This window comes from Bradyrhizobium dasycarpum (assembly GCF_042019905.1).
Taxonomy (GTDB): Bacteria; Pseudomonadota; Alphaproteobacteria; order Rhizobiales; family Xanthobacteraceae; genus Bradyrhizobium; species Bradyrhizobium japonicum_B.
This window is the reverse complement of sequence record NZ_CP169574.1, coordinates 4,174,214-4,404,899: the sequence shown is the minus strand read 5'-3', so window position 1 is coordinate 4,404,899 and position 230,686 is coordinate 4,174,214. Positions and strand designations below refer to the sequence as shown.

190 protein-coding genes, 2 tRNA genes and 16 pseudogenes (2 of these 208 cut by a window edge) are annotated in these 230,686 nt (G+C 63.9%); 102 read left to right on the top strand and 106 right to left on the bottom strand.

All coding sequences use genetic code 11. The features are described from left to right. Positions 1–1,765 carry the 3' portion of a methyl-accepting chemotaxis protein gene (locus tag ACETMP_RS21165; RefSeq protein WP_375157704.1) on the top strand. Its footprint begins 275 nt before the window's first position, so only the last 1,765 of its 2,040 coding nucleotides appear in the window; its start codon lies beyond the left edge, outside the window; its stop codon occupies positions 1,763–1,765. A 359-nt stretch (positions 1,766–2,124) separates the two neighbouring features. Then, positions 2,125–4,158: a methyl-accepting chemotaxis protein gene (locus ACETMP_RS21160; protein ID WP_375157703.1), complete on the top strand. Its 2,034-nt coding sequence runs from the start codon at positions 2,125–2,127 to the stop codon at positions 4,156–4,158. 111 nt (positions 4,159–4,269) lie between these two features. Here the strand turns inward: ACETMP_RS21160 and ACETMP_RS21155 are convergent, their stop codons facing one another. Then, the gene (locus ACETMP_RS21155; protein WP_375157702.1) at positions 4,270–4,656 is read right to left on the bottom strand and encodes a DUF3175 domain-containing protein; all 387 of its coding nucleotides are present in this window, start codon (positions 4,654–4,656) and stop codon (positions 4,270–4,272) included. 178 nt (positions 4,657–4,834) lie between these two features. On the opposite strand from ACETMP_RS21155, the gene ACETMP_RS21150 reads away from it, so the two are divergent. The 3 genes from ACETMP_RS21150 to ACETMP_RS21140 all read left to right on the top strand — a co-directional run bounded on the left by ACETMP_RS21150 (position 4,835) and on the right by ACETMP_RS21140 (position 8,851). Next, complete coding sequence (locus tag ACETMP_RS21150) at positions 4,835–6,319, top strand: MFS transporter (protein ID WP_375161950.1); 1,485 nt, start codon at positions 4,835–4,837, stop codon at positions 6,317–6,319. Between the two features lie 4 nt (positions 6,320–6,323). Further along, positions 6,324–7,142: a trehalose-phosphatase gene (otsB, locus tag ACETMP_RS21145; RefSeq protein WP_375157701.1), complete on the top strand. Its 819-nt coding sequence runs from the start codon at positions 6,324–6,326 to the stop codon at positions 7,140–7,142. Between the two features lie 245 nt (positions 7,143–7,387). Beyond that, positions 7,388–8,851 (top strand): trehalose-6-phosphate synthase, encoded by a 1,464-nt coding sequence (locus ACETMP_RS21140; protein ID WP_375157700.1) that lies wholly within the window; start codon positions 7,388–7,390, stop codon positions 8,849–8,851. Positions 8,852–9,021: 170 nt separating this feature from the next. Here the strand turns inward: ACETMP_RS21140 and ACETMP_RS21135 are convergent, their stop codons facing one another. Next, the gene (locus tag ACETMP_RS21135) at positions 9,022–9,363 is read right to left on the bottom strand and encodes a hypothetical protein (protein ID WP_375157699.1); all 342 of its coding nucleotides are present in this window, start codon (positions 9,361–9,363) and stop codon (positions 9,022–9,024) included. A 194-nt stretch (positions 9,364–9,557) separates the two neighbouring features. Between ACETMP_RS21135 and ACETMP_RS21130 the strand changes: the two genes are divergently transcribed. From ACETMP_RS21130 to ACETMP_RS21120, 3 genes are all read left to right on the top strand, one after another. Continuing rightward, positions 9,558–9,647, top strand: a tRNA-Ser gene (locus ACETMP_RS21130). 899 nt (positions 9,648–10,546) lie between these two features. Continuing rightward, on the top strand, positions 10,547–11,470 hold the full coding sequence (ligD, locus tag ACETMP_RS21125) for a non-homologous end-joining DNA ligase (RefSeq protein WP_375157698.1): 924 nt from the start codon (positions 10,547–10,549) through the stop codon (positions 11,468–11,470). Positions 11,471–11,811: 341 nt separating this feature from the next. After that, positions 11,812–13,449: a CHAT domain-containing protein gene (locus ACETMP_RS21120; RefSeq protein WP_375157697.1), complete on the top strand. Its 1,638-nt coding sequence runs from the start codon at positions 11,812–11,814 to the stop codon at positions 13,447–13,449. Positions 13,450–13,884: 435 nt separating this feature from the next. Here the strand turns inward: ACETMP_RS21120 and ACETMP_RS21115 are convergent, their stop codons facing one another. The 7 genes and pseudogenes from ACETMP_RS21115 to ACETMP_RS21085 form a co-directional block, all read right to left on the bottom strand. After that, a complete protein-coding gene (locus ACETMP_RS21115; protein ID WP_375157696.1) occupies positions 13,885–14,820 on the bottom strand; it encodes a TetR/AcrR family transcriptional regulator C-terminal domain-containing protein in 936 nt (311 codons plus the stop codon). A gap of 131 nt (positions 14,821–14,951) precedes the next feature. Continuing rightward, positions 14,952–15,593 carry a TetR/AcrR family transcriptional regulator C-terminal domain-containing protein gene (locus ACETMP_RS21110; protein WP_375161949.1) on the bottom strand — a complete coding sequence of 214 codons (642 nt, stop codon included), beginning with the start codon at positions 15,591–15,593 and terminating at the stop codon, positions 14,952–14,954. Between the two features lie 42 nt (positions 15,594–15,635). Next, positions 15,636–17,210 (bottom strand): annotated as a pseudogene (locus ACETMP_RS21105) (MFS transporter); the annotation flags it as partial. After that, a complete protein-coding gene (locus ACETMP_RS21100) occupies positions 17,207–18,235 on the bottom strand; it encodes an HlyD family secretion protein (RefSeq protein WP_375157695.1) in 1,029 nt (342 codons plus the stop codon). The pseudogene ACETMP_RS21105 and the gene ACETMP_RS21100, both read right to left, overlap by 4 nt. Positions 18,236–18,465: 230 nt before the next feature. Next, positions 18,466–19,680 (bottom strand): NAD(P)/FAD-dependent oxidoreductase, encoded by a 1,215-nt coding sequence (locus ACETMP_RS21095; RefSeq protein WP_375157694.1) that lies wholly within the window; start codon positions 19,678–19,680, stop codon positions 18,466–18,468. Positions 19,681–19,789: 109 nt separating this feature from the next. Then, positions 19,790–20,092, bottom strand: a complete 303-nt coding sequence (locus ACETMP_RS21090; protein WP_375157693.1) for a hypothetical protein — start codon at positions 20,090–20,092, stop codon at positions 19,790–19,792. 375 nt (positions 20,093–20,467) lie between these two features. Further along, positions 20,468–21,420, bottom strand: a pseudogene (locus ACETMP_RS21085) (helix-turn-helix transcriptional regulator). A gap of 367 nt (positions 21,421–21,787) precedes the next feature. Between ACETMP_RS21085 and ACETMP_RS21080 the strand changes: the two are divergent. Beyond that, positions 21,788–22,762 (top strand): helix-turn-helix domain-containing protein, encoded by a 975-nt coding sequence (locus ACETMP_RS21080; protein WP_375157692.1) that lies wholly within the window; start codon positions 21,788–21,790, stop codon positions 22,760–22,762. On the opposite strand, the gene ACETMP_RS21075 is transcribed toward ACETMP_RS21080, so the two are convergent. From ACETMP_RS21075 to ACETMP_RS21055, 5 genes and pseudogenes are all read right to left on the bottom strand, one after another. Continuing rightward, positions 22,742–23,605, bottom strand: coding sequence for a catalase (locus ACETMP_RS21075; RefSeq protein ID WP_375157691.1), 864 nt, complete (start codon positions 23,603–23,605; stop codon positions 22,742–22,744). The two genes, ACETMP_RS21080 and ACETMP_RS21075, sit on opposite strands and share 21 nt — an antisense overlap. A 735-nt stretch (positions 23,606–24,340) precedes the next feature. Next, complete coding sequence (locus ACETMP_RS21070) at positions 24,341–25,285, bottom strand: MBL fold metallo-hydrolase (protein ID WP_375157690.1); 945 nt, start codon at positions 25,283–25,285, stop codon at positions 24,341–24,343. Between the two features lie 1,046 nt (positions 25,286–26,331). Then, positions 26,332–26,970 carry a helix-turn-helix transcriptional regulator gene (locus ACETMP_RS21065; protein ID WP_375157689.1) on the bottom strand — a complete coding sequence of 213 codons (639 nt, stop codon included), beginning with the start codon at positions 26,968–26,970 and terminating at the stop codon, positions 26,332–26,334. 1,430 nt (positions 26,971–28,400) lie between these two features. Then, a pseudogene (locus ACETMP_RS21060) lies at positions 28,401–28,971 on the bottom strand (GGDEF domain-containing protein). Positions 28,972–29,795: 824 nt separating this feature from the next. Beyond that, entirely contained in the window at positions 29,796–30,317 is a 522-nt protein-coding gene (locus tag ACETMP_RS21055) for a hypothetical protein (protein ID WP_375157688.1), read from the bottom strand. A 51-nt stretch (positions 30,318–30,368) separates the two neighbouring features. Between ACETMP_RS21055 and ACETMP_RS21050 the strand changes: the two genes are divergently transcribed. Then, on the top strand, positions 30,369–30,524 hold the full coding sequence (locus ACETMP_RS21050; RefSeq protein WP_375157687.1) for a hypothetical protein: 156 nt from the start codon (positions 30,369–30,371) through the stop codon (positions 30,522–30,524). Between the two features lie 10 nt (positions 30,525–30,534). After that, positions 30,535–31,428 carry a hypothetical protein gene (locus ACETMP_RS21045; RefSeq protein WP_375157686.1) on the top strand — a complete coding sequence of 298 codons (894 nt, stop codon included), beginning with the start codon at positions 30,535–30,537 and terminating at the stop codon, positions 31,426–31,428. A gap of 615 nt (positions 31,429–32,043) precedes the next feature. Here ACETMP_RS21045 and ACETMP_RS21040 read toward each other — a convergent pair. Together ACETMP_RS21040 and ACETMP_RS21035 are read right to left on the bottom strand one after the other, a co-directional pair. Continuing rightward, positions 32,044–32,906, bottom strand: a pseudogene (locus ACETMP_RS21040) (hypothetical protein). Between the two features lie 47 nt (positions 32,907–32,953). Beyond that, on the bottom strand, positions 32,954–33,958 hold the full coding sequence (locus ACETMP_RS21035) for a DUF4268 domain-containing protein (RefSeq protein WP_375157685.1): 1,005 nt from the start codon (positions 33,956–33,958) through the stop codon (positions 32,954–32,956). Between the two features lie 623 nt (positions 33,959–34,581). Between ACETMP_RS21035 and ACETMP_RS21030 the strand changes: the two genes are divergently transcribed. Genes ACETMP_RS21030 through ACETMP_RS21015 form a run of 4 tightly spaced genes read left to right on the top strand, consistent with a single transcriptional unit; the run spans position 34,582 to position 40,899 of the window. After that, complete coding sequence (locus ACETMP_RS21030) at positions 34,582–36,168, top strand: DEAD/DEAH box helicase family protein (RefSeq protein ID WP_375157684.1); 1,587 nt, start codon at positions 34,582–34,584, stop codon at positions 36,166–36,168. Continuing rightward, a complete protein-coding gene (gene hsdR, locus ACETMP_RS21025; RefSeq protein WP_375157683.1) occupies positions 36,059–37,936 on the top strand; it encodes a type I restriction-modification system endonuclease in 1,878 nt (625 codons plus the stop codon). The genes ACETMP_RS21030 and hsdR overlap by 110 nt, the downstream gene beginning before the upstream one ends. Before the next feature lie 12 nt (positions 37,937–37,948). Beyond that, positions 37,949–39,433 carry an N-6 DNA methylase gene (locus tag ACETMP_RS21020; RefSeq protein WP_375157682.1) on the top strand — a complete coding sequence of 495 codons (1,485 nt, stop codon included), beginning with the start codon at positions 37,949–37,951 and terminating at the stop codon, positions 39,431–39,433. Next, entirely contained in the window at positions 39,430–40,899 is a 1,470-nt protein-coding gene (locus ACETMP_RS21015) for a restriction endonuclease subunit S (RefSeq protein ID WP_375157681.1), read from the top strand. Before ACETMP_RS21020 ends, ACETMP_RS21015 begins: the two co-directional genes overlap by 4 nt. Positions 40,900–41,019: 120 nt before the next feature. On the opposite strand, the gene ACETMP_RS21010 is transcribed toward ACETMP_RS21015, so the two are convergent. From ACETMP_RS21010 to ACETMP_RS20985, 6 genes are all read right to left on the bottom strand, one after another. Continuing rightward, the gene (locus ACETMP_RS21010) at positions 41,020–41,163 is read right to left on the bottom strand and encodes a hypothetical protein (protein WP_375157680.1); all 144 of its coding nucleotides are present in this window, start codon (positions 41,161–41,163) and stop codon (positions 41,020–41,022) included. A gap of 243 nt (positions 41,164–41,406) precedes the next feature. Further along, positions 41,407–42,090 (bottom strand): hypothetical protein, encoded by a 684-nt coding sequence (locus ACETMP_RS21005; protein ID WP_375157679.1) that lies wholly within the window; start codon positions 42,088–42,090, stop codon positions 41,407–41,409. A 158-nt stretch (positions 42,091–42,248) separates the two neighbouring features. After that, positions 42,249–42,830 carry a hypothetical protein gene (locus ACETMP_RS21000; protein ID WP_375157678.1) on the bottom strand — a complete coding sequence of 194 codons (582 nt, stop codon included), beginning with the start codon at positions 42,828–42,830 and terminating at the stop codon, positions 42,249–42,251. 1,190 nt (positions 42,831–44,020) lie between these two features. Next, positions 44,021–44,242: a helix-turn-helix transcriptional regulator gene (locus tag ACETMP_RS20995; protein WP_375157677.1), complete on the bottom strand. Its 222-nt coding sequence runs from the start codon at positions 44,240–44,242 to the stop codon at positions 44,021–44,023. A gap of 617 nt (positions 44,243–44,859) precedes the next feature. Next, entirely contained in the window at positions 44,860–45,333 is a 474-nt protein-coding gene (locus ACETMP_RS20990) for a tyrosine-type recombinase/integrase (protein ID WP_375157676.1), read from the bottom strand. After that, complete coding sequence (locus ACETMP_RS20985; protein ID WP_375157675.1) at positions 45,269–46,015, bottom strand: tyrosine-type recombinase/integrase; 747 nt, start codon at positions 46,013–46,015, stop codon at positions 45,269–45,271. The genes ACETMP_RS20990 and ACETMP_RS20985 overlap by 65 nt, the downstream gene beginning before the upstream one ends. 409 nt (positions 46,016–46,424) lie before the next feature. Here ACETMP_RS20985 and ACETMP_RS20980 point away from each other — a divergent pair, with 409 nt between their 5' ends. The 5 genes from ACETMP_RS20980 (at position 46,425) to recQ (ending at position 53,623) form a co-directional block, all read left to right on the top strand. Beyond that, positions 46,425–47,981 carry an amidase family protein gene (locus tag ACETMP_RS20980; protein WP_375157674.1) on the top strand — a complete coding sequence of 519 codons (1,557 nt, stop codon included), beginning with the start codon at positions 46,425–46,427 and terminating at the stop codon, positions 47,979–47,981. Positions 47,982–48,261: 280 nt separating this feature from the next. Continuing rightward, positions 48,262–49,563 carry an O-acetylhomoserine aminocarboxypropyltransferase/cysteine synthase family protein gene (locus ACETMP_RS20975; RefSeq protein WP_375157673.1) on the top strand — a complete coding sequence of 434 codons (1,302 nt, stop codon included), beginning with the start codon at positions 48,262–48,264 and terminating at the stop codon, positions 49,561–49,563. A 12-nt stretch (positions 49,564–49,575) separates the two neighbouring features. Further along, positions 49,576–50,574 (top strand): homoserine O-succinyltransferase, encoded by a 999-nt coding sequence (locus ACETMP_RS20970; RefSeq protein WP_375157672.1) that lies wholly within the window; start codon positions 49,576–49,578, stop codon positions 50,572–50,574. 106 nt (positions 50,575–50,680) lie between these two features. Next, positions 50,681–51,427, top strand: coding sequence for a polysaccharide deacetylase family protein (locus ACETMP_RS20965; protein ID WP_375157671.1), 747 nt, complete (start codon positions 50,681–50,683; stop codon positions 51,425–51,427). Between the two features lie 330 nt (positions 51,428–51,757). Then, complete coding sequence (gene recQ / locus ACETMP_RS20960) at positions 51,758–53,623, top strand: DNA helicase RecQ (RefSeq protein WP_375157670.1); 1,866 nt, start codon at positions 51,758–51,760, stop codon at positions 53,621–53,623. 139 nt (positions 53,624–53,762) lie between these two features. Here recQ and ACETMP_RS20955 read toward each other — a convergent pair whose 3' ends face one another. Beyond that, positions 53,763–54,779 carry a 1-aminocyclopropane-1-carboxylate deaminase gene (locus ACETMP_RS20955; protein ID WP_375157669.1) on the bottom strand — a complete coding sequence of 339 codons (1,017 nt, stop codon included), beginning with the start codon at positions 54,777–54,779 and terminating at the stop codon, positions 53,763–53,765. A 158-nt stretch (positions 54,780–54,937) separates the two neighbouring features. Here ACETMP_RS20955 and ACETMP_RS20950 point away from each other — a divergent pair, with 158 nt between their 5' ends. After that, positions 54,938–55,402 (top strand): Lrp/AsnC family transcriptional regulator, encoded by a 465-nt coding sequence (locus tag ACETMP_RS20950; RefSeq protein ID WP_028139074.1) that lies wholly within the window; start codon positions 54,938–54,940, stop codon positions 55,400–55,402. A 67-nt stretch (positions 55,403–55,469) separates the two neighbouring features. Beyond that, a pseudogene (locus tag ACETMP_RS20945) lies at positions 55,470–56,631 on the top strand (PLP-dependent cysteine synthase family protein). Between the two features lie 13 nt (positions 56,632–56,644). Here the strand turns inward: ACETMP_RS20945 and ACETMP_RS20940 are convergent. After that, the gene (locus tag ACETMP_RS20940; RefSeq protein WP_375157668.1) at positions 56,645–58,228 is read right to left on the bottom strand and encodes a diguanylate cyclase; all 1,584 of its coding nucleotides are present in this window, start codon (positions 58,226–58,228) and stop codon (positions 56,645–56,647) included. Between the two features lie 230 nt (positions 58,229–58,458). After that, on the bottom strand, positions 58,459–59,331 hold the full coding sequence (locus ACETMP_RS20935; protein ID WP_375161948.1) for a hypothetical protein: 873 nt from the start codon (positions 59,329–59,331) through the stop codon (positions 58,459–58,461). Between the two features lie 204 nt (positions 59,332–59,535). Here ACETMP_RS20935 and ACETMP_RS20930 point away from each other — a divergent pair, with 204 nt between their 5' ends. Beyond that, a complete protein-coding gene (locus ACETMP_RS20930; RefSeq protein ID WP_028139070.1) occupies positions 59,536–59,781 on the top strand; it encodes a hypothetical protein in 246 nt (81 codons plus the stop codon). A gap of 1 nt (position 59,782) precedes the next feature. Here ACETMP_RS20930 and ACETMP_RS20925 read toward each other — a convergent pair whose 3' ends face one another. Then, a complete protein-coding gene (locus ACETMP_RS20925) occupies positions 59,783–60,718 on the bottom strand; it encodes an alpha/beta hydrolase (protein WP_375157667.1) in 936 nt (311 codons plus the stop codon). Positions 60,719–60,852: 134 nt separating this feature from the next. On the opposite strand from ACETMP_RS20925, the gene ACETMP_RS20920 reads away from it, so the two are divergent. After that, entirely contained in the window at positions 60,853–61,740 is an 888-nt protein-coding gene (locus ACETMP_RS20920) for a branched-chain amino acid aminotransferase (protein WP_375157666.1), read from the top strand. Between the two features lie 126 nt (positions 61,741–61,866). On the opposite strand, the gene ACETMP_RS20915 is transcribed toward ACETMP_RS20920, so the two are convergent. Both ACETMP_RS20915 and phaR read right to left on the bottom strand, forming a co-directional pair. After that, the gene (locus ACETMP_RS20915; protein WP_375157665.1) at positions 61,867–62,484 is read right to left on the bottom strand and encodes a class I SAM-dependent methyltransferase; all 618 of its coding nucleotides are present in this window, start codon (positions 62,482–62,484) and stop codon (positions 61,867–61,869) included. 43 nt (positions 62,485–62,527) lie between these two features. Further along, positions 62,528–63,118 (bottom strand): polyhydroxyalkanoate synthesis repressor PhaR, encoded by a 591-nt coding sequence (gene phaR / locus ACETMP_RS20910; RefSeq protein WP_375157664.1) that lies wholly within the window; start codon positions 63,116–63,118, stop codon positions 62,528–62,530. Positions 63,119–63,435: 317 nt separating this feature from the next. Here phaR and ACETMP_RS20905 point away from each other — a divergent pair, with 317 nt between their 5' ends. From ACETMP_RS20905 to ACETMP_RS20895, 3 genes are all read left to right on the top strand, one after another. Further along, positions 63,436–64,614 carry an acetyl-CoA C-acetyltransferase gene (locus ACETMP_RS20905; RefSeq protein ID WP_375157663.1) on the top strand — a complete coding sequence of 393 codons (1,179 nt, stop codon included), beginning with the start codon at positions 63,436–63,438 and terminating at the stop codon, positions 64,612–64,614. Between the two features lie 263 nt (positions 64,615–64,877). Continuing rightward, positions 64,878–65,603, top strand: coding sequence for an acetoacetyl-CoA reductase (phbB, locus tag ACETMP_RS20900; protein ID WP_375157662.1), 726 nt, complete (start codon positions 64,878–64,880; stop codon positions 65,601–65,603). Positions 65,604–65,767: 164 nt separating this feature from the next. Continuing rightward, positions 65,768–66,637 (top strand): DMT family transporter, encoded by an 870-nt coding sequence (locus ACETMP_RS20895; protein WP_375157661.1) that lies wholly within the window; start codon positions 65,768–65,770, stop codon positions 66,635–66,637. Between the two features lie 76 nt (positions 66,638–66,713). Here ACETMP_RS20895 and ACETMP_RS20890 read toward each other — a convergent pair whose 3' ends face one another. Next, positions 66,714–67,136, bottom strand: coding sequence for a cupin domain-containing protein (locus ACETMP_RS20890; protein WP_375157660.1), 423 nt, complete (start codon positions 67,134–67,136; stop codon positions 66,714–66,716). 37 nt (positions 67,137–67,173) lie between these two features. Beyond that, positions 67,174–67,941, bottom strand: a complete 768-nt coding sequence (gene gloB, locus ACETMP_RS20885; RefSeq protein ID WP_375157659.1) for a hydroxyacylglutathione hydrolase — start codon at positions 67,939–67,941, stop codon at positions 67,174–67,176. 108 nt (positions 67,942–68,049) lie between these two features. Between gloB and ACETMP_RS20880 the strand changes: the two genes are divergently transcribed. After that, positions 68,050–68,793, top strand: a complete 744-nt coding sequence (locus ACETMP_RS20880; protein WP_375157658.1) for a class I SAM-dependent methyltransferase — start codon at positions 68,050–68,052, stop codon at positions 68,791–68,793. A gap of 57 nt (positions 68,794–68,850) precedes the next feature. Here the strand turns inward: ACETMP_RS20880 and ACETMP_RS20875 are convergent, their stop codons facing one another. The 5 genes and pseudogenes from ACETMP_RS20875 to ACETMP_RS20855 form a co-directional block, all read right to left on the bottom strand. Beyond that, positions 68,851–69,624, bottom strand: coding sequence for a DUF4167 domain-containing protein (locus ACETMP_RS20875; protein ID WP_375157657.1), 774 nt, complete (start codon positions 69,622–69,624; stop codon positions 68,851–68,853). A gap of 463 nt (positions 69,625–70,087) precedes the next feature. Next, positions 70,088–70,969 carry a peptide chain release factor N(5)-glutamine methyltransferase gene (prmC, locus tag ACETMP_RS20870; protein WP_375157656.1) on the bottom strand — a complete coding sequence of 294 codons (882 nt, stop codon included), beginning with the start codon at positions 70,967–70,969 and terminating at the stop codon, positions 70,088–70,090. 3 nt (positions 70,970–70,972) lie between these two features. Beyond that, positions 70,973–72,058: a peptide chain release factor 1 gene (gene prfA / locus ACETMP_RS20865; protein WP_257178740.1), complete on the bottom strand. Its 1,086-nt coding sequence runs from the start codon at positions 72,056–72,058 to the stop codon at positions 70,973–70,975. A 57-nt stretch (positions 72,059–72,115) separates the two neighbouring features. Beyond that, a complete protein-coding gene (gene ptsP / locus ACETMP_RS20860; protein ID WP_375157655.1) occupies positions 72,116–74,383 on the bottom strand; it encodes a phosphoenolpyruvate--protein phosphotransferase in 2,268 nt (755 codons plus the stop codon). A gap of 268 nt (positions 74,384–74,651) precedes the next feature. Beyond that, positions 74,652–75,909, bottom strand: a pseudogene (locus tag ACETMP_RS20855) (aspartate kinase). Positions 75,910–76,058: 149 nt separating this feature from the next. On the opposite strand from ACETMP_RS20855, the gene ACETMP_RS20850 reads away from it, so the two are divergent. From ACETMP_RS20850 to ACETMP_RS20830, 5 genes are all read left to right on the top strand, one after another. Further along, positions 76,059–76,526, top strand: a complete 468-nt coding sequence (locus ACETMP_RS20850; RefSeq protein WP_375157654.1) for a PH domain-containing protein — start codon at positions 76,059–76,061, stop codon at positions 76,524–76,526. 14 nt (positions 76,527–76,540) lie between these two features. Continuing rightward, a complete protein-coding gene (ubiG, locus tag ACETMP_RS20845) occupies positions 76,541–77,314 on the top strand; it encodes a bifunctional 2-polyprenyl-6-hydroxyphenol methylase/3-demethylubiquinol 3-O-methyltransferase UbiG (protein WP_375157653.1) in 774 nt (257 codons plus the stop codon). Between the two features lie 314 nt (positions 77,315–77,628). Then, complete coding sequence (locus ACETMP_RS20840; protein WP_375157652.1) at positions 77,629–78,858, top strand: IS4 family transposase; 1,230 nt, start codon at positions 77,629–77,631, stop codon at positions 78,856–78,858. A gap of 60 nt (positions 78,859–78,918) precedes the next feature. Then, on the top strand, positions 78,919–79,200 hold the full coding sequence (locus ACETMP_RS20835; protein ID WP_375157651.1) for a GIY-YIG nuclease family protein: 282 nt from the start codon (positions 78,919–78,921) through the stop codon (positions 79,198–79,200). 261 nt (positions 79,201–79,461) lie between these two features. Next, positions 79,462–80,361, top strand: coding sequence for an EamA family transporter (locus ACETMP_RS20830; RefSeq protein WP_375157650.1), 900 nt, complete (start codon positions 79,462–79,464; stop codon positions 80,359–80,361). A gap of 137 nt (positions 80,362–80,498) precedes the next feature. On the opposite strand, the gene ACETMP_RS20825 is transcribed toward ACETMP_RS20830, so the two are convergent. The 4 genes and pseudogenes from ACETMP_RS20825 to ACETMP_RS20810 all read right to left on the bottom strand — a co-directional run bounded on the left by ACETMP_RS20825 (position 80,499) and on the right by ACETMP_RS20810 (position 82,972). Beyond that, the gene (locus tag ACETMP_RS20825) at positions 80,499–80,981 is read right to left on the bottom strand and encodes a DUF1178 family protein (protein WP_028139051.1); all 483 of its coding nucleotides are present in this window, start codon (positions 80,979–80,981) and stop codon (positions 80,499–80,501) included. Further along, positions 80,978–81,855, bottom strand: a pseudogene (locus ACETMP_RS20820) (carbon-nitrogen hydrolase family protein). The gene ACETMP_RS20825 and the pseudogene ACETMP_RS20820 overlap by 4 nt, the downstream one beginning before the upstream one ends. Beyond that, positions 81,852–82,127: a glutaredoxin 3 gene (gene grxC / locus ACETMP_RS20815; protein WP_028139049.1), complete on the bottom strand. Its 276-nt coding sequence runs from the start codon at positions 82,125–82,127 to the stop codon at positions 81,852–81,854. The pseudogene ACETMP_RS20820 and the gene grxC overlap by 4 nt, the downstream one beginning before the upstream one ends. A 35-nt stretch (positions 82,128–82,162) precedes the next feature. Further along, positions 82,163–82,972 carry a ComF family protein gene (locus ACETMP_RS20810; RefSeq protein ID WP_375157649.1) on the bottom strand — a complete coding sequence of 270 codons (810 nt, stop codon included), beginning with the start codon at positions 82,970–82,972 and terminating at the stop codon, positions 82,163–82,165. A 144-nt stretch (positions 82,973–83,116) separates the two neighbouring features. Here ACETMP_RS20810 and ACETMP_RS20805 point away from each other — a divergent pair, with 144 nt between their 5' ends. Then, a complete protein-coding gene (locus ACETMP_RS20805) occupies positions 83,117–83,986 on the top strand; it encodes a methyltransferase domain-containing protein (protein WP_375161947.1) in 870 nt (289 codons plus the stop codon). Between the two features lie 64 nt (positions 83,987–84,050). On the opposite strand, the gene ACETMP_RS20800 is transcribed toward ACETMP_RS20805, so the two are convergent. Continuing rightward, positions 84,051–84,461, bottom strand: coding sequence for a (deoxy)nucleoside triphosphate pyrophosphohydrolase (locus ACETMP_RS20800; protein ID WP_375157648.1), 411 nt, complete (start codon positions 84,459–84,461; stop codon positions 84,051–84,053). A 139-nt stretch (positions 84,462–84,600) separates the two neighbouring features. Between ACETMP_RS20800 and ACETMP_RS20795 the strand changes: the two genes are divergently transcribed. Next, a complete protein-coding gene (locus ACETMP_RS20795) occupies positions 84,601–85,953 on the top strand; it encodes a TadE/TadG family type IV pilus assembly protein (RefSeq protein WP_375157647.1) in 1,353 nt (450 codons plus the stop codon). Between the two features lie 27 nt (positions 85,954–85,980). Here the strand turns inward: ACETMP_RS20795 and argJ are convergent, their stop codons facing one another. Further along, the gene (gene argJ, locus ACETMP_RS20790; RefSeq protein WP_375157646.1) at positions 85,981–87,240 is read right to left on the bottom strand and encodes a bifunctional glutamate N-acetyltransferase/amino-acid acetyltransferase ArgJ; all 1,260 of its coding nucleotides are present in this window, start codon (positions 87,238–87,240) and stop codon (positions 85,981–85,983) included. Between the two features lie 101 nt (positions 87,241–87,341). Continuing rightward, positions 87,342–88,268 carry a peptidylprolyl isomerase gene (locus ACETMP_RS20785; protein ID WP_375157645.1) on the bottom strand — a complete coding sequence of 309 codons (927 nt, stop codon included), beginning with the start codon at positions 88,266–88,268 and terminating at the stop codon, positions 87,342–87,344. A gap of 352 nt (positions 88,269–88,620) precedes the next feature. On the opposite strand from ACETMP_RS20785, the gene secA reads away from it, so the two are divergent. Beyond that, on the top strand, positions 88,621–91,461 hold the full coding sequence (gene secA / locus ACETMP_RS20780; RefSeq protein ID WP_375157644.1) for a preprotein translocase subunit SecA: 2,841 nt from the start codon (positions 88,621–88,623) through the stop codon (positions 91,459–91,461). Positions 91,462–91,887: 426 nt separating this feature from the next. Beyond that, positions 91,888–92,292 carry a DUF6006 family protein gene (locus tag ACETMP_RS20775; RefSeq protein WP_375157643.1) on the top strand — a complete coding sequence of 135 codons (405 nt, stop codon included), beginning with the start codon at positions 91,888–91,890 and terminating at the stop codon, positions 92,290–92,292. A 176-nt stretch (positions 92,293–92,468) separates the two neighbouring features. Here ACETMP_RS20775 and ACETMP_RS20770 read toward each other — a convergent pair whose 3' ends face one another. Further along, positions 92,469–92,912 carry a MarR family winged helix-turn-helix transcriptional regulator gene (locus ACETMP_RS20770; RefSeq protein WP_375157642.1) on the bottom strand — a complete coding sequence of 148 codons (444 nt, stop codon included), beginning with the start codon at positions 92,910–92,912 and terminating at the stop codon, positions 92,469–92,471. Between the two features lie 179 nt (positions 92,913–93,091). Here ACETMP_RS20770 and ACETMP_RS20765 point away from each other — a divergent pair, with 179 nt between their 5' ends. The 7 genes and pseudogenes from ACETMP_RS20765 (at position 93,092) to ACETMP_RS20735 (ending at position 100,588) form a co-directional block, all read left to right on the top strand. Further along, complete coding sequence (locus ACETMP_RS20765) at positions 93,092–94,276, top strand: substrate-binding domain-containing protein (RefSeq protein WP_375157641.1); 1,185 nt, start codon at positions 93,092–93,094, stop codon at positions 94,274–94,276. Between the two features lie 151 nt (positions 94,277–94,427). Further along, positions 94,428–95,942, top strand: coding sequence for an amidase (locus ACETMP_RS20760; protein WP_375157640.1), 1,515 nt, complete (start codon positions 94,428–94,430; stop codon positions 95,940–95,942). A gap of 36 nt (positions 95,943–95,978) precedes the next feature. Then, entirely contained in the window at positions 95,979–96,836 is an 858-nt protein-coding gene (locus tag ACETMP_RS20755) for a branched-chain amino acid ABC transporter permease (protein WP_028139037.1), read from the top strand. Between the two features lie 4 nt (positions 96,837–96,840). Further along, a complete protein-coding gene (locus ACETMP_RS20750; protein WP_375157639.1) occupies positions 96,841–98,058 on the top strand; it encodes a substrate-binding protein in 1,218 nt (405 codons plus the stop codon). Between the two features lie 6 nt (positions 98,059–98,064). Then, positions 98,065–99,179, top strand: a pseudogene (locus ACETMP_RS20745) (branched-chain amino acid ABC transporter permease). Beyond that, positions 99,169–99,900: an ABC transporter ATP-binding protein gene (locus ACETMP_RS20740; RefSeq protein WP_375157638.1), complete on the top strand. Its 732-nt coding sequence runs from the start codon at positions 99,169–99,171 to the stop codon at positions 99,898–99,900. The pseudogene ACETMP_RS20745 and the gene ACETMP_RS20740 overlap by 11 nt, the downstream one beginning before the upstream one ends. After that, positions 99,893–100,588, top strand: a complete 696-nt coding sequence (locus ACETMP_RS20735) for an ABC transporter ATP-binding protein (protein ID WP_257178719.1) — start codon at positions 99,893–99,895, stop codon at positions 100,586–100,588. Before ACETMP_RS20740 ends, ACETMP_RS20735 begins: the two co-directional genes overlap by 8 nt. An 844-nt stretch (positions 100,589–101,432) precedes the next feature. On the opposite strand, the gene ACETMP_RS20730 is transcribed toward ACETMP_RS20735, so the two are convergent. The 7 genes from ACETMP_RS20730 to ACETMP_RS20700 all read right to left on the bottom strand — a co-directional run bounded on the left by ACETMP_RS20730 (position 101,433) and on the right by ACETMP_RS20700 (position 107,640). Then, positions 101,433–101,594: a hypothetical protein gene (locus ACETMP_RS20730; RefSeq protein ID WP_375157637.1), complete on the bottom strand. Its 162-nt coding sequence runs from the start codon at positions 101,592–101,594 to the stop codon at positions 101,433–101,435. A 145-nt stretch (positions 101,595–101,739) separates the two neighbouring features. Then, entirely contained in the window at positions 101,740–103,260 is a 1,521-nt protein-coding gene (locus ACETMP_RS20725) for a L,D-transpeptidase family protein (RefSeq protein WP_375157636.1), read from the bottom strand. Between the two features lie 530 nt (positions 103,261–103,790). After that, positions 103,791–104,753, bottom strand: a complete 963-nt coding sequence (locus tag ACETMP_RS20720) for an acetyl-CoA carboxylase carboxyltransferase subunit alpha (RefSeq protein WP_028139031.1) — start codon at positions 104,751–104,753, stop codon at positions 103,791–103,793. Positions 104,754–105,118: 365 nt separating this feature from the next. Then, positions 105,119–106,087: a site-specific tyrosine recombinase XerD gene (gene xerD / locus ACETMP_RS20715; RefSeq protein ID WP_375157635.1), complete on the bottom strand. Its 969-nt coding sequence runs from the start codon at positions 106,085–106,087 to the stop codon at positions 105,119–105,121. A 139-nt stretch (positions 106,088–106,226) separates the two neighbouring features. Further along, positions 106,227–106,562: a nuclear transport factor 2 family protein gene (locus ACETMP_RS20710; protein WP_375157634.1), complete on the bottom strand. Its 336-nt coding sequence runs from the start codon at positions 106,560–106,562 to the stop codon at positions 106,227–106,229. 44 nt (positions 106,563–106,606) lie between these two features. Then, the gene (locus tag ACETMP_RS20705; RefSeq protein ID WP_375157633.1) at positions 106,607–107,356 is read right to left on the bottom strand and encodes an NAD-dependent epimerase/dehydratase family protein; all 750 of its coding nucleotides are present in this window, start codon (positions 107,354–107,356) and stop codon (positions 106,607–106,609) included. Further along, complete coding sequence (locus ACETMP_RS20700; protein ID WP_375157632.1) at positions 107,332–107,640, bottom strand: NAD-dependent epimerase/dehydratase family protein; 309 nt, start codon at positions 107,638–107,640, stop codon at positions 107,332–107,334. Before ACETMP_RS20700 ends, ACETMP_RS20705 begins: the two co-directional genes overlap by 25 nt. A gap of 102 nt (positions 107,641–107,742) precedes the next feature. On the opposite strand from ACETMP_RS20700, the gene ACETMP_RS20695 reads away from it, so the two are divergent. Beyond that, entirely contained in the window at positions 107,743–108,339 is a 597-nt protein-coding gene (locus ACETMP_RS20695; RefSeq protein ID WP_375157631.1) for a helix-turn-helix domain-containing protein, read from the top strand. A 17-nt stretch (positions 108,340–108,356) separates the two neighbouring features. Here ACETMP_RS20695 and ACETMP_RS20690 read toward each other — a convergent pair whose 3' ends face one another. Beyond that, positions 108,357–108,503 (bottom strand): histidine kinase, encoded by a 147-nt coding sequence (locus ACETMP_RS20690; protein ID WP_375157630.1) that lies wholly within the window; start codon positions 108,501–108,503, stop codon positions 108,357–108,359. A gap of 186 nt (positions 108,504–108,689) precedes the next feature. Between ACETMP_RS20690 and ACETMP_RS20685 the strand changes: the two genes are divergently transcribed. From ACETMP_RS20685 to ACETMP_RS20675, 3 genes are all read left to right on the top strand, one after another. Beyond that, the gene (locus ACETMP_RS20685; protein WP_375157629.1) at positions 108,690–109,313 is read left to right on the top strand and encodes a shikimate kinase; all 624 of its coding nucleotides are present in this window, start codon (positions 108,690–108,692) and stop codon (positions 109,311–109,313) included. Continuing rightward, positions 109,310–110,452: a 3-dehydroquinate synthase gene (gene aroB / locus ACETMP_RS20680; RefSeq protein ID WP_375157628.1), complete on the top strand. Its 1,143-nt coding sequence runs from the start codon at positions 109,310–109,312 to the stop codon at positions 110,450–110,452. The genes ACETMP_RS20685 and aroB overlap by 4 nt, the downstream gene beginning before the upstream one ends. Before the next feature lie 67 nt (positions 110,453–110,519). After that, complete coding sequence (locus tag ACETMP_RS20675) at positions 110,520–111,872, top strand: hemolysin family protein (RefSeq protein WP_028139025.1); 1,353 nt, start codon at positions 110,520–110,522, stop codon at positions 111,870–111,872. A gap of 118 nt (positions 111,873–111,990) precedes the next feature. Here ACETMP_RS20675 and ACETMP_RS20670 read toward each other — a convergent pair whose 3' ends face one another. After that, positions 111,991–112,260, bottom strand: coding sequence for a BolA family transcriptional regulator (locus tag ACETMP_RS20670; RefSeq protein WP_028139024.1), 270 nt, complete (start codon positions 112,258–112,260; stop codon positions 111,991–111,993). 106 nt (positions 112,261–112,366) lie between these two features. On the opposite strand from ACETMP_RS20670, the gene ACETMP_RS20665 reads away from it, so the two are divergent. Further along, complete coding sequence (locus ACETMP_RS20665) at positions 112,367–112,999, top strand: J domain-containing protein (RefSeq protein WP_028139023.1); 633 nt, start codon at positions 112,367–112,369, stop codon at positions 112,997–112,999. Positions 113,000–113,472: 473 nt separating this feature from the next. Here the strand turns inward: ACETMP_RS20665 and ACETMP_RS20660 are convergent, their stop codons facing one another. Then, on the bottom strand, positions 113,473–114,567 hold the full coding sequence (locus ACETMP_RS20660) for a citrate synthase/methylcitrate synthase (protein WP_375157627.1): 1,095 nt from the start codon (positions 114,565–114,567) through the stop codon (positions 113,473–113,475). A gap of 78 nt (positions 114,568–114,645) precedes the next feature. On the opposite strand from ACETMP_RS20660, the gene ACETMP_RS20655 reads away from it, so the two are divergent. After that, positions 114,646–115,866 carry a citrate/2-methylcitrate synthase gene (locus ACETMP_RS20655; protein WP_375157626.1) on the top strand — a complete coding sequence of 407 codons (1,221 nt, stop codon included), beginning with the start codon at positions 114,646–114,648 and terminating at the stop codon, positions 115,864–115,866. A gap of 62 nt (positions 115,867–115,928) precedes the next feature. Here the strand turns inward: ACETMP_RS20655 and ACETMP_RS20650 are convergent, their stop codons facing one another. The 3 genes from ACETMP_RS20650 to ACETMP_RS20640 all read right to left on the bottom strand — a co-directional run bounded on the left by ACETMP_RS20650 (position 115,929) and on the right by ACETMP_RS20640 (position 117,187). After that, on the bottom strand, positions 115,929–116,252 hold the full coding sequence (locus tag ACETMP_RS20650) for a type II toxin-antitoxin system PemK/MazF family toxin (RefSeq protein ID WP_375161946.1): 324 nt from the start codon (positions 116,250–116,252) through the stop codon (positions 115,929–115,931). Next, a complete protein-coding gene (locus ACETMP_RS20645) occupies positions 116,239–116,394 on the bottom strand; it encodes a hypothetical protein (protein WP_375157625.1) in 156 nt (51 codons plus the stop codon). Before ACETMP_RS20645 ends, ACETMP_RS20650 begins: the two co-directional genes overlap by 14 nt. 133 nt (positions 116,395–116,527) lie before the next feature. Further along, a complete protein-coding gene (locus ACETMP_RS20640) occupies positions 116,528–117,187 on the bottom strand; it encodes a DedA family protein (RefSeq protein WP_375157624.1) in 660 nt (219 codons plus the stop codon). A 314-nt stretch (positions 117,188–117,501) separates the two neighbouring features. Here ACETMP_RS20640 and cobS point away from each other — a divergent pair. From cobS to ACETMP_RS20615, 5 genes and pseudogenes are all read left to right on the top strand, one after another. After that, positions 117,502–118,486: pseudogene (gene cobS, locus ACETMP_RS20635) on the top strand (cobaltochelatase subunit CobS). Positions 118,487–118,662: 176 nt separating this feature from the next. Then, on the top strand, positions 118,663–120,567 hold the full coding sequence (cobT, locus tag ACETMP_RS20630; protein WP_375157623.1) for a cobaltochelatase subunit CobT: 1,905 nt from the start codon (positions 118,663–118,665) through the stop codon (positions 120,565–120,567). Next, positions 120,564–121,646 (top strand): esterase-like activity of phytase family protein, encoded by a 1,083-nt coding sequence (locus ACETMP_RS20625; RefSeq protein ID WP_375157622.1) that lies wholly within the window; start codon positions 120,564–120,566, stop codon positions 121,644–121,646. The genes cobT and ACETMP_RS20625 overlap by 4 nt, the downstream gene beginning before the upstream one ends. A gap of 315 nt (positions 121,647–121,961) precedes the next feature. Continuing rightward, positions 121,962–123,074 carry an NADH:flavin oxidoreductase/NADH oxidase gene (locus ACETMP_RS20620; RefSeq protein ID WP_375157621.1) on the top strand — a complete coding sequence of 371 codons (1,113 nt, stop codon included), beginning with the start codon at positions 121,962–121,964 and terminating at the stop codon, positions 123,072–123,074. Between the two features lie 193 nt (positions 123,075–123,267). Further along, positions 123,268–123,678 (top strand): hypothetical protein, encoded by a 411-nt coding sequence (locus ACETMP_RS20615; RefSeq protein WP_375157620.1) that lies wholly within the window; start codon positions 123,268–123,270, stop codon positions 123,676–123,678. A gap of 82 nt (positions 123,679–123,760) precedes the next feature. On the opposite strand, the gene ACETMP_RS20610 is transcribed toward ACETMP_RS20615, so the two are convergent. From ACETMP_RS20610 to rpmB, 4 genes are all read right to left on the bottom strand, one after another. Continuing rightward, a complete protein-coding gene (locus ACETMP_RS20610) occupies positions 123,761–124,012 on the bottom strand; it encodes a PilZ domain-containing protein (RefSeq protein ID WP_028139012.1) in 252 nt (83 codons plus the stop codon). Positions 124,013–124,584: 572 nt separating this feature from the next. Continuing rightward, on the bottom strand, positions 124,585–125,916 hold the full coding sequence (locus tag ACETMP_RS20605; RefSeq protein WP_375157619.1) for a DUF2235 domain-containing protein: 1,332 nt from the start codon (positions 125,914–125,916) through the stop codon (positions 124,585–124,587). Positions 125,917–126,013: 97 nt separating this feature from the next. Next, positions 126,014–129,814, bottom strand: coding sequence for an SIR2 family protein (locus tag ACETMP_RS20600; RefSeq protein WP_375157618.1), 3,801 nt, complete (start codon positions 129,812–129,814; stop codon positions 126,014–126,016). Positions 129,815–130,012: 198 nt separating this feature from the next. Next, positions 130,013–130,324, bottom strand: coding sequence for a 50S ribosomal protein L28 (gene rpmB, locus ACETMP_RS20595; RefSeq protein ID WP_247550343.1), 312 nt, complete (start codon positions 130,322–130,324; stop codon positions 130,013–130,015). A 553-nt stretch (positions 130,325–130,877) separates the two neighbouring features. On the opposite strand from rpmB, the gene ACETMP_RS20590 reads away from it, so the two are divergent. After that, complete coding sequence (locus ACETMP_RS20590; protein ID WP_375161945.1) at positions 130,878–131,687, top strand: DUF3108 domain-containing protein; 810 nt, start codon at positions 130,878–130,880, stop codon at positions 131,685–131,687. 412 nt (positions 131,688–132,099) lie between these two features. Here the strand turns inward: ACETMP_RS20590 and ACETMP_RS20585 are convergent, their stop codons facing one another. Then, the gene (locus ACETMP_RS20585) at positions 132,100–132,354 is read right to left on the bottom strand and encodes a hypothetical protein (RefSeq protein ID WP_375157617.1); all 255 of its coding nucleotides are present in this window, start codon (positions 132,352–132,354) and stop codon (positions 132,100–132,102) included. A 64-nt stretch (positions 132,355–132,418) separates the two neighbouring features. Between ACETMP_RS20585 and ACETMP_RS20580 the strand changes: the two are divergent. The 4 genes and pseudogenes from ACETMP_RS20580 to ACETMP_RS20565 all read left to right on the top strand — a co-directional run bounded on the left by ACETMP_RS20580 (position 132,419) and on the right by ACETMP_RS20565 (position 137,790). Further along, positions 132,419–135,871: pseudogene (locus ACETMP_RS20580) on the top strand (helicase-related protein). 52 nt (positions 135,872–135,923) lie between these two features. Then, positions 135,924–136,145 carry a S4 domain-containing protein gene (locus ACETMP_RS20575; protein WP_375157616.1) on the top strand — a complete coding sequence of 74 codons (222 nt, stop codon included), beginning with the start codon at positions 135,924–135,926 and terminating at the stop codon, positions 136,143–136,145. Between the two features lie 132 nt (positions 136,146–136,277). Beyond that, complete coding sequence (gene fdxA, locus ACETMP_RS20570; protein ID WP_018643465.1) at positions 136,278–136,616, top strand: ferredoxin FdxA; 339 nt, start codon at positions 136,278–136,280, stop codon at positions 136,614–136,616. Between the two features lie 343 nt (positions 136,617–136,959). Then, complete coding sequence (locus ACETMP_RS20565) at positions 136,960–137,790, top strand: CarD family transcriptional regulator (protein ID WP_080672300.1); 831 nt, start codon at positions 136,960–136,962, stop codon at positions 137,788–137,790. 199 nt (positions 137,791–137,989) lie between these two features. On the opposite strand, the gene ACETMP_RS20560 is transcribed toward ACETMP_RS20565, so the two are convergent. From ACETMP_RS20560 to cyoA, 7 genes are read right to left on the bottom strand one after another with little or no spacing between them, the layout of a single operon-like run. Continuing rightward, a complete protein-coding gene (locus ACETMP_RS20560; protein WP_375157615.1) occupies positions 137,990–138,523 on the bottom strand; it encodes a response regulator transcription factor in 534 nt (177 codons plus the stop codon). Then, complete coding sequence (locus tag ACETMP_RS20555) at positions 138,513–139,916, bottom strand: ATP-binding protein (protein WP_375157614.1); 1,404 nt, start codon at positions 139,914–139,916, stop codon at positions 138,513–138,515. The genes ACETMP_RS20560 and ACETMP_RS20555 overlap by 11 nt, the downstream gene beginning before the upstream one ends. Then, positions 139,888–140,751 (bottom strand): SURF1 family protein, encoded by an 864-nt coding sequence (locus tag ACETMP_RS20550; RefSeq protein WP_375157613.1) that lies wholly within the window; start codon positions 140,749–140,751, stop codon positions 139,888–139,890. Before ACETMP_RS20550 ends, ACETMP_RS20555 begins: the two co-directional genes overlap by 29 nt. Beyond that, positions 140,748–141,128, bottom strand: coding sequence for a cytochrome o ubiquinol oxidase subunit IV (gene cyoD, locus ACETMP_RS20545; RefSeq protein WP_375157612.1), 381 nt, complete (start codon positions 141,126–141,128; stop codon positions 140,748–140,750). The genes ACETMP_RS20550 and cyoD overlap by 4 nt, the downstream gene beginning before the upstream one ends. Continuing rightward, positions 141,125–141,754 (bottom strand): cytochrome o ubiquinol oxidase subunit III, encoded by a 630-nt coding sequence (cyoC, locus tag ACETMP_RS20540; RefSeq protein ID WP_375157611.1) that lies wholly within the window; start codon positions 141,752–141,754, stop codon positions 141,125–141,127. Before cyoC ends, cyoD begins: the two co-directional genes overlap by 4 nt. After that, positions 141,755–143,752: a cytochrome o ubiquinol oxidase subunit I gene (gene cyoB / locus ACETMP_RS20535; protein ID WP_375157610.1), complete on the bottom strand. Its 1,998-nt coding sequence runs from the start codon at positions 143,750–143,752 to the stop codon at positions 141,755–141,757. It abuts the gene before it with no gap. Between the two features lie 25 nt (positions 143,753–143,777). Beyond that, positions 143,778–144,938: a ubiquinol oxidase subunit II gene (gene cyoA / locus ACETMP_RS20530; RefSeq protein WP_375157609.1), complete on the bottom strand. Its 1,161-nt coding sequence runs from the start codon at positions 144,936–144,938 to the stop codon at positions 143,778–143,780. A 180-nt stretch (positions 144,939–145,118) separates the two neighbouring features. Between cyoA and ACETMP_RS20525 the strand changes: the two genes are divergently transcribed. Further along, positions 145,119–146,447 carry an MFS transporter gene (locus tag ACETMP_RS20525; RefSeq protein ID WP_375157608.1) on the top strand — a complete coding sequence of 443 codons (1,329 nt, stop codon included), beginning with the start codon at positions 145,119–145,121 and terminating at the stop codon, positions 146,445–146,447. 196 nt (positions 146,448–146,643) lie between these two features. Here ACETMP_RS20525 and ACETMP_RS20520 read toward each other — a convergent pair whose 3' ends face one another. Together ACETMP_RS20520 and ACETMP_RS20515 are read right to left on the bottom strand one after the other, a co-directional pair. Further along, complete coding sequence (locus ACETMP_RS20520) at positions 146,644–148,035, bottom strand: M48 family metalloprotease (protein ID WP_375157607.1); 1,392 nt, start codon at positions 148,033–148,035, stop codon at positions 146,644–146,646. A gap of 134 nt (positions 148,036–148,169) precedes the next feature. Further along, on the bottom strand, positions 148,170–149,021 hold the full coding sequence (locus ACETMP_RS20515) for a thermonuclease family protein (RefSeq protein WP_375157606.1): 852 nt from the start codon (positions 149,019–149,021) through the stop codon (positions 148,170–148,172). Between the two features lie 289 nt (positions 149,022–149,310). Between ACETMP_RS20515 and ACETMP_RS20510 the strand changes: the two genes are divergently transcribed. From ACETMP_RS20510 to ACETMP_RS20500, 3 genes are all read left to right on the top strand, one after another. Continuing rightward, positions 149,311–150,516 (top strand): ABC transporter substrate-binding protein, encoded by a 1,206-nt coding sequence (locus tag ACETMP_RS20510; protein ID WP_375157605.1) that lies wholly within the window; start codon positions 149,311–149,313, stop codon positions 150,514–150,516. Between the two features lie 125 nt (positions 150,517–150,641). After that, positions 150,642–151,430: an enoyl-CoA hydratase gene (locus ACETMP_RS20505; RefSeq protein ID WP_375157604.1), complete on the top strand. Its 789-nt coding sequence runs from the start codon at positions 150,642–150,644 to the stop codon at positions 151,428–151,430. A gap of 2 nt (positions 151,431–151,432) precedes the next feature. After that, positions 151,433–152,179: a hypothetical protein gene (locus ACETMP_RS20500; protein WP_375161944.1), complete on the top strand. Its 747-nt coding sequence runs from the start codon at positions 151,433–151,435 to the stop codon at positions 152,177–152,179. 115 nt (positions 152,180–152,294) lie between these two features. On the opposite strand, the gene ACETMP_RS20495 is transcribed toward ACETMP_RS20500, so the two are convergent. Genes ACETMP_RS20495 through ACETMP_RS20485 form a run of 3 tightly spaced genes read right to left on the bottom strand, consistent with a single transcriptional unit; the run spans position 152,295 to position 155,388 of the window. Further along, the gene (locus ACETMP_RS20495) at positions 152,295–153,107 is read right to left on the bottom strand and encodes an enoyl-CoA hydratase/isomerase family protein (protein WP_375157603.1); all 813 of its coding nucleotides are present in this window, start codon (positions 153,105–153,107) and stop codon (positions 152,295–152,297) included. A 39-nt stretch (positions 153,108–153,146) separates the two neighbouring features. Beyond that, on the bottom strand, positions 153,147–154,307 hold the full coding sequence (locus ACETMP_RS20490) for an acyl-CoA dehydrogenase family protein (RefSeq protein ID WP_028138986.1): 1,161 nt from the start codon (positions 154,305–154,307) through the stop codon (positions 153,147–153,149). Positions 154,308–154,323: 16 nt separating this feature from the next. Beyond that, a complete protein-coding gene (locus ACETMP_RS20485; protein WP_375157602.1) occupies positions 154,324–155,388 on the bottom strand; it encodes an acyl-CoA dehydrogenase family protein in 1,065 nt (354 codons plus the stop codon). Positions 155,389–155,637: 249 nt separating this feature from the next. On the opposite strand from ACETMP_RS20485, the gene ACETMP_RS20480 reads away from it, so the two are divergent. Further along, positions 155,638–156,423, top strand: coding sequence for an SDR family NAD(P)-dependent oxidoreductase (locus tag ACETMP_RS20480; RefSeq protein WP_028138984.1), 786 nt, complete (start codon positions 155,638–155,640; stop codon positions 156,421–156,423). Between the two features lie 96 nt (positions 156,424–156,519). Here ACETMP_RS20480 and ACETMP_RS20475 read toward each other — a convergent pair whose 3' ends face one another. Together ACETMP_RS20475 and ACETMP_RS20470 are read right to left on the bottom strand one after the other, a co-directional pair. Further along, on the bottom strand, positions 156,520–156,792 hold the full coding sequence (locus ACETMP_RS20475) for a GlsB/YeaQ/YmgE family stress response membrane protein (RefSeq protein ID WP_375157601.1): 273 nt from the start codon (positions 156,790–156,792) through the stop codon (positions 156,520–156,522). Positions 156,793–156,834: 42 nt separating this feature from the next. After that, positions 156,835–157,416, bottom strand: coding sequence for a YidB family protein (locus ACETMP_RS20470; RefSeq protein WP_375157600.1), 582 nt, complete (start codon positions 157,414–157,416; stop codon positions 156,835–156,837). 164 nt (positions 157,417–157,580) lie between these two features. Here ACETMP_RS20470 and ACETMP_RS20465 point away from each other — a divergent pair. Both ACETMP_RS20465 and ACETMP_RS20460 read left to right on the top strand, forming a co-directional pair. Continuing rightward, positions 157,581–158,584 (top strand): annotated as a pseudogene (locus tag ACETMP_RS20465) (2-dehydropantoate 2-reductase). A 17-nt stretch (positions 158,585–158,601) separates the two neighbouring features. Further along, positions 158,602–158,817 (top strand): hypothetical protein, encoded by a 216-nt coding sequence (locus ACETMP_RS20460; protein WP_375157599.1) that lies wholly within the window; start codon positions 158,602–158,604, stop codon positions 158,815–158,817. A gap of 113 nt (positions 158,818–158,930) precedes the next feature. Here the strand turns inward: ACETMP_RS20460 and ACETMP_RS20455 are convergent, their stop codons facing one another. Then, positions 158,931–159,551: a hypothetical protein gene (locus ACETMP_RS20455; RefSeq protein WP_375157598.1), complete on the bottom strand. Its 621-nt coding sequence runs from the start codon at positions 159,549–159,551 to the stop codon at positions 158,931–158,933. A gap of 244 nt (positions 159,552–159,795) precedes the next feature. On the opposite strand from ACETMP_RS20455, the pseudogene ACETMP_RS20450 reads away from it, so the two are divergent. The 6 genes and pseudogenes from ACETMP_RS20450 to ACETMP_RS20425 all read left to right on the top strand — a co-directional run bounded on the left by ACETMP_RS20450 (position 159,796) and on the right by ACETMP_RS20425 (position 166,441). Then, positions 159,796–161,312, top strand: a pseudogene (locus ACETMP_RS20450) (AMP-binding protein). 19 nt (positions 161,313–161,331) lie between these two features. Beyond that, a complete protein-coding gene (locus tag ACETMP_RS20445; RefSeq protein ID WP_375157597.1) occupies positions 161,332–161,970 on the top strand; it encodes an RraA family protein in 639 nt (212 codons plus the stop codon). 25 nt (positions 161,971–161,995) lie between these two features. After that, positions 161,996–162,367, top strand: coding sequence for a dimethylsulfonioproprionate lyase family protein (locus ACETMP_RS20440; RefSeq protein ID WP_375157596.1), 372 nt, complete (start codon positions 161,996–161,998; stop codon positions 162,365–162,367). Positions 162,368–162,494: 127 nt separating this feature from the next. Further along, positions 162,495–163,451 carry a tripartite tricarboxylate transporter substrate-binding protein gene (locus ACETMP_RS20435; RefSeq protein WP_375157595.1) on the top strand — a complete coding sequence of 319 codons (957 nt, stop codon included), beginning with the start codon at positions 162,495–162,497 and terminating at the stop codon, positions 163,449–163,451. A gap of 194 nt (positions 163,452–163,645) precedes the next feature. Beyond that, a complete protein-coding gene (locus ACETMP_RS20430) occupies positions 163,646–165,436 on the top strand; it encodes an adenylate/guanylate cyclase domain-containing protein (RefSeq protein ID WP_375157594.1) in 1,791 nt (596 codons plus the stop codon). A gap of 78 nt (positions 165,437–165,514) precedes the next feature. Next, a complete protein-coding gene (locus ACETMP_RS20425; RefSeq protein ID WP_375157593.1) occupies positions 165,515–166,441 on the top strand; it encodes a phosphatase PAP2 family protein in 927 nt (308 codons plus the stop codon). Positions 166,442–166,505: 64 nt separating this feature from the next. Here the strand turns inward: ACETMP_RS20425 and ACETMP_RS20420 are convergent, their stop codons facing one another. Next, a complete protein-coding gene (locus ACETMP_RS20420; protein ID WP_375157592.1) occupies positions 166,506–168,965 on the bottom strand; it encodes a hypothetical protein in 2,460 nt (819 codons plus the stop codon). Between the two features lie 244 nt (positions 168,966–169,209). Continuing rightward, positions 169,210–169,569: a VOC family protein gene (locus ACETMP_RS20415; protein WP_375157591.1), complete on the bottom strand. Its 360-nt coding sequence runs from the start codon at positions 169,567–169,569 to the stop codon at positions 169,210–169,212. A 142-nt stretch (positions 169,570–169,711) separates the two neighbouring features. Between ACETMP_RS20415 and ACETMP_RS20410 the strand changes: the two genes are divergently transcribed. From ACETMP_RS20410 to ACETMP_RS20400, 3 genes are all read left to right on the top strand, one after another. Beyond that, positions 169,712–169,788 (top strand) — tRNA-Arg (locus tag ACETMP_RS20410). Between the two features lie 109 nt (positions 169,789–169,897). After that, complete coding sequence (locus ACETMP_RS20405; protein ID WP_375161943.1) at positions 169,898–171,109, top strand: DUF2252 family protein; 1,212 nt, start codon at positions 169,898–169,900, stop codon at positions 171,107–171,109. Positions 171,110–171,326: 217 nt separating this feature from the next. Continuing rightward, positions 171,327–172,466 carry an amidohydrolase/deacetylase family metallohydrolase gene (locus ACETMP_RS20400; RefSeq protein ID WP_375157590.1) on the top strand — a complete coding sequence of 380 codons (1,140 nt, stop codon included), beginning with the start codon at positions 171,327–171,329 and terminating at the stop codon, positions 172,464–172,466. 37 nt (positions 172,467–172,503) lie between these two features. Here the strand turns inward: ACETMP_RS20400 and ACETMP_RS20395 are convergent, their stop codons facing one another. Then, positions 172,504–173,229, bottom strand: coding sequence for an alpha/beta fold hydrolase (locus ACETMP_RS20395; RefSeq protein ID WP_375157589.1), 726 nt, complete (start codon positions 173,227–173,229; stop codon positions 172,504–172,506). Between the two features lie 141 nt (positions 173,230–173,370). Here ACETMP_RS20395 and ACETMP_RS20390 point away from each other — a divergent pair, with 141 nt between their 5' ends. Continuing rightward, the gene (locus ACETMP_RS20390; RefSeq protein ID WP_375157588.1) at positions 173,371–174,351 is read left to right on the top strand and encodes a helix-turn-helix domain-containing protein; all 981 of its coding nucleotides are present in this window, start codon (positions 173,371–173,373) and stop codon (positions 174,349–174,351) included. 1 nt (position 174,352) lies between these two features. Here the strand turns inward: ACETMP_RS20390 and ACETMP_RS20385 are convergent, their stop codons facing one another. From ACETMP_RS20385 to ACETMP_RS20365, 5 genes are read right to left on the bottom strand one after another with little or no spacing between them, the layout of a single operon-like run. Next, positions 174,353–175,498 carry an acyl-CoA dehydrogenase family protein gene (locus ACETMP_RS20385; RefSeq protein ID WP_375157587.1) on the bottom strand — a complete coding sequence of 382 codons (1,146 nt, stop codon included), beginning with the start codon at positions 175,496–175,498 and terminating at the stop codon, positions 174,353–174,355. A gap of 13 nt (positions 175,499–175,511) precedes the next feature. After that, entirely contained in the window at positions 175,512–176,339 is an 828-nt protein-coding gene (locus ACETMP_RS20380) for an SDR family NAD(P)-dependent oxidoreductase (RefSeq protein WP_375157586.1), read from the bottom strand. A gap of 21 nt (positions 176,340–176,360) precedes the next feature. Further along, positions 176,361–176,771, bottom strand: coding sequence for a MaoC family dehydratase (locus ACETMP_RS20375; protein WP_375157585.1), 411 nt, complete (start codon positions 176,769–176,771; stop codon positions 176,361–176,363). After that, a complete protein-coding gene (locus ACETMP_RS20370) occupies positions 176,768–177,223 on the bottom strand; it encodes a MaoC family dehydratase N-terminal domain-containing protein (protein WP_375157584.1) in 456 nt (151 codons plus the stop codon). The genes ACETMP_RS20375 and ACETMP_RS20370 overlap by 4 nt, the downstream gene beginning before the upstream one ends. A gap of 5 nt (positions 177,224–177,228) precedes the next feature. Further along, positions 177,229–178,410: a lipid-transfer protein gene (locus ACETMP_RS20365; RefSeq protein WP_375157583.1), complete on the bottom strand. Its 1,182-nt coding sequence runs from the start codon at positions 178,408–178,410 to the stop codon at positions 177,229–177,231. 88 nt (positions 178,411–178,498) lie between these two features. On the opposite strand from ACETMP_RS20365, the gene ACETMP_RS20360 reads away from it, so the two are divergent. The 3 genes from ACETMP_RS20360 (at position 178,499) to ACETMP_RS20350 (ending at position 181,562) form a co-directional block, all read left to right on the top strand. Next, positions 178,499–179,242: a TetR/AcrR family transcriptional regulator gene (locus tag ACETMP_RS20360; RefSeq protein ID WP_375157582.1), complete on the top strand. Its 744-nt coding sequence runs from the start codon at positions 178,499–178,501 to the stop codon at positions 179,240–179,242. Beyond that, positions 179,239–180,795: a long-chain-fatty-acid--CoA ligase gene (locus ACETMP_RS20355; protein WP_375157581.1), complete on the top strand. Its 1,557-nt coding sequence runs from the start codon at positions 179,239–179,241 to the stop codon at positions 180,793–180,795. The genes ACETMP_RS20360 and ACETMP_RS20355 overlap by 4 nt, the downstream gene beginning before the upstream one ends. Before the next feature lie 92 nt (positions 180,796–180,887). Continuing rightward, positions 180,888–181,562, top strand: a complete 675-nt coding sequence (locus tag ACETMP_RS20350; RefSeq protein ID WP_375157580.1) for an alpha/beta family hydrolase — start codon at positions 180,888–180,890, stop codon at positions 181,560–181,562. A 3-nt stretch (positions 181,563–181,565) separates the two neighbouring features. On the opposite strand, the gene ACETMP_RS20345 is transcribed toward ACETMP_RS20350, so the two are convergent. After that, complete coding sequence (locus ACETMP_RS20345; RefSeq protein WP_375157579.1) at positions 181,566–182,540, bottom strand: ketopantoate reductase family protein; 975 nt, start codon at positions 182,538–182,540, stop codon at positions 181,566–181,568. A 164-nt stretch (positions 182,541–182,704) separates the two neighbouring features. On the opposite strand from ACETMP_RS20345, the gene ACETMP_RS20340 reads away from it, so the two are divergent. After that, positions 182,705–183,508, top strand: coding sequence for an enoyl-CoA hydratase-related protein (locus ACETMP_RS20340; RefSeq protein WP_375157578.1), 804 nt, complete (start codon positions 182,705–182,707; stop codon positions 183,506–183,508). Positions 183,509–183,511: 3 nt separating this feature from the next. On the opposite strand, the gene ACETMP_RS20335 is transcribed toward ACETMP_RS20340, so the two are convergent. Beyond that, positions 183,512–183,787, bottom strand: coding sequence for a hypothetical protein (locus ACETMP_RS20335; RefSeq protein ID WP_375157577.1), 276 nt, complete (start codon positions 183,785–183,787; stop codon positions 183,512–183,514). Between the two features lie 108 nt (positions 183,788–183,895). Here ACETMP_RS20335 and ACETMP_RS20330 point away from each other — a divergent pair, with 108 nt between their 5' ends. The 4 genes from ACETMP_RS20330 to ACETMP_RS20315 all read left to right on the top strand — a co-directional run bounded on the left by ACETMP_RS20330 (position 183,896) and on the right by ACETMP_RS20315 (position 188,018). Then, on the top strand, positions 183,896–185,260 hold the full coding sequence (locus ACETMP_RS20330; RefSeq protein WP_375157576.1) for an FAD-dependent oxidoreductase: 1,365 nt from the start codon (positions 183,896–183,898) through the stop codon (positions 185,258–185,260). 34 nt (positions 185,261–185,294) lie between these two features. After that, positions 185,295–186,299 (top strand): ABC transporter substrate-binding protein, encoded by a 1,005-nt coding sequence (locus tag ACETMP_RS20325; RefSeq protein ID WP_375157575.1) that lies wholly within the window; start codon positions 185,295–185,297, stop codon positions 186,297–186,299. A gap of 134 nt (positions 186,300–186,433) precedes the next feature. Continuing rightward, positions 186,434–187,207, top strand: coding sequence for an ABC transporter ATP-binding protein (locus ACETMP_RS20320; protein ID WP_375157574.1), 774 nt, complete (start codon positions 186,434–186,436; stop codon positions 187,205–187,207). After that, positions 187,200–188,018, top strand: a complete 819-nt coding sequence (locus tag ACETMP_RS20315) for an ABC transporter permease (RefSeq protein WP_028133968.1) — start codon at positions 187,200–187,202, stop codon at positions 188,016–188,018. Before ACETMP_RS20320 ends, ACETMP_RS20315 begins: the two co-directional genes overlap by 8 nt. A gap of 152 nt (positions 188,019–188,170) precedes the next feature. On the opposite strand, the gene gtdA is transcribed toward ACETMP_RS20315, so the two are convergent. Continuing rightward, positions 188,171–189,211 (bottom strand): gentisate 1,2-dioxygenase, encoded by a 1,041-nt coding sequence (gene gtdA, locus ACETMP_RS20310; RefSeq protein ID WP_375157573.1) that lies wholly within the window; start codon positions 189,209–189,211, stop codon positions 188,171–188,173. 175 nt (positions 189,212–189,386) lie between these two features. Between gtdA and maiA the strand changes: the two genes are divergently transcribed. After that, complete coding sequence (gene maiA, locus ACETMP_RS20305) at positions 189,387–190,019, top strand: maleylacetoacetate isomerase (RefSeq protein WP_375157572.1); 633 nt, start codon at positions 189,387–189,389, stop codon at positions 190,017–190,019. Beyond that, positions 190,009–190,521 carry a MarR family winged helix-turn-helix transcriptional regulator gene (locus ACETMP_RS20300; RefSeq protein ID WP_375157571.1) on the top strand — a complete coding sequence of 171 codons (513 nt, stop codon included), beginning with the start codon at positions 190,009–190,011 and terminating at the stop codon, positions 190,519–190,521. Before maiA ends, ACETMP_RS20300 begins: the two co-directional genes overlap by 11 nt. 147 nt (positions 190,522–190,668) lie before the next feature. Here ACETMP_RS20300 and ACETMP_RS20295 read toward each other — a convergent pair whose 3' ends face one another. From ACETMP_RS20295 to ACETMP_RS20275, 5 genes and pseudogenes are all read right to left on the bottom strand, one after another. Beyond that, the gene (locus ACETMP_RS20295; RefSeq protein ID WP_375157570.1) at positions 190,669–192,282 is read right to left on the bottom strand and encodes a benzoate-CoA ligase family protein; all 1,614 of its coding nucleotides are present in this window, start codon (positions 192,280–192,282) and stop codon (positions 190,669–190,671) included. After that, positions 192,279–193,430, bottom strand: coding sequence for an FAD-dependent monooxygenase (locus ACETMP_RS20290; RefSeq protein ID WP_375157569.1), 1,152 nt, complete (start codon positions 193,428–193,430; stop codon positions 192,279–192,281). Before ACETMP_RS20290 ends, ACETMP_RS20295 begins: the two co-directional genes overlap by 4 nt. A 197-nt stretch (positions 193,431–193,627) precedes the next feature. Further along, a complete protein-coding gene (locus tag ACETMP_RS20285) occupies positions 193,628–194,497 on the bottom strand; it encodes a cysteine rich repeat-containing protein (protein WP_375157568.1) in 870 nt (289 codons plus the stop codon). Between the two features lie 154 nt (positions 194,498–194,651). After that, positions 194,652–195,654: pseudogene (locus tag ACETMP_RS20280) on the bottom strand (NADP-dependent oxidoreductase). 189 nt (positions 195,655–195,843) lie between these two features. Continuing rightward, positions 195,844–196,050 (bottom strand): hypothetical protein, encoded by a 207-nt coding sequence (locus ACETMP_RS20275; protein ID WP_375157567.1) that lies wholly within the window; start codon positions 196,048–196,050, stop codon positions 195,844–195,846. 195 nt (positions 196,051–196,245) lie between these two features. On the opposite strand from ACETMP_RS20275, the gene ACETMP_RS20270 reads away from it, so the two are divergent. Further along, positions 196,246–196,446 (top strand): hypothetical protein, encoded by a 201-nt coding sequence (locus ACETMP_RS20270; RefSeq protein ID WP_375157566.1) that lies wholly within the window; start codon positions 196,246–196,248, stop codon positions 196,444–196,446. A gap of 372 nt (positions 196,447–196,818) precedes the next feature. Here the strand turns inward: ACETMP_RS20270 and ACETMP_RS20265 are convergent, their stop codons facing one another. Next, positions 196,819–197,622, bottom strand: coding sequence for a RimK family alpha-L-glutamate ligase (locus ACETMP_RS20265; protein ID WP_375161942.1), 804 nt, complete (start codon positions 197,620–197,622; stop codon positions 196,819–196,821). Positions 197,623–198,007: 385 nt separating this feature from the next. Here ACETMP_RS20265 and ACETMP_RS20260 point away from each other — a divergent pair, with 385 nt between their 5' ends. From ACETMP_RS20260 to ACETMP_RS20250, 3 genes are all read left to right on the top strand, one after another. After that, a complete protein-coding gene (locus tag ACETMP_RS20260) occupies positions 198,008–198,781 on the top strand; it encodes a ferredoxin--NADP reductase (protein ID WP_375157565.1) in 774 nt (257 codons plus the stop codon). Positions 198,782–199,198: 417 nt separating this feature from the next. Then, positions 199,199–200,896, top strand: coding sequence for an FMN-binding glutamate synthase family protein (locus tag ACETMP_RS20255; RefSeq protein WP_375157564.1), 1,698 nt, complete (start codon positions 199,199–199,201; stop codon positions 200,894–200,896). A gap of 93 nt (positions 200,897–200,989) precedes the next feature. Then, positions 200,990–201,229 carry a PilZ domain-containing protein gene (locus ACETMP_RS20250; protein ID WP_375157563.1) on the top strand — a complete coding sequence of 80 codons (240 nt, stop codon included), beginning with the start codon at positions 200,990–200,992 and terminating at the stop codon, positions 201,227–201,229. A gap of 62 nt (positions 201,230–201,291) precedes the next feature. Here ACETMP_RS20250 and ACETMP_RS20245 read toward each other — a convergent pair whose 3' ends face one another. Beyond that, a complete protein-coding gene (locus tag ACETMP_RS20245) occupies positions 201,292–202,587 on the bottom strand; it encodes a hemolysin family protein (RefSeq protein WP_375157562.1) in 1,296 nt (431 codons plus the stop codon). A 242-nt stretch (positions 202,588–202,829) separates the two neighbouring features. Between ACETMP_RS20245 and ACETMP_RS20240 the strand changes: the two genes are divergently transcribed. Both ACETMP_RS20240 and ACETMP_RS20235 read left to right on the top strand, forming a co-directional pair. Further along, positions 202,830–204,905: a methyl-accepting chemotaxis protein gene (locus ACETMP_RS20240; protein WP_375157561.1), complete on the top strand. Its 2,076-nt coding sequence runs from the start codon at positions 202,830–202,832 to the stop codon at positions 204,903–204,905. 115 nt (positions 204,906–205,020) lie between these two features. Continuing rightward, positions 205,021–205,752 (top strand): sulfite exporter TauE/SafE family protein, encoded by a 732-nt coding sequence (locus tag ACETMP_RS20235; protein ID WP_375157560.1) that lies wholly within the window; start codon positions 205,021–205,023, stop codon positions 205,750–205,752. 11 nt (positions 205,753–205,763) lie between these two features. Here ACETMP_RS20235 and ACETMP_RS20230 read toward each other — a convergent pair whose 3' ends face one another. The 3 genes from ACETMP_RS20230 to ACETMP_RS20220 all read right to left on the bottom strand — a co-directional run bounded on the left by ACETMP_RS20230 (position 205,764) and on the right by ACETMP_RS20220 (position 209,333). Further along, positions 205,764–207,728, bottom strand: coding sequence for a carbohydrate porin (locus ACETMP_RS20230; RefSeq protein ID WP_375161941.1), 1,965 nt, complete (start codon positions 207,726–207,728; stop codon positions 205,764–205,766). Positions 207,729–208,123: 395 nt separating this feature from the next. Next, positions 208,124–208,387, bottom strand: a complete 264-nt coding sequence (locus ACETMP_RS20225) for a hypothetical protein (RefSeq protein ID WP_375157559.1) — start codon at positions 208,385–208,387, stop codon at positions 208,124–208,126. A gap of 139 nt (positions 208,388–208,526) precedes the next feature. After that, positions 208,527–209,333 carry a creatininase family protein gene (locus tag ACETMP_RS20220; RefSeq protein WP_375157558.1) on the bottom strand — a complete coding sequence of 269 codons (807 nt, stop codon included), beginning with the start codon at positions 209,331–209,333 and terminating at the stop codon, positions 208,527–208,529. Positions 209,334–209,485: 152 nt separating this feature from the next. Between ACETMP_RS20220 and ACETMP_RS20215 the strand changes: the two genes are divergently transcribed. The 7 genes from ACETMP_RS20215 to ACETMP_RS20185 all read left to right on the top strand — a co-directional run bounded on the left by ACETMP_RS20215 (position 209,486) and on the right by ACETMP_RS20185 (position 215,210). Beyond that, positions 209,486–210,508 carry an ABC transporter substrate-binding protein gene (locus tag ACETMP_RS20215; RefSeq protein ID WP_257196784.1) on the top strand — a complete coding sequence of 341 codons (1,023 nt, stop codon included), beginning with the start codon at positions 209,486–209,488 and terminating at the stop codon, positions 210,506–210,508. A 95-nt stretch (positions 210,509–210,603) separates the two neighbouring features. After that, positions 210,604–211,419, top strand: coding sequence for an ABC transporter ATP-binding protein (locus ACETMP_RS20210; RefSeq protein ID WP_375157557.1), 816 nt, complete (start codon positions 210,604–210,606; stop codon positions 211,417–211,419). Beyond that, entirely contained in the window at positions 211,416–212,234 is an 819-nt protein-coding gene (locus ACETMP_RS20205; RefSeq protein WP_375157556.1) for an ABC transporter permease, read from the top strand. The genes ACETMP_RS20210 and ACETMP_RS20205 overlap by 4 nt, the downstream gene beginning before the upstream one ends. Further along, the gene (locus ACETMP_RS20200) at positions 212,234–213,223 is read left to right on the top strand and encodes a 2-hydroxyacid dehydrogenase (protein WP_375157555.1); all 990 of its coding nucleotides are present in this window, start codon (positions 212,234–212,236) and stop codon (positions 213,221–213,223) included. The genes ACETMP_RS20205 and ACETMP_RS20200 overlap by 1 nt, the downstream gene beginning before the upstream one ends. Further along, positions 213,223–213,915 carry an AprI/Inh family metalloprotease inhibitor gene (locus tag ACETMP_RS20195; RefSeq protein WP_375157554.1) on the top strand — a complete coding sequence of 231 codons (693 nt, stop codon included), beginning with the start codon at positions 213,223–213,225 and terminating at the stop codon, positions 213,913–213,915. Before ACETMP_RS20200 ends, ACETMP_RS20195 begins: the two co-directional genes overlap by 1 nt. A gap of 99 nt (positions 213,916–214,014) precedes the next feature. Then, positions 214,015–214,389, top strand: a complete 375-nt coding sequence (locus ACETMP_RS20190; protein ID WP_375157553.1) for a hypothetical protein — start codon at positions 214,015–214,017, stop codon at positions 214,387–214,389. Positions 214,390–214,505: 116 nt separating this feature from the next. Further along, the gene (locus ACETMP_RS20185) at positions 214,506–215,210 is read left to right on the top strand and encodes a tetratricopeptide repeat protein (RefSeq protein ID WP_375157552.1); all 705 of its coding nucleotides are present in this window, start codon (positions 214,506–214,508) and stop codon (positions 215,208–215,210) included. 6 nt (positions 215,211–215,216) lie between these two features. Here ACETMP_RS20185 and radC read toward each other — a convergent pair whose 3' ends face one another. The 4 genes from radC to ACETMP_RS20165 all read right to left on the bottom strand — a co-directional run bounded on the left by radC (position 215,217) and on the right by ACETMP_RS20165 (position 219,517). Beyond that, on the bottom strand, positions 215,217–215,930 hold the full coding sequence (gene radC, locus ACETMP_RS20180) for a DNA repair protein RadC (protein ID WP_375157551.1): 714 nt from the start codon (positions 215,928–215,930) through the stop codon (positions 215,217–215,219). Between the two features lie 125 nt (positions 215,931–216,055). Continuing rightward, positions 216,056–217,015, bottom strand: a complete 960-nt coding sequence (locus ACETMP_RS20175; protein ID WP_375157550.1) for an MBL fold metallo-hydrolase — start codon at positions 217,013–217,015, stop codon at positions 216,056–216,058. A gap of 175 nt (positions 217,016–217,190) precedes the next feature. Further along, entirely contained in the window at positions 217,191–218,015 is an 825-nt protein-coding gene (gene map, locus ACETMP_RS20170; RefSeq protein WP_375157549.1) for a type I methionyl aminopeptidase, read from the bottom strand. Between the two features lie 185 nt (positions 218,016–218,200). Next, positions 218,201–219,517 (bottom strand): mechanosensitive ion channel family protein, encoded by a 1,317-nt coding sequence (locus tag ACETMP_RS20165; protein WP_375157548.1) that lies wholly within the window; start codon positions 219,515–219,517, stop codon positions 218,201–218,203. Between the two features lie 205 nt (positions 219,518–219,722). On the opposite strand from ACETMP_RS20165, the pseudogene ACETMP_RS20160 reads away from it, so the two are divergent. Beyond that, positions 219,723–221,516 (top strand): annotated as a pseudogene (locus ACETMP_RS20160) (potassium/proton antiporter). Positions 221,517–221,751: 235 nt separating this feature from the next. Here the strand turns inward: ACETMP_RS20160 and modC are convergent. The 4 genes and pseudogenes from modC to mepA form a co-directional block, all read right to left on the bottom strand. Next, complete coding sequence (gene modC / locus ACETMP_RS20155; RefSeq protein WP_375157547.1) at positions 221,752–222,414, bottom strand: molybdenum ABC transporter ATP-binding protein; 663 nt, start codon at positions 222,412–222,414, stop codon at positions 221,752–221,754. A gap of 2 nt (positions 222,415–222,416) precedes the next feature. Next, the gene (modB, locus tag ACETMP_RS20150; protein ID WP_375157546.1) at positions 222,417–223,112 is read right to left on the bottom strand and encodes a molybdate ABC transporter permease subunit; all 696 of its coding nucleotides are present in this window, start codon (positions 223,110–223,112) and stop codon (positions 222,417–222,419) included. Positions 223,113–223,125: 13 nt separating this feature from the next. Beyond that, positions 223,126–223,877: pseudogene (modA, locus tag ACETMP_RS20145) on the bottom strand (molybdate ABC transporter substrate-binding protein). A gap of 467 nt (positions 223,878–224,344) precedes the next feature. After that, the gene (gene mepA / locus ACETMP_RS20140) at positions 224,345–225,289 is read right to left on the bottom strand and encodes a penicillin-insensitive murein endopeptidase (protein ID WP_375157545.1); all 945 of its coding nucleotides are present in this window, start codon (positions 225,287–225,289) and stop codon (positions 224,345–224,347) included. A gap of 461 nt (positions 225,290–225,750) precedes the next feature. Between mepA and ACETMP_RS20135 the strand changes: the two are divergent. Further along, positions 225,751–227,915, top strand: a pseudogene (locus tag ACETMP_RS20135) (EAL domain-containing protein). Positions 227,916–228,059: 144 nt separating this feature from the next. Here ACETMP_RS20135 and ACETMP_RS20130 read toward each other — a convergent pair. Further along, positions 228,060–230,686: the 3' portion of an SIR2 family protein gene (locus ACETMP_RS20130; RefSeq protein ID WP_375157544.1), read on the bottom strand. 814 nt of this gene lie beyond the right edge of the window; 2,627 of the gene's 3,441 nt are visible here — the last part of the coding sequence; its start codon lies beyond the right edge, outside the window — the gene reads right to left on this strand; its stop codon occupies positions 228,060–228,062.

Here is a 230,686-nt window from a genome sequence, read left to right as displayed (position 1 = left end):
GGCGGCGCTGGACGCCGAGGCCAGCCTGAAGAATGCGATCGATCAGGCAATCAAGAACGCCAAGCAGCCGGCGCGGCTGGAAAGCCTCAACAAGCTCGCGAAGGAATTCTCCAACTTCTCGGCGACCTTCGCCAAGATCCTGCAGGCCAAGCGTGACAGCGCGCTCCTGGTCCAGAATCAGCTTCAGCGCAACGCCAACCTGCTGAAATACAAGCTCGACGACATCGGCAACAACGCCTCCGACTCCGAGGCGCAGGCGATCGAATTCGGCACCAAGCAGGTCAACGCCCAATTCCAGACCGCGAGTGCAGCCGCGAGCAACTTCATCCTCAATTCGGACCAGGCCGTCGGGGCGAGTGCGATGGCGCGGCTGAAATTCGTCGAGAACTCGCTCGGCGCAGTCTATTCCATGGATGACAAGGTCGTCGCCGGCCTGAAGGAGGCCAAGGCGCTTCTCGCCGCCTATCGCGACGCGCTGGAAAAGCTGATTGCGAAAGCCAAGCTGGTCGACGAGCTCGTCACGGAGATGAGCGGCTCGGCCGGTGCGATCCTGCAAGGCGCCAGCGCCATGAAGGCGGACCTCGTCGCCGAACAGCAACGGTTGGACTCGGAGTCGGAAGCGACCATCGGGCGGACCGAGCGGCTGGTTCTGATCCTTGCCGTCGGCGGCACACTGCTCGGCGCGCTTCTCGCCTTCGTGCTCGGTACCGGCATCTCGCGTCCGATGATCGCGATGTGCAAGGCGATGCGGGAGCTCGCCTCGGGCAATTTCGACGTCGTGCTGCCGGGCCTCGGCCGCAAGGATGAGATCGGCGAGATGGCCGGTGCGGTCGAGGAGTTCAAGGTTCAAGCCGTGGCCAAGGCCGAGCGCGACGCTGCCGCCAGCGAGGTCCAGAACCGGGAGCAGGCCGCAAGCCGCCGCGCCGAGCTGATCCGCTTCGCCGACGATTTCGAGAGCGCGGTCGGCGCCATCGTCTCCAACGTCTCGGCCTCCGCCGTGCAGCTGGAATCGGCGGCCTCCACCCTGACCCGCACCGCCGAGACCACCCAGAGCCTGTCGAGCCAGGTCGCCGGCGTCTCCGAGCAGGCCTCCTCCAACATGCAGTCGGTCGCCACCGCGACCGAGGAGCTGTCCGCCTCGGTCGAGGAGATCGGCCGCCAGGTCCGCGATTCCAGCCGCATCGCGGAGGCCGCCGTGGTCCAGGCCAAGGAGACCGACGGGCGCATCGGAAAACTCTCGCATGCGGCCCAGCAGATCGGCGAAGTGGTCAAGCTGATCACGGCGATCGCCGAGCAGACCAACCTTCTGGCGCTCAATGCCACCATCGAGGCGGCGCGCGCCGGCGAGGCCGGACGCGGCTTTGCCGTGGTCGCCAGCGAGGTGAAGTCGCTGGCGAGCCAGACCGCGAAGGCGACCGACGAGATCTCCTCGCACATCGCGGGCATGCAGGGCGCCACCGCCGAATCGGTTGCCGCGATCAAGGAGATCGGGGCGACCATCGGCCAGATCTCGTCGATCTCGACATCGATCGCCAGCGCGGTCGAGCAGCAGGGCGCGGCGACGCAGGAGATCGCGCGCAGCGTCCAGACCGTGGCGCAGGGCACCCAGACCGCGGCCACCGACATCGGCCAGGTCAACCGTGGCGCCGCCGAGACCGGCTCGGCCTCGGAGGAGGTGCTGCACTCGGCCAAGACGCTGTCGTCCGAAAGCACCCGCCTGCGCGCCGAGCTCGATCGCTTCATGGCCAATATCCGCGCGGCGTAAGCTGCGAAAGGAACGCGCAGAAGGCGTAGGGTGGATGAGCGAAGCGTAATCCACCACCTCGCATCGCGCATCGAGCGTCGAGCGGTGGGTTACGGCTTCGCCTAACCCACCCCCTGATCTCACTGCGCGACGTCCGGGACGCTAGCGGGATATCGGCGCGGTCCTCAATTGTCATGGTGCCGGAAATGTCATGGCGCCGGAAAGCACACCTTAACAACTCCCTTACGGGACTAACCGCCAGTTGCGGCGCCACAAGTTTACCACAGCTTATCCTTTGCCAATTACCGTGCGGGCGAGTCGGAGAGCGGGCTGCTCTCAGGCTGCGCCTGGTTTTCCGCGAATGGAATGGGGTGGGGGAAATGTCGGTCAAGTCCAAGTCGAACCAATCGAAGCTGCCAACTCTGCGGTTTCGCGCAAAAATCATCCTCGGCTTCGTGGCGGTGCTGGCCATCCTCGCCGTCAGCATGGCCTTCGCCTATTTCGGCTTCGAGCGGATTGCCGGTGCCGTGGCCTCCTATCGCACCAGCGTCTCGGAAGCCGACCTCGCGCGGACGGTCGATCGCGAACTGATCGCCTATCAAGGATTGGCACGGGCCTACACCCTGACGGGGGCGGCGGACGACGAGACCGCAGCCAAGGCCGCCGAAGAAAATCTGAAGGGCGCCATCGCCAAGTCGGTCGCCGCCACGACCGGCGCCGCGCGCCGCGAGCAGGTCGGCAAGCTCGAGGCCGAGTTCCAGCGCTTCACGAAGGTGTTCGGAGAGATCATCACGCTGACGCGTGACAACAACAAGATCGCTTCCGAAGAGCTCAACAGCGTCGGCAACAAGATCCGGTTCAAGTTCGACGATCTCGCCGATACTGCCGCGCTGGCAGGGCTGGCATCGGTCCAGACCACGGCCAAGGACATCACCTCGCAATATCTGGCGGTCTCCACCTCGGTCAGCGCCTTCGTCGCCAAGCCGGAGCCGAAGACCGCCGATGGCGTGATCGCCCGCGTCAAATTTCTGGAGACCCTGCTGGTCTCGATCTATGCCAACGACCAGAAGATCACCGACCGCGTGACCGAGATCGGCAATCTGCTGAAGCAGTACCGCAGCTCGTTCACGAAGCTGTCGGAGAACGTGAAGATCATCGTCAAGCTGAACGGCGAGATGACCAAGACCGCGGCGACCATCCTCAAGCTCTCGGACGAGCTGCGGTCGGAGCTGACTGCGGATCAGCAGCGCATCGAAGCGAGCGCCAATGCGACGATCGTGGATACCGAGCGGCTGATGATGATGTTGGCGCTCGGCGGCCTCGCCATCGGAGCCGTGCTCGCCCTGATGCTCGGCAACGGCATCTCGCGTCCGATGATCGCGATGTGCAAGGCGATGCGGGAGCTCGCCTCGGGCAATTTCGACGTCGTGCTGCCGGGCCTCGGCCGCAAGGATGAGATCGGCGAGATGGCCGGCGCGGTCGAGGAGTTCAAGGTTCAGGCCGTGGCCAAGGCCGAGCGCGATGCTGCCGCCAGCGAGGTCCAGAACCGGGAGCAGGCCGCAAGCCGCCGCGCCGAGCTGATCCGCTTCGCCGACGATTTCGAGAGCGCGGTCGGCGCCATCGTCTCCAACGTCTCGGCCTCCGCCGTGCAGCTGGAATCGGCGGCCTCCACCCTGACCCGCACCGCCGAGACCACCCAGAGCCTGTCGAGCCAGGTCGCCGGCGTCTCCGAGCAGGCCTCCTCCAACATGCAGTCGGTCGCCACCGCGACCGAGGAGCTGTCCGCCTCGGTCGAGGAGATCGGCCGCCAGGTCCGCGATTCCAGCCGCATCGCCGAGGCCGCCGTGGTCCAGGCCAAGGAGACCGACGGGCGCATCGGAAAACTCTCGCATGCGGCCCAGCAGATCGGCGAAGTGGTCAAGCTGATCACGGCGATCGCCGAGCAGACCAACCTTCTGGCGCTCAATGCCACCATCGAGGCGGCGCGCGCCGGCGAGGCCGGACGCGGCTTTGCCGTGGTCGCCAGCGAGGTGAAGTCGCTGGCGAGCCAGACCGCGAAGGCGACCGACGAGATCTCCTCGCACATCGCGGGCATGCAGGGCGCTACCGCCGAATCGGTTGCCGCGATCAAGGAGATCGGGGCGACCATCGGCCAGATCTCGTCGATCTCGACGTCGATCGCCAGCGCGGTCGAGCAGCAGGGCGCGGCGACGCAGGAGATCGCGCGCAGCGTCCAGACCGTGGCGCAGGGCACCCAGACCGCGGCCACCGATATCGGCCAGGTCAACCGCGGCGCGGCCGAGACCGGCTCGGCCTCGGAGGAGGTGCTGCACTCGGCCAAGACGCTGTCGTCCGAAAGCACCCGCCTGCGCGCCGAGCTCGATCGCTTCATGGCCAATATCCGCGCGGCGTAAGCTGCGAAAGGAACGCGTAGGGTGGATGAGCGAAGCGTAATCCATCACCTCGAATCGCGCATCGAGCGTTGAGTGGTGGGTTACGGCTTCGCCTAACCCACCCTCCTGATCTCACTCCCTCCCGAATGCCCGCTTCAGCTCGACCTTTGCCTTCTCCAGACGCGAGCGCTGTGTCTTCGGCAAGGTCTTGCCGGCGCGGTTGATGTAGAAGGTCAGCATCGACAGCGCCGAACGATAGGCGCCGGTCTTGCGTCGTGAGCTGTGCTCGGCCGATTGCTTCAACGAGATCGCGATCTTCTTCGGGCTGGTCAGCTTGAACACGCCCTGCTTGAGGTCGAGCGCGTCGCTCTCTTTCGTCACACGTTGCGACCAGCGCTTCGGCGCCGCGCGTTTGGTGCTCTTGCGCGCAATCGTGCTGCGCCGCGTGCTCGTCTTCCGGCCGCCGGACTTGCGTGGGCCGCTGTTTCGAGAATGTGTCCTCTTTCTGACATGAGCCATGCGTCAACTCCCTGCGGCTGCTTCGGAAACGAGCGGACCCCGGAGCCGTTCCTGCGGGAACCCGACCTCGCCGCAGGCGTTGTCGCAGGGGCAGGCGGAATGCCGCACCCCGACGATCGGACCAACCCCGTTCACATCCTGACCGGGGCCGCAGCCATTGATCGAGCGCAACAGCCTGATGGAATTGCAGCAAAGCCCAGCGCTGAACTACGCACCGACGGTGTCGGCGGCCGTCACCGACCGCATCGTCGAGACCAGTATTCCGGCGCGGCTCGACGCGCTGCCCTGGAGCGGCTTTCACACCCGCGTCGTGCTCGCGCTCGGCATCACCTGGATCCTTGACGGGCTCGAGGTGACATTGGCCGGCGCGCTGTCCGGCGCACTGAAACAGAGTCCGTCGCTGCAATTCTCCAACCTCGATCTCGGCATCGCCAATTCGGCCTATCTCGCCGGCGCCGTGCTCGGCGCGCTCGGCTTCGGCTGGCTCACCGACCGCATCGGCCGCAAGAAGCTGTTCTTCATCACGCTGGCGCTCTACCTTTCGGCCACGGCCGCGACCGCTCTGTCATGGGACGTGGCGAGCTACGCATTGTTCCGGTTCCTCACCGGTGCCGGCATCGGCGGCGAATATACCGCGATCAACTCGACCATCCAGGAACTGGTGCCGGCGCGCTATCGCGGCTGGACCGATCTCGTCATCAACGGCAGTTTCTGGATCGGCGCCGCGATGGGCGCGGTGGCGGCCATCGTGCTGCTCGATCCCGCCGTGATCGCGCCCGATTTCGGCTGGCGGCTCGCTTATCTGATCGGTGCCGCCGTCGGTCTCGTCGTGCTGCTGATGCGCATGTGGATTCCGGAAAGTCCGCGCTGGCTGATGATCCATGGCCGTCCCGACCAGGCTCATGCGATCGTCGACGAGATCGAACGCTCGGTGATCGGGCACGATCAGGATATCAGCGAGGCGCGCTTCCCCAAGATCCGGCTGAAGATGCGCGATCACACGCCGATCCGCGAGGTCGTGCACACGCTGTTCTCAACGTATCGCCAGCGCGCGGTGGTCGGCCTCGTGCTGATGAGCGCGCAGGCGTTCTTCTACAATGCCATCTTCTTTACCTTCGCGCTGGTGCTGACCGATTTCTACGGCATCAGGGCCGATCACGTCGGCTGGTACCTGCTGCCCTTCGCCGCCGGCAATTTCCTCGGGCCCCTGCTGCTCGGCCGGCTGTTCGATACGCTGGGACGCCGCACCATGATCATGTTCACCTATGGCATGTCGGGCCTGCTGCTGGCGCTGTCGGGCTATCTGTTCTCCATCGGCGCGCTCAGTGCGCAGGGACAGACCGTCGCCTGGATGGTGATCTTCTTCTTTGCCTCGCCGGCCGCTAGCGCGGCCTATCTCACCGTCAGCGAGACCTTTCCGCTCGAAGTTCGCGCGCTGGCGATCGCGGTGTTCTACGCCGTCGGCACCGGCATCGGCGGCGTGATCGGGCCGGCGCTGTTCGGTGCGCTGATCGACACGGGATCACGCACCAGCGTGTTCGCCGGCTATCTGCTGGGGGCAGTCCTGATGCTCGCGGCCGCGATCGTGGCGTGGCGCTATGCCGTCTCGGCGGAGCGCAAATCGCTCGAACAAATCGCGCGGCCGCTCGCCTTTATGGAGTAGACTGATGAAATCGGAACTTGCAGAAATGGCGATGGACCAGCAGCCCACAATATTCGACGATGAGGCGCCCGAAACGGTGCCGGTGCCGCATGCGCTGGTGCCGCATCTCGACGAGACCGCAATTCTGCTCGACATCGACGGGACCCTGCTCGACCTGATGCCGACGCCGCGTGAGGTGTGGGTGCCGCCGGGTCTGTCGGAGACGCTGAACCGGTTGACCGAGCGCACGTCCGGTGCGCTGGCGCTGGTCAGCGGCCGCTCGCTCAACGACATCGACCTGATCTTCGCGCCCGAGGTGTTTCGTGCCGTCGCCGGCCACGGCGCCGAGATGCGGCTGTCGGTGGACAATGAGGCCGATGCCGTGCATGCGCCGCCGCTGGACAAGGAGCTGAAGCGGCGGCTCGCGGCCATCGCCAAGCTCAGCCCGGGCATTCTGCTCGAGGACAAGGGCTATTCGCTCGCTCTGCATTACCGCCTCGCGCCGCATGCGGAGAAGGCGATCTACGAAGCCGTCTCGGTGATCCGCGCCGATCTGCCCAACGCGCCAATCGAGGTGCTCCCCGGCAAGTTCGTGTGCGAGATCAAGCATTCCGGATTCACCAAGGCGACCGGCGTGCGCGAATTGATGAAGCGGGAGCCGTTCAAGGGACGGCGTCCGATCTTCATCGGCGACGACGTCACCGATGAAACCGTCTTCGCGATCATGCCCGACATGAACGGGCTTGCCTTCTCGGTCGGGCGCCGCGCCATGGGCGTGAACGGCCATTTCGACACGCCGAGCGACGTGCGTGCCTTCCTCGCGCACCTGCTCGATCCAAGGTGAAACCAAGGCAGCGCCCTGTCGCAGGTAGAATGAGAAGCGGATCGGCGTCGCTACGCGACGCAATACCTGTTACGCAACCCGATCGCACGAGGTATCGTCGCAACGAAAATTGTCGGGGTTCCGCAAGCGAAACCAGTTCCAACGCGCCCGCCCGATTTTGGTTTCAATTGGTTGAAACGATGATCAGGAACCATATTGATGAACGGCAGTTAAACGGGGTGGAATGAAACAGGAGGGGACGACCTGTGAACTTAGTCGTCGTTTCAAATCGCGTCGCCCGCGGCAAGCCTAACGAGCCCATGACGGGCGGCCTCGCGGCGGCGCTGCTGCCGGTTGTGGAACATTCGGGTGCGATCTGGGTGGGGTCTTCGGGCCGGGTACGGGACGGCCATCAGAAGGAACCGTTCGCCGAGATCGAAGCGCTCGGCGCAGGCGCCATCGCGACCCTGGATCTGCCGGCGGCGCATTACGGCGGCTATTACGAGGGCTTTGCCAATTCGGCGCTGTGGCCGGCGCTGCATTCGCGCAGCGACCTCATTCGCGTTTCGCGCGAAGATTATGTCAGCTATCGCGAGGTCAACGCCTTCATGGCGCGCGCGCTGATGCGCTTCCGAAAAACAAAAACCGCGTTCTGGGTGCAGGACTATCATTTCCTCGCGCTCGGCGCCGAGCTGCGCGACCTCGGCGTCGACGACCCGATCGGCTTCTTCCTGCATACGCCCTGGCCCGTCGCCGCGGTGATGCAAGGCGTTCCCAACCATCGCGAACTGATCACGGCGATGCTGGCCTACGATCTGCTCGGCTTCCAGACCGAGGAGGATCGCCAGAATTTCCTTGGCTATGTCGGCGGCGAGCTCGGCCTTGCCGTCGAGGACGGCGTTGCGGTCTCGCAGCATGGCCGCACGCGCTGTGAAGTGTTTCCGATCGGCATCGACGCTGAGAAGTTCGCGGCTTATGCCGCCAAGTCGGCCTCGCATCCGGACGTGTCGCGGCTGCGGCGCAGCCTCAACGGCGAGCGGCTCGCGATCGGCGTCGACCGCCTCGACTATTCGAAAGGCCTCGTCAACCGCATCAGCGCGTTCGACCGGCTCTGGACCGAGCAGCCGCAATTTGCGCGCAGCATCTCGCTGCTCCAGATCGCCAATCCCTCGCGCGGTGCGATCGAGGCCTACGGCAATCTCCAGAACGAGGTCGCGCGCCTCGTTACCGACGTCAACGGCCGCCACGGCGAGGTCGACTGGACGCCGATCCGCTATTTGAACAAGGGCTTCAGCCAGGCCGTGCTCGCGGGCCTCTACCGGACTGCGCAGGTCGGCGTGGTGACGCCGCTGCATGACGGCATGAACCTCGTCGCCAAGGAATATGTCGCAGCCCAGAACCCGGCCGATCCCGGCGTGCTGGTGCTGTCGAAGTTCGCCGGCGCAGCCAACGAGCTCGACACTGCCTTGCTCGTCAATCCGCACGACATCGACGGTATGGCGCGCGCGATCGCGGTCGCAGCCGCAATGCCGCTCACCGAGCGCAAGATGCGCTGGGACGCGATGATGAAGAAGCTGCGCGGCCACACCATCCAGCAATGGTCGGCGGACTTCGTTGCCGCGCTCGAGAAGTGCAGGACCGAAAAGGCCGCCGTTGCCCCGCTGGCCACGCAACCGCCGCAAGCGCTGCGCTGGCTGAAGTCGGCGATCTCAGGCGTGCGGTTGATTTAAGCTTGCGCGATTTCACCCTCTCTCCTTGTGGGAGAGGGTGGCTCGCCGCGCCAGCGGCGAGCCGGGTGAGGGGTATCTGTCCTCATGCACGATGCTGCGAGGGGAGAGATACCCCTCATCCGGCGCTTCGCGCCACCTTCTCCCACAAGGAGAGAAGGAAAAGCGCACCCTCAATGGCAATACGAGACCCCCTCCAGAATCGCGCACTGCCGCTTGTTCGGCGCGTTGGGATCGTCCATCGGCACCATGCCCTTGCCCTGGCCGACGAACACGCCGGTGCCGACATGCACCGAGCTCTTGTTGCCGATGATCACCGTGGGATGCGGCGCCGAGCTCGAGCGCGTCCCGTCCGGCCAGATGATGGCATTGCCCGACAACATCCCGCGCCGGCCGTCGTCGCAGCTGACGTCGACGCCCTGACGCGTGCAGACCTGGGCCGCGGCGGACGCCGCGAGGGTGGAGCCAAGGGCCGAAATCAGGCCAAGAGCGACAATGGTCTTGCGGATGGTCATGGCTCCCCCGGTCGTGCTCGGCATCCTCACCTGAATCGTCGCGGCAAACCCGTCATGGGTTCAGCCTAAAGGCCGATCAGAGCATCCGCGGCGCCGAATATTATCATGTAAATACAATGGCTTGCGGAAATTTCGTCGGTTTTCCTCGCGATCCCTTGCAAAATCGTCGGCGCCCCTTCAAGAGAGGGCGCTCCGGAGAGATGGCCGAGTGGCTTAAGGCGCACGCTTGGAAAGCGTGTGTGCGGGAAACCGTACCGTGGGTTCGAATCCCACTCTCTCCGCCACGCGATGTTGAAAATATTGGTCAATTCCGGATATGGCGGGGTTGACCCCCGGCTGAACCCCCGGCGCGGACTCGCGCGGTGGCTGTTTTGAAGAATCTCCCAGTTAACTAAGTAGAACAACGTTTGAGCTTGCTCTGCGCATCCATTGACTCTCGGTTCTTGCTTTGTTCTATTGGGCAAAATCCCAGGTTGGACCATGCCCACACTCGAATTCCTGCGCTCGGAGATCGAGCACAGCGCTCGCAGATTGGCCGGCAGCGTAAAGAAATCCTCCAGCTCCAACGTGCTATCTCCACCGCATCCGCCGAGGCGCTCCTGACTAGGATGCAGGCGAAGGTCGAAAGGCTATGCACCGACCGTGACCGCCTGGCAGGCGAGGAGAAGGCTAAGGGACCCACCTACGCGTCCGGTAAACCTCTGAAGGGCACACCAGCGCGCCGCAGGGCCTGATGGACAATCTCCGGCGCTTCCCGGCTCCTTGGGTCATGAAGGAGGACAGGGACGGCTTCCGCGTCTTCGACGCCAGCGGATCTTTCATTTGCGCCGTCCCGCACCGCGAGGACCTGCACCAGCGCAGCTACCAGTACGCCAACGACTTTCTCTCACGGGAGGAGGCGAGGCGAATTGCGAAGGCTATTTCGCGCCTTCCGGAGCTCTTGAAGCGGCCGCAGTATTGAAAGGTGTTCGCCACGAGGAACGCTTTATCACATCGCGTTCCCTGGCCGTTCGGCGGCCGTTCTCATTGACGTTGAAAATACAACCGAGAAAAGCTTTTGCGGTTGTATGTGAGTACGCTATCGGAACGCCGCTTCCTTTCCCAGGTTGGAAAGTCGTGAGTAAGGTAGGTAGACTGCCCGCCGTTGGCCCCCTCGACCGCGGGCTTTTTGTGAGTTGCGTTTATGGCGAAGCGTACCAAGGCACCGGCGAAAAAGCCGCGCGTCTCGTTGCCGGGGTTTATTGCTGCCCAGCTTGCTACCCTAAAGATGAAGGCACCTTCTGGGGCTCAATGGATTCATGAGGTCAAGTACGACGGCTATCGCATCCAGCTCCATATAGATGGCGACGACCGGAAGGTATTCACCCGCAACGGTCTCGACTGGACGCAGAAGTTCTCTGTCATTGCCGGCGCCTTCGACATTGAAGGGCAGGCCATCGTTGATGGTGAGGTGGTGGTCATCCATGAGAGCCGCACCAATTTCTCTGAGCTGCAGGCAGACTTGGGCAGAGGCGACCAAGACCGCTTGTTGTTCTTCGCCTTCGACCTCCTGTGGCTGGATGGTCAGGATCTGCGGAATCTCTCGCAGCTTGCCCGCAAGGAGCTGCTGAAGGACCTGATTGAAAGCAACAAGCTCAAGAAGCCCATCTTCTACAGCGAGCACCATGAAGGTGACGGGCAGGCGCTGTTCGAAGCCGCGAGCAAGCTCAACTATGAGGGCATCGTTTCCAAGCGCGTTGATGCTCCCTACCGTTCAGAGCGCGTCGAAGCCTGGCAGAAAATCAAAGTAGTCCAAAAAGGGAAATTCCCCGTGGTCGGGTTCATCAAGGATCCAACAGGGGTTGCCGCTCTCTACCTCGGCAAGAATGACGGGAAAGACCTGGTCTACATGGGCAAGGTCGGGACTGGCTGGAGCCGAACCACATCACGCAAAATCAGAGACGCCCTCGATACGGTCGTTAGCCCAAAGCAGAAGCTCACCAAGCCAATCAAGAAGCCGATGGCTACCTGGGTCGAGCCGAAGTTTTACGCCGATATCGAATACCGCGACATCACCTCCGAAGGCCTGCTCCGCGCCAGCTCGTTCAAGGGATTGTCTAGGAAATAACTCATTTGATGAGTTTTGGCCGGTGATGTCGCTCTGCTTCGAGTATGATCAGCAAGCACTTGGCGAGGTCCGGCACTATCCGGTGGCAGGACGATCAGAGCCCCCCGACGAGAAGCGGGGAGTTGCAGAAGTAGGCTCACGGACGCCACGCTGAAATAGCAGACTGGACAATGCGTAGGTCAAGCCGCATCCATTGAGCAGTCCAACCATAGTAAGATTGCAACTCTCGCGCGCGCTAGTTAGAAATCTCCATTTATATTATTCGATGGAGATGTGAAGTGCACGGGACATCGGAGTTGAGGAGGGCGGATTTAAGGCTGCGGCTGGACGACATCTACCGCATGACATCTTTCATCTACCATGATGCAAATTTAGGGCGAAGCCGCGAAGCGACCTTGCTCCATTTCGTTGAAGTCTGCGGAATGCTGACCCTCCTAGACCGGAAGAAGAAGCGGGATCGGGTAGACTTTCCAGGAGCACTCTGTAAGGCGCTCGGTTGGTACTTTCCTCTGCTGGCCAAAATGGGCGTGGAAAGTGTCGAGGGTTTGCTTTTTACGAAATATCCGCGGGTCTGCCCTTACTGCCGGAAATCCCCGCACGTCGAGAACCAATGTAAGTTGGTCCGGGGTACGGAAGGAGTTTTGTCGCATGAAGAAGTTCGCAAACTAACTGAGGAGAATTGGGAGACCCGACCGGCCAGTTTGAACGAATGGCAGCAGATGTTCGATGCGATCTATCCACGCTCTCTGAACACCGCGGGTGGGTTCAGCACTATAGCCCTCTTGGAAGAACTGGGTGAGTTGGCCGAGGCAGTTCGTGTTTTCGACCGATATCCTCATTACTTTTATGGAGAGGCCGCTGACGTCTTCTCCTATCTTATGGGGCTGGCTAACGAGTATGCACTCCAATGTTCGGAGCGGGGAGAAGCGTTCGATTACGAATTAGAGTTTCTGTCCCGATACCCGGGTCTTTGCATTGCCTGCGGAGCTCAAGTGTGCGTCTGTCCGACTGTGCCGCCGGCAACGGTCGGTCGTATGGCGAAGGAAATGCCAATTAGCGTTTCCCGGATTTTGGACGCAGATCAATTCGATGCTGCGGGCCGCAAGACTGCTGAAATCGTCCTGGAGAGTGTTGGTCGTGTGCCCACTCTAGCCAAGCACCTGCCTTATGACCGGGGAGACATGAACTCGGCGCTGACTCAGCTTGCGTTTCGATTAGCTCATGCATTGGAGGAGCATCACAAAGAGACCGCCGATAAATTGCTTGCGCTGGCAGTTGAGCTGGGTCGGGAGAAGCAGCTGAGCGGGACAGTCGCGCACCCTATCACGGCCCATGTTCTTGACGTACTTAAGGAAGCTTGGCTAAAGGCAGACCCGGCCGTTCAACGATCGCTCGAAAACGAACAGCCTGCTCTCGGTAAACTCACCCAAATTCTCGACACCAGAATTCTGGTTGTGACGGCCAATCCTCGGGGAGAGAATAATCAAGCTATCCGCCTAGATAAGGAAATCAGCACTATCCGGGAGAGGATTAGGCTTGGTACAGCGCGCGACCGAATTCACGTGGAGACCTTAACTGCAGCAACGGTCGATAGTCTGCGCGTAGAGCTTCTCTCAAACAGTTACGACGTCATTCATTTCGCTGGTCACGCCGACGCGGAAGGATTGGAATTGCTGGGTGAAGGTGGTGTTCACAATCTGGCGTTCGACGCTTTTGGAAAGATGCTCGCGGGACAAGAAGGACTGAAATGCGTCGTGATAAATGCGTGTAGCGCAATGCAAGGTATCAATACGGCTTTTGCGCCTCTCGTGATCGCGATGGTTGATGAAATCGATGATGACGAATCGTTAGTATTCGCCAAGGGATTCTATGATGCGATCGCCGCTGGCCAAAGCTTGTCTAAAGCCTACGAAAGCTCGGTTACAGCCCTCGAATCCGAAGGTTTCGACCCAAATCTTGTGGCGAAGATAGTTCGGTAGAAGGATAGCGAGGTGCAGGTGGTTATCGAGCCATCTATGCTGTGTACTCATTAGCAGCCGGCCGCCGGATGTTCGATCAACCGCCAACAGCGGCGCAAAGCGGGCATCTCTCGAGGTCGCTCAAAGGCCGCAGGTGGAGCGGCTGCCATAAACCAATGTTCCCGAACAAGCTGCGCTGCGCTCCAGGGGTGAGTGACGCGGTGCACTCAGCGCGATCTTCTGGATGTGACGTCCAAGGCATCATGTTGTGACCTAGATGCGTTTCAGGCGGAATACTCTCCCCCAAGACTCTAGATGAGTGAAGGCAAGGCAACATCGGCTAATGGCAGCCCATCAGCGAAGTTGCGCCTGTCTGGCGGAGGTCCACTCATAGCGTAACAACCGACCACATTTGCTCAACCTGAGTTCTTCGTGTGTTGACCCGAAGCCGACGTTTCACTGTCCTGAGTTAGCTTCCTCGATGAAACACAGCCACATCTCCAGGAGGGCGTCCGTTGATGTCGTTCGCGGGATTGGCTTCAGCTTGAGAGGCGCGACGCCGTCGAGAAAGGTGGCCACCGCGGCCCGGGCCCGCAGATCGATCTCGGAAAGAGTTGGTATGTCGCGGAGCTGAAGAATGGCTTCCAGATGGATGTTGCCGTGAAGCATCGCTACAAATTGGCGGGCGCCGGCCTCACAATCCGCAAGGCCGAGTTCTCCATTCTGTCTCGATCTTTCCAGAATTTTGGTCAAGACCGCAATGGCCCGCTTCGGACCATGTTGGACGTAGGCCCGAGTGGCAGCCGGGAAGCGATCCGCTTCAAGAATGGCCGTGTAGCAGACTTCCAGTAACGGCGGAGTCATCATCGTCTCAAGAAGATTGCGTCCAATGATGACAAGCAATTCCGGTAGCGGCAACGAGAGCTGATCGGCACCGACGCACAGTGCGTTCGACGAGTATTGGCTGACAACCTTGGTGAATTGATCTACTAGAAGTTCGTGCACGTCCACATGGCAGGTTGATTGTTCCCGAAGCAGTTGCCGATAAAGGCCGTGCGGCGTCCATACCGAGCTCGAGCGCCCAAGCAGGAACGCCGACAGAACCGCGCAGTTGGACCAACCACGAATTTGGCTCGCTGTGCCTGGTACCGCTTCACGTACCCGGAGGATATCGCCAGTCGCACCCCAGCGCAGAAATCGCACCGCATCGGCTGGGGGCAGGATCGTTACCATCATCCGCGTCCACCACGGCTCCACAAGGAGCCAGCTCCCCGTGCCCGTCGGACGCATCGCGAACACGTGTTTGTGTCTGGGGTGGACGAAGCGATGCCACCACTGCCGTGTAAGGCCGGGCACGAAACAAACGAGCCAATCGGCGGCATCGACGGTCACCAAAGATCCATTCTCGTCGATGTTTCTGACCAGGTCTGGCGGGACGTCGCCCAGGAGAGTCTCACTGGAAGGCCTATCCCTCAGGCGTCTCAGCCAAGACCACCTCGGCCAGCCAATGTCGTTACCCCCACTCATCGGATGATGTTCCTTGAGCTAGAGCAGCCATCAATGAAGCTTTCGATGCTAGCTGCCACGCGGTCAGCTGCTGCTCTCTCCTGCCGTGGTGCAGGGCTCAGCATGAGTGTTTGGTAAAGTGGCTCCCTCAGCATTCCCAGCAACTGCTCCGCGTACAGCTGAGCATCCGTTACCGAGAATATCCCACGTTCGCTCGCTGTTGAGAGAAACTTCCGCAGCTCGATGACGACTGCTAGCTGACCCGCGTCATGCACCCGCCGCTTGAGGGCAGGATTGCTTGCACCTTCGGTCATCAACATTCGAATGAATCCGACGAGGGTGGTCGAGTACTCCTTCCAGGCAACCCGTCCGAACTCGTTGAGGGTCTCGCGTGCGTCCTCTATGGTGCTTGGTCGCGCTCTCGTGACCAACGGTTGCGATATCAAGGTCGCCTTGTGTTCGGCGATCGCGACAATGAGATTGTCGCTACTTCGAAACGCCCGAAGGACCTCTGCCTTCGACAGTCCAGCCCGATCCAGAATTCCATCCAGATCGACGGGCGCGTCGCAGGCGCGAGCGAGAACTTGGCTGACCGAGAGGACTATGTCTTCATGTAGCTCGGATCTCTCTACGGTGTTGATTTCTCGAGGAGGCTTCATCGCGAGACTTGTGCAGAGCGCCCCAGTCTGGGATAGCGGAGCGGCGCGCCTCTTTGCATGCAGGGCGAAAGCGACCTTGATCGAGACCAGCACCGGCGCGGCGACGACGAACAGCAGCGCGATTGCAGCAAACGCGGTATCGAACGCAAGCACGGTGGACTGACCAGTGAGGGTCCGGCCGAGCAGACCCATCGCAGCCCGGCCGGCAGCCACACTGTCCAATCCTTTTGTCGCGAGAATGGCACTCATCGCCCCGAGCCGCTCTCCGACCGCAGGAGTACCGGCAGTTACACTGGCCCCAAGCACGGTCGCGTTGGCGGCGGCATTGTAGTCGATCATAGTCTGTAGCCCGGCAACTCCCAGCAGTCCGCCGAACTGGCGTCCAGCATTGAAGAGGCCAATGCCGGCTGTACGGTTTTGATCACTAAGCTCACTGAAGGCGATCAACGTGATCGATAGGAAGAGAAAGCCGAGTCCAAAGCCCCGCAAGAGCATGGCGGCCATCATGTCCCCGGGACCGCTTTCGCTGGTTGAGCCGGACAGCATCCACATCGCCGCCATGATCATCAGGATGCCAAAGGGCACGGTGCTGATTGGTGGCGCGCCGCAAGCATGCATGAGGAATGCGGCTACGAGTAGCGCGGCGACGAAAAACACTCCGCTTGGAAGCAATAGCTGTCCCGCATCGGTGGCCGTGAACGCCAGGACGGAGACGGCGAATGAGGGGATTAGAAAAGCGCTTCCGAACAGGGCCGCGCCAGCGACGAAACTGACAATGAAGGCAAAGGCGAAATCGCTCGACCGAAACAAGGTGAAGTCGAACAGACCTCGGCGTCTCGCCAGCGCCTGTTGACCAAGCAACGTCAGCAAAGCGGCTGCGCCGATCAGGGTGATCCAAACTATGCGCGGCTCTTCAAACCAGCGCCATCGGCTGCCTTGATTAAGAACATAGGTCAGGCAGAAGAATGTAACCGTCACTAGCGCGGATCCGGTCCAATCGAACGGAAGGCGAGTAGCGAGAAAGCGTTTCGGTGTGTCCCCGCTCAGCAGAAGTCCAACCGCGGCGAGGGTCACCGGAACGACGCTGAAGAAGATCCAGACCCAGGACTGGCTATCGATCAACCATCCGTGGAGCGCTGGCGCTATGGTCGCAGGAGCAACAACGGATCCCATTGCAAAAACCGCCTGCAGGATCGGTTGGCAGGAATGAGGGTAAACGAGAAAGATGACGGACTGGCCGGCGACAAGTAAGATTCCGCCGGAAAGGCCTTGGATAATGCGCAGTGCGATCAGTAGGTGCAATTGATATGTGACGGCGGCAATGCCGCAGGCCGCACCCATAATCAGCGTCGATGCAATGATCAGGGTGCGCGGATTGATGTGAGTCATGAGCCAGGCGGCCGCCATGAAGCCAACCAGTTTCGAAGCGGTATACCCGATGTCGAGCCACGCAAACTCATCCGGCGTTGCGTAAATATCGCCAATGATATCGTTACGTGCGAGAGAAAGCGCGGTGCTTGCAATCGCCTCTGTCAGCGCAGAGAGCACGATTCCCGCGACAAACAGGCTGCCTGCATGCTTGGTGCCGCCTGATCCGGCATAGGAAATCCCGGTCACGTGCCGCTCCCTCGATCGATTTCGACGCGCGCGGAGAGGCCAGGCACGACCCGGCCGGGCAACGGGTTCCTGACCAAGCGGATTTTCACCGGAACCCGTTGCACAACCCGGATGAAGTTGCCTGTTGCATTGTCGGTAGGCAGCAGGGTGAACGCAGATCCGCTGCCGGGCGCAAAGCTATCCACCACGCCATTGATCACCTGGTCTGGGTAGCCATCCACAGTGATCAGAGCATGCTGGCCAGGGCGTATGTGTTCGATCTGGCTTTCCTTGAAGTTCGCTACTACCCAGACGTTGTCCACCGGTACTATATCGAGCAGTGACGTTCCAGGTGCGACAAGCCGGCCGACGCGGACCTGACGGTTGCCGATAACGCCATTAATTGGCGCATGAACCACTGTGTGGTCGAGATCAATCTGGGCGAGATCGCGTGCGGCCTGTGCCTGCGCCACAGCAGCAACGGCAGCTCCGCGCTGACTTGCGAGAACAGCGATGCGCTGTCGCTGGGCTTCTACCGTCGCCGAAGTAGCCGCCACTCCAGCCTCGGCTCTCAATAGAGCCGCATCACTCTCATCGACTTGGGCTTGGCTGACGGCGCTGGTGCGGATCAACTCTCGACGGCGATCCGAAGCTTTGCGAGCAAGGTTCATCTCGGCCACGCTTGCAAGCTTTTGCGCTTCGGCTTGGCGGATCAGCGCGTGCTGCAGCTGCATCTCCGCATCGACATTGGCGAGGCGGGCCTGGGCCGCATCGACATTGGCATCCGCCTGCGCAAGCCGAGCGCGGTAGTCCCGGTCGTCGATGCGGAACAGAACGTCGCCTGCGCGAACGGTCTGATTATCCCGAACCTCCACGGCAGTGACGTAGCCCGCGATCTTGGGTGCAAGCGAAGTCAACTCACCACGAATGTAGGCGTTATCGGTGAACGTCTCGTTTGAACGAGCATATGCCCAGCCGCCGGCCACGAGGGCGACGGCGCCAAGGCACAGCCCAAGCCCTACAATCCTCTTGTTCCTCGGATTCATTCCGTTCGCTCCTCCGATATTTCATTGACGACCTTTCGCCGCTTGCACTTCCAAGCGAACCCGTGCGGTTTCACAGAACCACTACAAGTTCACCCGCTACCCCGAGGCCGATCGGAAAACGGATCGGCTTGGAGAAGGCTTGCGCGCGGTCGCTTTGTATTCACCACATTGAAATGACCCGACAATCGGCGAGCCGCGCTCTTGGGCTTGAGAGCGCGGCCCGTACCGGCTCAAAAGCCGCTCACGTCGGTGACGCGCTCAGGATCGGCGGAAGCTAAAGCCACGATACGTTCCGGCTTTGGCGGATAGATCCATACGGTGTTGATCTCCTGCTTAGTTTTCTTCGCGATATCGCCTGTCATCTTGACCTTGCGTTCCCAGCCGCTCGTGAACAGCGCGCCGGCCTCGCCAAGGTCCAAGCAGGTGACGTAACCCTCCTGGTGATACGGTTTGGGGCGAACGCCAAGGAGTTCGGCCGCGGCATTGTTGCCGGCGAAAGCACCCATGCGTGTGGCGTGCTGGCAAGACATCAGTGCATAGTTACCAGCGTCGTCGCAGGCGGCGCGAGCGGCATCGCCAGTTGCAAAGACTCCGTCGATTCCAGGTACGCGGAGATTGCGATCGACCAGCAACCGGCCGAGGCTGTCGCGTTCAGCAGAAATCTGCGCAGTGAGAGGCGCTGCGCGAATGCCGGCCGCCCAGATAACCGTCTCAGCTTCAATGTGCTCGCCATTCGAGAGCGTAACGCCGGATCCATCGAGCGAGGCAACGCCAGAGCCGAGCCGGGTCTCGATGCCTAGCTTACGAAGTGCCCGCTCGATAACCGGGCGGGAGCCTTCACCCATATCGGGCGCGATTGCAGGATTGCGATCCACGATGATGATGCGCGGCTTGGCATCCTTGCCCAGAATTTCGCGAAGCCGCGCCGGCATTTCGGTTGCGGCCTCAATGCCGGTAAAACCCCCGCCTGCTACCACAACGGTGTCGCGCCCGTTCGTTGCCGGTCGGTCGGCCAGACTGTGCAGATGCTTGTCGAGGGTGACCGCGTCTTCGAGTTGGTCCACCGAAAAGCCGTGCTCAGCAAGCCCCGGAATGTTTGGCCTGAACAGCCGGCTACCAGTTGCCACCACAAGCTGATCATAAGAGATCGACTTTCGCGTCCCTTCGGTGGTCGCGAGCTGCACCATGCGGGATTTGGTGTCGACTGTCTCGGCACTACCTTGCACGTAGACGACATCGATAGCCTTGAGGACGTCCAGCAGCGGCGCTGTCAGAGTTTCAGGCCTTTGTTCATAGAGTCGAGGGCGAATGACTAAGGTCGGCTCTGGTGCGACCAGCGCGATCTCGAGCTCCTCGGGCGATGCGCCCTGGATGTCGCGTAGGCGGGCGGCGGAAAGTGCAGCATACATGCCGGCGAAGCCAGCGCCGATGATGACGAGACGCATGATATGATCTCCTGTGGTTGGTTCTGAATACCGGGTCGTTGCCGCCGCTCATCATTGGCGGGCGAGCTTAGATCGAAAAGCGCGCGAAGATTTGGAGCGTCGACGCTTTCTAGGGTGGAAAGCAGTTCGACGACGAATTCGGTGTCGCACCTGCCGTGATTTTCGGCGAGCCGCGATGGAAAGCGAGCGGCACAGCGGTTCGCCCCGACCAATTCGTCTCGGAGGCGTGTTCGCCGTCATTCATAATGGAAAGAATTCCATGAGATCGTTCGACGGTCTGCACTGGCACTTCGATCTCTTCACCCGCTGCTGAAGTGAAGCGAATAGAAAGTGAAAGTCCGTACAGAACTGCGGAAGTGACTGCACTGCGCCGCCACGTCCTTCCTAATGGGGCTGGAGTCTTCCAGATCATTGTTGTCTCCCGCTGTCGTAAAGTGGGCATAGTGAAAAGCTACCCGCCCCAATCTGCGGGCGCGCCAGAGCGATTGCCGTACCTGTAGAGGAATTGCTGGTGCGTTGCCGGCCCGCCAGTCTCGGCGTTTAGCTACGGCACAGACTTCACGCCTTTTAGGCGCGCGGAGCGGTGCTCCGACCGTCAAGCCGCGATGTGTCGGAGAACGACGAGCCGAATCCTGCAAGAGCCGCGCGCAATTCGCTCTCAGCTTGCCCCGCCTGCTTAGAGCTTCGCGAGGTCCTCCTGAAAGCCGAAAATCGTTGCGAGCAGATTCTCTGCGCGATGCAACGTTGCCACGGACAGTTGCAGAGTTGGTAGCTGGGGAGAGGGGCGTTAGCGCACGCGCCGTCGCCAGTCGCTCGGCGTTTCGCCAGTTTGCTTTCTGAACGCCGCAGCGAAGGCGGTCTGAGAGGAATAGCCCAGGTCGGCTGCGATCGAGACAACTGCCTCGTCGGTGTCGCGCAGCATATTCATAGCCTGCTCGAGCCGGTGCTGGCGCAGCCAACCATGTGGCGAAAGCCCGGTGCTTTCCTTGAAAGCACGGCAGAAATGGAATCGTGACAGACCAGCATCCGAAGCCAGGGCAGCGAGCGAGACGTCCGCGTCGCTATCCGAGCGTAATCGCTCAAGTGCGCCTGCCAAGACTTTCGGAGAAAGCCCCCTATTGCCGGGTGGATCGTCGTTGGTGTGCCTGTATGTGCAGCCAAAATGCGGGTGGTCAGGAGTTCTATCAACTGATGTCTGAACAGCGTATCCAAGGTGTCATTGCTCTCCAGGACATCCGCCGCACTCAACAGCAGTCGGGATGTGATCGGGTCGGGATGCGCCGTTCGCTCCAGAAGATCGATCGGCTTGGCCGTTGCGGCTTCATCAGCGACGCGCTTGAGAACGGTGTGCGGAAGGTAGAGCTGGATGACATCAACAGGTCTTGGAATATCCCATCGTGAGGTTGATCCTTCTGGAATGATAATCAAAACGCCGCGTCGAAATGTTCCTCTCGCGACCGATCGGCCTGTTCGCCGCTCCATGCGCTGCATAGATCCATTGTAGGCCATGATGACATGGTGGCTCATAGGCTCAACGACGTCGTGCAATGGATCGTGTTTCCAATGTGCGATCGCGCTGCCGGAGGGATCCAAAGCCATGCTGACCGGTTTGGTGTGAAGCACGCGCGCCATCTCCACATCCGCAGATCGGCGCTCACCAATCGGCGAGCCGTGCTGTTTCGTTTCAAAAGCGTCTCGGTGATTTTGGCAGGAACCTTCGTGCAACATCTGCTGGCTCATGAAGCTGTCCCCGTGCCGAGAATTGCCGTTAGGAGCTAAGCCGGTGTTCTAGACGGTGCATAAGCCGAACTTCTTGCTCAAACTTCTGATGCTTTGTCTGATTCTGCTGCTAGGGGCGGAAGGGCGCCCACGCGCGACCAAATCGCGCAGGCCCTTAGGCATTCGCTGATTGCTGCTGCTAAAAAAAGCGGAAGTAGAAAGGGTTGTGAATAGTCAAACACACTGACTTTGTTGAGGCTCAGGGTTTGTCACGGAGGTGTGACTAGAGGTACGATAGTGCAGGAACTAGATCGTTCGCCGGCTGGTCCCAAAAAGTGGCCACCCAACGCGCGACTATAGCCAATCCATCTAGAATCTCGATCGTCCCATGACAGTTGCTGACGCCTTCGGCGCAAGGCTTGGAAAATTCCTGCACCTTAAGAATGCGCCACCATCATTGGTCACGCGTTCACTTCGCGGCGTTGAACTTGCCGTCACCGAAACGCGCGATGACAACCCCACACCAGGTCTGTCCGGTTCTCTGATGCCGGAGGATGCCTTTCTGGTCAGTCTGAAGCTTCACGATTATCCGGACTGCGAACTCTGGGAGCAGGGCAAGTGCATCATGAAGCGGGACGTCCGGGCGGGTGCGACCTATCTGTACGACTTGAAGCGCGATCCGCGCTATGTGATTGACAAGCCGTTTCATTCCTTGTTTTTCCATATCCCGCGCTCGGCGCTCGACAGCATCGCAAAACAGTTCGCCGTCCAGCGTGTTGGCGACCTTGCATGTGAGATCGGGGTCGGCCACGACGACCGAATCATCCATCACATTGGCTCCTTGTTCCTGGAGGCATTGCGGCGACCCTGCGAGACTAACCAGCTCTTCATCGATCACATGATGCTCGCGCTCACCGCGCACGTCGCCAAGACCTACGGTGGACTTCGACGCAATACCGAGCTGGCCCGTGGCGGGCTTGCGCCATGGCAGCTCAAGCGCGCTTGCGAAAGGCTGGCGGCCGACCTGGGCGGGACCCTCTCGTTGCAACAGATCGCAGCAGAACTCGATCTCTCGGTTAGCCACTTCTCGCGCGCTTTTCGTATTTCCACCGGCCTGCCGCCGCACCAGTGGCTGCTGCGCCAGCGCGTAAAAGCGGCCACGCAGTTGATGACGGTCCGCGACCTGCCTCTGTCAGAAATAGCGGTGTCGGCGGGATTTGCTGATCAGAGTCACTTTACGCGTGTGTTTACTTCCGTGATCGGCGTCAGCCCGGGAGTATGGCGTCGCGAAACGCAGGGCGCGTCGGAAAGCTATGAGAGAGCCAAAGCAGGGCTCGTTCGTTTAGGGACGCATTTTCTGTGAGAGTGTGTAGGTTGCGCGGCGGGCCGCAAATATCTCGTCGGGCGGGTAACCGATGCCTTCAGCCAGAGTGGCTGGATTGAACCCGGCATCGTCGCAGGCTTCGTTTGCTTCAACCCCTGTAATCACAATCGTTCCGAGCCGCACCGCCTCGCGGTGGTCCTCATCGGGCCACCGGACGGTTACATCCATGACAGGGTCGCCTTGCCGGTCCAGCAGCGCCATTACGCTGAACCTGACTTCCCGAGCCGAGATCCGGGATTCGAGCTCGTCGTTCAGCAGTTCGGCAGGCCTTAACCTGATCTTGCCTTTAGGCCCAATCGCCTGCTCGCCCACCGGATCGATCCTAAACTTGATGAATCTTGTCTCACCCTTGGCATTTGTTGCGGGAAAAGCGTGTACCCCCCAATAGGTTGTGGAGGCAAAGCTTTCGGCCGGTGGATGCGCGGCGATATAACTGGCCTGATTGAGAGTCTCGGGATTTGCGGCGGAGAATAAATTGATCTTCTCCACGTCCGGCTTACCGTCTGGTCGCGCAAAGTGCGCCTGGAGGTAGGCGAACATCTGATCAACGGTCCTCGCGAAATGAACGGGGGCGTTCTGCGTGAAGATTTCCGAGTGCTGGCCAGCGCTGCCGATCCGGAAGCTGAAGCCGCGCAGCATGGTGTTCTTCTTGTCGAAGCCTCTGTCCACCGAGAAACGCGCGAGCACGCGTGATGGCTTGGTAAAGCTGACCGATCTTGTGATTTCCCTGGCCTGATCTGATGGGACATAGGTGCCGCGAACACACCGACCGCTGGCGAAGCTCGCACGTCCCTTTCGCGAAAGATCAGCTGCCTTCTTCATGGCAGCGACGATGGATGCGGGGCTAGCAGCGCCGCTAAAAAGCTTGGGCAGGGCCGGACCTCGATACTTAACTTACGAGATAACTCTGGGTCAGAGCACCATGGGCGTCCTTTCCGAATCCCACATACCATGCAAGATCCTGCGAAAAGCCGGCGCGAATGCTTGCCTTTCATCGACCAGAGTGAAAGCGGTAGCTCGAGACGTTCTGAACCGCATTGTAGTTGCAGTGCTCTCTGCACCTGCCGACAGAACCTCCGAGGGGACTAGTCTCATTTCGTGTGCCGGAGGTCAGCGCGATCGCTGCATGGGGGTTGCGCAGCATGGTGCGGTACTGCGGATATGACACGCTCAGAACTGAAGTGACCCGGTGTTGCTGTTTGGCACGCCACTTTGGTCCCGGGCCACGCATGTAGTGCAATTCGGGCCGATAACTATCGCGTACATCCAACCATAAGTTCCGAAGAAGGCTTGCGATGTCAGCCAAGGTTTCGGTCCCTCTCCGGACAAAATCTGAGGTTGTGAACGAGCGTGCCAAAGCTCGTCCGATTGCCCAGGGATTGAAAATCTTCCAGTTCATCTTTCTTCTCCAGCCGGTTTAGGTGTTCGAACTGCGAGAGGGTGCGAGCGCGACACCGCTGCCAGCGAGTCCCGTGAGCACCTGCAAAGACAATGAGTTGAGCTAGGGCGTGAACTCGCCAACACCATGAGGACGCGCCCTAGTTCGGTCTTTAAGGGTCAGTAGTCCCAAATGATCGGTACCCAACGAAAGACGTCGCCCGTGACCGCTACCCTGCCTACTGAAGGAAACGGCAGGTGAGTGGCAACAAGCAGCTCACCGCTTGCCGCTAGCTCGCGTAGAAGAAGGACCCGAACGCGAGCAGCTTCCTCGGGGTCATGCTCGAAGCCGTTGTGCCACTCGGGTTGATCGAACCCGACCGTGAACACGGCGTCACCGGCGAACGTCAACCGGTCGGCGCCCGAGGCTAGGCGAACCACACTGTGGCCGGGTGTGTGGCCGCCCGTGCGACAGGCGACCACCCCTGGCGCCACCTCCTGCTTCTCATCGAATGGCCGCAGCTGACTGCGGTATTCGCTCAAGAAGCGGTTGGCCGTTGCACGAAGCGCATCTGGAAAGCCGTCCGGCATCGACGTTTGGGAGAAGTCGGGTGTCGCCCAAAACTCGATCTCAGCGGCCGCCACGTGAACCCGCAAGTCTGGACGGAGTCGGTCCTTCACCCCATCGACGAGCAGCCCGCCAATGTGGTCCATGTGCATGTGGGTCAGCACCACATCGGTCACGGAAGCCAGATCAATCCCGGCGGCCTCCAGCCGCTGGGCCGTCCGCCCGGCCCGCGGCAAGTTCGGGTTCACCCCTAGCCCAGCATCGACCAGTATGGTCTGTCCGCCGCTGCGCACCACGACCACGTTCAGCGGCCAATCGATCATTTCCGGCGGCAGGAACATGTTCTCCAGCCAAGCCGCCCTGACCGTGGGGTCGGTATCGTGTGCCAACATCTTCGTTGGCAGCGAAAGCATGCCGTCGCTGACCACCAGCACGTCGATGTCGCCGACCTTCAGCGCGTACCGCGAGGGAACCAGCTCGTCGAGTTCTGGTCCCTCTGCATGCTGCGTGTCGTCCAAATTCATGGTTGTCTGAGGAGTTCGGATCATCTCATTCATGTTGAAAGCTCCTTGTTCAGCTCAGTGTTAGCGCTTCGTCCTAGGGAGTCGCGCCGTTCAGATCGCAGCACTATGCTGCGGCGGCGTTCGGCGACTGGTGACAGACGCTCATCGCTGGGTGTGCCACCCCTGACAGCTATCGGATCTGGCGTGCGATTGCCCCAGAGCTTTTGCTGTCGCTAGAGAGCGATTGCTGGCATCGCATCCCCTTCGTCCAAGGGTGCTGCGGTGTTAGGAGGTGGAGCCGTTGTCCTCGTCTGAAGGCGCCCTGGCGCCAGATGTGGCCGGGGCAAGCCTGCAACTGAAACCAGCGGACAAGACCTTGCCGTCGTCTGGCCTCGCAAACGAGCGGCTTGGACTCAGCTGTCTATTCTGCGCTTGAGCCAGCTCAGCTGGTCCTTGCCTGCGTTATGGGCGTCAGTGACACACGCGAAGACGAGAGCGATTGACCCGCTCCAGGTCAATGCGACGAATTCCAATTGAGCAAAAGGCGGCCAAGCGGCCCGATTCTCGGCGTACCCAAACGGTAAAAAGGCACCGACCTGCGCGGCGACAAAGGGTGACCGGAAAGAAGCCGGTTGCCACGGCCGAAGACCCTGGACCAGGCTGCTGACTGCAAGGATCGCCATTTAGGCGGATGCCCATCCTGCGCCCACCACCTACAGCTGGTTTCTACTTACCGCTGCGGCAAACCGGAGAAGGTTCGCTCCGGGTTCCTCTCCCTCCGCCACGCATAATTGATAGTGTTGACCAATTTTGGCTATGGCGGGTTTGACCCCCGGCTCCACCCCCGGCGTGGAATTGCGCGGTGGTTCTTTTTGAAGCTTTCTCAGCTAACTAACGAGAACATCGATGCGCTCGCTCATCGCTCGGCTTGATCTTTTTGTTCTTGCTTTGTTCTACAAAGCAAAAATCCAGGTTAGACCATACCCTCACTCGAATTTCTCCGCTCGGATCGGGAGGGCTGATCAGGGATGAGCGGATAGTGCATTGGGGCTATCTCGGAATTTCCTGATGATACCGCGCCGCTCGCGATCCCTGAATTGTCAGATGTTCGGGAGCAAATTGGAAATCAGTGCCACAAGCTCGACCTGCCGCTTGATGCCGGTCTTGGCAAAAATCGATTTGACTTGTTTCCGAACGGTCTCCGTCGAGACCTTAATTTTGGCAGCAGCCGCCTGCAAGTCTTCGCCCGACTGCAACATCAACGCCAGCCTCGCCTCCGCGGGCGTCAGTCCGAAACTTTGCTGTAGTGTTTTGCTGGTCGGGCGCAACCTCTCGTCCGGGTCGACCAACACCGCAATCGCGTGATAGGCAGACAGGGGCGTGTCCGCCAGTTGGAAGCTGCGCATGAGATAGACCAGGACCGGGCTGCGTCCGCCCCGCGGAAACGATATCGGGGATACCCCAGCCCGATCACCAGACCACAGCAAACGCTTGATCGATCGGTCAAAACGGCCGGTAGCTTCACGATCCGAACTGGATAGCCTCCGCTTTTCAATCTTGACGTCGTCGTCCAACAGCGTTTCGGCAGCCTCGTTCGCCCTAACTACTTCGCCCGTCCGGTCGAGCAGAAGCGCTGCCTTACCTGCAACGTCAAATGCGGAAAGCGCTGCGGCGCCGCGCGCCACTCCCAGGATGCTGGCAATCTGCGCCGTACTGTCGAGCTGGACTGACAACGGCATCAAGGACTGCAATTCCGCTTGTTCAAAATGTCCCTGTTGATGCGACCTATGAAACGTCAACCCCCAGACTTCGTCTCCGCTACCTGCGCGCACCGCGGCGCAGCTTCTGAAGCAAGTATTTCCGAAGATCACGCTCTCTGCGCTACCCCTAGAGCCAATTCGCCCGGCGGACCCTAAAAGGTTTTTCTATCAGGCACTTTCTCAAGCTGGCATTCCGTAGCGGTGGCAAAGCAATGTCTGACTTTGGCCCATTGCTGCCCAGCGGAATGCTCGTTGGGGCGTCGGCTGTCAGGTGTGGAGCGGAAACTGATTGCAGCGGTCTGGACCGCCGATTTTGACCCGTTGCGGACCTTGCTGTTCATCGAAAATTGAGCATCGGTCGAGCCCACGGTTGACGTTGCGCTCCGCATGCACCCGAAAAATTTCGTACCCAAAGCCGAGAATGGTCGAGGCCGGAGTAGCCGCATGAGCACGCTCCGGAAGAGCGCCGTCTTACCGTACTCGTCGCGACGAGTTCGATATCAACCGCGCGGGCGAAGAAGCGATCAAACGAGCCCCGGACGGAAGATACCTCGTTGACTTGAACGGCGTGTACCGTTGCGCTGCCGGATGAGGATCCGAAGAACCAGCAGACTGGTTTTTGCGTAATCAATCCCGCCAGGCCGCAGCCCGCTTCATTTCTATCTCAACGACCTTCTACATGACCCGAAACGTTTGGCAGCCAGATTGCGCTCGTTGGAATGGAGTTGTGAGCGTGGGCTCGCCGAGCCACCCTCCGTGCGAGATCATTGGCATTCCCGTAGCGAGAGGAGTGAACCGGGCCGGTCTCCTTGTCGGCGTGGATAAGAACTGCGAGGCATGGCAGGCCGGCTGGTCCCGCCTTCGGGACGCTGCTGTCAACTTGGCGCCCGACCAGTATGGCTGGACACGGCAGGAGTTCTCGAAGAGCACCGGGGAAACGATGTTCATCAGGTTCCTGGATGAAGGCGACAGACGAATAAGCCGGTACTATGCAGTTCGCTGCGGTTTCGACGGAGGATGTTCCACGCGGGCGTGTCGGGACGGGCTTACCGCTTGGATAGCGTTCTGTTCCTCGGATAAGCCGCGGGGCGAGGACTACTCCGTGAGGGAGTTCGACGAACAGATCGCAAGCGGGAAGAGCGTTCTTGAGCGTTTGCTCGTGGACAGGCCCCTCGATCTCTCGCACCGATAGCGGTCAAGCGACTGAGGTCTGCTTCTGCCCTATGCGGCAGTTGAAAGATGTCTTCTATTCCGCCGCTGTCGGGAGACAAGCGGCCATCTGGGGCCTGGGTCGAGAATGACGCGATTGAGCCAACGGTGACATTCAAGCCGACCAGAACATCCACCTAGAGCATTATTCTGAGCCGACCCAGTCGGCGGTTCGCCCGCGAAGCAGTCATTGGCGTCGGCTATGCGGCTACATTCGTTGGAGTAAGGCTATCCGCGTTGTCCAAACCAAAAACGCACCCACAATCAGTCCCGACAATTCTTGACGACTGGACCTGATTTTTACCGGCGCTCTTTGCGTGGTAAAGCGCTTTGTCCGCTCGCTCGTTTATCGAAGCAAATGTGTCAGCAGCGTTCTCAAGGCAGGCAAGGCCGACACTTGCAGAAATCTGGACCTGAATCGTGCCGATTGTGTAGGGGGCTTCAGGGCTCTCACCAAATTCTTGCCCAGCTCTCCTGCTTTGTCGAGGTCGATTTCAGGGGCAAACAAGACAGCGAATTCGTCACCGCCGAGCCGAGCGGGGAGATGCTTGGCTCCGAGCGTTTTCCTGATGCGGTCGGCTACCCCTTTAGGAGCTCGTCGCCGGCTCCGTGTCCATATGTGTCGTTGACTGCTTTGAAACCATCCAGATCAATGAATGCGACAACGTAATTGGATTGGGTAGAATAACTCTTTTCTAGAGCATTTTGAGCCCGCTCTTCGAACCCGGCCCTATTTGTCAGGCTGGTCAAGTGGTCCGTTCGTGCCACCATAGAAAGCCGGTACTCAGCCAGCACCTGAGCTTTCATCCGCTCGTGGACAACGTAGATTGTCCTGGCGATGATCATCAAGAAATACGTCAGAATCACGCCGAGAAAGAAGGTCTCGGGGGTCCCAGCAGCTATCGCTGTGGCGATGAGTGGGCCGAACAACAAGGATGAATGAACTATCGTGGCCCTCGGAAACGCACCGGCTCCACGGCTTACAAAACCAATCACAGCCGTAGCAGCTCCAATCGCTGCAATCTCTATAGATACCGCATCTTCTAAATAAGCAGCTCGAATTACTAGAGCGGCCAGAAGTGAGGACAATAGGCACCCAATACCAACGATGATCGCCCAGCAGGTCGTCAAACTGGGCCTTCCGTTGCGGCTGTTGAGGCGTGCCAAAGTCAAAGCGATGAACATTCTACTAACTGAAAGAACCGTCATCAAAGCTGCTAGAGAAACGAGCCAAATGTCGTGCGTTCGCGACCAGAGGACCGCGGCGGCGAAGCCGAAGCCAACTCCATACAGCCCGAACGCAGAGGGTTCTGCCAATATCTGTTCTTGCAGCTTTGCTATTGCGCCCTCGGGCAATCCGCTTTTCCGGGCAACCAATTTGTTGAGCATCGCGTCCTCTAAGAAGTCGTGCCAAAGTGTCGCGCTAACAGATTGAGTTTCGGTGGAGTTCGACGGTTAAGAACTCGTTGCGAACTGTTCGATTTTTGGAGCATTGCGGAATCTAACAGATGGCCGCTCATGGCCCCGGAGCCGTCCGTGAGGGACAGCGCAGAGCGCGTCTGCTCTGCCCCGAAGTCAGACGTCGACTTGTTCTGCTATCGCGCGTCGTCGACCTCGAAGTCGAGATACCGAACGGTGCTCTCAAACTTCGTATGTCCCAGAAGGAGCTGTACGGCTCGAAGCTTCAAGGTCGCCTTGGTCCGGCGTTCCGAAAAGTGCGGGTCCAGTCCGATGTCGGTGAGCCAACGGGATAAGAGGCGGGCATAATGGCAGGTCGTCACATGACCACTCGGCCGCCGGCCAGTGAACAGGTATCCGACCGCCTCTCGCTTGTCTGCTCCTCCGTGGAAGCGCCGTGAGCTACGGTCTCCGTACAGCCGTTGCGCCGAATGATTAGGTTCAAACTCTTGGGACCCCGGGCAGCGATTCGCCAAATCGCTCATGAATTCTTCAATCAGTACAATAATGTAGGACCAATAACTTCGCTCAATCCAAGCCCCGCACTCTTTTTTCTGGAGCGACAGGCTAAGACGAATGAGCATAACCGCCTGAAACAACAGCATTTCTTGAAAAGCGATGAGATTTGCTTGCCAAGATTTGACAGAGGCGGCATCCATTAGGAGTCAAGCGTCCAGCGGGTTCTCGTTTTTTGACAGGAGAACCATGCCGTGACGAATGATCCTCGTTTCGAAGTTCAAGCATTTGGTACTCGCATACAGGGTGAAGGCGTTGCGGGAATCGTCGGAGCAATTGTGGCGATTTCCTTGATCTTCTTATTGTATCCATTGGTTGCCTCTTGGCTTGCCGTGGCCATGTTTTACTGAGTTGTCGCCAATGTCTCGAACCATCGCTGACTTAATCAGAGCATACAAAGCCGACGAAAATTCCGGTCATCACAAGCTAAGTTTCAATGTACGCGTTGACCGTGAGCGCTATTTGTCGCGCATAGAAGAGGAGTTCGGGGAACGGCTCCTATCCTCGATCAACGGGCGAACGATAGGAATTTGGTACCGGAAGTGGACGGATGGGCGAAAATTTGCAGTCGGCAACGCGTTCATCGGCCAACTAAGAGCGATCGTCAGGCATGGCCTCCTTACGGCGGAAGACGATGATTGCTACCGCCTGCTTTTCGCGCTCGATAACGTTAGCACTCGCAGCACCAAGCCGCGCAATAGGTTACTGACGGAAGAGCACGTCACCGCAGTACGGGCGAAGGCGAGAGAAATTGGCTACTTCTCCATAGCCCTAGCTCAAGCTTTCCAATACGAACTCATGTTGCCTCAGCGAGAGGTCATCGGAGAATGGTTGCCGCGCTCAGAAGCTAGAAACGGAATTCCTACCAAGCTCAACGACAAGGTTTGGGTTGGCGGACTCTGTTGGGAGCAGATCGACGCCGATTATATTCTCATACATCGCGGGTCGACATGCGATAAGCCGATTGATCTGAAAAAGGCGCCGATGGTGCACGAAGAACTTGATCGTCTGATCAAGTTTCTTAGTTTCCAAAATCATGGCAAAAAGCCAGACTCTGGGCCGATTGTCGTTTGCGAATCTACTGCGCTCCCTTGGGTTGGATTTCAGTTTAGGCATACATGGCGCAAATTGGCCGACCTCGCCGGTGTTCCTCGCGAATACAAAAACCGCGATAGCCATGGCGGCATAAAGAAGGTTTTGATCGCAGGGCGCCGCTACAACGACCTGGTGCGCAGACGGCCCGGCCAGCGTTAGCTTCGCCGACGAAATCGTGGGATTGACCATCGTAACTTATCTCGTCGTCCGTGGGTGACAGTCGCGCGTCTCTCAAACCGCAGTTTGGTTACAGACTTGCCGGGTCTCACGACCGGCGAGCGCTGGCAGTGCAGCACGGCTTTCGATGAGCCGGGGAGGATTGCGGCCGCCGCCGCAGCGACTGGTATCGTCTCCGACGATTGGGCTCGACGATCGCGGGCGGGCGAGGCATAGCGTCCGTATACGACTTCGCGATGCGCCCGGTGGTCCGAGCCTTGCGATAGCACGCAACAATTGCAGCTCCGATCTCACCTGCTACTGGTGTTCGTCGGCTTCTAAATGCGCTAGCGAAACGCGCGACGGCGGTAGATCGATCGACCCCATCACTCGCCCCCGCGAGCAATGGTATGTCGGTGGCGCTATTGTTGTCGATCACTAGAGGAGCCGAGCTATAGCGGAGCGGCATTTGACCACTCCGCCAGCGGGCCTCAACTCCACGCCATGTTGGCTCAATCCAGATTGCGGGCGTCACGTGGACAAGTCGAAAGCCCAGGGGACCGCCTTGTACAAATGCCAAACGAGCACCGTTAAGCTCGTGAGCTCGCTTCGGATTCATTAGATTCCGGTTGTGGCAACCTGTGCACCCGAAACTTCCGAACTCCCAAAGGGATCGTCGCGTCTCTCAGTTGCGGTAGCTGAGGGCCGCCGGAGAAGGACGATGATGACCCGAGGATACTTCAACATGCGCCATCGATTCGTTGAATTACTTCGTCGACCCAGGCGCGGGCAGCAAGGCAGTCGCCAATTTCTCCGGTCACGAATTCCTGACCTCGAGATGCGACCCGCCAGCTCGCCGTCAACTTGCCATTGTGCCGGATTCGAATGGTAGGACAAAGTCGTTTCGCGGAGCCATGGTGGAATGTGCCAAGAAGAAACTGTCCCAGGTTTCGAAAGTCTCAGTTCGTGTTCTGCGGTGCGAGCCAGGTTTCCATCCCCGAAATAGAGTGTGTTATTGCCGTTCCACTCCCCCACGGTGTGTGGATGAATGTGTTGAAGGCCTTCAAGGCAAGCTAACGGTTCCCGCGGCTTGGGCCCCAAGGCGTGCTTTTCGGTAACCTTCAGGTAGCCAAATATTCGGTGATGCCTGTCGCGGCCATCCTCGTCGGAGAACAGGCCAAAGAACAGGAATATGTCGCCAACGCCAAAATTGTGGTTCTCCAGGTGCGACTGAGCAGCAGCGACTTGACCGAATGCGCAACACCTGTCCTGAAACATTGGGTCGCGGTGGCAAAGATGCGAGGCAGATATTCTACCCCCGTCACACGCTCTACTATGTCACCAAGTCCGACCTCGGCGTAGCTCGTAACGGACCGATGGCGAGTCGGGATCGGCAGGCTTATCGGTCGCCCGTCAATAATGGGAGAAGCGGCGCCCCCGGCACTGCTGTCAAAGCCTTTGCGACTAAAGCTGATCTTCATTGCGCCGCCAATGATTCCGCTCGCATCAAAAGAGCGTCGTTTTACGGTTAGGCAGCCTCGTCCGGCTGATAGCCAGCAGCAGGCTCATCGACTTGAAGCACTTTTACCCGTGATGCGAAGACTCGATGAAGTTCGTTCAATTTTGTCGACAGCCAAGTGTGCTGGGATGGCCAAGCAGTTGCATCGGCTGGGTCGACGTCATCTCTATAGCATGCGATGCGTGAGTCTTGGCCATCGGGCAGCTCTTCCCACGACAGCGCGTAGCCCAAAGCGCGTTCGATGTCTGCGCGCTGTGTTTCGAGAAGATAGTAGAAGCGTTTGGCTCTTTCTCCATGCAGGTAGAGCTCGGCTCGAATTTGGCGTTTGCTCTTTGCAACGGCGGCCGTGAGATAAAAGCCAAATCGTCCGATCGGGTATGACATCCAAGACTGAGGCTGGGGCTTCTTGTTACCTGAAACCGGGCCGTTCTCGGCAGTTAGCGCAGTGTTCAATCCAGCCCAATAGTCACGCTGCATGATTCTTGTGTCTGAGAGGTCCGTCTCGTCTAGGGCTCGTGCAGCTCTTGCGACAGATTGAGACCAATCATTCGGCTTCGATATGATATTGAACTTAGGGGCAGGTGAGGAGCCCCCAATACGCCACAGCTCGACCTCAATGCCAAAGAAGCGAAAGCTCCTATCCGTTATTTTGTTTAGCCAGTCCAATGTCGCTCTGTGTTCTTCAGTGAACCGGGCTGCGATCCAAACGATAGTCACTGCGCCCAACCCAGAGGCGTAAGTGAGTACCTGACCTAAGTGCGTGTGATCGGTTCGCTCTAATTGATTTTCGATAAGGACCCACGTGTTTGTCTGAAGGTCTTTGCACAAGATATCGGCCCGAAAGGGCCCGACTGCCTTCTCCTGCGCTTCGACTTCGAGCTCTAGCCCTAGCGTGTCGCCAAGAAGGGCGATATTTTGCTCCAGAGCTAGCCAGGGTGTGAAGGAGCTGGCTTCATGAGACCAGACGTCTTTGAGATCGATTTGCTCAAGGCGCGATAACGGTTGGCTGATCATTTTGTTTGCCCGGTGCTCTGTGGGGGCATCGTAGGCATCAACGTTTCCAGATATGATTAAGCCAGAGTGGTGAATTTTAACGGGAGCGCCGCAAGGACACCTATACGATTTTCAAGCCGCTGCAGTCGTCCGGGGGGCCTCGGGAAGCTCGCTGCTTGAGCGACAGTCCCAAGCGTCGGGAGATTTGGCCTGCGGTGAGCACCGACCCCGAGGCATACGGCAGGCTAACGCTCGCCCATTCGAAGCCGTATGCCCGCGGGGGCGGCACCTTTTCGGCCCCACCGGCCGACCGCCAATTAGCCGGGATACCGACGGACAAGGCGGTTTGTCGGAACCCTGAACCCGGGCTTGCGCGGCCGGGCGGCCTGGTAGCCCTTTTGCCCCCGCCCCGTGCGGCCACACGGGCGTTTGGGGCCCCCGCAGGTACCCCATACTACCCCTGCACCCAATTCAGGCTATTTTGCCCTGTCCGGGCGCGGCGGGCGGTGCGCGACCCGACCCCCATTTTTGAGGCTCGGGCGGTTCACTTAAGTAGTACGGGCGGGCGGGCGCAACTCTTTTGAACTTGAGAGCAAAGGTTGGTACTCTCTCGATCGATGGGGGTGATAAGCAATTTCGATTTCTTGGCGAATCAAGATGAGCGCCTAGCGAGGCTCGGCGCCTTAGCCGAGCGCTATTTTATTGACGACGCTCCCTCGGCACTCATCAAGCTGCGCCAACTCGCCGAATTCCTGACAAAGGAGGTGGCCGCTCGCCACGGCCTCCTGCCTTCCAGTAACATCACCTTCGACGAGGTGCTGCGCACATTGAGACTGCGCGCCATCCTTCCGCGTGAAATTGCCGACCTTCTGTCCAACCTGAAACGGCTCGGCAACGAAGCCGTTCATGAGGACATCGGCACAGCCGCCAACGCGCTGTTTGCACTGAAGCTCGCCCGCAGCGCCGCGGTCTGGTTCCACCAGAGCTATGGGGGCAAGCCGAACTTTAAGGCCGGGCCGTTCGTTCCACCGCGACCGCCGCTTGATGCCACGGTCGCACTAGCCGCCGAGTTGGAGGCGCTGCGCAAGCAAGTCCGCGCCAGCTCGGACGAGGCGGCAAAAGCGTTGCTCGCCGCCGGTGACGCCGAAGAGGCGCGGCTCAAGGCTTTGTCGGAGGTCGAGGCACACAGGCAGGACAAGGAATTCTGGGAAACCTACGCCGCTGAAACCGAAGCCGGCCTGCGCAAGACTGAGGCCGCATTGAAGGCCGCACAGGCTGCGGCGGAAGCCGCACCACCACAGCAGCTCGATCTGCTAGCGCAGCTCGCCAACCGGCAGGCGCAACAGGTCGAGCTGGACGAGGCTACCACACGCCTCCTGATTGACGAGCAACTCCGCATAGCCGGCTGGACCGTCGACACACCGACGCTCCGATATGCGGCCGGGACGCGCCCGCAATCGGGTCAGAAGATCGCCATTGCCGAATGGCCGACCGAAAGCGGCCCGGTCGACTACGCTCTGTTCATTGACGGCCGCTGCGTTGGCGTCATCGAAGCCAAGCGGGGGATCTCCGATGTCCCGGGTCGACTGGGGCAGGCCAAACGCTATGCCTGCGACATCCGCTTAACTGCCGACGAGACCATTCTAGGTAGCCCATGGCTCCAGGGGCTCGACCGTTTCTCCGTCCCGTTCCTGTTCGTCACCAACGGCCGGCCGTACGTAAAGCAGTTCGAGATCAAGTCCGGCATCTGGTTCTGGGATGCGCGCCCGACGGGAGGCAATCCGCGCGCTCTGCCGGAATGGTTCTCACCGCAGGACCTTACCGAGCGTCTGGAGCAGACCGAGGATTTCGACGCGCTGGCCGAGCGCGAGCTTGGCGTTACGGGCTTACGGCCGTATCAGACCGAAGCCATCACGGCGGTCGAGACCGCGATTGCCGCCGGCCAGAAGAATATCTTGCTGGCGATGGCGACCGGCACCGGGAAGACCCGGCTTGCTATCGCGCTGATGTACGAGCTGCTGCGCCGCAAGCGTTTCCGGCGCATTTTGTTTCTGGTCGATCGCAACGCCCTCGGGCGCCAGACCCTGGACGCCATGAGCACGACCGACACGGCTGGCTTTTTTGAAATTCGATCAAGTTTTTCCGGTCGCCGATCTCGCCAAGAAGTTCCCGGAGGCGACCGATCGGGTGCAGGTTGCGACCGTGCAGGCGATGATCCGCCGTGTGTTTGAGAATCCGGACGCTGTCAGACCAACGCCCGGCACCTACGACCTCATCATCGTCGACGAAGCGCATCGCGGCTATACCCTGGATGCCGAGCTGCGCGAAGACGATCTCGGCTTCCGCAACCTCGATGACTATCTCTCAGCCTATCGCCGGGTGCTCGACTATTTCGATTCGACGAGAATCGCGCTAACCGCGACGCCAGCGCTGCACACACGCGAGATCTTTGGCCCTGCTGTGTTTCATTACGGCTACCGGCAGGCCGTGATCGACGGCTACCTGATCGACCACCGGCCGCCGCGGCGCGTTACCACTGCGCTGAGCCAGACCGGCATCAGCTTCGAAGCCGGCGAAGACGTCAACATCATCGATCCCCGCACCGGCCAGATCGACCTATTCAATCTTGATGATCAGGTCGATTTCGAAGTCGCCGAATTTAACAAGAAGGTGCTGACCACGGCCTTCAACCGCGCCGTCGCAGATGCGATCGCGCGCGAATGCCCGCCCAGCGAACGCGGCAAGACGCTGGTCTTCGCCAGTCGGGACGACCATGCCGACACGCTGGTGAACACGCTGCGCGACGCGCTGACCGAGGAATACGGCCCACAGCCGCACGACATCGTCGAGAAGATCACGGGCTCTGTGGACAAGCCGCTGGACCGGATCAAGGCATTCAAGAACGACCCGCGGCCAAAATATGTCGTCACGGTCGATCTGCTGACGACCGGCGTGGACGTTCCCGCGATCACGAATCTGGTCTTCGTCCGCCGGGTCAACAGCCGCATTCTCTACGACCAAATGATCGGCCGTGCCACACGGCGCTGCGACGAGATTGGCAAGGAATACTTCCGCATCTTCGATGCGGTCGATATCTATGCCAATCTGCAGGAGGTCAGCGACATGCGGCCGGTGGTGGTCAACCCCGCGCTGTCGTTCGCGACCTTGATCGGCGATCTCGAACGCGCCGCCACCGAGGAGGACCGGGTCTTCGTTCGCGACCAGATCGTAGTCAAGCTGCGCCAGCGGCTGAAATACCTCGAAGGTCAGCCGCGCGAGACCCTGGAGACCGTGCTCGGCCCGTTGGCCGCGTTACCGGACCGCCTGCGCGACGCGTCTCCGGCGAGCACACTGGCGCTGTTCAAGCAACACCCGCTGCTCGCGGGCATTCTCGACAATTCCAGCCCAAGCCGCCCGCGCGACGGGACCTACATCTCCGAACATCCAGACGAACTGATCAGCCTCGAGGACGATTTCGGCGGCCGTGCCAGCCCAGCCGACTATATCGAGAGCTTTGAAGCCTTCGTGAAGGCTAACATGAACGCGGCGTCGGCGCTGATCGCCGCGACTCAGAAGCCGCGCGAGCTGACACGCAAGGAACTGAAGGCGCTCGCGGTGCTGCTCGACGCCAACGGCTTCTCCGAGGCGTCTTTGCGCCAGGCCTATGGTCGCGTGCGCAACGCCGATATCGCCGCCCACATCATCGGCTTCGTCCGCCAGGCCGCGCTCGGCGATCCCCTCGTGCCTTACGAAACTAGGGTCGAGAACGGCGTCAAGCGCATCCTCGCCAGCCGGCCCTGGACGGCGACACAGAAGCGCTGGCTGGAGCGGATCGGCCGTGCGCTCAAGGCGCAGCCAGTTGGTGATCCCGATATCCTAGCCGATCCGCTCTTTGCACAGGCAGGTGGGTTCGAGGTCATTGATCAGGCCTTCGATCACGGGCTAGGTGACATATTGAAGGACCTCAATGGCGCGATCTGGGATCACCACGTCGCCTGAGATGGAACAGACATGAATCCAGCGACCGATCTCGTCAACAAGCTCTGGCGCCTGTGCGCAATGCTGCGCAAGGACGGCGTCACCTACCAGCAATACGTCACTGAGTTGACCTATCTGCTGTTCCTGAAGATGGCCTCGGAGCAGAAGGACGAGAGCCGTATCCCGGAGAAGTATCGATGGAACGCACTGAAGTCGGCGCCCGAGACGGAGGTGCTTCAGCGCTATCGCCAGGCGCTGATCGATCTCGGTGACGGCGCCACGATCGCCGACCGTTCGGTGGTCGCGATCTTCCAGAATGCCGCGACCATCATCCGCGAGCCGGTCAATCTGCGCAGGCTGATCGATGCCATCGACGGCCTGCACTGGTTCAGTGCAGAGCGCGATGCCTTCGGCGACACCTATGAAGGCCTTCTTCAGAAGATGGCCGAAGAGACCAAGCGCGGCGCCGGCCAATATTTTACGCCGCGCGTGCTGATCGATGTGATGGTCCGTCTGATGCAGCCGAAGCCCGGCGAGGTGATCCAGGATCCCGCGGCGGGCACTGGCGGCTTTCTGATCGCAGCCGATCATTTCATGCGTGCCAAGACCGACGATTATTTCGAGCTGTCGCCAAAGCAGCAGACCTTCCAGCTCCAGTCGGCGCTGCGCGGCATCGAGAACGTGCAGGATACGTTCCGCCTGCTGCTGATGAACCTGCATCTGCACAAGATCGACCCGGATCATCTAGAGCTTGCCGACACGCTGTCGCCGAGCGGCATGCAGCAGAGGTTCAAAAATGCCGACCTGATCTTGACCAACCCGCCGTTCGGTCCGGCCGGCGGGCCGCCGACCCGTGACGATCTCACCATCACCGATCGCGTGTCGTCCTACCAGCTACCCTTCGTCGAACATTGCATCCGCGCGCTCAAGCTCGGTGGCCGCGCCGCCATCGTCGTGCCCGACAATGTGCTGTTCGACGACGGCAAGGGCAAGCAGCTCCGTCAGCGGCTGATGAACTGGTGCAACCTCCATACCATCCTGCGGCTGCCGACCGGCATCTTCTACGCGCAGGGGGTCAAGACCAACGTGTTGTTTTTCACACGAAGCCAGGAAGAAGCGCCAGCGAAGGACGCTACCAAGGCGGTATGGGTCTACGATATGCGCTCTGGCGCGCCGGCCTATGGTAAGACCAGCCCGCTGAAGCTGTCCGACTTCGACGAGTTCGTGGCCGCCTTCGGCGGCGACCCTCATGGCCGCGCCGCGCGTAAGGACCACGGCGAGCAGGGCCGCTTTCGCCGCTTCACCCGCGCCGAGATCGCTGCGCGTGGCGACAATCTCGACGTCACCTGGCTGAAGGATACAAGCGGCGACCTAGAAGATGGACTCGAAGCGCCAGAGGATATCGCTGCGGCGATCGAGAGGCATCTCTCCGCGGCGCTGGAAGAAGTACGGGGGCTGATCGATGAGCTCGTGGGCGAAGTTGTCGTTGCCGCCGTCACCGAGGAGGCGGCAGAGTGAGTTTGCAGGGATGGACAACGGGCGGGCTCGGGGAAATTTGCGAGCTGCTGACTGACGGAACTCACCATTCTCCAAGGAACGATCCCTCGGGGGATTTTGCGTATATAACTGCGAAAAATATAAAATGGGAGGGGATAAACGTCAGTAATCTTACCTACGTAAGCGCCGCCGACCACGAGCTGATCTATCGACGATGCCCAGTTAGACGAGGCGATGTGCTTCTGATCAAAGATGGCGCAACAACCGGCATCGCGACGATAAACGAGTTAGACTATCCATTCTCTATGCTGTCTAGTGTAGCTCTTCTCCGTCCTTCCGCGGCTATCGACAACAAATATCTCTGCTACTGGATACGATCACCTGAGGGGCAGAACTCTTTGCTCGGGGCAATGAGTGGATCGGCTATCCGGCGTTTGACCCTGACCGCCATCGGACGTTGCACGATCAGATTTCCCCCTGTGGGCGAGCAGCGCCGCATAGTCGCTAAGCTGGATGCGGTCTTTGCGCGCTTGGCGCGCGCGCGGTCGGAGCTGGATCGTGTCCCGACGTTGGCCGATAATCTCCGACAGCAGTGCATCACCAGTGCCTTTGACGGTGCGCTTACTGAAAATTGGCGCGCGTCCAATGAGGGAATTTTGTCCGCAACCGATGACGAACTCAGCCGCGCCTATGCAGCAGAGATGGGCTTCAGGCGAAAGAAGCCTGTAACAGAGATTGACTGGAGGCCAGCCGTCGATCTCCCAAGATCGTGGCGCTGGGTCTCAATCGATCAACTCGTGGCAGAAGTTCAATATGGGTCCTCTGCCAAAACGTCATCTGACGATAGCGGCGTACCAGTGCTGCGGATGGGAAACATTCAACGCGGCAAGATCGATTGGACTGAGCTAAAGTATCTGCCAAAGGACCATGATGAATTTCCCGACCTCCTGCTTCGAGAGGGCGATGTTGTGTTCAATCGCACCAATAGTTTTGAGTTGGTCGGAAAGACAGCGGCCATAGGAAAACTTGACCAACCGGCATCCTTCGCATCTTACCTGATCAAGCTTCGACCAATCGGCATGCCAGCCCAACTGCTCGCGTACTATTTGAACTCGACTTTTGCGCGTCGTTGGATCGATCAAGTGGCGAGCCAGCAGGTTGGCCAAGCCAACGTCAATGGATCTAAGCTTAAAGCCCTGGGGATTCCTCTGCCCCCGGCTGAGGAGCAGGCGGAAATGTTTGCTCGTATCAGCAGCGCCATGGCCCGCGCCGACCGCCTCGAAGCCGAAGCGGCGCGCGCACGCGCGCTGATCGACCGATTGGAAGCGGAGATCCTAACCAAGGCGTTCAAAGGCGAGCTGGTGCCGCAAGACCCGAACGAGGAGCCGGCGAGCGCGCTGCTGGAGCGGATCCATGCGCAGCGTGCCGCCGCAGCGCCAGCCTCAGAGACGAAGCGGGGAAGGCGACTCGGTTCTGTGGCAGGATAGCCTTACTGGTTACTACCCTCAGATGCACCTTTGCCGATGTTGCTGCCTATCAAATTGCGGAGAAGGCGGAGTAGCGAAAGTCGAAGCGCAAGGTTAGTCAATGGCTCCGAAGCCGCCGGGTCAGAGCTTCCCTCGTGCCAGCAACGTCCAAACCGGCGACGTGCCGTCCCAGCGCCGCAGTCGCCCGTAGAACCGCACCCGAATCCCGGCCTCTTTCAGCCGCTCGACCACCAGATGAAGCGCAATCACGTCTCCCTCGGCCAACTCCACACACCCGCGTTTGCGAGACCAAGCCGCGCCTGGGAAGCGAAATAGATTGTGCTTCAGCCACTGACCACCGCGCTCGGATAGCGGCTGTAAGTCCACCTTTGCGCCGTCCCGAGGACGCAGACCGACGTCGGGCCTGCGGAGCAAATGCGCAATCCAACCCACTAAATCAGCTCCCAAGGCGCAACAGCCCTTCAATGCGGGGTGCCAACGTCCCCGGCCCATGTTAAGAGCCCCTGTTTAAGCATTATCCTCCCTAATCATGTTGATTTCACTAGACAAGTCCTTCTTAGCTACGCTTCGTCTCATTGCTCCCCACGTAAGCTCTTGCTGAAAGCAGACGAGAGCGCTGTTGGTGTTGAGCCGAATGCGCGGAGAAAAGTCGTGTGCACGTTGCACGAAATCGAATTGCGCATGTCGCTTTAACTTCGCGATTTGGGCCTTAGCTTGCTCTGGAGTGTCCCTCGAAATCTTTTTGAACGTGCGTCTTTCAAATTGCTGGCGATCGTAATCGACAAATCGCACATGCTTCAGAATGAATTCGCCGGGATTCAGCCGTCTTATGCTGTGATGGTCGACGCCGAGTTTTGCGGGGCCTCTTGATCTCAGGTCGAATTTTGCGTTGTTGGGTCCCTTCGGATCTAGCTTTGAAGGAAAGTCAGCGTAGACCGCGACGTTTCGTGGCGCTTCAAAGGGGCAGTAGATTGCGCCCTCTCCTCCGGTCAGGTTTTCGAACGTTTGTATCGGACCTGCTTTGCGGCGAATTAGCAGGAGGTGTTCCTTGATAAAGATCAGGTTCTGTTCTGCGGGGCCGATTGCGTCGGACGATATGTCGAAGCGGGTGAGATTTCCCCGATAGCGTGTGCACAGGTCTGCTAGCGTTTCGAGAAGCGCGGGCTGGGGGCACTGAAACGCGACGAACATGCCGAGCTCGTTTCTGCGTCGATAAGGTGTGTCCCCGTACAAGCTGCAGATCGAGGACCAGTCGGCACGTGGAAGCGGCATTTTCAAAAAGTACGCGACCGTGTCCAAGTAGTGACGAAACTTGACAGGCTTGGTGCCCGTCTTCTCCAATCGCCAGCTCATTTGCTCGCCGTCGCTTGGATCGTTCGTGCAATAGCGTTGAACAGGCCTTGTGCAGCCGCCTCTTCTGCCTCGTCATGAATGCGGCGTAATCGATTGAACGTACGCCGATGCATTCCTCTAGGTCTTTCAGGGAAGTCGTCAGAAATCTCACCCTCGGCCGCCAGTCGCCTTCTGATCCGGTGTGCCTTCCACGCGCTTCTTTCGCCCGCTGCTTGATACTGGCTGGAATAGCCGAGGCAGTGGCAGTGCCGACATGCGAACCAGGAATTGAGAGCGTAAAGCTTGGTGACTCGGCGACCACAACTGCTTGGACATTCGAACCACGGACGTTCGCCGCCATAACGACATGCGGTCCAAGCAACTTCGATTTGCTGTTCCTGACCACTCCGAGTGTCATAGAAATTGCTGGTCCGGCTGTACAAAGCCACCGAACGACGCCCGATTTTGCAGAAGAGTCGAGCTACCAATTTTCCGTCTTGATGCCACGTCCTTTCAAAGACGCACGGTGACTCGAAATGGCCGTGCCTATTCCAGTCGAGGACGTCGATATTCAGGTAGAGTTCGAGCAAGCATTTCATTCAATCGCCTCCACCGGGCCGGCCCCCAGCCACTTTTGCCTGGGTCGGGCAAAAGGGCGCTCTGCCCCGAGCTGGGGTAGGTGCACCCAGCCTGTACGTTTTGGTCGGCTCGAAGCCTCTGACCGGGCCCCGCCACGGGCCCCTTCGCTAGAGGGGAACCGGCAAAAGGCCTTCCCTCTGCAACTTTAAGCGAGTTCGCGCTGCGGCACTCTACCTAGAGCGTTTGAGGCGAGCCCGAACCTCACCCTCTTCGGCTTTAGGATTTCCCAAGCGATTTCGAACCGCCGTCCGCAGATTCAGGTCCGGGGACGCGGTGGGCATGTTCGCAGGTTCAGCAACTTCGGCAGTCCGGAGCTTTTGCTTCTTGCCATTAGCGACCTTGGAGGACGACCATGGTTCATGCTTGACGAAGCGTGGACTCGTCTTGGCGTCCTCACGCACCTTCTGCCGTCGTAGACCGCCGACCGTGCCCTGGCCCGACTGCGTCCCTGAACCGGCATGGACGGAGACCAAAAACGTCTCGTCTCGATATCCCAGCTTATGTAGTGCTCGAGGCCGCCGCTAATGTCGGCTGATTACTTCGCTTGACAATGACGGTCGTTCCGAGAGTGACGCTGCAATTCCCGTAGCGGTCCACGAACTCGAGAGTGACGACTACGGTCTCCCGTTTCTTGAAATCCTTATTACGGGTCGGCTTCAGTACGTGAGCTGCTCGCGACCTCATCGCAAGCACTCCCGTGAGCGAACCTGAGGTTTCTTTGGCTGTCGTGTTGAGCCGAGCTCCGAAAAGTTCAAAAACGGTCGAAGCGGGTGATCTGACACATCGTGCGGGATGCCGTTCCGGAGTTCATATTCCAGCAAGCGTTTGACGACGGCAGGCGATGGCCATGGCTCAAGCATGCCGAGTCTTGGGCCAGCGCCGGTGTCCTGTTGCGGTTTCAATCGTCTCAGGACGCCTAATGTGCCCTGACCGTCTGCAAATGGGTCACCAGGACGAACTGAGACCAAATAGAAGTCGTCCGGGTAGCCCATGTCGTGTAGCTTTCGGGACGCGGCCAATGTCGGCAGCGCGCTGCGCGGAACGATGATTTTCCTGTTAAACTTGACGCGCCAATACGCCCCAGGACCCTCGAGCTCTTCGATAAAGACGACAAGCGTGTCGACGCAAGGCAACGCGGGATCGGTCCATCTCATCGCACGCGCTCCCGCGTGACGGTTTTAGATTCCGAACTCCTCCGCCTTTGCCACTCGATGAGGTCGTCTTCGAAAATGCCTTTCGCGCGCCCACCATCGGTTAGCGCGAATGGCTTTGGAAATTCTCCGCTCGCAATGAGTTCTTGAATGCGAGTGCGTTTAAGTCCCGTCAGCTCTGGAAGGCTATGGAGGCGAATAATGTTCCGGGCTTGTCTCATTGACCGGCTCCCTAAAAGGCTTACCGGCGGCTTGCCGGCTTTCACCGGTTGCTAATGAGACTGTGAAAAGCTCAGCAAGAAAGGTACAAAATATGGCTCGGAATATTTTGTACCAAATGTGCATTCAATTATTCTCGACGTCGCTTGCGTCAGGCCCTAGTATCGCAGATAGAGGATCTGTTTGCCGGAGAGTGCACGCGTGTTGAAGATCGACAGCTTCCGTTCAGCCGAATTAAAGAAGCGCGGCCCAGGCAGGCCACCGGGGCGATCGGAGTCACCATATCACCGAGCGATTCGGTGTGCTGCGTCTGGAGTGTCGCGAAAAAAACATCTGTGTCGCGAGGACAACGATATACGGCGAGTCTTCGCGGGTTTCGAGTTGCGCTGCATTGAGGAGGAAATTGAGAAATATTCGCCTCTCAAAACGAATCGTCCTGCAGCAATTCGTGCAATACAGCGTCGCCTTAGAACGAAACCCCGGCAGTTTCTTCCAAAACTACGCGAGACACTAGGTTTGGAGCGCCTGCCTAACGATTGTCGTGCTCGGTTCGAACTCGAGCCTTCTCGGTCGCGGAGAAGATCATAGGTCAATTACACAATCTGTAACTTCAGTAGGCTTAGCCAATCGATCTGATTGGATGAACGCTTCCGTTTTCTCCGGCCGACAATCTTGAGCAATATTGGCTCCATTGGTTTAGCAGTTTACGACGCTTTTCGAAGAGGTCGCCACGTCGATACGCGGCTTCCACCTTGTTGCCGACGGTGTGCGCCAGCGCCATTTCCACCACGTGATTGGGAAAGGCGGTGCTCTCTGCAGCCCAATCTCTGAACGTGCTTCGAAAGCCATGAACGGTGATGTCCGAACGATCCATTCGCCGCAGGACGGTAGCCATCGCCATATTGCTTATACCGCCGGCTCTCGGACCAATGAATACGTACGGATTTCCCTCTTCCTTTGGAAGTGACTGCAGTATCTCGATCGCTGGAGTGCTAAGCGGCACACGGTGCTCCCGCCCGGCCTTCATCCTAGACGAGGGTACGATCCACGACTTGGCTATGAAATCGACCTCGTCCCACCGAGCGCCGATCACCTCGCCCGTCCGAGCGGCCGTCAAGATGGTGAACTTCGAGAGCGCGGGCAGCTATGCCATCGCGCTTTCGCAGTGCACCCATGAACTCTGGAAGCTCCGCATATGGGAGAGCAGCGTGGTGGATCGGCTTGGCCAGCCGGGCCCGGGCCGGTAGCACATGCTGAAGATGGCCTTTCCAGCGCGCTGGATTGTCGCCTGTCCGAAGCTTGCGAACGGTCGCCCAATCGAGAACGGCCTCAATTCGGCCGCGCACACGGCTGGCCGTCTCAGTCTTCGTCGGCCAAATCGGCTCTAGAACTCCGAGGACCGCGCCGAGATCGACGTCAGCGACCCTGAGCTTGCCCAACCTTGGAAATGCGTATTCCCGCATAGTCGAGAGAAACTGCGCTCGGTGTTTTGAGTTCTTCCATTTCGCTTGGTGGGCGTCAAAATAGGCTAAGGTAGCTGCCTCGAAGGTCACGGCCTTGCTCGATTCCAACGCTCTCTTCAGGCGTTCGGCTCGGCGGTTTTCGAGCGGGTCTATTCCGTCGAGAAGCTGTTGGCGAGCTTTCCGCGCTCGCTCGCGGGCGGCGTGAAGACCTACAGTGTGAGAGGGGCCCAAGCCCAACGAACGCTCCCGGCCGTCCCGCTCGTAGCGAAAGAGCCATGATTTCGAGCCGGCGGTGGTGATCTGAAGGTACAAACCCTGACCGTCTCCGTATCGTCCCGGTTTTTTAAGATTTTCAACACGCCTAACGCTCAACGCCAACTCAGACCCCCGTCTTGACCCCCGGCTTGGAGGCCGGTTTTTACCGATCCACAGTGGTGCTTGCCGGTAAATATAGAAGGCCAAACGGCCGAAAAATGCTAGGTTTTAACGTTACTGCTGAGCCTCTCCGGGCCCTAACGGGTTAGGCGGAGGCGGTCACTCTCTCCGCCATCGGCTATACGCCACCACGTCCTCTTGCCAGTCCCGTCCGGCTTGCAGCACGAGCGCGAGCCAGCCGCATTCCATGTCGATGTTGATCCCGAGGTGAGCGATGCAGAATCGCACCTGTACAGGGATCGGAGCCGTCCCTAACCTCCGCCGCGCAATTTTTGGGAGATATGGCGTGGCGAAGAAGACGGCGACCAGGAGCAAGACTGCAGGGAAGAAGGCGCAAGCCGCGACGAAGACCGCGGCCCGCAAGGGACGTGCCGCGAAGCCGGCCGGAAAGGCCGCCGCCGGCAAATCGGCCAGGCCGCGGCGCCCGTCTGGGCCGATCTGGCAATGGTCGGCGGTGGCGACTGCCGCTGCAATCCGCTCCGGCGCGATCTCCGCGGTCGAGTCCGTCGAGGCACATCTCGAACGGATGCGCGCGGTCAATCCGAAGCTGAATGCCGTCGTCGTCGATCTCTCGGAGGAGGCGCTGAAGGCTGCGCATGCCGCTGACAAGCAGCGCGCCAAGGGTGCTGCGCTCGGCCTGCTGCACGGGGTGCCCATCACGATCAAGGAAAACGTCGATTACGAGGGACGGCCGAACTTCAACGGCGTGCCCGCCAACAAGGGCCTGATCGCGCCGTCGGATGCGCCCGTGGTCCGCAACCTGAAGAAGGCGGGCGCGATCGTCATCGGGCTCACCAACACGCCGGAATTCTCCTTTCGCGGCTTCACCGACAATCCCTTGCACGGGCTGACGCTCAATCCCTGGGATCCCGACATCACCTGCGGCGGCTCGTCGGGCGGCGCGGGTTCGGCGGTCGCCGCCGGCATCGGCACCATCGCCCATGGCAACGACATCGGCGGCTCTCTGCGCTGGCCTGCGCATTGCAACGGCGTTGCCACCATCAAGCCGACGCAGGGGCGCATCCCCGCGTTCAACGCAAGCGCCACGGCCGAGCGGCCGATGCTGGCGCATCTGATGTCGGCGCAGGGGCCGCTCGCCCGCCATGTCGCCGACGTCCGTCTCGCGCTGGAGGCGATGAGCCAGCGCGATCCGCGCGATCCCTGGTGGGTGCCGGCGCCGCTGATCGGACCCAAGCCGAAGGGGCCGATCAAGGTCGCGCTGGCCAAGATACCGGGAGACATGGACGTCGATCCGTCCGTCGCGGCGGCGCTGCGCCAGGCCGCGGACCATCTCGAGCGTTCCGGCTATCGCGTCAGCGAGGTCGAGGTGCCCGACATCGACGGCGTCTGGCAGACCTGGTGCGACATCATCACCAACGAGACCGTGGTGATGCAGGAAGCCGGCATGCTGAAGGTGACCTCGGAGGACTTTCACAAGGCCTGGGGCGGCATGAAAGCCAAGGCCAATGTGCTCGATCTCAAGGGCTGGATGCAGGCGACCGCCGCGCGCAACGGCCACATCCGCGCCTGGCAATTGTTCTTCGAGGACTATCCGGTCGTGCTGGCGCCGACCACGGTGAAGCCGACGCCGGGCCCGCGCGAGGACACCGTCAGCGCCGAGCGCGTGCGCGAGATCTTCTGGGGCGAGATCCGCTTCATCTCCGCGATCAACGTGCTGGGCCTGCCCGGCGCCGTGGTGCCGGTGGCCCTCCACGACGGCAAGCCGATCGGCGTGCAGCTCATTGCCGGTCGCTATCGCGAGGATCTTGCGCTCGATGCCGCGGCCGCGATCGAGAAGCGCGCCGGCGTGCTTGCTCATCGCTTGTGGGAGCGGATGGCGTAGCGGCAAGGTGCCCCGCACGATCGGCGAAAGGGGGTTGGGCGGCGATCCGCTCTCCCCGCGTAGGAATGGCATGGCGAGTGCTGAAGCAGGCTCGCCATTTCGTTAATCCGCTTTAACCCGAATTCCAGCCAACTCGCCAACAAGCATTAGGGTTACTTCCTCGATCTCTATGCGAATTATTGCCCGCTTTACCACCCGCCTCTAACAGAGGAGCGGCGGACAACGCACATGCCTCATTCTAGGCCAATAAGTGCGGCCCGCCCCACGCGGAGGTGGCACGATGCGCAACGAGACGATCGCTATTCACGCCGGTTACGAGCCCGAAGCGACCACGCATGCGGTCGCCGTGCCGATCTACCAGACCGCGGCCTATGCCTTCGACAGCGCCGATCACGGCGCCGCCCTCTTTAATCTCGAGACCGAGGGCTTTCGCTACAGCCGCATCGCCAATCCGACCAGCGCGGTGCTGGAGAAGCGCATCGCCCAGCTCGAAGGCGGCGTCGGCGCGCTCGCGGTCGCAACCGGCCAGGCGGCGCTGCATTTCGCCTTCGTCAACGTCGCCGATCACGGCGGCAACATCGTTTCCGTGCCGCAGCTTTACGGCACGACGCATACGCTGCTCTCGCACATTCTGCCGAGGCAGGGCATCACCGGCCGCTTCGCCGAGAGCGACAAGCCGGAGGCGATCGAGAAGCTGATCGACGAGAACACCCGTGCGGTGTTCGCCGAGACCATCGGCAATCCCGCCGGCAACGTCTGCGACATCGAGGCGCTGGCCAAGGTCGCGCATGCGCATGGCGTGCCGCTGATCGTCGACAACACCGTCGCAACGCCGATCCTGCTCAAGCCGTTCGACTACGGCGCCGACATTGCCGTGCACTCGCTGACCAAGTTCCTGGGCGGTCACGGCACCACGCTCGGCGGCGCCATCGTCGATTCCGGCAACTTCCCCTGGGCCAAGTATGCCGAACGTTTCCCGGCCTACAACAAGCCCGATGCCTCCTATCACGGCCTGATCTATGCCGAGCGTTTCGGCCGCACCGCTTACATCGAGCGGGCGCGCAGCGTCTATCAGCGCACCATGGGCTCGGTGCTGTCGCCGTTCAACGCCTTCCTGCTGCTTCAGGGCATCGAGACCGTGGCGCTGCGCATGGAGCGCCATGTCGAGAACGCCCGCAAGGTCGCCGAATTCCTCCGCAAGGATTCGCGCGTCGCCTGGGTCAACTACAGCGGCTTTCCCGACAGCCCCTATTATCCGCTGGTGCAGAAATATCTCGACGGCAACGCCTCCTCGCTGTTCACCTTCGGCATCAAGGGCGGCATGGAGGCCGGCAAGACCTTCTACGATGCGCTGAAGCTGATCACGCGCCTCGTCAATATCGGCGATGCCAAGTCGCTGGCCTGCCATCCGGCCTCGACCACGCACCGCCAGATGTCGGCGGAGCAGCAGCGCCTTGCCGGCGTGCTGCCGGAGACCATCCGGCTCTCGATCGGCATCGAGCACGTCTCGGACATCATCGAGGACATCGACCAGGCGCTGGACAAGGCCTGCCGGTCGGCACGCCTCGAGGCCGCGGAGTAGGCGGCCGCGCCCATGACGATCCTGATCGACAGGGATCAAGTCATCTCGGGTCCGGCATTGGTGCCGACCGAGTGCGATCTCGCGCGAGATAACGGCGCCGAGCTCACCATCGGGCTCGTCAACAACATGCCGGATCCGGCGCTGAAGGCGACCGAGCGGCAGTTCATGAAGCTGCTGCAGGCCGCCGCCGGCCCGCACCGCATCCGCTTCCACTGCTTCTCGCTTCCCAGCGTGAAGCGTTCGCCGGAAGCGAGGTGGCACGTCGAGAGCGAGTATTCCGACCTCTCGGACCTCAAGCGCCAGAAATTCGACGGCTTGATCGTGACCGGCGCGGAGCCCGTCGCGGCCGAGCTCGACCAGGAGCCGTACTGGCGCGACCTCACCGAGCTGATCGACTGGGCCAAGGCCAACACGCGCTCGACGATCTGGTCGTGCCTTGCCGCGCACGCGGCGGTGCTGCACCTGGACGGCATCGCGCGGCGGCCGCTGCCGGCCAAATGCCACGGCATCTTCGATTGCGAATTGGTGAGGCGCGATCCGTTGACGCGCACCGCGCCGGCGCCGCTGAAGGTTTCGCATTCGCGGCTGAACGAGATCGTGGAGAGCGACCTGGTGCAGTCCGGCTATCAGGTGCTGACACGCTCGGCTCAGGCCGGCGTCGACGTTTTTGTTCGCCAATATGCCAGCCGCTTCGTGTTCTTCCAGGGCCATCCGGAATACGACGCGCTGTCGCTCCAGCGCGAATATCTGCGCGACATCGGCCGCTATCTGGCGCGGGAGCGCGAGACTTATCCGCGGCTGCCCGTGAGCTATTTTGACGCAGCGACGGAGGAGAAACTCGTCCGCTTCCAGAAGAAAGCAGCGCACCAGCGCCATCCGGCGCTCACCAACGAGCTGCCAGGGCTGAATTTGCGCGCTGATATCGGTGCCGGCAGCGCGGCGGCAGTGCTTTTCCGCAATTGGTTGCGGTATCTCAGCGTGGAAGCCGGTGGGCCGGTCCCCGCGGGCTAGCCAATGAATATTGGGTCCGCGTTAGGATTACCCGAGCGTTAGGCTTGCCTCGGCCGGCGCGCGAATGTTTCAGTGCGGAAATAAACACATCACGGGAAACGCAGTCGTGTGGTCGGCACTTCAGGGACGCGTGAGCAATCGGCTGGCCCGGCATTTCCGTGCCGCGCCGCACCGGCTGCCTGCGTCCCATACGCCGATCGTGAGCTTCACCTTCGACGATGCGCCCGACAGCGCCGCAGGCGAGGGCGCCGCGCTCCTCGAGAAGCACGGCGGGCGGGGCACGTTTTATCTCGCCGGCAGCCTGATCGGTCAGCCGTCGGACCATTGGCATGGCTTGTCGGACGACGCGATCGTCCGGCTTCATCGCGCCGGTCACGAGATTGCCTGCCATACCTTCTCGCACAAGAGCTCGGCCGATCTCGACGAGGCCGCCATGGCGCGCGAGATCGAGCGGAACCGCGCGTATTTTCGCGCGATCGATTCCTCGATCAGGCTGGAGAACTTCGCCTATCCCTATGGGCTTGCCTCGGTCTGGCGCAAGCCGCAGCTCGCCAAGGCCTTCCGTTCGGCCCGTGGCATCCTTCCCGGCGTCAACAGCGGCGTCATCGACCTGCAATTCCTGCGCGCCTCGCCTTTGGTCGATTGCGAGACAGATCGGGCAGGCATCGATCGCTATTTCGACGAAGCGGTCGCGAGCGGCGGATGGCTGATCTTCTATGGTCACGACGTTGCGAGCGCGCCGAGCCCCTATGGCTGCACGCCGGACCTGATGCGTCACGCGCTGGAGGCCGCCGGAAGGCGCAACATGCCGATCGTGACGGTCGCAGAGGCGTTGCGGCGAATCGGGACGTAGCTCTTCATCTCTCCTCGCTCGCGTCAGGGTGATTGCACATCGGATCGATTTCCCCTGTGGCCATCCTTCGAGACGCCGTGGCGGGCCCTCCGGATGAGGATCGAGTGCGCGGCTGTCATCTTCAACGAGCACCGATGCTGCTCAGCCTCATCCTGAGGAGACCGCTGAAAGCGGTCGTCTCGAAGGACGAGGCGTGCCCTCGAGTCGCGAAATGCCATATGCGCTTCCCCCGTCCGCGGGTGGGGAGAGGGAGAAGATGGACTTGCCACGCCCCCCGCCGTCATGCGACTGGCCTTGTGACAATCTCACGGTCCAGGTTCCAGCTCCCTCATGTCCGTTCCCTCCACCGTCCCGCTGCCTGCGCCGGCCAACGGCCGCGACGCGCTGTCGGTGCTGCATTCGGTGTTCGGCCTGCCGGGTTTTCGCGGTGCGCAAGGCGAGATCGTCCGGCATGTCACGCAAGGCGGCAATTGCCTGGTGCTGATGCCGACCGGCGGCGGCAAGTCGCTGTGCTATCAACTTCCCTCGCTGCTGCGCGAAGGATGCGGCATCGTGGTCTCGCCGCTGATCGCGTTGATGCGCGATCAGGTCGCCGGGCTGATCGAGGCCGGCGTCAACGCTGCCGCGCTGAACTCGTCGCTGACGCCGCAGGAAGCCTCCGATATCGAGCGCCGCCTGCTCGCGGGCGATCTGGATCTGCTCTATGTCGCGCCGGAACGCCTGGTCACGCCGCGCTGCCTGTCGCTGCTGGCGCAAACGAAGGTGGCGCTGTTCGCGATCGACGAGGCGCATTGCGTCTCGCAATGGGGCCATGACTTCCGCCCCGAATATGTCGGCCTCTCCATCATCGCCGAGCGCTTTCCCGACGTGCCGCGCATCGCGCTGACCGCGACCGCCGACGAGCTGACGCGTAAGGAGATCATCGCGCGGCTTCAGCTCGCGGATGCGCCGCAATTCGTCTCGAGCTTCGACCGGCCCAACATCCGCTACGAGATCGTCGACAAGCGCAACGCGGTGTCGCAGCTGAAGGAGTTCATCCGGGAGCGGCATGCGGGCGATGCCGGCGTGGTCTATTGCCTGTCGCGCAACCGCGTCGAGGAGGTCGCCGCCGCGCTTCAGGACGCCGGCATCGCGGCGCTGCCCTACCATGCCGGGCTCGATGGCAGCGTGCGCTCGCGCAACCAGGACCGTTTTCTCAACGAGGACGGCATCGTCATCGTTGCGACCGTCGCCTTCGGCATGGGCATCGACAAGCCCGACGTGCGCTTCGTCGCCCATCTCGACCTGCCCAAGAGCATCGAGGCCTACTATCAGGAGACGGGCCGCGCCGGCCGCGACGGCAAGCCGTCGGCCGCCTGGATGGCCTATGGACTCTCGGACATCGTGCAGCAGCGCCGCATGATCGACGAGTCCAGCGCCTCCGACGAATTCAAGCGGGTCTCAATCGGCAAGCTCGATGCGCTGGTCGGCCTGGCCGAAACGCCGCACTGCCGGCGCCGGCGGCTGCTCGCCTATTTCGGCGAGATCGCGATGGGCGAGAACTGCGGCAATTGCGACAATTGCCTGACGCCGCCCAAGATGCGCGACGGCAAGGTGCTGGCGCAGAAGCTGCTGTCCTGCGTCTACCGCACCGGCCAGCGTTTTGGCGCGATGCACCTGATCGACGTGCTGGTGGGGCGCCTGACCGAGAAGGTGACGCAGTTCGGCCACGATAAATTGTCGGTGTTCGGCATCGGGCGCGAGCTCAACGAAAAGCAGTGGCGCACCGTGCTGCGCCAATTGGTGGCGATGGGCCACTTGCGAAGCGACAGCGAAGCGTTCGGGGCGCTCAAGCTGACCGAGACCGCCCGCGGCGTGCTGCGCGGCGAGACCGAAGTGTGGCTGCGCGAGGAGGCGCCCGGCACGCGCATTCGCGCGAGCCGCGGCAAATCCCGCCGCGGCGACCTTGCGCCCGCCGCCGACGCCGCGGAAGGCGATGTCGATCCCGAGCTGCGCGCGCGGCTGCGCTCGTGGCGTTCGGAGGTCGCGCGCGAGCGCGGCGTGCCGGCCTATGTGGTGCTGCACGATGCCACCATCGACGGCATCGTCCGGGCCTGGCCGACGACACTCGACGAGCTCCGCAATATCCCCGGCATCGGCGACAAGAAGCTCGAGCATTACGGTGACGAGCTGCTGCAGATCGTGAAGACGCGGTAGCCACGAGCGCGGCCGCTGTAGCCCGGATGGCGCGAAGCGCAATCCGGGACAGTCACTCTGTATGGTGGGAATCCCGGATTACGCTTCGCTCCATCCGGGCTGCGAAGGGAGGCGAGATTCGTCTCGCCTCTCTTATGACTCACCCATTTCTGAACGCGTACGCGTAGCCGTTCAGCGCGGGGGCGCCGCCGAGATGGGCGTAGAGGATCTTGGCGCCCTTCTCGAAATAGCCCTTCTTCGCCAGGTCGATCAGGCCCTGCATCGACTTGCCCTCGTAGACGGGATCGGTGATCATGCCTTCGAGCCGCGCGGTGAGGCGGATCGCTTCCTTGGTCTCTTCCGAGGGCACGCCATAGGCCGGATAGGCGTAGTCTTCGATCAGCACGACGTCATCAGTGACGAGCTCCTTGCCGAGCTCGACGAGCTCAGCGGTGTTCTGCGCGATCTCGAGCACCTGCGTCTTGGTCTGCGCAGGCGTAAAGGACGCGTCGATCCCGATCACCTTGCGGGCGCGGCCGTCGGCGGCGAAGCCGACCAGCATGCCGGCATGGGTCGAGCCGGTCACCGTGCAGACGATGATATAGTCGAACTTGAAGCCGAGCTCGGCTTCCTGCTTGCGCACTTCCTCGGCGAAGCCGACATAGCCGAGCCCGCCATATTTGTGCACGGAAGCGCCCGCGGGAATGGCGTAAGGCTTGCCGCCCGCGGCCTTCACGTCCTCGATCGCCTGCTCCCAGCTCCTGCGGATGCCGATGTCGAAGCCGTCGTCGACCAGGCGCACGTCGGCGCCCATGATGCGCGACAGCATGATGTTGCCGACGCGGTCATAGACGGCGTCCTCGTGCGGCACCCAGGCTTCCTGCACCAGGCGGCACTTCATGCCGATCTTGGCCGCGACCGCGGCGATCATGCGGGTGTGGTTGGACTGCACGCCGCCGATCGAGACCAGGGTGTCGGCGTTGGAGGCGATCGCATCGGGGATGATGTATTCCAGCTTGCGCAGCTTGTTGCCGCCATAGGCGAGGCCGGAATTGCAATCCTCGCGCTTGGCATAGATCTCGACATTGCCGCCGAGATGCTTGGACAGCCGTTCCAGCTTCTCGATGGGCGTCGGGCCGAAGGTCAGCTTGTAGCGCGGAAATTTGTCGAGCTTCATGGATCATCCCGATTGGCGTTGATGGCGGCAGCTGCCTAGCATCGCTCAAACGAAATGTGCTCTCGAATGTTGCGCCGATATTGCGTCACGAACTACACTTCTGACGTCAGACGACGATAATTCTTCCAGAAGATCGCCAAGTAATGGAAGCTTCTTTCATGTCCGCCCGGCTCGACCGTATTGATCTTAAGATATTGAGATTGCTTCAGAATAATGGCCGGCTCAGCAATGCCGAGCTGGCCGACACCGTCGCGATCAGCCCCGCTACCTGCCACCGCCGGACCCAGCGCCTGTTCGAAGACGGGTTCATCGCGGCCGTCCGCGCCATGATCGCCCCCAAGAAGGTGGCCAAGGGCACGCTGGTGATGGTCGGGGTCGTGCTCGACCGCTCCACGCCGGAGAGCTTCGCCACCTTCGAGCAGGCGATCGCCAGGCTGAAATTCGTGCTCGACTGCCACCTGGTCGCGGGCGACTTCGACTATTTCCTGAAGATCCGCGTCGGCGACATGGAGGATTTCAACCGCATCCACGGCGAGCAGCTGATCGCGCTGCCTGGCGTGCGCCAGACCCGCACCTTCTTCGTGATGAAGGAGGTCGTGGACAACGCGCCGCTGGAATTTTGAGCGGCGTGCACGAAGCGCCCGCGTGCTAGATGGACATCAGTTTTCGAGGAATCGCCTGGTCATGCCGATGGAGCCGCCTCCCTTCCGCCACCCGGCCGGGCCTGCCTATCGGCGCGGCTGGGTCGACGAGGCCGTCGCTGCGATCGAGGCCGACCAGTGCCGCACCGCCGATACGCATCTGATCCGGCTGATCGTGCCGGCGTTGTCGAGGCATCGACATCTATCTGAAGGACGAGTCCACCCATCCGACCGGCAGCCTGAAGCATCGCTTGGCGCGCTCGCTGTTTCTCTACGCACTCTGCAACGGCCACATCCGCGAAGGCACGCCCGTGGTCGAGGCCTCCTCGGGATCGACCGCGGTGTCGGAGGCCTATTTCGCAGAGATGATTGGGGTCCCCTTCTACGCCGTGATGCCGCGCACCACCTCGGCGGAGAAGATCGCCGCGATCGAGCACTATGGCGGCAATTGCCACCTGATCGACGATGGCCGCGCGCTCTATGCGGAAGCCGCCGCGCTCGCCTCGCGCCTGAACGGTCACTACATGGACCAGTTCACCTTCGCCGAGCGCGCGACCGACTGGCGCGGCAACAACAACATCGCCGAGTCGATCTTTACGCAATTGCAGGGCGAGCGGCGCCCGCTGCCGGACTGGATCGTGATGGGCGCCGGGACCGGCGGCACCTCGGCCACGATCGGGCGCTATTTGCGCTATCGGCAATATCCGACACGTCTGTGCGTTGCCGATGTCGAGCATTCCGCTTTCTTCGACTGCTTCCGCTCGCAGGAGCGCTCTCACGTCTGCGATCGTCCGTCGCTGATCGAAGGCGTCGGCCGGCCGCGTTGCGAGCCCTCCTTCGTGCCTGAAGTGGTCGACCGCATGATGAAGATTCCGGATGCGGCCACGATCGCGGCGATGAACGTGTTGTCGCGCCGGCTGCGCCGTCCGGTGGGCGGCTCCACCGGAACCAACTTCCTGGCGCTGTGCCGGCTGGCCTCGGAGATGCGCCAGGCAAACATCGTGGGGTCGCTGGTGACGTTGATCTGCGATTCCGGCGAGCGCTACCGGCAAACCTATTACGAGCCCGAATGGCTGAAGGCGCGCGGGCTCGATCCGGCGCCGTTCGAGGCCACCTTGTCGTCGTTCCTTGCGACCGGTGAGCCGCTGAAACTCGCCATCGACGACGTCGCAAATCCCCAAAGCGTATTCGACGTTCCGCCGCCACGATAGCGGCGTCGTTCGATCACTCCGCCGCCTTGCGTGCCGGCGCCGGGGGCACGAAGGCAACGCAGCGATTGCGGCCTTCGGCCTTGGCCTGGTAGAGCGCGTGATCGGCCGCGCCCATCAGCGCGTCGATGCCGGACATGCTGACGGTGGCCTCTGCGATGCCGATGCTCACGGTGACGCCGAACCGGATCTCGCCGGCGACGATCTGCGCGTCCATCACGCGCTTGCGGATGCGGTCGGCCACCGTCCTCGCGCGCGAGAGGCTGGTCTCCGGCAGCAGAACCGCAAACTCCTCGCCGCCGAGGCGACCGACGATGTCCGATTTGCGCTTGCCGTCGAGGCACGCGGCCGCAACCGCCCTGATCGCGGCGTCGCCCACGGCATGGCCGTAGCGGTCGTTGACTGATTTGAAGTGGTCGATGTCCAGCATCAGCACCGAGACGGAGCGATAATAGCGCTGAAACCGGCTCCATTCGGCCTCGAGGCTGTCGAGAAAGTGGCGGCGGTTGTAGAGGCCGGTGAGCGGATCGGTGGTGGCGAGCGTCTCCAGCATCGCGGCTTTTTGCATCAGGTCGGTGATGTCGACATAGGTCAGCATGCGGCCGCCGTTCCACATCGTGGTGCAATGAGCCCTGATGCGCCTTCCGTCCGGGGTCTGCAGGTCGCGCACATGGTCGCCGGCCTTGACCTCTGCGACCCGCCTAGCTGGAAATTTCGTCAGCTCATTTGCCGGAAGATCCGGCGCGCTGGCGCGATGGACCCGGCTCACCAGTGATGCATAGGACGGTCGGCTCTCCGCCTCTTGCTCGCTGACGTCCCAGAACCGGCGCATTCGCCGGTTCATGAAGCTGGCTTTGAGGTCGCGATCGAGCAGCAGCACGCCATCCTCGACGGTTTCCAGCGCGTCGCGCAGCAACTTCAGCTCATCGGAATAGCGCACGATGTCGGTGACGGGCGTATAGGTCAGCATTCGCCCGCCGTCGGGCAGCGGAGTGCATTGCATCCGAACGACGTCTCCACTGGAGCGGCGCAGATCGAGCGGGGAGGCGTCGCCCGCCTGGACCTGACGGACCCGCTCGGCGACGTAGGCATCGAGCTCGGTCTGTGGAATCTCGTAAGCGAGCGTATCGCGGCCGTGATGCATCAGCGTCACGAACGACGGACAACTATTGGCGACTTCATCCGGCAACAGCCACATCTGCCGGAACGCGCGGTTGATCAACCTTGCGCGGAGCTTTGCATCCAGCAGCACGATGCCGAGTGGAACGAAGTCAAGCGCTGCGCGAAGTGCGAGCATCTGCCCGCGCATCAACGCGTCGGACGAGCGCTCCCGCTCCTCGCCGGTGAAGCGCTCAACGCTGCCCGGCTGTTCGAAGGCGACGCCGACCTGGCGGTCCGATCGCCAGACCACCCCGCAGGTCAGGACCTCGCGCCCCGCCAGCCTGAGCTGGAAGCGCTCGGGCACGCCGAGGCCGCTCTCCATCTCGAGCGTCGCCGCCTCTTCGGTCAGCCGGCGCACGACGCAATCGATCGACGACTGGCCGAAATTGAAGAAGATCTTCCCAGCAAGTAGCGTCCTTTCCGGAACCAGATGGGACATTCGCAGCCTCCCGTGTGCTCCGACGCAGTCTGTCGCAAGCATATTGCCGAGAGGTAACTGGATGGGGCTCTGGCGAGGGAACCAGGCGACGCGCCAACGCTCGGAAGGGCTGCTCGGGGGTCCGCAGCGGATGCGAAAGTCCTTCATCTTCAATGCCCGGCTGTTGCGACCGCCGTGCGATGTCCGCAAAGCGGGAGATTCGCTTTACCAGCTATCCACCATGCTCCGAGTCAGTTGCGGATCGCGTAGAGCGGCGTTCGCAAGGTCAGCTGGTAAGACGGCTTCGGCGTCCAGGCGATCTGTGCGGTGATGCCGAACAGGCGGTTGTCGTTGTCGTCCATGCGATCAAGGTCCAGCCGCAGGATCGGCTGCGTGAAGGATTCCGCAAGCGTCCGCCCCGCCAGCTGCGCGCCGCCGAACGACTGCATGCCAAGACGCCCGGTGAATTTCCAATTGCTCGGGCATTGGTAATAGCCGCCGGCATAGAGGATCGTGTTCGGCCGGATGCTGGCGAGCGGGCTGGCGATGATGGTGGTGGTATGTTGCACGCCGGTCAGCCAGCCCCGCGTCTCGTCCTCGTCGAGCGCGTAGTCGAATTCCAGGATGTTGTTCAGCGAATTCGTCATGCCGTGATCGTTCGGCACCGATTGCGTCAAGGTCGATTGCAGCGTGATGGTCGGGATTGCGCCGCCGTCCTGCCGGTAGAGGTCGGCCTGCACGCCGATGTTCCAGCTCGTAATGTCGAACTTCGACCAGCCATCGCCAATGTCGGTCGTCGAGCCCGACACGCCGCCATAAAGCGAGACGCGGTCGTCGACGTCGACGGTGAGCGGCAGGTCGACGGCAATCGATTTCGCGGCCGGCAGGCCGTTCGGCAGCGTTGCGCCTCTGCGCACCGCCAGGGTTTGCAGCGCGGCCGATAGCGAGGTGGTGCCGAAACCGAGTCCGAGCGTCCCTGCCGGAACCGACGCATAGCTCGTGCGCAGATCGAGATAGAGGTTCGGGACGGCAGGTTTTGCTGCTGCATCCTCCTCATCTTCGGCGGAGAAGGCGGCGCCGGCCGAAATCGTCAGGCAGGCCAGTCCCATCGCGGTAGCGCGCAAGCTCGGACGATGCGATGGGCGGTGAGGAGGCACGAGACAATCCGACGCGCGGGCGAAATCGCGCGCTAGATGGAACGTGATCGCTGCCGCGGTCAAGCGCCATCCGCAAGCCATGGACTGCATCGATGGGCACGGCTACCTTGTCGTGACTGCACCGACCCGCTCGCCGGCCGGAGCAGGCCGGAACAATGGAGGACGACAGCCATGACCACGTCACGCCGCATCTTGCTCGCCGGAATGGCAGGACTCGCCGTCGCTCCGGCCGCCGTGGCCGCGGTACCCGCGCCGGCGCGCGATGACACGACGGTTGCCGAAGAACGCTTTGCGCGCATGATCGCCGCAGCGCATGCGCCCGACGTCACCTGCGCCCGCCAGGCGGAGCGTTATGCGGACGCGCATTGGCCTGACTATGTCATGGCGGCCAGGGCCGTGCTCGGCGCGCGCGTGTGATCTACCTCTCCACCGCTCGCCGCACCTGCTCGCCGATCTGTGACAGCACGAGCTGTGCCTGCGGCAGGATCGCGCCCATGGCGTGGAAATTGTGAACCATGCCGTCGTGGCAGACATGCTCGACGGCGACGCCTGCGGCGAGTAGCTTGCGGGCATAGGCATTGCCTTCATCGCGCATCGGGTCGTACTCGGCGGTGTGGATGATCGCGGTCGGCAGGCCTGTGAGCCGGGTGGCGCGCAGCGGAGACACGCGGGGATCGGCCGTGTCGATGCCCTCAGGCAGATAGTCGGAGAGATCGGCCTCGATCGTGACGCGGTCGATCAGATGACCCTCGGCAAAGGCCTCGCGCGACGGCGAGGTTTCCTCGAAATCCAGCACCGGGCAGATCAGGCATTGTGCGGCGATGGCAAGGCCCGCGGTCTGCGCCGCCTCCTGGCACACGATCGCAGCAAGCGTTGCACCGGCGGAATCGCCGCCGACCACCAGGCGGTCCGCGTCGATGCCGAGCGATGCGGCCTCGCGCGCGACCCACTCGGTGGCGGCGATGGCATCGTCGACGGCGGCTGGAAATCTGTGCTCCGGCGCGAGCCGGTAATCGACGGAAACGAGGCGGCAGCCGGTGGCATGCGCCAGCGCCGCCGCGATGCGGTCATGCGTGGCGATGCCGCCGGCGACGAGGCCGCCGCCGTGGAAGAACACGAAGCCCGGTGCAACCTCGTCGGCATTTGCGGGCGTGTAGAGGCGATAAAGCAGCTCGCCGTCGCGGCCGGGCAGCACGCCGTCGCGCGTCGTCACATCGGGCGCATCCGCGCGCGCGAACTGCATCAGCTTGGCCAGCGATTGCCGCCGCGCCTCCACGCTCGGCCGGCTTTTCGCCTGCGGCGCAGCCGCGGCCATCATGGTCAACAAGCGCTTTGCGAGCGGATCGAGCGGCATGGCAATCTCCGTATCATTGCCCGCATTATAGCCTGTTCGGCGCGTTTTACCCGCCGGGAGATGGGGCTGGTCCGGCAGCAAATCATTTAGGAATTGGGACAATAGTGCCCGGATATGTCCCAGGGGAGGCCGTCATGGCCGAGATCAAGAAGCCGATCGAATATTCGCCGAGCTGGACCTTCTTCGAGGGCAAATGGCACGACGGCAACGTGCCGATCATGGGCCCGCGCACGCACGCGGCCTGGCTCGGCTCGGTGGTATTCGACGGTGCGCGCGCGTTCGAGGGCGTCGCGCCCGATCTCGACCGCCACCTCGCGCGCGCCAATCAATCCGCGGTCAGTTTCGGCCTCAAGCCGGTGGTCGATACCGCCACCTGGCTCGGGCTTGCGACCGAAGGCATTGCGCGCTTTGCGGCAAATGCCGAGCTCTACGTCCGTCCGATGTATTGGGCGCAGAACGGCTCGGGCGGCGGCGTGCTGTTCGACCCGGAGACCACCAATTGGTGCCTGTGCATCTACGAGGCGCCGATGCCAAAGCCGGTCGGCAACGCCATCACCCTGTCGCCGTTCCGCCGGCCCACCGCCGAATGCGCGCCGGTCGAGGCGAAGGCCGCCTGCCTCTACCCGAACAATTCGCGCGCGCTGGCGGAAGCCGCCTCGCGCGGCTTCCAGAACGCGCTGATGCTGGACATGCTCGGCAACGTCGCCGAGTTCGGCAATTCCAACGTGTTCATGGCCAAGGACGGCGTGGTCTATACGCCGGCTCCCAACGGCACGTTCCTCAACGGCATCACGCGCCAGCGCGTCATCGGCCTGCTTCGCGGCGCCGGCGTCGATGTGGTCGAGAAGACGTTGCGCTATGCCGATTTCCTCGCGGCCGACGAAATCTTCTCCACCGGCAATTTCGCCAAGGTCGCCCCGGTGATCCGCATCGACGAGCGCGAGCTGAAGCCGGGTCCGTTCTACGCCAGGGCGCGACAGCTCTATTGGGACTTCGCGCATGCGGTGCAGCTGGCGGCGTAGGTGGCTTTACTCCGCAGTCATCGCCCGACTTGATCGGACGATCCAGTATTCCAGAGGCAGTTGTGATTCCTCGATAGGCCGCGGCGTACTGGATGCCCCGGTCAAGCCGGGGCATGACACCTGTTTCTAACGGCGTCGTCGAAACCGGCTGAACTGAAACGCCTGTGTCGAATCCCACGGCGTCTGGTGCGTCTCGCTGCGCGCCTCGATCAGCTCGAACTCCGGCCCGAGCTCGGCTGCGAGGCTGGCGCTGTCATGGCGCTGCACCGGCAGGCCGCTGCATTTCTCCGGACCATCGGGCGCAAACGTCGCGATGATGACGTGGCCGCCGGGCGCAACCGCCGACCGCAGGCGCGCGACGTAAGCCGCCCTGTCGCGCGGGTCGGTCAGGAAGTGGAACGCGGCGCGGTCGTGCCAGACGTCGTAGGTCTTCGCCGGCTGCCAAGTGGTGGCATCGGCAACGATCCAGTCGACCGTCGAAGCGGCGGCGCCGATGCGCTTCTTCGCCGCCTCAAGCGCGTGGGCGGAAAGATCCAGCACAGCGACGTCGCGATATCCGTCCGCCAACAGCGCATCGACCAGACGCGAAGCGCCGCCGCCGATATCGATGATGGCCGATCCGCGATCGGGATTGCTCGCCCGGATCATCGCGAGCGAGGTCGACGGGCTATTCTGAAACCAGCTGACCTCGTCCTCGCCCTTGGTGGCGTAGACGCTGTCCCAATGAGAGCTTCGGTCGGACATTTCGCATCCTCCGGCTCAATCGGTGGCCGGGACGAAGGAAGGGCTACTCTTCCTTCTTCGACATCCGCTCCAGGCGCTCCTGCATTTCCTTCATCTGCTGGCGCAAATCGTCGATGTTGCTGTCCTTCGGCGTTTCGGCGTTCGCCTCGGGCTCCGCCTCGGCGGCGGTCGCCGGGCGCGGCGGGACGAAGGGCTTGAACATCGAGAAGGTCTGCTGGAACAGCTCCATGTTGCGACGGACTTGTTCTTCCAAGGGAGCAAAAGGAGTGCCGGACAGCGTGTTGGCGATCTGCTTGCGGAACTTCTCTTGCTCCTGGGTCAGGGTCGCGATCGACTGCTCCAGATATTTCGGCACCACCATCTGCATGCTGTCGCCGTAGAAGCGGATCAGCTGGCGCAGGAAGGTGGTCGGCAGCAGGTTCTGGCCGGCCTTGTTCTCCTGCTCGAAGATGATCTGGGCGAGCACCGAGCGGGTGATGTCGTCGCCGGTCTTGGCGTCATAGACCAGGAAATCCTCACCTTCCTTGACCATCGCGGCGAGGTCTTCCAGCGTCACGTAGGTGCTCGTTCCGGTGTTGTAGAGCCGGCGGTTCGCGTATTTCTTGATGGTGGTGGGTTGGTCTGATTTCGCCATGGGCTCTCACTTGCAAGCGCGGAGAACGGGAACCCGGCGGGCCATGCCGCAGGGCGGGAAGAGTACGCAACGCAACAAAATAAGCATTTTCAAAGGGGTCACGCTACCGTTTTGTGCGGCACGGTTAATCGCAGAGCAAAATCTTGCTTGCGAAAGCGCCAAGAACGCTATTTTGAATGCGCTGCGGCATGAATTCGGTCGCCGGCCGATTGACATGCCTCAACGACGTTAACAGGATGGCTCACGACACTGGCGAACTGCTTTCGTAAAGCCCCGCCTGCCCCCATTCAAAGAACCACAAGCCTCAGGAGATGCCCATGTCAGACGATGTCGTCATCGTCAGCGCCGCCCGCACCCCGGTCGGTAGCTTCAACGGAGCGTTCGCGACCCTTCCCGCCCACGATCTCGGCGCCATCGCCATCAAGGCGGCGCTGGAGCGCGGTGGCATCGAGCCCGGTCGGGTCTCGGAGGTCATCATGGGGCAGATCCTGACTGCCGCCCAGGGCCAGAACCCGGCCCGTCAGGCCTCGATCGGCGCCGGCATCCCGGTGGAGAGCCCGGCCTGGGGCGTGAACCAGCTTTGCGGCTCGGGCCTGCGCACGGTTGCGCTCGGCTACCAGGCGTTGCTCAACGGCGATTCCGAGATCGTGGTTGCCGGCGGCCAGGAATCCATGAGCATGGCTCCGCACGCCCAGTATCTGCGCGGCGGCGTCAAGATGGGGCCTGTCGAGTTCGTCGACACCATGATCAAGGACGGTCTGTGGGATGCCTTCAATGGCTACCACATGGGCAACACCGCCGAGAACGTCGCGCGGCAGTGGCAGATCACCCGCGCCCAGCAGGACGAGTTCGCGGTCGCCTCGCAGCAGAAGGCCGAGGCGGCGCAGAAGGCCGGCAAGTTCAACGACGAGATCGTCCCCGTCACCATCAAGACCCGCAAGGGCGACGTCGTCGTCAGCGCCGACGAATATCCGCGTCACGGCGCAACGCTCGAGGCGATGGCCAAGCTCCGTCCCGCCTTCGAGAAGGACGGCACGGTCACCGCGGGCTCTGCGTCCGGCATCAATGACGGCGCTGCCGCCGTGGTGCTGATGACCGCCAAGCAGGCGGCCAAGGAAGGCAAGAAGCCGCTGGCGCGAATCGTCTCCTGGGCGCAGGCCGGCGTCGATCCCAAGATCATGGGTTCGGGCCCGATCCCGGCTTCGCGCGCCGCGCTGAAGAAGGCCGGCTGGAATGTCGGCGATCTCGATCTGATCGAGGCCAACGAAGCCTTCGCGGCCCAGGCCTGTGCCGTCAACAAGGACCTCGGCTGGGACACCTCCAAGGTCAACGTCAACGGCGGCGCGATCGCGATCGGCCATCCGGTCGGTGCGTCCGGTGCGCGCGTGCTGGTGACGCTGCTGCATGAAATGCAGAAGCGCGATCTGAAGAAGGGCCTCGCCACGCTGTGCATCGGCGGCGGCATGGGTATCGCGATGTGCATCGCGCGCGACTGACGATGGCTGACGTGCAGCTTGCGCGCAGTTTGCGGGTGCGCTGCACACCTCAGTGAGTGCGTTGCACGCGACTAAAAAGGCAGCGGCTGCAAATCAAATATTCTTCGCAATCGCGCAAGCCTCGACTAAATACAAACGCCCGGCTCGACGCCGGGCGTTTTGTTCTTGATGTCCGTCAAACCAACCGCATAATCCAACGTTAAAAACAATCACTCCAGAAGCGTCCGAGAGTCCAAGGAAGAGTCCAAGGGAAGGAATACGACATGGCACGTGTTGCATTGGTCACGGGGGGTACGCGGGGCATCGGTGCTGCGATCAGCAAGGCGCTGAAGGCGGCCGGCTACAAGGTCGCGGCGAGCTATGCCGGCAACGACGCGGCGGCGGAGAAGTTCAAGGCCGAGACCGGCATTGCCGTCTACAAATGGGACGTCAGCAGCTTCGAGGCCTGCGCCGAAGGCGTGAAGAAGGTCGAGGCCGATCTCGGCCCGATCGAGGTGCTCGTCAACAATGCCGGCATCACCCGCGACACCGCCTTCCACAAGATGACGCTCGAGCAGTGGAACGCCGTCATCAACACCAATCTCGGCTCGCTCTTCAACATGACGCGCCAGGTCATCGAGGGCATGCGCGCGCGCAAGTTCGGCCGCATCATCTCGATCTCGTCGATCAACGGACAGAAGGGGCAGTTCGGCCAGGTCAATTATTCCGCGGCGAAGGCCGGCGACATCGGCTTCACCAAGGCGCTGGCGCTGGAGAACGCTAAGGGCGGCATCACCGTGAATGCGATCTGCCCCGGCTACATCAACACCGAAATGGTGCAGGCGGTGCCGAAGGACGTCCTGGAGAAGAACGTGATCCCGCAGATCCCGACCAACAGGCTCGGCGAGCCCGAGGAGATCGCGCGCGCCGTTGTGTTCCTCGCGGCCGACGAGTCCGGCTTCATTACGGGATCGACGCTGACGGTCAACGGCGGCCAGTACATGGTGTGATGCGATCGCATCACGTGGTTTGATATTGTCGACACCATCATGCCCGGGCTTGTCCCGGGCATGATCCCCTGTCATTCCGGGGCGCCGCGCCAGCGGCGAGCCCGGAATCTCGAGGTTCCGGGTTCGGCACTTCGAGCCGCCCCGGAATGACGAGGCTCCCTGGAATGACTCCCCGCACCGCCACGCTGATCGGATTGACCGCGATCCTGATGTGGTCGCTGCTCTCGGTGATGACCGTGGCGACCGGAAAGATTCCGGCGTTCCAGCTCGCCGCAATGACCTTCGCGATCGGCGGCCTGGTCGGCCTGCTCACCTGGATCGGGCGCGGCGATGCGGCGAAGAGCCTGCGTCAGCCGCTGGTCGTCTGGGTCGTCGGCGTTGGCGGCCTGTTCGGCTATCACGCGCTGTATTTCCTCGCACTGCGCTTCGCGCCGCCGGCCGAAGCCGGCCTTCTGAACTACATGTGGCCATTGCTGATCGTGCTGTTCTCGTCGTTCCTGCCGGGCGAACGGCTCGCTTTGCATCACATCGTCGGCGCCGTGCTCGGCCTCGTCGGCACCGTGCTGCTGTTTGCCGGCAACACCAGCGGGTTTGCGCCGGGAGCGGTGCCGGGATTGATCGCGGCTTTCATTGCTGCGTTCGTCTGGGCAACCTATTCGGTGCTGTCGCGCCGTTTGAAGGCGGTGCCGACCGATGCGGTCGCCGGCTTCTGCCTGGCCACAGCATTGCTGGCCGCGCTGATGCACGGCCTGCTTGAAACCACGGTGTGGCCGGAGACGGGCTTGCAATGGCTCTCCGTGATCGCGCTCGGCATCGGCCCCGTCGGCGCTGCGTTCTACGCCTGGGACATCGGCATGAAGCGCGGCGACATCCGCGTGCTCGGCGCCGCCTCCTACGCGACCCCGCTACTCTCGACCGGCTTCCTCATCGCCGCCGGGTTTGCCAAGGCCAGCGCCAACATCGCCATCGCCGCGATCCTGATTGCCGGAGGCGGTCTGATCGCCGCCAAGGACATGGTGCTGAGGAAGCGATGATTGTCATTCCGGGGCGCGCGACGCGCGAACCCGGAATCCATCGATCCGCGTCATTGGTGCCGCGGTGGATTTCGACCTACGGCTCCCAGCCCTGCGGTGCGAGCTCGAAGCCGGCGAATTCGAACGCCGGTGCCACGGTGCAGCCGACCAGCGTCCAATCGCCGGTGCTTTCCGCCATCTGCCAGGCCTGCGCCGGCACGATGGCCTGCGGCCGTTCGCCGCCCGCGAGGTCGGTGCCGAGCCGTACCTCGTGCTGCGAGCAGCCGTCATGGGCGATGCGCAGCAGCAAGGGGCTGCCGGCATAATAATGCCAGGTCTCGACCGCATCGACGCGATGCCAGTGCGAACGCTCGCCGCGGGCGAGCAGGAAATAGATCAGGGTCGAGCGCGAACGTCCGTTGGCGTCGGTGGCCTGATCGCGAAACGTCTCGCGATAATGGCCGCCTTCGGGATGCGGCCGCAGTTCAAGGCGCGCGATGATCTCGGCTGCGGTCGGCATCGAACCCCGTGAGGATCTGTGCGTCAGGACGTGTGCATCAGGATTTATTCTTGCGCTCGCGCAGCTCGCCGAACACCGCGGCGGCCTCCGCGCCCTTCATGTGCAGCTTGGCGGCGACCTGTGGCTCGTCGGCGCGCAGGAAGACGTTGGCGCGTTTCTCCTCGCCCAGCAGCGTCGGAATGGTCGGCTTGTTCTCGGCCCGCAGCTTCGCCACCTCCGCCGCGCGGGCCTGCAGCGCCGCATTGTCGGGCTCGACGGTCAACGCGAACTTGACGTTGGAGGCCGTGTATTCGTGGCCGCAATAGAGCTTGAAGTCGTCAGGCAGGGCGCGCAGCTTCAGAAGCGAATCCCACATCATCGGATAGGTGCCTTCGAACACGCGGCCGCAACCGATCGAGAACAGCGTGTCGGCGGCGAAGACCGTCTTCTCGGTGTCGAACACGTAGGAGACGTGGTCGAGCGTGTGGCCGGGCGTCTCCAGGACGCGCGCCAGCAGATTGCCGATCTTGACCACGTCGGCATTGGCCACACGCAGGTCGACGTTCGCGATTCCCGTGGTCTTGTCGTGCGGCGCGACGACGCGGCAATTGTATTTCCGCTTGAGTTCGGCGACCCCGCCGACATGATCGCCGTGATGATGGGTGATCAGGATGTCGGTGAGCTGCCAACCCTCGCGCTCCAGCGCCTTGATGATGGGGCCGGCCTCGGGCGCGTCGATCGACGCCGTCGCCTTGGTTTCCACATCGTGGATCAGATAACCGAAATTGTCGTTTAAACAGGTGAAAGTACGAATTTCGGCGGCCATGTCATCTCCATCGGGCTCAGCCCCGCCAGACAAATATGGCGTTAACGTTGCGCAGGCAATGCAATATTCCGCGCGCAGGCGCAGCCCTGCGCATGTTACATTGCGGTCATGACCATCGACGTCGTCGACCTCCGCGAGTTCTATTCGCGTCGCCTCGGGATCGTGGCGCGACAAATGATCAATCGCGGCATCAGGGAGCGCTGGCCGGGGGTCGAGGGCCAGCGCGTGCTCGGCCTCGGCTATCCCACGCCCTATCTGGGGTTGTTCCGCGAGGATGCCGAGCGCTGCATCGCCTTCATGCCCGCGGCCCAGGGCGTGCTGAAATGGCCGACGGGACGGCCGGCGCTGGCCTCGCTGGTCGACGAGTTCTCGTTGCCGCTTGCCGACGCCGCGGTCGACCGCATCCTGCTGGTTCACGCGCTGGAGATGTCGGACGATCCGGCCGCGCTGCTGCGCGAGGTGTGGCGCGTGCTGTCGCCCTCGGGCCGCGTGATCGCCGTGATCCCGAACCGGCGCGGGGTGTGGACCCGTACCGACAGCACGCCGTTCGGTCACGGCCGGCCCTATTCGCGCTCGCAGATCACCGATCTGTTGCGCCAGACCTGGTTCACGCCGACCGCCTGGGGCGAGGCGCTGTTCATGCCGCCCTATGCCGGCGGCTGGGTGCTGAGATCGGCACAGATGTGGGAGCGCGCCGGTGCAGCGCTGTCGCTGCCCTTTGCCGGCGTGCACATCGTCGAGGCCACCAAGCAGGTCTATCGTGCGATCCCCGCCAAGCGCGAGCGGGCGCGGCTGATTCCCTCGCTCGCCAAGCCGGTGCTGGTGCCGTCATCGACCGTGACGCGCGGCTGAAAAAAATCGTCCCGGCGCGAGGCCGGGACGAGTTCGAATCAGAACAGCAGAAAAAGCTTACTCGCCGGGCGCGAGATCGTCGCTCGAGGCGGCTGGCGCTGCCTCGCGCTCGGGGCGCGGGCCATGGGGCCGGCGCCGACGGCGCGGAAACCGCTCGCCACCGCCGCCACCCTCGAAGCCGGGCTGGCCGCCATTTGCGCCGACATTCACCTGCGGCTGCGGGCCGGTGATGAAAGACGGCAGCCGATCGACGCCGCCGGCGTCGGCGATGACGGGCTGCGGCTGGTTCGCCGGCAGCGGCTGCGGCTGATATTGCGGCTGCGGACGATGATCGCGTTCGCGGTGCTCGCGCGGCTGGTGGTCGCGCTGATAGGGCTGCTGCTGGTTGTCGCGTGGCTGATGATCACGCTGGTGCTGGCCGTCGCGGTCGCGTGCGAAAGGCTGCTGCGGCGGCTGCGGGACGAAGCCTGGCTCCTGGCCGAAATTCGAGAAATTCTCGCCGTCGTCTTCATCGTCGCCGCTGGCGCTGCTGATGGGCTCGTCACCGCGCGGCTGCTGGTTCTGGCGGAATTGCTCCTGCGCCGCCGCGATCAGGCGGAAATAATGCTCGGCATGCTGGTAGTAGTTCTCCGCCGCAACGGGGTCTCCGGAGGAGCGGGCGTCGCGCGCGAGCTGGAGGTACTTTTCGGCGATGTGCGAAGCCGTGCCGCGGATCTTGATATCGGGTCCGTTGGACTCGTAGACCCGGGTCATCGGGTTCTGGCTGCGCCGATTGTTGTTGTTATTGTTGTTGCGGTTGCGCATCCGCTGCTTGTTCTGACCGTTTCTCATGTCCTGCCTTTAATTCCAGCCCTAAAGGTTGCACGCATTACTGATTGCTAGGAGTGACCTGGTGACAGCGGTTTCACGTCGCACTCGCGCACCCCGCGCAAGAGCGGATCCAACCCTGCCGATGTTCGTCGACCGTCGCGTTCAACAAGGACGCGTTCCCCACCCGCCAGCATTGATCGCCAGCGAATCCATTCATTTTGCCTGCCGAAACAAGCCCAGCGGTGTTGCGTAAGTCTTCAAGCGCAATATCAGGCTTTCGTTCACGTTGCGGTCGGAGAGCAGCGCAGCTCCACTGGCTATCGCGCTTCACAGGACCTGCGGCTTGGAACCTATAATCAGTAAAGCTCTCGCCCGAGAGCCCGGCTTTCACCCGCAAGTCTACGGGGCCGGCACCGATGTGTTGATCGGAACGTAGTCGTTCCCAAGGGATATTCCAAGAGCTTTTTGCAAGCCAATCCGGCTTTTATGGGGGCATTTTTCGGGCCGAAACGGCCCGCGGAATGCCCGCCAGGTCGGCCTTGGGTGGCCTGTCCATCGTTAACCCCGCTGCCGCCATGAGGGTTTCAATATTTCTCGCCTGGCCTCGGCCGGCCTCGACGATCAGCACCCCGCCGGGGGCGAGGCGCTCGCTCGCCTGCGGGATCAGGGCGCGGTAGGCGTCGTATCCGTCGTTGCCGCCGTCGAGCGCCAGATGCGGATCGTGCTCGCGCACCTCGACGCTCAAGGTCGGAATTTCGGCCGAGGGGATATAGGGCGGGTTCGACACGATGAGGTCGAACGGGCCGCGGAGCGCTGCCGCATAGGAGCAGGCGACGAAAGCGGCGCGGCCGCCGAGGCCGAGAGCGACGGCATTGTCGCGCGCCGTGCTGAGCGCGGTCAGGCTGATATCGGTGCCGGTGCCGAACGCATCGGGAATTTCGTGCAACAACGCGAGCAGGATCGCGCCCGATCCGGTGCCGATGTCGGCGATGCGAACAGGCGCTGCGGCTTTCCGCTCGCGAAGGATCTCGAGCGCAAGCTCGACCACGGTCTCGGTATCGGGGCGTGGGACCAGGGTTGCTTCCGACAGGCGAAACGGCAGGCCCCAGAATTCGCGTGTGCCGAGAATGCGCGCCACCGGCTCGCCGGCGATGCGGCGCCGTGCATGCTGGGCGAGCCGCGAGGCCTCGGCTTCGGTGAGCGGCCGCGCTGCCTGTGCAATCAGGCCGGTCAGATCGAGGCCGAGGACCGCGCCGACCAGGATACGGGCGTCGAGCTCGGCCTCCTCGACCCCCGCCGATCTCAGCTGTCCGGCCAGCGCGCGCCGCGCGCTCTCGATGGATTGTCCGGCGAGGGGATTACTCACGCGTCACGCCGCCGCGCCTTGTGCAGCGAGCTGCGCGGCCTGGTGCTCGGTGGTCAGCGCGTCGATCAATTCGCCGAGCGCTTCGCCCGCGATCACCTGCGGCAGCTTGTAGAGCGTCAGATTGATGCGGTGGTCGGTGACGCGTCCTTGCGGAAAATTGTAGGTGCGGATGCGCTCGGAGCGGTCGCCGGAGCCGACCTTCTCCTTGCGTTCGGCCGAGCGCGCGGCGTCGACGCGCTGCCGCTCGGCGTCGTAGATGCGCGAGCGCAGAATATTCATGGCGGAGGCGCGGTTCTTGTGCTGCGAGCGGCTGTCCTGCATCATCACCACGATGCCGGTCGGGATGTGGGTGATGCGGATCGCCGATTCGGTCTTGTTGACGTGCTGGCCGCCGGCGCCTTGCGCGCGCATCGTCTCGATGCGCAGATCGTCGTTCTTGATGTCGACGTCGACGTCCTCGACCTCCGGCAGCACGGCGACCGTGGCCGCGGAGGTATGGATCCGACCCTGCGTCTCGGTGTCGGGGACACGCTGGACGCGATGCACGCCGGATTCGAACTTCAGCTTGGAGAAGGCGCCGCGGCCCTGCACCTCCGCGATGATTTCCTTGTAGCCGCCGACGGTGCCTTCGCTGGCCGAGATCACCTCGACCTTCCAGCCCTGCAGGGCAGCGAAGCGTTCGTACATCCGGAACAGGTCGCCGGCAAACAGCGAGGCCTCGTCGCCGCCGGTGCCGGCGCGGATTTCCAGCACCACGTTGCGGTCGTCCATGGCGTCCTTGGGCAGCAGCGCGACGCGGATCTTCTGGACCAGCTCCTCGATCTTCGGCGCCAGCTCGTCGCGTTCGGCTTCCGCCATGGCCCGCATCTCGGCATCGGTCGCGGGATCGGCGATCAGCGCCTCGGTGTCGGCGAGCTCCTTGACGGCGGAACGATAGGCCTTCACCGCTTCGATCAGCGGTGTGATCTCGGCGAGTTCGCGCGTGATCTGCACGTAGCGCTCGGAGGCAAGCTGCCCCAGCGATTCGGCCTCGAGAGAGGCATGATGGGCAAGCAGCACGTCCAGTTTGGCTTCGGGCAATGACGACATCGGTTCAGTCTCAAATGGCAGGAGGAGGCGAGGCGGCAGGAAGCGGCGACAGGCCCGCTACAAGGCCAGGCCTTCGGCCTCGGCAAATTCCGTCAGCTTCTGCCGGATCGAGACGCTGCCGGCCGGCGCGTCAAGCAGCGGGCCGAGCATGGCTTCGGCCTTCTTCGCGTCGACGTCGAGCACCATGGCCTTGACCGGGCCGAGTGCGGTCGCCGACAGCGACAGCGAGCGGTAGCCGAGCGCAATCAGCGCCAGCGCGCCGATCGGCTTCGACGCCATCTCGCCGCAGAGCGAGAGCGACTTCTTCGCGGCATGGCACTTGTGCGCGATCTGGCGCAGCGCGCGCAGGATCGGCGCCGACATGGTGTCGAAGCGTTCGGAGACCTTGGCATTGCCGCGATCGACCGCGAACAGGAACTGGAACAGATCGTTGGAGCCGACCGAGATGAAGTCGACTTTCCGCAGGAGTTCGTCGAGCTGATAGAGCAGGGCGGGCACCTCGACCATGGTGCCGATGTCGATTCTTTCGGGCAGCGTGTGGCCGTGCTGGCGCAAGTAAGTGAGCTCGCGCTCGACCAGCGCCTTGGCCGCGTCGAATTCGGCGACCTCCGAGATCATCGGGAACATGATGCGCAGCGCCCGGCCGCCGCCGGCGCGCAGCAGCGCGCGGATCTGGCCGCGCAACAGGCCGGGGCGATCGAGCCCGAGCCGGATCGCGCGCCAGCCGAGCGCGGGATTTTCCTCGATCACGGCTTCCATGTAGGGCAGCGCCTTGTCGCCGCCGATGTCGAGCGTGCGGAAGGTGACGGGCTTGTTGCCGGCGGCATCCAGCACGGTGCGATAGAGCGCCAGCTGGTCGCTGGTGCGCGGCAGGCTCTGGCCCACCATGAATTGCAGCTCGGTGCGGAACAGGCCGATGCCGGCGCTGCCGGTGTCCTCGATATGCGGCAGGTCGATGGCGAGCCCCGCGTTGATCATCAGCTCGACCTTCTGGCCGTCCTTGGTGACGCAGGGCCGGTCGCGCAGCGCCAGATATTGCGCCTGGCGGCGGGCACGGAAGCGCACGCGCTCGGCGAAGGCCGCTTCGACCTCCTGCGAGGGGCGGACATAGATCGAGCCGGAGGTGCCGTCGACGATGATGGCGTCGCCGGGATCGGCGATGCCGGGCGCGTTCGGGACTTCGCCGACCGCGGGGATGCCGAGCGCGCGCGCCACGATCGAGACGTGGGAATTGGCGGTGCCTTCCTCCAGCACGATGCCGCGCAGGCGCTTGCGGTCGTAGTCGAGCAGCGCCGCCGGGCCCATCGCGCGCGCGATGACGATGGCGTTGTCGGGCAGCTGCTCGCGTGAGGGCGCGTGGTCCTGGCCGACCAGCTGCCGCATCAGGCGGTAGCCGAGATCTTCCAGATCGTGCAGCCGGTCGCGCAAGTAGGGATCGGTCGAGCGCAGCATGCGCGCGCGGGTGTCGGACTGCACGCGCTCGACCGCGGCTTCCGCGGTGAGGCCGGTGGCGACCGCCTCGTGCAGCTTGTGCGACCAGCCCTGGTCGTTGGCGAACATGCGGTAGGCTTCCAGCACCTCGCGATGCTCGCCGCCCTCGGCGACGTCGCCACGCTCCAGCATGCGGTCGAGATCGGCGCGCAGCTTGGCGAGCGCGGTGTCGAGCCGCTTGATCTCCTTCGGCAGGTCCTCGGCGATGTAGTCCTTGATCACGACGCGCGGCTCGTGCAGCACGACGTGGCCGAGCGCGATGCCTTCCGACAGAATGGCGCCGACCTTCTGCGCGGAATGGCGCGCCGCCGGCTCCTGGCCCGGCTGCGCCAGCGCGGAGAGCTCGCCGGAGGCGATCAGCTCCGCCAGCACCATCGCGGTGGTCTGCAGCGCCTCGAGCTCTTCCTCGACATAATTGCGCTTGGCGCGGTTCTGCACCACCAGCACGCCGAGGGTGTTGCCGGCCCGCAGGATCGGCACGCCGAGGAAGGAATGGTAGATCTCTTCGCCGGTCTCGGGGCGGAACGAGAAGGCCGGGTGGCTCTGCGCATCGCTCAAGTTGAGCGGCGTTGCCTCGCTGGCGACGAGGCCGACCAGGCCCTCATGGGCGCTCAGCACGGTATGGTGCACCGCCTCGCGGTTGAGGCCTTCGGTGGCGTAGAGCTCCAGCGTGTTGTCGATGCGCAGCACATAGACCGAGCACACCTCGGCCACCATGTTGGCGGCGATCAGCACCACGATCTTGTCCAGCCGCTCCTGGGCCGAGACCTGCTCCGCCATGGTTTCGCGGAGCCGTCTCAACAAGACGCGGGGACCTCCCGACGCGCTCCGCATGAACCGTCAATCTCCTCCGTCTGCCGGGGCCGAAAGGGGCCGCGGCTGCTCGCCCAGTATCCAGAAAAACAACAAATTTGCTCGTCCGGCGCCGGCTCAGGCGGTTGCCTCAGCCGAATCAGCACCGCCTGAACTGGGGCACAGTTTCCGGCAGCCCACCCTGTTCGCCGTATAGCGAATTGGGGCTTGTTTTGCCAAGCAAAACGCCTGCCAAACGCGAAAGTGTGGACACCTCCGCGTTTGCTGCGACCGCTAAGAGAAAATTCGCCTAGGCCTGATCCAGACCGTAGAGCGTGTGCAGCGTGCGCACCGCCAGCTCGGTATAGGCGGCGTCGATCAACACCGAGAACTTGATCTCGGAGGTTGTAATGGCCCGGATGTTGATATTCCGCCCTGCGAGGGCCGAGAACGCCTGGGCGGCGACGCCGGCGTGGCTGCGCATGCCGCTGCCGATCACCGAGATCTTGGCGACGTCGGTGGCGGTATCGAGCCGCGCATAACCGATCTTGTCCTTGGCGGCGGTAATCGTGTCCTTGGCGCGGGTATAATCTGCCGCCGGCACCGTGAAGGTGAGGTCGGTGGTCTTGCCGTCCTCGGAGACGTTCTGCACGATCATGTCGACGTTGATGTTGGCATCCGCCAGCGGGCCGAAGATCGAGGCCGCAACGCCCGGCTTGTCCTCGATCTGGCGCACCGAGATCTGGGCCTCGTCCTTGGAAAAGGCGATACCGGTGACGACGTGGCTTTCCATGATCTCCTCCTCGCTGCAGATCAGCGTGCCGGGCGGCTGGTTGGCATGCGGGTCGATATCCTCGGGCTTGTCGAAGCTCGAGGCGGACGAAGATCGGCATGTTGTGGACCATGCCGAGTTCCACCGAGCGGACCTGGAGCACCTTGGCGCCCTGGGAGGCCAGTTCCAGCATGTCTTCGAACGCGATCTTGTCGAGCCTCTTGGCCTTCGGCACGATTCGCGGGTCGGTGGTATAGACGCCGTCGACGTCGGTGTAGATATCGCAGCGGTCGGCCTTGACGGCGGCGGCGACCGCCACGGCCGAGGTGTCCGAGCCGCCGCGGCCGAGCGTGGTGATACGACCCGTCTTGGGCTCGATGCCCTGGAAGCCGGCGATGACCGCGACCTCCTTGCGCTCCCTGAAGCGCTTGATGATCTCGCTGCCGTCGATGTCCTCGATCCGGGCCGAGGCATGGGCGTCGCTGGTCTTGATCGGGATCTGCCAGCCCTGCCAGGAACGGGCCTGGATGCCCATGCCCTGAAGTACGATGGCAAGGAGGCCCGAGGTGACCTGCTCGCCCGAGGCGACGACGGCGTCGTATTCGCGCGCGTCGTGCATCGGCGAGGCCTCGGTGCACCAGGCCACCAGCTCGTTGGTCTTGCCGGACATCGCCGAGACGACCACGGCCACCTCGTGGCCGGCGTCGACCTCACGCTTCACATGGCGTGCGACGTTGCGGATACGTTCGATGTTGGCGACGGATGTGCCGCCGAATTTCATCACGAGGCGGCTCATGACGACGCGTGCATTCCCTCATAAGGATCAGTATGGTGGCCCGCACTGGACGGGCCTGGCGGACACCGACCGCGCGTATACAGAGGGGCGGGGCCGGGGGCAAGCGGGTTCCTGCTCCGGCCAATCCGGGCAATGGGTTAATCGAGGTCATGGCGCGCTATATCGACGAGATCCTGCAGCCGGGCGAGCGGGTGCTGTATTCGACCAATGCGCACTGGATCTTCTATCTTCCGGCCATCCTGGCCTGGATCGTGGCCTTGGCGCTGTTCGTGTTGTCCCGGCAAACCATTGTCGAGGGGCTCGTGCTGCTCTGTCTCGGCGCGTCCGGCCTGGTGGCGCTGGCCGCGCTGTACTGGACCGTGAAGGGCTGGTTCCACCGCTTCACCACCGAGACCGACGTCACCAATCTCCGGGTCGTGCACAAGACCGGCTTCATCAAGCGCCGCACCTTCGAAATGGCGCTGGACAAGGTCGAGAGTGTCGACGTCGACCAGACCATTCTTGGACGTATTCTCAACTACGGCGACGTGACGATTCGCGGCGTCGGCGAGGGCATCGAGACGATCAGGACCATCGCCTCGCCGCTCGCCTTCCGTAGTTCGATCACCACGCGGTAGGACCGCGCGCAACCATGAGCATGCAGCAAAATACTTCCGTCTCCGCTGGCCCGCAGCCGGGCTCGACCGTCGATGCCGCCGAAATCGCCAAATTCTCGAAACTCTCGGCGGAGTGGTGGGACCCCAATGGCAAGATGGCGCCGCTGCACCGGATCAACCCGCTGCGGCTCGGCTATATCCGCGATGCCGCCTGCCGCAAGTTCGAACGCAATGTGCGCAGCCTCAACTGCCTCGCCGGCCTGCGCGTGCTCGACATCGGTTGCGGCGCCGGCCTGTTGTGCGAGCCGCTGTCGCGCCTCGGCGCGCAGGTCATCGGCGTCGATCCTTCCCAGAGCAACATCGCCGCGGCGAAGCTGCATGCCGACAAGGGTCATCTTGCGATCGACTACCGCTGCACCACGGTCGAGGAGATCGATCCGCGCGAGCGCTTCGACATCGTGCTGGCGATGGAAGTTGTCGAGCACGTCGTCGACGTCGGCGTCTTCCTGAAGCGCTGTGCGGCAATGCTGAAGCCGAACGGCCTCATGGTGGTCTCGACGCTGAACCGCAACTGGAAGAGCTTCGCGCTCGCCATCGTCGGCGCCGAGTACGTCCTGCGCTGGCTGCCGCGCGGCACTCACGAATGGAACAAGTTCGTCACCCCCGACGAGCTGACGAAATATCTGCTCGACAATCGTCTCGTCATCACCGAGCAGACCGGCGTGGTCTACTCACCCTTCGCCGACAAATGGTCGCTCTCGTCGGACATGGACGTCAATTACATGGTGGTCGCCGAAGCGATGGTGTGAGGCTGCGTTATGGCACGAGCCGTTCCTCCACAGACGGTGTCGTCCCTGCGAAAGCACTAGGGCATGCACATATCTGGTGCGGCGGATTGACTCGGGTCCGCCTTGGGGGATTCCAGAATCGGAAGTCTGTGTGATTCCTATTGCTGCACTCCATGGTTCGGACGGGGTGCTGCGATGTTGTCACGGATTGACTGGACGCTGGGCCGGTTCGGGGATCGTCGTCTCGATAAAGGGGGGCGGCGTTCGTCGAACGCATGGTTGCGGGCAGAACTGTCTGCCTTCGACAGCTCTCCAGGGGGAACCGCGCGCTGGAAGTGCGGTTCAACCGCTTTCTTGGCCATGACAAGGTGACGGTGGAGCGGATCATCGAAAGCTGGAGCGATAGCACGGTCGCTGCGGTGGAAGGCCGCCACGTGCTGGCCATCCAGGACACCAGCGAGGTCCACTTCAACACCACGCCGCAAAGCCGGCGCGGGCTCGGAGAAATCGGCAAAGGCAATAGCCACGGCGTGCTGCTGCACCCGCTGCTGGCTGTGGATGCCGATGACGGCAGCTGTCTTGGGCTTGTGAGCGGGCAGATATGGACACGCGCAGGTCGCCGCACGACCTCGCACGACGATCGGGAATTATCGGACAAGGAATCGCAGCGCTGGATATCCTCTGCCGTGGCGGCGCGACCACTGCTTGCCAAGGCCGCGGTGGTGACGTTGCTGGGGGATCGCGAGAGCGATATTTTTGCCCTCTATGCCAGCTCGGCTGAGCAACACTTCCACATCATCGCGCGCAGCATGCATGATCGCAAGCTTGCCGACCGCAGCAGTCTGTATCAGGTCAGCGATGCCATGGCTGCGGTGGACCGGCGTACGATCCAACTGCCTGCGCGCGCCCCGCGGCCCGCTCGCCTGGTCCACCTCGAACTTCGCTTTGACGCAATCGAGCTTGCCCGCCCACAGACTAAGTTCCTGCACCATCTGCCGAAAAGCTTGCCATTGACGGTGGTCGATGTGCGAGAGGTCAATGTCGAAGCCGGCGTAGAGCCGCTGCACTGGCGGCTTCTCACCTCTCACGAGGTTGCCGGCATCGAGGACGCCTGGCGCATCGTCCAATGGTACAAGCAGCGCTGGATTATCGAGCAGTTCTTCCGCACTCTGAAGACGCAAGGCCTCAAGCTCGAAGACAGCCAGATCGGATCCGCCGATCGGCTTCTCAAGCTGGTCGCAATCGCCGCCAAGGCGGCCGTCATCACCATCCAGCTTCTGCAGGCCCGCAATGGTAGTCGCCAGCCTATTGGCGTTGCCTTCGACACCAGCCAAATTGGCGCGCTCATTGCCCTCAACCAGCAACTCGAAGCCGCGAGCAAACGACTAAAGAACCCATATCCGCCCGACCGCCTCGCTTGGGCCGCCTGGATCATCGGCCGTCTCGGTGGCTGGGATGGCTACCCATCGTCCAAGCCGCCGGGCCCCATCACCTTCAAGAACGGCCTCGAATACTTCCACGCCGTCGCGGCGGGATGGAGCCTCAGAGATATGTGCATGCCCTAGTGCGAAAGCAGGGACCCATAACCACCGGCCGTCGTCGTTAGCCAAGACAAGCGCCCGAGCATGTACTACGTCTACATCCTCGCCAGCCGTCATCACGGAACGCTCGACATCGGCATCACCAACTCGCTCCAGAAGCGCCTGGAGCAGCACCGCGCCGGCAAAGGCTCGGAGTTCGTGAAGCGCTATGGGGTGTATCGGTTAGTCTACACTGAGGCGTATGAGCGAGCGGAGGAGGCGATCGCCCGCGAAAAGCAGCTCAAGCGTTGGAAGCGCGACTGGAAGATCGAGCTGATCGAGCGCGATAATCCGGAGTGGCATGACCTAAGCGATCTCCTGGTTTGACGGTTTGACGCTGCCCAGCAAACCCTGTCGTCCCTGCGAACGCAGGACCCATACCGCGGAATCTATCGGTGAGCGGATGGTGTGAGATGCGCGGGCCACCAGTCCTCGCAAAACTGCTCCTGGGGTAATGGGTCCCTGCGTTCGCAGCGACGACAGCTGAGTTTGTGAGTGAGCATCGCTCCCATGACGTCGCCGCGGTTGACCGCGTGGGCGGCAGCTTGCAGGTTGGGCAGAATCGTCCCGGCATCAGCTCCACCCCCCATGCTCACCGTCGCCAGCCTCTGGATTCCCTTCACCATCATTGCTGCGCTCGGGCAGGTCGCGCGCAACGCGATGCAGCGATCGCTGACGAAGCCGCTGGGGACCTGGGGCGCGACCAATATCCGCTTCCTGTTCGGCTTCCCGTTCTCGGTGCTGTTTCTGGGCGTGGTTCTGGTTGCGACCGGCGACCGTCTCGGCATGCCGCCGACTGTATTCTGGCCGTGGCTGCTGCTCGGGGCGCTCAGCCAGATCGTTGCCACCGGCCTGATGCTGCTCGCCATGAACGACCGCTCCTTCGTGGTGACGACGGCCTACCTCAAGACCGAGGCGATCCAGACCGCGATCTTCGGCTTCGTCTTCCTCGGCGATCACCTGACCTGGCTGAAGGTGCTGGCGATCGTGATTGCGACCATCGGCGTCGTCATCACGGCGCTGCGGCCAGGCGGCGAGAAGGGCTTTGCGGAATTGAAGCCGACCATCACCGGCCTGGTGGCGGCGGCGGCCTTCGCGCTCTCCGCGGTCGGCTTTCGCGGCGCCATCATCAATGTGCCTGATGTCTCCTTCGTGACCGCGGCGTCGGTCACGCTGGTGCTCGGCCTGTTCGTGCAGACGCTGATCCTGACGATCTACCTGCTCTGGCGCGCGCCGGACGTGCTGCGGGGAATCCTCAACCGATGGCGGCCCTCGATGCTGGCGGGCTTCACGGGCGCCTTCGCCTCGCAGTTCTGGTTTCTCGCGTTCGCGCTGACGGCCGCCGCCAATGTCCGCACGCTCGCTCTGATCGAGGTGCTGTTCGCGCAAGCCGTGGCGTATTATTCGTTCAAGCAGTCGATCGCGCCGCGCGAAATGCTTGGCATCGCGCTGATCGTGATCGGCGTGGCGCTGCTGGTGGGAGTGTAATCGTCATTCCGGGGCGATGCGCAGCATCGAACTACGGTGCGCAGTTGCGCACCTGAGAATCTCGAGATCCCCCGATGCGCAATTGCGCATCTGAGGTCTGGTCCTTCGGACCATCCCGGGATGACGCGCTCCGCGCGTCAGTTGCGGTCTTCCGGCAGCGCCGGCAGCGGCGAGACCTCGATGCCCTCGTCGATCAGCGATTTCGCCTCCTCCGGCGAGGCCTCGCCGTAGATCGGGCGGTGCTCCTTGTCGCCGTAATGCATCGCGCGGGCTTCGTTGGCGAAGCGCTCGCCGACATTGTCGGCATTCTTGACGATGTGATCGCGCAGCTCCTTCAGCTTGGCGCGCAGCTCTTTCTCCTGCGCCATCAGCAGCGAGGTCGGACCTGACGGCGCGGCTTCGGGCGCGGCCGCAGCAATTGCTTCCGGCGGCGGCGTCGCACGCCCGCGGCCCTTCTTGCCGACGATGCGCGGGGCCATGATCGCCTTCTCGACCTTGGCCGAGCCGCAGATCGGGCAGGTCACGAGCTTGCGCTTGACCTGCTGGTCATAGGCCGACGAGCTCTGGAACCAGCTCTCGAAGTCATGGTCCCGGTCGCAGCGGAGCGCGTAGCGGATCATGCCGATCCCCGCACGAGGTGCAGGTGGTCCGGCCCCGCCTTGGGGTCGGACACGCCGAAACGGCGGCCATGCTGGAGCGAGGGATCGCGCGGCGCGCGGTCTCGACCTTGGCCGGATCGATCTCGGCCATGATGATGCCGGGCTCGACGTCGCCCTCGGCGAGGATCTCGCCCCAGGGATCGATGATCAGCGAATGGCCGTAAGTCTCGCGCTTGTTCTCGTGCAGGCCCGCCTGGGCTGCCGCGAAGACGAAGCAGCCGGTCTCGATCGCGCGCGCACGCAGCAAGACGTGCCAATGCGCTTCGCCGGTCTTGCGGGTGAAGGCCGAGGGCACGGTGATGAAATACGCGCCGCTCTCGGCCAGCGCGCGATAAAGCGCGGGGAAGCGCACGTCGTAGCAGATCGTGAGGCCCACCCGGCCCCAGGGCAGGTCGGAGATCACCGCGGTCTCGCCCGGCTGGTAATTGGCGGATTCGCGGTAGCTCTCCCCGTCCGGCAGCTCGATGTCGAACATGTGGATCTTGTCGTAGCTCGCGAGCACATTGCCCTCGGGCCCGATCAGGAAGGAGCGGTTGACCGCCTTCTCCGGCGAAAAGCGCAGCGCCAGCGAGCCGACATGGAGATGGATCTTCAGCTCCTTGGCGAGCGCCCGGTAGGCCTTCAGCGAGGTGTCGTCCTCCTCGCTCTGCAGATGCTCGAACAGCGCCTTGCGGTTCAGCTGCATCATGTTGCTGACCTCGGGCGTCTGCACGTAGTCGGCGCCGTTGGCTGCCGCCTGCCGGATCAGCCTGCTGGCCTGTTCGAGGCTCGGCCCCGGCATCAGCCCGGTGCGCATCTGCACCATCGCGGCGGTGAACGTGCGGTTCTCGCTCATGAGCTGGCTTTCACGCCTTCGAGCATGCCGTCGAGCTTGCCTTCGCGGTCGAGTGCGTACAGGTCGTCGCAGCCGCCGACATGGGTGCCGCCGATCCAGATCTGCGGGAAGGTCGAACCCTGGCCGGCGCGGTCGTACATCTCGGCCCGCCAGGAGGGATTCTTGGCGACGTCGAATTCGGTGAAGGCCGCCTTCTTGCGGGTCAGCAGCGACTTGGCGGCGGAACAATAGCCGCAGCCCGGCCTGGTGTAGATCTCGACAGCAGCGTTCATCTCGTCTGGCGCTCTCATGTCATGAATTCATTGAATTATATGGGACTTTGCCTGACCTCCACAACCCGGGCGAAGACCAGCACGTCGACCTGGGCGGCCTTGGCTCGCAGCAGGGCCCGCGCGCAGGCATCCAGCGTTGCGCCCGAAGTCAGGACATCGTCGATCAGGACAATGCGGCGGCCCTGGACTTCAGCCTGACGGTCGGAAGATACCTGGAATGCGCCCTGCACATTGGTGGCGCGCTGGGCCCGCGACAGGCCAATCTGCTGCTCGGTCGCGCGCACCCGGCGCAGCACCTCGCCCTGCACCTTCACCCCGCTCTGCCGCGCGATGATGCGCGCCAGCGCCCCGGACTGGTTGTAGCGGCGGCGCCAGGCCCGCCGCCAGTGCAGGGGCACCGGCACCAGCATGTCCGCGCCGGCCAGCAGTTCGCCACCCGCCCGCGCCATCCAGCGACCCATGGCGGGCGCCAGATCGGTGCGGTCCTGGTATTTCAGCGCATGCACCAGCGTGCGCGCGACGTCGTCGTAGCGCACCGCCGCGCGGGCACGCTGGTAGGCCGGCGGGCTCGCGATCGCCTCCATCGACAGCATGTCGGGGCCGGGGTCGTAGACGAAGGGGATGCCGAGCCGCGGGCAATAGGGCCGCTCGATGAACGACAGCCGCGCCCAGCACGAGGCGCAAACGCCCTCGCCGTCGACCGGCTCGCGGCAGGACACGCACAGCGTCGGCAGCGCGATGTCGAGCGCGAGCCGAGCTGCCCGCGACAGCACATGGCGGCCGGCCGTCCACGCGGCACGGACGGGCGCGGCGATGGAGCGGGTCGGGGCGGCGTCGGCTTCCATGCAGGGGAGGCTAGCGTTCCGCGCTTCCGGGCTCAAGCCACGCTCTCGTGCCCCGGACGCGGCGCAGCGTCCCCGGCGATGCGAAGCATCGTCCGGTGCGATGCGCTGCAGGGCCGGGACACGAGAGTGATTGCAATCATCAGCATGATCGGCGTAACCAGCGGCATGGCGCCGACCCCGCAAATCCCGCCCGCTTTGTTCGACCGTGCCCTGCTGCATGCGCGGCAGCGGCGCGCGCAGGCGCAGGGCGCCGTGAGTTTTCTGCTCGACCGTGTTGCCGAGGACATGTCCGACCGGCTGGCTGCGGTGATGCGCGAGTTTCACGCACCGGCCGATCTCTGGACACCCGGCGAGGGTCTCGCCGCGCTGCGCGCGCGGCTGCGATCGCTCGAGCGGATCACGCCCGATGCGGCTGGCGGGGAAAAGCTGCCGATCGCTCCGGAAAGCCTCGACCTCGTCGTCTCGGCGCTGGCGCTGCAATTCGTCAACGACCTGCCGGGCGTGCTCGCGCAGGTCCGCCGCGCGCTGAAGCCGGACGGATTGCTGCTCGCCGCGATGATCGGCGGCGACAGCCTGACCGAGCTGCGGCAGGCCTTTGCCGCGGCCGAGGCCGAATGCGAGGGCGGCGCGTCGCCGCGCGTGGCGCCATTCGCCGATTTGCGCGATATCGGCGCGCTGTTGCAGCGGGCGGGCTTTGCGCTGCCGGTCACCGATGTCGATCGCGTCGTGGTGCGTTACGCCAATGCGTTCGCCTTGATGCAGGATCTCCGCCGCATGGGCGCGGCCAACGTGATGATCGAGCGGCGGCGCTCGCCGTCGCGGCGCGCGACGCTGCTGCGGATGGCCGAAATCTACGCCGAGCGCTTTGCCGATGCCGACGGCCGCATCCGGGCGACGTTCGACATCATCTGGCTGTCCGGCTGGGCCCCGCATGCGAGCCAGCAGCAGCCGCTGAAGCCGGGATCGGCGAAGGCGAGTCTCGCGGAGGCGGTGAAGAAGGCGGGGAAAGAGTGACGCGTGTCCCGGACGCGGTGCAGCGTTCTTACGCTGCCGCGCTGCGTCCGCGGCACGCCGCGCGTCACATCAGCAAGTCAATCAGATGCGGGATCAGCGGAATGTCCGCAGGCGGCATCGGGTATTCGCGCAGTTTGTTGGCGCGGACCCAGGCCAGGGCCTGGCCCTCGCGCGCCGTCACGATCCCTTCCCAGCGCCGGCAGATGTAGAGCGGCATCAGCAGGTGGAAGCTCTCGTAGGCGTAGCTCGCGAAGGTCAGCGGCGCGAGGCACGGCTCGGCGACAATGATGCCGAGCTCCTCGGAGAGCTCGCGGATCAGGCTCTGCTCCGGCCGCTCGCCCGGCTCACACTTGCCGCCGGGAAATTCCCAGAGGCCGGCCAGTGTCTTGCCCGCGGGGCGCTGCGCGATCAGGACGCGCTTGTCGGCATCCACGAGTGCGCAGGCCACCACCAATGTCAGTTTGAGATCGGCCATGCCGGAATGTCGCTCGCTGAGGTCGTTCGCAAGGATCCGTTAATCCCGTTGAGAGGGCCACGTATCTGGCTTCCATAAGTCATATTTAATCAAGGGTTCCTAGAGTGGGAACATATTTAAACCATTCCAGGCCCAATTCATGCGCGCTGTGCTTCGCACCACCCTCCGCCGATTCCTACGCGACCGGCGCGGCAATATCGCGGTGATCTTCGCGCTCGCCTGCGTCCCTTTGATCACGGCGGTTGGCTGCGCGGTCGATTATTCCCGCGCCACGCAGATGCAGGCCAAGCTTCAAGCCGCCGCCGACGCGGCCAGCGTCGGTGCGGTCGCCAAGGCATCGCCGGCCTTCAAGGCGGCGGGCACGATGAACTCTGACGGTGCGATCCCGGCGGGCGTCACCGACGCGAGGAACATCTTCAATGCCAACGTCGCCAACCTGACCGGCTACACGCTCGACAGCGTCACGCCGAAAGTGGTCAAGAACGGCTCGACGGTGACCTCGACCGTTGCGTTCAAAGGCACCATCAACACCATGTTCCTCGGCGTGATCGGCAAGTCCGCGGTAACCGTGACCGGTACGTCGACGGCGACGGCGAGCATGCCGCTCTATGTCGACTTCTACCTGCTGCTGGACAATTCGCCGTCGATGGGCGTGGCGGCGACGCCGGCCGACGTGACCAAGCTGGTCAACGCGACCACCGGCAGCAGCTTCAAGCCCAACGACCAGTGCGCCTTCGCCTGTCACGACTACAACGACTCCAACAATTACTACAATCTGGCCAAGAGCATCGGCGTGACCACGCGAATCGACGTGCTGCGCAGCGCGACGCAATCGCTGATGGACACGGCTGCCGCCAGCCAGACCTATTCGAACCAGTTCCGCATGGCGATCTACGATTTCGGCTCGGCGTCCAAGACGATCGGCTTGCGTGCGCTTTTCCCGTTGTCCTCGAATCTGTCGAGCGCGAAGACGGCCGCCGGCAACATCGACCTGATGGGCGTCTACGGCAACAACGACAGCTATACCAAGGATCAGGACACGCCGTTCAGCACCATCTTTCCGGCGATCGACAAGGAGATCCCCAATCCCGGAAGCGGTAAATCCAACGCGCCCCTGAAGTATCTCTTTTTCGTCTCCGACGGTGTCGCCGACGAAAGCAATACGGGCTGCCTGAAGCCGCTTTCGGGGTCCACGCGGTGCCAATCGCCGCTCAACGCATCGCTCTGCAAGGCGATGAAGGACCGGGGCGTCAAGGTCGCCGTGCTGTACACGACCTATCTCGCGCTGCCAACCAACGGCTGGTACATGAAATGGGTCGATCCGTTCAATGCCGGCCCCTATGGCCCGTCGCCGAACAGCGAGATCGCGCAGAACATGCAGAGCTGCGCTTCGCCAGGGCTGTATTTCGAGGTGAGCCCGACCCAGGGCATCTCGGACGCGATGAACGCGCTGTTCAAGAAAGCCGTCGCGGACGCCCGGATCTCGGGGTGATGCGGTTTTGCGGGTCAGCCGCGGAGGCTACGACCTGTAGTCCCCGTTGATCGCCACATACTCCTTGGTGAGGTCGCAGGTCAGCACGCGGTCGCGGCCCTTGCCGAGGCCGAGCGAGACCAGAATCGCGATCTCCGGGGCCTTCATCGCCTCCGACACCTGCGCTTCGTCATAGGACGGATCGCGCGCGCCGCTCTTGGCGACGCGGATGCCGTTGAACGAGATCGAGAGCTTGTCGCGATCGGCCGGCTCGCCGGCCTTGCCCACCGCCATCACCACGCGGCCCCAATTGGCGTCTTCGCCCGCGATCGCGGTCTTCACCAGCGGCGAGTTGGCGATCGACATCGCGATTCTGCGCGCCGAGGCCTTGGTCTTGGCGCCCTCGACAATGATCTCGACCAGCTTGCGTGCGCCTTCGCCGTCGCGCGCGACCTGCTCGGCGAGGTTGGCGAGCACCTGGTTGAAGGCCTTGACGAACGCCTTCAGGCGCGGATCGCTGGCGCGGCTGATCTTTGGTGCGCCCTGCGCGGCGGCAGCGCCGGTGGCGAAGGCCAGCAGCGTGTCCGAGGTCGAGGTGTCGCCGTCGATCGTCACCGCGTTGAAGGTGTTTTCGACGCCGGACTTGAGCAGCGCCTGCAACGCCGCAGGCGCGATCGGCGCGTCGGTGAAGATGAAGGAGAGCATCGTCGCCATGTCGGGAGCGATCATGCCGGCGCCCTTGGCCATGCCGTTGATGGTGACCTTGGCCTTGCCGAGCTTGACGGTCGCGGTCGCGACCTTCGGGAAGGTGTCGGTGGTCATGATCGCCTTGGCCGCGGCGAGATAGTCGCCGGGCTCCGCGGTCTCGGCCAGCCGGCCGAGCACGCCGTCGAATTTGGTGGCGTCCAGCGGCTCGCCGATCACGCCGGTCGAGGCCAGGAAGATCTCGCTTTCGCTGCAGCCGACCGCCTTGGCCGCGATCCTGGCGGTCAGCGCGGTGGAGGCACGGCCGGTCTTGCCGGTGAAGGCGTTGGCATTGCCGGAATTGACGACGAGGGCGCGTGCCAATCCTTTTTTAGAAGATCCGCCGCCCTTCAGCTTGGCGCGGCACCATTCCACCGGTGCGGAGGGGCATTTCGACTTGGTGAAGACGCCGGCGACCGCGGTTCCCTTGTCCATCACCGCCAGCAGCACGTCGGTGCGGTTCTTGTAGCGGATGCCGGCCTCGGCGGTCGCCAGGCGGACGCCCGCGATCACGGGCATATCGGGGACGGTCTTCGGGGCGAGCGGGGAAACGGAGGAGGACATCGCGGGGCGCCTTGGTGGGGTCTGGACATGCAGATGGCCGGGGGATCCCCGGCCATTGCGACGTTAGATACTCTCGGCGTCCGCGAAGTGACAGCGAATTCTTACTTTTTCGCGGGCGGCGCCATCTTGCTGTCGGACGGCTTGGCCGGGTCGGCCGGTTTGGCGTCCGACTTGGCGCCCGCCGCCGGCTGGTCCAGCCGCTCGACCTTGGCTTCGGTGCGGAGCTTGGCGACATACTCGGCCTGGGCCTTGCGGGTCACATATTGCTCGATCTGCGCCTTGACCTGCTCGAAGTCCGGCGCCTTGCGGCTGCGCTTTTCCTCGACCTTGATGATGTGCCAGCCGAACTGCGACTTCACGGGGTCGGAGACCTTGCCCGGCTCCAGCGCGAAGGCGACGGTGGAGAATTCCGGCACCATCTGCTCCTTGGTGAAGAAGCCGAGGTCGCCGCCATCGGCCGAGCCCGGATCCTTGGACTTCTTCTTGGCCAGCTCGGCGAAATCGGCGCCCTTGTCGAGCTCGGCCTTGACCGCCTTGGCCTCGTCCTCGGTCTCGACCAGGATGTGGCGGGCGCGCACCTCCTGCTCGCCGGTGATCTGCTTGGAGGCCTCCTCGTAGACCTTCTTCATGGCGTCGGGGGTGGTGGCGGCCTTGCCCTCATTGGCGAGCAGGCTGTCCATCAAAAGCCGGTTGCGGGCGAATGCCAGGCGCTTCTTGAACTCCTCGCTGTCGGCGACCTTCTTGTCCTCGGCAGCCTTGCTGACGATCTTCATATCGATCAGGAACGACAGGACGTTCTCGTCCTTGGTCGCGGGGTCCATCTGGGCGAGGCTCGGCCCGAGCTCCTCCTCGGCCATGGCGACGTCGCTCTTCCTGATTTCCGCGCCATTGACCTTCGCCAGCACCGGATCGTCGGCGGCCCGGAGCGGGCCCGCGAACGCCAGCGACAGCGCCAGAGCAAGGCTGCCAGCCAGGGCGGTCGCAAGGCGGAAACGCTGGCCGGTGGTTACCGGGAACGAGCTGGTCATGGAAAATCCTTATGTTGAAGCAGGGGCTGCTCGAGCGGGGCGGACACTCGCCCAATTCAGGGGGCTTGGCAACGCGAAAAGTCTGTCAAAATGATGAATTAGCCGCAATGCGCCCGCCGTTGACAAGGCCCCGACCGGGCCATATCTCTGCCCGGTCGCGACCATGGCGATGGCGTTTATTTTGCTGCGTTTTTGGCCGTTGAACCCAGGCTTGCCCAATTCCCACCCATATGGCGGAGGACCCCGCAGTCCGGGCCGCAGGTGCCATCAGGCGTCACGGTGAGTTGATAGGCAAGCGGGTGACAACTTTCTCGGGCCCAACGCGGTTAAATCGCGAACACAGGAACCAGGCATGATCGGCGCGCTCGCCCGCAAGTTTTTCGGCTCCGCCAACGACCGGCGGGTGAAGGGATATCAGTCCCGCGTCAACGCGATCAACGCGCTGGAGCCCGAGGTATCCAAGCTTTCCGACGAGGCGCTCAAGGCCCGCACCGCCGAGTTCAAGAAGCAGCTTGCCGAGGGCAAGACGCTGGACGATCTCCTGGTGCCGGCCTTCGCCACCGTGCGCGAGGCCGCCAAGCGCACCCTCGGCCAGCGCCATTTCGACGTCCAGCTGATCGGCGGCATGGTGCTGCACGAGGGCGACATCGCCGAGATGAAGACCGGCGAAGGCAAGACGCTGGTCGCCACCCTCGCGGTCTACCTCAACGCGCTCGCCGGCAAGGGCGTCCACGTCGTCACCGTCAACGACTATCTCGCCCGCCGCGACTCCGGCTGGATGGGCCAGATCTACGGCTTCCTCGGCATGACCACCGGCGTGATCGTGCACGGCCTCGACGATGCCGAGCGCAAGGCGGCCTATGCCTGCGACATCACCTACGGCACCAACAACGAATACGGCTTCGACTATCTGCGCGACAACATGAAGTACCGGCTCGAGGACATGGTCCAGCGCCCGCACTTCTTCGCCATCGTCGACGAGGTCGATTCCATCCTGATCGACGAAGCGCGCACGCCGCTGATCATCTCCGGCCCGCTCGACGACCGCTCCGACTTCTACAACACCATTGATTCGTTCCTGCCCAAGCTCGACAAGACCGATTACGACGTCGACGAGAAGCAGCGCACGGTGACGCTCACCGAAGGCGGCATGGAGAAGATCGAGACGCTGCTGCGCGATGCCGGCCAGCTCAAGGGCGAGTCGCTCTACGACGTCGAGAACGTCTCGGTCGTGCACCACATCAACCAGGCGCTGCGCGCCCACACGCTGTTCACGCGCGACAAGGACTACATCGTCCGCGACGACGAGGTCGTCATCATCGACGAGTTCACCGGACGCATGATGCCGGGCCGCCGCTATTCGGAAGGCCTGCACCAGGCGCTGGAGGCCAAGGAGCACGTCCAGGTCCAGCCCGAGAACCAGACGCTGGCCTCGATCACCTTCCAGAACTATTTCCGCATGTACGAGAAGCTGGCCGGCATGACCGGCACGGCCGCAACCGAAGCGGACGAGCTGTTCGACATCTACAAGCTCGAGGTCGTGGAGATCCCGACCAATCTGTCGGTTGCCCGTCTCGACGAGGACGACGAGGTCTACCGCACCCAGCAGGAAAAATACCAGGCGATCCTCGCCGAGATCGAGCGCGCCAATTCGCGGCTGCAGCCGGTGCTGGTCGGCACGGCCTCGATCGAGAAGTCGGAAGTGCTCGCCGAATTCCTCAGGAAGAACGGCTACAAGCAGATCGACTTCGGCAAGGAGCACGCCCTCGACAAGCTCTATGCGGCGGCCCGCGCCGGCAAGCCGGCGAAGCTGTTCGCGGTGTTGAACGCGCGCTTCCACGAGCAGGAAGCCTATATCGTCGCCGAAGCCGGCGTTCCCGGCGCCATCACGATCGCCACCAACATGGCCGGCCGCGGCACCGACATCAAGCTCGGCGGCTCGCTGGAAATGCGCATCCAGCAGGAGACCGTCGGGATCACCGACGAAGCGGAGAAGGCCAGGAAGATCGAGCAGATCAAGGCCGACATCGAGACCTTCCGCAATATCGTGCTGAAGGCCGAGGAGACCGTCGAGATCGAGCCGGCGAAGGGGTCCAAGCCGGCCAAGACCGTGAAGAAGCCCGGCGGCCTCTACATCATCGGCTCCGAGCGTCACGAATCCCGCCGCATCGACAACCAGCTGCGCGGCCGCTCCGGCCGTCAGGGCGACCCCGGCCGCTCGAAGTTCTTCCTGTCGCTGGAAGACGACCTGATGCGCATCTTCGGCTCGGACCGTCTCGACAGCATGCTGCAGCGTCTCGGCCTGCAAGAGGGCGAGGCCATCATCCATCCCTGGATCAACAAGGCGCTCGAGAAGGCGCAGCAGAAGGTCGAGGCGCGCAACTTCGACATCCGCAAGAACCTGCTCAAGTTTGACAACGTCCAGAACGACCAGCGCAAGGTGATCTTCGACCAGCGCGTCGAGCTGATGAAGGACGAGAGCGTCGCCGAAACCGTCGCCGACATGCGGCACGCCTTCATCGACGACCTCGTCGCCAAGCACGTGCCCGAGCATGCCTATGCCGAGCAGTGGGACGTCGCAGGCCTGAAGGACGAGTTGAAGCGCGTGCTCGATCTCGACCTGCCGGTCGACGAATGGGCCAAGGAAGAGGGCATCGCCGACGAGGAGCTGCTCTCGCGCATCGAGACCAGGGCCGACGAGCACATGGCGGCCAAGGTCGCGCAATGGGGCCCCGACGTGATGCGTTACGTCGAGAAGACCATTTTGCTCCAGACCCTCGACCATCTCTGGCGCGAGCATCTGATCATGCTCGACCATCTGCGCCAGGTCATCGGCCTGCGCGGTTACGGCCAGCGCGATCCCTTGCAGGAGTACAAGACCGAGGCCTTCAATCTCTTCCAGGAGATGAGCGCCCATCTGCGCGAGGCGGTCACCGCGCAGCTGATGCGGGTCGAGATCGTACCGCCGGAGCAGGAAGCCCCCGCCCTGCCGCCGATGGAGGCGCACAAGTTCGATCCCAACACCGGTGAGGACGAGATGGCGCTCGCGAGCGTCACGCTCGGCGCCCAGGCCTCCGACGCCGCGCTGCGCGACCCCAAGAACCCCGCCAGCTGGGGCAAGGTCGGCCGCAACGAGGATTGTCCCTGCGGAAGCGGCAAGAAGTACAAGCATTGCCACGGGCGGTACGCGTAGGGCTCTAATGTGCTTGTGAGCCGCGATTCTCGCGCCTCATTCTCCGTTGTCATCGCCCGGCCAGTGCGCAATTGCGCGCGAGGACCGGGTGATCCAGCGCGCCGGGGCATCTCGGCTTAATTGCATCCGTCTCTGGAATACTGGATCGCCCGATTGAATCGGGCGATGACGGTTGTGGGTAGGGTGCACAACCCTTTCCACATCGTCGTCCCGGCCTACGCCGGGAGGACAACCCTTGTTGGATTGGCTGTATCGCAACCTTCGCACTATCCACGCCCCAAAAGCGCTGGATCGCGCTTTGAGAATCCGCCGGGTAGACCATCCATTTTTTGTCGCCGCTCTTTGTGAACTGGATCACCGCAACAAGGCTCGATCCGTGTTGTGATTGAGACGCATCACGCGGCCCGACAAAATGGAGCCCAGACAATGTCTAAACGTGCGCTGCCAACTGCCTTTTGTGTTCTTGCATTCAGCTTTTGCGCCTGCGGTTCTGCTCCTGCGAGCCAGGTCGCCGGATGGTGGGGCGGAGCATGGTCTTGCAACATCGACGGCCGGCCGGCCCGGATGAAATGGGCCGCCGTGGACGACAGTCAGACAACCTGCGACGGAAACATCTGCAGCAGCACCTCGGGAGCACGCTGGTCAGGCAGCTTTTCAGACAATGGCTCGCGATGGGTGGCGCTGACAAATCCACGCAGCGGTACCCAGGGCGGTCTGTACTTCCAGCACGCTGACGGCAACAAATGGTACCTGGCTAAACCGGTCAGCAACAAAACCCGGGGCTGGACAACGTGGAACCGCCAGCGCTATTCGCTCTCGTGCTGGCGATGATGCAATTGCGTCGCCGGTTCAGCCTGCGCATGGACGTGACGGCGAGCCTCACGCACTCAACGAGGCTCGCATGCGCTTCGTTTGGCACGTCAAGCGTGCGCGCGACGAGCATCACCGCTCCACGCGCAAAGGGATGAGCAAGGCTTGAGGCTCTGACCCGACGCTCCGATCATGTTTCAGTTCGAGCTGTCGATCAGGCTCTCGAGCAGCCGCTTCAACTCGCTGGTCGACTTGTCGCCGTAGCTCTCCAGGATGTGCTCCTCCTGGTCCACCGCGAGCGAGTTGAGCTTCTTGCACAGCACCTTGCCGCGGTCCGAGATGAACATCAGCACCTTGCGGCGGTCGTTCGGGTCCTGCACGCGGTAGACCAGCGCGTCCGAGACCATGCGGTCGATCATCTTGGTCAGCGTCGGATGGTTGAGCAGCACGGCCTCTGCGAGCTCGCCCATCGAATGGCCGTTGCCGTCCGACAGCACCTTTAAGATGCGCCATTGCTCGACGGGAACCCCCTCCTTGCTCAACCGCAGTTCGAGCTGCCGGTTGATCTCGCGGTTAGCTTGCGCGAGCAGATAGGCGAGGTGTTCGGTGATCGGGGTGTTTGCTTTGGTCGGTTTTGCCACGGCTAAGACTTCGTCTTGACCCAAATGAGTGAATGTCTTGCAATCAATGCTGCATCTATATGCACTTCAATTGTTGAACTTTCAATATTTTCAAAATAGGATGATTGCCCAACAAAAGGGCGGATGCCGCGGCCGCCCGCAGAATGTGCTTCCAGGTCTGAGGCCAGACAGGAGTTGGCGTGCGCGCGACGGTAAACCTCCCGGCTTACGGCGGTCCGGCGTTGCCGCCGTCCATGCTGCTCAGGAATCTGTCGTCATCGGCGGCTGACGGTGCGTTGTTGCCGCGCGATCATGCCTTGTTCAAACGGCGCGGCGCCAACAAGCTTCGCATCGGCGGCTTCATCTGCTGCACCGGCTCGCCCGGCGTCTGGGGGCCTTGCGCCACCAACAGCGCGCGGCTCGCCGTCGCCGAGATCAACAAGCGCGGCGGCATCCTCGGCCGGGAGATCGAGCTCTCCATCTACGACGCCGGCGGTCCGATGGACGAGGTCCTGGACCGCGCCGAGCAGGCGATCGCGTTCGACGAGATCGATCTCATCGTCGGCCTGCACACCAGCGCCGTCCGCGTCGGCCTGCGCGACGTCACCACGCGTCATCGTATCCCTTACATCTATACGCCGGTCTACGAGGGCGGCGAGCGCACGCCCGGCGTGATGGCGATCGGCGAGACGCCGCGCTGGCAGAGCCGCCCCGCCATCCACTGGCTTGCCGACGTCAAGAAGGCCCAGCGCTGGTACCTGATCGGCAGCGACTATGTCTGGCCGTGGCAGTCGCATCGCGCGGTGAAGACCTACATCAGGGAAACCGGCGGCCACATCGTCGGCGAAGAGTTCGTTCCTCTCGGCGAGGACAACCACGAGCCGCATCTGGCGCGGATCCGCGCCGCGAAACCTGACGTCGTGCTGATCTCGCTGATCGGCACCGACAGCATCACCTTCAACCGCGCCTTCGGCGAATGCGGTCTCGGCGCGACCACGCTGCGCCTGGCGGGGGCGATGGACGAGACCGTGCTGCTCGGCATCGGCGCCGACAACAGCGAGAACATGTTCTGCGCCTCGGGCTATTTCACCGGCACGGGCGCGCGCGCCAATGACGACTTCCAGAGCCGTTATCACGCCATGTTCGGGCCGAACGCGCCGCCGATCGGCTCGGTCGGACAGTCCAGCTACGAAGGCCTGCGTTTTCTCGAAACCGTCGCAAACAAGGCCGGTTCGCTGTCGATGGGGCCGATGCTCGCGGCCGGCCGCAACATCGTCTACAGCGGCGCCCGCGGCCCGGTCATCGTCCGCGACGGTCGCGCGCGGATGCCGATGCATCTCGCCGAGGCCGAGGGTCTCGACTTCAAGCTGATCAAGCCGCTCTGACCCTTGCCGCGGCAATGCGGGCAGGCCGAGACGCAAAATAATACTTGAAAAGGAAAATATTTCCGTTTTGAATGTTTCGGCGAAGCCGCTGATGCGTGCGTCGCGCCGGGGCGGCCACGCCCAACGTTTCGAAAAACTTCAGGAGAGCGCCGTGACAGTTGCACTTCCCACGCCAGCCCAGCTTCGCAGTGTCGCCGAGCAATGCGGCCTTTCGCTCACCGATGAGGACGTCGCCTCCTTCCGCGGCCTGATGCAGGGCTCGATCGAAGCCTACAATCTCGTTGCCGCGATGCCGGACGAACTGCCGGAGGTGAAATATCCGCGCACCCCGGGCTATCGCCCCTCGGCCGAGGAGAACCCGCGCAATGCCTGGTACCGCAAGTCGACGGTGAAGGGCGCCGCCAGCGGCAAGCTCAAGGGCAAGACCGTGGCGCTGAAGGACAACATCATGCTGGCCGGCGTGCCCATGACCAACGGCTCCTCGACGCTGGAAGGTTTCGTGCCCGATTTCGATGCCACCATCGTCACGCGCATGCTGGATGCCGGCGCGGAGATCAAGGGCAAGGTGCATTGCGAGCACTTCTGCCTGTCCGGCGGCAGCCACACCAACTCCTACGGGGCGGTGCACAATCCGCACAAGATGGGCTACTCCGCCGGCGGTTCGTCGTCGGGCTCGGGCGTCGTGGTCGCGCTCGGCGAGGTCGACATGGCGATCGGCGGCGATCAGGGCGGCTCGATCCGGATGCCGTCCTCGTTCTGCGGCACCTACGGCATGAAGCCGACCTGGGGTCTCGTGCCCTACACCGGCATCATGCCGATCGAGATCTATGTCGACCATACCGGCCCGATGACGGCGACCGTCGCCGACAATGCGCTGCTGCTCGAAGTGCTCGCCGGCGACGACGGCTACGATCCGCGCATCAAGGCGCCCAAGGTCGAGGAATACACCAAGGCGCTCGGCCAGGGCGTCAAGGGCATGAAGATCGGCATCGTCAAGGAAGGCTTTGAGCAGCCGGTCGCGGAGGCTGCCGTCAATGAAAGCGTGCGCGAGGCTGCAAAGCGCTTCAAGGATCTCGGCGCCACCGTCGAGACGGTCTCGATCCCGATGCACCTGTTGGGCGGCGCGATCTGGACCCCGATCGGGACCGAAGGCCTGACCCAGACCATGATGTTCGGCGACGGCTACGGCCTGTCCCGCGGCGATCTCTATTCGACCTCGCTGATGGATTTCCATCGCGGCTGGCGCCGGCAGGCGGATTCGCTGTCGGAGACCACGAAGCTGTTCATGATGATCGGCACCTACATCAACAACAATTTCGGGCCGCGCTTCTACGGCAAGGCGCTCAACATCTCGCGCCGGCTGACCGCGGCCTACGACAAGGCCTTCAAGGACTACGATCTGCTCTTGATGCCCACGACGCCGATGAAGGCGACCAAGCTGCCGGAGCCCAACGCCAGCCGCGAGGAATACGTCGCCCGCGCGCTGGAGATGATCTCCAACACCGCGCCGTTCGACATCACCCATCATCCCGCGATGTCGCTGCCCTGCGGCATGGTCGACGGCCTGCCGGTCGGCCTGATGCTGGTCGGCCGCATGTTCGAGGAATCCACCATCTATCGCGCCGCCCACGCCTTCGAGCAGATCGGCGACTGGAAGAAGATGTGAGCGGAGCATTGATGCAGACCGCTGGAACCGCCACGCATGGCTAACGCGTTCGTCGCAGCGTTCGAGATCCTGAGCTTCGGCGCGATCATCGTCCTGATCGTGCTCGGGCTCGGGATCATCGCCAGCATGATGGGCATCTTCAATTTCGCGCAGGGCGAGTTCGTCCTGCTCGGCGCCTACATCACCTATCTCGCCTACGCCAAGGGCATGCCGATCTGGGCCGGCATGGTCGCGGCGCCCTTCGTGGTCGGCGCGCTCGGCTTCGCGCTGGAGGCGCTGATCATCCGCCGCTTCTACGCCGCGCCGATCGTCGCCATGCTCGGCACCTATGCGCTCGGCCTGATCATCCGCGAAGCCGTGCGCGGGTTGATCGGCGGCTTCTATCTCACCGTGCCCGAGCCGATCGGCGGCTCGATCGACATCGGCGCCATGCACATCTCGGCCTGGCGCTTCACCATCATCGTCATCACGCTGCTGGTGATGGCGGGCTGCTACCTGCTGCTGTCGCGCACCAGCTTCGGCCTGCGCATGCGCGCCACGCTGGAAAATCCCTCGCTGGCGCGGGCCTCGGGCATCTCCACGCCCCTGATGTACGGCGCCACCTTCGCATTCGGCTCCGCACTTGCCGGGCTCGCCGGCGCGCTGATCGTCCCGGTGTTCAGCCTCTATGCCGATCTCGGCCTCCGCTTCCTGATCCAGGGTTTTGTCGCGGTCATGGTCGGCGGCGTCGGCTCCTTCATCGGGCCGGTTGCGGGTGCCGGCGTCATCGGCACGCTCAGCGCCGCGCTGCCGTGGATCATGGCGCCCGTCGTCGCCGACGTCCTCGTCTTCGTGCTCGCCATTGTCTTCATCAAATTCCGCCCGCAGGGCCTCATCGCTGGAAAAGGGGTTTAATCACATGTTCGATCATACGCAGCTCTCACGCCGCCGCTTCCTCTCCAATTTCGCCTTTGCGTCCGGTGCGGTCGCGACCGGGGTCGGAAGCTGGGTGATCCCGGCGCCCTGGGCCAATGCGGCCGAAGCCCCGATCAAGGTCGGCATCGCCACCGACCTCACCGGTCCGATCGCCTATGCAGGCAATGCCGATGCCAACGTCGCCAAGATGGTGATCAAGGAGATCAACGCCGCCGGCGGCCTGCTCGGCCGTCCGCTCGAGCTCTATATCGAGGACACCGCCTCCAACGAATCCGTCGCCGTCGGCAACGTCCGCAAGCTGATCCAGCGCGACAAGGTCGACATGGTGCTGGGCGGCATCACCTCGTCGATGCGCAACGCGATCAAGGATCCGATCGTGGCGCGCGGCAAGACGCTTTACATTTATCCGCAGCTCTACGAGGGCAAGGAGTGCACGCCCTACCTGTTCTGCACCGGCCCGACCCCGGCGCAGCAATGCGACGAGTTCATCCCCTGGCTGATCAAGAACGGCGGCAAGAAGTTCGCGCTCCCCAGCGCCAACTACGTCTGGCCGCACACGCTCAACGTCTACGCCCGCAAGGTGATCGAATCCAACGGCGGCGAGGTCGTGTTCGAGGAATATTACCCGCTCGACCAGGTCGATTTCTCCGCGACCGTCAACCGCATCATCTCCAACAAGGTCGACGTCGTCTTCAACACCGTCATCCCGCCCGGCGTTGGCCCGTTCTTCAAGCAGCTCTATGAAGCGGGCTTCCTCAAGAACGGCGGGCGTCTCGCCTGCGTCTACTATGACGAGAACACGCTCAACATCAACCAGGCCGCCGAGATCGAAGGCCTCGCCAGCTGCCTCGACTATTTCAAGGTCCTGACCAAGGAGAACCCGTTCGACGCCAAGATCCAGGCGGCCTATGAGAAGGATTTCCCCGGCAACTTCCTGTTCGCGGCCGGCAGCGCCGCGACCGGCACCTATCGCGGCCTCAAGCTGTGGGAAGCCGCGGTGAAGGAAGCCGGCAAGATCGATCGCGAGTCGGTCGCCGCCGCGCTCGACCATGCCAAGATCGCCGAAGGTCCGGGCGGGCCTGCCGAGATGGTCCCCGGCAAGCGGCACTGCAAGATGAAGATGTACACCGCGGTTGCCAAGGGCGGGAATTACGAGATCGTCGCGCGCAGCAGCGGCCTCGTCGATCCCAAGGAATGCTGAGGTGGAATGCTGAAGCCGATGAGTGTGGTAAGAGAAGCCATCGCCACCGACATGGGCGACGAAGCGGACGGTGCGATGGCTGAGGGCGCAGCGGCGGGACAGGCCAGGGACCGCGTCAAGGCAGGACGAAAGATCCTGCCGATCGTCGAGGCCGTCGTGCTGGTCGCGGCGCTGCTCGCGCCGCTGGTGCTGCAGGATTATCTCACCGTGTTCGCAACGCGCGTGATCATCCTGGCACTGTTCGCGCTGTCGTTCGACCTGGTCTGGGGCTATGCCGGCATCATGAGCTTCGGCCAGGCGCTGTTCTTCGGCTCGGCCGGCTATGGCGTCGCGTTGCTCGCGCGCGACCTCAACGTCACCAACATCTTCCTGGTGCTGCCGGCGGGCACGCTGATCGGCCTCGCCTTCGCGCTGCTGCTCGGCGGCTTCCTGCTGCTGGGCCGGCATCCCTCCAGCGTGATCTTCGTCTCGCTCGGCACGCTGACCGGCTCCTACGCCGCCGATCGCCTCGCGCGCGGCTGGTACTATCTCGGCGGCCAGAACGGCATCCCCTCGATCGCGCCGATGTCGCTGGGTAGCTACGATTTCACCGAAGGGCCGGCGTTCTATTATCTCGTGCTCGGCATTCTCGTCGCCGTCTACCTGCTCTGCCGCTTCCTGGTGCGCTCGCAATTCGGTCTGGCGCTCGCAGGGCTCCGTGAGAACGAGCAGCGCATCGCCTTCTTCGGCTACAAGGTGCAGCATTTGAAGGCGATCATCTTCACCATCGGCGGCGCCGTGGCGGCCTCGCCGGCAGCCTCTATGCCTTCCACGAAGGTTTCGTCTGGCCCAACATGGTCGGCGTCGTGGTCTCGACGCAAGTGGTGCTCTACGTGCTGTTCGGCGGCTCCGGCACGCTGATCGGCGCCGTGATCGGTGCCGTGATCGTCGAGGGCGTCAGCTTCTGGCTCTCGGACAATTACCGCGACATCTGGCCGATCATCCTGGGACTGCTGCTGCTGCTCGTGATCCTGTTCCGCCCGCTCGGTCTGATCAGCTTCCTCCTCGGCGAGCGCGAACGGGTCGGCAGCTTCGGCGCGAGACCCAAGGAAAACGTCAAGGAGATGCGCAATGCTCCTTGAAGCCGCCGGCATCAAGAAGGTCTTCGGCAAGCTCACCGCGCTCGACGACGCGGCGCTCAGCGTCGGCGAGAACGAATTCCACGGACTGATCGGACCCAACGGCTCCGGCAAGAGCACGTTGATGAAATGCATCGCCGGCGCCGAGGTGCCGACGCAGGGAAAAGTCTCATTCGTCAACACCGACATCACCGCGTATACGCCGACCGAGCGCGCGCGCGCCGGCATGAGCCTCAAGTTCCAGATCACCAGCGTGCTCCCGTCGCTGACGCTGTACGACAACATCCTGCTCGCGTTGCAGGCGCAGTCCTCGCTGTTCGACCTCGTGTTCTCGCGCACACGGGGCGCGCTGCACGACCAGGTCATGACCATGCTGACGCAGTTTCGCCTGGCCGATCGCGCCTTCGAGGCGGCGGCGGCGCTGTCGCACGGCCAGCAGCAATGGCTGGAGATCGCGATGGCGCTCGCCGGCAAGCCGAAATTGCTGCTGCTCGACGAGCCCACCGGCGGCATGAGCCTGGAGGAGCGCCGCGTCACCGGCGAGCTGCTGCAGCCGATCAAGCAGCATTGCTCCCTCGTCATCGTCGAGCACGACCTCGATTTCATCCGCGACATCTGCGATCGTCTCACCGTGCTTGACCAGGGCAGGGTGCTGGCCTCGGGCACCGTCCCGGAGATCCAGGCCAACCCGTCCGTCCAGGAGATCTATCTGCGCCGTGCCTGAATTTTTGGACATCAAGCATCTCGACGCCGGCTATGGCCGCAGCCAGGTCCTGTTCGACGTCACGCTCGGCATTCCCTGGCGCGGCGGCGTCGCCGTGCTCGGGCGCAACGGCGCCGGCAAGACCACGCTGATGAAGACCATCGTCGGCGAGCTGCCGGCGTGGAAGGGCGAGGTCGCCTTCGACGGCCGCGACATCAGCCGCCGCGCCACCCAGGAGCGCGTTCGCGCCGGCATCGGCTACGTGCCGCAGGAGCATTCGGTGTTCGCCCGCCTGTCGGTGCGCGACAATCTCGCGGTCGGCTCGCTCGCGAAGAAGGATGCTTCGGCAGTCGACCGCGTGCTGACGATCTTCCCGAAGCTCGGCCAGCGCCTCGACCAGCCCGCCGGCACGCTGTCCGGTGGCGAGCGCAAGATGCTGGCGATCGGCCGCGCCATGCTGGGCGATCCCAAGCTCTTGCTGCTGGACGAGCCGACCGAAGGCGTCTGGATCGGCGTGATCGAGGAGATCACCGAGCGCCTGATCGAGCTCGCAAAGGAGATCGCCGTCATCATCGTCGAGCAGCATCTCGACCTCGCGCTCCGCGTCGCCGATTACGCCTATGTGCTCGACCGCGGCCGCGTCGCGCTGCAAGGCGAGGCGGGGCAGGTGCGGGGCAATCCGGAGCTGATGCGGTATCTGGCGCCGTAGGGGCTGCGTGTGAAGCGCACCGCTCTCACACAGACCTCAGCTGTCATGCTCCGCGAAAGCGGGGCATCCAGTACGCCGCGGCCTCTCGGCTGAATCACAGCCGTCGCTGGAATACTGGATCGCCCGCTTTCGCGGACGATGACAGCGGCGATTGCCGCGACCTTCCTCTATTCAACTGTCAAACAGCCGAACGTGACATCGCGATCCCGCAGCGCTTCCGCGCCCGGGGTTTGCTTCGGCAGCTGGCGCCCCTCGGAATCGGAAGGGCGCAGGGAAGGCCGGGTACCGGCTGGCACCCGCGAGCCCCTGTGCAATGATGCGTGGATAGACGCTCACAGGGGGAGACACAGGTGCAGCCCGATAACCGGCCTCCCCTGCGCGATGGTTTGACGGCTTATGTCGCGCTCTCCCCGGGGAGCGATGCACTTTTGCCCCCGTCATCCTGCAGATCGCTGATGCGCGCGTCCGGTCGGACCGCCACACCACCACAGCACTTGGCGCCTGCCTGCGGGCGCCAGGACCACACGATTTTGCCGTACGCGGCCGGCCTGTCGTACACGCGCCCGCTGATCGCTCACGGGGGCTACCCGCCCTGCGACCGCACCTGGCGCCAAACCGCCCGCGTCCACCGCAACTCACCCCACGAACCGTGACGATCGCGACCCGCCCCTTCCCGGCGGGATGAGATGGCAGGGGAGTATAGGGTGTGTCGCGCTTCGGGTAAAGAGAAATATGTATTGTCCGAATTTCTGGACTCCCGGAAGTCTGGTGCTTATCCGGTGAGTTGGCCGTGGGCGACCGAACAGGTGAAATCATCGTGGGACCGCGGAATACGCGGTTGGCATCATGAAGAGCGCGTTTTGAGCCGGCGCCAATTGTCAGCCTTGCTGTAGGCAACGCCCGCCTTTTCGGCGGCCAGCATCCGGAAATAACTGTCGACCACGGCGGAGATCTCAGCCTCCGTCCAAGGTGTTCCTGCAATGCCTTCGATGGGCGCGGGGTCCAAGCTTCTGCCTCTCGAGGCACGAAGCGTATCAAGGCATTGGAGAGGCGCAAGGCTGGACTTGCCAGTGCAGCGGCGAGTCCAACCGGGGGAAGATCGACCGTGCTGTCAGGTTTAGCTTAATCCGGAAGGCGCGGCGTCTCGTCCCTTACTTCACCGCCGAGAACCGGCTGTCGAACGAGTTCGACGAGATCACCGGCGCGGCGCCCATGATCTGCGTGGCTTCACCCGCGCCGTCGCTCACCGACGGCTTCAGCGCCGGCCGGGTCTGGGCGAGGCGGGTGTCGGGCTTGGCCGGCTCGGCGGGCTTGGCGGCGGCGACGGCCGGTTTCGGCGCGTCCTTCGCGGCATCCTTCTTGTCGCTGCCCGGCACGAACCGGCTCACGGCGGCCTTCAGCCGCGACGCCGCGGTCGTGGGTGTCGTGGTCGTGGCGGCCGGGGCGACGGATGCGGTGGCCTGCGGCGGCGGCGTGGTCGCCGTGGTGTCGGATGAGCCGATGCCCATCTTGCGGCCGAGATTCGAGAAGAAGCCGCCGGACTTCTCGCCTGATTTCTCCGGGGACTTTTCCGCAGGCTGGGCCGAGGCGATGCGGGTGCTCGCGGGCACGGCCGCCACCGGCTCTTCCTGCGGCGCCGGCGCGGACGCCACCGCGTCGAGATTCGGCTTCGGCGGATTGACGTGGCTGGGGATCGTGCCCGGCGCCTTGGCCATCGCCAGCATCTGCAGCGTGCTGCCTTCGGCGCCCTCGGACAGGCCGGTCGAGCCTTCCGGAATCTTGGCGGCGAACACCTTGTTCATGCCGCCGTCGATGCCGGTGTTCATGCGCGCCACCGGCGTGCCCTTGGCGACCAGCCTGGCGTATTCGGCCTCGTCCTTGGCTTGCTTGCCCCGCACGGCGGCGACGATGTCCTCGGGGATGACATAGGCCGGGCACTTCGCCGAGGCATCGAACACCGGATCGCGCTTGGCGTCCGCCGGCTTCGCCGCGTCGAAGACGTACTTCTTCTCGCAGAAATCGACCTTCGGCTCCTGCCGCGTTACCTCGAAATGATCATAGCCTTCCTTGATCATCTTCCAGAACGGCATGTTCGGATTGTTGCGGTGCCTGGCCATGTTCACCGGCGTCATCTTGAACGGATAGGCCTGCAGCTGGAACGCCTTCTGGCCGCCAAAGAAGGATTCGCGCCCGAGCGAATAGATCTCCGCGATCTGCTCGTCGGTCATCGCGTAACAGCCGCGCGAAGAACAGTCGCCGTGCACCATCAGCTGCGAGCCGGTGCGGCCCAGCGCCTTGTCGAAGGCGTTCGGATAGCCGGTGTTGAAGGAGAGGTAATAGGCCGATTGCGGATTCATCTGGCTCGGATTGATCGAGTAGAATCCCTCCGGCGCCTGGCGGTCGCCTTCGCGCACCTTGGGGCCGAGGTCGCCCGACCAGCGGCAGATCGGGTAGGTCTTGAGCAGTGCGAACTGGCCGGAGCGGGTCTGCTTCCAGATCTCGAGCTCGGCCTCCTGCTTGAACAGGCGCACCAGGATCGGCGATTGCAGATCCATGTCCTTCTCGGCCATCGCGGCGATCAGCTTCGGCGGCACCGGCTGATTGGCCTTGGCGTTGGTCGCGAGCGAGACCTGGTCGGTGTTGCAGCCGGCCAGCAGACCGCCGGCCGTCATCAGCGCAACCGAAGCCAAGAGCGCGCGAGCAAGCGAACGAGAAATCAAGATGGACCCCACACCGTGCCGGGCATTGATGCGCGAACCCCAATTCGTTTGGCGCATGATCCGACCGGCGAACCGGACCCGTCAGTGACGGGCTTTTTCAGCTCACGCCCCAGCGCTTGTGCCCTGAAGCCATTGATTAAAATTCTAACCTCTGGGTCATGTGGTCGCAACCCGAGCGGGGATCACGAGGGCGTTGGCCCAAAGGTGTGGTCAACAGAGACTTAAACTGGGCCGGAACTTGGACCATGCGGCCAAGCCACCACAGAGATCGCCGATTTGGGCAAAAAAAGGGTTAATGCGGGGTTACCGGGGGGTGGCGGCCCGTGGAGGCCTCGTGCCCCGGACGCAGCGCAGCGCCCCTTGGCGGTGCGCTGCTGAGCCGGGGCCCATGGCGCGGGTGAGCTATGCGGCCCGCTGGGTCCCGGCTCTGCGCAGCAGCGTTTCACGCTGCAGCGCGTCCGGGACACGGCAAGCCGCCCGAATCAGCCCAGTTTCCGGCCGATCTCGAGGAATTTCTGCCGACGCTGCTTGCGGATGGCGTCGCCGTCGAGGCCGCGCAGCTCGTCGAAGGCCTTGGCGATGGCCTCACCCGTGGTGGCGATCATGGCGGCGGGGTCGCGGTGGGCGCCGCCGACCGGCTCCTTCAGGATCTGGTCGATCACCCCGAAACGGAGCATGTCCTGGGCGGTGATCTTCATGTTGTTGGCGGCTTCCTGCGCCTTGGTGCCGTCGCGCCAGAGGATCGAGGACGCCGCTTCCGGCGAGATCACGCTGTAGATGGCGTGCTCCAGCATCAGGACCCTGTTGGCGGTGGTGATGGCGATGGCGCCGCCCGACATGCCCTCGCCGGTGATGATCGCGACGTTCGGCACGGTCAGCGCCAGGCAGGCGTCGGTCGAGCGGGCGATGGCCTCGGCCTGGCCGCGCTCCTCGGCGCCGATGCCCGGATAGGCGCCGGCGGAATCGGCCAGCGACAGCACCGGCAGGCCGAACCGCTCGGCCATCTCCATCAGCCGCACGCATTTGCGATAGCCCTCGGGCCGCGCCATGCCGAAATTGTGCCGGATCCGGCTCTCGGTGGAATCGCCCTTTTCCTGGCCCATCACGCAGATCGGCTCGCCGCGGAAGCGGCCGAAGCCGGCGACCAGGGCCTCGTCCTCGCCGAACTTGCGGTCGCCGGCGAGCGGGGTGAATTCGGTGATCAGTCCCTTGATGAAGTCGTTGAAATGCGGCCGCTGCGGATGCCGCGCCACCAGCGTCTTCTGCCACGGCGTCAGGTTCTGATAGAGGTCGGCCAGCGCCTGCGCCGCCTTGTCCTCGATCCGCCCGATCTCGTCAGCGATATCCGTGCCGGAGGCCGCCAGCGTCCTGAGCTCGTCGAGCTTGGAATCGAGCTCGGCGACCGGCTTTTCGAAGTCGAGATAGCTGCGCATCTGGTCTTGCATCAACTCAATATAGGGGGACGGGGCTAAGAGGCGAAGCGAGGTCGGGGCCGTGGGAAGAAGGGCAGCGTTGTCAATGAGTTGGCTTGTGCACTCCGGACCGGGAGCCAAATCATGCGTGAGGCCACGGCTCTTTCTGCGGAGATGTGGCCGAAGTCAAGGCGGTTTCGGTTGTCGTCCCGACCCCGATGTCGCGTCCCGGACGCGCTGCAGCGCTTCTTGAGCGCTGCTGCGCAGAGACGAGACCCAGCAAGCGGCATGGGCCCCGGCTCAGCCCGTAGCCTGGATGCAGCGAAGCGCAATCCGGAGCGGCCTATCCGCGAGTCGGAATCCCGGATTGCGCTGCGCTCCATCCGGTCTACGGAAGACTACTTCTCCGCCAGCGGGTGCAGGTCGCGCACCAGGCTCTTCAGCCGCTCCTCGACGACATGGGTGTAGATCTGGGTGGTGGAAATATCGGTGTGGCCGAGCAGGGTCTGCACGATGCGCAAGTCCGCACCATTGTGCAGGAGGTGGCTGGCGAAGGCGTGGCGCAGCACGTGCGGGGACACCAGCCGGGCCTGCAGGCCCGAGGCGACCGCGAGCTCCTTGAGGTCCCGGGCGAAATGCTGCCGCGTCAGGTGTCCGCTCTCGCCGAACGAGGGAAACAGCCATTTCGAGGCGGCGAGGCCATTCTTCTTGTCGGCCTTGTTGTCGGCTTTGGCGGCGTCGGTCGCGGCGAGATAATCCGCCATCGCCTGTCGCGAGGCCTCGTTGAGCGGCACCAGGCGTTCCTTGTTGCCCTTGCCGCGCACCACGATCATGCGGGCATCGCGCTTGGCCGCCGAGCGCGGCAGCGCCACCAGCTCGGAGACGCGCAGGCCGGTGGCGTAGAGCACCTCGAGCAGACAGTAGAGCCGCAAGGCACGCAGTCGCTTTGACGGCGAGGCATCCTCCGCCTCGCTCAATTCCTTGGCGCGGCGGAGCATGCGGTCGACATCGGCGATCGACAGCACCTTCGGCAGGCCGCGGCCGCGCTTGGGGCCGGACAGGATCGCGGCGGGATCCTCAGCTCGGATCCGCTCGTTCAGCAGGAAGCGATAGAGATGCCGCAGCGCCGACAGCCGCCGCGCCACGCTGGTGGATTTGAAGCCGCGGCTGTCGAGATCGGCGAGATAGTCGCGCAGCGTCTGCGTCTCGGCGTCGGCAAAGCTGCGGCCGACGCGGCCGAGAAACTCCGAGAAATCGGTGAGGTCGCGGCGATAGGCGTCGAGCGTATTGGGCCCGGCGCCCTGTTCCGCCGCGAGCATGTCGAGGAACAGGCCGGTGAGTCTGGCGTCTGAGGGCTGGGTCGGCATGCCCGTCAGGCTAGCTCCTATTTCTTGAGAAACTCACTAGCATCTCGGGTTGTCGTATACACGCCTCTAGCGCTTTTCGCTGATCGCCGTCGCCTGCGACCACACCACCATCCAGTGCCCGGCACGACGCTCGTACGTGTCAGTGTGCCAATAATCCGCCGGGGCAACGCGATGGCCGCCAAAGACGATCTCGAGGCCTGGCGCGATATCGGATCACGACATGGTCTTCGTGTTCCCGGACCGCGATCGCGCCGGGTTCCCACATCAGATATTTGATCTGCCCGCTCCGAATTGCACCTAGATATTCGTCCTTGGAGAGCGGCATGCCGATTGGCGTTATCAACTGAAACTCCGGCGCATGAAGCGGCTCCGCCTGCGCGATGTCTCCGTTAACCAATGCGCGCAGCCGCGCCCGCTCGGTATTGCGGATGTGCTCGGCTTCCGGTGAGCCCATGTCCGTCACGTGCGTCGTCATTGATGGTCTCCAATTCTGCGAGAGTGAGCCAGTCTGCGGCCGTGCTACGGCATGGCAATCAAGCGATGGTCGATCAGGCTTTGGGCGCTGGCGCGGATGCAATCTTCGTCGGGCCGCGGTCTCCAGTTCAGCACGCGATGCGCCTTGGCGGCGCTCACGCTGAGGTCCCGGTCGAGCTCGTGCACGATCATGCGCGAGCGCGCGCTGAACGGAGCCAGTGCCCTCACCATCCAGTTCGGCACGTCGCCGCGCGGCAGGCGCATCGCATAGTCCGGGAACGATTTCGCCAGCACCGCGGCCAAGTCGCTCAACCGGAAAAAACCTCCGCCGGCGATGAAGCGCTGTCCGGCGGCGTCTGGGCAGGTCATCGCGCGGATATGGGCGTCGGCCACGTCGCGCACGTCGACGATCGCAAAGCCGAAGCGCGGGACACGCTTCAACTTGCCGCTCATCATCTGCTGGATCAATCCGACTGACGTGCCGTATTGCGGGCCCAGCAGCGGTCCGAAGATCATGCCGGGATTGATCACGCATAGATCGAGCCCGTGACTGCGCGCGAAGCTCCACGCCGCCTGCTCGGCCAGGGTTTTCGATCTGTAATAGGGCGTCGCCCGCGGGCTGGCAGGATCGGTCCAATCGTTCTCGGTGTAGGGAGGCTGGCCGTTGCCGTGATTGGTGGCGGCAATCGAGGATGTCAGCACCACGCGTGACACGCCGGCGTTACGGGCCGCACGCAACACGCGCAGCGTACCTTCGCGCGCAGTCTGGATCAGCTCGTCTGCGTTGGCAGGCAAGCCGGCGGGAATGGTGAGGCCGCGTGAATCACATAGCGACAGCCCTCCAGCGCATCGTCCCATCCAACGTCCGCGCGCAGGTCTGCACGGGTGAAACTGAGCGCCTCGTTGGGCGCGCTTGGACAAAGCTGCCGCCGGATCCCGTCGCAGGCGTCAAGACTGCGCACGATGCCGCGCACGCGGTAGCCGCTCGCCAGCAATTGCCTCGCGACATGGCCACCGAGAAATCCACTGACCCCGGTGACGAGCACCGTGGCGGCCGATTGAGCGGGTCGAGAATCCATTTGATCCGATCTCTTGAGCTTTGGAGGAACGACTTAGACAACTGGACTGTAACTGTCTAATTGTCTTTTGACGAATTGGACTCTAACTGTCAATATGTCTCGATGGAGGAAAGCGATCGAAAAGCTGGGGCTATTCTCGACGCGGCTTTGCCCGTGTTCGTCCGCCATGGCTTTCGCAAGACATCGATGGCCGACATTGCGCGCGCGGCCGGCATCTCGCGTGCGGCGCTTTACTTGAGCTTCGGCAGCAAGGAGGAGTTGTTTCGGGCGGGTTCGGCGCGCGCGCATGCCAGGACGATGCAGAGCGTCGAAGCCGCACTCGCCGGGGACGGCGACGTTTTCTGCCGGATCGAGCGGGCGATTGCAGCGTTCCAGCGCGATTTGATCGCGCCATTCGCCGGCAGCGCGGACGCCGCTGAACTGTTCGATGCCAATATGGCGCTTGCCAACGACATCACGCTGGCCGCGCGCGCCCGGCTGGTGACTCTGCTGGCTCGCGTACTGGCCGATGCGCAAGCAAGCGATGCGATCACATTGGATGATCTCAAGGCTTCACCGACCGAGCTGGCCGGCATCATCGTGGCGGCGATGGAAGGCATCAAGGAAGCGCAGGTCGCCGGCCACAATCTCCTCGAAGATACGCAGCTGTTCTTGCGCCTGATGCGCCAGGCCCTGACGCGGAGCAAGCGGGCCAGCTGACGGCTCGCAGCGAGCGCCTATCTCTTGAGAAACTTATCCGGCGGGATCGTCACCGTCATTTCCCGCGGCTTCGGCGTGACGAAGTTTGCCAGCGCGAAGACCACGCCATAGACGATGCCGGCGATCACGGCGACGACCGTCAGGAAGCGGAACAGGCTGGGCATCGGGCAAGGTCTCGGGGAAGGTCCAGACGGGCAAATTAACCAATGAAATCATCCAACATGTTCGCCGTTTCCTGGCAAGAGTCCTCTGGCGAGGCCCCTTCCGGGGTCGTATAGGTGGCCCAAGCCCTTAAGTGGCCAGCGCGCCGCCCTTTGCGGCAGATCGAGCGGGATCCAATCGAGCAAGACATGTCCGACGCCGCGTTGCCGACACCAGCTTCGCCCGAAGCCGACATCCTGTCGGCGCTGGGATCGCGCTCGATCGTGCTCGTCGGTATGATGGGAGTGGGCAAATCCACCATCGGCCGTCGCATGGCGCTCAGGCTCAAGCTGCCCTTCGTCGATGCCGACACCGAGATCGAGACGTCGGCCCAGATGACCATTCCGGAGATCTTCGAGCGCCATGGCGAGGCCTATTTCCGTGACGGCGAGGCGCGGGTGATCGCGCGGCTGCTCGACGGCGGGCCGGTGGTGCTGGCGACCGGCGGCGGCGCCTTCATGCGCGAGGAGACGCGCAGGCGCATCGCGGCAAAGGCGGTGTCGATCTGGCTCAAGGCGGACCACGACGTCATCATGCGCCGCGTGCGCCGCCGCGCCGACCGCCCGCTGCTGCAGACCGCCGATCCCGAAGGAACCGTGACGCGCCTGCTCACCGAGCGCGAGCCGGTCTATGGCCGTGCCGACCTCACCATCGCCTCGCGCGACGTGCCGCACGACAGGATCGTCGAGGAATGCATCGAGGCGCTGCGCGCCCATCTTTGCGGCGAACAGGCCGCTCCCCCATCCGCCGACGTAGCGAGTGCGTTGAGATGACTGCGCCGTTGAAACATTCCGATCCCGTCAAGGTCGAGGTCGCGCTGGAGAACCGCGCCTACGACATCGTCATCGGCCGCGGCGTGCTGGCCTCGCTCGGCGAGCGGGTCGCAGCCTTGCGGCCGGGCGTGCGCACGGCCATCGTGACCGACCGCACCGTCGCGAAATACTGGATCGAGCCCACTGAGACCTCGCTCGCAGCCAGCGGCATCCCGACCTCGCGCATCGTGGTCGAGGAAGGCGAGATCTCCAAGACCTATGCCGGCCTGGAGAAGGTCAGCGAAGCCCTGATCGCCGCCAAGATCGAGCGCAACGATCTCGTCATCGCGCTCGGCGGCGGCGTGGTCGGCGATCTCGCCGGCTTTGCCGCGGCGATCCTGCGCCGCGGCGTCGATTTCGTGCAGGTGCCGACCTCGCTGCTGGCGCAGGTCGATTCCTCCGTCGGCGGCAAGACCGGCATCAACTCGCCGCAGGGCAAGAACCTGTTAGGGGCCTTCCACCAGCCGGTGCTGGTCATCGCCGACACCGCCGTGCTCGACACGCTGTCGCCGCGCCAGTTCCGCGCCGGCTATGCCGAGGTGGCCAAATACGGCGTGCTCGGCGACGAGGCCTTCTTCTCCTGGTTGGAAAAGAACCATTCCGACATCGTCAAGGGCGGCTCCGCGCGCGAGCACGCGATCGCGACCTCCTGCCGCGCCAAGGCCGGCGTGGTCTCACGCGACGAGCGCGAGACCGGCGAGCGCGCGCTGCTCAATCTCGGCCACACCTTCGGTCACGCGCTGGAAGCGGCGACCGGCTTCTCCGACCGCCTGTTCCACGGCGAGGGCGTCGCGATCGGCATGACGCTGGCGGCGCAGTTCTCGGCGAAGCTCGGCATGATCGGCGAGCAGGACGCCGCGCGCGTCGAGCGGCATCTGATCGAGGCCGGCCTGCCGACCCGCCTGCAGGATATCGCGGGCTTCGCGCAGGAGGGGCTTGCCGATGCCGACGCGCTGATGGCGCTGATGGCGCAGGACAAGAAGGTCAAGCGCGGCAAGCTCACCTTCATCCTGCTGGAGGCGGTGGGACGCGCGGTGATCGCGAAGGATGTCGAGCCGGCCCCGGTGCGCGACTTCCTGCAGTCGAAATTATCGCAGTGATGGCGGGACCGTTCAGGCCGGCCGCCCGCGAAACGGCGGGGAATGCCGAGGCGGTCGCGAGGCAAACATGAATTCGATCTCGATCAATCTGCTGCTGGCGGTCCTCCTGCTCGCCGCCAACGCGTTTTACGTGGCTGCGGAATTTGCGCTCGTGAAGAGCCGCGGCTTTCGCGTCAAGGCCATGGTCGAGCAGAATCGCTTCGGCGCCCGCCTGCTGCAGACGATGATGGGAAATATCGAATCCTATCTCGCCTGCTGCCAGCTCGGCATCACCATGGCGTCCCTCGGGCTCGGCTGGATCGGCGAGCCGACCGTGTCGGCGCTGCTGAGCCCGATCCTCGAGCCGCTCGGCCTGACGGAGGCCACGCTGCACTTCGTCTCGTTCGTGGCGGGTTTCCTGGTCTTCTCGTCGCTGCATATCATCATCGGCGAGCAGGTGCCGAAGACGCTTGCGATCAGGGAGCCGATGCCGGTGTCGCAGTGGATCGCCTATCCGCTGCATGTCTCCTACCTGGTGTTCTATCCGCTGAGCTGGTGTCTCAATGCGGCGTCGAGCGCGATCCTGCGCCTGATCGGGGTCCAGGAGTTTTCGCAGCACGAGATCCTGACGGATTCCGAGATCGAGGGCCTGGTCGAGGAATCGGCCGTGCACGGCAAGATCGAGAGCGGCGAGGCCGAATACATTCACAACGTCTTTCGCCTCGGCGAGCTGACCGTGTCCGACGTGATGGTTCATCGCACCGCCATGGTGATGATCAACGCCGACCTGCCGCCGGAGGAGCTGGTGCGTGAGGTGCTGGCGACCGAGTACACCCGCATTCCGCTGTGGCGCGACAAGTCGGAGAACATCATCGGCATCCTGCACGCCAAGGACCTGTTGCGGGCCATCCGCGCTTCGGAGGGCGATACCTCGCGCATCGACGTCACCACCATCATGCTGCCGCCCTGGTTCGTGCCGGAAATGCGGCCGATCTCCCAGCAGCTCAAGGCGTTCCGCCGCCGCAAGACCCATTTCGCGCTGGTCGTCGACGAGTACGGCGAGGTCGAAGGCCTCGTGACGCTGGAAGACATTCTGGAGGAGATCGTCGGCGACATCTCCGACGAGCACGACGTGGTGGTCGCCGGCGTACGCCGCCAGCCCGACGGCTCCGTCGTGGTCGACGGCTCGGTGCCGATCCGCGATCTCAACCGCGCGCTCGACTGGCACCTGCCCGATGAAGAGGCAACAACGGTCGCCGGCCTCGTCATTCACGAGGCGCGCTCGATCCCCGACCGCGGCCAGAGCTTCACCTTCCACGGTTTCCGCTTCCGCGTGCTCCGCCGCGAGCGCAACCGCATCACCGCGCTCCGTATTTCACCGGTCGCACGCGAGGCGGAGCTGGAAGAGGCGAAGCCGAGACGGGCGGGGACGTCGTTCTAGTTGTTCTTGCCTAGTTGTTCTTGCATCGTCATTCCGGGGCGCCGAAAGGGCGAACCCGGAATCTCGGGGCGCAATTGCGCCCCCTAGCTCGATGCTTCGCAGCGCCCCGGAATGACGGCTAGCCTTCCCCGGGTGCCTTGGCCTGGATCGCCAGCGCATGCACACCGCCGGCGAGTTCCGCGGCCAGCGCCGAATTTATCATGCGATGGCGCTCGACCCGGCTCTTCCCTTTGAATGCCGCAGACACGATATAGACGCGGAAGTGTGTCTCACCTCCCGGCCGATGGCCGGAATGGCCCTCATGCAAATGTGACTCGTCGACGACTTGCAGGCTTTCCGGCGTGAAAGCTTCCTGCAACTTGTTGCTGATAGTGTCGCGCATAGCCATGTTGTGCCATTCGGGTGCAGAGATCTCGCCCCGTTAATTGCCGGGTTTGCGGCGAATTGCAATGTCAAGACTTGAACGTTCTTGCATTGCGTAGTCAAAGTCAGCCATGCCGATCGATTCATCAAAATTCTTCGACTCCATCCGCGTCAAGCCGCGGGGCAAGCAGCCGGACGTGAAGCCGCGCGACACCGCCGTCGGCTGCGAGTGGGCGGGGTGTCAGAACAAGGGCGCGCATCGTGCGCCCAAGGGCCGCGAGAACCAGCGCGAGTACTGGCACTTCTGCCTGGATCACGTGCGCGAGTACAACCAGAACTACAATTTCTTCTCCGGCATGAATGCCGACGCCGTCGCGCGCTACCAGAAGGATGCGCTGACCGGTCACCGCCCGACCTGGAAGATGGGCGCCAATGGCGGCAAGAAGGGTGCGGAAGCCGAGATCGACATGGCGTCCGATCCGTTCAGCATGTTCAGTGAGATCAACGGCCGCGCCAGCTGGCGCAAGGGCCCCGAAGCCGCGCCCAAGGCCGAGACGCGCAAGGTGATGAACGCCGAGCGCAAGGCGCTGCTGGTCATGGGCCTCGGCCCCAGCGCTACGCTCGCCGACGTCAAGACCAAGTACAAGGCGCTGGTGAAGCAGCACCATCCCGACGCCAATGGCGGCGACCGCTCCACCGAGGACCGCCTGATCGAGATCATCAAGGCGTATAATTATCTGAAGACGGTGGTGCGGGAGGCGTAAGGTGCGGGAGGCATCCTAGCCTCCACCGATGCGTTCCACGCTCATGATGAATGCCGTCCGCCCGGAAGCGGACGGCACCATCGACGTCACCTCACCCGGCAGACGCGTACACGCTTGACGATGCGGCGCCCGTGATAGCCGCGCTTGACGACAGTGCGTACCGTGCAGACCCTTCGCGGGGCGTAATGATAGCGAGCGTTCACGACGTCCGCTGAGACAGCAGCGCTGGGCATCGGATGAGCCGTCAGCGCATGGGCTGGCATTGCGAGTGACGACAGAGCGAGCAGCGTTCCTGCAGCGAGGGCGTAGGAGAGTTTCTTCATTATCATTCCTTTGTTGCTTGCCCCTGAAGGCATTCGGGGCAAGCATGAATGCGCGGCGCGCGCTATCGTTCCGGATCGCCTGCTGAACCTTCGTCGCATGCGCGCAGAAAGCCCGGTTGACGGATTCGGCAGGCCGGAGGTCGCTCGCGATCAGTCCGCAGGCATCGCGCCCACATAGGACGAGCTCGGCCTGATCAGGCGTCCTGTCCGCTGCTGCTCGCGCGCATGCGCGGTCCAGCCTGCGGCCCGCGCGACAGCAAAAATCGGCGTGAACGCCTGCCTCGGAATCGCCAGCGCATCGAGCAGGATCGCGGTGAAGAACTCCACATTGGTCTCCAGCGGCCGCTCCGGATTCTTCTTGCGCAGCGCGCTGCGGATATAGGCCTCGACCTCGCCGGCGAAGGGCAGGTCGGCGCCATCAGCCGAGAGTCGCTCGATCGCCGCCTTCAGCACGTCGGCGCGCGGATCGCGGACGCGATAGACGCGATGGCCGAATCCCATCAGCCGCTCGCCGCGCGCCAGCGCTGCATCGACCCACGGCTTGATCCGCTCGCTGGTGCCGATCGCGTCGAGCATTTCCAGCACCGGCTCCGGCGCACCGCCGTGGAGCGGACCGGTGAGGGCGCAATAACCGGCCGTGACGGCGGCGAACAGATCGGCCTGCGTCGAGGCCACCACGCGCGTGGCGAAGGTCGACGCATTCATGCCGTGATCGCAGACGGTGACGAAATAGGCGTCGAGCGCGGCGACCTCGCGCGCCTCCGGCGGGGAGCCGCGCAGCATGCGCAGCGTATCGGCGGCATGGCTCGCATTCGGATCGGGGGCGACCGGTTCGAGTCCCTTGGCGCGGCGGACCAGCGCGCCGGCGATCACCGGAAACGCGCCGACGATGGTGGCTTCATGCGCAAGGCCGTGCTCAGCGCGAAGCCCCGCGACCGCGGCGCGAAATCCGTCGATGATGTCCATGCCGCGCGTTGCCGGCAGCAGGTCCGGCAGGCGTGCCAAGGCACGCTCGCGCGCCGCGCCCAGGCTTGCGCGCACATAGGCCTCGCTCAAGCTGGTCCCGCTGGCGCCGTTCCAGAGCCGGGCGGTGACGCCCTCGAAGCTCGACTGGCTCGCCAGCCGGCCGACATGCTCGCCGGCAATGATCAGCTCGCCGCGCTCGCCATCGACATGGCTCAGCACGGTCTCGGCCGCGGGAACGCCGTCCAACCCGATCTGGCTCTTGGTGAGGTGGATATTCATGGCCCAAATCTCCTGTTCACGGAGCAGACAAGATCAGGCCTCTCGACACGTTGATCAATCTTGATTACATCAATCAATATGAAAAATCCGGAAGGACTCTATCTCTCCGCCCGGGAGGCCGCGGCCGAGCTCGCGATCTCGCCGGCCACGCTCTACGCCTATGTCAGCCGCGGTCTGATCCGCTCCGAGCCGACGCCGGACTCGCGGAAGAACCGCTACCGTGCCGAGGACGTCCGGGCGCTGAAGGAGCGCCGGGTGCCGTCGCCGGAGCCGCGCGGCCTGCGCAGCTTCGACGCCGATCTGCCGGTGATGGACACCGAGATCTCGACCATCACGGAGGAGGGCGCGATCTACCGCGGCGTCAACTGCGTTGATCTCTCCGAGAACGGCACGCTGGAGCACGCCGCGACGCTGCTCTGGGATGTCTCCGACGTCGATCCTTTCGCCCCCGACAACCAACCTGAGCTCTCCGAGGAGATGCGCGCGATCGCCACGGCCGCACGCCGCACGGCGCCGATCGACCGCGCCATCGCCGTGTTCGCGCTGGCTGCCAGCGCCGATCCCCGCGCCTTTACCCGCGCGCCCGACGGCCGCGCCATGGTCGGCGCGCGCATCGTCCGGCTGCTGGTGGCGACCATGCTCAATGCCGAGCCCGCGGCCGAGCCGTTGCATCAGCAGATCGCAAAGGCCTGGGCGCCCGAGCACAAGCATGCGCCCGACCTGATCCGCCGCGCCCTCGTCCTGCTCGCCGACCACGAGCTGAACGCCTCGACCTTCACCGCGCGCTGCGCGGCCTCGACCGGCCTCAACCTGTACGATGCCGTGATCGCCGGTCTCGCCGCGCTGAAAGGGCCGCAGCATGGCGGTGCCGGCGTGCTGGCCTCGCAGCTCGTCAAGACGCTGATCGACCGCGACGTCGAGCCCATGGTGCGCGAGCGCGTCGCGCTCGGCGAGCGTTTTGCCGGCTTCGGCCACGGCGTCTACAAGCGCGGCGATCCGCGCGCGCAGTCGCTGCTCAACGCGCTGTCACGCGCCGGCGCGCCGCGCAAATTCACCCGCGAGGTGCCGGAGCGGATCGCGGAAGCCACCGGCGAGTTCGTCAACATCGACTATGCGCTCGCCGTGCTCGTGCACGCCCTGCGCCTGCCCGCCGGGAGCGAGCTCGCTCTGTTCGCGATGGCCCGCAGCGTCGGCTGGATCGCGCACGCGAGCGAGCAGTTGCAGTTCGGGAAGCTGATCAGGCCAAGGGCAAGGTATGTCGGGCCGGCGCCGGGCCGGCGGGCGGGGGCCGATGGTTAGAGCCGCTGCGGCCGTTTTGGGACAGCGAAGATACGTACCGTGCAGTCATCGATTGAGCGCGCTCAGTCAGCAAGCCCCAACACGAACGCCAATGCGTTCCCGAGTCGAGCCATGTCCTGGTTGCCGAGACGCCCGATCTTCTGTCCGATCCGTTCGCGTCTTACAGTGGTCGGCTTGTCGGCGATTGCTTGCGATCTGAGTCGCAATCCGTTCTCGCGGGTTGGCTCGATGGTCACGCGAAAGTCCGGGGCGTCGGCCAGTTCGGAGGTGAGCTGGCAGATGGAGGCATGGGTTTCGGGGAACGCATCGCTCTGCAGGATAACCGCCGGACGAGGCTTGCCGTAATCGCCGGTCGTAGCCACGGTCACCACGTCACCGCGTCGCATCTGCATCAAGCTCCGAGATCGACTCGATCCACTGCAGCGCGCCGTGCTCGCGTTCGGGATCGAGGCTGGCGACCTGCTTCGCCACCCGTCGTCGAACTGACCGCGAGCGGGCATCGGCCACGACGAGGCGCAGTTCGCGCAATCCGCGGGCGCGTCGCCGCTGGCGCATCATTTTCATTCGCTCTGCAGGCGCCGTCATCGGGATATTCCCTTTGTAACGCGTTACACTGTGTCGCGTTACGGACCTGGTGACAAGAAGCGGTCTTGTTGGGCTATCACCGCCGCGGCTTCGCCGCCGCGACACTGCCGCCATTCCTTCTGCGATAGATCCACACCGCCACGCCCCCCACGATCGCGGCCCCCACCACGGTCAGCATCCAGATGTGCTTGCCGACATGCCCATGAAGATGGAGCCCGGCATATTCGTGCAGCGCCGACACCGCGAGCACGCCCGGCAGTACATGGGCGGGCGCCCAGGCCAGGATGGCCGGGATGTTCACCACGTAGAATCTTGCGGGCGCCATTCCCAGCGCGCCCGCGGTCACCGGCACGAAAGCCCGGATCGGCGGCACGAAGCGGGCGAAGAACACGGCCCAGGTGCCGAAGCGGTGGAAGAAGCTCTCGCTCTCGGCGACCACGCGCGGGTAGTTGGTCAGCGGCCAGGTATTGAGGATCTCGCGCTGGCGCCGGTGCCCGATCCAGTAGGCCGAGCCGTCGCCGAGCACCGCGCCGAGCGCGGCCGCCAGCAACACCCATTGCAGCTTGAGTTCGCCGCCCGGCACCAGGGCACTGAGCGCCAGGATGATGGTCGAGCCGGGGATCACCGAGCCCACCACCGGGACGGCTTCGAGCAGCGCCGCCAGGAACAGGGTCAGATAGGCCAGCCACGGATGGGCGGAGACGAAGGATATGAGGGGATCGAGAAAGGACGTCACGTCGTCTCTGGCGGGCTGGAGTACGGGCCTTTCCGACCCTACATAAGTAAGGGCGCGCGGCCAAAGTGCCATTCGCGGCGGCGGCTCCCCCCGCGAACCCGCCCGAATTTGGGCGTGATTCGCAAGGCAGCCCTCCAAAAACTGCGTTCCTTGCCTATCTAAATGAAAAGACAACGGAACTTTGATTGGCGGGCGGGCTTCTGCCGGCCATCTGTCTCTGCTAGGTTGAGTTTCAGCACCCAGCCGCAGCCAACGTGCGAATAACCGGTTTCGGGACCGCCCGGGACCTCGGAGGATTGATGACGACCGCCGCCATGTCCAAAGTTGAGGAAGTTTCCGGTCTGCCCGACATGAAGGTGTCGGTGCGCCAGGTGTTCGGGATCGACAGCGATCTCGAAGTGCCGGCCTATTCCGAAGTCGATCCTCATGTGCCCGAAGTCGATTCCGACTACCGCTTCGACCGCGCCACCACGCTCGCCATCCTCGCGGGCTTTGCCCGCAACCGCCGCGTGATGGTGACCGGCTATCACGGCACCGGCAAATCCACCCATATCGAGCAGGTCGCGGCCCGCCTGAACTGGCCCTGCGTGCGCGTCAACCTCGACAGCCACATCAGCCGTATCGACCTCGTCGGCAAGGATTCCATCGTGGTCCGCGACGGCAAGCAGGTCACCGAATTCCGCGACGGCATCCTGCCCTGGGCGCTGCAGCACAACGTCGCGCTGGTGTTCGACGAATACGACGCCGGCCGCCCGGACGTGATGTTCGTGATCCAGCGCGTGCTCGAAGTCTCGGGACGCCTGACGCTGCTCGACCAGAACAAGGTGATCAAGCCGCACCCGGCGTTCCGGCTGTTTGCGACCGCCAACACGGTTGGCCTCGGCGACACCTCGGGCCTCTATCACGGCACCCAGCAGATCAACCAGGGCCAGATGGACCGCTGGTCGATCGTCACCACGCTGAACTATCTCAGCCATGACGAGGAAGTGGAGATCGTGCTGGCCAAGGCCAAGCACTACCGCACCAGCGAAGGCCGCGACATCGTCAACAAGATGGTGCGCCTCGCCGATCTCACCCGCAACGCCTTCGCCAACGGCGATCTGTCGACGGTGATGAGCCCGCGCACGGTGATCACCTGGGCGGAGAACGCCGACATCTTCGGCGATATCGGCTTCGCCTTCCGCGTCACCTTCCTCAACAAGTGCGACGAGCCTCGAGCGTCCCCTGGTCGCCGAGTTCTATCAGCGCTGCTTCAACGCCGAGCTGCCGGAATCGGCGGTCAACGTGGCGCTGAGCTGAGGTGTGGGATGTCGTCCCGGACAAGCGCAGCGCAGATCCGGGACCCATAACCACAGGCCGTGGTTTTGCGAAGAACGGGGCCGTCAGTATCTCACTAACTGCTCCCTGTGGTTATGGGTCCCCGCTTTCGCGGGGACGACGGCTCAAGTTGAGCTTGGGACGACGGTGAGATCGAGATGAGCACCACCTCCAACTCCAAATTCCGCAGCAGCAAGGAAGCGCCGACCGAGCCGTTCAAGCGCTCGGTCGCCTCCTGCCTGAAGGCGATCGCCAAGGCGCCGGAGCTCGACGTCTCCTTCGCCGCCGAGCGGCCGGGCCTCGCGCCCGGCAAGGCGCGGCTGCCCGAGCCGGCGCGCAAGATGACCAAGCGCGATGCCGCGATCGTGCGCGGCCATGCCGATTCCATCGCGCTCAAGCTCGCCTGTCACGATGCCAAGCTGCATCGCAAGCTGATGCCGGGCAATCCGCAGGCGCGCGGTGTGTTCGAGGCGGTGGAGCAGGCGCGGGTCGAGGCGATCGGCGCCCGCCGCATGGCGGGTGTGGCCAAGAACCTCACCGCGATGCTCGACGACCATTTCCATCGCGGCAAGTTCGACGAGATCACCGACCGCGCCGATGCCCCGCTCGCCGACGCGCTGGCGATGCTGGTGCGCGAGCGCCTCACCGGCATGGCGCCGCCGACCGCCGCGAAGAAGATGGTCGACCTCTGGCGTCCGATCCTCGAGGACAAGATCGGCAAGCGGCTCGACCGGCTCGACAGCCTCGTCGAGGACCAGACCAGGTTCGGCGATGCCGTGCACGACCTGCTGACCGCGCTCGAGCTCGGCGACGAGCGCAACGCCGACAGCGAGGACGACGAGAACGACGACGAGAACCAGGACGGCGATAACGACCAGTCCGGCGCCGAGGGCTCGCCGGATTCCGATGCCGCCCAGGAGATGAGCGCCGACCAGGCCCAGGCGTCCAGCGAGGAGATGAGCGAGAGCGCGATGGAAAGCGCGCAGGCTTCGACCTCCGACAGCTTCGACGACGGCGAGCTCGGCGACGACGAGACGCCGGGCGAGGCGACGCGTCCGAACCAGCACGGCAAGAACGAGCCGCGCGGGCCGGAATACCACGCCTTCGCACCCAAGTTCGACGAGGTGATCGCCGCCGAGGATCTCTGCGACCATGACGAGCTGGAGCGGCTGCGCGCCTATCTCGACAAGCAGCTGGCGCATCTGCAAGGCATCGTCGCCCGTCTCGCCAACCGGCTGCAGCGCCGCCTGATGGCGCAGCAGAACCGCGCCTGGGAGTTCGACCTCGAAGAGGGCATTCTGGACCCCGCGCGGCTGTCGCGCGTCGTCACCGATCCCTATCATCCGCTGTCCTTCATGCACGAGAAGGAAGCGACGTTCCGCGACACCGTGGTGACGCTGCTGCTCGACAATTCCGGCTCGATGCGCGGCCGCCCCATTACGGTCGCCGCCACCTGCGCCGACATCCTGGCGCGCACGCTGGAGCGTTGCGGCGTCAAGGTCGAGATTCTGGGCTTCACCACGCGCGCCTGGAAGGGCGGGCAATCGCGCGAGGCGTGGCTTGCCGCCGGCAAGCCGGCCAATCCCGGCCGCCTCAACGATCTCCGCCACATCATCTACAAGTCGGCGGATGCGCCGTGGCGTCGTGCGCGAAAAAATCTCGGCCTGATGATGCGCGAGGGGCTGCTCAAGGAGAACATCGACGGCGAGGCGCTGGACTGGGCGCACAAGCGCCTGCTCGGCCGGCCCGAGCAGCGCAAGATCCTGATGATGATCTCGGACGGTGCGCCGGTCGACGATTCCACGCTGTCGGTCAATCCCGGCAACTATCTCGAGCGGCACCTGCGCTACATCATCGAGGAGATCGAGACCCGCTCGCCGGTCGAGCTGATCGCGATCGGCATCGGCCATGACGTGACGCGCTATTATCGCCGCGCGGTGACGATCGTGGATGCCGAGGAGCTCGGCGGTGCCATCACCGAGAAGCTCGCCGAGCTGTTCAGCGAGACCGCCACGGCGCCCACGCAAGCACCCGCCCGGCCGCGACGCAAATTGCATTCGTGAGCGCGCTTTCATCCCGCCGCAGCTTCCTCGGGCTTGCTGCGGCGGGATTCTCCACTCTCGCAGCCTCCCGCATCGCGCTGGCGCAAGCCGCGGCCGAGCCGCCGGCGCGCGCGCTTCAGATCGAGAACGCCGTCACCGATCCGGTCAGCGTCGAGGTCAATGCGCGCGCCATTCCCAATTTCGAGCCGCGTGACCGCACGCGCACGCGCTTCGGCTCGCTGGAGTATCGCAGCGGCCTGGTGCTGACCTCGCCCTATCGCGGCTTCGGCGGCCTGTCCGGCATCCGGCTCGATTCCAGGGGCGAGCGCTTCCTCGCGGTGTCCGACCAGGGCGGCTGGTTCACCGGCCGCATCCGCTATGCCGACGGCAAGATGACCGGCCTCGACGAGGTCGAGGCCGCGCCGCTGCTCGGCGCCGAGGGCCGGCCGATCACCGAAAAGCGGCTGTGGTGGGATTCGGAAGCGATCGCGCGCGACGGCAGCCTCGTCTATGTCGGGCTCGAGCGCGTCAACCAGATCCTGCGCTATGATTTTGCCAAGGGCGGCACGCGCGCCCGCGGCGAGGTGATGCCGGTGCCGGCGGGCGTGCGCAAGCTGCCCTCCAACAAGGGGCTGGAGGCGCTGGTCGCGGTGCCCAAAGGCAAGGACCAGAACCTGCCGCTGGCGGGCACCCTGATCGCCTTCTCCGAGCGCGGCCTCGACGCCGACGGCAATCTCACGGCGTTCCTGATCGGCGGGCCCACGCCCGGCCAGTTCAGCGTGCGCCGCATCGAGAAATACGACATCAGCGACGCCGTGCTGCTGCCGTCCGGCGAGCTGCTGATCCTCGAGCGCAAGTTCTCCTGGTTCACCGGCGTCAACATCCGCATCCGCTCGCTCCAGCTGAAGGCGATCGCGCCGGGCGCGCTGGTCGACGGCCCCGCGCTGTTCGTCGCCGATCTCGGCCACGAGATCGACAACATGGAAGGCATCGACGCCCACGTCACGCCCGAAGGCGAGACCGTGCTGACGCTGATCTCCGACGACAATTTCTCGATGCTGCAGAGGACCCTGCTGCTGCAATTCACGCTGGCGGAGTAGGGCGGCTGTCATACGGCGAACTCCGCTGTCGTCCCGGGGCGCGCGCAGCGCGAGCCCGGGACCCATACCCACAGGCAGGAGTTTTGCGATAACTCCGCGTGGGAGCTCGCTCCACGACTCCATCTCGTGGCTATGGATCCCGGGCTCGCGCTAGGCGCGCCCCGGGATGACGGGCGGAGTTCGCGGCGCATCTCGCCACCCAACGAGCGCCGGAATGCATGCCGCTACGACCCGCCATTCCCGCGTCCCGCTGGCATTCCACGCATCCGTCACTACACTGATCCGATCTCCCTCTCATCCCCCGGAACTCCCCGCATGAGCGTCCTGTTTTCCCCGATCAAGCTGCGCGGCCTGACCTTGAAGAACCGCATCGTGGTGTCGCCGATGTGCCAATATTCGGCCGAGGACGGCGTCGCCAATGACTGGCACTTCACCCACATCAACAATCTCAGCTTGTCGGGCGCGGCGATGTTCTGCATCGAGGCGACCCATGTCGAGGCGATCGGCCGCATCACGCCGGGCTGCCTCGGGCTCTACAGCGATGCCTGCGAGGCCGCGCTCGAGCCGATCCTCGCCTCGGTGCGCAAGCATTGCTCCACCGCGATCGCGATGCAGCTCGCCCATGCCGGCCGCAAAGCCTCAAGCGCGCGGCCCTGGGACGGCGGCCAGCTGATTCCGGAAAGCCAGGGCGGCTGGCAGACGGTGGCGCCGTCGGCGGTGCCGCACAAGGAGGGCGAGGCCGCCCCGCTCGCGCTCGATGCCGCGGGCCTGAAGCGCATCCGCGAGGCCTTCGTCGACAGCGCGAAGCGCGCCGCGCGCCTCGGCATCGACGCCATCGAGCTCCATGGCGCGCACGGCTATCTCATGCATCAATTCCTCTCGCCGATCTCCAACAAGCGCACCGACGAATATGGCGGCAGCCTGGAGAACCGCATGCGCTTTCCGCTGGAGGTGTTCGACGCGGTGCGCGCCGCATTCCCCGCGGGCAAGCCGGTCGGCATGCGGGTGTCCTCAACCGACTGGGTCGAGGGCGGCTGGGACCTGGCGCAGACCATCGCATTCGCCAACGCCTTGAAGGCGCGCGGCGTCGACTGGATCGATGCCTCCTCCGGCGGCGTCTCGCCGCTGCAGAAGATCCCGCTCGGCCCCGGCTACCAGGTGCAGTTCGCAGATAGCATCAAGCGCGAGACCGGCCTTGCCACCATCGCCGTCGGCCTGATCACGGAAGCGAGGCAGGCCGAGGAGATCGTCGCATCGGGGAAGGCCGACATGGTCGCGCTCGCCCGCGGCATGCTCTATGACCCGCGCTGGGCCTGGCACGCCGCCGCCGAGCTCGGCGGCGAGGTCGAAGCCCCGCCGCAATATTGGCGCTCGCAGCCCTCCACGCAAAAGGCGCTGTTCGGCAAGACCACGTTCGGGGCAAGGTAGAGGGGGCGCATCGCGTCCGCTGCATCTGTGAGGCGACGACAGCGCCACACATTCCGTCATTGCGCTCGCTTTGACGGATGTGGCGGGCAGCTGCGCCTCCTCGTTCCCACCCCTCCGTAAATCTCCTCGGCTTCCACGCCGCGCAAATCTGGCCTAACCTCTCCGCAAGTTCACTCCGCGCGGAGGCCGTGCCATGCGTTATCCTGTCCGCAAAGCCGCTCACGTGTTCGAGCGCGTGGGCCTTGCGCTGGCGGGCGCGGCCTGCGGGCTGTTCATCGGCGCCTATGTGGGATCGGCGATCCCGCAGCTCACCACGCAGGGCTTCCTGCTGCTGATGATGCTGCTCGGCGGTATCGGCTTCTATCTCGGCATCGACACGCCGCAGATGCCGTTCGACGACGCGCATAGCCAGATCGACGCTGCGGAATTCCTCAGCGCCGCCGGCACGCTGTTCGCAACGGTCACCGCCTTCGTCTCCGTCGTCGTCATCGTGCTGCGGATCGATCCGCACATGGGCTGGACCTGGCTCGTTTTCGCCGGCTGGATCGCCGGCGTCGCCATGCAGATCATCGCCGGCGCCAAGGCCAGGATGCGGAAGTATTAGGTTCTTTTGGAAGAACGATCGCGCCACGCGCAGCCGGGCGGAGCGCGCCGCGCCACCTTTGTTCAGCAGTGAGAAGCGCCCGCTAAAACACCACGCCGACGCGCGTGCCGCGCTTCCAGGCGATGCGGCAGCGTTTCCTGGTGTTGACGTGCAAGAGCTCGAAGCGGTCGGGAATCTTCACCTGGCCGCCGAGATCGACGCAGGCCCCGCCGGGCGAATAGTCGATCAGCGTGCAGGGAATCACCGGCGCGCGCGCATCGGTGATGATCTTGGCCTGGCGCGATACCAGCCCGGCCGGCTTCACGCGGGCATATTTGCGTGGGAATTGCGGCACGTCTCCTCCAGCTCCGCTCACGGCATGATCCGGAAAGGGGAAGCGGTTTCCCGGAAAGATCATGCCGAGCCACAAGGCTCGCAGTCGATGGCGACGATGATGGAAGAGAGAAGATGCGATCCGGCTAAGCCGCGCGGGAGAATTTTAATGAAAAGTGTCGGCGAAGGAAGAATGTAGCGGTAGCGGGCCACCCTCCCCTGGAGGGCAGGGCAATCGCATATGGGAGCGATCTCGCCTGTGGCCATCCTTCGCCCGCCGTTGGCGGGCCCTCAGGATGAGGACCAGGTGCGCGGCACCAGTTTCAACGAGCACCAATGCTGCTTAGCCTCATCCTGGGGAGACCGCGAAAGCGGTCGTCTCGAAGGACGAGGCGCGCGCTCAGGTCTCGCAAAGCGCCATATGCGATAGCCCTGCCCTGGAGGGGGAGGGTCGATCGCGCAAAGCGCGAGCGGAGTGGGGTGATCTCTCCACACGGGCCGTGGGGCCGCGGAGGGACCGTCACCCCACCCCGTCTCGCCTCGCTACGCGATGCGAGCCGACCCTCCCCCTCCAGGGGAGGGTAAGCGCTCCCATCACCCCGTCACGCTCTCCTCCGCCGCCGGCTCCACCCGCGGCGGCACCGGCATCGGCACCGTCACGTAGTCCTTCGGCATGTTCACCGGCCGGTAGTCCGGCTCCACCGCCATCCGCTTCAGCACGCTCTCATGCACATGCGCGCCGTCGGGGATCAGGCGGGGCTCGCAATCGGGGATGTAGAAGCCCCAAAACACCTTCCGCTCCGGCCATTCCCGGTACTTCGCGCGCTTCGGCACGAACTCCAGCAGCCGCCAGCCCGCATTCATGGAATCGTGCAGCATGCCGGTCTTGCCGGTGTAGGCCGGCGCGACGTATTGAAACGGCGAGTTCTTGCGCTGGATGCCCCAGGCGAGCTGCTTGATGCTCGCGGGGTTGAAGTTCAGCCCCGCCTTCTCCGCCTCCTCGATCATCCACAGCAGCGGATATTTGGAATCCCCGCTCTCGACCTCGGGATAGCCGCCGCCGACGTCGCTGTGCACGCCGGCGAACCACACCTGCAGGATGTCCTGCGGCACCTTCTTCTCGTCGGGCACGTAGCGGTTGCTCCAGAACTCCTGCGGCTGTTCGTACTTCTTGAGTCGGAACATGCAGCGCCGCTCGTCGATCGCGATCGCCTGCCGGAAAATCCTGACGCTCGGGTTGCGCAGCGTGAAGGCGAGCTCCTCCAGGCTCGGCCAGAACAGCCGGTCGGCGCGCGGCACGATCACGCTCGCGACACTGTCCCACACGCCGATGAAATGGATGGTCGGCCAGCGCGTCGAGGTGATGCGCGCGAACTGCGCGGCGAGGTCGAATTCGTCCTTCGGCAGCGGCCCCTGGTCGTCGAACGCGACGCCTTCGAGATCCCTGACATCGTTGCCGCGCCCGGTGCCGGAATATTGCTTGTAGGCGACGAGGCCCGAGCCTGCGAGGTTCGCCTGCTCCGGCCTGATCAGGCCGATCTTGTGGATCAGCCCCGCCAGCACGCGCACCGTGTAGGCCCCGCGCGAGAAGCCGAACAGATAGATCTTGTCGCCCGGCGCGTAATGCTCGACCAGGAAGCAATAGGCCGAGAGCACGTTGTCATCGAGCCCGTAGCCGGTGGCGAGCCCCAGCACCAGGTTGACGTTGGCCTTGAGGCGGTGCCACGTCGTCGGCTCCGTCACCGTGCCGACCCCGGGATCGTAAAACACCATCTGCCGCGGCTGCGTCTTCTCGGTCTTGCGCAGGCAGCGATAGAGCTTCAGGACGTTGGAGATGTTCTCCGAGATCTCGTTGCCGGTGCCGTCACAGCAGATGACGAGGTTCTTCGGCTCGGGCTTGCGATCGGTGGTGTGGGCGGAGTCCATGGGATGCGCCTCCGGGTGATGCTACCGGGGCGAGTATAGCGGGAATCGTGGAAGAGCTAATTATCGAAGTTGAACTTTGGCGCGAATTTTCGAGCGACTAACGGGAGTGTGCGATGCGATTCAGGCGTCTCCACTTTGCATCTTGTCGCAAGCCGGGGCTAGCCTCAGCGAGGGTGGTCAGAAGACCCGCAAGATCATAAGGAGCGAGAGCGGGGTCTTCCGGAACAAGCCGGCTGAGCAGGGCGACCATATCGCTCGGAAACTTTCGAGGTAGGCTTGTCGAACCGTTACTCTCGTCCTCCGGATCCCGTGCTCGATAGACAAACAGATCAAGCTGACTAGTTGGTACAAGTAATGGCGAAATAGTCCGAACAGCGTCAGGAAAATCATCGCCGGAATTCTCCGCGATTGTTGCGAACTGACGAGATGTTTGTGGTGTCTGATAGACAGTTTCTCGTGGCCATGCCTTCAAAATGAACGGCTTCCCAAAGGAGAGCCAAGCCTTCTGTTCGGCGACTATTGAGCTGAGAAGCGAGATAGCTTGAGATCTGCCATCATCATTAGAACGTTGAAGGGCGAGGCGCGCTTCCGGAAATTCCACGTATCGAATCGAATCGGTGTTCCAATAGCAAGCAATAACGAGGAATTCGTGTAGGCGCTCGATAGGTTGATTGTCCCATCTCCAGCCCTGGAAGACTGCGAAGAGCTCCAAAAAATCGGCCTTTAGCGACGCAAAAAGCTCCGGCACCACGAAATTTTGACTATGAAGAAAGCCGTTCCAGGCTGGCTGAGCTAAATCGTGGGTGAGTGAGAAGAGAGGTAGAATCCGAACCCTTACCCAGTCTGGATCGAGAGCGTGAAGCCATGCGAGGCGGATCGCCGTTTCACAAGTCGCATGATCTCCACCTTCGCCCGCCACGTTGAGGACAGCCTCGATCCGGCCTCGGATGTCGACAGGAATACCTGCGCCAGCTCCAATCTTTCGGCTGTCCAGTAACTCATACAGAATTTCGGTCATCTGACCAATCGGTCCATTGATCGCGTGATCATATGTACGGCGCGAATAACCCTGTGGTTCTCCCTCAATCAAGGTGTCTCCAAGCCCACTTTGAAGTGACTCTGGTGCTCCAGCAGTCAAGCCAATCAACACCGAATCCCAAATACGGAGTGCTCTGCTAGCATTCATGCTCGCAAGCTGAGGTAGGATCTTCTTTAGCCACCTAGGAGCGTAAGCAGCCAGCTTACCAATTACCTCGTACGGCAAACGTGAGAGACGCTCCGCGAACAACCATTGAAGTCGGGGCGGCAACGACGTTGGCCATTCGGACAAAGCAGTCTGCCAGTGACGCACCGGAAATTTGCCGAGCCTCCCTTCAAAAGCTAACGCGGCGAGTGCACGTTGGGGCTTCTGCTTAACTAGTCCTTCAAATGGACGGTATTCAATGAACTCCATAGAAGGCCGAGTAGAATTCTGCTCGGCGGCCGCAATGACCTGCGGAATCGGAAGGTCGATAATTCTTCTCGGATCATCTTTAACTGAAACCCATCCGGTCCTTCCATCTAAACTATAATCAGCAGTCACCTCCCATCTATCATTCCAATCTGGATCCTGAGCTCGTAGCTCTGGAAGACGGCTCATCGTGGCTTCTGAGAGATTGCACCCGCTGCGGCTCAACCAGCCGAGCATTGCAGCCGCGGTACCAGCGTGGCGCGTCCTTGCAGCGAGAGGGTCTTCGTCCGAGCGTGGGGGCGGCCCGCCTATTATGCGAGCCTCGATCTGTTCGCGGTAGGTTTGAGGAAGATCGTTCCAGCGGCTCTTGAGCAAACGGAGCAGCTCTCTGCGATTGTATCCATTCCAGAAGCTTTGCTCTTGGAGCCTGAGCACGCCGTCTGCAACCTCTTCGCCTGAAAATAGAGATTTGGTCCAAACGTGTAGTTTCAATTTGTCAAAGAAGTATTCTTCGGTTTGCGGCCACAGAAGAGTATCGGCGTGCGCACGAATGGGATCCGTGATCGACAATTTATCGAAGAGCCGCCCTGTCCATTGGAGGTATCGATCGGAACCACCTAGATATCGTTCGCCGGGCCTTGAGTCAGTCTCGAAACTTGACGTTCGCCAATAGCGTACTTCCAGAGCGCCAAGTAGCGCGGCGCCGCGTTCCAATCCGCTGCGTACGGCGCGGAAATGGCAATAAAGCTCTTCTGGCGCAACTTCGAGATCCTCGACTCCCTGTGCTGGAAATTTAACGTCAAGGGCAACAACTGCGCCATCGTCTAGATCGCTCCAACTGTCTGTTGGCGGAATTGAACTTGACCTGAACGGTCGCCTGCTCGCAAGGAAAGGCCTAATAGATTCTTCGAACTCATATCGAAGTAGTGTCGACCAACCTCTTCTCTTGATTTTTGCAATGCTTTGATACTGTGAATTTTCGCGTTTTGGAGAATTAGAGAATTTGTAAAGAAGGAGACTCCACAGCCGATTAGCTCTCGCATTCTTGTTCGCGTCCGGTTGATTGAGATACCATTCGATTTGAAAGATTAGACCCCGGTGAAGTGAATAGTACCCACCTGCCCACCAAGCTGATGCGGGCTGATCCATAACTCTCGCAAGCCATCGAGCGATGAAGAACAAGCGAGAGGGGAGGCGAGTTGCCTCAAAGTCGTGAATACCCGCCAGTCGTGCAACTTGTTGACCCTGCCCCTCAAGAGAAGTGGAAGCCAGAACATCGACAATTTGCCGATGGCTGTCTCCTTCGTCGCTTCTTGGGCGAGGTGGATCGTCGTCAATACCGTAAAGTTGGAGAGGATCTGCCGCCTCCTCTTCGCCGTATCCCCTCTGCGGTTTTCCGTAGCGCACGCTTCTGTCAAATACACATATCCACTCTGCGGGAGGAGTGGTCGCCGATTCCGCAAAAAGTCGAGCGCCTTCGATGGTGCTGACGAGCGAAACAACCTGGCCTCTCTCATGTGGGGTTAGTTGTCGGGGACTCTTTGAAGCCAAGTCCAAGACTGAATGGCGCCATTTGTCCGGATCATCAGATCTAGCTGCCCACGCGCGCAATGTATCCCACAAAGCGGAATGAGAAGGGGATTTCGGGTAGGCTAGCGCCGTAACGCCGCGATCCCGCCACCTACTGAGCACTTCACCTTCGGTGCCTTGGTCAAATGCAAAAATCCTTGCGGGGTTACCAGTGCTCTTCGCATGGAGCCCTTCTAGCAGATAGCGTATTGGAGGGTCACTTGCGGAATAGCCAAGCAATACGATGACGTAGTTATTCAATAGATCGCGGACAAATCGAGTTGCCCACCCGTCGGCCAAATATGCGCGGCCGAAGTCAGAGCTACTCAATATCAATTGAAGCTGCTCGGAAGAGTCCTCGTTAGAATGCAGTCGCCCGTGAAGATACACCAGTCCTGTTAGGGGCTGACCACTAGATAGGTCCGGGAGAGCTGGCGCGACGTGGCGCCGAATACCGCTCTCTGCGCGTTCAAACAGCAAATCAAAATTCGTTGTTACCACCTGGAGATCGCGAGCGGCGCTCCGAGATAATCGTAGTATCGTCGAATGATGGTCTAAGCTCGCTGATGGAGCAGGGCTGAGGAGTTTACTAACAATCTCCTGAATATTGTCCCTGCCATAGTCGCGCTGAAGCAGACTGAAGACTTGATCGAGCGAGATTGCTCCATCTGGCTCCTCTCTGGCGCGTGCAACCATTTCCCGTACTTTGGCCTCAGGCGGTGGGCCAAGCTCCTCCAGAACCTGTTCGGCCAGTTCGATGAAGCCGGGCAAGCCTGCTGGACGTGAGATGCCTGCGCCGCAGAAGAAGACGACGTTTCCGTTGTCGCGATCCTCAAGCAATGTTTCTGGGATACTGGGGCCGTCAGCAAAAAACCGCATGTCTTGCACAACAATGCACGTTTCAATTGTATGCGCAGATACTCGGTGATTCTGAAGTGTGCTTCAACTCGAAGACCCTCGGTACGCACCCACAAACAAAAACGGCCGGATCTTCCGATCCGGCCGCCACTCAAACTCTTACTCGGCTAAGCCTACGCCACGCGACGCAACCTAGCCCCCGCCCTGTCTTCTAAAAACTCAGCTCGCCTTCTTCGCCGGCGCGGTCGACGGGCCGACCTTCTTCTGGATGGCGCGCTTCAGCTCGAGGGCGCGCGGGGAGAGCGCGTCGGCGTTGGCCTTGAGCAGGAAGGCATCGAGGCCGCCATTGTGGTCGACGCTCTTCACCGCGTTGGTGGAGACGCGCAGGCGCACGTTGCGCTCCAGGGCTTCCGAGATGAACGTCACGTTGACGAGGTTCGGCAGGAAGCGGCGCTTGGTCTTGATGTTGGAATGGCTGACCTTGTGGCCGACGAGGGGGCCCTTGGCCGTCAGTTCGCAGCGGCGAGACATGGTAGAAATCCTTATGCTTCGAACCCCCAACGGGTGCGGCCGCCATTTTGGGCGCCACGGGGGCAAATTCTGTCGTCCTTGCAGGGAGCGGGCGGACGTATAGGGGGGAAGGGGCGGGACGTCAAGTTTTCGGGCGGGGATTTGGGGCCGCCCGGGCGGTGCGCTCCCTCCCCCGCGTGCGGGGGAGGGTGGGGGAGAGGGCTCGTTCCTCTGGGGGGCAGATGTTGGCATGGATGGTGTCCCCCAGAGGAGAGAACCCTCACCCGCGCTCCGCGCGACCTCTCCCGCAAGCGGGAGAGGTAAGGAGGCCGCGGCTACCTCTCCCCCTCATCACCAAAACGGCAATGTTTGTCGCGCCTTACCATCATATAAAGGGCGTATTCGCGATCGAAGAGTCCGGTGGAGTTCCCGGTTCGACAGGCCCGGACACATTGTTTGCCGCGATTTCTGGTTTAAGTAACAGCGTATCGCGGCCCGATTGGATTGTTTCGTGCTGATATCGCCCTTGTCTGCGCCCACATTGCGCTCCCTCCGGCCGCGCCTGGCCGGCTGGCTGGCGGCGTTTTGCGGCCTGGGCATGGCGTGGGGCGCGATGCCGGCGGCGGCGCAGGGCAAGCTCGAGGCGCAATATGAGGCCTCGCTGTCGGGCATTCCCGTCGGCAAGGGCGGCTGGAACATCGATATCCAGGACGACGTGTATTCGGCCGCCGCGGCCGGCGGCACCACCGGCCTGCTGAAGTCGTTCACCGGCGGCTCCGGCACCGGCGCCAGCCAAGGCCGCATCGTCAACGGCGCGCTGGTTGCGACCGGCTACCAGGCCTCCACCACCACGCAGAAGAAGACCGAAGAGATCCGCATCACGCTCGACAAGGGCAACGTGAAGGATTTCTCCATCCTCCCCGAACCCCCGGTCGACCCCGATCGCATCGTCGTCACCGACGCCCATCGCCGCGGCGTCTGGGACCCCATGACGGCCTCGCTGCTGCGCGTGCCCGGCAATGGCGACCCTGTTACGCCCGAGGCCTGCCACAGCTCGGCCCCGGTGTTCGACGGCCGCATGCGCTACGACCTCAAGCTCGACTTCAAGCGCATGGAGACCGTGAAGGCGGAAAAGGGCTATCGCGGCCCGGTGGTGGTCTGCTCGCTCTATTTCGTGCCGGTCGCCGGCTACATCCCCGACCGCCCCGTGATCAAGTACCTCGCCGCCCAGCGCAACATCGAGATCGCCTTCGCCCCGGTGGCGGGCACCCGCATCCTGGTCCCGTTCTGGCTGAAGGTGCCGACCCCGCTGGGGCCGGCCATGCTGGAAGCCACCAGCTTCGTCACCACAGCCCAGCCGCCGCGCGTGGCGAAGACGCAGTAGGCCTTTTGGCCGCAGCGCGTTCTCCTCCGCCGTCATTCCGGGGCGCGCCCCTTGGCGCGAACCCGGAATCCATCGGGCGACCGTCCCTGCGGTCCGATGGATTCTCAGGTGCGCAATGGCGCACCGTAGCTCGCGACTGCGTCGCGCCCCGGAATGACGGGGAGGGAGAGACGAGAAAAAGCAAACAAATTCAATGGCCGTTCTACTGTGCATGGGGTTGTTTTCGCAAAAAATGGGTTGGGGAGGCTCCATCCGGGAATCCATTTGACTCCTTCCCGATTCTGATTCGACTCCGCGCCGTCCCCAACTTAAGGCTTTCCGCCCGCGAAACCTCACTTGTCCAGCGGCCGAAAACTCCATCTAGTCATTGCCGATAGGACTGGCGCGACATGTTGCGTGAACGGAACGGGACTCAATCTGGAGTCAGCGATTCGGCCGCGATTCGTTCTAGAGTCGTTCCGAAGCTTAAGACGGACAGGAAAAGCGTCGCAAAGTGAGACAGTTGCGGGGGATTCTCGGCAATGCTTCCCAACCCTCCGCTGTCATGCCCCGGCTTGACCGGGGCATCCAGTACGCCGAGGTCTTTCGGCTTCGTCACAACCGCCGCGGCGTACTGGATCGCCCGGTCGAGCCGGGCGATGACGGCGATACACACATTTGGCGCCATGCACCTCCCCGCCCCAATCCAGCACTGACATTCGCCCAAATCGCCACTACCTAATCCCTCAGACATGGCTTTTTCCTCCTCCCCCTTCGCTTCCGAGCGCGCAGCGTCCGATCGTGTGCCCGGCGCTGGCGTCACCGCGGTGCTCGGTCCCACCAACACCGGCAAGACCCATCTCGCCATCGAGCGGATGCTCGCGCATCCCTCGGGCATGATCGGCCTGCCGCTACGCCTGCTCGCGCGCGAGGTCTACAACAAGATCGCCGCAAGGGTCGGCAGCGAGGCGGTCGCGCTCGTCACCGGCGAGGAGAAGATCAAGCCCAGGAATCCGCGCTATTGGGTCTCGACGGTCGAAGCCATGCCGCGCGACCTCGATCTCTCCTTCCTCGCCGTCGACGAGGTGCAGATCGCATCCGATCTCGAACGCGGCCACGTCTTCACCGATCGCATCCTCAACCGCCGCGGCCGCGACGAGACGCTGCTCTTGGGCGCTGCCACCATGCGCCCGATCATCGAGCGGCTGTTGCCCGGCGTCTCCATGATCACGCGTCCCAGGCTGTCGCAGCTGGAATTCGCCGGCGACCGCAAGATCACGCGGCAGCCGCGCCGCACCGCCATCGTCGCGTTCTCGGCCGATGAAGTCTACGCCATCGCCGAGCTGATCCGCCGCCAGCATGGCGGCGCCGCCGTGGTGCTGGGCTCGCTCAGCCCACGCACGCGCAACGCGCAGGTCGAGATGTTCCAGAACGGCGACGTCGATTATCTCGTCGCCACCGACGCGGTCGGCATGGGCCTCAATCTCGACGTCGACCACGTCGCCTTCGCCTCCGACCGCAAGTTCGACGGCTATCAGTTCCGCCGGCTGACGCCGTCCGAATTCGCGCAGATCGCCGGCCGCGCCGGCCGCGCCACCCGCAACGGCACCTTCGGCACCACGGGGCGCTGCGCGCCGTTCGAGCCCGAGCTCGTCAACGCGCTGCAGAACCACACCTTCGATGCCGTGAAGATGCTGCAATGGCGCAATTCGAGGCTGGATTTCTCCTCGCTCGGCGCGCTGCAGGTGTCGCTCAACCTCGCGCCCGGCCACGAGGCGCTGACGCGCGCGCCTGTCGCCGAGGACATGCGCGTGCTCGACCATGCCGCCCGCGACGTCGAGGTGCGCGATATCGCGCATGGCAAGATCGCGGTGGAACGGCTGTGGGAGGCCTGCCAGGTCCCCGACTACCGAAAACTGTCGCCGGCCGCCCATGCCGAGCTGGTGACGACGCTGTACGGCTTCCTGATGCGGAAGGGCTGCATCCCCGATGCCTGGTATGAAGCCCAGGTCACCCAGGCCGACCGCATCGACGGCGATATCGACACGCTGTCGGCCCGGATCGCGCAGATCCGCACCTGGACCTTCGTCGCCAACCGCCCGGACTGGCTGAAAGACCCCGAGCGCTGGCAGGGAATCACGCGGGAAGTCGAAAATAAATTATCGGATGCGCTCCATGAACGCTTGACTGAGCGTTTCGTTGATCGCCGGACCAGTGTATTGATGCGCCGCCTGCGGGAGAACACGAGCTTGAATACTGAAATCGGCAAGACCGGCGAAGTCATCGTCGAAGGCCATGTCATCGGCCGCCTCGACGGCTTCACCTTTGCACCGGACGCTGCGGAAGCCGGCTCCGATGCGAAAGCCTTGCAGGCTGCAGCGCAAGCGGTGCTCGCCGGCGAGATCAACATGCGCGCCGAACGGCTCGGCAACGCGCCGGACGACCAGTTCGTGCTGACCTCGGAAGGCATCATCCGCTGGACCGGCGACGCCGTGGCGCGGCTGTCTGCCGCAGAGGACGCGCTGCATCCGCGCATCCGCATCATCTCCGACGAGCGCCTGACCGGCGCCCCCGCGACAAGGTGCAGGCGCGGCTCGAGCTCTGGCTCAAGACCCATATCGAGAAGCTGCTCGGTCCGATGTTCGAGCTCTCCAAGGCCGAGGACGTCACCGGCATCGCCCGCGGCATCGCCTTTCAGCTCGTCGAGGCGCTCGGTGTGCTCGAGCGTCCGAAGATCGCCAACGAGCTGAAGGATCTCGACCAGTCCTCGCGTGCCGTGCTGCGCAAATACGGCGTCCGTTTCGGCGCCTATCACATCTATTTCCCCGGCCTGCTCAAGCCCGCCGCGCGCGCGCTCGCGGCGCTGCTGTGGGCGCTGAAGCAGGACAATGTCGATCTGTCCTCGCTGTCGGGCGCGCAGCATCTGGCCTCCTCGGGGCGCACCTCGTTCCCGGTCGACAAGGCGCTGCCGCGCGATGCCTATCGCGTGCTCGGCTACAAGCAGGCCGGCGAACGCGCCGTGCGCGTCGACATTCTGGAACGTCTGGCCGATCTGATCCGCCCGGCGCTGGCCTGGCGCGAGAACGCCTCCGGCGAGAAGCCCGCCGGCGCCTTCGACGGCCGCAGCTTCGTCGTGACGCAGGCGATGACCTCGCTCACCGGCTCAGCCGGCGAGGATTTTGCCTCGGTGCTGCGCGCGCTCGGCTATCGCATGGAGAAGCGTCCGCCGCTGCCGCCAAAGCCCGTCGTTGCCGAGCAGGTCGTGACGGAGCAGGTCGTGACGGAAACGGTCGCGGCAGAGACGCCGCCGGTTGAAGGCAGCGCCGAGACCTCAACCGAGACCTCAACCGAGACCGCAGCGGAGGCCGTTGCCGGGCTGCCCGAGGCGCCGGCCGCATCCACCGAAGTTGCCGCTGAGGCCGTCACCGTCGAAGATGCTCCCGGCATCGAGCCGCAGGACGAGCAGGCTCACGACGCCGCGCCCGCGCCGGAAGCCGCCGCCGCGGCGCCCGTGACGCCGGAAGACGCCCCCGGCATCGCGCCGCCGGCGGACGAGCCCACAGCGTCCCCAGAGGCTGCCGGCCTTGAGGCTGCTGCCGCCCAAGCCGCCGCAACGGAAGCCGCTGCATCGCCCGACGCTGCCGCGCCTGAGGCCGCGGCCACGCCGGCCGAGCCCGAGCTGGTCGAGGTCTGGCGTCCCGGTGGCCGTCACGACGACCGCAAGCCGCGCCACGAGCGCCACCGCCACCAGCGTCATCACAACAACCAGCGTGCGCAGGCGGGTGGCGAGGCCGGCGCTGCGCCCGGCGAAGCCGCCGAAGGCGCGAAGCCGGGCCATCGTCACGGCGGCCATCGCAAGGACGGCGGCAGAGACTTCCGCAAGCCGCGCGAAGGTGGCGGCGAAGGCGCGCCGCGTCCCGAGGGGCGCGACGACAAGCAGCGCCGCTTCGAGGGCAAGGATCGCGACAACAAGGGGCGTGATCGCGACAAGGGCAAGTTCGGCGGCGACCGCGACAAGGGCCGCGACAATCGTGGCCGCGACCGCGACAAGGGCCGCGACCGCCGGGATCGCGAGTCCGGTCCGTCGCTGCGCCCCTACGCCTCGAGGCGCGAATCCGCGCGAGCGCGACCGGCCCGCCGATCCGAACTCGCCGTTCGCCAAGCTCGCCGCGCTGAAAGAGCAGCTGTCCGGCCGCAAGGAGTGATCCCACGACCGAGCGGCAGCGCCTCGACAAATGGCTGTGGCACGCGCGGGTGGTGAAGGCGCGCACCTCCGCGGCCGAGCTCGTCGTCACCGGCCATGTCCGCATCAACGGCACCCGCGAGACCTCGCCGGGGCATGCGGTCAAGGTCGGCGACGTGCTCACCATCGCGCTCGACCGCACGGTGCGCGTGTTGAAAGTGACAAGCTTTAGCGAGCGCCGCGGCGATGCTGCCGCGGCCCGCGTGCTCTACGAGGAGCTCGGGATGCGCAATTAATTGCGCATCGCATTCATTTCTTGGTCGATCAAACACGCAAAGCCGTCATGATCGAGCCTTCCCGACCTTGCGGCGCCGGGCCATCCGCGCTAGGCAAGCCGCGACTTCTAAAAGAGCTTTTCGGAGCGTTGGATGACTTACGTCGTCACTGAAAACTGCATCAAGTGCAAGTACACCGACTGCGTCGAGGTCTGCCCGGTCGACTGCTTCTACGAGGGTGACAACATGCTCGTCATCCACCCGGACGAGTGCATCGATTGCGGCGTGTGCGAGCCGGAATGCCCCGCCGACGCCATCAAGCCGGATACGGAACCGGGTCTGGAAAAGTGGCTCCAGGTCAACGCCGACTACGCCAAGAGCTGGCCGAACATCACCCAGAAGAAAGAATCACCTGCCGACGCCAAGGAATTCGACGGCATGGAAGGCAAGTTCGAGAAATATTTTTCCCCGAACCCCGGCTCCGGCGACTAAATCGGTCCCAAACTTAACCCTAATAGCGGCGTCGCCGCCGAAAACCAGCCCTGAAGACCCCTAAATCATTGATTTTTGCGGGAAATGTGCTATATTGGGCACATTAAGCCGAACCCCGTCAGCCCCTTTGGCCCCTCTGGGTTCCCGTGAAACCAATGTCGAACAGGGGCGTGGCAGTTTCCGCGCGCAGGCTGTGTCACAGAAAACGCGTAAAAAGAGTACTTCAGCGAGGGCTTCCCATAAGGAGGCCAAAAAAGTCGCCGCGGCCAGCCGTAGCGCATCCAAGGGTCGGACCGCGACGAAGGCGCCGGCTGCAAAGTCCTCGAAGAACAAAAGAAGCGCAATGCCTAACAAGACTGCCAAACCGGCCGCGAAAGCGACCGCTGCCAAGCCTGCTGCCAAGTCTGTGACTGCAAAGCCTGCTGCCGCCAAGCCCGTTGCCGCCAAGGCTCCCGCTGCCAAGCCCGCCGCGCCGAAGGCTCCCGTTGCTGCTGCTCCTGCCAAGGCTCCCGTCGCTGCCAAGCCGGCCGCGAAGCCCGCTGCTGCGCCGAAGGTCGAGGAAAAGAAGGTCGTGACCCAGCGCCAGGGCTTCAAGGCCAACGAATTCGTCGTCTATCCGGCTCATGGCGTCGGCCAGATCCTGGCCATCGAGGAGCAGGAGATCGCCGGCGCGAAGCTCGAGCTGTTCGTCATCAACTTCATCAAGGACAAGATGACGCTGCGCGTGCCGACCGCCAAGGTCGCCAATGTCGGCATGCGCAAGCTGTCCGAGCCGACGCTGGTGAAGAAGGCGCTCGAGACGCTCAAGGGCCGCGCCCGCGTCAAGCGCACGATGTGGTCGCGCCGCGCCCAGGAATACGAAGCGAAGATCAATTCGGGCGACATCGTCGCGATCGCAGAGGTCGTGCGCGACCTCTATCGCTCGGAATCGCAGCCGGAGCAGTCCTACTCCGAACGCCAGCTCTATGAAGCGGCGCTCGATCGCCTGTCCCGCGAGATCGCGGTGGTGCAGCACTCGACCGAGACCGAAGCGGTCAAGGAGATCGAAGCCCAGCTCGCCAAGAGCCCGCGCCGCAATGCCAAGGCGGAAGCCGCCGAAGGCGAAGCGGATGCCGAGGGCGAGACCGACGATAGCGATGGCGACGACACCACCGTCGCCGACGAGGCCGCGTAAGCGGCTCGCGTCGACCGCAAGAGATCAAAAGCCCGGCCGTTCGGCCGGGCTTTTTTGTTGAGTTCGGAGGGTGGGGTACGGCTGCAGATGCGCGCAATTGCGCACCTGAGAATCCATTCAACCACCGTCTCTGTGGCCCGATGGATTCCGGGTTCGTGCTTCGCACGCCCCGGAATGACAGCGCTGAGATGATGAGGGCCTACTTCACCGGCCGCTTCTCGAGCTTCCTTGCCAGCGTGCGCCGGTGCATGCCCAATCGCCTCGCCGCTTCCGAGATGTTGAAATCGGTCTCGATCAGGGTCTGGTGGATACGCTCCCATTCCAGCGTCTTGATCGAGGTCGGCCGGGCGTCGAGTGCGACCTCGGTGTTTCCCGCGGCCTTGGTGAAGGCAGCTTCGATGTCGTCCGTGTTCGAGGGTTTTGCGAGATAGTGGCAGGCGCCCAACTTGATCGCCTCCACGGCAGTCGAAATGCTGGCAAAGCCCGTGAGCACCACGATCAGCGTGTCGGGGTCGTGTTCGTGCAGCAGCTCGACGCAGGCGAGTCCCGAGGCGCCGCCAAGCTTGAGGTCGACCACGGCATGGCCGAAGGAGCGCTGCTCCAGCACCTGGCGCACCTCCTCGATCGAGGCGGCCAGCACGACGTCGTAGCCGCGGCGCTCGAACGAGCGCTTCAGCGTGCGCGCGAAGCCGGCGTCGTCCTCGACGACGATGAGTGAACGGTCAGGCGTCAAAATTCCCTCCGATCGCCAGCGTTGCCAGCGGCAGCGTCAGGCGTACCGTGGCGCCGCGCTTCCTGTGATTCTCCGCGATGACGGTGCCGCCCAGCTTGCGCACCACGTTCACCACCAGGAACAGGCCGAGCCCGCCGCCGGCGCGGCCCTTGCTGGAGTGGTAGGGCTTGCCGAGCTGCGCCAGCATTTCCGGCGCAAAGCCGGGGCCGCGGTCAGAGATCGACAGCACCAGGTTGTCGCCCTCGCGCTCGGCCACGAGCTCGACCCAGTCGCGGGAGACCTCATAGGCGTTGTCGAGCACGTTGAAGATCACTTGCTTCAAGGCGATGTCGGAGACGATGGCAACGTCCGCGCCGAACGTATTGACGAAGTAGAGCGTCCGGGCCGAGCGCGCGTTGCGCCATTCGTCGACCAGGGCGGTCACGAACGCCGTCACCGTGGTCGGCGACGAGCCTTCGCCGCGCGCTTCGCCGGCCGAGACCAGAATGCCTGTTACGATCGACTTGCAGCGCTGCAGCGATGTCTCCATCTCCGCGAGGTCTTCGGCGAGCTCCTGGTCGGCGGCAAGAGCCGGCATGCGGCGCCAATCGCTGAGGATGACCGAGAGCGAGGCGAGCGGGGTGCCGAGCTCATGGGCCGCACCCGAGGCGAGCAGGCCCATGCGCACGATGTGGTCCTGCTCGGCGGCATGCTGGCGCAGCGCCGCCAGATGCGCGTCGCGCTCGCGCAGGTTTCGATTGATGCGGGTGACGAACACGACCAGCAGCACGGCGTTGAGCACGAAGCCGAGCAACATGCCTGCCACGGTGAGGGTGTAGGTCTCGCTCAATGGATTGGGCGGCAAATCCAGCGGCCGGTACGCCAGGGTCAGCCAGACAAAGCTCGCGCAGGTCAGCGCGACCAGCGACCAGGTCGATCGGGCATCGAGCAGCACCGCGCCGAGCGTCACCTGAAGCAGGAACAGCGAGGTGAAGGGGTTGGTGGCGCCGCCACTGAGATAGAGCTGCGCGGTCAGCGCGGCCACGTCCAGCATCAAGGCGACCAGCAGCTCGTTGTTGGTGATCGCGGCGCGATGGCGCACCCAGATCAGGCTGGAGACGTTGAGCAGCACCAGCGCGCCGATCACCGCGCCCATCCGCTCCAATGGCAGGGGGATGCCGAGGCCGAAATGCACCGCGCCGATGGTCACGATCTGGCCGACCACCGCGGTCCAGCGCAGCTGGATCAGCAGCGCCATGTTCTTGCGATTGGTCTCGTCGCTGGCCGGAGTGGGGCCGATCAGCTCGCTGCGCGCGTCCGCCTGCGATTGCAGCGTGACGGCCAGGCCGTCATGAGCAAGTGTGTGGGGAAGCGTCTTCCCGTCGTCAGGTCGACTCGACGATCGTTCCAGCATCTGATCCCGTCCTGCGCGCGGCGGCATCCGGGCCGCCGGCGGGTTGGTGGACGAAGCCATTCAGGGCTCTGCTGCGGCGGAACAGCCCGCCGCCGAATGTGACGGCAAGCCTGCCGGCCAGCATGAAGGCCAAGGCAAACCACGTCAGCGCGTAGATCAGGTGGTTATTGGGAAAGCGCACCACGGTCAATCCGCCGACGGGACCGCCAGCGGATTGTGATCGGGCGTCGGCATCGACGAAGAAAGGTGCGACGTCGTGCAGGCCGCGGGCCGCCGCGATCGCGGCGACATCCCGCGAATACCAGCGGTTGTGCTGGGGCACGTTGTCTCGGAGGAACCCGCCCTTGGGCTCGGTGATGCGGAGCAGGCCGGTGATCTCGACCTGGCCGTCGGGATTGCCGTCCCGGCGGGTCGATGCGTCACGCCGCTGCGACGGCACGAAGCCGCGATTGATCAGGACCTGCGTGCCGTCCTCGCGCAGAAGCGGCGTCAGCACCCAATAGCCCGGGCCTTCCTCGGTGACGGCCTGGACCAGCGTCTCACGGTCATGCAGGAAGCGGCCGTTGAGGCGGACGTGCCTGTATTCGTCGGTGGCGGCGGAAACCGCAGGCCATGACGCGGGCGCGGGGAGCGGCTGGGCCGGAGCATGGACGCGCTGCTCGACGCGGTCGATCAGGGCCAGCTTCCAGGCGCGGCGCTCGATCTGCCAGATTCCGAGCGCGATCAGAACGACGAAGGCAACAAGCGAGAGGACCGTGAGCCACAGGGAAGGGCCGGGCGCAGCCTTGCTGCGCGGCGCACCTTCCCTGTCCGTCACGGTCCCGGCCTCGCTCATTTCATTCCGCTCATCTGGTGCATCGGCATCATGTTGCTGTTGAGGTGGCTCATCACCCACAGCGAACCCGACAGCGCGATCACCACCATCACGACGGTGAAGATCAGCGCCATCATGGTCCAGCCGTTCTCGGACGCCGTGTTCATGTGCAGGAAGTAGATCATGTGCACGACGATCTGCACGACCGCGAAAGCCATGATCACCAGCGCCGTGACCTGCTTGCTCGGCAGCGCGCCGCTCATCACCAGCCAGAACGGGATCGCGGTCAGCACGACCGAGAGCACGAAGCCGAGCATGTAGCTCGAGAACGTGCCGTGAGCGTGGCCGTCCCCGTGGTGATGATCGTCGGCGTGGGCGGCATGATGATTGGTGCTCATCGCAGAACTCCCAGGAGATAGACGAAAGTGAAGACGCCGATCCAGACCACGTCGAGGAAGTGCCAGAACATCGACAGGCACATCAGGCGGCGGCGGTTGGCCTCGATCAGGCCGAACTTGCCGACCTGCACCATCAAGGTCACCAGCCAGATCAGGCCGCAGGAGACGTGCAGGCCGTGGGTGCCGACCAGGGTGAAGAAGGCGGACAGGAAGGCGCTGCGCTGGGGCGTTGCACCCTCGTGGATCATGTGGGCGAACTCGAAGAGCTCGATGCCGATGAACGCGGCCCCGAACAGGCCGGTGATCGCCAGCCAGACTTGCGTCTGGGCGACCTTGTTCTGCTGCATCGTCAGCATCGCGAAGCCGTAGGTGATCGACGACAGCAGCAGCATCGAGGTGTTCACCGCGACCAGGTTCAGGTCGAACAGGTCCTTCGGCGCGGGTCCGGCGGCGTAATTGCCGCCGAGCACGCCGTAAGTGGCGAACAGGATCGCGAAGATGAGACAATCGCTCATCAGGTAGATCCAGAAGCCGAGCGAGGTGCTCCAGCCCTCCGGATGCGGATGCTCGTCGGCGAGGTAGAAGACCGGCTCGCCGGTCTGCGAGGGATGAACGGCGACAGTCATTTACTTGGCTCCGGCGAGCAGTTTGGTGCGCGCGTCCTCGGTCCGGATGACGTCTTCAGCCGGAATGTCGAAGTCGCGGTGATAGTTGAAGGTGTGGCCGATCCCGACGGCGAGCATCGCGACGAAACTCAGCGCCGCCAGCCACCACATGTACCAGACCAGAGCAAAGCCCATCGCGGTGGCGAGGCCGGCGAGGATGATGCCGGTGCCGGTGCCGCTCGGCATGTGGATCGGCCTGAAGCCGGTGAGGGGGCGCTGGTAACCGCGGCGCTTCATGTCCCACCAGGCGTCGTTGTCGTGAACGACGGGGGTGAAGGCGAAGTTGTAGTCCGGCGGCGGCGAGGAGGTCGCCCATTCCAGCGTGCGGGCATCCCAGGGATCGCCGGTGACGTCCTTGAGCTGCTCGCGCCTGAGGAAGCTGACCGCGAACTGCATCAGCATGCACATGATGCCGAGCAGGACGAGGCCGGCGCCGATCGCGGCGATGACGAACCAGATCTGCAGGGACGGATCGTCGAACACGCGCAGGCGGCGGGTCACGCCCATCAGGCCGAGCACGTAGAGCGGCATGAAGGCGAGGTAGAAGCCGGTGACCCAGAACCAGAACGACAGCTTGCCCCAGAACGGATCGAGCCTGAAGCCGAACGCCTTCGGAAACCAGTAGGAGATGCCGGCGAACGCGCCGAACACCACGCCGCCGATGATCACGTTGTGGAAGTGCGCGATCAGGAACAGGCTGTTGTGCAGCACGAAGTCGGCTGGCGGCACCGCCAGCAGCACGCCGGTCATGCCGCCGATCACGAAGGTCAGCATGAAGGCGATGGTCCACATCATCGGCAGCTCGTAGCGGATGCGGCCGCGATACATCGTGAACAGCCAGTTGAACATCTTCGCGCCCGTCGGGATCGAGATGATCATCGTGGTGATGCCGAAGAACGAGTTGACGCTGGCGCCCGAGCCCATCGTGAAGAAGTGATGCAGCCAGACCAGGTAGGACAGGATGGTGATGACCACCGTGGCGTAGACCATCGAGGTGTAGCCGAACAGCCGCTTGCCGGAGAAGGTCGAGGTCACCTCCGAGAAGATACCGAACGCCGGGAGAACCAGGATGTAGACCTCGGGGTGGCCCCAGATCCAGATCAGGTTCACGTACATCATCGGGCTGCCGCCGAAGTCGTTGGTGAAGAAATTGGTGCCGACGTAGCGGTCGAGCGACAGCAGCGCGAGCACGACGGTCAGGACCGGGAAGGAGGCGACGATCAGCACGTTGGTGCAGAGCGAGGTCCAGGTGAAAACCGGCATCTTCATCATGGTCATGCCGGGGCAGCGCAGCTTGACGATGGTGCAGATCAGGTTGATGCCGGACAAAGTCGTTCCGACGCCGGCGACCTGGAGCGCCCAGATATAATAGTCGACGCCGACATCGGGACTGTAGCCGATGTTCGACAGCGGCGGATAAGCCAGCCAGCCGGTGCGGGCGAACTCGCCGATGAACAGCGAGGCCATCACCAGCACCGCGCCGCCGACCGTCATCCAGAAGCTGAAATTGTTCAGGAACGGAAACGACACGTCGCGCGCGCCGATCTGCAGCGGCACCACGTAGTTCATCAGCCCCGTGACCAGCGGCATCGCCACGAAGAAGATCATGATCACGCCGTGGGCGGTGAAGACCTGGTCGTAGTGATGGGCGTTGAGATAGCCCTCGGAGCCGCCGAAGGCGAGCATCTGCTGGCCGCGCATCATCAGCGCGTCGGCAAAGCCGCGCAGCAGCATCACGATGCCGAGGATCATGTACATGATGCCGATGCGCTTGTGGTCCACCGTGGTGAACCATTCGCGCCAGAGATAGCCCCAGAGGCGGAAATAGGTGAGGGCGCCGAGCAGCGCGGCGCCGCCGAGCGCGACCACGACGAAGGTGCCGACGACGATCGGCTCGTGCAGCGGCAGCGATTCGAAGCCGAGCCGGCCGAAGATGAGCTTGAGAAGATCAGGAGACATGTGAATTCTCTTTAGGAGTCTGACTTCAGGAGTCGGACTTGGGACGTTGTCCGAGGAAGAAGGACGAGGACTTCAGCGGCGTGAACGAGGGCCGCTTCAGGCCGGCGCCGAGCAGCGGCGCGGCGTCGACCGGGGCCGTGATGGACGCGGTCGTCCTGCCCTGCGGCGCATCCGGCGTGCAGGTGCCGGCGACGAAGCTCGGCTCGGGTCCAAGCGCGGTGCCGCGGCGGGCGTACTTGTCGTAGGCCAGCGGCAGGGTGTTGTTGAGGCCCTGATGGCCGTTGCCGCCCTTGGCGTCGATCGCCATCATCTCGCTGTGGCACATCTTGCCGGTCTCGACGCACATGTTGAGGATCAGGCGGTAGAGATCGGCATCGACGGTGCCCCAGCGCCGCACCGGCTCGTTCTGGCTGGGCTTCTCGAGCTGGAGATATTCGGCGCGGCCGAGCGCGCCGCCGGCGGATTTGGCCTGCGCGATCCAGGCGTCAAAGCCCTTGTCGTCGAGGCCTCGGAAGTTGAAGTGCATGCCGGAGAAGCCGGCGCCGCTGTAGTTGGCCGAGAAGCCCTTATACGTGCCGGCGTGGTTCACCACGGCGTGGAGCTTGGTCTCCATGCCCGGCATCGCGTAGATCTGGCCAGCGAGCGCGGGAATGTAGAACGAGTTCATCACCGAGGAGGCGGTGATGCGGAAGTTGATCGGGCGATCGACCGGAGCTGCGAGCTCGTTGACGGTGGCGATGCCGTAGTCGGGGTAGATGAACAGCCATTTCCAGTCGAGCGCGACGACGTCGACCTTGAGTGGGGCCTTGGACTGGTCCACGGCGCGGTCGGCATGGATGCGGCCGAGCGTGCGATAGGGGTCGAGCAGATGCGTGCCCATCCAGGTCAGCGCCCCCAGGCAAACGATGATCAAGAGCGGCGCCGACCAGATCACGAGCTCGAGGGCGGTCGAGTGATCCCACTCCGGCTCGTAGCGGGCCGCGGTGTTGGACTGGCGATAGCGCCAGGCGAACAGCACGGTCAGCGCCATCACCGGGAGGACGATCAGGAGCATCAGGACGGTGGAGATGACGACGAGGTCGCGCTGCTGGGCAGCGATATCGCCGGCTGGCGCCAGCACGACGTAGTCGCAGCCGCTCAGTGCAGCAGCCAGAGGTAGTAGCGCCAGGATCTTGAGACGAGACACGGGCCGAGCCTTTGAGAATGAGTTTCTTTTGCGGGACCAATGGGTAGCTGCGGCGCAACAATCCGGACATTGGACAATTTGTCCAATGTTGCAGTGCGGGAGGTTCGGTCAGACAGGACCAGATCGCCCGGCGCCCGCCGGGCGGTCGGCTTTGGTTTTCAGGACGTTAAGGGCGCACGCATGGCGACGGCACAGACCCCCGCAATGGCAGACCTCCACACGGGCGAGCATGGCCACGACCAGGCCAGCCCCGGCGAGATCGCCATCGGCGTCATCATCGGGCGCACCTCGGAATTCTTCGACTTCTTCGTCTTCGCGATCGCCTCGGTGATCGTATTCCCGCGCCTGGTATTCCCGTTCGCCAGCGAGCTGACCGGCACCCTCTATTCCTTCATGATCTTCGCGCTGGCCTTCATGGCGCGTCCGATCGGCACCGTCATTTTCATGACGGTCGACCGTGCCTACGGCAAGACCGCCAAGCTGATCTCGGCGCTGTTCCTGCTCGGCACCGCGACGGTCGCGTTGGCGTTCCTGCCCGGCTATCACGAGATCGGCGTCGCCGCGATCTGGCTGCTGGCACTGGCACGTATCGCGCAGGGCCTCGCCTGGGGCGGCGCCTGGGACGGCATGGCCTCGCTGCTGGCGCTGAACGCACCGCCCTCCAAGCGCGGCTGGTACGCGATGGTGCCGCAGCTCGGCGCTCCGCTCGGGCTGATCGTGGCGAGCGCGCTGTTCGCCTATTTCGCCGGCAATCTGTCGGCCGACGATTTCTTCGACTGGGGCTGGCGCTATCCGTTCTTCGTTGCCTTTGCCATCAACGTGGTGGCGCTGTTCGCGCGCCTGCGCATGGTGACGACGGAGGAATATGCCACGCTGTTCGAGACCCGCGAATTGCAGCCGGCGCGCATCTCCGACACCGTCGCGCGCGAAGGCCAGAACATCATGCTCGGCGCGTTCGCGCCGCTGGCGAGCTTTGCGCTGTTTCACATGGTCACGGTGTTTCCGCTGTCCTGGGTGTTCCTGTTCACCCGCGAAAGCCCGGTGCGCTTCCTGATCATCGAGATCGTCGCCGCGGTGTTCGGCGTCGGCGCGATCGTGATCTCGGGCATCATCGCCGACCGCGTGGGGCGCAAATCGCTGCTGATGGGATCGGCGATCGCGATCGCGATCTATAGCGGCTTTGCCCCGCAGCTGCTCGATGCCGGCGCGTTCGGCGAGACGATCTACATGGTGATCGGCTTCATCCTGCTCGGCCTGTCCTTCGGCCAGTCCTCCGGTGCGATCGCCTCGAACTTCAAGCAGGCCTATCGCTACACCGCCTCGGCGCTGACCTCGGACATGGCCTGGCTGTTCGGCGCCGGCTTCGCGCCGCTGGTCGCGTTGCTGCTCGCCACCAATCTCGGCGTCATCGCCTCGGGTGCGTATCTGCTCTCCGGCGCGTTCTGGACCCTGCTCGCGCTCTGGCTCAGCGGCCAGCGCGAGGCGGGCGACATGGACGCGGGGCGCTGATTAGGTACGAGCTGCATCTCCACAACAGCTTCGTAGGGTGGGCAAAGGCGCATCGCGCCGTGCCCGCCATCTGTCGCCATCATTGAGAGGTGGTGGGCACGCTGCGCTTTGCCCACCCTATAGAAGCGGAGTTTGCGGCTCCAGATCCCGGGTTCGCGCTCAGGCGCGCCCCGGGATGACGTGCGCCTAGCGCACGTCAATCCGCCACGATCTTCACGCGGTCGCGCACTTTCACCTGCGCGGTGCGATCGAGGCCGTTGAGCACGCGGAAGCGCTCGGCGGGATGATCGACGCCGGACATGCGGTGGGACAGCGATTCCACGGTGTCGCCGGGCTGCACCGTGATGACCTTGATGCGGAGCGGGCGGGCGGCCTGGATCTCGTCGAGCGTCAGGCGGCGGAACGACTGGACGGTCTCGCGCGCGTTGCGCTCGCTCTCGGTCGATTTCTGCCTTGCCGCGAAGATGAAGCGATAGACGTCGCTGCCGAAGCGCAGCGCGTAGACCTTGAACTGCCACTGGTCGCCCTTGGCGGTAGCGGACGCGGCCGGGAAGCCGTTGATGGTGAGGTCCTCGGTGGACGCCTTCTCGACACCCTCCATCCAGCCGGAGTTCAGATAGTCGCCGAGCGATTGCTCCGCCGGCACCCGCACCACGTCGAAACGCATCGCCTGTGCGCCGCCCTCGCGCACGCCGATCACCGCCTGGGCGGTGTTGTCGAGCGTGAAATTGTCCGGTGCCTGGAAGGTGAAGCCGAGCTTCGGATGCAGGAAGCGGCGGCCGCGGACGAAACCTTCACTGGGGTCCTCGCCGTAGACGAGGTTGTCGATCGCGGCGAGATAGCTCTCGCGGTCGCGCTCGGCGCCTTCGGGCGCAGTGTATTGCCGTGCGATGTTCTGCGCGTTCTGCACGCGCTCCGGGGTTGCCGGGTGCGACGAGGTGAAATCCTGCGCGCGCGGATCGAGCGAAGACTTGCCGGCCTTCAGCTCGGCATTGCGCTCCATCGCCGAGAGGAAGCGCGCCGCACCGTAGGGGTCGAAATGTGCCTTGGCGGAAATGCCGACGCCGATGCCGTCGGCCTCGAGCTCCTGCTTGCGCGAGAAGCTCGCCATGGTGAGCTTGGTCTTGGCCAGCGCCAGCGCGGTGAGATCGGGATCGTTGCTCATGTCGGTGACGACGCGGGTGACGATCGCGGCCTGGCGCGCCTGGTCCTCGCGCATCGCGGCGTGCTTGGACAGCACATGCGCCATCTCGTGGCTGAGCACGGAGGACAGTTCCGAGGTGTCGCTCGCCAGCGCAAGCAGCCCGCGCGTGACATAGAGCTGGCCGTTCGGCAGCGCGAAGGCGTTCACCGCGCCGGAATTGAGGATGGTGACCTTGTAGCCCTGGTCGGGACGGTCGGAGGCCGCGACCAGCCGGTCGACGGTCTTGCTGACGAGTGCTTCGAGCCTGGGATCGTCATAGGTCCCGCCATAGCTCGCCAGGATGCGCTCGTGCTCCTTCTCGGTGGCGGGGGTCTGCGCGACGGCCGGCTTGGGCTTGGGCATCGCGACAGCCGGAGGGGTCGCGGCAGCCTGGAACCGGCCCATATCGCCGCAACCCGCCAGCGCTGTGCTTAGGACAAGGCCAAGCGCAGCCGACGCAGCCCGCAGGCGGCGGCCATCACCTCGTCCGTGCCGTTCTAGCACCCCATTCACGTCGCTTAACCCGTGTCCGGCCTGCTTTAAGGCCTTACCCCTGTCGGCTCGTTTGCGCCCAGCAACTCGACCTGTCCTACGAGGCGTATGTCGATGCGCGGCCCCGTATTCCCCTCGACCCAGCCCCGAACTCGAATACGCTTGTTCTCCAAGGACTTAAGGGAAATTCCAGCGCTTTCAAACGCCGGTAGCGTGCGTTTGGAGATAGTCGCCGCAAAGCCCCGTGTCCAGCTTCGTCCGAAGTTGAGGTAGGTCGTTGCCCCAGCTTGTCGGACAGACAGGACTTTGCCCTCAACCACCACAAAGCGCCCGATCCCTGCCAAAATATCGTCCGGACTTTCCGCGTTTTTTATGGCCGACGGGTCAGCCCAGCTGCCCTTTTTTTGGCGCCGTGCCGCTGCTTCCGACGCCATCAGGGCGGCCGCGCAGTCCTTGTCCGTGATCTCGGCGGAGACCATGGCCTCGCCCTGGGCCAGCAGCATGGCCTGCACCGGACCGTCGCTGTCGCCGATGAAGACCAGCGCGCCCTGACGGCCATAGCGGTCCGGCGTGTCGTCGCTGCCGCGGAGCCTGACGTCGCGGCCGGCGAGCAGCGACACCAGCGCCTGCTTCGTCGTCGCAATGGGCTCGATCCCCATGAGACGGATCTCGCGGCCGTCGTCGAGACGCAGGCTGCGCGCATCGACGATGGCGGCAACGCGGCCCTCGCCCTGGGACTCGAACTGGCACGGCGCAGCGGACGCGGTGTGACCCGCGATGAGAAGGAAGACGACGCTGAGGTGAAGCAGTTGCGTCACGTGACCCGGAAAGGTTGCGTTGTGTGTCAACCATAACTCATGCGTGGTGGGTCCCGAAGAGGTTTCCTCACGCTCCGTCATTGCGAGCGCAGCGAAGCAATCCAGACTACTTCCGCGGACAGACTCTGGATTGCTTCGTCGCAAGAGCTCCTCGCAATGACGCGGAAACATCCTCCCGCATCTCGCCATTCCGTTTTGCGGAAAGCGCACGATTGATCATTCATTTGTATCGCCGCTCGCGCTTGCTGCGCTCTTGCGCATGCGGCATGATTGCGGCAACAGCATTGCGGCAACAGCGATGCCAAGAACCAACCAAGAGCAATAACCAAGCCGCCATCAGAGCACGGTGCGATAAGGGAGATCGTTTTCCATGAAGACTATTTTGTCGGGCATTTTCGCTGCCGCATTTGCCCTCAATGCCAGCGCCGCGCAGGCCCAGGACAAGCCGCCCCTCAAGATCGGCGGCATCCTGGACATGTCGAGCCTCTATGCCGACATCACCGGCGCCGGCAGCGAGACCGCGGCCAAGATGGCGGTGGAAGACTTCGGCGGCGAAGTGCTGGGGCGCAAGATCCAGGTGCTCGCAGCCGACCATCAGAACAAGGCCGATCTCTCCGGCAACATCGCCCGCGACATGCTCGACAATCAGGGCGTCGAGATGATCTACGACGTCGCGGCCTCCGCGACCGCGCTTGCGGCCGGCGAGATCGCAAAGGCCCGCAACAAGATCATCATGTTCAACGGCCCGGGCTCGATCCGTCTCACCAACGAGGCCTGCGGTCCCTACACCATCCACTACGTGTTCGACACCTACGGCCAGGCCAATGTGACCGGTCTTGCGGCGGTGAAGACGGGCCTCGACAGCTGGTACTTCCTCACGGCCGACTACGCCTTCGGGCAGGATCTGGAGAAGGACACCAGTGCCGTCGTGACCAAGACCGGCGGCAAGGTGCTGGGTAGCGTGCGCCATCCGCTCAACACCTCGGATTTCTCGTCCTTCCTGCTGCAGGCGCAGGCCTCCAAGGCCAAGGTGATCGGGCTCGCCAATGCCGGCGGTGACACCGTCAACGCCATCAAGCAGGCGGCCGAGTTCGGGATCATGAAGGGCGGCCAGAAGGTCTCGCCGCTGCTCGTCTTCGTCACCGACATCGACTCGATCGGCCTCGAGACCGCGCAGGGGCTGCTGTTGGCGGAAGCGTTCTACTGGGACATGAACGACGAGACGCGCGCCTTCTCCAAGCGCTTCCAGGAGCGCGTGAAACGGCCGCCGACCTCGGCGCAGGCCGGCGTCTACTCCTCCGTCACGCATTACCTGAAGGCGGTGAAGGCGGCCGGCACGACCGATGCTGCGGCCGTGATGAAGCTGATGAAGGAAACGCCGATCAACGACTTCTTCGCCAAGAACGGCAAGATCCGCGAGGACGGCCGCATGATCCACGACATGTACCTGTTCGAGGTGAAGAAGCCGTCGGAGTCGAAGGGCCGCTGGGACGATTACAAGCTGCTCGCCACGGTGCCCGGCAACGAGGCGTTCCAGCCGCTGGAGCAGTCGCGCTGTCCGCTGGTGAAGAAGTGACGGCCTGACGTAAGTCACGCCGTCATCCCGGGGCGCGAAGCGAACCCGGGATCTCGAGGTTCCGGGTTTGATGCTTTGCATCGCCCCGGAACGACGAAGGTAGACAACGACTGAGGAGACGCCCCATGAACGACATGGTCCTGCAGAAGCTCGAAGGCGGGCTGCTCACCATCACCATGAATCGCCCGGAGCGGAAGAATGCGCTCAATCCGGAGATGGTGGTCGGGCTGGTCGAGGCGGCGCGCCGCGCGGCCGACGATCCCGAGGTCCGCGCCGTGCTGTTCAAGGGCGCCGGCGGATCGTTCTGCGTCGGCGGCGACGTCAAGTCGATGGCGGCCGGCCGCGCGCCGCTGCCGTTCGAGCAGAAGCTTGCGAACCTGCGTCGCGGCATGGAGGTCTCGCGCATCCTGCACCAGATGTCCAAGCCCGTGGTGGCGCAGCTCGACGGCGCTGCGGCCGGCGCCGGCCTGTCGATGGCGCTGTCATGCGACCTGCGCGTCGCGTCGGAATCCTGCAAGATCACGACCGCCTTCGCCAAGGTCGGCTTCTCCGGCGATTACGGCGGCACCTATTTCCTCACCCAGCTGCTCGGCAGCGCGCGGGCGCGCGAGCTCTATCTGATGTCGCCGGTGCTCACGGCCAGGGAAGCGCATGCGATCGGCATGGTGACCAAGGTCGTGCCCGACGCCGAGATCGACGCCGCCGCGCACGAGCTTGCGCTGTCGCTGGCACAAGGGCCGTCGATCGCGCTCGGCTTCATCAAGCGCAACATCAACAATGCCGAGCATCTGGCGCTGGAGGATTGCTTCGACGGCGAGGCTATCCATCACACCCGCTGCGGCGACACCGAGGACCACAAGGAGGCCGCCAAGGCCTTCGTCGAGAAGCGCAAGCCCACCTTCAAGGGCGCATGACCATGGCACCCTATATGCGGCTACGGCAGATCTGCCTCGTCGCGCCGCAGCTCGCGCCCGTTGTCTCCGACATCGCGGAGATCATGGGCCTTGCCGTCTGCTACCGCGACGGCAATGTCGCCAAATACGGCCTGGAGAACGCGCTGCTCCCGGTCGACACGATCCTGCTGGAGGTGGTCGCCCCGTTCAAGGACGGCACCACGGCCGGCCGCTTCATCGAGAAGACCGGCGGTCGCGGCGGCTATATGGCGATCTTCTGCTGCAACGATCCCGACGAGCGCGGACGCCATGCGAACGCGATGGGCGTGCGCACCGCCAACGTCATCGACCACGCGCCCTATCACGGTGTGCAGCTCCACCCCCGCGATTGCCGCGCCGCCTTCATCGAGTTCAACCACACCGATGGCAGCGACGATATTCTGGGCGCGTATCCGCCGGCCGGGCCGGACTGGCAGAACTTCATCCGCAAGGACGTGACGCAGGCGCTGACGGCCGTGGAGATGCAGAGTCCCGATCCGCACGGGCTGGCGGCGCATTGGGGCAAGATCATCGGAGTTGCGGCTGATGGCGCCGCGCTGAAGCTGCCCAACGCCAGCTTCCGCTTCGTTAAGGGCGCCAGCGAAATCATGAGTGCGCTGGAGTTTAGGGTGACCGACGTCGCACGCGTGCTGCATGCCGCGCGAGCGAAGGGGCATGCGGTGGCGGGGAATGAGTTCTTGCTCGGCGGCGTGACGTTTCGCGTGAGCTGAGTGAGCGAAGCGCAGGGTGGGCAAAGCGAAGCGTGCCCACGCCGTTTTTCCTTTGGGAGCACAATCGCGGGCACGGCGCTTCCGCGCCTGTGCCCACCCAACGGCGTCGCCGCAATCACCTTCCCCTGAAATTCGCCGCGCGCCGCTCTTCCGTCGCCTTCACGCCTTCCTTGAAATCCTCCGTCGCGCGCAGGCGGGTCTGTTCGGCGAGCTCGTGGTTGGTCGCCGCCATGACGCGGTCGGCGAGCCCGTTGCGCATCGTGGCGCGGGTCGAGAGCAGGCCGAGCGGGGAGCATTCGGCGATCTCGCCGGCGAGCTTCATCGCGGCCGCCCTGACCTGGTCCTGCGGGACCAGCTCGTTGGCGAGGCCCCACTTGTAGGCCTCTTCGCCGGTGACGCGGCGGCTGGTGTAGAACATCAGCTCGGCGTTGTTCTTGCCGATCAGCTCGGGCAGCGTCACGGTCAGGCCGAAGCCGGGATGAAAGCCGAGCTTGGTGAAATTCGCCGAGAAACGCGCCTCGGGGCAGGTGACGCGGAAATCCGCGGAGACCGCGAGGCCGAGGCCGCCGCCGATGGCGGCGCCCTGCACGGCGGCGACGATCGGCTTCTTGGCGCGGAAGATGCGCACGGCCTGGATGTAGAGATGGTTGATCGGTCCGAGGCTGTCGGCGGGGTCGCCCTTCTTCTCGGCCTCGCGCGCCTCCTGCGCCTGCCGTGCCGGATCCTGGAAGTTGGCGCCGGCGCAGAACGCCTTGCCCTGCGCGGAGAGAACGGAGCTGCGGATCTCGATGTCACGGTCGAATTCGTCGAGCGCGTCCGCGATCTGATTGATCAGCGAAATGTCGAAGAAGTTCAGCGGTGGGCGGCGAATCTCGATGGTGCCGACATGCCCGACCTTCTCGACGCCGATGTCTTTAAACGTGCTCATGATGTCCTCGATTGGTTAGCCCAAGCCAAGTCCGCGCGACTAGCGCAGGCCAAGGCCGCGGGCGATGATGCCGCGCAGCACCTCGGTGGTGCCGCCCTGGATGGTGAGTTTCGGTGCGGTCTTGATCGCGAAGTCGAGCTGGCGCTCCAAAGTCTCGCGGTTGGTCGCGGTCTCCTCGACGAAGGCGGCAAGATCGCGGACGCGGTGCGGAAGCTGCTGCTCCCAGACCGTGCCGATGTCCTTGACGATGGAGGCCTCGACCACCGGCTCCTTGCCGGCCTCGAGCATGCCGGCCACCGAGACCGACATGCGCCGCATGGTGTGCAGCTGCGCAACCAGGCGCCCGATGCCTTCGGCGCTGCGGGTATCCGGGTTGGGGCCGACCGCGCGCACCAGCTCGGTCAGCACATAATAGGTTTCGAGGAAACGCTCGGGGCCCGAACGCTCATAGGCGAGCTCGCTCGTCGCCTGCTTCCAGGCACCGTCGACCTCGCCCAGCACGTGGTCGTCGGGAATGAAGTGATCGGTGAAGACGACTTCGTTGAACTCGTACTGCCCGGTGATCTGGCCGATCGGGTTCACCTTGATGCCCGGCTGCTTCATCTTGACCAGGAACTGGGTCAGGCCGTGACGGCGGTTTTCCTTGGTCGGCGGCGAGGTCCGGAAGATCGCGATCATGTAATCGGCGATATGCGCCGACGAGGTCCAGATCTTGGTGCCGTTGATGAGATAGCCGCCGTCGGTCTTGGTCGCACGCGTCTTCGCCGCGAACAGGTCAGAGCCGGAGTTCGGCTCGCTCATACCGATGGCAAAGCAGACCTCGCCGCGACAGATCCGCGGCAGGATCTCCATCTTGATATGCTCGGGCGCATATTTCAGCAGCACCGGCCCGCTCTGGCGGTCGGCGACGAAGAAGCGGCGCGTCGGCGCGTTGGCAACGCGCATTTCCTCGGTCACCACGTAACGCTCGAGGAAGGAGCGCTCCTGGCCGCCATATTTCTTCGGCCAGGTCATGCCGAGCCAGCCCTTGGCGCCGACCCGGCGGGAGAATTCAGGCGCGTCGGTATCTTCTCGATTGGGCTTGTGCGGATCGAAGGTGCCGGCGGCGATCTCCTCGGCGAGGAAAGCGCGTACTTCCTTGCGCAATTGCTCGCACTTTTCGGGCAGGCGGATCGGATCGAAACGAAGCGCAGCGGTCATGTGTTTCTCTCCCTGATCAGCGCGACGCCACCAGCGGCCACAATTCGTCGGCGCCGCGGTTCGCCACCAGCTTGCCGAGCTCGACGGCCCAATGGCTTTCCGAGCCGAAATCGTCGCGCCAGGCCAGCGCCCGCAGCGAATAGCGGTGCAGGATGTGCTCGATGGTGAAGCCGATCGCGCCGTGCACCTGATGCGCGATGGCGCCGCCCTTCTCCGCGGCTTCCGCGCAGCGGATCTTGGCGGAGGCCGCTTCGAGATAGACCTCGTCGTTGAACGTCCCGGCGTTCGCGATGGCGTCGGCCGCGGACGTTGCGGCTGCAAGGGCCGCGGCGGATTCGCCGGCGAGACGGGCGAGATTGTGCTGGACCGCCTGGAATTTCGAGATCTTCTTCTCGAAGGCGACGCGCTCGTTGGAATAGCGCACGGAGATGTCGAGCATCGATTCCAGCGCGCCCGCGATCTGCAGGCTGCGCGCAACGCCGCCCATCAGCATCAGATGGGTCTGGTCAACGCCATCAGGCGCGGGCTTGAGCGTGAAGGGCTGGACCTTGTCGAGCGTCACGGTATCGCTGTGGTCGTAGCCGACATTGAGGCCCGGCTCGATGCGCGCCTTGCCGGCGTCGACCAGCGCGATCGCGACACCATCCTTGCCATGCGCCAGCACCGCGAAATGCTTCGCCGCCTTCGCAAAAGGCACGCCGCGGGCGCGACCGGAGAGCGAACCGTCGGCATCGAGAATGATGCGGTCCTTCGGCGAGGCCGGCAGCACCGTCATCTCGCCCTCGGGGGAAGCAATCTTCGCCTGCGCCAGCAGCCAGCCCGCCAGCATGGTCTCGGCCAGGGGAACCGCGACGGCGAAACGGCCGGCGGCATTGAGCAGGGCAAAGCCGTCGGCGAGGCTCGCGCCGGAGCCGCCGAGCTCATCGGGCACCCAGGACAATGGCAGGCCGGCCTCGCTCAGCGCCTGCCACAGCGGCGCCTGCCAGGCACCCTTCTTGTCGTTGTTGATGGTTTGCGGATCGGCGAGATCGGCGAAGATCTTCTCCGCGGTCTCGACGACGATGTTGTCACTCTCCGCCACAGCGTTCCCCGTGTTTTGCCGTTGGCGCCTCCCACCAGGCTATGCGGGCGCGCAGGTCTTCTTGCGCCCGATGATCCGAAAAAGCCATGGCCCTGACAAGCGTTGATCGCAGGTCAACCTGCGGCGCGGGCATGGGCGCAAGGATCGAGGGGAAGCTAATTCCGCTTAGCGGAGTTTGCTCGATTTGCAGGGCGCCGCAAACTCGCTAAACAAGGCTCGAACGATCAGAGCCACGGGGAAGGAAATCAGATGGCCAAGGACAATCTGTGCGCAATCGTGACGGGGTCTGCTTCCGGCCTCGGTGCGGCGACCGCCGAAATTCTCGCGCGCAGCGGGGCGCGGCTCGTCATCAACTATTCGTCGAGCCAGAAGGAGGCCGAGGCCACCGCGGACGTCTGCCGCAAGGCCGGCGCGGCGGAGGTGCTGGTCGCGCAGGGCGACGTTTCGAAGGACGAGGATTGCCGCAAGATCGTCGCGGCCGCCAGCGGATGGGGCCGGCTCGATATCCTGGTCAACAATGCCGGCACCACCAAGCATGTCGCTCACGCCGATCTCGACGGATTGTCGGCTGAGGATTTCCAGCGGGTCTATGGCGTCAACACCATCGGCCCGTTCCAGATGGTGCGCGCCGCGCGCAGCCTGCTCGAGGCCGGCGCGAAAGCCTCGGGGCGGCCCTCCGCCGTGGTCAACGTGTCCTCGGTGGCCGGCATCAGCGGCGTCGGCTCGTCGATCGCCTATGCCGCCAGCAAGGGCGCGCTCAACACCATGACGCTGTCGCTGTCGCGCGCGCTGGCGCCGCTGATCCGCGTCAACACGGTGTGTCCCGGCTATATCGACACGCCCTGGTTCACCAAGGGCCGCGGCGAGGCCGGTGCCAAGCAGGTGCGCGACAGCGTGGTGGCGAAGGTGCCGCTGAAGGTCGCTTCAAGCGCCGAGGACATCGCGCAGCTGGTCTGCTTCCTGGCGATGCCGGCGTCCAGCAATATGACCGGCGAGGTCGTGCGCATGGACGCGGGGATGCATTTGGTGACGTGACGCTACAGGACGCCATTCCGGGGCGATGCGTTAGCATCGAACCCGGAATCTCGAGCTTCCGGGTTCGCGCTTTGCGCGCCCCGGAATGACAGCAAGCTACCCCTTGATGACGCCGCTCGCCACCAGCCGATTCCAGATGAACAGCACCACCACCGCGCCGATGGTCGCGGTGATGAAGCCGGCGCCCTGGTCGGGACTGTAATGGCCGATAGCCTGGCCGATCCAGGTGGCGATAAACGCGCCGGCGATGCCGAGGATGGTGGTGAGGATGAAGCCGCTCGGATTGTTCGGCCCCGGCGCCAGCCAGCGCGCGATGAGGCCGGCAATGAAGCCGACGACGATGATCCACAACAGGCCGCCCATGCTCATGACTGTGCTCCCCTTCCCGAAACCGCGTCGATCGAGGTCTGATTAAATCCTGCCCGAGAGCTCGTCCTCGGTCGGCAGCCGTCCATCCGGCGTCAGATGATCGACCACCTGCGGCAGATATTGGCTGAGGCCGTTGAGCAGCTCCTCGCGCGGCAGGCCGCTTTGGGCGGACAGGCTGTCGATCTGGTCGGCGCCGAGCGCGCTGGCGAGATCGCCTGGCGCGATCGGCTTGTTCTCGCCCTTGCCGACCCAGGACTTCGCGGCGTCGCCATGGCCGCCCTGCTGCAGCTGGTTGAGAAGGTCGCCGAGGCCGCCGCTGAGCACGGTGCCGGCGGCGCCGCCTGCGAGCAGGCCGCCGAGCCCGCCTTTGAGCAGGCCTCCGAGACCGCCAAGACCGCCGCTGTCGGCGGTGTTCGTGTTGACCGGCGGGGGCGCCGGCGTCGGCGACGGCTGCGGTGCCGTACCGGACTGGTTCGCGGTCATGTGCTTGAACGCCTTCCAGGCGAGCAGGCCGAGCAGCGCCATGGTCATCGGCGACATGCCGCCGGAGGATTTCTCCGTGTTCGGCGTAGAGGGGCCGCGCGGGCCGTTCTGCATGCCGTTGAGGACGTCGAGTAGACCCATGGTGCTCTCCTTTGGCGTCTCGTTCGGCGAGCGCTCGCCGCTGACTGCCCCCGGGGCGAAAACATATGGGGCGGTCATGACCGTTACAAGGCAGCTGCGACGCGATGGGCAGCGGGCTTTGCCTCTGCTATCGAAGGCTCGCCATTCAGGGAGCGAGCTCAGCGATGACGGATCGACCGATCGTGGTGGCCGGCGCCGGCGCCATCGGCTGTTTCGTCGGCGGCATGCTGGCGGCCGGCGGCCGCCGTGTCGCGCTATTGGTGCGGCCGCGGGTGAAGACCGAGATCGAGCGGTTCGGCCTGCTTCTGACCGATTTCGACGGCTCCGAGAAGAGGCTCGGCGCGGGGCAACTGGCGCTGGCGGAGGAGCCCTCGATCTTCACAGTGCCGGCATCGTGCTGGTCACGGTGAAGAGTGCCGACACCGACGCCGTCGCGGATCAGATTGCGCAGCATGCGCCCGAGGATGCCGTCATCGTCTCGCTCCAGAACGGTATCGGCAATGTCGCGGTGCTGCGCGAACGTCTCGGCGGCCGCCGCGTGCTCGCCGGGATGGTGCCGTTCAACGTGATCGCGATGGGCGAGGGCCGTTTCCACCGCTCGACCTCCGGCGACATCCATATCGACGAAGACGCCGCGAACACGGCCGCTGCGCTCACGGTGCCCGGCCTCGCCGTGCGCTCAAGCGCTGACATCACCGGCGTGCAATGGGGCAAGCTGGTCATCAATCTGAATAACGCGCTCAGCGCGCTCTCCGACATGCCGCTCGCCGCGCAATTGGCCCATCGCGACTGGCGCAGGCTGTTCGCCGACCAGATGGCGGAGGGACTTGCCGCGCTGAAGGCCGCCGGCATCACGCCGGTGTCTTCGACGCCGATCCCGATGAGCTGGTCTCCGACCTTGCTGCGGCTGCCGGATGCGATCTTCAGCGCGATCCTGAGGCGGACCATCAAGATCGATCCCGAGGCGCGCTCCTCGATGTGGCAGGACCTGAAACAGGGCCGCAAGACGGAGATCGACTATCTCCAGGGCGCCGTGATCGCACTCGCCGAGCAAAACCATGTCGAGGTGCCGCTGATGCGCCGTATTGTTGCGCTGATCAGGGAGGCCGAGGCGGCCGGCAACGGACCGCCGCGCCTGACGCCGCGGCAGATCCGCGGCGGGACTTGAGCGCGAGGAGAAGTGCGATGAAGCGTTGCTGGATGATGGGACTGGCGCTGGCGATGCTCTGCGGCGCCTCGACGCTCGTCCATGCAAGGCCGCCGACAGTCCAGAACTCTCCCGGCTATGATGCCCGATTGCAGGAGAGCCGCAAGGCGCTCAGTGGCGCGCCGGCGACAATAGCGCCTGCGGATGCACCGGTGACCAAGCCAAAGCAACGCAAGAAGAAGCGCACGAACTAAGTGCGACGCTCTCGTCGGGTGGGCAAAGCGAAGCGTGCCCACGTATTCTTGCGACCGAGAGAGATAGTGGGCACGGCGCTGCGCGCCTTTGCCCACCCTACAAGTCTGCGGCTTCAGCTCTTCTTCGCAGGCTTGCTCGGGGTTGGGCTGAACAGCTTCTTCAGGTCGTTCAAGCTTTCCGACAGCCGCGGCCATTCGCAGGAGAAGGAGCCCTTGGCGCAGGGCGCGCCCTTGCGCTGGCCGACGGTCTGCTGCACCTTCGGCCGCTCGACCGGCATCGGCACGCGCTCGACCTCGGTTCTCAATGCGACCTGCTGGATCTGCCGCGCCTGTTGCTCCTGCTGCTCGCGCTGCTGACGCGCGGTCGCTTGCGCCGCTTCGTTGTTGCGGCGCTCTCTGGCGAGGTAAGCGGTGTAGGCTTCGTCGATCTTCTTCTGTTCCTCCGGCGTCGGATTGGGGCCGGCGATGTCGAAGGTGCGGTCCTGCAGGAAGTCGTAATAGGAATAGCCGCCGCCCGGCTTGCGGCGGCCGGCGAACTTGGCGTTGCAATCGGCAAGCGCGGATGTCTTCTCGGCCTTCGTCGCGGCCTTCTCGGCGGCGTCGGCGCATTCCTCGAAATCGACCGGCGCGCGCTTCCACCATTGTGCCTGGGCATGCGGCAGCGTCAGCAGAAAAAATCCTGCTGCGGCTACGGGAAACTGCGCCGCACGACGCAATGCGATCACGGACGACATTCTACGAGAGCATTCCTTGCAAAACTCAACCCAAACTGAGTCGAGTCGGATTTTTGCCTCTTTATCGCCGGCTTGTCACCCGTGGAACCCGGGAATTTCATGGCTGCGATGCTGACATTTTGTGCTTGACGTGGCGCAGGAGTCACAGCGTCGTGCTGGCCGGCTGCTACACTTCGCCTTGCGGGCGCCTCACCTGAGGCGACGCCAAATAACACGAACCAAGAACGCGAAATGGAAACGCCCGATGCTGCTGCCCCTGTCCGACGTGCCGCGCTGGTACGCTGAACGCAAGCCACATGGCACGATCGCCGTCCGTCACGGGCAGGACACGCTGACATGGGACGAGCTCGAGCGCGGCGCCAACCGGCGCGCGCGGGCGTTCGCGGCCAAGGGCGTCAAGCCCGGCGATTTCGTCGCGATCGGCCTGCCGAACGGCAATGCGTTCTTCGAGACCTCGTTCGCGGTGTGGAAGTGCGGGGCAACGCCGACCTCGCTGTCGTGGCGGCTGCCGCGCGGCGAGGCCGCCGCGGTGCTCGACATCCTCAAGCCCGCGCTGGTGGTCGGCGGCGAAGCCGACTGGAACGCGCCGAACCGTTTGCCGGCGGATTTCGTGCCGGAGGGATTTTCGGACGAGCCGCTCAATCCCCCGGTGGCACGCTACTGGAAGGCGATGACCTCGGGCGGCTCGACGGGGCGGCCAAAAGTGATCCTCGATCATCATCCGGCGGTGACCGACACCGTCGCGCCGCCGCCGCTCAACATCCCCTTTGGAGTCTCGCTGCTCAATCCCGGCCCGCTCTATCACAACGCGCCGTTCATCGTGTCGCACTACGCGCTGTTCACCGGCGGCAAGCTCACCGGTCTTGCCAGGTTCGACGCGGAGGAGACGCTGCGGCAGATCGAGCGCGAGCGCGTGCAATGGGTCAATTTCGTGCCGACCATGATGCATCGGATCTGGGCGCTGCCGGAGCACGTGCGCAACTCTTACGACCTGTCGAGCCTGCAGACCGTTTTCCACATGGCCGCGCCGATGCCGCCGTGGCTGAAGGAGAATTGATCGCCTGGCTCGGACCCGAGCGGATCTGGGAGCTCTACGGCGGCACCGAGCGGCAGGGCGCCTGCATCATCTCCGGCACCGAATGGCTGACGCACAAGGGCTCGGTCGGCAAGATCGGCGACATGGCGAAGCTGCGCATCATCGGCGAGGATGGCAACGACGTCGCGCCGGGCGAGACCGGCGAGATCTACTTCCTCAACAACGAGGGTGCGAACGCCACCTATCATTATCTCGGCGCCGAGCCGAAGCGCCGCGCCGACGGCTGGGAATCGCTCGGCGATATCGGCCGGCTGGATGCAGACGGCTATCTCTATCTCGGCGATCGCCTCGCTGACATGGTGCTGCGCGGCGGCGCCAACATCTATCCGGCCGAGGTCGAGGCCGCGGTCTCGGCGGCTCCCGGGGTGCGCTCCTGCGTCGTGGTCGGACTGCCCGATCCGGAATTGGGCCAGCGCGTGCATGCCATCATCGAGCCGGAGGGCGATGCGAATGGCCAGGCCATCGCCGACGGCATGGCCGACTTCCTCAAGGACCGGCTCAGCCGCTACAAGCATCCCGAGAGTTTCGAGTTCGTCAGCGTCCCGCCTCGCGATGATTCGGGCAAGGTTCGCAGAACCTTGTTGCGCGACGAGCGCGCGGGGTGGATGAAGGAAGGGCGTGCTTTCCGGATTTGGCCGGTGAAGGCGCGGGTGCCCGCCGAGTGAGAAGGAAGGATCCAAGAATATGACGATCACCATCGCCGCCAACAGCGTGCCGAAGCCGCCGGCCGAGATCATCGAGGGTTTTCGGGATGCGCCGACCTCGGTCATTTCAGACAATCTGGCCCGGCTGCCGGGCGCGGTCGGGCTGAAACCCTATCATCGCGGCGGCAAGTTGGTGGGCGCGGCCTTCACCGTGCGCACCCGTCCCGGCGACAATCTCGCCATCCATCGTGCGCTCGAACTGGTCGGCCCCGGCGACGTCATCGTGGTCGATGGCGGCGGCGACGAGACGCGGGCGCTGGTCGGCGAGATCATGAAGAACATCGCGCAATGGCGAAAGGCCGAAGGCTACGTGATCGACGGCGCCATCCGCGACGTCGCCGCGTTCGCGGCCGACGACTTTCCCTGCTACGCCCGCGCCGTGATCCATCGCGGTCCCTACAAGAACGGTCCGGGCGAGATCAACGTGCCTGTGTCGATCGGCGGCAGCGTGATTGCGCCCGGCGACATCGTGGTCGGCGACGAGGACGGCGTGGTGTCGTTTCCCGCCGCGGGGGCCGCGGCGCTGCTGCAGGCCGTGCGGACCCAGGTCGCGCGCGAGGAGGAGACCCTGAAGGCGATCCGCGAGGGCCGCTACAAGGGCTCTTACGGCAAGTCCTGATCGAACGAGAATGAAGGAGGATGGCGTGAGCCAGAAGGACGAATTCCACAACATCGAGGATCCCAGCGACGGCCTCTTCCGCGAGCTCGCCGCCGGCGTGACCACGCGCATCTTCTCCGGCGAGCAGGCGATGCTGTCGGTGGTGACGCTGGCGCCGCATGCGCAGGGCACGCTGCACCATCATCCCGAGGAGCAATGGGGCGTGCTGCTGGACGGCTCCGCCATCCGCGTCCAGGGCGATGAGGAAATTCCGGTGAAAAAGGGCGATTTCTGGCGCACGCCTGGCAACGTGCCGCACACCATGCGCGCCGGCGCCGATGGGGCCCGGGTGCTGGACATTTTCAGTCCGCCTCGGCCAGAATACAAGAAAGCGGGGTCGGGCTTCGGCACGAGCTGAAGCGCTTCCCGCTTTAAGCTATTTTTTGAGCATGATCTTGTCGGAAAGCCGCTGCACGCTTTTCCGGATCACGCTCCGGCGCCAAAGAGCAAAAAAAGCCAGGCGCTGAAATCAAAGGGAGGGGACCATGACGATCACACGACGCACGCTCCTGGCCGCGCCGGCCATTCTCGCAATGACGCCGGCGATGGCGCAAGGGAGCAAGATCACGCTGGTCGTGCCGTTCCCGCCGGGCGGCTCGACCGACGCGATGGCGCGGCTGCTGCAAAGCAACCTGCAAACCAAGCTCGGTCGCATCGTCCTGGTCGAGAACAAATCGGGCGCCGCCGGGGCGCTGGGCGCGGCGCAGGTCGCCAAGAGCCCGGCCGACGGCTCGACCTTCCTGGTCACGTTCGATTCCCATGCGGTGATCCCGTCGATCCTCGACAAGCCTCCGGTGGATGTCGAGCGCGAGCTGATGCCGGTGCTGCTGATCGGCACCGCGCCCTACGTGATCGCGGCCGGGGCCGACCGCCCCTACAAGAGCTTTGCCGACGTCGTGGCCGCCTGCAAGGCGCGCCCGGGCGCGGTGAAATACGCCTCGGTCGGCATCGGCACGCTCGGCCATCTCGCCATGACGGTGCTCGGCAGCAAGGCCGGGGTCGAGATCACGCACGTGCCCTATCGCGGCGGCGGGCCGGCGATGAACGACGTGCTCGGCGGCCATGTCGATCTCATCGCGGGATCGGCGGCGCTGGTCGCCGCCCAGCTCGGCACCAACATGCTGCGTCCGATCCTGCAGCTCGGCCGCGAGCGGCTGGCGGCCCTGCCTGATACTCAGACCGCGATCGAGGCGGGCTTTCCCGATTTCGAGACGCTGGCCTGGTGGGGCATCTTCGCGCCCGCAGGCACGCCGCCCGACGTCGTCGCAGCCTTCGCGGCCGCGTCCAAGGAGATCCTGAGCGAGCCCGCGACCGCCACCCAGCTGAAGGAGACGCAGCACATGACGCTGCTGCTCCAGGACGGCGCCGCCTTCAAGTCCTTCTTCGACAAGCAGGTCGCCTATTGGGGCAAGGTGGTGAAGGACAACAATATCAGGGCGTAAAGGGCCAAACGGGTGTTCTCATCGTCTTGTGGAGCGTGGCTTTTTGGTCCGCTCTCCGTAATGGTTCAGGCGATTGGTGTGGTTCAACCGAGGGACTCTGCCTAGCACGCCTTGCATTTGCCTGACTGTCCTTGTCTGCTACAATCTTTCGGCGCCACAATGGTTGTGGCTGCCCCAGAGTTGTTGCGTCTGTGATGATGATCAGAGCCGACAACACGTTCCCGGACAACGGCTCGGATCAAGGGCGACCGAGAAGGCGTACCGCAGCTACGATTTTCATCGATGTCGTCGGATATTCCCGGCTGATGGGAAGCGACGAGGAGGGCACGCATCAACGCTGGATGTCGATGCGATCGGACATTATCGAGCCGCGCGTCGCTTCATGTGCTGGCGAGGTAATCAAGAGTACCGGTGACGGCTTACTGCTGGAGTTCGGGAATCCGGTTGACGCAATCAGGTTTGCACTCGACACGCAGATCCATCTGGCGGAATCGTCATCTGCCGGCGGTAATCTGCTGCAGTTAAGGATGTCGGCAAATGTTGGCGACGTCATCGCTGAGCGTGACGACATCTATGGGGACGGAGTCAATATTACAGCCCGGCTTCAGGAATTCGCCGGCCCGGGCGGGATCGTGATTTCCGGAGCCATTCACGATCAGGTTAAGTATCATCTGCGCTACCAAGCCGCCGACCTGGGATTCCTCACGCTCAAGAATATCGAACGGCGCATCCGGGCATTCAAGATTGCGCACCACGACCTGCGAGCTCCAACAATCTCGGTGGCTCATTCGCTCAAGCCGTCCGTGGCGGTATTGCCACTGCAGATGCTCGGCCTTCAGGCGGCGGATGCCTATCTGGCGCAGGGAATCGTCCACGATATCGTCGCCTCGCTGGCGGGTATTCGCGAATTGTTCGTCGTATCCAGCACGTCCACACTTGGGTTCACCGACCCCACGGTCGACCCTGCTGCCGTTTGCCATCGTCTTGGCGTGCGGTATCTCGTCACGGGAACGCTCAAGCGTAACGGCGAGATACTACGGATGCGGGTTGAGTTGATCGATGTCGATACGAGGTCCATGCTGTGGACCAATCAGTACGAGGCGTCGATCGGCCAGCTGTTCGATGTGCAGGAGAAGATCGCAACGAGTATCGCATACGCGCTCCTGCCGCATATCCATATCTCCGAGCTGCAGCATGCCGAGCGCAAGGCGCCGCAGAGCATGAACGCTTACGACCTGGTCCTGCAGGGCATGTATCGCCTGTATCGCCTCGGTCATGACGACATGGTTGCGGCGCGAAGCCTGTTCGAACTCGCCCTCGATCATGATCCGCAATATGCGACGGCCTATGCCCTGATGGCAAAATGGTACATCCTGCACATTGGCGAGGGTCATTCCACCGACTTCAAAGCCGATTCCTGTGAGGCATTGCGGCTTGCGGCGCGCGCGCTCGAGTTCGAACCGTCGGACCCAGTGGCGCTCGCGATCTTCGGTCACATCAATTCGTTCTTGTTCGGCGCGTATGACCGCGCCCTCGATGCTTTCGACCGTGCAATCGGGGGAACGCCCAACTCCGCCATTGCGTGGTCCCTGAGCGCATCGACATACTGCTATCTCGGCGATGGACCGCGTGCCGTGGCGCGCGCATCTTACGGCATATCGCTGTCGCCGCTCGATCCGTACGCCTATTTCTATCAGTCGGCGCTCACCAACGCGCACTACACCAATGAGACCTTCGACGATGCCGTGTATTGGGGCACGAAGGTCATGGCAGCTGCTCCGCAGTTTGCCGCGAATCTGCGGCTTCTTGCCGCGAGCCTCGTGGCCGCCGGTTCTCTCGAGCGGGCGCGCGAAGTTGGCGCCGCGCACATGAGGATCGATCCCACGTTCTCGGTTGAGAAATATTGCAGTTGGTACCCGATCAAGCAGCCGGACCGGCTCGCTCTACTTGCTGAACGATTGATTGAAGCTGGGTTGCCTCGCTGACGGCGCGATAAGTGCGCCGTAGATCTTGGTGGCTTCCTACAAGATACAGGTTCCCGCAGAACAGCTCTGGAGGATGACATGGGTATGGGCATGGGGATGGGTATGGGGATGGGGATGGGTATGGGTATGGGTATGGGGATGGGCATGGGCATGGGCATGGGGATGGGGATGGCCTTCGGTGCCACACCACCCGAACTCGGCTTCCGACCCCTGACCTTGCAGTACGACCTCGGGCCGAACACGGACCCGAGCTTTCCGGAGAAATTGCTGCTCAAGGAATGCTGGAAAGACAGGGTCGGCCCATCGGATCCCGACGTCCTTTGTCTGCTTTCTCTCACGGAGTTCATAAGGGATACCGATTGGGACACGATCTACACGGACATCGCCGCGGAGCGGCCGACCCTGCTCGCCTGGCACCCGAGCAAGCCGGACTATCAGGATTTTGTGGCCTGCGAGATCATGCAACTTCAGCTGCTCATGCAGACCGATCGCGAGCGCTACATGGGCGAAATCGTTGCGCAGCATGACAATGCGCCCGGATACTGGGTGAGCCTGATGGCGGCAAATAATGGTGAGCACCACCATACGCTGGTGGTCATGAATCTTGCCGTCCGAATCGGCCAGATCGTGGCGGCGTTTTACAAGGACTACTACAAGCGACCGCGGCCATCGTACGCCTGCCCAGGCTTGCTGCCGGCCTTCGGCCCCCCAGCACATGCTTCATTTCCAAGCGGTCATTCCTTGCAGAGCTGGCTCATGTCTCTGTTCCTGGAGGAGGTCGCGTGTTCCTACAAGTGTGAACTCGAATGGCTTGCTGAAAGAGTCGCAGTGAACCGCGAGCGAGCGGGGGTGCACTATCGAAGCGATACTGAGGCAGGAAAGTTCATTGCCGAAAAGTGCAAGGCAAAGATCATGGCTCTGCCCGCCACCTCCAAGATCAAGAAACTTTTCGCGGAGGCCAAGAAGGAATGGAGCCAGCCAACGCCCGCGCCCGCTCCGGTCTAAGCGGCATTGCCGGAGGTCATGACGGTCGATCTTGCGGCAACGCCGGTCCAGACCGGCGCAGGCTCTACGAAAGGGTCCACTCCCGATAACCGAGATTGTTGTCGGCGCGGACAAGATCCGCGACGACCACGGGACCGGTAGCACATGGCAGGGTGGACCCCGTATCGATGTTGCTGCGGTCGCCTGCGCCCGTCGCGCGAGCGAGCAAAGTGTTTCTCTTCCCGGCCTGTGGTGTCCATCTGAAGGGGCCGAATTTCACCGAGGCCCCATTGGGTACGTCGCGTTGCGTCGTGTCGCCATCGAGCAGCTCCCAGCCGGTCGATGCGGTATCCCAGACATCGGCAGCATCGTCAGTGGCCGCGAACACGCTGACCGTCGCACCGTTCGCCGGCTGGGCGCCGCGGTTGCGGAGAATGACGTAGACATAGTTGACGTAGCCCGGGCGCGGCACCTCATGTGGCGCGCCGTCGCCCTCGCTGTGCTGGACCCATAGAACCTCGGGAAGCGCTGACCAAGTGTCGCTGTAGTGGTATTCTCCCTTGCGTCCATCGTCGACGTAAATATCGATCGGCGGTGCGCTACCCGGCTTGTTTTGGCCGGGCGAAGAGGCCTGATACAGACCCTGTTGCTCGAAAGTCCAGCGGACAACCTTGTGCAGCATTCCGCCGCGCCGTGTCGATCCCTCATAGTCGAGATCCGGCGTGCCGACATCTGCGTCCATGAGGGCGGTCGCGAATTGGGTCGCTTCGCCCGTCGGCTCCGTTTCAACGGCCCCGAGCGAAGCTATGGCGCGGACGATGAGGTAAGCAGTGTAATATGCGGCCGCCCGGCGGCGCTCGAGGTCCGGCTCGCGTGCCGGATTGCTGAGAACCGCATCACCGCCCGCGGCGAGATAGAGCCGGAACAGAGTGCTCGACAGGATCTGCTCGGAATTGTAGCCGGCGGGATCACGGGCGCCGTAAGTGGGTGCGGGTTTCTCATAGAGCGCACCGCTCCAGCCCCAGCCTCGCTCGACCTTGCGGTCGTGCCGCCGCAACGGCAGCTGGACAAAGGGGAACGTCACCCCACGCCACGCCTTCGGGAGCTTCGACGCCGGATCACACATAATCGCTCCGAGCGCGTCGCCGGCGCTGTGAGCGAAATCGAATTCGGTGGACCCGGTCGCGGCAAGGATCAGGACATGACAGAACTCGTGCCATACGAAGCGCACGTCGGCGACGAGCCCCAAGGGGTGCTTCCAGGTGTCCGAAAGATCTGCGAGCGCAAACAGCATCGCGACGTTCCAGGGCCGCTGTGCCGTGTCGCCCAGAAACGGCGTTACGTAGGCATTGATGCCGCGGCCGTCACGTGCGCCGGGCCCCGCCAGGAGCTTGGCCCGATGGTCGACGGTCAGAGGCAGTCTGACATCATGGAAGTGATCTTGCAGGCCGAAGCCGAATCCGCGGATCAGCCGCATCATGGAATCGCAATGACAGTAGGCGCTGACCGCAGCGAATTCATTCGTTCGAGCCGAGAAGGCGAATGGGGCTACCTGCTCCGGCGGATCGTATTTCTCGCCGAGCGCAGCCGGCTTGCGGACCGTTACCCGCGGACCGGACAGCCTGAGCTGTCCGCCACCGGCGTGTTCGAGGTCAAGCAGTGCAACGGGGTCGCGCTGTTGGTCGAGAGTGGCGCCGCCGCTGTCAGGTCGTATGTCGAACGCGCCTGTCTTGCTGGAGGGATCACTAAGGAAGGCATACCCAGCACACGCCGACGCGATTGGGGTCTTGCGAATAAGCCTGGCCGCGAGAGGATCAAAAAGGACCCGGTGCGCAATCGAGCCGCCGCTCGCCACCGGCAGGAAAACCGTGGCGCTGGCCGCCAAGCCAAGCCCGCCATTCTCGTACACGGTGCTGGGCTCGCTTCGATGATACGCAACGAGTCGTCCATCTGCGATCGCGTCCGGCGGCACAAAGCCTAGGGCAGGACCGAGCCAGCCTGCGAGCTGTTCCGCGCCAAGGCTGTCGGCCCACTCCGGATTGAAATCGCGAAATGCCCTTTCCGCGAAGCCCGGCTTGATCGACAGATTGGCATGCATGAGTAACGTTGATCGGGCGCTGGTGATCTGCCACCGGCCGGTCTGCCGCCCGCGATGTGCGACGAGACGTATGCTGCCACCCTGAACATCGGGGACGAAATCAATACCCTTGACCCTGATCGGAATTGTTTGCCGACACCAGACGACCGTCGTCTCGACATCGCCGTTGCGCTTCAGCTCGCGCGGCCGTGACCATCGAAATCTTGATTTGTCGGATCGCCCGGGTCCGTTTGAGTCGGCCGTGTGGTCGAGGTGGTCCAAATCCTTGTCGCTGAGCGGCAGCAAACGCCGATCGCGGTGGGACGCCAGCCTCAGATACGCGACCGCGGCTCGCTGCGCCGATACGTCAGGGTCGGCCACCGCCGGGGTCTGCAGGTGGCGCAACTCACGAACAACCCCGTCCGCATCCTTCTCAATCAGAAGATCTGGCTCTTGCGGAAGATTCATAGCTCACCTCAAGGGGTCTCGATCTCCGGCACGACGGAGCCGAGCATGCCTCCCCGGATTGCGCAACGCAAGGCTCGTTCCGCTTGCTTGCAAAAGTGGTGGAAGGTCAGACCCCTATGACGAGGGAAGAGGCGATTTCCTCGCCGTTCATGGGCGGCTTCTGACGGCAAACCAAAGGTCTCGCGGACCGAGAGCCGCTCTGGCGCTGCCGCCGATCATCGCGTCAGGGCGCGGGACCGCCTCGTCATGCCTTTCGCAACGGCCGTGCGAAACTGAGCTCATGGCCGTCGGGGTCGGTGAGATGGAAGTAGCGCTCGCCCCATTCTGCATCGCGGGGCGTGGTCGACGGCTGCCATCCCGCAGCGCGCGCCTGCTGATAGGTCGCGTCCACGTCGGCGACATGGAAGATGACGCGGCCCCACCAGGACCAGCGCTTGTCGTCCGGCTGCGCCGTCAGGTTGAGATAGCCGCTGCCGGCGCGAAAGCTCGTGAATGCCGCGGCCTCGCCGCCATAGAGAAGCTCGAACCCCAGCGAGCGGTAGAAGTGCACGGCGCACGCCATGTCATGGGTGCCGAGCGTGATGGCGCTGATGCTCTCGATCATGTGGGCTGCTCCGCCGAGAGGGACCTGCAAGCGATTGTATAGCCGCCCCGTTCAGGTTGACGATGGCTTGGCCCGCCTGACGGCTGGCGAACCGCATTTTACTCTGCTATGACGGGATCGAACCCGTACCCACGGGTTCCGCGGTCCCGTAGCTCAGCCGGATAGAGCGACGGTTTCCTAAACCGTAGGTCGGAAGTTCGAGTCTTCCCGGGATCGCCATTGTCTCAGATGCGTGACGTGATTGCCGGCCGACCCCGGGCGCGACTTGCGTCCATCTTCCCCATCCTCTGGAGCCAGCCGCCTGTTCACCTGTCGTCCCGTGGCGACGATGGCGAGGTCGGATCATTCCGGCTGGCGGACGAGCAACGGCGCGGCTATTCTGCTCGCTCTCTGGTTGAATGGTCGAGTGTCTCGTTCCTTGCAGCAGCGTGCCGCAGGTCATGTTCGCGGGCCTGCTCGCCATCTTTCGCTTCGGGAAGCTCTCGCCGTGATCAAGCAAACATCTAACCGAACCGGCGGGATCGCGCCGCGTTCATTTCTCGACGACAACAAAGAGTTCGAGCGCTGGTTGCGCTCCGAATGCAAAGTCGTCGCGCGCGACCTCGGCGAAAAGCACAAGAAGATGAAGGACGACCCGTTCGTCTTCCTTCGTGCAACCTTCTTCCGCTGGGCCAGATGTATCGAAACGATCTGCCCGGAGTTGAAGGACGCGCCCCGCGTGCCGTCGATCGGCGACACCCATATCGAAAATTTCGGGACTTGGCGCGACGTGGAGGGGCGTCTCGTTTGGGGCGTCAACGATTTCGACGAGGCCGCGACCATTGCCTATCCCTTCGATCTGGTGCGCCTTGCGACGAGCGCGCGGCTCGCCCCGAAGGCCAAGAAGAGGAAGGCGAGGGCCATGACCCACGTCGGCAATGGCGACGCCGCCAAGGCGATTCTCGATGGCTACAAGAAGGGTCTGACGCGGCCGCGGCCCTCGCTCCTGGATGAGCAGGCGAGCTGGATGCGCGCTTACGTGGCATGTACCGACGACGAACGCCAAGAGTTCTGGGACGAGGTGGGGAAATATCCGCGGGCGAAGCCACGATCCCCTGTTGCCGCCGCGCTTCGCAGCAAATTGCCGCCCGATGCCTCGTTTGGTCGCTTCGCGAGGCGCGTGGCAGGTGCCGGCAGCCTGGGCCGGCCGCGTTTCGTCGCCATCGCCGAATGGCGCGGCGGCCAAGTCGTCAGGGAGGCCAAGGCGCTGGTGCCGTCAGCCTGGGATTGGGCGCATGGCCAGCAGGGCAGACTGCGCTTTCTCGACCTCGCAACAGGTCCATATCGCGCGCCCGATCCGCACCTCGCGCTCGAGGCGCCAGAGCGGCTTCGTGATCCGGCGCCTTGCGCCCGATTCCCGCAAGATCAATCTTGGGGATCACGCGAACATGGAGGTGGAGCTCGATCTGCTCAACGTCATGGGCTTCGACATTGGCGCCATTCACGCCGCCGGAGGCGCATCGGAGAGGATCGCCGCAGACCTGAGAAAGCGCGGCGATAGTTGGCTCCATGCTGCCGCAAAGGCTGCTGCGGCATTCGTCGAAGGTGATTTCAGGGAGTGGCGCAGGCACGGTTGACCGGTGAATGCCGGGCTCCGGTCTCGGCGATTCCCGCGCTTTGCCTGGTTGGTGCAAGATTTGCTATAGGCGATCCGATCGAGGCAGGGAGCGGCTCGCCCGCACCAGCCTTGCCACGCCCTGCCAATCCCGGAGACCGCAATGCCTTTCGACCTGATTCTGCGCGGTGGCCGCGTCATCGACCCGTCGCAGAAGCTCGATGCCGTGACCGATGTCGGCTTTGCCGGCGGCAAGGTCGCCGCCGTCGGCGCCGGGCTCAAGGCGGATCCGGGCACGGAGGTGCGCGATGTTTCGAAATACATTGTGACGCCGGGGCTGATCGATCTGCACACCCATGTCTATTGGGGCGGCACCTCGCTCGGCATCGACGCCGAGGAGTTCTGCCGCCTCTCCGGCGTCACCACGGCGGTGGACACCGGCAGCGCAGGACCCGGCAATTTCGCCGGCTTCCGCAAGCATGTGATCGAGCCGAGCCAGGTCCGCATCCTCGCCTACCTGCACGTCTCGCACGCCGGCATCTTCGGCTTCTCGCACCGGATCATGGTCGGCGAGAGCGAGGAGTTGCGACTGATGAATCCGATCGAGGCGGCCAAGGTGGCCGATGCGAATCGCGACCTCATCGTCGGCATCAAGGTGCGCGTCGGACTGCATTCCTCGGGCACCTCGGTCACAGTGCCGCTCGACATCGCGCTCGAGGTCGCGAACGAGGTCGGCATGCCCCTGATGGCGCATATCGACCATCCGCCGCCGAGCTATGAGGAGGTGCTGGCCCGCCTGCGGCCCGGCGACGTGCTGACCCACGCGTTCCGTCCGTTCCCGAACACGCCGGCGACCGCCCAGGGCACGGTGAAGAAGGCGGTGCTGGACGCGCGCGAGCGCGGCGTGCTGTTCGACATCGGCCACGGCAAGGGATCGTTCGCGTTCAAGACCGCGCGCGCGATGCTCGCCAACGGCTTCTATCCGGACACCATCTCGTCCGACATCCATCAGCTCTGCATCGACGGCCCGGCCTTTGACCAGGTCACGACCCTGTCGAAATTCCTGTGCATGGGCATGGAGCTGCCGGACGTGATCGCGGCCTCGACCGTGAACGCCGCGATGGCGCTGCGCCGCCCCGAGCTCGGCAGCCTCAAGCCCGGCAGCGTCGGCGACGCCACGCTTGTTACGGTGAAGCAGGGCCAGTTCGACTACGAGGACGTCGTCGGCGAGCATTTGATCGGCGACCGCAAGATCGTCTCGGAGGGCGTCGTCATCGGCGGCCGCTGGTGGCACCCGAATTGAAGCGCCCCGCGATCGCGGGCGTGCACAGGACGCGCTGTCAGTCGCGCCCTGCCTCCATGATCGCCTTGGCGAGGCGCGCCGGATCGGAGAAGCACAGCTCGTGGCTTCCCGCCACCTGCACCAGGCGGAACAGGCCGAGCTTCTCCGACAGCCGCGGATGCCAGCCATGGCTGTGCGGCAGCGCGGTGTCTTCGGTGCAGTTGATGTAGGACTTGGCCAGCGGCATCTCCGCCGGATTGCTCTTGAGCGTGATCTTGTCGGTGAAGGTCGCCAGCGGATGCGGATTGAGGACGTCGTAGGCGCGCTGCGCCGTCTCCAGATCGGCGTCGTTGATGAAGGCCTCGCGCCAGACCGGGAATGGCAACACGACCGAGCCATCGCCTCGCTCGGCCGCGATCGCGTCGAACAGCCCGACATAGTGCGGCGGCACCATGTCGTTGAGGCATTCGCCATTGTTGGGCACGAAGGCATTCCAGTAGACCAGACGGCGGATGCGATCGGGCGTAAGGTCGGCCACGCCGGTGATGATCATGCCGCCATAGGAATGGCCGAGCAGGATCACGTCCTTCAGATCGTTCTCGACAAGGTAGTCGGCAATCGACTGGATCGCTTCCTTCAACCCGGTCGTCTTGGCATCGCCCGGACGGTTGCCCTTGATGGTGGGGGTGTGGACCTGATGGCCGGCCGCGCGGATCGGTGCCGCGACAGGTTCGAACTCGGCTCCGGTATGCCAGGCGCCGTGGACGAGGACGTAGGTCGACATGTTGTGGCTCCTCCCGAGACTGTGATTAGATTGACGCCGCGCCGCTTTGGCCGGCAGCGGTGCTGCCGCGCGTCAATTGTGGACTGGCGGCTGATTTGGCGCTTGGCTGGATGCGAACAGGATTGGTCTCGGAGTGAACCGATGCAGCAGGTCGAGCGCGCCATGCCGTCACGCCAATCGGCCTGGGATACTGCAGGGCTCCGGCCGGCCGAGCAATTTGCCTATTATCGTGAGGCGATCTGCCAGGCCTTCATGAATCTGACGCCCGAGCCGGCGGCCGCGCCCGGCTTTCCCGCCAGCGTCGACCACATCCGGCTCGGCGATGCCGCGATCAACCGCGTCAGCTTTCCCGAGCATGTGGTGCGGCGCTCTGGGGCCGACATTGCGGCGTCCGACCGCAGCTGCTTCTACCTCAATCTGAAGCTGGCCGGCCGCTGTCGCATCCAGCAGGGCAATCGCGAGATCAGCCTGTCGCCCGGACAGGTCGGCATCTTCGACAGCGATCGGCAGTTTGCACTTCTGCACGACCGCGGTCCGCAATTGCGCGTCGCCTCGTTCTGGGTACCGTCCGAGGTCTTGCGGGAGCGGTTGCCGGGATCGTTCGACGTCGCTGCGGCACGGGTCTCCGACGATGCCGTCCTCGGCCACCTCATCGTCGAGACCGCGCGCGCGCTCGCCGACGGCGCGCTGCGGATGACCGAAGACGAGGGGACGAGGCTGTTCCGGGCGCTGATCGAGCTGGTCGCCGTAAGCCTGTCGCGGCGTGGCCGGGCAGGTGCTGCGGAGACTGAGGGTCTCGCCCATGCAACCACACTGGCGTTAAAGCGCGCCATTCACCGGCGGCTCCGCGAGCCCGGCCTTGCGGTCGCCGATGTCGCCGGCGCCGTGGGCATCAGCGAGCGCTACGTGCACAAGCTGCTGGCGCGATCGGGCTGCAGCTTCACCGACTACGTCATCGACCATCGGCTCGACGGCGCGGCCAGGGATCTCAGCGATCCCGCAATGACGGATCGTGCGATCGGTGCCATCGCGTTCGACTGGGGTTTTTCGGATCTCTCCCACTTCACGCGGCGCTTCAAGCAGCGCTTCGGCTGCCGGCCACGCGACTGGCGCGCGCGATGATCTACAATGATCGCGCGATCAGCAGCTTCATGATCTCGTTGGTGCCGCCATAGATCTTCTGGATGCGGGAATCGATGAAGATGCGCGAGATCGGGTATTCCTGCATGTAGCCGTAGCCGCCGAACAGCTGCAGGCATTCGTCGGCGGTCTCGACCTGCTTCTCCGAGCACCAATATTTCGCCATCGACGCCGTGACCGTGTCGAGATCCCCGGCGACGAGGCGCTCGATGCACCAGTCGACGAAGACGCGCGCGATCATCGCCTCGGTCTTGCGCTCGGCCAGCGTGAAGGCGGTGTTCTGGAAATCCATCAGCGGCTTGCCGAAGGCTTTGCGCTCCTTCGTGTACTCGGTGGTGAGCTTGACCGCGCGCTCCATCGAAGCGACGGCGCCGACCGCGAGCGCAAGGCGCTCCTGCGGCAATTGCTGCATTAGCTGGACGAAGCCCTGGCCTTCCTCCTTGCCGAGCAGGTTCTCCGGCGGCACCGTGACGTTGTCGAAGAACAATTCCGAGGTGTCCGAGGCGTGCAGGCCGATCTTGTCGAGGTTGCGCCCGCGCTTGTAGCCGTCGGCGCCCGCGGTCTCGACCACGATCAGCGAAATGCCTTTCGCGCCGGCTTCGCCGGTGCGCGCGACCACGATGACGAGGTCGGCGGCCTGGCCGTTGGTGATGAAGGTCTTCTGGCCGTTGATGACGTAGGAATTGCCCTGCTTCTTCGCCGTGGTCTTGACGGCCTGGAGGTCCGAGCCGGTGCCGGGCTCGGTCATGGCGATGGCGCCGACCATCTCGCCGGAGGCCATCTTCGGCAGCCAGCGCTTCTTCTGCTCCTCCGAGCCGTAATTGAGGATGTAATGCGCGACGATGGCGCTGTGCACGGAGACGCCGGTCGTCATCTCCGGCACCGTGCTTTCGAGGTCTTCCAGCACCGCGGCGTCATAGGCGAAGGTGGCACCCAGGCCGCCATATTCCTCAGGCACGCTGGCCAGTAGCGCGCCCATCTCGCCGAGCCCGCGCCAGGCAAAGCGGTCGACCATCTTCTGCTCGCGCCATTTCTCGGCATGCGGCGCCAGGTCCTTGGAGAGATATTTCCGGAACTGGTCGCGGAACGTGTCCAGCTCCTCGGTCATCCACGACGATCGGTATTGCATCAGCGCCTCGCTCTCAGACAATCAGGCCGCCGCCGGCGACGACCACCTGGCCGCTGATATAATTGGATTCCGGGCTGCAGAACAGATAGACGGCGTCGGCCGCCTCTTCCGGCGTGCCGCCGCGGCCGAGCGGGATCATCCGCGACATGGCTTCCAGCATGTGCGGCTGCACGCCCACCTTGATGTCGCGGCCGGCGACGTCGATGGTCTTCTGCTGCGCCTCGATCGGCTGGGTCAGGCGGGTGTTGATGAGGCCGAAGGCGACGCAATTGACGTTGACCTTGTAGCGGCCCCACTCCTTGCACATGGTCCGGGTCAGCCCGATCAGCGAGGCCTTGGCCGAGGAATAGCTCGCCTGTCCGGCATTGCCGTAGAGTCCAGCGATCGAGGAGATGTTCACGACCTTGCGGAACACCTCGCGCCCCTCCTCGGCTTCCTTCCTGGCGAAGACGCGGATCGGCTCGGCAGCCGCCCGCAGGATTCGGAACGGCGCGACGAGGTGGACGTCGAGCATGGCCTGGAACTGCTCGTCCGTCATCTTCTGGATGGTGGAGTCCCAGGTGTAGCCGGCATTGTTGACGATGATGTCGAGGCCGCCGAACTTGTCCAGCGCGGCGCCGACGAAGCGGTCGGCGAAACCGGATTCGGCGACACTGCCGTTCACGGCGGCGGCATCGCCGCCGAGCGCCTTGATCTCCGCCACCACGGCGTTGCCGGGCTCGGCATCGAGATCATTGACGACGACCCTGGCGCCCTCGTGCGCGAGCTTCAGTGCGATCGCGCGCCCGATACCGCGGCCTGACCCGGTGACGAGCGCGACCTTTCCTTGCAGCTTTGCCATTTTGAATGATTCCTCTTCCTGTTACAGCGCGACGATGGCGCTGCCTTCGAGCTTGACCTCGCCGCGATCGTCCCTGGTGGTGAGCGCGAGCCGTGCGCGGCGCTCGCCATCCTCCGCGAAGAGCTCGGTCACGGTGCCTTCGCATGTCAGCCTGGCGCCGAGCTGGGTGATCGCGACGAACCGGGTCGCAAAACTGCGGAGCTTCGACGGCGGCACCGCATCCGTGAGCGCCTGCCCGAGATAGGCCATCACCAGCATGCCGTGGGCGAACACGTCAGGGAATCCGGCCGCCTTGGCGAAGTCGATATCGACGTGGATCGGATTGTGATCGCCCGATGCGCCGCAATAGAGCGCGAGCGTGTGACGGGTGATCGGCGGAAAGACCTTGTGGACGATGCGGTCGCCGGCCTTGATGTCTGCGGACACCGTCATGATGCAACCTCGTTGCGGACGACGATGGTGCGCGCGGTATCGGCGACATGCACGCCGTCCTGGTTGGTCACCTCGCATCGGACGCCGATCAGCGTCATCGCGCCGCCCTTCTTCTCCGTCACGCTGGTGACGCTCGGCCGAAACGTCAGGGTGTCGCCGACCAGAACCGGCGCGTGATAGACGAAGCTCTGCTCGCCATGCAGCACGCGGGCAAGGTCGATGCCGAGCGCGGTGAACATCTCGAAGGGGTCGTCGACGTCCATCATCTCGAGGCAGAACAAATAGGTCGGCGGCACCGGCATGCCGATGAAACCGGCTGCCCGGGCCGCATCTGCGTTGCGGTAGACGGGGTTCTCCTCACCTAGCGTATTGAGGAAGTAGCGGAGGCGGCCCGGCTCTACACGCGCGGTGACGGGCGTGAAGCTGCGCCCTACGGCGGACTGATCGACCATGTATGTCAGTGCCGCTTGTAGAGCGTCACGACGCAGGCGCCGCCGAGGCCCAGATTGTGCTGCAGCGCGACCTTGGCACCCTCGACCTGCGTGGAACCGGCCGTGCCGCGCAGCTGCCGCGTCAGCTCGTAGCACTGCGCAAGCCCGGTGGCGCCGAGCGGATGTCCCTTCGACAGCAATCCGCCGGACGGATTGGTCACGATCCGGCCGCCATAGGTGTTGTCGCCGTCATTGATGAACTTGCCGGCTTCGCCCTCGCCGCAAAGACCGAGCGCCTCATAGGTGATCAGCTCGTTGTGAGCGAAGCAGTCGTGCAGCTCGACCACGTCGAGATCGTCCGGCCCAACGCCGGCGCTCTCATAAACCCGGTCTGCCGCCTCCTTTGCCATGTCGTAGCCGACCAGCTGCATCATGTCGCCGGCCTTGAAGGTCGAGGGCGTGTCGGTGGTCATGGCCTGCGCCGCGATGCGCACCTCCTTGGCGATGCCATGCTTGTCGGCAAAGCGCTCGGAGACCAGCACCGCGGCTGCGCCGCCGCAGGTCGGCGGGCATGCCATCAGGCGCGTCATGACGCCGGGCCAGATCACCTGGTCGTTCATGACATCGTCCGCCGTGACCTCCTTGCGGAACAGTGCGAGCGGATTGTTCTTGGCATGGCGGCTCGCCTTGGCGCGCACCTTGGCGAAGGCGTCGAGCGGGGTGCCGTATTTCTTCATGTGGCTCAGCCCGGCGCCGCCGAAATAGCGCAGCGCCAGCGGAATGCCGGGAGCGTCGATCAGCTGGTCCGCTGCCGCGTCGAATTCCTCGAATGCGCTCGGGCGATCGGTATAGACGCTGCCGAGCGCGCCGGGCTTCATCTGCTCGAAGCCGACCGCCAGCACGCAGTCCAAGGCGCCGCTCGCGATCATCTGCCGCGCCATGAACAGCGCGGTGGAGCCAGTCGAGCAATTGTTGTTGACGTTGACGATGGGGATGCCGGTCATCCCGACATGGTACAGCGCGCGCTGCCCGCAGGTGGAATCGCCATAGACATAACCCGCATAGGCCTGCTGCACCTTGTCGTAGCCGAGGCCGGCATCGGCGAGCGCCAGCTTGATCGCCTCCGTGCCCATCTCGTGATAGGGCGCGCTGGCTCCCGGCTTGGCGAAGGGGATCATGCCGACCCCGGCGACGATGACGTCAGACATCGCTTCCTCCAAATAAATTACCCGTTGGACTTTTTCTTACCCTTGGGTAACATATCGGTCGATGCCCACGAGAGTCAACCGACCGAGCATGGATTCAGCGCCGCCCGTTCCGCCCTCATTGCCGTCGTCGTCGCCCTGGCTGCCGTTCGAGAGCCGCCGCCGCGCCCGCGACGAGAAGCGCGAGGCGGTGCTGCGCGCAGCCGTACAGCTGTTCCTGGAGCAGGGCTATCATCGCGTGACGCTGAACGAGGTCGCCGAGCGGCTGAACATCACCAAGCCGGCGCTGTACAATTATTTCCGCGGCAAGGACGAAATCCTGTTCGAATGCTGGTCGATGGGCGCCGAACTCGTCGACAGCGTCATCACCGAGATCAATGCCGGCGGCGGTTCGGGGCTCGCCAAGCTGCGCAAGCTGGTGCACGCCTATGCCGCGCTCATGGCGACCGATTTCGGCGCGAGCCTGGTGCGTTTCGACCTGCGCGACCTGACCGAGCGGAACGCCGCCGTCGCACGTGCTGCCAAGAAGCGCATCGACGCCACCTTCCGTCGCTACATCGCCGCAGGCACGGCCGACGGCTCGATCAGGCCATGTGATCCCAAGCTTGCAGCCTTCGCGATCGCGGGCGCGCTCAACTGGATCGGCCATTGGTATCGTCGCGACGGCGCGCTGTCGCCGAGCGAAATCGCCGACGAGTTCACGGTTCGCCTGACGGAAGGCCTCGCGACCGAGAGCCGGCAGCAGATGACAAAGAAGACGCCGAGGGCGCCGCAGCGGCGCAACTCAGGACGCAAGACAGCAGGGAAGAAGCGTACAGGAGGAGGAACGCGATGAACATCACGCACGGGCTGCGGCGCGCGCTGCAGATCAACCCGAAGGGGCTCGCCACCGTCTATGGCCAGCGGCGTCGCAGCTGGGGCGAGCTCGGCGAACGTGTTGCAAGGTTGGCCGGCGGCCTGCGCTCGCGCGGCGTCAGTGCTGGGGATCGCGTCGCCGTGCTGTCCTTCAACTCGGATCGCTACCTCGAGCTTTATCTCGCGACCGGCTGGGCGGGCGGCGTGATCGTGCCGCTCAACATCCGATGGAGCGCCCTTGAGAACGAGGATGCGCTGCGCGACTGCCGCGCCTCCGTGCTGCTGGTCGACAAGGCCTTTGCGCAGGTCGGCGCGCAGCTCGCCGGCGCCATTCCGGGGCTGAAGCTGATCTATGCCGACGACGGCGAGGTGCCGGCCGGAATGGAGAGCTATGAGGATCTGATCGCGGGCAGCGCGCCCGTCGCCGATGCCATGCGCAAGGGCGAGGATCTCGCCGGCATCTTCTACACCGGCGGCACCACCGGGCGTTCCAAGGGCGTGATGCTCAGCCACCAGAATCTGATGGCCAATGCGCTCAACGCGCTCGGCGAAGGACTGTTTCCGGCGAGCACGATGTACCTGCACGCGGCGCCGATGTTTCACCTCGCCAACGGCGCGGCGATGTATTCGCTGCTGCTCTCCGGCGGCTCCAACGTGATCGTTCAGGGCTTCACGCCCGAAGGCGTGATGGCTGCGATGCAGAACGAGCGTGTCACCGACGTGCTGCTGGTGCCCACCATGATCCAGATGCTGGTCGATCACCCCGCGATCGGCAATTACGACCTGTCCTCGCTCAAACACATCATCTATGGGGCCTCGCCCATCAGCGAGGCGGTGCTCGACCGTGCTGCGCGCGCACTGCCGCATGTGCGCTTCACCCAGGCCTATGGCATGACCGAATTGTCGCCGATCGCGACGCTGCTGCATGCCAACGAGCATGTCGGGGAGGGACGCAGGAAGGGACGTCATCGCGGCGCGGGCCGTGCCACGCTCGGCTGCGAGGTGCGGATCGTCGACGAGAACGATCAACCCCTGCCGACGGGCACTGTCGGCGAGATCGTGGTGCGCGGCGACACCGTGATGATGGGCTATTGGGAGCGGCCGGAGGAGACCGCGCGGGCGGTCGTCGAGGGCTGGATGCACACGGGCGACGGCGGCTACATGGACGAGGACGGCTTCATCTATGTCGTCGACCGCGTCAAGGACATGATCATCTCGGGCGGCGAGAATGTGTACTCGGTCGAGGTCGAGAATGCGCTGGCGCAGCACCCCTCGGTGCTGCAATGCGCAGTGATCGGCGTTCCCAACGAGCAATGGGGAGAGCAGGTCCACGCCGTCGTGGTCAAGCGCGGCGGTGCCGAGGTTTCGCCCGGCGAGCTGATCGAGTTCACCAAGACGTTGATTGCCGGCTACAAATGTCCGCGCAGCATCGAGATCACCGAGGCGCCGCTGCCGCTGTCCGGCGCCGGCAAGGTGCTGAAGCGCGAGCTGCGCAAGCCGTTCTGGGAGGGCCGGGAACGGCGGGTCAGCTAGGGCCTTCGCTCGCGGGACGCGCGTGAGGTTTCCTGTTTTCAGATCGGGGTCCCGCAGGTACCATTGAGAGAATTCATCGGGAACATTCGGTCTTGCTCGAAGCGCGCGAGCTCAAGCTCGACATCGAACGCATCGGTACGGTCTCGGCGATCCTGACGCGACCGGACCATGCGCGCGCCTGCTACGTGCTGGCGCACGGCGCCGGCGCCGATATGCGGCATTCCTTCATGGAGAAGGTCGCGGAGGGGCTCGCAAGCCGCGGCATTGCGACCTTGCGCTTCAATTTCCCTTATATGGAAGAGAAGAAGGGGCGTCCTGACCAGCCGGCGGTTGCGCACGCCGCGATCCGCGCGGCGGTCGCCGAAGCGGCACGGCTGTGCCGCGGGGTGACGCTCATCGCCGGCGGCAAGTCGTTTGGCGGGCGCATGACCTCGCAGGCGCAGTCGAAGGCACCGCTGCCTGATGTGAAGGGCCTCGCCTTCCTCGGCTTTCCTCTCCATGCCCCCAAGAAGCCGTCGTCCGAGCGCGCCGAGCACCTCGCCGGCATCGCGATCCCGATGCTGTACCTGCAGGGCACGCGCGACGAGCTTGCCGATCTCGGCCATCTCAGGCCCGTCATCGCGGCGTTGGGGGGAAAGGCGACGCTGCATGAGATCGAAGGCGGCGACCATTCGTTTGCGGTGTTGAAGAAGTCCGGCCGCACTAACGACGAGGCGCTGACCGAGGTGCTGGACACGCTCGCGGCCTGGATCGATCGAATCGCCTGAGGCTCACGCCGCGTAAAGCCCCTTGTCGCGCGCTTTCTGGATCGCCAGCGCGGCGATCAGGTCGAGGGTTGGCGTCGACAGGCCGGCGATGCGTGCGAAGGCGGCGGGCGCCCGGACCAGCACGTCGATCTCCATGGCGCGGCCGAGCTCGTAATCCTGGAGCAGCGAGGGCTTGTGGTTGGGGGCGGGGCCGCTGCGGGTCACGCGTTTGACCTCGGGAATGAAGTGCTGGGCGATGTCGTTGGCCTCGTTCAGCATGCGCGGGATGACCTCGGCGAAAGCGGGGTCGTCGCGCACGCCGCGCGCGGTCTGGCCGGTGAGAAGGCACAGCACCGACAGCGACATGTTGGTCAGCAGCTTTGACCAGATCGCCTCGCGGATATCGGCCACCGGCGGCGATTCCAGCCGCGCGTCGTTGAAGACATTGCGCAGCCTGGTGATGCGCTCGCAATGGCGATCGTCGCATTCGCCGATCAGGAGGCGGTTGCGGTCCGGCGTGAGGTTGTGCACGACGCCCGGCGCGGTCACCTCGTTGGAGGAGAAGACGACGCCGCCGATGATGCGCTCCTTCGGGATGCAGGCGCGCAGCCGCCCGCCGGGGTCGAGGAAGGAAATATCCGGCGGCGTCGGATGCCGCGGCGGCAGGCCGATGCCGTACCACCAGGGAATGCCGTTCTGCGCGAACACGATGGCGGTATCGTCCTGCAGCAGCGGCTTGATGCTGGAGACCAGCCCCGGCAGCGCCGTCGCCTTCAGCGTCGAGATCACGACGTCCTGCGGCCCGAGTTGGGCCGGATCGCCGGACGCGTTCACCTTGGCGCCGACCTCGGAATCGCCGACCCGCAGCTTGAGGCCGCCTGCGCGCGCCGCCTCCAGATGCGCACCCCGCATCACGCATGAAACGTCATGGCCGGCGCGGGCGAGCCGGACCGCGATGTGGCTGCCGACGGCGCCCGCGCCGAAAATGCAGATGCGCATGATGATTCCGTCCTGTCCCTTGCCTGTCCGTTGGTGCCACCCGGGTAGCAGCATGACACAAGCCGCCATGCGATGGGCGCGACCGCCCCACGCTGGAAAGATATGGATCGGGACGCAGCGCCTCGGTCATAGTGCACGCCAATCAAACGACCGGAGGATTGCCGATGACTGCCAGCCCCGTCCTGTGGACCCTTGATGAGCGTGGGGTTGCCACCGTCACGTTGAACCGCCCGGAGGTCAACAATGCCTATGACGGCGCGCTGATATCAGGCGTGCTCGCGGCCATGGATGATCTGGGGACGAAGCCTCACCTGCGCGTTGTTTTGCTCAAGGGCAACGGCAGGCATTTTCAGGCCGGCGCCGATCTGAAATGGATCAACGGCGTTCGGCCGCAATCGGCCGAAGCGAACGAAGCGGCCTCGCGCGCGACCTTCGAGGCGGTGCAGCGGCTCAACACGCTGCCGATCCCGACCGTCGCGCTGGTGCAGGGCGGCTGCTTCGGCGGCGGCACCGGCGTGATCGCGGCCTGCGACGTCGTGATTGCCGCGGACAACGCGTTGTTCTCGATCACCGAGGTACGCTGGGGCCTGACGGCGGCGATCATCATCCCGCAGCTCTGCGACGCCATCGGCGTCCGCCAGGTCCGCCGCTACGCGCTCACCGGCGAGCGTTTCGGCGCCGAGGACGCCCGCCGCATCGGTCTCGTCCACGAGGTCGTCCCGCTCGCCGAGCTCGAAGCTGCCGGCAGCAAGGTGGTCGAGCAATTGCTCGCCAACGGCCCCGAGGCGATGGCCGAGACCAAGAAGCTCGCGCTGGAAAGCTCGTTCGGCGGCATGGCGGTGGACGATGCCGCCTGCACCCGGCTTGTGCAGCTGCATTCGCTCAAGCGGCAGAGCGCGGAGGCCGCGGAGGGACTGGCCTCGTTCGCGGAGAAGCGGGCGGCGAGGTGGGGCGGCGGGAAGAGCTGAACGTCAGCAGCCGCGGCAGATGTTGTTGATGCTGCGATAGACCGCATCGTCGTCCTGTCGCATCTGCCGCAGCGTTTCGAGCGTGCTGCTCGCGCCGGTCGCGGGCGCAGGCTTGCGCCTGGCCGCGAGCTCGTCCTCCTGCCGCTTGTAGCAGGCTTCGCGCTCGGGCTTGGCCTGAATGAAGCGGCAGTTCTGCTCCACGGCCGTGGCGGGCGTGGCGGCGAAGATCGCAACGGCAAGCAGAGCGGCGAAACAGCATCTGACGTTGATCGAATCCATGGCCGCTTTGTCTCAGGTTCACCGACGGCGGGCAACCGCGATCTTGCGACGGTGGCGCTTGCCGGTTAAGCCGTGATCCCGTTCAAAGGGTTTGGGAAGGGACGCGCCATGCGGGCCGTGACAATCGAAGAACCGGCACGACAGGTGCCGCTCTATGGCGAATACGAAGTCGTTGTGCTCGGCGGCGGCCCCGCCGGTATCGTCGCGGCGGCTTCAAGCGCGCGCGCCGGGCGGAAGACGCTTCTGATCGAGCGCTACGGTTTCCTCGGCGGCATGGGCACGGCGGCCGGCGTCACCAATTTCTGCGGCCTGCATGGCAATGTCCATGGCGAGCACCGGCGGCTGGTGCAGGGCATGGCCTCCGAGCTGCTGGCGCGGATCGACCATCTGAACGGCCTGAACACGCCGCACCTGATCCTCGGCAAGGTGTTTGCGCAGGCCTATGACACCGCCGCCTACAAGATCGCGGCCGACGAGCTGCTCGCCAGTCACAAGGTGCACATCCTGTTCCACGCACTCGGCGCCGGCGTCGTGATGGCCGACAGCAGCCGCATCGACGCCCTGCTGGTGGAGACCAAGGCCGGCCGGCAGGCGGTGCGGGCGGAGATCTTCATCGACTGCTCCGGCGACGGCGATCTCGCGGTCTGGGCCGGCGCGCCGTTCGAGATCGGCGACGCGCACGGTCATCCGATGTACCCGTCGATGATGCTCCGTCTCAACGGCATCGATCCCGCGCGGGCGGGCGAAGCCTGGCGGACCATTCCGCAATTGATGGAGAAGGCCCTCGCCGCCGGCACGCATCAATTTCCGCGCAAAAGCGCGATCGTGCGGCCGCAGAAATCCGGCATCGAATGGCGGGTGAACTTTACGCAAGTGGCGCGCGAGGACGGCCATGCCATCAATGGCGTCGAGCCCGACGATCTCACCCGCGGCGAGATCGAGGGCCGCAAGCAGGCGCTCGCCGCCTTCGAGTTCCTGCGCACCGTGCCCGGCTTCGAAAAGTCCTACATCGTGGACCTGCCGCCGCAGCTCGGCATCCGCGAGACCCGCCGCATCAAGGGCGGCTACCAGCTCAGCGGCGAGGACGTGCTCGGCTGCGCCTCGTTCGATGACTCCATCGGCGTCAATAGCTGGCCGATCGAGGCCCATGTGCCCGGCGACGTCGTCTTCACCTTCCCGCCGATCCCGCAATCCCGCGGCTATAACGAGCTGCCCTATCGGATGCTGGTGCCCGAAGGCGTCGACAACCTGCTGGTTGCCGGCCGCTGCGCCTCCATGACCCATGAGGGCCAGTCCGCGGCGCGGGTGTCGGGGGCCTGCTTCGCCATGGGGGAGGCCGCCGGCTCCGCCGCCGCGCTGGCGCTCTCAGGAAACCGGATTCCACGCGAAATCCCCATTGAAAAGTTGCAGGAAACGTTGAAACAACAGGGGGCCTTCATCGGCCGGGACCAAAGGGTGCCGGAAGGATTGTGACGGGCGGCAATAGAACAACGGCGGAGGAAACGGGATGATCGGAATGGTGCGGCTCGCGCTTGCGGGCCTTCTGGCGATCACGGCGATGGGCGGTGCAAGGGCCGAGGACGCGCTGAAGGCCAGGATCGGCGTGCTCCGCCTGTCCTCCTCCGCGCCCGTCTTCATCGCGCAGGACAAGGGCTATTTCCGCGAGGCCGGCCTCGAGGTCGAGCTGAAGTTCTTCGACGCGGCCCAGCCGATCGCGGTCGCGACCACGTCGGGCGACGTCGATTTCGGCATCACCGCCTTTACCGCGGGACTCTACAATCTCGCCGGCAAGGGCACGCTGAAGGTGATCGGCGGCATGAGCCGCGAGAAGGCGGGCTATCCGCTGATCGGTTATTTCGCCAGCAACAACGCCTATGCGGCCGGCCTCAAGACGCCAAAGGACCTCGCCGGCAAGCGCGTGGCGATGACTCAGGTCGGATCGAGCTTTCACTATTCGCTCGGCCTGCTCGCCGACAAATACGGCTTCAAGCTCGCGGACGTGAAGATCGTGCCGCTGCAATCGCTGTCGAATGCGGCGGCGGCGCTGAAGGGCGAGACCGTCGATGCGGCGCTGCTGCCGATCTCGACCGCGCGCAAGCTGATGGACGAGGGCGGCGCGAAATTCCTCGGCTGGGTCGGCGACGAGACGCCCTGGCAGCTGGGCGCGGTGTTCGCCTCGCCGAAGACGCTGACCAACAAGGCGCTGGTGACAAAGCTGCTCGGCGCCTTGGCCAAGGCCGACCGCGAATATTACGACGTCATCCTCGCGGCAATGAAGGACGGTGTCGCGCCGATCAACGACAAGACCAAGCCGCTCTTGGAGATCATCGCCAAGTACACCAATCTGCCGGTCGAGCAGGTGGTCGGCAATTGCGCCTATATCGATCCCGACGGCAAGCTGGACGTGAAGAACGTCGACAACCAGATCAAATGGCTGCAGGAGCAGGGCTTTGCCGACAAGGGTTTTGACGCGGAGGCGATTATCGCGAAGGAATTTGTGAAGGCGGATTGATGTTTGCTGTCATTCCGGGGCGATGCGAAGCATCGAACCCGGAATCTCGAGGTTCCCCGGTGCGCAATTGCGCACCTGAGGTCTGGTCCTTCGGACCATCCCGGAACGACGGAGAACAGGATAGACGAGACCGTATGGACCTGATCGCCAGCCACATCTCCCACCGCTTCGGCGATCTCGCCGTGCTCGACGACGTCTCCTTCACCGTCAGCGCCGGCGAGGTGGTCGCGGTCGTCGGGCCCTCGGGCTGCGGCAAGAGCACGCTGCTGTCGATCCTCGGTGGGCTGCTGCAGTCGACCTCGGGCGCCGCCGAATTGCGCGGCTCGCCGCCGGCGGACAGCCTCAATCCGCTGACCTTCGTGTTCCAGGATTTCGCGCTGCTGCCCTGGGCCACGGTCGAGCAGAACGTCGAATTCCCGCTGCTGCATGCCCAGCTTTCGGCGGCGCAGCGCCGCGCGCTGGTCGACGATGCCTTGCACCGCACAGGGCTGACCGATTTCCGCAAGACCTATCCGAAGCAGCTCTCCGGCGGCATGCGCCAGCGCGTCGGCATTTCGCGCGCGCTGGCGGTGAGACCTGCCATCCTGCTGATGGACGAGCCGCTGTCGGCGCTGGATTCGCAGACCCGCGAGCTCCTGATGGAGGATTTCGTCCGCCTGCTCGCCGATGGCGGCATGGGCGCGGTCTATGTCACGCACAATCTCGAAGAGGCGGCGCGGCTCGCCGATCGCATCGTGGTGCTGTCGCGCAGGCCCGGTCGCATCCGCGAGGTCGTGACCGTGCCGATGACGCGCACCGAGCGCGGCGAAGCCGCGGCGCGCGAGAAGCTGCTGGCGGTGCAGACCCAGATCTGGTCGCTGATCCGCAACGAGGCGATCGACGCCGAGCGCGAGGTCCAGCATGCTTGATCGGGCGGGTCTCCCCGCAAAGGACGAAGCGACGCGGCGCGTCGGTTTCCGCGGCGCCGGCTTCGTGCCCGCGAGCAGCCGCTACGGCGGGTGGATCGCGCTCGCCCTCGTCATCGCGATCTGGCAGGCCGCCGGCAGCGCCGGTCTCGTCAATGCGCTGTTTCTGCCGACGCCCGCTGCAATCGTCCGGGCGATCTATCAGCTCGCGATCTCGGGGGCGCTCTGGCAGCATGTGTCCGCCTCGCTGCTGCGCATCGGCGTCGGCTGGCTGCTCGGTACCGCCGCCGGCGTTGCCGTCGGCTTTGCCATCGGCTTGTCGCGGCTGGCGCGCAGCGTCGGCATCACCTTCATCTCGGCGCTGTTCCCGATCCCGAAGATCGCGCTGCTGCCGCTGCTCATCCTTTGGCTGGGCATCGGCGAGGAGCCGAAGATCGCGACCATTGCGCTCGGGGTGTTCTTCTCGACCGCGATCTCGGTCTATAGCGGCGTCGACGCCGTGCCGCGCAACCTGATCCGCATGGCGCAGAGCTTCAACGTTCCCTTCGCCACCATCGTGCGCAAGGTGATCTGGCCCGGCGCGTTGCCCGCGATCCTCGCCGGCTTCCGCATCACCGCCTCCGTCGCGCTGCTGCTGGTCGTCAGCGCCGAGATGATCGGCGCGCAATACGGCATCGGCGCCTTCGTGCTGCAGGCCGGAAATCTCATGCAGACCGATCAGCTGCTCGCCGGCGTCGTCATCCTGTCGGTGTTCGGGCTGGCGATCGGCAAGGTGATCGGCTGGCTGGAAACGAGGTTGTTGCACTGGCGGTAGCCGCGAACGCAAAGATGATGAGGACGCAGGCGAGCGCCACAAATCAGGTCGTCATGCCCGGGCTTGACCCGGGCATCCACGTCTTTCCTCGGGCGTAGCGGCACGTGGATGGCCGGGACAAGCCCGGCCATGACGGAGGATAGAGCGGCGCCTCACGCGTTGCCGCGATCTTCCCTGAACAGATCCAGCTTCTGTTGCACCGGGCGGTCCGAGAAGCTGAACACCACCGCGTCGTCGTCCGTCTCGTGCGTCACCCATTGCCAGCTCGGCACCACGAACAGATCACGCGGGCCCCATTCGAACACGGCATCGCCGATCCGGCTGCGGCCCTTGCCCTCGATCGGGCAGAACACGGTGGCATCCGTCGAGCGATAGCGCGCGGTCTTGAAGCCCTTGGGCAGCAGCTGGATGAAGGTGCCGATCGTCGGCATCGCGAAATCGCCGGTCTCGGGGTTGCTGAACTTCAGCTTCAGGCCGTGGCAGGCGTCCCATTCCTGGCTGGTCCTGGCCTTCTCCAGCGCTTCGCGCGTATAGGCATAGGGATAGCTGAAGATCGGCGAGGTCTTCGATGAGCGCTTCACGTCGACCGGCAGCAGGTTGTGGCCGTAGCGCGCAAAGCTGTCGCCGGCGGGCCTTGTGATCTTCTGCTGGTCCTCCTTGGCCCCTTCAGCAAAGGAGCAGTCGAAGAACTGCACCAGGGGGATGTCGAGACCGTCGAGCCAGAACATCGGCTGGTCGGTCTCGTTGGAATGATCGTGCCAGGTCATCGACGGCGTGATGATGAAGTCGCCCGGCTCCATCGCGGTGCGCTCGCCGTCGACGGCGGTATGCGCGCCCTTGCCTTCGAGCACGAAGCGCAGTGCCGACTGGCTGTGCCGGTGCGCCGGCGCGACGTCGCCGGGCACCACCATCTGCACGCCGGCATAGAGCGAGGTCGTGATCTTGGACTGGCCGCGCAAGCCGGGATTCTCCAGCACCAGCACGCGCCGCTCGGCTTCCCTGGCGGTGATGAGCCTGCCGGCCTCAATCATGTAATCGCGGATGACGTCGAACTTCCACAAATGCGGCCGGCAGGCGCTCTTCGGCTCCGGCGTGATCAGATCGCTCATCACCGTCCACAGCGCGGTGAGGTTTTCGCCGTCGATCTTCCTGTAGAACGCTTCGCGTTCCGGCGTCTTGGTCACGGCTTCCATGGCGGCGCTCCCGATCGTTTGTTGATTGACAGTATACTGACGATCTAGGTAGCGTCAATGCTGGCAGATGTTGTTGCTGTCATTCCGGAGCGATGCGATAGCATCGAATCCGGAATCTCGAGGTTCCGGGTTCTCGCTTCGCGAGCCCCGGAATGACAGAACGAGGGAGGTCTCGATGAAGCTGCACGGCTATTTCCGCTCCAGCGCCGCCTACCGGGTGCGGATCGCGCTGAACCTGAAGGGCCTCAAGGCCGCGCATCTGCCGCACCATTTGCGCAAGGGCGAGCAATGCACGCCCGCCTATCTCGCCATCAACCCGCAAGGCCTGGTGCCGGCATTGGAGGACGATGCCGGTGCGGTGCTGACGCAATCGGTCGCCATCATCGAATGGCTCGACGAGACGCATCCCCGTCCGCCGCTGCTGCCGAAGGATGCGCTGCAGCGCGCCAAGGTGAGGGCGTTTGCGCTGGCGATCGCCTGCGACACCCATCCGCTGCAGAACCTGAAAGTGCTGGCGCGGCTGCGCGAGCTCGGCCTGCCCGAGGACAAGGTCCAGGACTGGGCCGCCTGGGTCAACCGCGAAGGCCTGGCGGCCTGCGAGATCCTGATCAAGGACGAGCCGGGTCCGTTCTGTTTTGGCGATGCGCCGACGCTGGCCGATCTCTGTCTCGTGCCGCAGCTCGCCAATGCGCGCCGCTTCGGCGTCGACGTCTCCGCCTATCCGCGCCTGCTGAAGGCCGAGGCCGCCGCCAAGGCGCTGCCGGCGTTCGCCGAGGCCGCGCCGGAGAAGCAGCCCGATGCCGAGTAAGCCGCCCGCTCCGATCACGATCGACGCAGTCTATGCCGCGCCGGGCTATCTGTTCCGGCGCATGCAGCAGATCGCGGTCTCGATCTTCATGGAGGAGTGCAAGGCGTTCGACCTGACCCCGGTGCAATATGCGGCGCTGATCGCGATCCACACCCATCCCGGCATCGACGCCACGCGGCTGTCGGCGGTGATCGCCTTCGACCGCTCCACGCTCGGCAGCGTGATCGAGCGGCTGCAGGCCAAGGACTATGTCGAGCGCAAGCCGGCGCCCGAGGACAAGCGCATCAAGCTGCTCTATCTGACCAAGTCCGGCGCCGCGATCCTGCGCGAGATCATCCCCGCCGTCGAGCGCGCCCAGGCGCGCATGCTGGAGCCACTGAAGCCGGCGGATCGCAAGACGCTGATGGGGCTCCTGTCGCAGCTCGTCGACCTCAACAACGAGGCCTCACGCGTGCCGCTGCGGGCCGAGGATGCGCTGGAGCATCTTGGGAAGGCGGGGTGAGGGGGCGATGCCGCCGCCTCTCCCTCCGCTGTCCTTCCCCGCGAAGGCGGGGAATCCAGTACGCCGCGGCCCATCGGCCTAATCACAACCGCCTCTGGAATACTGGATCGCCCGCCTTCGCGGGCGATGACACCGAATTTGGTATTGCTACATCCGCAGCAAGGCCTGACGATCGATCTTCCCCGTGCCGGTCTTCGGCAGCTCGTCGATGAAGATGACCTCGCGCGGATATTTGTAGGGCAGCAGCCTGCCCTTGACGTAATCCTGCAGCCGCCGCGTCGTCTCACCCTGGTTGGCCGCGCGGTTGTTCATCACCACCACCGCCTTCAGCGTCATGCGGCGATCCGGCAGCTCGGCGGCGAACACCGCGCATTCGCGGATCTCGGGGTGGTCGGCAAGGCAGAGCTCGACCTCGAGCGGATAGACCCACTGGCCGGAGATCTTGATCAGATCATCGGCGCGGCCGCGGAAGAAGTGGAAGCCGTCGGCATCCCTGACGAAGCGGTCGCCGGTGTAGATCCACCCTTCCTCGCGGATGGTCTCGGCGGATTTGTCCGGCCGGTTCCAGTACAGCGGCGTGTTGGAATCGCCGCGGACCCACAGGATGCCCTCCTCGTTGTCGGCGACCTCGCGACCGTCCTTGTCGCGCAGCGCGACCTCGTAGCCGGGGACGCGCAGGCCCGCGGCGCCGAGCTTCTTCTGCCCGGGCCGGTTGGAGAGATAGATGTGCAGCACCTCGGTGGAGCCGAGGCCTTCGACGATCTCAAGGCCGGTGAGCGCCTTCCAGCCGTTGAAGACCTCGGCCGACAGCACTTCGGCAGCGGAGAGCGCCATGCGCAGGGACGAGAAGTCGGCCTTGTCCGCGCCTTCGGCCTTGGTCAGCGCCGTATACAGCGTCGGCAGGCCGAAGAAGACCGTGGGCCTGTGCTGCGCGATCGCTGCGAAGATCGCCGCGGGTTTCGGCTGGCCCGGCAGCAGCAGCGTCGCAGCTCCCGCCGAGAACGGGAAGGTGACGGAATTGCCGAAGCCGTAGGCGAAGAAGATCTTCGGCACGGAGAAGCAGATGTCGTCAGGCGTCAGCTGCAGGATGTTCTGCGCGAAGGCGAGCTCGCTGTAGGCCATGTCATGCTGGAGATGCACGATGCCCTTGGGCCGGCCGGTCGAGCCGGACGAATACATCCAGAACGCCATCTCGTTGCGATGCGTGGAGGCTTCGGCCAGTTGGGTCGGGAATTGCGCCAGCCAGTCGGCCGCCGCGATCGCTCTCGGTGCCGCGTGATCGCCCACCGCGCCGTTGACGACGATCAGCGTACGCAGCCTGGTGTCCTTGCAGGCCTCCGCATTGAAGCGCGCGCAGAACTCGGACTCCGCCACCGCAACTTCAGCTCCGGAATCGGCGAGATAGAATTGCAGCAGGTCGGGCGGCGTCAATGTGTTGATCAGCAGCGGCACGAAGCCGGCGCGCACCGCGCCGAAGAACGCGGCCGGATAGGCCGGCGTGTCGTCGAGGAACAGCAGCACGCGATCGCCGCGTTTCAGGCCGAGCGAAGCAAGGCCGTTGCCCCAGCGGCAGGCATCCGCGCACAGCTCGGCATAGGTCCGCGTGCCCGCGGGCCCCAACAGCGCCAGCTTGCCGCCGCGGTCCTTGGCGAGGTTGTCGAACAGCACCCGGCTGGCGTTGTAGATCTCGGGAACGGCAAAACCGATCTCGCGGGCTCCCGCGCAATCGGCGGGCACCCGGTCGCGAATCTCGTCGCTCATGCCTCGTCTCCGCCGTTGTTTTCACCACCCTTGGCCGCCTCGTAGCGGGCCATGAAGGCCGGAGACATCGCGCGCAGCCGGGAATCGTCGATACGGCCGGAGCGGGTGATGTAGCTGTAGGCGAAATCCATCAGCGGAAGCTTCATGTGCTGGGCGAAGTGCTCGTACCAGAACGCCGAGGTGCGCGCGGCATTGACGAGCTTCTGCACCACCGGCTTGCGCGCGGCCTGGTAGCGATGCAGGGCGGTGGCAAGATGCGCATCCGATTCCAGCGCCTTGACCAGCGCGATGGCATCCTCGATGGCAAGCCGCGTGCCCGAGCCGATCGAGAAATGCGCCGAGTGCAGGGCGTCACCGAGCAGCACCATGTTCTTGAACGACCAATGCTCGTTCCAGACCCAGGGGAAGTTGCGCCAAACCGATTTGTTCGACACGAGGCAATGGCCGCCCAGCGTGTCGGCGAACACTTCCTCGCAGACGCCCTTGGACTGCTCGACGTCCTTGTAGGCGAAGCCATAGGCCTGCCAGGTCGCGTGGTCGCATTCGACCAGGAAGGTGCTCATGGCCGGCGAGTAGCGGTAATGATGAGCGTTGAAGGCGCCGCGATCGGTCTTCACGAAGGTCTGCGACAACGTGTCGAACCGCTTGGAGGTGCCGTACCAGACGAACTTGTTGGAGGAGTACGACAGCGAGGTGCCGAAATCGCCCTCATAGGCGCGGCGCACCAGCGAGTTCAGGCCGTCGGCGGCGACGATCAAATCGTGGCCATGGAGCTGGTCGATGGCGTGGATCTGCGTGTCGAAGCGGGGCGTGACGCCGACGTCGAGCGCGCGCTGCTGCAGGAAGCGGAGCAGCTCCAGCCGCCCGATCGAGGAGAAGCCGACCCCGTCGATGGCGACGCTGTCGCCATGAAGGTTCAGCGTGATGTTCTCCCAGCTCTCCATATGCGGCGCGATCGCGTCGACCGTCTCGGGGTCGTCGGCGCGCAGGAATTCCAGCGCCTGGTCGGAGAACACGACGCCAAAGCCCCAGGTCGCGTCGGCCGGGTTCTGTTCGAACAGGTCGACCTGATCCTCGGGGTGACGCTTCTTCCAGAGATAGGCGAAATAGAGCCCAGCGGGGCCCCCGCCAATCACGGCGATCCGCAACGTCTGCCTCCCTAATTGACAGTATACTTACTATCTAGGGGTAGACTAATGTGCTCCGACGCCGGGCGCCAGCGGAATTATCCGCCGAGCGCGGGCGCCGAAACTCATCGTCGGACACACGTTTTACGCGCATCCGAACCGTCAGATCCGAATCATAGCCAAACCGCGCCGGCTTGGCTATTCGCGGATCAGACCAGCTATCGCGCCGCGAATGGCGCCAGCACGTCCCTGCACGCCGGTGACAGCGAGGCGGCATTGCTGGCGAGGCACTGAATGATGCGGCCGCCGCCGGCCTCGACGCCGGCACAGATGGTGCGGATGTCGGCGCCGCAGGCCGATTGGGCGACCATTAGCTGTTCGCGCGGCCGCAAGGGGCGCAGCACGAGCACGGTCGGCGCCGCGGCAGGCGCGGCTGCTGCGGCCCCCGTCGGCGCAGTGGGGGCGGCCGCGCCAGCGCCGGTCGCAGCGGTGACGGCCTTCTCGCAGGCTGGCGAGACCTTGGCCTTGTTCTTCTCCAGGCACTCGAGCGCGGCCGTTCCGCCCGGCGGCACGCTGGCGCAGACCTTGGGATAATCGCCGCGGCAGGAGCTCTTGATCGCAGCCAACTGCGCGCTGCTCGGCTGCTTGGGCGCAGCAGCCTTCGGCGCCGGTGGCGCCGCGGCCGGCTTCGCAGCGGGAGCGGATTCAGCCTTCGGTGCGGCAGGTGCCGGCTCGGCTTTGGGGGCCGCTTCCTTCACCGTTTCCTTCACCGTTTCCTTGGGTGCAGCTTCGGTCTTCGGCGGGGTGGGAGCAGCCTCGGTCTTTGGCGCGGCCGGCGGAGTGATCGCGCGAACCGCGGTCTGGCATCCCGACGAGAGGCTCGACACGTTCTTCTGCAGACATTGAAACGCTTCCGTGCCGCCGGGCGTCACGCTCGAGCAATGCGCCATGAAGTCCGAGCGGCACGCGGACCGGATGGCGCTCTTCTGGGCGTCGGTCGGCGCCTGCGCGAACGCACCTGTTGCAGTTGCGAGTGCCGCCGCCAGCAACGCCGTGCGCGTTGCGACTTGTTTCAACGTGTTGACCATCCGGATGAATTCCTGCCCCTGTCGATATCGTTCGGCGCTTCATCAAGGTCGCGCGCAATCGTCGCGAGTGATGCTTCGCGAGCAATATCATTGGCTGCTTCGGTTGCTACCGCAAGCAGATTGTGCCGGCGCGGCGACGATGTGCCGGCGTGGTTCAGAGCCTGACCATGCGCTTGCCGCGGTTTTCGCCGGCGAGCAATCCGATCAGCGCCTTCGGCGTATTCTCGAGGCCGGCGATGATGTCTTCCTGCACCTTCAGCTTGCCGGACTTGACCCAGGCCTGGAGATCGGCGAGCGCGCGCTGGCTCTCCTTCATGTAGTCCATCACGATGAAGCCCTGCATGACGAGCCGCTTGACCACGATCAGTCCCGGTACGCCGCGCGGGCCGTGCGCTGCGGGCACGCCGTCATATTGCGAGATCGCGCCGCAGCAGGCGATGCGGCCGTAATTGTTCATCTGCGGCAGGCAGGCTTCGAGAATGTCGCCGCCGACATTGTCGAAATAGACGTCGATGCCCTTCGGCGCGGCGGCGCGCAGCGCCTTGAACAATGCACCGGCCTTGTAATCGACGGCGGCATCGAAGCCGAGCTCAGAGGTCAGCCAATTACACTTCTCAGCGCCGCCGGCGATGCCGACCACGCGGCATCCCCTGATCTTGGCGATCTGCCCGACGATCGAGCCGACCGAGCCCGCCGCCGCCGAGACCACCACGGTCTCCCCCTCCTTCGGCTTGCCGATCTCGAGCAGGCCGAAATAGGCGGTGAGGCCGGCGATGCCGAACACGCTGAGCAGATGCGTCATCGGCTCGAGGCTTCGGCATCTTGGTGAGATGCTTCGCCGGCACCGCGGCATATTCCTGCCAGCCCGTGTCGCCGAACACGATGTCGCCGGGCGCAAGCTCGGGCGCCTTCGAGCTGACGACCTCGGCAATGGCGCCGCCCGCCATCACGCTGTTGGCCTCGACCGCGGAGCGATAGGTCGCGCCGTGCATCCAGGCGCGGTTGGCGGCGTCGAGTGAAATGTATCGCACGCGCAGCAGGGCTTCGCCGTCTTTCGGCTCCGGCATTGCGCCGTCGACCATCCTGAAATGCTCGAGGCCGAGCTTGCCGCCGGGTTTTTCGACCAGCAGGATCTGGCGATTGGCGTTGCCGCTCATGGCGTTTCCCTCATTGATGTCTTGACGATTATTGATGCAGCCGCCGCAAACAAGACGTGCAGGCCGCATGTGTTGTGCGCCGCACGAAGGCTAGAGCGCCGCGTTCGATTTCACAACGGGAACATCCTGCCAACGGCTGGACACCGACATCCTGCTCTCCGGCGGCCGGGCTGCTCGCCGCCGTCGAACTCAGGGCCGCCTCGTCACGACGAAATCTGGTTCTTGACCGCGCATCTTCGCAACCGGCGAAACGCCCAGCGATCGCGCCGGCACGTGTCTGCCGGCGAAAGTCTGCGAATCCATGCTCTGCTGCATATAAAGCTGCCCAGCCACCAGTGTCGCGGCCGTACAGGCGAGGACGAACATCGCCAGAGCCAATTGGTGCGCTTCGTTCATGTCCGCACTTCGAAAGATGGAGCTGCGGATTTCTAGTTGCGAAGCGGACGGTGTGACGTTGATGTTGCACAACTTCGGAGGTTGAATTCTCTCCGGCAGACTACTTAGGGGACCCGCCCTAAGGTAAGCCGCGCAATCGCGCGGCCCGGCGGTTCCGTTTAACAATGCCGAGCGGAACAGAGTTCGGAGAGCCCAATGAATCATTCGATTTATAGTGCCGACCGCGCCACTCACGCGAGGATCGTCATCGTCGCGTTGCTGGTTACCGCGGCTGTCGCCGGTCTTGTCGTTTCGCTCCACGCCGACGTGAGAACCTTATCGGTCGAGAGAACCGCCGTATTCAAGCCCGGCAAGCCGGTGGTTCTGAGCGGTTTGTCCATCGTTGCCGCCCCCTGACCCGGAGATCCGCGATGCGAGTGAGCAGAATCGAGAGCGGCGTTGCCACCGAGCCGTTCGACCCAGCGTTTTGGTCCGTCGCAGTCGTCCTCAGCGGGGCGGTCGTTTATCTCACCTGCCTGATCTAGCGGGCCGGGAGCCTGTCAGCGGCCGATGCGATCTTGCGAGAATCGCAGCGTGCGCGCCGCCGCATTTTACTGTTGTTTGCGCTGGCGCAACCGACACGAGCAGGACCTACGATAGCGTCTTGAAACCTGGCGGCTCTCTCTGAAACCTCGATGCAGTTGCTAAGGTAACGAGGCTCGGTATTCCGGGCCTCGTTCTATTTTGCCGATTTGCTGTCGCAGGATATCGGCGGCCAGCACGTGGGGCTCAGCGCTCTGCCTCGAAGATCCGGTCCAGCGCCGCGTCGTATGTCGCTTGCACCAGCTCTGGATGCAGCTTCGCCAGGGCCTCCATCATCACGCCGGAATTGATCTCGAGCACGCGCCATGCACCGTCGACCCGAACCACGTCGATCGACGCAAAGACAATGCCGATGGCGCGCGCGGCGTCGACCGCGAGCTTGACGCAGGCCCTGCGGACATCGCCATCCTCCAGCAACACCGGCCTTGCGCCGGCATCGAGATTGTGTCGCCAATCGGTGCCGCGCCGCTTGCTGTAGACGACCCGCGCCACGTCATCCAGCAGCACCACGCGAACTTCGTCCTCGATCGCGACATAGGGCGAGATCACGAGCCCCGCGCTCATCGAGAAGACCTCGCTGGCCGCGCGGTCGAGTTCTGCCTCGGTCGCCACCTTGAACACCGAGCGGCCCGATGTTCCCTCGTTCGGCTTCACCACCACGCCCTGCGGATTGTCGCCAAGCAGCTCGAGCATGGCCTCCCGCCAGCCGGCGTCGACCACGTTGCTACCCAGCTTCGGATTGAGAAAGAGCTGGTGGGGAACGCAGGGCACGCGCTCCGCCGTCAGCACCTCGGCGGTGGCCGATTTGTCGTTGGCGAGACGGTGCGCGATCGCGCTGTTGAGGCCGATGTCGTAGCCGAAGGCGAAGCGGCGCAGCTGGCCCCGGCGCATCGCGATCAGCCAGCCGCCGGCGCGGACATCGACGGCGATGCCGTGGTCGGCGCAATAGCGCCGGATTGCCTGAACGAAGATTCGCTCGCCGCTTGCCAAATCGCCTGTCATGCCTTGCGTCGTTCCCGTCGCCGAAAGCCGCAAAAATGCGGGCAACGGCGTCAATGGCGCGGAAAATCAGAGCTATTCTTAATGAAATTCTCGCGAGCGCGACGGAAATTAAGTGCTGCAATCGAGCCCCGGAGGGAAAAGAAATTGCCCTGCCCGAAGGCGGGGCAGCAGATTCGTTAATGATGCGTCCAATTCCGCCGCAAATGCCGGTTTGATCGGCATCAATTGCAGCCGAAACGAGGTTGATTATTGGTCTCAATGGCGTAGATCACACACGCGAAATCCTCCGCCATGGCAATGGTGTCCGCCCTGTTTTCCGGGGCCGGGCAACGCTGTTGCCCGAAAACCGCAATTATTCGGAATATCGAAAATCATGAGCGCGTTTTACCGAGAAAAGGTTCTTTCCGTTCAGCACTGGACCGACACGCTGTTCAGCTTCCGCGCCACGCGCGACACCGGCTTCCGCTTCCAGAACGGCCAGTTCGCCATGATCGGCCTCGAAGTCGACGGCCGTCCGCTGCTGCGCGCCTACAGCATGGCGAGCGCCAACCATGAGGAAGAGCTCGAGTTCTTCTCGATCAAGGTGCAGGACGGCCCGCTGACCTCGCGTCTGCAGAAGATCAAGGAAGGCGACACCATCCTGGTCGGCCGCAAGGCGACAGGCACGCTGATCACCGACAACCTTCTGCCCGGCAAGCGGCTCATGCTGCTTTCGACCGGCACCGGCCTTGCCCCGTTCGCGAGCCTGATCAAGGATCCCGAGGTCTACGAGCAGTTCGAGTCCATCGTGCTGGTGCACGGCTGCCGCCAGGTCTCCGAGCTCGCCTATGGCGAGAAGCTGGTCGCGACCTTGCGCGAGGACGAGCTGTTCGGCGAGCTGCTCGCGGACAAGCTCGTCTATTATCCGACCGTGACCCGCGAGCCGTTCAAGAACCGCGGCCGCATCACCGACCTCATCAGCTCCGAGCAGATCTTCAACGACATCGGGCAATCGCCGCTCGACATCGCAACCGACCGCATCATGATGTGCGGCAGCCCGGCGATGCTGGAAGAGCTGAAGGTGATGTTCGAGAGCCGCGACTTCATCGAAGGCAGCGGCAACAGGCCCGGCCATTTCGTGATCGAGAAGGCGTTCGTCGAGCGGTAAGCTTTCTGTTGAACACGTGGCGTGATCGCGCGCCACACTCAACTCGTCGTCCCGGGCAAGCGCAGCGAAGCGGAGCGCCGATCCGGGACCCAGAACCACCGGCCGTGGTTGTGCGACGATTCGGAGTGACGGCTTTCCCAGGCTCCAAATCCCGTGACTGTGGATCCCGGGTTTGCGCTGACGCTTGCGCGGGACGACAGCTGAGGGTGGGAAGCGCGTGTGCCCCCTTTGGCGATCGATAGGGCATCCGCTCAGCTCCGCGACTAATCTTCCCTCCCACCCCCTTTGCTGCACCGCAAAACCCCGCCGTCAGGCTGATTGATTTGTCTCGGCCGAATTCGCTAGCCTGAAACAAGGGCCGCGTCATATCCGTATGACAGGCGAAGGCGTATCGTACCGCCTCATGCTGGCGAGAGGATGGGAATCGTGGCCGACGACAACAAGACGCAGCAAGCCCCCAAACGCCTGCCGCTGGCGGAAGAGGGGATCATGGAGACCCTGCTGCTGCCCTTCTCGCCGCGCTTCATCGTGCTGACGATCTGCGCGGTGGTCACCGCGCTCCTGATCGGCATCGGCCTCGCCGACCGCAAGATCTTCGACATCATGCTGGTGCCGATCCTGATCTTCGGCGCGCTGACGCTGCTCGGCGTGCGCGATCTGCTGCAGAAGAGCCACGCGGTGCTGCGCAATTATCCGATCTCCGCGCATATCCGCTTCCTGCTCGAAGAGATACGCCCCGAGATGCGGCAATATTTCTTCGAGAGCGAGAAGGACGGCATGCCGTTCTCGCGCGACACCCGCGCGGTGGTCTATCAGCGCGCCAAGATGGAACTCGACAAGCGTCCGTTCGGCACCCAGGAGGACGTCTATCGCGAGGGCTATGAGTGGATGCACCACTCGGTGTCGCCGAAGACGCATGCGCAGGAGAAATTCCGCATCACCATCGGCGGTCCCGATTGCAAGAAGCCCTATTCGGCCTCGGTGTTCAACATCTCCGCGATGAGCTTCGGCGCGCTCAGCCCCAACGCGGTGCGGGCGCTCAATGCCGGCGCGAAGAAGGGCGGCTTCGCGCACGACACCGGGGAGGGCGGCGTCAGCCCCTATCATCGCGAGATGGGCGGCGACATCATCTGGGAGATCGGCTCCGGCTATTTCGGCTGCCGTCATCTCGACGGCACCTTCGATCCCGAGGCGTTCGCGCGCGTCGCCGGTGACGACCAGATCAAGATGGTCGAGCTCAAGGTCAGCCAGGGCGCCAAGCCCGGCCACGGCGGCGTGCTGCCGGCGGCAAAGGTCTCGGAGGAGATCTCCAAGATCCGCGGCGTCGCGATGGGCGAGGACTGCATCTCCCCGGCCTCGCACCGCGCGTTCTCCACCCCAACCGGCATGATGCAGTTCATCGCCGAGATGCGGCGCCTCTCGGGCGGCAAGCCGACCGGCTTCAAGCTGTGCATCGGCCATCCCTGGGAGTTCCTGGCGATCTGCAAGGCGATGCTCGAGACCGGCATTTATCCGGACTTCATCGTCGTTGACGGCAATGAAGGCGGCACCGGTGCGGCGCCGCTGGAATTCATGGATCATCTGGGCATGCCGATGCGCGAGGGCGTCAGTTTCGTCCACAACGCGTTGATCGGCATCAATGCGCGCGACCGCATCAGGATCGGCGCCTCCGGCAAGATCGCCACTGCCTTCGACATGGCGCGCGCCATGGCGATCGGCGCCGACTACTGCAACTCGGCGCGCGGCTTCATGTTCTCGCTCGGCTGCATCCAGTCGCTGAGCTGCCACACCGACCGCTGTCCGACCGGGGTGGCGACGCAGGATCCGACACGCGCACGTGCGCTCTACGTGCCGCTCAAGATCGACCGCGTGCATAATTATCACCACGCGACGCTGCACTCGCTCACCGAGCTGATCGCCGCGGCCGGTCTCGAGCATCCGCAACAGCTGCGCCCGATCCATTTCAGCCAGCGGACCTCGACGACCCAGGTGCGATCCTTCGCCCAGCTCTATCCGGAGCTGCGTCCGGGCGAGCTGCTCGAAGGCACCGCGGACCCGCGCTTCAGCGACGCCTGGCGGATGGCACGGGCGGACACGTTCCAGCCGGCGCTGTAGCAGTTGCCCCACCGCGATACCGGCCTGCGCAAGGCGCAGCGGGAGCTGAGCGGGCTTTAACGGTTGGTTCAACTTTGGGTGTAAATTGGGCCCATGGACGAACGGCGCGACAAGGCAAGGCATCGCGTGCTGAAGGCCGGAACGATCGAGTTCGGCGGCGGCGCGATCGACTGCACCGTGCGCAACCTGTCCGACACCGGCGCCGCGCTCGACGTCACCAGCCCCCTCGGCATTCCCGAGCATTTCACTCTGTTCGTTGCGGTCGACGCAAAGCATCTCGCTTGCACGGTGGTCTGGCGCAAGGAGAAGCGGATCGGCGTGAGATTCGGGTGAGGGGTGAGTTCAGGTAAGGTCGCAGGGGGCGAAATCGGCGCGCACTCGCGCTATCGCTCAATTCATCCCGTCTCGACTTCACTCAACCGGCTCGCCAGGATCTTGTCGATCCTCCGCCCGTCGAGATCGACCACCTCGATATGCCAACCGCCGAAGTCGAAGGCGTCGCCGGCATCGGGCAGCGCGCTGAATTGTTGCAGCACGAGGCCCGCCACCGTGTTGTAGCGGTGCGGCGGCAGTTCGACGCCGAGCAGATCGCCGAATTCGTCCACCGGCATCCAGCCGGAGATCAGCAACGAATCGTCGGCGCGCCTGACATAGGCCGGCTCCGGCGGTCCCGCCTCGGAATGGAAGGCGCCGACGATCGACTCGAGGATGTCGGTGGCCGTCACCATGCCCTCGAAGCCACCGTATTCGTCGTAGACGAAACCGACATGAACCGGAGCGGTTCTCAGAATGGTCAGCACGTCGCGCGCGTCTGCCGACGCCGGGATGCCGGGCGCCTCGCGCACCAGTGCGCGCAGATCGGGGTTGCGCTCGTTCATATAGGCGACCAGCAAGTCCTTGGCCTGGAGCACGCCGATCGGCTTGTCGCGGTCGCCGTCGGAGACGGGAAAGCGCGAGTGCGGGCTGTTGGCGATGATCTCGCGAATCTCCTCAGGCGGGGCGTTCAGGTCGATCTCGTCGACCTCCGTGCGCGGCGTCATGACGGCGCCGACAGGACGATCGCCGAGCCGCATCACGCCGGCGATCATCTCCTTCTCGCCCGGCTCGAGCACGCCCGCGCTCTCGGCCTCACGGACGAGGTGATGGATCTCGTCCTCCGAGACTTTTTCCACGGTTCTGCCGCCGCGGCCGAGCAGCGTGAGGATCAGCTTTCCGGAGACGTCGAGCAGGAAGACGAGCGGCAGCGATATCTTCGCCAGCACATGCATCGCGGGCGCGACGCGGACCGCGATGCTTTCGGGATCGCGCAGCGCCACCTGCTTCGGCACCAGCTCGCCGACGATCAGGGTGGCGTAGGTGATGAGCGTGACCACGAGCCCGACCCCGACGATGTCGGCAATGCCCTTGGAGAGGCCGAGCTCGAGCAGCCATTGCGTCAGCCGCTGTCCGAGGGTCGCGCCCGAGAACGCGCCGGAGAGCACGCCGACCAGCGTGATGCCGATCTGCACCGTCGAGAGGAACTTGCCGGGATCGGCCGCTAGCGCCAGCGCCCGCTCGGCGCCGCGCACGCCCTTGGCCGCCAGCAGCGACAGCCGCGCTGGACGCGACGAGACCACGGCCAGTTCGGACATGGACAGCAGGCCATTGATCACGATCAGGACGACGACAATGACGAGTTCGACCGAGAGCATTGAGATTCCGAGGTAAGGGAGTGTGGCCGCATGAACGGCACCTGCCTCGATATAGGTATTCGGAGCGGAAATGCCGTCAATTTTGCCGTATCCGCCGCCCGACGGAACCCATACGCGACGAAATCCCCGGGCATCAGCGACGAGCTGGCCCTCCGCGGAACTACGGATCGATGCTTAACGACCCCTTCATGGCCGGCAGCTAAGTTTTCGACATAGCAGAAATGTATTCGGGAGACCCTAAGATGCGAATCGGGAAACTTTTTGCGCTGTCGATGCTGACGGTGACGGTCTTTGCGGTCGTCCTCGGCGCCGAGGTGCTGATACCCCAGACGCGCATCTTCACGAACCGCTCCGACGCAATCAAGACGGTCGACGCCTTTGGTGCGATGTTGACCGTCAGCCAGCACGTCGCCGGACTTCGTGCGCCCTACATCTCCCCGATCTTCCAGGAAGGCGCTGCGACCCCGGCCCAGATCGAAGCTGCCGGGAAGGCCGCGAAAGCGGCCGATGCCGGATTCGAGGCGGCAAGGCGCGCCATCCTGGTGCTCGATGACAGCGCAGCGATGATCGACGCCCTGGACCGCGCCGCCCGACGGCTCAAGGACGTCTACACGGCGGCAGATCGCGCGATGGCTGTTCCCCTGGCGGCGCGCGACAGCGCTGTGGTCAAGGGCTTCCTTCCCGCCGTTGCCGAGGTCATCAGCAATATCGAGCCGATCATGAACCAGCTCGAAGGGCAGATCGTCAACGCCGATTCCTCTCTGGCAGCGCTCCTGGGCCTGGCGCGAACCGCGCAGGATCTGCGTGTCTCGGCCGGCAGCCGCGCCGCCACCTTGTCGCCGGCGTTGTCGGCACGCCGCCCGCTGCAGGCGGCCGAATTCTCCTTGATGGACCGCATGCAGGGACGCGTCGAAGCCGACCGCGAGCGCATCGAGGCCGGCATGCAGCAGCTCGGCAATCCGCCCCGGATCGCCGCGGCGCTGAAGGCGGCGACGGAGGCCTATTTCGGAAAAGCAGCTCCGGTCGTGGATCAGGAAATGCCCGCGGCCCGCGGCGACGGCAAGTATGGCGTCAACGCCGAGGAGCTGGCGAAGGTCATCGTCCCCGCCATCCAGATGTTCTACGGCGTGCGCGACGCCGCGCTGGCCGAAGCGGCCGAGCGCGCCACGGCTGCGCGGAACGGCGCCCTGGCGATGCTCGCGCTGGCCGGCGTCGCCGTGCTCGCCCTGCTCGGAACGCTCGGTGGCGTGACCCTGATGCTGCGCAAGCGCGTGGTGACCCCGCTCGGCCGGATCGCGGACGTGATCGGAACGCTTGCCGCCGGACGGCACGATGTCGAGATCCCCACCACCGGTCGCAACGACGAGATCGGCCAGGTGGCGGGCTCGTTGCAGCACTTCAAGGATTCGCTGCTCGCCAAGAAGGCCGCCGACGAGGCCGCTGCGGCCGAGGCCGAGGCGAAGCTGCGGCGCAGCCAGCGCATGGATCAGATCGCGCGCGAGTTCGAAGCCATGATCGGCGATGTGATCAACACGGTGTCGTCGGCCTCGTCCGAGCTGGAAGCATCCGCGGGCACGCTGACGAGCACGGCCGATCAATCGGAGAAGGTCACCGCAACCGTCGCGGCCGCCTCCGAGCAGGCGTCCACCAACGTGCAGACCGTTGCCTCGGCGGCCGAGGAGATGGCCTCTTCGGTCGACGAGATCAGCCGCCAGGTGCAGGATTCCGCGCGTATCGCCGGCGAGGCGGTGCAGCAGGCGGGGCGGACCAACGACCATGTCGGCGAGCTCGCCAAGGCTGCAGGGCGGATCGGAGATGTCGTCGAGTTGATCAGCCAGATCGCCGGCCAGACCAATCTTCTCGCCCTCAACGCCACCATCGAGGCGGCGCGCGCCGGCGAGGCCGGGCGCGGCTTCGCCGTGGTTGCCTCCGAGGTCAAGGCGCTCGCCGAGCAGACCGCCAAGGCGACCGGCGAGATCAGCCAGCAGATCTCGGGAATCCAGACCGCGACGGAGGAATCCGTCGGCGCCATCAAGGCGATCGGCGACACCATCACCCGCATGTCGGAAATCGCCTCCGCGATCGCCTCGGCGGTCGAGGAGCAGGGCGCGGCGACGCGGGAGATTTCCCGCAACGTGCAGCAGGCCGCGCGCGGCACCCAGCAAGTCTCCGCCAGCATCGTCGACGTGCAGCGCGGCGCGAGCCAGACCGGCTCGGCATCGGCCAACGTGCTGACGTCGGCGAGATCGCTGTCCGGCGAGAGCAGCCGTCTCAAGGTCGAGGTCGGCAAGTTCCTCGACGCGATCCGCGCGGCGTAGAAAGCGGTTGTGGAACGAAGCGGCTTCACCTAGGCTTACGACACGGGGATGTCGCGGCCTCCCCGTCAAGTGGTGATCCCACGCAAGCGCTGCTCGCTGACCTATGGAGCGAGCAATGGACGGGATCGCTGTCGAGCTTCCAATCTTCCTGTTGGCCACTTTTGCCGGCGCATTCGTGGCCGGTCTTTCCGGCTTCGCCTTCGGCCTGGTCGCAGCGTCGCTGTGGCTCTATGTGCTGACGCCGGTTCAGAGCGCCAGCCTGATCGTCGGCTTTGGCCTTCTGGTGCAGAGCTACTCGGTCTGGAAGCTGCGCGCCGCGCTCGACTGGCACCGGTTATGGCCATTTGTGATCGGCGCCATGCTCGGCGTGCCGGTCGGCGTGTGGCTCCTGACCGCGACCGATCCGCGCAGCCTTCGCCTTGCCATCGGCGTCGTCCTGATCGCCTACAGCCTCTATGCTTTGTTTCGGCCGCAGCTCAAGCTCGCAGCCGCTGTTCCACCCGCCGCCGATGCTGCGGTTGGTTTCGCCAACGGCCTGCTAGGCGGGCTCACTGGGCTTGCCGGCATCATCATCACCATCTGGTGCAATCTGCGCGGCTCTCCCAAGGAGGTGCAACGCGCGACGTTCCAGCCGGTCGCAGTCGTGGTGTTCACCACGGCGGCGTTTTGGCTGGGTGTCAACGGATCCCTCACACTCGACACAGCAAAGCTGTTCGCGCTCGGCTTGCCGTTCCTGTTTGCCGGAACCTGGCTGGGACTGAAACTGTTCGGCCGGATCGACGAGACCGCATTTCGCAAGATCGTGCTGGCGTTGCTGTTCGTCTCGGGTGTCGCGCTCCTGTTCTGAGCTCTGGCGACTCAGAACTCGCCGTGCAGCCGTCCTGAAAACACCGACACCGGGCCGCGGTCGGCGTTGTAGGCGGGGTTGACGATCAGCTGGTAATCGGCGGTGAAGGTCAGCGCCTTGTTCAGCGCGTAGGCATAATAGGTTTCCAGCACGCGTTCCCTGCGGTAGTTGAGCCGGCCGTCGCCGATCAGCGGGCCGAGGCCGCCGGCGGCGATGAAGTCGCGGTGATCCTGCGACAGCGCGTTGACGGCGCCGGCCAGGGCGACGACGTCGTCGGGCCGGCCCCAGGTCGTGCCCTTGACCGAGACGCCGCCGGACAGGCTGCGGTCGATGTCGGTGAAGGCCATGATCTCATTGCGGCCGTCGTTCCAGCTCCAACGGCCGAACACGCCGATGTCGGTAGTGATGGCCTGTTCGAGGTTGAACGCGTAGCCGTATTTGACGCGTCCGCGGCGGGTCTGGCTGATGTCGACGCCGAATGCGGGATTGTCCAGCGTTTCGCGATAGCTGCCCGCAAAGGCGCTGTTGACGAAACCGAGCACGCGCAGCTTGCCGGGCTGGCCGAACAGCGAATGGCGGGTCTCGAGCTCCGCCACATACTCGCCGCGGCGACCGACATTCATGTCGAAATTGCTGGAGTTCGATTCCGCGCCGATCAGGAAATAGCCGGCGCGCAGGGCCCATTGCTTCTGGTTCAATTCGGCCGTGGCGCCGTAGCCGAGGCCGAGCTTGTCGGCGGCGTAGTCGAAGGCGCCGGAGGCCCAGATCGACCAGTTCATGAAATCCTTGCGCGGATCGTGCGCGTAGGCATTGCCGTCGAACACGTCGACCACGGAGAACTTGCCGACCTGCAGGGTCAGGCGCGAGACGTCGACCTTGCTCGCGAGCTGAAGCTGGCCGGAGGCAAGCTCCTCCTGCTCGCCGCCGAAGCCGAAGGTGTGTCGCACGAACAGCCGCGAGGCGTTGAAGTGCGGATAGGGGAAGCCGGATTTCTGCGCTTCGCCGTTGGGGAAGCCGGCGGCGCCCGTCGTGTTGTTGAAACCGAAACCCTGCAGCAGCTCGGGGTTGAAGTAGATCTCACCGCCGTCCCATAGCCGCGCATTGAGATAGAGCGAATTGCTCCAGGTCTGCTGAAAATCGGGTGACGGGAGCAGGCTGTTCGGTCCGGTATAGGGCGCGCGGAACGCGGGGTAGCCCTGGCCCAGCGCGGTGGACTGGCCGTGAATCTCCCAGCGGCTGGACTCGGTGTCGGTCACATCCGACTTCGGGTTGTAGGTCGGCACGCCCGGCCAGTCGATCTTGCGATTGAGGCCGAGCCGCAGGCTGTGAAGATCCATCGACGAGGAATATTGCCCGCCCGAGGGGAAGGTGACGCTGGCGTTGTCGTACTTGCTGTAGAGATATTCGAGCCGCGCCGTCCAATGCGGCGCGAAGGCATATTCGACGCCGCCGCCCGCGGTCCAGCCCAACCGCGTGTGCAGCACCTTTTCTTCCACGCCGCTGTTCGGCGTCGAGAGAAAACGCTCGCCGGTGAAGGCCGCGCCGCCGGTGGCGTAGAACAGCCAATTGCCATTGGCGTAACCGAGCCGCGCGCGCAGGCTCGCGACATAGTCCCAGCGTTCCTCCGCGAAGGACAGCGCGGTCCCCGTCGACGACACGACGTGGTTGGAGGGCAGATAATTCGGAAAGGAGATGTCGCCTTCGACGCCGAGCAACAGGCCCGAAGCGAGGCGCCAATTGTAGCCGGCCTGGACACCGCCGGTCGCGCCAGTGAAGACGTTATTGTCGGTCGCCAAGGCGGGATCGGTCAGTGTCGCCGAGGACGTGCCGCGGGTGACGCCGGCATGCGCGCCGATATAGAGGCCGGTCCAGTCGTACACCGCCTTCAGCGCCGGCGCCTTGAGCGGCAGATCGGCCGCGCGGCCTGTTGCGGGAAAAGCCAGCACGCCCGAGGCAATCGCCGCGGCCGTCCGCAAGTACCTGTAGCGGTGATCTCTCAACGTCAAAACGCACGCCCCCAAACGCGAATGTCATCCATCCACCGCGACATCCCTGCCGATTCGCGGCGGCCGTGTCATCAGTCTTAGGCCCGCGCACGGCCGAGATGATCTCGGCCCGAGCCGCCTTCGTCCCAAGCTCCTGAACTCAAGACAAGTCTTATTGCGACTAATTCGCAATAACAACTAAATCCGGATCGCCACTGAGGATGGATCGCACCGCTGTATGACGAGGCTGCAACAATCCAGCGGGCTCCAACATGAATGACCCCGCCCGGGGGGACAGCCGGGCGGGGTCGCGGGCACGACACGGGGTGGATGAGGCGCCCGTGTCGGACGCAGGATCCACGGGAGATCGGCCTCAGATACTCAAATCAGTAGCAGGTACGAACGCGGCCGACGTACTGGCCGAAGGCGTTGTACTGGGCGACCCAGCCGCAGCGGCGATAGCCGTGATAATAGGGGTCGTTGGTGGCGGCGATCGCGGAGCCGACCACGGCGGCGGTGGCGATGCCGGCGCCCACACCCCAGACCCAGCCGGGCTGCTTGGCCTCGGCCTGCGAGGTGGTGGACACGATGCTGCCAGTCAGGGCGAGCGTGGCGAGAGCGACGGCGGCAAGCTTGGTCTTGATCGACATGAGAAACTCCATCCGGGTTGAGGCGGTCCGTTGTGGCCCGCGTGCCCAGTTGGACGGAGGCTCCTCGCGTCCGGTTCGAAAGCGGCAAATCCGCTGCCGGAGCCGCGCCCTTTCCTGAATGATTCCAGGACTATAGTGGCTAGCCGAGGGGCCCCTTGGCGAGCCTGTTCACGTCGAAGTTATCGACCTCGTTCAGCAACTCGCAAAAGGCGCGCGCGCCCTGGTCGAGCAGCTGCTCGCCTTTCGCCGGCTCGGCCAATGTCGCGTTGCCGATTGCGCCGCTGGCGTTGAGATCCTGGGCCTGCCAGGCGAACGGCGCGGGCCGCTGCGTCGACAGCCAGCGATACTGCTTTTCCAGTGCAATGCTGCTCGCGGCGAAATCGGCGATCGCGGCTTGACGCACCTGATCGGGATAGCGCGCCAGCATGATCGAGGTCTCGATCGCGCCGCCATGAATGCCGTGGCGCACTTCCTCCGCCGGAAACAGCTTGTCGGCGCCCGACAGCCGCGACCACGACGTCGTCACCACGAACAATCTTTGGTGCGCGCGAAGATCCTGTGCCACCAGCATCATCGCCGCGCTGTTGCCGCCATGGCTGGTGATGATGACGAGCTTCTTCACGCCGCGCCGCGCGATGTCCTCGCCGATTCCGGTCCATCGCTTCAGCGCGACCTCGGTCGGCAGCGTCTGCGTGCCCGGATAGTCGATATGCTCGGTGGAGATCCCGACCGGCTCAACGGGCAGGAACGTCACTGGGACGCTTCCGGGCAACAGCTCGCGCGTGCGCGCCAGATAGGCGTCCGCGATCAGCACGTCTGTCGTCAGCGGCAGATGCGGGCCGTGCTGCTCGGTCGCTGCCAGCGGCAGCACCGCGATCCAGCGCGCCGTCTCCGCCGGGGGCACACCGGTCCAGCGGATCTCGGTCCAGTCGCGGGACGGCGTCATCGAGGTTTCTTTGCCCGAATTTGTCACGTAATTTGGGTATCAGGGGATGCGGACCCGGCGGGCTCGCGTCCCCTGATGTCATGCGGTTCTATCGCGTCGCGCTCGTATGAGCCAGACGCGATTGGGCTTCAAGCGAACGACGGAGTGCCATTATGACCCATTTTCATCTGCGGCGGACGCTCACGGCGGGCCTCTTCGCCGCTCTCGTCGCTCTCGCACCGGCGCGGGCCGAGACGCTCGACAAGGTCACTTTCGGCACCAATTGGGTCGCCGAGGCCGAGCATGGCGGCTTCTTCCAGGCGGTCGCCGACGGCACTTACAAGAAATACGGCCTCGACGTCACCATCGTCCCCGGCGGTCCCAACGAAAACAACCGGATGCTGCTGATCGCCGGCAAGATCGATTTCTTCATGGCCGCGAACACGCTGATGTCGTTCGACGCGGTCGCCAACAACGTCCCCGTCGTGACCATCGCCGCGATCTTCCAGAAGGACCCGCAGGTGATGCTGACGCAGCCGGACGCCAAGGTTGGCAAGCTCGAGGACCTCAAGCCGCTGACGCTGTTCGTCTCCAAGGAGGGCATGGGCAGCTATTTCCAGTGGCTGAAGTCCGAATACGGCTTCAGCGAGAAGAACGTCCGCCCCTATAATTTCAATCCGCAGCCCTTCATCGCCAACCCCAAGAGCGCGATGCAGGGCTACGTCACCTCCGAGCCCTTCGCGGTCGAGAAGGCGGCGGGCTTTAAGCCCAACGTGCTGCTGCTGGCCGACTATGGTTTCAACACCTATTCGACCTTGATCGAGACCCGCCGCGACATCGTCGAGAAGAAGCCCGATCTGGTCCAGCGCTTCGTCGATGCCTCCATGGTGGGCTGGTACAATTACCTCTATCGCGACAATTCGGCCGGCAACGCCATGATCAAGCAGCTCAATCCAGAAATGACCGACGATCTGCTCGCCTATTCCGTCGCCAAGATGAAGGAGCACGGCATCGTCGATTCCGGTGATTCCTTGAAGAACGGCATCGGCGCGATGAGCGACGAGCGCTACAGCTCGTTCTTCAACAAGATGGTCAAGGCCGGCGTGGTGAAGGCGGATCTCGACTTCCGCAAATCCTACACGCTCCGCTTCGTCAACAAGGGCGTTGGCCTCGAGCTGCGTCCGAACAAGCCGTAACGCATGTTGAGATTTGGCACGCCGGTTCAGCTGGGTTTCACCTCTCCGCGATGGGGAGAGGGGAAGGGCGCCCGAAACACCGCAGTCATCGATTGATGGTAGAGCGCTCGACCTCGTCCGCCGTCGAGGCCAGCCTGACGGCTCTCGCCGTCAGCCTGCGCGGCGTGACCAAGACCTATGACAACGGCGTCATGGCGCTCGGCCCGTTCGACCTCGCGGTGCGCAAGGGCGAGTTCATCTCGCTGCTGGGCCCGTCCGGTTGCGGCAAGTCGACGGTGCTGCGGCTGATCGCGGAGCTCAGCGCGCCGTCCTCTGGGATCGTGAGGGTGGCGCGCCGCGAGGGCGAGCTGCAGCCGGGTCACGGCATCGGCTTCGTGTTCCAGGAGCCGACCCTGATGCCCTGGGCCAATGTGCGCGAAAATGTGCGGTTGCCGCTGAAGCTCGGCGGCGTGGCGAAGGCCGAGGGGTGCGCGCGGGCCGACGCCGTCTTGGCCAGCGTCGGCCTTGCCGATTTCGCCGATGCCTTTCCGCGCGAGCTCTCCGGCGGCATGAAGATGCGGGTGTCGCTGGCGCGCGCGCTGGTCACCGATCCCGACATCCTGCTGATGGACGAGCCGTTCGCCGCGCTCGACGAGATCACGCGCTTCCGCCTCAACAACGATCTGCTCGCGCTGTGGCGAGCTCTCGGCAAGACCGTCATCTTCGTCACCCATTCGGTGTTCGAATCCGTCTATTTGTCGCAGCGTGTGGTGGTGATGACGGCACGGCCGGGCCGCATCCAGGCCGATATCCGCATCGAGACGGTCGAGCCGCGCGGCGAAGAATTTCGCACGTCGACCGCTTATGGTGACTATTGCCGCAGGGTCTCCGGCGCGCTGGCGCCGTCCTATTCGGGGCGGCCGCTGTTATGAGCGCCCAGTCCGAGAGCATTTCCAGGCCGCGAGGCGCGCAGCGTGCGCTGCGCCTGGTGCTTCCCGTCATCGTGTTCGCGGCCGGCCTCATCGCCTGGGAGCTCGTGGTCCGCCTCAAGGAGATCCCGCCTTACGTGCTGCCGGCGCCCTCGATCATCATCCTGACGCTGATCAAGGATTGGCAGGTGCTGTCGCAATCGCTGGCGACCACGCTGCTGACCACGCTCGAAGGCTTTGTCGCGGCCAGCATCGGCGGCATCGCGCTGGCGCTGCTGTTCAACCAGTCGAAATGGGTGGAATACTCGCTGTTCCCCTACGCGATCGTGCTCCAGGTCACCCCCGTGATCGCGATCGCGCCACTCTTGCTGATCTACCTGGAACAGCAGACCGCGGTCGTGGTCTGTGCCTTCATCGTCGCCTTTTTTCCTGTGCTGTCCAACACCACGCTCGGGCTCAATTCGGTCGATCGCAACCTCGCCGGCCTGTTCCAGCTCTATGGCGCGTCAAAACCGCAGACGCTGCGCTTCCTCAAGCTGCCGGCGGCGCTGCCTTACATTCTCGGCGGCCTGCGCATCGCAGGTGGCCTGTCGCTGATTGGCGCGGTCGTGGCCGAGATCGCGGCGGGAACCGCGGGCGCCGGCTCCGGGCTCGCCTACAGGATCGCCGAATCCGGCTATCGATTGAACATACCCCGCATGTTCGCAGCGCTGCTGCTGTTGTCGCTGGCCGGGATTGTCATCTATGGGGTGCTGGCGCTAGTTTCGCACCTCGTTTTACGGCGCTGGCATGAAAGCGCGCTTGGAGAGGAAAACTGATGGCTGCCGGTTCGATTTCGTCCGAAAAGATCGACCTTCTGATCTATGGGCCGGTGCGGCCGATCCTCGAGAACGGATTTTCCGATCATTTCGTCGTGCACAAGGCCGAGACGCACGGCGACCTCGAGCGGCTGACGCCGGCGATCCGCGAGAAGATCCGCGGCGTCGCCGTGACCTATCACACCGTGCGGGCCGACAGGGGAGCACTGGCGCAGCTGCCCAAGATCGAGATGGTGGCGAGCTTCGGCGTCGGCTACGACCACGTCGATGCCAAATACGCCGCCGAGCACAACATCATCGTCACCAACACGCCCGACGTGCTGACCGAGGAGGTCGCCGACGTCGCGATGGGCCTTCTGATCGCCACCTTGCGCGAGTTCATCAAGGCCGACCGCTACGTTCGTTCCGGGCTGTGGCAGACGCAGAACTATCCGCTCAGCGTCGGCTCGCTGCGCGACCGCAAGGTCGGCATCGTCGGCATGGGCCGGATCGGCCAGGCCATCGCGCGCCGGCTCGATGCCTCGCTGGTGCCGGTGGTCTATCACTCGCGCAACCCGTCCAAGGACGTCTCCTACAAGCACTATCCCGACCTGATCGAGATGGCGAAGGCGGTGGACACGCTGATGGTGATCGTGCCCGGCGGCGCCTCGACCAACAAGATGATCAATGCCGAGGTGCTCAAGGCGCTCGGCCCGCGCGGCGTTCTGATCAACGTCGCGCGCGGCTCCGTGGTCGACGAGCCGGCGCTGGTGCAGGCGCTGAAGTCGGGCACCATCCTCGCCGCAGGGCTCGACGTGTTCGCGGCCGAGCCGAACGTGCCGGATGAGCTCAAGGCCATGCAGAACGTCGTGCTGCTGCCGCATATCGGCTCGGCCTCGGTGGTGACGCGCAATGCGATGGACCAGCTCGTGGTCGACAACCTCAAATCCTGGTTCTCAGGCAAGGCGCCGCTGACGCCGGTGGCCGAGACGCCGTTCAGGGGACGCTGATGCGTAGTCTTCGGGCCGTTGCATTCGCCGCCGCGGCCTGCCTGGCCGCGATCGGCGCTGCCCATGCGCAGGATGCGGCGAGCCTGAAGAAATCGATGCCCGGGCAGTGGGAGCTGTCGACCACCGAGCGCAGCAAGACCTGCGTCGTCACGATGAAGGGCGATGCCGCAGGCCAGGGCTACAAGCTGGAGCTGGAGCCGGCCTGCAAGACCGCGCTGCCTTTCACCAAGGACATCGTCGCCTGGAGCGTCAGGGGCCTCGACATCGTGCGCCTGCAGGACGCGACCGGTGAAGCCGTGATCGACTTCACCGAGGTCGAGGCCGGCATCTTCGAGGGCCTGCGCCAGGGCGAGGGCGTCTACATCCTGCAGGATCTCGCCGCGGCCCGCTCGATGGCCAAGTCGATGGACCAGATGATCGGCGACTGGGCGATGGTGCGCGGCAATGGCCAGCCGGTGTGCGGGCTGACGCTGACCAACACCGAGGCGGGCCCCGACAATTTCCAGGTCTTCCTCAAGCCGAGATGCGACGCCGCCATCGCCCAGTTCAATCCGGCGCAATGGCGGCTCGAGCGCGGCCAGATCATCCTGATGTCGAAATCGGGCGATGCCTGGCAGTTCGAGGCCGACGACAACGCGCAATGGCGGCGCGTCCCCGACACGGCAGATCCGCTGATCATGCTGCGGCAGTAGGCGGCCCGGCATTCGCCGCCGACCGCCGCCGCGCGAAGGCGGAACCCGCAGACCGGGCATCTCGTTGACGGAAGAGGTGATTTCGTTGGGAGATCCGGCATGGCCAAGCGCATCCTCGCGATCGGCATCGAGCCCGGCAATGCGGATTACAGCGCGTTTCCTCAGCTCTCGCCCGAACATGTCCGCAGCTACATCGAGGCCCAGCTGCTGCGTCTGCGCGGCCTCGGCTTCGAGGTCACGAGCTGCCTGATCGATCTCGATGCGACGGCCGAGGCCGCCGTGACCGCCGCCCTGCGTGAGGAGCGCTTCGACTGCATCGTCATCGGCGCCGGCCTGCGCGAGCCGAAGGAGCGCCTCGTGCTGTTCGAGAAGGTCCTCAACCTCGTCCACCGCCTCGCGCCCGAGGCCGCGATCTGCTTCAACACGACCCCCGCTGACACCGCCGAAGCCGTGCAGCGCTGGATCGAGCCGTGACGGGACGAACTCGGACGGGCCAAAATCCGCTGGTTTGGGAGTTCTTGCCGCATTCGAACTTTTCCTGCGCCTCGGGCGACCAAGACGGAATGGCTCAAATGCGATCGGGCTTTGACATGAAAATCGTTGCCCTGGCTTTTTCGTGCCTTCTGCTGCTCGCGATGCCCGCCAGCGCGAATGATACGCGCACCTTTGATGCGATGGTCGTGTTGGCCAATCGCGGAGATGCCGAGGCGCAATATCATGTCGGCATGATGCACAATAACGGCATCGGCACACAGCAGGATCGTAGCCAGGCATTCGAGTGGTTTCAGAAATCGGCCGCGGGCAACAACCCCCTGGGGGCCTACAAGCTCGGTTGCTATTATGACGGGCAAGGTGCCGGCATTGTTGCGACCGATGCGGATCAAGCACTGAAATACAAGCTCGTGTCCGCCAGGGCCGGCTATGCGCGCGCTCAGCACGATGTCGCCCTGATGTATGACAGGAGAGGCAACTCGGAAGAAGCGCTGAAATGGTGGAGGACGGCTGCCGATCAGGGGCTTCCCGAAGCCCTCTTCAGCCTGTCTCGCGCCTATTCGGCCGGCAAGGGAACGCCGAAAGACTTGTCCCTGTCGTACGCCTATTTCAAACTCTCGAAGGTGGCGCCGGCGAAGAACGTGAACGAGATGGCTTCCATGTTGTCCAAGCCTGAGCTCGAGAAGGCCGAGAAACTGGTTGCCGCATGGAAGCCGCAACCGACCGCCCTGACGCTTAAGGCATTCGCCGGCATCACGGCCGCGGAAGAGCACCTGAAAGCTGCCAGGAACCAGGCGTTCTGATTTGGCCTAGATTAGCCGCAGCCCGCGCAGGCTCGCATGCCCGTTCTTGCCGACGATGATGTGGTCGTGCACGGCGATGCCGAGCGGCTTGGCGATGTCGATGATCGCTTTCGTCATCTGGATGTCGGCCTGCGACGGCGAGGGATCGCCGGAGGGGTGATTGTGCACCAGGATCAGCGCGGTCGCCGAGAGCTCCAGCGCGCGCTTGATCACCTCGCGCGGATAGACCGGGGTGTGGTCGACGGTGCCGGTCTGCTGCACTTCGTCGGCGATCAGCTGGTTGCGCTTGTCGAGGAAGAGCAGGCGGAATTGCTCCTTGTCGGCGAAGGCCATGCTGGTGCGACAATAATCTATCACCTCGTTCCAGGATGACAGCGCATTGCGGCTGTTGACGCCGCCCTTGGCGACGCGATGCGCGGCGGCGGCGATCAGCTTGATCTGGTTGATCGCGGACTCGCCGATGCCGTCGACCTCGCGCAGGCGCGCCACCGGCGCGTGCACGACCTCGGCGAACGAGCCGAAGGTCTTGATCAGCGTTTTCGCCAGCGGCTTGGTGTCGCGCCGCGGCAGCGCCGGAAACAGCGCCATCTCGAGCAGCTCGTAATCGCTGAGCGCATCCGCGCCGGCATTGTAGAAGCGCTCGCGCAGCCGCTCGCGATGGCCGTGATAGTGCGGCGCCTCGGCGGATGGATTGTCTGGCTGGTCGGTCTTGCGGGGCATCGGCGCAAGGATGCCGTGCCGGGCGGTTTTTGCAACTCTGAAGTGCTGCGCGACGACGCCGCGGCGGCAAGAAAAGAGGCGCCGCGCGAACACGGCGCCTTTCGCATTCGCGGCGTGCGGGGCGATCAGGCCTTGACGGCGGCGAAGGCGTAGCCGTTGCCGTCCTTGGTCAGCGTGCCGACGTTCGGAAAGCCGAAATGATAGCCGGCGATCATGCCCTTTTCGGCGATCACGCGGTCGAAGAAGGCGCGCCGCGTGGCCTCCGCCTTCGGTCCGTCGCTGTCGAAGCCGGAGAACCAGCCGGGGTTCTTGACGAACAGCTGGTAGATGCCGGTGACGTCGCTCTGGATGAAGAGCTGCTGCCCGCCGGAGGCCACCAGGAAGGACATGTGGCCGATCGTGTGACCCGGCGTGGCGATGGCCTTGACGCCGGGCGCGAGGTCGGCGCCGTCGCCATACTGCTTGATGTTCTTCCAGGTCGGGAAGGTCGCCTGAATCCGCTTGACGTGGGGGCGGTTGGCCTCGGGCACTTTCTCCACCAGGGCCGCATCGGTCCAGAACTTGTACTCCACTTCGGGCATCATGATTTCCGCGTTCGGAAATACCTGCGCGTCGGTTTCCTTCACCCACAGGCCCGAAATGTGATCGGGATGGAAATGCGAGATCACCACCGTCGATACCGTCGCCGGATCGAGCCCGGCAGCCTTCATGTTGCTCGCAAGCTTGCCGACGCTGGCAGGGCCGTTGGCGCCGAAACCGGTGTCGAACAGAACGACCTTGCCGCCGGTACGGATGGCGGTGACCGTGAAGGGGTTGTCGATCTTGTCGGGTCCGATGCCGGCTGCGGTCAGCGCCTTCTTGACCTCGTCGAGCCCGACATTCTTGACCATGCCCTCCGTCACCGGCCGTTCGATCGAGCCTTCATGGAGGCTGAACACCTCGATGTCACCGACCTTGTATTTGAGGCTGTCGGCGGCGCGCTGTGCAGAAGCGGCACCGATGAAAGACACTGGTCCGTTGAGGCCGAAGACCAGTGCTGCCCCGGTGCTTCCGAGGACCAGATCCCGGCGTGAAATCTCGAACATTGTGGTGCTCCCTGTGAGTGAATCCTCGGACAGCGCTTTACATGGGTTGAGTGCGCCCGCGATGGTTCGACACCGCGATGCGTGGCCTATTCCATGGCGATCGTCATGCAGGGAACGGCAAGATGACGCAGTCAGGCCGCGGTCTTGAGAACGATTTGCAACAAAGAGGCGGCGCTTACGCTGCCGCCCACGGCTTCTCGCCGTGCCGCTCCGACAGGGTGAAGATCTCGACGCCGGTCGCGGTGACGCCGACGGAATGCTCGAACTGCGCCGACAGCGAGCGGTCGCGGGTGACGGCGGTCCAGCCGTCGGAGAGGATCTTCACATGCGGCTTGCCGAGATTGATCATCGGCTCGATGGTGAAGAACATGCCGGGCTTGAGCTGCACGCCTTCGCCCGGGCGGCCGATATGGATGATGTTCGGTTCGTCGTGGAACATGCGGCCGAGGCCATGGCCGCAGAAATCGCGCACCACGCTCATGCCCTGCGGCTCGACGAAGCTCTGGATGGCATGGCCGATGTCGCCGGTGGTGGCGCCGGGCTTCACCGCGGCGATGCCGCGCATCATCGCTTCATACGTCACCTCGATCAGCCGCTCCGCCTTGCGGGCGATCGGGCCGACCGCATACATCCGGCTGGAATCGCCGTACCAGCCGTCGACGATGAAGGTGACGTCGATGTTGACGATGTCGCCCTCCTTGAGCGGGCGGTCGCCGGGCATGCCGTGGCAGACCACGTGGTTGAGCGAGGTGCAGGTCGAATAGCGATAGCCGCGATACATCAAGGTCGCCGGATAGGCGCCGTGGCTGAAGGCGAACTCGCGGACGAACTGGTCGATGCGCTCGGTCGGCACGCCGGGCCCGACGATGTCGGTGAGCTCGTCCAGGCACTTCGCCACCAGCGCGCCCGCCTTGCGCATGCCGGCAAAGGCGGCCGGCCCGTGCAGCTTGATCTGTCCGGTCTTGCGCAGCGAGGTATCGGTGGCTTCGACGTAGCTCATGCTTGTGCGGTCTTCCCGGGCTGATCTCGATGTCGGTGGAAGGGCTTGATTTCAGGCCCTAATTTAATGATTGCGGGCTTTCATGCAAGCCGAGGCAGAGCGTTTTCGCGCGAAGTGGCTACCGGTTCGCGTGAAGAAAACGCGTCAAAACAAGGGCCCTTACCGGCCTTGCGCCCGAACGCGGCCTAATTCGGGACTTCTACGGTGGTTTCCACGGGGAGGGCGCCGCCGCGGATGCGGATTTCGCGGACCGGATAGGGAACCCGGATGCCCTCGCGCTTGAACGCGTCCCATAGCGCCAGCATCACGTCGCTCTTGACGGTGTCCATGCCGTCGGGGTCCGCGAGCCAGAGGGTGAGGGAGAACTTCATGCCGGCCTCCGCGAACTCGGTCAGAATGCAGTTCGGCGGCTTGCCCTTCTGCGCGCGGGGATGAGCGGCGGCGATCTCGGCGGCGAGCTTGCAGACGAGCCGCGGGTCGGCGTCGTAATTGGTGCCGAAGGCGATCTTCACCAGCGTGTTCTTGTCGGTATAGGTCCAGTTGACGACCTTCTGCGTCACCAGATCCTCGTTCGGCACCAGGAACTCGCGGCCGTCGCCGGCGGCGACGGAAATATAGCGCGTTTTCATCGCGCTGATGCGGCCGGTATTGTCGCCGATGGTGACGAGGTCGCCGGGCTTCACCGACTTGTCGGCGAGCAGGATGATGCCCGAGATGAAATTGGCGACGATCTTCTGCAGGCCGATACCGATGCCGACGCCGACCGCGCCGGAGAACACCGCGAGCGCGGACAGGTCGATGCCGACCGCGCCGAGCGCGATGACGATGGCGACGGCCAGAAGCCCGATGCGGATGATCTTGACCAGCAGCACCTGCACCGACGGCGTCAGGTCGGTGGTCGCGTTGATCCGGCTCTCGGCGAAATTGCTGGCGATGTTGGTGGCCCAGAGCGCGATGAGGAGGAGCGCGCCCGCCTTGATTGCCAGCAGCGGGGTCAGCCTGAGGCCGCCGAGCACGATCGCGTAGGCATCGAGCAGGTCGACGGTCGTATCGAACTGCCCGAGGATGGACAGCGCGGCGACGAACCAGGCCGTGATCGACACCAGCTTGACGATGAAGGCATTGCGCAACACCGAGGTCAGGAGCCGGATCGCGAGCCAGGCCAGCCCGAGCTTGGCGGCGACCATCAGCAGATAGGAGCGGCTCGGCCAGGTCGCGTGGTACATCACGAGGCGCGAGATGATCACGAGCAAGGTGAACACCGCCGTCGAGGCGCTGGAGACCATCACCCGGGCGAAGTGCCGGAGCGGCAGCGGCCAGCGCATCGTCAGCGCGGTCATGTCGACCCGGTTGCGGATGCCGGCCTCCGCCGCATAGGCGATGCCGGCGGCGGCCAGAATGAGCCCGAATTGCAGGTAGAACCAGGGCGAGGAGACCTCCGCCCCGACGCTGCGCGCGGTGGTCTGCACGAACTCCATGAAGTCCTTGAGGTCCATGTCCATCGGTCTCGTCGGCAAGCGGGGAGGATTTGATTCGAGGGAGCCGCAGAATCCCACAAAGGGCGCGGCCGGGCCACCGATACACCGGCATGTGATGGACGTTAAGGCCGTAAAAACGGGCAGATTGCCGCGAGACGCGAAAATGGGTTGGCGCGTGAGTCTGCCGACGATAAGGATGCCATTCCAGCTGTTTTAACCCGGAAGGTGGATGGCCTCTCTCGACTCCGTCAGCCTCGCGATATTGCTCGGCGCCGTCCTCGTCATGGCCGGTATCCTGTCGAGCCTGCTTGCGCTCCGCTTCGGCGCGCCCCTGCTGCTGGTCTTCCTTGCGGTCGGCATGCTCGCCGGCGATTCCGGTCCAGGCCAGCTCCAGTTCGACGACGTCCGCACCACCTATCTGGTCGGCTCGGTCGCGCTGGCCCTGATCCTGTTCGATGGCGGCCTCAGGACGCGCTTTGCCAGCATCCGCACCGTGCTCGCGCCGTCCGTGGTGCTCGCGACCGTCGGCGTGCTGCTGACCGCGCTGATCACGGCGCCGTTCGCCAGATCGCGCTCGATCTCAACTGGACGGAATCGCTGCTGGTCGGCGCCGTGGTGGCCTCGACCGATGCGGCCGCGGTGTTCCTGCTGGTGCACACCCAGGGCCTGCGCCTGCGCCCGCGCGTCGGCGCGACGCTGGAGGCCGAATCCGGCACCAACGACCCCTTCGCGATCTTCCTCACCTTGATGCTGGTCGAGTACATCTCGGTCGGCCTCGAGCTCGCCCGGCCACGTGCTGATGGAGTTCATGCGGGAGGCGGTGCTGGGCGCCATCGTCGGCTTCATCGGCGGACGCCTCGTCGTCATCGCGCTGAACCAGGTGGCGCTGCCGCAGGGCCTGCATGCGCCCTTCGTGACCACGGGCGCGCTGGTGATCTTCGGCGGCGCGCAGATGATGCATGCTTCCGGCTTCCTCGCGGTCTATCTCGCCGGCATCATCATCGGCAACCGGCCGACGCGCGCGCACAACCAGGTCGTGGCCTTCCTCGATGCTGCGACCTGGCTGGCGCAGATCGTGATGTTCGTGCTGCTCGGCCTGCTGGTCTCGCCGAGCCGGCTAGGGGCCAGCATCGTGCCGGCGGTCGCCGTCGCGTTCATGCTGATGCTGGTGGCGCGGCCGATCGCGGTGTTCGTGTGCCTTGCGCCATTCCGCTTCAACTGGCGCGAGAAGATCTTCATCGCCTGGACCGGCCTGCGCGGCGCGGTCGCGATCTTCCTGGCCTCGATCCCGATGCTGGTCGGCCTGTCCAAGGCCTATCTCTACTTCGACGTCGCCTTCGTCGTCGTCATCATCTCGCTCTTGCTGCAGGGCTGGACCCTTGCACCGGCCGCGCGCAAGCTCCACGTGGCGCTGCCGCGCGCCGAGCGCGGCCCGCGCCGTGTCGAATTGGATCTGCCCGGCCAGCTCGAGCAGCAGCTGGTCGGCTATCCGGTGCGGCCCAAGAGCCTGTATTTCCGCCGCGGCCTGATCCCGTCCTGGTCCAAGCCGACGCTGGTGATCCGCAACGAGAACATCCTGACGCCGCTGGAGGCCGATCCGATCGCGCCCGGCGACTACATCTATCTGCTGGCCCCGCCGGAAAAGGCCGAATCGCTGGACCGCTTCTTCGTCGACATGCAGCCGAGCTCGGCGCCGGATCCGCATCTGCTCGGCGACTTCATGGTCTCCGGCGAGCACACGCTCGCCGAGCTGGCGGAGATCTACGGCGTCCGGATCGGCGCGGACGAGGGCGAACTGACCCTCGCGGATTATTTCGACGTCCATCTCGACCACGCGCCGAAGGAGGGTGCCGAGCTCGCCCTGGACGAGATCGTGCTGGTCGCGCGCAGGATCTCCGGCGGCCGCGTCAGCGTCGTCGGCCTGCGCCTGCCGGAAGAAGACGAGACGCCCCCGTCGCTGACCCGCGCGCAGGCGCTGCGGAAGAAGCTTTCGGATATGTGGACCTCGGTGGCGGGGGTGTAACGCAGCCGTAGGGTGGGGCAAAGGCGCGTAGCGCCGCGCCCACCATTTGACTATGATTGAGAGAGTCGGTGGGCAGGCTTCGCTTTGCCCACCCTACGACGGCTACGCTCGCAATGACTCGTGTCCCGGACGCGCTGCAACGCGCAAGCGTTGCTGCGCAGAGCCGGGACCCATGGCGCGGTGTAGGCCCTGGGTCTGCGACGCATCACTGCGTGCTGCGTCGCGTCCGGGCCCCTCACGTCAGCACCTTCACGCCGCCGAAACTCGTCACCCGTCCCTGCTTCAGCATCACGATCTGGGTGGCGAGCTGGCGCAGCTCGGCGGCGTCGTGGCTGACATAGACCATCGGCACGTTGGCTTCGTCGCGCAGCCGCACCAGGTAGGGCAGGATCTCGAGCTTGCGGCCCTCGTCGAGCGCGCCGAGCGGTTCGTCGAGCAGCAAGAGGCGCGGCCGTGACAGCAGCGCGCGTCCGAGGGCGACGCGCTGGCGCTCGCCGCCGGAGAGTTTTCCGGGACGACGATCGAGCAGGGCGCCGATATCGAGCAGGTCGATGATGCGCCTGTGCTGGGCAGGATCGGGCGCAAGGCCGTTCATGCGGCGGCCGTAGTCGAGATTCTGCGCGACGTCGAGATGCGGAAACAGCCGCGCGTCCTGAAACACGTAGCCGATGCGGCGGCGATACGTCGGCACGTGGATGCCGGCCGCGATGTCGTCCACGGTCTCGCCGTCGATCACGATGGTGCCGCGGTCGGGCCGCAACAATCCTGCGATCATGTTGACCAGCGAGGTCTTGCCGGCGCCCGACGCGCCGAACAGGCCGATGACGCGGCCTTCGCTGGTGAAGGATGCCTGAAGCGAGAAATCGCCGAGCTTCTTCTCGACATCGACGCGCAGCATGGTCAATTCCCGTGCAGCCGCGCGGTGGCGCGGCGGGCAAACCATTCGGCCGATATCAGCGCGCCCAGCGCCAGCGCGATCGAGACGATCACGAGCCGGCCGGCCGCGGCGTCGCCGTCCGGCGTCTGGATCAGCGAATAGATCGCCGAGGAGATCGTCTGGGTCTCGCCGGGAATGTTGGAGACGAAGGTGATGGTCGCGCCGAATTCGCCGATCGCCTTGGCAAAGCCCAGCACCATGCCGGCGAGCACGCCGGGCAGCGCCAACGGCAGCGTCACCGTGAAGAACACTTTCCATGGGGCGGCGCCGAGCGTCTCGGCGGCCTGCTCCAGCCGGCGGTCGATCGCCTCGATCGACAGTCGCATTGGGCGCACCAGCAGCGGAAACGCCATCACGCCGCAGGCGAGCGCCGCGCCGGTCCAGCGGAACGAGAACACGATACCGAGATGGTCGGCGAGGAAGCCGCCGACGAGGCCGCGCCGGCCGAACGTGAGGAGCAGCAGATATCCGGTGACGACAGGCGGCAGCACCAGCGGCAGATGCACCACGGCGTCGAGCACCGACTTGCCCCAGAAATCACGCCGCGCCAGCAGCCATGCCAGCGCGATGCCGAACGGCGTCGCGACCAGCGTGGCGATGACCGCGACCCTGAGCGAGAGCAGGATCGCGGTCCATTCGGCGGGAGAGATCTCGATCATCAAATGCTGAATATCAGATTGTCGGGCTGATCAGGAACTTGAAGCCGTGCTTTTCCAGAATGGACTTGGCCACCGAGGTGCGCAGGAAGGCGAGATAGTCGCTGGTCCCGGCCTTCGCGATCGTGGTCGCGGCAACCGGATAGATGATCGCGGGGTGCGAGTCCGCCGGGAAGGTGCCGACGATCTTGACGCCGGGCTCGACCTTGGCGTCGGTGGCATAGACGATGCCGAGATTGGCCTCGCCGCGCGCCACCAGCGTCAGCGCGGCGCGCACGCTCTCGGCCATCGCGAATTTCGCTTCGGCTGCCTGCCAGGCGCCGAGCTTCTCAAGCGCCGCCTTGGCATATTTGCCTGCGGGCACCGACTTGACGTCGCCGGTCGCGATCCTGCCGTCGCCGGCGAGCTTGGCGAGGTCGAAGCCCCGGGCAATCGCGACGTTGTCGATCCTGGAATCCTTCGGCGCGATCAGCACGAGGCTGTTGCCGAGCAGATTGACTCTGGAAGGCTCATTGATGGTCTTCCTGGCGATCGCGTAGTCCATCCAGTCGGTGTCGGCGGAGACGAACACGTCCGCCGGCGCGCCCTGCTCGATCTGCCGGGCGAGCACCGAGCTCGCGGCATAGCTGACCGAGAACTTGACGCCGGTCCTGGCGGTGTAGGCGGCATCGACCTCGTCGAGCGCGTTCTTCATCGAGGCGGCGGCGAACACCGTGATGGTCTTGTCCTCGGCCGCGGCCGGCGAGAGGGGGCGGCGGCAAGGATCATGAAGGAAAGTATCACGAAGCCGGTGAGAAGTCCGGACAGACGAAACATGGATGCGCTCCGTGCGAGCTCGCGCGCGCAGGCGGCGCACGCAAATCTGGCGTTGGGTGGGTCAGATGCGACGGGCGGACGCGCCGTTCCACGGCTCCACGGTGGCTTACGGCCAGCGTGGGATATCGCAGCAGCGAAGATAGCAGGCCAGGTCGGAAGGTCAAACCCGGTGCGTCATCCCGGGGCGCGCACCCCAATCACCACTGTCGTCCCGGACAAGCGCAGCTTTGGAGAACGCGCAGCGTTGTCCAGAGCGGAGCGCCGATCCGGACCCATACTTCGAGAACATGCCTGTGGAGCGACGCCGGCAATTCCGAGTCTTCGCCAAACCACTCCCTGGGGCAATGGGTCCGGGATCTCCGCGCGCTTAGGGCGCGCTTGTCCGGGACGACACCGAGAGCGTGGCGACCAGCATACTCTTACGGCTTCGCATCGCCTGCGTTCAGCACCGCCTTGCAGGCCGCCGGCATCTGCGCCAGCGTCATCGGCGGCTTCGGTTTTGGCGGCTCCGGCGGCGGCTTGGGGTGCAGCACCGCGTCGGAGAACCAATAGGCGAGATCGGCGGGCTTGCAGCCTTCCTCCTCGGCCTGCGACGGCTGGCCCTCGCACTCCTCGGCACCCGCCGGGCAGCGCATGCGGATGTGGAAATGGTAGTCGTGGCCCCACCAGGGGCGGATCTTCGACAGCCACGCGCGGTCGCCCTTGGCCTCGCGGCACAGCGCCTTCTTGATCGCGGCGTTGACGAAGATGCGCTGCACCGCCGGCTCCCGCGCCGCATCGCGCAGCACCAGCACATGGCCCGGCGTGAACACACGGGTGTCGACGTCGAGCCGGTCCTGACGCACCATCATCACCGCCGACATGTCTTCGCGCTCCTCGCGGGAGAGGCGGCGGTCCGGCATCGGCGTCAGCCAGATGTCGGCGTCGAGACCGATCTGGTGGCTGGCATGGCCCGACAGCGCCGGGCCGCCGCGCGGCTGCGCGATATCGCCGACCAGGATGCCCGGCCATCGCGCGTCCTTGTGCGCCTTGGCGGCGAGCCGCTTGATCAGCGCGATCATCTCGGGGTGGCCATAGCTGCGGTTGCGCGACAGCCGCATCACCTGCCAGTGATCGCCGTTGAGCGGCATCTGCTGTGCGCCGCCGATGCAGCCCTTGGTGTAGGAGCCGATGACATGGGCCGGGCCTTTGGACGGCAGCAGCTTGCGCGCGAACAGCTCCTTGGCGGCCAGATCAGGGTCGTTCGGATTGGCGAGCGGCGGCAGCGGCTTCGGATTCACGCTGCCCTTGTCCTGGGCCAGCGCGGTGCCGGCGGCCAGGGGAACGAACCAGAGCAGGAGGAGGATGATGCCGCGGCGACTCATGCAGACGTCCTTATAGCCCAATGCCGCATCAGGGGTAAGAATGAGGCTGGAGCCGGCGGCCGGCTCGGCGCTGCTCGTTAAATCGTGTCTCAGGCCGCGTTTCTTAAGGCGGCAATAACCGTATCCTGCATTGACCAAAATTCGTGCGCGGCGCGAGGAAAATCCGCGGATCGCATGCAATCGTGCGTGATTTCGGAACTGAAACAAGCGCGCGCGCAATTTTGCATCAGGCCGACCAACGATTGCGGCTTCGGACAGGGTTTGATGGCGCCTGCCGCCATGGCCACGCCGCGCAAACAGGCAGCAAGGTCCGCCTGGCGCCGACCGCGGCCGGGCGAGATTACTTTTTTTTCAGACACTTGCCCCAAGACTTTTTCATTCAGGACTTGCGCGGGCGGGCGCGACGGGAACGAGTGAAGTTGGGTTTGAAGTCTCGAAAAGCAAAAAAGCGAAGGCAAGGCGTGCCTGCCCGGGCCGGCCGATCGCCGCGCAAGCCGCGCTTCGCGTGCGCACCGCGACCGCTGTCCGAACACGACGAGGTCTTGCGCAGTCGCGCCGAGGCGGAAGCCGCGATCGCGGACGCGCGCAAATCCCATGAGCGGCTGCGCCAGGCCATCGACATCCTGCCGCAGGGCATCGTGTTCCTCGATGCCGAAGGCCGCTACGTCCTCTGGAACAAGAAATACGCCGAGATCTACAGCAAGACCGCCGATCTGTTCGAGGAAGGCGCGCGCCTCGAAGACACGCTGCGCATCGGCGTCGCCCGCGGCGACTATCCCGAGGCCATCGGCAATGAAGAAGCCTGGATCGCCGAGCGCCTGCAAAAGCTCTATCAGCCCGGCGCGCGCCACGAGCAGAAGCTGTCGGACGGCCGCGTCGTCCTGATCGACGAGCGCTTGACCGATGACGGCGGCGTGGTCGGCCTGCGCGTCGACATCACCGAGCTGAAGCAGCGCGAAGCCTCGTTCCGCCTGCTGTTCGACGGCAATCCCGTCCCGATGATCGTCTGCGCGCTGGACGACGAGCGCATCCTCGGCGTCAACGATGCCGCGGTCGCGCATTACGGCTACAGCCGCGCCGAGTTCGAGCGGCTGAAGATCCGCTCCCTGCAGGCCTTCGACAGCGAGCCGCCCTGGACTGCCGATCGTTCCAGCGAGGAGCTGGCCGGCCGCACCTGGAAGCACGTCAAGGCCGACGGCGCGCTGATCGACCTTGCGATCTATTTCCGCGAATTGACCTATGCCGACCGGCCCGCGGTGCTGCTGGCGCTGATGGACATCACCGAACGCAAGCGCGCCGAGGCGCGGCTCGCCTTCATGGCCCAGCATGACGCCCTGACCGGCCTGCCCAACCGCGCCCTGCTGCGCCAGCAGACCGACGAGATGCTGCTGCACACGCGGCGCAGCCCCGAGAAGGTCGCGCTGCTGATGCTGGGGCTCGACAATTTCAAGGCGGTCAACGACACGCTCGGACACGCGGTCGGCGACAAGCTGTTGCGCGGCGTCGCCAAGCGGCTGCGCTCGACGCTTCGCGAGGAAGACGCGCTGGCGCGGCTCAACTCGGACGAGTTCGCGATTGTGCAGAGCGGCCTGATGCGGCCCGAGGACGCGGTGGGACTGGCAAAGCGCCTGCTCGAGGCCATCGCCGATCCCTATCTGCTCGACGGTCATTCCGTGGTGATCGGCGCCTCGATCGGCATCGCGATGGCGCCGGGCGACGGCGACGATTCCTGGAGAAGCTGCTCAAGGGCGCCGACATGGCGCTGTCGCGCGCCAAGCAGGATGCGCGGGGCAGCTTCGCCTTCTTCGAGGCCGCGCTGGATGCGAAAGCGCAGAGCCGCCGCAAGATCGAGGTCGAGTTGCGCGACGCGATCCAGAGCGACGTGCTGCGTCCGCACTATCAGCCGCTGATCGACCTCCAGAGCGGCCGCATCACCGGCTTCGAAGCGCTGGTGCGCTGGCCGCACGCCGAGCGCGGCATGGTCTCGCCGGCCGAGTTCATTCCGGTCGCCGAGGACACTGGCCTGATCAATCCGCTCGGCGGGCTGATGCTGCGCCGGGCCTGCCTGGATGCCGCGGCCTGGCCGGATGACGTCCGCGTCGCCGTCAACCTCTCGCCGCTTCAGTTCCGCAGCGGCAATCTGCTCTCGATGGTGACGGACGCGCTGAAGATTTCCGGCCTGCCGCCGCGGCGGCTCGAGCTCGAGATCACCGAGACGCTGCTCCTGGAGAAGAGCGCGCAGGTGCTGGCGACGCTGCATGCCTTGCGCGCTCTGGGGGTGCGGATCTCGATGGACGATTTCGGCACCGGCTATTCCAGCCTCAGCTACCTGCGCAGCTTCCCCTTCGACAAGATCAAGATCGATCAGTCCTTCGTTCGCGATCTCGGCGCCAACCGCGAGGCGCAGGCCATCATCCGCTCCATCGTCAGCCTCGGCAAAGGCCTGGGCGTCACCATCACCGCCGAAGGCGTCGAGACCGAAGCCGAGCTGAGCTGCCTGCGCGCGGAAGGCTGCCACGAAGGCCAGGGCTTTCTGTTCAGCAAGGCCCGGCCCAATATCGAGATCGTCAGCCTGCTCGCCGCACAGCGCGGCATCGACGGCGACGAGGATGCGCTGGTGGCGTGAGCGCGCCACTCACCTCTCTCCCTGCTTGAATTGCGGGAGGTCGCATTTGGGTGAGTGCCGCGCCAGCCATGCGATATACTGTCTCGAAGGCCTTCGCCGACTAATGGATGATACAGGTCGCACCCTGGTGAATGAAATCGATCTTCAAACACGATCGATGTGTGCTGTCCCGGATGCTATGGTCGAAAACCAAGGCGCTTGATAACGTCGATCGTGACGACGTCCAGCATCTAGCAGTATTTGTTCAACTGCGCTGCGCTCCCAAGGATCGCTTCCAATTGCTTCTGCGTATGGCAAGACAATCTCAGCAATAAAGTTTTCTGTAGCGACTTCACCAGGCGAAGGTACGGGTTCCATTTTGCCCTTTACGTACATTTCCAGGAGACGAAGTGCTGCTGGCTTGTTGAGCTGATCTGTTGTCACTCCAACAATATGCAACAATATCATGCTTAGGATAAAATCTCTACGATGATCCTTAGGGTCATTAGCCATGCTTATCAGCGTTTGATGATCAGAGATCGGCGTGGCTCGTGCTAAGTGCCGGCACACGAAAGAGAGTGGTCCGTCAGTTAGCCATTCGTCCTCCCTAAATTCCGAATGGATGATAGCAATCCAGTCCAGGGCGCGCTCTATTTTCAACTCAATCTTTTCGTGGATGCCACCCAAGAATAAGTCATTCAGGATTTTTAAGACCCTTCGAACGTTTTTGCCCAAAGCTGCCAAAACCAGCGGCTCCTCCAGTTCGAATTCATAGTCTGTCGCTAGAGAGCAAAAATTTAACTCCGCCTCGGAAGCAAAATCAGGCTTCTTGAGGACGTCGACCACGATAGATTTTGCGCCCGCACTCTTTGGACTTGATGCAAGCGCAAGCAGTATACGACGCAGAGCCGTGTTGCGTTCACCTTTTGCAGTTTCTTTGAGCCCGAGCCTCCAGTCGGCATCTCGCTCCGCCAGGCTCCTAAGCAATTCCATCTCCCAGCGGGAAGGAGCATTTTCTCTAATTGGCGCGACGAGCATCTTGTTGCGTCGAACTGTGAAGCGAGGAGACCACCACCGCCATGTGCCCTTGCCGTATCTCAGTCCCAGATACAGTGAGAAGACGGCTTGCGGAACGCCTCTATCGAATTGCTCTGTAAGATACTTTTGTACAGTAAGGTCGTTGTTGATCTCGCGAAGACCGCTACAGATTATGCCTCTAATATGTGTCGACTTCTTTCGGGACCATGCCAGTAGCGCGTCTCGTTGCGGCTTTGGAATGTTACCTATTAGCCCACTGTAGTCGAATTGAACTCGATCAGGGTCCGATTTAGCGCGGTCGCTCATTTGGCTCGCTTCCGCGTCGCTCGTTTCGAGAGCAGTGAGAAGGTGCGAAAGCAATTTATCATTGTCGATCCGCTCGCCGAGGGCCGGGCTGAACCAGTTGAGAAAGTTGAAGCCCTTTCTATTTTTGCGTAGTCGGTCAATCCACGTGCAGATGTCTTCGCCGGTTTGGAAGGGCAGCAGCATCGCAGCAGCCCATCCGCCCAACTCATCGTCACGATCGGTCAATGACTTAAGTTTAGGGACGATGCTGTCCGGGATGGTCCAATTCTCCATTGCATAGACAAGCTCTCGCTGCCGCTCGTCAGAGAGTGGATAACTTATCAGGAGGTCGACAAAGGTGCTCCAAAGGTTGTCTTTTCCGATTTCCGCAGCATGAGCGATCGCTGCTGCTAGTTCCGCATCCATGATATAAACGTCGCGCAATAGTTGCTCTGCTTCAGGATCGTTTAGCAGGGCGGCGGCCCAAGCTATTGCATTGTCCCATCTTCTGACGGCAAGGACATTTTCTAGTGAGGCGTCGTTGCTGCGCCAAGAGTTAGCAAGATAATTCGCCGCAAGGAATTCGGTAATCGAACGATGTGCGAATCGCACGTGTTCGTCGATCTCAGAAACAAATATGCCGACGCTGACTAGACGATCGAGAAATCGCCGTCCGTCTTTGGATATCGATGTGTGTTGATCTTTGTTGGTCCCCAATTTGAACGCAACGTGCTCGATAGGAATCGTGTCAAATCCAGACGCCAACACGTCAGCTGCAAGTTTCGAAAGGCGTTTGAGAGTATCATCCGGACTAGTAGGAGCTGCCGCTTCGAGTGAGCGAGTGAGAAATCTCGAAAACAGCGCCGGAGCCGAAGCAATATCTCGATGGTATCCAAGCAAACGTCTTCCAAGCGTCAGAACGAATGGGGTCTTTAGAGCGTTGAACAGATCAGGTGAAACATCTTCCTTGCATCGGCCCATTTCTTCTAAATTAGACCGGACGAATTGATCGTCTAGACTATGAATCAGAAATACGGGCAAGCTAGGATCTGGCGCTAGATCGGCCCGGCGTGTCCCAAATTGAATCAGGGCACCATCGAGGCTGGCCATAAGCTTTTCGAGTTCTGAGCGCCACTGTCCGGAGTCTAAATATTCCGAGGGCATCTCGTCTAGCGAGTCGACGATGAGAATGATGGTGTGCGATTGAGAAAGCGTAGCGAGATCAAGTGATCTGGGAACGGTGGCGGCCACAAGAGAGTCAAAATGCCCTCTGTAGAGGCGGGCGTCCAACAGGATCGGAATATCGGGAGCGTCGCCTTGCTTATCATCGGACAAACACCAATCGAGCAGCTTGCGTCCAGCCCGCGCGATACGCTCGCCCAGAGCAAATGATTTTCCAGAGCCCGCCGGTCCCTGAAGAATAAAAGATGCAGGTAACTCTTCTAAGAGACTTGCTAGGCTAGCTCCGT

Bases quoted from the DNA above. Each gene is read 5' to 3' on its own strand.
- ACETMP_RS20850 (WP_375157654.1), top strand. From the start codon at position 76,059: ATGGCGCGCTATATCGACGAGATCCTGCAGCCGGGCGAGCGGGTGCTG.
- ACETMP_RS20245 (WP_375157562.1), bottom strand. From the start codon at position 202,587: ATGCTCTCGGTCGAACTCGTCATTGTCGTCGTCCTGATCGTGATCAAT.
- ACETMP_RS20390 (WP_375157588.1), top strand. From the start codon at position 173,371: ATGCAGCAGGTCGAGCGCGCCATGCCGTCACGCCAATCGGCCTGGGAT.
- ACETMP_RS20295 (WP_375157570.1), bottom strand. From the start codon at position 192,282: ATGAGCGACGAGATTCGCGACCGGGTGCCCGCCGATTGCGCGGGAGCC.
- ACETMP_RS20515 (WP_375157606.1), bottom strand. From the start codon at position 149,021: ATGACGGAGCGTGAGGAAACCTCTTCGGGACCCACCACGCATGAGTTA.
- ACETMP_RS20320 (WP_375157574.1), top strand. From the start codon at position 186,434: ATGGACCTGATCGCCAGCCACATCTCCCACCGCTTCGGCGATCTCGCC.
- ACETMP_RS21075 (WP_375157691.1), bottom strand. From the start codon at position 23,605: ATGAAGAAGGCAGCTGATCTTTCGCGAAAGGGACGTGCGAGCTTCGCC.
- ACETMP_RS20400 (WP_375157590.1), top strand. From the start codon at position 171,327: ATGCCTTTCGACCTGATTCTGCGCGGTGGCCGCGTCATCGACCCGTCG.
- ACETMP_RS20355 (WP_375157581.1), top strand. From the start codon at position 179,239: ATGAACATCACGCACGGGCTGCGGCGCGCGCTGCAGATCAACCCGAAG.
- ACETMP_RS21000 (WP_375157678.1), bottom strand. From the start codon at position 42,830: ATGAAATGCTTGCTCGAACTCTACCTGAATATCGACGTCCTCGACTGG.
- ACETMP_RS20830 (WP_375157650.1), top strand. From the start codon at position 79,462: ATGCTCACCGTCGCCAGCCTCTGGATTCCCTTCACCATCATTGCTGCG.
- ACETMP_RS21155 (WP_375157702.1), bottom strand. From the start codon at position 4,656: ATGGCTCATGTCAGAAAGAGGACACATTCTCGAAACAGCGGCCCACGC.
- ACETMP_RS20795 (WP_375157647.1), top strand. From the start codon at position 84,601: ATGCGCGCTGTGCTTCGCACCACCCTCCGCCGATTCCTACGCGACCGG.
- ACETMP_RS20420 (WP_375157592.1), bottom strand. From the start codon at position 168,965: ATGAATCTTCCGCAAGAGCCAGATCTTCTGATTGAGAAGGATGCGGAC.
- ACETMP_RS20800 (WP_375157648.1), bottom strand. From the start codon at position 84,461: ATGGCCGATCTCAAACTGACATTGGTGGTGGCCTGCGCACTCGTGGAT.
- ACETMP_RS20700 (WP_375157632.1), bottom strand. From the start codon at position 107,640: ATGGATTCTCGACCCGCTCAATCGGCCGCCACGGTGCTCGTCACCGGG.
- ACETMP_RS21160 (WP_375157703.1), top strand. From the start codon at position 2,125: ATGTCGGTCAAGTCCAAGTCGAACCAATCGAAGCTGCCAACTCTGCGG.
- otsB (WP_375157701.1), top strand. From the start codon at position 6,324: ATGAAATCGGAACTTGCAGAAATGGCGATGGACCAGCAGCCCACAATA.
- ACETMP_RS20490 (WP_028138986.1), bottom strand. From the start codon at position 154,307: ATGACCGCTGCGCTTCGTTTCGATCCGATCCGCCTGCCCGAAAAGTGC.
- rpmB (WP_247550343.1), bottom strand. From the start codon at position 130,324: ATGTCTCGCCGCTGCGAACTGACGGCCAAGGGCCCCCTCGTCGGCCAC.
- ACETMP_RS20340 (WP_375157578.1), top strand. From the start codon at position 182,705: ATGACTGCCAGCCCCGTCCTGTGGACCCTTGATGAGCGTGGGGTTGCC.
- ACETMP_RS20890 (WP_375157660.1), bottom strand. From the start codon at position 67,136: ATGCCGACCGCAGCCGAGATCATCGCGCGCCTTGAACTGCGGCCGCAT.
- ACETMP_RS21035 (WP_375157685.1), bottom strand. From the start codon at position 33,958: ATGATCAGCCAACCGTTATCGCGCCTTGAGCAAATCGATCTCAAAGAC.
- cobT (WP_375157623.1), top strand. From the start codon at position 118,663: ATGAGCACCACCTCCAACTCCAAATTCCGCAGCAGCAAGGAAGCGCCG.
- ACETMP_RS20685 (WP_375157629.1), top strand. From the start codon at position 108,690: ATGTCCGACGCCGCGTTGCCGACACCAGCTTCGCCCGAAGCCGACATC.
- ACETMP_RS20460 (WP_375157599.1), top strand. From the start codon at position 158,602: ATGAAGCGTTGCTGGATGATGGGACTGGCGCTGGCGATGCTCTGCGGC.
- ACETMP_RS20955 (WP_375157669.1), bottom strand. From the start codon at position 54,779: ATGAAGCTCGACAAATTTCCGCGCTACAAGCTGACCTTCGGCCCGACG.
- ACETMP_RS20380 (WP_375157586.1), bottom strand. From the start codon at position 176,339: ATGGCAAAGCTGCAAGGAAAGGTCGCGCTCGTCACCGGGTCAGGCCGC.
- ligD (WP_375157698.1), top strand. From the start codon at position 10,547: ATGGCGAAGCGTACCAAGGCACCGGCGAAAAAGCCGCGCGTCTCGTTG.
- ACETMP_RS20260 (WP_375157565.1), top strand. From the start codon at position 198,008: ATGAGCGCGTTTTACCGAGAAAAGGTTCTTTCCGTTCAGCACTGGACC.
- ACETMP_RS20215 (WP_257196784.1), top strand. From the start codon at position 209,486: ATGACCCATTTTCATCTGCGGCGGACGCTCACGGCGGGCCTCTTCGCC.
- ACETMP_RS20995 (WP_375157677.1), bottom strand. From the start codon at position 44,242: ATGAGACAAGCCCGGAACATTATTCGCCTCCATAGCCTTCCAGAGCTG.
- modC (WP_375157547.1), bottom strand. From the start codon at position 222,414: ATGCTGCGCGTCGATGTCGAGAAGAAGCTCGGCGATTTCTCGCTTCAG.
- ACETMP_RS20415 (WP_375157591.1), bottom strand. From the start codon at position 169,569: ATGATCGAGAGCATCAGCGCCATCACGCTCGGCACCCATGACATGGCG.
- cyoB (WP_375157610.1), bottom strand. From the start codon at position 143,752: ATGTCTCCTGATCTTCTCAAGCTCATCTTCGGCCGGCTCGGCTTCGAA.
- ACETMP_RS20925 (WP_375157667.1), bottom strand. From the start codon at position 60,718: ATGCCGCTCGATCCGCTCGCAAAGCGCTTGTTGACCATGATGGCCGCG.
- ACETMP_RS20520 (WP_375157607.1), bottom strand. From the start codon at position 148,035: ATGGGCCGGTTCCAGGCTGCCGCGACCCCTCCGGCTGTCGCGATGCCC.
- cyoC (WP_375157611.1), bottom strand. From the start codon at position 141,754: ATGACTGTCGCCGTTCATCCCTCGCAGACCGGCGAGCCGGTCTTCTAC.
- map (WP_375157549.1), bottom strand. From the start codon at position 218,015: ATGAGCTACGTCGAAGCCACCGATACCTCGCTGCGCAAGACCGGACAG.
- ACETMP_RS20710 (WP_375157634.1), bottom strand. From the start codon at position 106,562: ATGACGACGCACGTGACGGACATGGGCTCACCGGAAGCCGAGCACATC.
- ACETMP_RS20190 (WP_375157553.1), top strand. From the start codon at position 214,015: ATGGCCAAGCGCATCCTCGCGATCGGCATCGAGCCCGGCAATGCGGAT.
- ACETMP_RS20620 (WP_375157621.1), top strand. From the start codon at position 121,962: ATGAGCGTCCTGTTTTCCCCGATCAAGCTGCGCGGCCTGACCTTGAAG.
- ACETMP_RS20255 (WP_375157564.1), top strand. From the start codon at position 199,199: ATGGGAATCGTGGCCGACGACAACAAGACGCAGCAAGCCCCCAAACGC.
- ACETMP_RS20565 (WP_080672300.1), top strand. From the start codon at position 136,960: ATGCCTAACAAGACTGCCAAACCGGCCGCGAAAGCGACCGCTGCCAAG.
- ACETMP_RS20775 (WP_375157643.1), top strand. From the start codon at position 91,888: ATGTCTAAACGTGCGCTGCCAACTGCCTTTTGTGTTCTTGCATTCAGC.
- ACETMP_RS20375 (WP_375157585.1), bottom strand. From the start codon at position 176,771: ATGACGGTGTCCGCAGACATCAAGGCCGGCGACCGCATCGTCCACAAG.
- ACETMP_RS20195 (WP_375157554.1), top strand. From the start codon at position 213,223: ATGCGTAGTCTTCGGGCCGTTGCATTCGCCGCCGCGGCCTGCCTGGCC.
- ACETMP_RS21045 (WP_375157686.1), top strand. From the start codon at position 30,535: ATGTCTCGAACCATCGCTGACTTAATCAGAGCATACAAAGCCGACGAA.
- argJ (WP_375157646.1), bottom strand. From the start codon at position 87,240: ATGTCCTCCTCCGTTTCCCCGCTCGCCCCGAAGACCGTCCCCGATATG.
- ACETMP_RS20395 (WP_375157589.1), bottom strand. From the start codon at position 173,229: ATGTCGACCTACGTCCTCGTCCACGGCGCCTGGCATACCGGAGCCGAG.
- ACETMP_RS20470 (WP_375157600.1), bottom strand. From the start codon at position 157,416: ATGGGTCTACTCGACGTCCTCAACGGCATGCAGAACGGCCCGCGCGGC.
- ACETMP_RS20585 (WP_375157617.1), bottom strand. From the start codon at position 132,354: ATGGCGCCAAATGTGTGTATCGCCGTCATCGCCCGGCTCGACCGGGCG.
- ACETMP_RS21065 (WP_375157689.1), bottom strand. From the start codon at position 26,970: ATGCCGTTGTCAGTCCAGCTCGACAGTACGGCGCAGATTGCCAGCATC.
- ubiG (WP_375157653.1), top strand. From the start codon at position 76,541: ATGAGCATGCAGCAAAATACTTCCGTCTCCGCTGGCCCGCAGCCGGGC.
- ACETMP_RS20365 (WP_375157583.1), bottom strand. From the start codon at position 178,410: ATGTCTGACGTCATCGTCGCCGGGGTCGGCATGATCCCCTTCGCCAAG.
- ACETMP_RS20510 (WP_375157605.1), top strand. From the start codon at position 149,311: ATGAAGACTATTTTGTCGGGCATTTTCGCTGCCGCATTTGCCCTCAAT.
- recQ (WP_375157670.1), top strand. From the start codon at position 51,758: ATGTCCGTTCCCTCCACCGTCCCGCTGCCTGCGCCGGCCAACGGCCGC.
- ACETMP_RS20185 (WP_375157552.1), top strand. From the start codon at position 214,506: ATGAAAATCGTTGCCCTGGCTTTTTCGTGCCTTCTGCTGCTCGCGATG.
- radC (WP_375157551.1), bottom strand. From the start codon at position 215,930: ATGCCCCGCAAGACCGACCAGCCAGACAATCCATCCGCCGAGGCGCCG.
- ACETMP_RS20335 (WP_375157577.1), bottom strand. From the start codon at position 183,787: ATGGATTCGATCAACGTCAGATGCTGTTTCGCCGCTCTGCTTGCCGTT.
- ACETMP_RS20690 (WP_375157630.1), bottom strand. From the start codon at position 108,503: ATGCCCAGCCTGTTCCGCTTCCTGACGGTCGTCGCCGTGATCGCCGGC.
- ACETMP_RS20550 (WP_375157613.1), bottom strand. From the start codon at position 140,751: ATGAGCGAGGCCGGGACCGTGACGGACAGGGAAGGTGCGCCGCGCAGC.
- ACETMP_RS20220 (WP_375157558.1), bottom strand. From the start codon at position 209,333: ATGACGCCGTCCCGCGACTGGACCGAGATCCGCTGGACCGGTGTGCCC.
- ACETMP_RS20895 (WP_375157661.1), top strand. From the start codon at position 65,768: ATGACTCCCCGCACCGCCACGCTGATCGGATTGACCGCGATCCTGATG.
- ACETMP_RS20600 (WP_375157618.1), bottom strand. From the start codon at position 129,814: ATGCGGTTTTTTGCTGACGGCCCCAGTATCCCAGAAACATTGCTTGAG.
- ACETMP_RS20755 (WP_028139037.1), top strand. From the start codon at position 95,979: ATGGCTAACGCGTTCGTCGCAGCGTTCGAGATCCTGAGCTTCGGCGCG.
- ACETMP_RS21080 (WP_375157692.1), top strand. From the start codon at position 21,788: ATGACAGTTGCTGACGCCTTCGGCGCAAGGCTTGGAAAATTCCTGCAC.
- ACETMP_RS21005 (WP_375157679.1), bottom strand. From the start codon at position 42,090: ATGTTCGTCGCGTTTCAGTGCCCCCAGCCCGCGCTTCTCGAAACGCTA.
- ACETMP_RS21020 (WP_375157682.1), top strand. From the start codon at position 37,949: ATGAATCCAGCGACCGATCTCGTCAACAAGCTCTGGCGCCTGTGCGCA.
- secA (WP_375157644.1), top strand. From the start codon at position 88,621: ATGATCGGCGCGCTCGCCCGCAAGTTTTTCGGCTCCGCCAACGACCGG.
- ACETMP_RS21135 (WP_375157699.1), bottom strand. From the start codon at position 9,363: ATGACCATCCGCAAGACCATTGTCGCTCTTGGCCTGATTTCGGCCCTT.
- ACETMP_RS20275 (WP_375157567.1), bottom strand. From the start codon at position 196,050: ATGAACGAAGCGCACCAATTGGCTCTGGCGATGTTCGTCCTCGCCTGT.
- ACETMP_RS20675 (WP_028139025.1), top strand. From the start codon at position 110,520: ATGAATTCGATCTCGATCAATCTGCTGCTGGCGGTCCTCCTGCTCGCC.
- ACETMP_RS20950 (WP_028139074.1), top strand. From the start codon at position 54,938: ATGTCCGCCCGGCTCGACCGTATTGATCTTAAGATATTGAGATTGCTT.
- ACETMP_RS20285 (WP_375157568.1), bottom strand. From the start codon at position 194,497: ATGGTCAACACGTTGAAACAAGTCGCAACGCGCACGGCGTTGCTGGCG.
- ACETMP_RS20915 (WP_375157665.1), bottom strand. From the start codon at position 62,484: ATGTCCGACCGAAGCTCTCATTGGGACAGCGTCTACGCCACCAAGGGC.
- ACETMP_RS20330 (WP_375157576.1), top strand. From the start codon at position 183,896: ATGCGGGCCGTGACAATCGAAGAACCGGCACGACAGGTGCCGCTCTAT.
- ACETMP_RS20505 (WP_375157604.1), top strand. From the start codon at position 150,642: ATGAACGACATGGTCCTGCAGAAGCTCGAAGGCGGGCTGCTCACCATC.
- ACETMP_RS20495 (WP_375157603.1), bottom strand. From the start codon at position 153,107: ATGAGCACGTTTAAAGACATCGGCGTCGAGAAGGTCGGGCATGTCGGC.
- ACETMP_RS21095 (WP_375157694.1), bottom strand. From the start codon at position 19,680: ATGCGTCTCGTCATCATCGGCGCTGGCTTCGCCGGCATGTATGCTGCA.
- ACETMP_RS20825 (WP_028139051.1), bottom strand. From the start codon at position 80,981: ATGATCCGCTACGCGCTCCGCTGCGACCGGGACCATGACTTCGAGAGC.
- gtdA (WP_375157573.1), bottom strand. From the start codon at position 189,211: ATGGAAGCCGTGACCAAGACGCCGGAACGCGAAGCGTTCTACAGGAAG.
- ACETMP_RS20425 (WP_375157593.1), top strand. From the start codon at position 165,515: ATGGGTATGGGCATGGGGATGGGTATGGGGATGGGGATGGGTATGGGT.
- maiA (WP_375157572.1), top strand. From the start codon at position 189,387: ATGAAGCTGCACGGCTATTTCCGCTCCAGCGCCGCCTACCGGGTGCGG.
- ACETMP_RS21120 (WP_375157697.1), top strand. From the start codon at position 11,812: ATGACATCTTTCATCTACCATGATGCAAATTTAGGGCGAAGCCGCGAA.
- ACETMP_RS20605 (WP_375157619.1), bottom strand. From the start codon at position 125,916: ATGGACTCCGCCCACACCACCGATCGCAAGCCCGAGCCGAAGAACCTC.
- ACETMP_RS20750 (WP_375157639.1), top strand. From the start codon at position 96,841: ATGTTCGATCATACGCAGCTCTCACGCCGCCGCTTCCTCTCCAATTTC.
- fdxA (WP_018643465.1), top strand. From the start codon at position 136,278: ATGACTTACGTCGTCACTGAAAACTGCATCAAGTGCAAGTACACCGAC.
- ACETMP_RS20235 (WP_375157560.1), top strand. From the start codon at position 205,021: ATGGACGGGATCGCTGTCGAGCTTCCAATCTTCCTGTTGGCCACTTTT.
- ACETMP_RS20875 (WP_375157657.1), bottom strand. From the start codon at position 69,624: ATGAGAAACGGTCAGAACAAGCAGCGGATGCGCAACCGCAACAACAAT.
- ACETMP_RS20650 (WP_375161946.1), bottom strand. From the start codon at position 116,252: ATGCGACGCGGTGACGTGGTGACCGTGGCTACGACCGGCGATTACGGC.
- modB (WP_375157546.1), bottom strand. From the start codon at position 223,112: ATGATCGAGATCTCTCCCGCCGAATGGACCGCGATCCTGCTCTCGCTC.
- phaR (WP_375157664.1), bottom strand. From the start codon at position 63,118: ATGGCGAAATCAGACCAACCCACCACCATCAAGAAATACGCGAACCGC.
- ACETMP_RS20805 (WP_375161947.1), top strand. From the start codon at position 83,117: ATGATCGGCGTAACCAGCGGCATGGCGCCGACCCCGCAAATCCCGCCC.
- ACETMP_RS20720 (WP_028139031.1), bottom strand. From the start codon at position 104,753: ATGCAAGACCAGATGCGCAGCTATCTCGACTTCGAAAAGCCGGTCGCC.
- ACETMP_RS20670 (WP_028139024.1), bottom strand. From the start codon at position 112,260: ATGGCTATGCGCGACACTATCAGCAACAAGTTGCAGGAAGCTTTCACG.
- ACETMP_RS20225 (WP_375157559.1), bottom strand. From the start codon at position 208,387: ATGTCGATCAAGACCAAGCTTGCCGCCGTCGCTCTCGCCACGCTCGCC.
- ACETMP_RS20525 (WP_375157608.1), top strand. From the start codon at position 145,119: ATGGCGACGGCACAGACCCCCGCAATGGCAGACCTCCACACGGGCGAG.
- ACETMP_RS20725 (WP_375157636.1), bottom strand. From the start codon at position 103,260: ATGACGGCCGGCGGTCTGCTGGCCGGCTGCAACACCGACCAGGTCTCG.
- ACETMP_RS21100 (WP_375157695.1), bottom strand. From the start codon at position 18,235: ATGAATCCGAGGAACAAGAGGATTGTAGGGCTTGGGCTGTGCCTTGGC.
- ACETMP_RS20240 (WP_375157561.1), top strand. From the start codon at position 202,830: ATGCGAATCGGGAAACTTTTTGCGCTGTCGATGCTGACGGTGACGGTC.
- ACETMP_RS20975 (WP_375157673.1), top strand. From the start codon at position 48,262: ATGCGCAACGAGACGATCGCTATTCACGCCGGTTACGAGCCCGAAGCG.
- ACETMP_RS20455 (WP_375157598.1), bottom strand. From the start codon at position 159,551: ATGTCGTCCGTGATCGCATTGCGTCGTGCGGCGCAGTTTCCCGTAGCC.
- cyoD (WP_375157612.1), bottom strand. From the start codon at position 141,128: ATGAGCACCAATCATCATGCCGCCCACGCCGACGATCATCACCACGGG.
- ACETMP_RS20175 (WP_375157550.1), bottom strand. From the start codon at position 217,015: ATGTTCGAGATTTCACGCCGGGATCTGGTCCTCGGAAGCACCGGGGCA.
- ACETMP_RS20785 (WP_375157645.1), bottom strand. From the start codon at position 88,268: ATGACCAGCTCGTTCCCGGTAACCACCGGCCAGCGTTTCCGCCTTGCG.
- ACETMP_RS21090 (WP_375157693.1), bottom strand. From the start codon at position 20,092: ATGATCTGGAAGACTCCAGCCCCATTAGGAAGGACGTGGCGGCGCAGT.
- ACETMP_RS20360 (WP_375157582.1), top strand. From the start codon at position 178,499: ATGGATTCAGCGCCGCCCGTTCCGCCCTCATTGCCGTCGTCGTCGCCC.
- ACETMP_RS21070 (WP_375157690.1), bottom strand. From the start codon at position 25,285: ATGAATGAGATGATCCGAACTCCTCAGACAACCATGAATTTGGACGAC.
- ACETMP_RS20835 (WP_375157651.1), top strand. From the start codon at position 78,919: ATGTACTACGTCTACATCCTCGCCAGCCGTCATCACGGAACGCTCGAC.
- ACETMP_RS21150 (WP_375161950.1), top strand. From the start codon at position 4,835: ATGGAATTGCAGCAAAGCCCAGCGCTGAACTACGCACCGACGGTGTCG.
- ACETMP_RS20200 (WP_375157555.1), top strand. From the start codon at position 212,234: ATGGCTGCCGGTTCGATTTCGTCCGAAAAGATCGACCTTCTGATCTAT.
- ACETMP_RS20435 (WP_375157595.1), top strand. From the start codon at position 162,495: ATGACGATCACACGACGCACGCTCCTGGCCGCGCCGGCCATTCTCGCA.
- ptsP (WP_375157655.1), bottom strand. From the start codon at position 74,383: ATGCGGAGCGCGTCGGGAGGTCCCCGCGTCTTGTTGAGACGGCTCCGC.
- ACETMP_RS20810 (WP_375157649.1), bottom strand. From the start codon at position 82,972: ATGGAAGCCGACGCCGCCCCGACCCGCTCCATCGCCGCGCCCGTCCGT.
- xerD (WP_375157635.1), bottom strand. From the start codon at position 106,087: ATGCCGACCCAGCCCTCAGACGCCAGACTCACCGGCCTGTTCCTCGAC.
- ACETMP_RS20665 (WP_028139023.1), top strand. From the start codon at position 112,367: ATGCCGATCGATTCATCAAAATTCTTCGACTCCATCCGCGTCAAGCCG.
- ACETMP_RS20970 (WP_375157672.1), top strand. From the start codon at position 49,576: ATGACGATCCTGATCGACAGGGATCAAGTCATCTCGGGTCCGGCATTG.
- gloB (WP_375157659.1), bottom strand. From the start codon at position 67,941: ATGGCCGCCGAAATTCGTACTTTCACCTGTTTAAACGACAATTTCGGT.
- ACETMP_RS21055 (WP_375157688.1), bottom strand. From the start codon at position 30,317: ATGGATGCCGCCTCTGTCAAATCTTGGCAAGCAAATCTCATCGCTTTT.
- ACETMP_RS20345 (WP_375157579.1), bottom strand. From the start codon at position 182,540: ATGCGCATCTGCATTTTCGGCGCGGGCGCCGTCGGCAGCCACATCGCG.
- ACETMP_RS20430 (WP_375157594.1), top strand. From the start codon at position 163,646: ATGATGATCAGAGCCGACAACACGTTCCCGGACAACGGCTCGGATCAA.
- ACETMP_RS20370 (WP_375157584.1), bottom strand. From the start codon at position 177,223: ATGGTCGATCAGTCCGCCGTAGGGCGCAGCTTCACGCCCGTCACCGCG.
- ACETMP_RS20880 (WP_375157658.1), top strand. From the start codon at position 68,050: ATGACCATCGACGTCGTCGACCTCCGCGAGTTCTATTCGCGTCGCCTC.
- ACETMP_RS20500 (WP_375161944.1), top strand. From the start codon at position 151,433: ATGGCACCCTATATGCGGCTACGGCAGATCTGCCTCGTCGCGCCGCAG.
- ACETMP_RS20300 (WP_375157571.1), top strand. From the start codon at position 190,009: ATGCCGAGTAAGCCGCCCGCTCCGATCACGATCGACGCAGTCTATGCC.
- ACETMP_RS21110 (WP_375161949.1), bottom strand. From the start codon at position 15,593: ATGAAGCCTCCTCGAGAAATCAACACCGTAGAGAGATCCGAGCTACAT.
- ACETMP_RS20905 (WP_375157663.1), top strand. From the start codon at position 63,436: ATGTCAGACGATGTCGTCATCGTCAGCGCCGCCCGCACCCCGGTCGGT.
- ACETMP_RS20270 (WP_375157566.1), top strand. From the start codon at position 196,246: ATGAATCATTCGATTTATAGTGCCGACCGCGCCACTCACGCGAGGATC.
- ACETMP_RS20555 (WP_375157614.1), bottom strand. From the start codon at position 139,916: ATGCTGGAACGATCGTCGAGTCGACCTGACGACGGGAAGACGCTTCCC.
- grxC (WP_028139049.1), bottom strand. From the start codon at position 82,127: ATGAACGCTGCTGTCGAGATCTACACCAGGCCGGGCTGCGGCTATTGT.
- ACETMP_RS20615 (WP_375157620.1), top strand. From the start codon at position 123,268: ATGCGTTATCCTGTCCGCAAAGCCGCTCACGTGTTCGAGCGCGTGGGC.
- ACETMP_RS20325 (WP_375157575.1), top strand. From the start codon at position 185,295: ATGATCGGAATGGTGCGGCTCGCGCTTGCGGGCCTTCTGGCGATCACG.
- ACETMP_RS20930 (WP_028139070.1), top strand. From the start codon at position 59,536: ATGACCACGTCACGCCGCATCTTGCTCGCCGGAATGGCAGGACTCGCC.
- ACETMP_RS20475 (WP_375157601.1), bottom strand. From the start codon at position 156,792: ATGAGCATGGGCGGCCTGTTGTGGATCATCGTCGTCGGCTTCATTGCC.
- ACETMP_RS20920 (WP_375157666.1), top strand. From the start codon at position 60,853: ATGGCCGAGATCAAGAAGCCGATCGAATATTCGCCGAGCTGGACCTTC.
- ACETMP_RS20385 (WP_375157587.1), bottom strand. From the start codon at position 175,498: ATGCAATACCGATCGTCGTGGATGACCGAGGAGCTGGACACGTTCCGC.
- phbB (WP_375157662.1), top strand. From the start codon at position 64,878: ATGGCACGTGTTGCATTGGTCACGGGGGGTACGCGGGGCATCGGTGCT.
- ACETMP_RS20210 (WP_375157557.1), top strand. From the start codon at position 210,604: ATGGTAGAGCGCTCGACCTCGTCCGCCGTCGAGGCCAGCCTGACGGCT.
- ACETMP_RS20165 (WP_375157548.1), bottom strand. From the start codon at position 219,517: ATGGACATGGACCTCAAGGACTTCATGGAGTTCGTGCAGACCACCGCG.
- aroB (WP_375157628.1), top strand. From the start codon at position 109,310: ATGACTGCGCCGTTGAAACATTCCGATCCCGTCAAGGTCGAGGTCGCG.
- ACETMP_RS20740 (WP_375157638.1), top strand. From the start codon at position 99,169: ATGCTCCTTGAAGCCGCCGGCATCAAGAAGGTCTTCGGCAAGCTCACC.
- ACETMP_RS20695 (WP_375157631.1), top strand. From the start codon at position 107,743: ATGGAGGAAAGCGATCGAAAAGCTGGGGCTATTCTCGACGCGGCTTTG.
- ACETMP_RS20655 (WP_375157626.1), top strand. From the start codon at position 114,646: ATGAAAAATCCGGAAGGACTCTATCTCTCCGCCCGGGAGGCCGCGGCC.
- ACETMP_RS20315 (WP_028133968.1), top strand. From the start codon at position 187,200: ATGCTTGATCGGGCGGGTCTCCCCGCAAAGGACGAAGCGACGCGGCGC.
- prfA (WP_257178740.1), bottom strand. From the start codon at position 72,058: ATGTCGTCATTGCCCGAAGCCAAACTGGACGTGCTGCTTGCCCATCAT.
- ACETMP_RS20940 (WP_375157668.1), bottom strand. From the start codon at position 58,228: ATGTCCCATCTGGTTCCGGAAAGGACGCTACTTGCTGGGAAGATCTTC.
- ACETMP_RS20660 (WP_375157627.1), bottom strand. From the start codon at position 114,567: ATGAATATCCACCTCACCAAGAGCCAGATCGGGTTGGACGGCGTTCCC.
- ACETMP_RS20250 (WP_375157563.1), top strand. From the start codon at position 200,990: ATGGACGAACGGCGCGACAAGGCAAGGCATCGCGTGCTGAAGGCCGGA.
- ACETMP_RS20445 (WP_375157597.1), top strand. From the start codon at position 161,332: ATGACGATCACCATCGCCGCCAACAGCGTGCCGAAGCCGCCGGCCGAG.
- ACETMP_RS20480 (WP_028138984.1), top strand. From the start codon at position 155,638: ATGGCCAAGGACAATCTGTGCGCAATCGTGACGGGGTCTGCTTCCGGC.
- mepA (WP_375157545.1), bottom strand. From the start codon at position 225,289: ATGAGTCGCCGCGGCATCATCCTCCTCCTGCTCTGGTTCGTTCCCCTG.
- ACETMP_RS20205 (WP_375157556.1), top strand. From the start codon at position 211,416: ATGAGCGCCCAGTCCGAGAGCATTTCCAGGCCGCGAGGCGCGCAGCGT.
- ACETMP_RS20405 (WP_375161943.1), top strand. From the start codon at position 169,898: ATGGCGAGGTCGGATCATTCCGGCTGGCGGACGAGCAACGGCGCGGCT.